This window comes from Saprospira grandis str. Lewin (assembly GCF_000250635.1).
Lineage (GTDB): Bacteria > Bacteroidota > Bacteroidia > Chitinophagales > Saprospiraceae > Saprospira > Saprospira grandis.
Map to the genome: position 1 here is coordinate 1,772,672 of NC_016940.1, position 192,329 is coordinate 1,965,000.

Here is a 192,329-nt window from a genome sequence, read left to right on the forward strand (position 1 = left end):
TAGTTCTGGACTGATATAGAGCATGACTCCCACCGAACCAATTAAGGTGAGAGGCGAGCGGACCAAGGTTTCTACCGAACGCAGCACGCTCCATTGTAGCTCTTTTACATCGGAGCTGAGTCTCGACATCAAATCGCCTTTGCGCTCTTGCGAAAAGTAGGAAAGCGGCAAACTCATCAATTGGCCAAAAACGGCCTGCCGCAAATCTCTTTCGATGCCGTTTCTTACGGGGGCCATGACAAAAAGGGCCAAATAGCGGAACACATTCTTAAAAAAGAAGGCTCCAATCATGATCCCACAAACCCAAAAAAGGGCCGCAGGGCGCCCATGCTCCTGCATATACATAATCAATTCCCGATTGAAGAAAGTTACCCACTGATCGCTCCAACTTGCCGTAGGATCTTGGGCGGGCAGGCTGGGCATTTCCTCCTTAAACAGAATATCGAGAAAGGGCCCCAAAAGCATTAGCGAAAAGATGCTAAAAAAGGCGGTTAGGGCATTAAAAATCACATTGAGAACGCCTAGGAAACGGTAGGGTTTCAGATAGGCTAAAACGGCTATAAATGCTTTCATTTTCAGGCCCATTTGGGCAAATTAGTGAAGACTAAATAACTGGGGTTGGGGGGCAAAGCTGCCAAAGTACAAAACAAAATGCAATAGCGGCTCATCTTGGCCGCTTTTTGGTCCATCCCCGCCAAGGAGTAGAGGAGAACGCTATATTTCTGGATGTTTTGGGGCTGCCCACTCGCTACGCTCGGGTCGGGCCATTGCGCAGCTCGCAGGTCTGCTCGGCCCTGCGGCGGCTGCGCCGCCTAGGTCTGCCGCCTTCGGCGGCCCTGCTACAGCCCCTCAGCCGGCGGCTTCGCCGCCTCTAGATGCAGAACAACAGATTTTGAATGAAAGCAGCTCTTCTACAAGGCCCCAATAGCATGGATAAACGGCCCTATGGCTGAAGGCCAAACGGCCACAACAAGCCCTTTAGGCCGCAGTTCGACGACCAAAGGGAGTAACCGATGTGGAAGGGTGGCCGTTAGGCCAGACCCAGCGGGCGAAGCCCGCGCAGGGCCGAGCAGACCTGCGAGCCCTGAAACGACAACAAGGTCTTTAGGCCGCAGTTCGACGACCGAAGGGAGTAACCGCCGCAAGGCGAAGCCGCAGCGGAGGCCCCAAAACAGCAAACTATTTTTAATTAAAAAACTATCTTGCGCAGACTTATTTTTTTACTAAAACCCGCTTATGAAACAGCTCTTTTTCTTTCTACTCTTAGTTATTTCCCTTTCTTCTTGTCAGAAAATTATGCTTCGTTATTATGGGGTGAAGCAGCCCAAAGAGGAGACTGCCAGCAGTTTATACGACTATTTGCGAAAAAAAATAGCGGTCGACAGCCAGCAGATTGCGCATTTTGCTGGCTATCAGCAGTATGCGGAATTTGGACCAGAGGCGCCAGAGGTATACATCTTCAATCGGGAGGGCTATCGCTTGCGCTATAAGCCAGATAGCATAGATTGTTCTGGGGGATTGACCTTATTTTTGGAAGAGTGGGAGCAAATGGATAAGCTAGATATTGATAGTAGTTTGCAATTGTCTGATTGGACTCCCTTTTTTCAGCAGGCTTTTAGCCAAAAGAGCTATAGTATGGCCGAAGATAGCGACTATGTATTTTTTATTTTCTGGGGCAAATTTATGGGCCGCATCAACCAGTCGGCTTATGATTGGTACGAGCAGATTGAGGCCATCAATGCCAAGGGCAAAGAGCGTTTGGAGCTACAGATGATTGCTGTAGACCCCATAGAAGGCTGGGAAAAGCCTGAAAAATAGGCGCTAAAAAGCGAGAATCAAAAAATGGGAGTATAGCGCCGAGCTATACTCCCATTTTGCTTTAGTCTTCCATCAAGACCTCATAAATATCGTCTAATTCATCAAAGGATTTGTAGCCGACTTTTTCCTCTTCGCCTCCTTTGAGGGAGAGGCCTTTAATGCCCAGGGCCAGAATATCGTCTAGCTCTGAGGCCTCAAAGGGGAGGCTGAGGCAGAGCGGATAAGTTTGAGCCAGCTCGGCTAATTGGGCTTTTTGCTGGGGGTTGAGGTCCTTCCAATGCATATTATTGCGCTCTAAATCGAGCAGGAAGAGCGTGGTATAGGCTTGCCATTCGGCATAAGTGCTAGCAAGATTAGAGAGATCGTCTAGGGATTCTAAAACATCCTCCTTAATAATTTGGGTATGTTGGGCCAATTCTTTGGCGGCGGTTAGGCTAGAAAAGGGGCCGAGTTGAATAGCTTGCAGGCCTAGTTTTTCGATCCAGGGCAAGAGTTCTTCGGCTTGATTGAGGCCCATAAACTCCCCAACAATTTGGGGGCCCACCAGCCATTCCTTCATGGCTTTAAACTCCGTAATAGAAAGGGCTTCGGCAGCATTGGGGTCAATACAAAAGCCCATATATTCTACGCCCCAGGCGGCAAAATAGCGGGCGTCTGTCAGGTTGGCCATTTGAGAGGCCTTAATCATTGTTTTTAGCATGCTGGTAGATTGAAGTTTGGGCAAAGGTAAGCAAGCGCTTTTATTTCTCCCATTTTGGGCCTTTTAAATATGGGCCTGCGGGGCGAGACAAGCTCCTATTTTTTTATTAAATTGAGGAAAACAGAACATTATGCAAAAATTCCTATGGATCTTGTTTTTGGCCCTTCCCCTCTTTGTTTTGGGCCAAGACAAAAAACCCGATGCTAGTTTGGATTGGGAACGTTTTTTTATGCCTGGAGTGGGCTATAGCAGTTTTATTCCTCAGCAGAATATGGATAGTTTGGGCTTATTTCATGGTATCAATGCCCAGATTGTGATTTTCAGCATTGGGAGTTCGGATAAAGATATGCTGGGCTATCTTCGGATAGAAGGGCGCTACAGCCAGTTGGGCAGCAGCAAAAAGGGGGGCGAAAACCTCAGTTATTGGGGATTTTCGGTTTTGGGTTCTTTTGAGCGAGGTATTCGTCGGCATTTTATGGTGCCTTATTATGGCTTGGAGCTAGGCGGCATATCGAGAAGCTCGGCAGAGCAGGGCTTTCAGTTTAGCCCAATTGTAGGCTGCAATATTTATCAGGCCGAGCGATTTTTGGTCCATATTCAGGCCCAATATCCTTATGTAAACAACAAAGAATTTGACCAATACAGTGGTCTTCAACTTCAGGCGGGCGTTTCGGTGGCCGTTTGGTAAATCCCCTATTTATGCGATTATATTTATTGCTGCTCTTTCTGTGGAGCGGCTGGGCCTTACAAGCTCAAAAACAAGATAGTTTAGCCATTTGTAAACTGCGTCCAGATTATTCCTGGGAATCTTATGCTGTTCCGGAGTTGGGTTATGATTTTTATACCCCACTCAATGATAGTTTGGGCAATGCTTATCATGGCCCAAGTTTTCGCTTTAGCTTCTATCAGTATAGCTATGATGATGAGAGCTGGGGGCCCGCCTACCTAAATTTGTATGTTCGTTTGCAGCGTTTATATGAAACAGAAAAAGGCATTAGTCAGCAATTTTTATGGGGACTTGGTGCAGAGTTTTCTTTTGAAACAGGCTTATATCGCTCTTTTTTCGTGCCTTATTTTGGGGCCGATTTAGGAAATATGGGCCGCTCTGATTTGGGCAGTAGCTTTCAGTTTAGCCCCGTACTAGGCCTTAATATTTTGCACAATAAGCGCGTTTCTTGGCGCATCAACAGCCGCTACACCTTTGCCACAGGCGAGCACAATAGCTCCCTAAGTGGCTGGACCCTAGGCAGTAGCATACAACTTAACTTTTGGTAAATCCCCTTTATATGAAAATGCTTTCTTTTCTCTTTTTGCTGCTCCTCCCCTATTGGGCCAGCGCCCAGGAGCAAATCAATAAACGCCCTAAAAAAGAGTATCTGGATGAGGCGGGCCGCCTTTTTGCCCCCGCCTTTGGCTACAATACTTTTTTCCCCATACAATACGATCAAACGGGGCCTTTTCATGGTCCTTCTTTTGGCTTTGAGCTCTATAACCAAACCATGGAAGGCGATTTTTCCCCCGCTCAATTTGCCTTTTTTGCGCAGTTTAGCCAGCTACAAAGCCTAGAACAAAGCGATATCCGCATGCTGCTCATCAGTTTTGGGGGACGATTTTCTTTTGAGCAGCATTTGGGCCGCCGTTTTTTCTTGCCCTTTTTTGGGCTAGAGTTTGGCGGGGTTGCCCGCAATGATGTCAATTGGGCCCCTCATTTGAGCCCCTTTTTGGGCCTAGAAATTTATCATGGAAAAAATTGGGCCTGGGAGCTCAAAGGCAGCTATGTCAATGCCCTCAGCTCCGATATGCGGCAACTAAGCGGGGGACTACTGCATACGCATGTCTATATCAATTTATGGACAACAGATTAGGATTTGGGGCCTCCGCTGCGGCTTCGCCTTGCGGCGCTACGTTCGGCAGCTCGCTCTTCGCTCGGCCCTGCGCAAAAAACAAGTTTTTGCTTGGTCTGCGGCTTTGCCGCACTGCCTACCATCGCTAGGCCATAAAAGCCGCCCTGATTGGGCGGAGAAAAGGCCATTCGGCCTAGGGGCCTGAAAGGGGGCCGCGCAGCGGCAGACCCAGCCAGCTTGCTGGCGCAGGGCCGAGCAGACCTGCGAGCCCTGTAAGGGCCCGGCCGCCGAAGGCGGCAGGCCCCAAAAAAATAATCATCAACGCAAAATAACCGTCTTTAACTGAGCAGCTAGTTCGGTTTGTTGGGCCTTAAGCTTTTGGTGAATTTTGAGGTGTAGGATGAGCTCCTCCATTTTGTCGGGCTGACTTTGGAGCAGCTTAATCTGCTGTTGGTTTTCGGCCAAAAGGCGCTCTTGTTTGTGGAGTTTGAAGCGCAAAATGCCGCTTTTGGCATCGGCTACATGGTTTTGCTCGGGCATTTCTTGGGAGTTGAGGTAGACATTTAGGCGTTCCCAGCCGGGCGAATAAATATAGGGATCGGCCAATAAATTGATGGCCAATTGGGCCAGTTCGGCCTTGGGATGTTGGGTAAAATAGTTAGAATTGATGGGCTCTCCCTCCTCCAAACGATCGATGCAAAGCTCAATAATTTCGGCATAAAGGGGGTGGTCAAACTCATCGAGTAGCTCGCCCATATCGATCAGAATAAACTCGGCCAGAGTATCGGCTTCCTCGGCATCGGGCCAGGCTCTATCGCCAAAATTGATGAGCAGGCGCAAAATATCTTTTTCTTGAAAATGGCCCAAAACGGGGGCGGGACCAGTTTGTGGGTCTGTAGCGGGGCCGGCCATATTATCGGGAGCGTACTCCCCTTCTGCATGGGGACCAAACTGGTCCTCCTCCATAGGCGGGGGCAATTCGCCTGGGGCCAACTGTTGTTTTTGTTGATTTCTTTGTTGGCGGCGGGCCTGTTGGCGTTCCTCGCGGCGGGCATCTTTTTCGGCATCTGCCTGTGCCTTAGCGATGCGTTTATTGACCTCAATATGAAGAATTTGCTCACTAATTTCGAGTCTTTGGGCGCAGCTACGGACATAAGTGGCTCGTTTGAGGCTATCGGGGATTCTGGCGATACTGCCCACAATATCTTGCAGTAATTCGGCACGGGCCAAGGGGTCATCAGCCTTATCCTCCAGCAAAAGATTCATCTTAAAGAGGATAAAATCGGTCGCCTGTTGTTCTAGGTATTCTCTAAAGGCCTTGAGGCCCACCTTCTGCAGGTAAGAATCGGGATCTTCGCCTTCGGGGACCAGAACCACCTTAGCGTTCATATCTTGCTCCAGAATCAGATCGAGTCCACGCAAAGCGGCCTTAATTCCGGCCTTATCGCCATCGTAAAGTAGGGTCAGATTAGGCGTATAGCGTTTGACCAATTGGATTTGGCCGGGGGTGAGTGAAGTCCCCGAAGAAGCCACTACATTTTCAATACCCGCTTGGCTGAGGGCCAGCACATCCATATAGCCCTCTACCATATAGCACTCCTTCGCTTTGACGATAGCTTGGCGGGCTTGGTAAATTCCGTAAAGGATTTTGGACTTTTGGTAAATATCGGATTCGGGCGTATTGAGATACTTAGGTTGTTTCTTATTATTGCCCAGCATTCGGCCCCCAAAGCCGAGGACTTTTCCCGATAAATTATGGACCGGAAACATGACGCGGGTTCTAAAGAAATCATTGCCGTATTGGGTGGCGAGTCCAGCTTTTTGGAGTAGTTCTAAATCGTAGCCTTTAGCTTTTGCGGTTTGTAGGAGGTCGCTATTTCGGCCATTGGCAAAGCCTAGCCCAAAGCGGTCGATTGTTTTTTGCAGCAAGCCTCTTTCCTTAAAATACGAAAGGCCAACCGAGCGGCCATAATCCGTTTGCATTTGGGCGGCAAAATGCTTTTGTGCAAACTCATTGATAATATAGAGGCTATCGGCTTGGCGTTGTTGTTCCTTATATTCCTCGGAGCTTTCCTCCTCTTCAATTTCGATATTATAGCGTTGGGCCAAAAAGCGGAGGGCTTCAGGATAGGAAAGGGTTTCATGTTCCATGACAAAATTCACGGCATTTCCGCCAGCGCCACAGCCAAAGCATTTATAAATGCCTTTGGCTGGAGAGACCGTAAAAGAGGGCGTTTTTTCGCCATGAAAGGGGCAGAGACCGATCAGGTTAGCCCCTCTTTTTTTGAGGTGGACAAAATCGCCTACCACATCCTCGACCTTTACGGTATCGAAGATTTCTTGAACCGTCTTTTCTGAAATGTACCCCATCTACTGCTCCTTTTTTTGCAAAAGTACAGCTTTTTGGGGGAAGGAGAAGGGGAAGGGGCAAATTGCTGGGGTTCTTTCTGTATTTCTGTTGGAGCCTAGATATAGGCCTTTTGTGAAAACAAGCTTTGCAGTATAACTTTAATTATGGCCGTGAACGAGATATTTTTTCCGTAGAAACCATGGAGGAGAATACATTGGATCGGGTGATAAAGTAGGGCTGTAGGTCCCTACAACAACTCCCCCTCTACCCCCATCCCAAACAGAGCAAAATCATACTTTGCAGGATCTTCAGCAGAAAGTGTTCTAGCGGCTTGCCCCAACTCCAAACAGGCTGCCCAATCGTCTTTTGTTCTTTTCAAAAGCCCCAAGGTCCTGGCCTGCCGACCGACATGTACATCTAAGGGAAGTAGTAGTTGCGCAGGCGAAATTTGCCGCCAAAGCCCAAAATCTACCCCTGCCTCATCTCGACGGACCATCCAACGCAAAAACATATTTAAACGCTTACAAGCCGATTTCCGAGCAGGAGTAGCAATGTGTTTTCGGGTCCGCTGAGGGGCCTCTTCTAAGGCAAAAAAGTCTTGCTCAAAGCCGAGCAAAGCCGGCCCAACATGCTCATCTTCTGGCCCAAGATGCCGCGCAAATGCCTGCTCCAAACTATCCTCTTTTTGGTAATATTGCTGCAACCAATGCAGAAAATAAAGGGCATCCGTGGGCTGAAAGGTCCGATGCTTAAAGTCCAAAAATGCCTTGCGGTCCGCCTCCTCATGGTTGACAATAAAATCATGGGGCGCATAATCCATCAACTCCAACAAGCGCTTTCCACTCTTAATGATGCTGGCCCGACGCCCCCAAGCCAAAACAGCCACCCAAAAGCCAATAATCTCCCGATCAGCCGCCTTGCTCAAACTATGTGGCAAACTAATCGGATCATCTTTGATAAAATTTGGTCGGTTGTATTGGGCCACTTTTTCATCCAAATAGGCCTTGATATCTTTCATTTTTTTTGTTTTTGGGGCCTCCCGCCTGCGGCGGGCGCTATGTTGCGGGGCTCGCTGCTCGCTCGGCCCTGCGGCAGCAAAGCTGCCTGGGTCTGGCCCTTTGGGCCACCCCTCCACAGCGCTAGGCCAAATGCGCTAAAAAAAAACTTTGGCCCTCTTCAAGAGGACCAAAGTCGAAAACTAAACCCTAAAACCCATGAATAAACTTTAAATGCGTCATAAGCGCATGAGCTGACTTAAATTAACCGCTCCATCAGGAGCTGTCTAAGTTGCTTAAGTTCTATTAGTAAACTACGCTCCCCCAAAAAGGTTGAGCCTTTTTTCATTTTTCTTTCCAAACTGGCCCTTCTGCATCTAGAAGGCGCGAAGCGCCTGGACACAACAAGCCCTTTAGGGCGTCTTCGACGACCAAAGGGAGTAACCGATGTGCAGCAGAGGCGCGAAGCGCCTGGCCTAGCGATGCGACAGGGTGGCGCGAAGCGCCAGACCAAGCCAGCTTGCTGGCGAAGGGCCGAGCAGACCTGCGAGCCCTAAAGCGTAGCGCCGCAGCTCTGCTGCGGAGGCCCCAAAAAAGGAACAAGTTCAAATAGATAAAACAGAAACCTCAAGGAGCATTTATTTTGGATTTGGATCCTAATGGCCAAAGCGTTCCTTCAATAAATCTTGCAATTCAAAAAGTTGGTCGCGATATTGAGCGGCGGACAAAAAGTCGGTGGCCTTGGCCGCCTCTTTCATTTTACGGCGGGCCTCTTCGATCGCTTTTTCTAGCTGTTCCTTAGACATCGTTTTGAGGATGGGGTCTTCAGCCACCATATTTTGCTGCTCATTTTGCTCATATTCCTTGCCTTGCAGGCGGCCATCTAGGACCGAACTTTGGCGGCGAATTTCATCCTTAGATTTGAGCACCGTAGTGGGCGTAATGCCGTATTTTTCGTTATAAGCCATCTGAATGCTGCGGCGGCGATTGGTTTCATCTATCGTTTTTTGCATAGAAGGCGTCATCTTATCGGCATAAAAAATTACACGGCCATTGGCATTACGGGCGGCCCGTCCTGCGGTCTGTGTGAGTGAGCGTTCGTTGCGCAAAAAGCCTTCTTTATCGGCATCGAGGATAGCGACCAGGGCCACCTCGGGTAGGTCCAAACCTTCACGGAGAAGGTTGATTCCAATCAGCACATCAAACTCGCCTAGGCGGAGATCTCTCAAGATTTCTACTCTTTCCAAAGTGTCTACATCCGAGTGAATATAGCGGCAACGGATATTATATTTGGCCAAATATTTTGCGAGTTCTTCCGACATCCGTTTGGTAATAGTCGTGACCAACACCCGCTGATCTTTACGGGTCGCGCTGCGGATTTCATCCATAAGATCATCCACTTGGTTGATGCTGGGCCGCAACTCAATGGGCGGATCGAGTAAGCCCGTGGGGCGAACGATTTGCTCCACCACTTCGCCCTCTGTTTTTTCTAATTCGTAAGCGGCGGGCGTAGCGCTCACAAAAACCACCTGTCGCATCAGGCTTTCAAACTCCATAAAGTTGAGTGGGCGGTTATCTAGGGCCGAGGGCAGGCGGAAACCGTGTTCGATCAGAGACATTTTTCGGGCTCTATCGCCGCTATACATGGCTCTAAATTGTGGCATCGTCACATGGCTCTCATCCACAATCATGAGAAAATCCTCTGGAAAATAATCGAGTAGGCAGAAAGGGCGGGCGCCAGCTTGGCGGCCATCAAAGTAGCGAGAATAGTTTTCTACGCCAGAGCAATAGCCCAATTGGCGCATCATTTCTAGGTCCATATTGACCCTTTCCCGCAGGCGTTTGGCCTCTATATGCTTACCTTCATCCTCCATATATTCATAATGTTCACGGAGTTCATCCTCAATTTGTCGAATGATTTGCTGCATACGGTCCTTGGGGGCCACATAAAGGTTGGCGGGAAAGATAGCGACCACGCTAAGGTCTTCCAATTTTTTACCTGTTTCGGTATCTATGCGTTCAATTTCGTCGATTTCATCGCCAAAAAAGCTAAGGCGGAGACCATAATCGGTATAAGGGAGGTTAATATCTAGGGTATCGCCTCGCACCCGAAACTCTCCTCTTTCAAAGCTATTTTCGCTACGGGCATAAAGGCTGTCTACCAGTTGGTAGAGCAGGCTATTTCGGCTAATATTTTGGCCAACTTCTAGGCGCATCACGCCTTTTTTATAGTCTTCGGGGTTTCCCATACCATAAATACAAGAAACTGAGGCCACCACCACAATATCTCTGCGGCCCGATAATAGTTGGGAAGTAGCTCTTAGGCGAAGTTTGTCCACCTCATCATTAATGGCCAAATCTTTCTCGATATAGGTGTCAGTAGAAGGGACATAGGCTTCTGGTTGGTAATAATCGTAGTAAGAAACAAAGTACTCTACCGCATTATTTGGAAAAAACTGCTTAAACTCGCCATACAATTGGGCCGTCAGGGTCTTATTATGCGTTAAGATCAGGGTAGGCTTTTGCAACTCCTGAATCATATTGGCCATAGTAAAGGTCTTTCCAGAACCCGTTACCCCAAGCAAACACTGGTAGCGCTCCCCTCTGAGAGCGGCTTCTACCAATTCTGCAATAGCCTTGGGTTGGTCGCCAGCTGGCGAAAATGGAGAGTGGATCTCAAACTGCATAACTTTGGGCATTAATGAGGGGCAAAAATACGACTTTTGCCTTAGGCGCAATCAATATTCATCCTATCTTTTATTTTAAAAACAAATCTTATGCGTATCAGTTTGTTCATGGGCCTCTTGCTGCTCCTTTTTTCCAGCTCGGCCTCGGCCCAAAAGATCAAGTTTTCTGTTGACCACCCCATTGTTCAGCGGGTGGTTAAGGCCGCTCTCAAAGAATATATTCCAAAGGTGCGGAAGAAAAATGAGAAGATCAAAGACATTCAGTTTAAGTCGACCAAAGCCGGAGAAGACTATAATAAAATCAAGGGCACCGTTTTATTTGACAAACCGGGCAAGGCTTTGGGCAATGGCAACTATCGCTTTAAAATGAAGATCGGCAACAATTTGCTCAAGCCCGAAATCAAGAGCCTAAAGCTACAGGTGGCCCGCATTTGGTTTATTCGATTTTACAAAAGAGTGATTTAATTTTTTTGGGGCTGCCCCGGCCTTTGGCCGGGTCGGGCTGTACCGCAGCTCGCAGGTCTGCTCGGCCCTGCGGCGGCTGCGCCGCCTGGGTCTGGCCTTCGGCCACTGCTATCCATCCCTCAGCCAAGGCGGCTGCGCCGCCTTTCTGGACCAAAACAGCCCCAACTAGTGTGCTAGTTGGGGCTGTTTTTTTTAGGCCAATGGGCGGTTATTCCCAAATAATATCACATTGGTCATGATAAAGTCCTACCTCTTTGATCTGCTCATAGGAAAGCTTTGTTCCAGAAACATCCAAATACAATAGGCTGGCTTTAGAAGCCCAAACCTTGGGCAATTTATCATAAGGCATATTGGCTATTTCTAGTGATTCTAGCTTAGGGAGCTGCGCAATAAAAGCGGGAAACTCATAGACCAGATCATCTTCCAAAAGGTCATCAATACTGGTACAAGAAGAAATATTGAGGCTAGTGAGGGGGAGTTTTTCCATTCCTTTAGGAAAAACCAGCTTTTCATTATTAGAGAGGTCCAATTCTTCTAACTCTTGGAGTTTTGCCAAAGAAGGATGAATTTTATCAATCATATTGGCATCCAAGTAAATGCTTTTCAACTTTGTGGCGCCGGTAAAATCTGGCGTACTAAAAAGCAGGCAACTACTCATATAGAGTTCTTCTAGGGCGGGCATATATTGGCCCTTAAAGAAATTGGGGCCCATAATATTTTCACTAAGATAAAGGAGCTTTAGCTTTTTCATGGGCGCCTCCAAATTATTCACAACAATCAGGTTGTTATCTAGGTGTAGCTCTGTTAAGTTGGGAATTTGGGCAAAAAAGGCGGGAATTTCCCCTAGGGTATTATTGCTCAGCAATAGCTCTTCTAATTGTTGAAGTTGCGTTAAGCTTTCGGGCAGCTCGCCAATTTCATTTCCAATAAGGCTCAATTCTTTAAGTTGGCTATAGGCTATAATTTGGCTGGGGATCTCCGTCATGCCGCAATTATCCAAGCTCAGGTAATGGAGTTGGGCCAATTGTTTGGGCAATTTTTGAATTTTTGTGCGATTTACAAACAGGTCCTTCAAGCCTTCGGCCTGAATATCTAGCGTATGCAGGGGATTGTCGCTTAAGTCTAGATTTTGCAAATTGGCCCCAAAAGAAAGCTTAATTTCTTCAATTTTATTTTCGCCTAGGTCCAAGTAATTTAGAGCGGGAAGTTGGCCCAAAACCTTGGGGCATTCCTTAAGGTTAAGGCGAAGCAACTCTAATGTTTTGAGCTTTTTCAGGCTAGCAAGAGCGTTCCAATCGGCGGCAGCCATGGCTGTATTTTTAGATAAATTGAGTTCTTCTAGGCTTGGGATGGCTGCAACTTGCTTTAGGGCCTCTGGACCAAGTTGGTTACTGGCCAAATAAAGCGTTTTCAGCTTAGTCAATTGGCTAAAACTAGGAGGAAGCGTTTGTATGGCGTTATCGTCTAGGTCCAAATACTCTAAATTGGGGAACGCTCCCCAAATGTCGCCTATTTCGCTTAGTTCAATCCCATTTACGCTCAATTCCTTGAGGTTGGTAAAAGCCATTAGGCTTTCGGGAAGGCGGCTAAAGCTCTCTTCTGAAAGGTCGAGGATATAGACTTCTTTTGGATTAGCGGCTAGGGCTTCTTCTAAAGAGTAGTACTCTCCATCTTCTTGGGCCAAGATGGGAAAACTGGCCAAAAGCAAAAACAAGAAGGGTAAATAAAGGGAATTCGTTTTCATGTTTATAGATTTTAAATGTTACTAATGAGCTAATTTACTGATAATTGTGCCAACTGTTTCCAAGTTGTTAAAATAGTATACTTTTAGCGCAAAGCGCCTCTTTTTTGGGCCTTAAATAAAGTATAACAGCCCCAACTAGCGAGGCAGTTGGGGCTGTTATTTTAAACTAATTAGCGTTTATTATCTAACAATCGTGCATTCCTCTAGATCAACTCCAATCTCTTTGATCTCTTTATAAGGCAGCTTTGTTCCAGAAACATCCAAATAGTCTAGGATCGCTTTAGAGGCCCAATTATCAGGTAATTCAGCATAAGGAACATTGGCTATTTCTAGGAATTCTAGATTCCGTAATTTGGCGATAAAGGCCGGAAATTCGTAGATCTTACCATCGTCCCCAAAATAATTTGTACAAGAAGAAATATTAAGGCTAGTGAGGGGGAGCTTCTCCATCCCTGCGGGAAAAATTAACTCCTCATTACCAGAGAGATCCAATACTTCTAGTAATGGGAGCTCTGCCAAAGAAGGATGAACATTACTTACACTATGGTCATCCATATAAATAATTTTCAACTGATTTGCCCCTGTAAAATCTGGCGTATTATAACAGCTACCACGACTCATATAAAGCTCTTCTAAGGCTGGCATATACTTCCCCTTAAAGAAAGTTTCCTTCATTGTCACCATATTCTGGGTAATACTAAGTACCTTCAGCTTTCTCATTGGCTCCTTTAAACTATTAACCCTCAAAAGATTACTATCTAAATTTAACTCTTTTAAGTTAGGGAGTTCGGAAAAAAAGGCAGGAAGTTCTACTATTTCATTACGACTTAGATGTAGTTTTTCTAGATGCTTAAGTTGAGTTAAATTTGCAGATACTTCACGCATACAAGTACCACGAAAAGCTAATTCTTTAAGTTGGCTATAAGCCATAACTTCAGAAGGTATATTGGAGTGTATAGAGCCCTGCAAATTGAGGTAAGTCAGTTGATCCAATCGCTTAGGAAATCTGCGAATTGGAGTTAATCCGATCAATAAACTCTTTAAACCTTTAGCCTCAATATCCAGATATGTTAAACGACCCTCACTTAGGTCTAAGTATTCTAAGTTTGGGCCAAAAGAGACGTTAATTTCTTCAATAAGATTCATGTGTAGGTCTAGATAGGTCAAGGCAGGCAGTTGAGCAAAGACTTTAGGAAATTCTTTAAGCCAACAGCCATCCAGCTCTAATTTTTTGAGTTTTTTCAGGCTAGCAAAGGCATCCCAATTGGCCGAACGAAATGTTGTATCATTAGACAAGCTGAGTTCTTCTAGGTTCTTAAGGGCTGCAATTTGCTTGAGGGAAGCTGAACCAATTCTGCTATGAGACAAAGAAAGCGTTTTCAGTTTGCTCAATTGGCTAAAGCTGGGGGGGAGTTCTTCAATACGATTATCGCTTAGGTCCAAATACTCCAAATTGGGGAACGCGCCCCAGATATCGCTCAACTTGCTCAGTTTACTATTGTTTATCATCAATTCCTTGAGATTAGTAAAGGCCTCTAGGCCTTTGGGAAGGCCGCTGCTAAAGTTCTCTTGTGAAAGGTAGAGGCCATAGACTTCTTTGGGATTAGCGGCTAGGGCATCTTTTAAAGAGTAGTACTCTCCATCTTCTTGGGCCAAGATGGGTAAGCTGGCCAAGAGCAAGAATACAAAGGCCAAGAAATAAGAATTCGTTTTCATGTTTATAGATTTATGAATGTAGAACGAATTGGCCAACAACAGGCCCTAAACGACAGGCCTATGCTTCGTTGTTTTTCAACTCATTCAATGTATACACTAAAGCAAGTAACTAATTTTCTGACCCATGCAGCCAGCTGTACTGAACTTGTTTAGGCTGATGACTTGGCGCTAGTTAGGCGGCGAAGCCGCCGCAGGCTGAGGGATGGATAGCAGTGGCCGAAGGCCAGACCCAGGCGGCGCAGCCGCCGCAGGGCCGAGCAGACCTGCGAGCTGCGGTACAGCCCGACCCGAGCAAAGCGAGGGGCAGCCCCAAAATAACAGCAGTAGTAAACCCTAAACAGTGCAGATTAGGAAAATAAAACAATTAGTTACCACAGATATAAATCAAGTATAAACACAAAAATGTATGTTGTCAAGTTTTGGCTAAAAAAAAAGACAAAAAAAAGCCACTCGTCCAGAGGAGAGTGGCTGAAGACTTTAGGTTTGCGGGTTTAGAACTCGCTAGCCTTTGCCTGATTATTTTTATAGACGAAAGCGCCTGGAAAATCTTCTTTAACTTTTTGGAGCTGCATATAGGCCTCTAATTTAGTGTAGTAGGCGCCCCAATTGAGTCGGTAATAAGGTTGTTTGTAGGTCCAGTTGGCTTTTTTTTCTTCCTTTCGGTTAAACCGCGTTTGTTTTTCCAGCAAATCGTATTTATCTCGGCTCACCATAAGTTGGATACCCCAGGCCTTAATTTCTCGATCTTCTTCAAAGTTGAGTTCTTTTCTAAGGTCGAGTAATCGTCGGATGCTAGGCTCCTCATTTTTTTCGATGGCTTGCTGGCCGCTGAGTAGATTTAGGAAAAAAAGGCTAAAAAGGAGTAAAAAGAAGGGACGCATAAGCTTATTTTTTGGCGGCTTGAGTTAATTCGAGGCCAGAAGAGGTCCCCAATCGGCTAGCGCCGGCCTGAATAAGTTGTTGGGCTTGTTCTGGGGTTTTGATTCCGCCAGAGGCCTTAATTTTCACTGCCGATCCTTTGAGAAAGCCCTTGAGTTGGCGGACCACCTCTGGGCTAGCACCTCCTTGAAAACCGGTAGATGTTTTGACATAATCTACGCCAATTTCCATACAAATATCGCAGAGGCGCTGCATTTGGATATTATCGAGCAGGCTAGTTTCTAGAATCACCTTGAGGGTACTTCCGTGTAGGTGCACGGCCCGAGTGACCGAGTCAATATCATTTTGCACATAACTCCACTCGCCATCCATAACGGCGGCAAGATTGACGACCATATCGACCTCATCGGCTCCTTCAGCGGTAGCTCTTTTGGCCTCTTCTACTTTTGCAGAGATGGTCGAGTAGCCCATAGGAAAGCCTATGACGGTAACAATTTTGGGACGCTGCTCAAAATTGGCTAAAAAGTACTTGGCTGTATTAACGTGAAAAGGCGGGATGCAAACCCCTGCAAATTTATGATCGATAGCTTCCTGACAAAGTTGTTCGATATCAGAAGAGCTAGCGTTAGCTTTTAAGAGAGTATGTTCTATGGCGTCAGCTAAATTCATAGCCTATATAGTTATGTGTTGAATGACAAAATTTGTCCTTTAGGGGGCTAAATTACGGATTAAATTATAAAGTTGCGGTCTTGACTTCTCTATTTTTCAAAGTTTGCAAACAAAAAAGATGGGGGCAGCACAAAAGCTACCCCCATCAACCAATTCCAAAACTCAAAAACCAACTATAAGAACTTGTTTCTTCTATTATTCGCCAGCTCTTTTCTAGACCTTTAGGGAGGGCCTTTCAGAAAATAGCCTTGTGCAAGGCCTTAGGGAGGGCCTGTTCTATCCTACTGCATTATTTCAGCAGCTCAGTAGTATACTCGTTCTTCCGGTATTTCTTCCACTCAGAAAACTGAGCCTTATATTGTAGGGAGTTATGTCTTTTTTTTCTGCAGCTGTATGGCCTGCTGGCTCTGCTTAATCTGCTCTTTTTGAGCCTTTATAGCCTCCTCTTGCTCCAATAGGATCTCCTCCTCTTTTCCCTTTTCTTCCTCTACTTCTCCTATTTTCGCCTCTATTTTCGCTATCTCCTCTTGGTATTTTTCAATCTTCTTGGCCAATTTAGCAATGGCCTTTTCCTGCTTTTTTGCCGCTTTTTCCTGCAGCTTTAAAGCCGCTTTTTCTTCCTTCTCCCTCGCTTTCAAAATATCTAAAAAGATAAGGCTCGCAAATTCTTGCATGTACCCCCTAGCCAAATTGGCCCGATCCGGATACTCCTTGGCCGATAAATATACCACACCCAAATTACACCAAAGCACAAATTCTAAACTGTCCTCCCCCACGATCACGGTCCGAACATACAAATCAACGGTGTTGGTACTCATGTCCTTAATCCGCGCATCATCCGTAAACATCCGATCCTCCCCCTTCTCGTACTTGGCCTTTTTCTTAAACTTTTTCTTGCTGTATTTGGCCCAAGCCTTCTTTACCAACTTACTATCCCCCGTCGGCAAACTCATCACAAAAGCAGACTGACTGCCCTCAGAAAGCGTCCGAAATTCTTCTACAATGCTCGCCTCTAACTGCCCAAATGCAGCCACAGCCCAAAGCATACAGATAAATGATAGGTATAGGGGTCTCATGGTTAATAAGTTGTTTTTCACTATAAGTTAAGCACTTAATTAGCAGCTCAACTTAACAGTATGCAAATCTATAAAATATTTATATATCTAAAAGGCCTAATTATGTTAAAATAAGGTCTTAACAAATTGATAAGACTTTATTTAAAGCAAAATCAATCGCTAATTTAAGTTAAGTCTCTAAAATCATTAAAATTAAGCCGATTTTAAGTTCTTTTTCTCTTTTTTTGGGGCTGCCCCTCGCTTCGCTCGGGTCGCTCCCCTCCGCAGCTCGCAGGTCTGCTCGGCCCTGCGGCAGCAATGCTGCCTGGGTCGGCCGCGATGCGGCCCTGCTGCGGGCAGCTCAGCCGGCTGCCGGGCCTTCGGCCCGGCTCAAAACCGGCCCAAGGGGCCGGTAGTGGGCGCCCTGCGGGCGCCAAAGCTGGACCACTAATAGAGCCGAAGCTCTACCCGGCGGTCTTCCAAGGCATTCCCCTCCGATTTCCGCTCCCCAAAGGCCGCTACCGTTATCCGATCGGCCCCTAACTGAGCCCGCTCCAATAAGTAGCGCTTTACCCCCTCGGCTCTAGCCGCAGATAAGGCCTCATTTTTTTGGCTGTTGCCCGTTTTGCTGGCATAGCCCGCAATATCCAACTTTAAGTTGGGCTGCTGCTGCATAATGCTGCCAATAAGGTCCAAACTCCGCTGCGCCTGAATACTAAGCTCCGCAGAAGCATTGGCAAAGTAAATTCGGCTGTTGTATTGCCCCGCCTTGGCCCTCGGCTGCTCTTTTAGCTGCCGATTGAGCTCGCCTAGCATACCCACAGATTGCTTGATGTCTTGCAGTTCTTGCTTCAATCGGCGATTTTCTACCTGCAAGGCCGCTAGTTCTGCCTCATTTTGCTGTTGAGGCAAAGCCGCCAATTCTGCTTCTTTTTGCTCCAAAGCCGCTTTTAAGTTAGCTAACTCTTTGGTTTTCAAAGCCAGGTCCATTAGGGCCGCAGAATCGGCTAGCTGCCGATAAACGGTATCAACAACTACTAGACGCTGTTCTTCGGCTTGGGTCACAGAATCTCGGCGCATTTTTTTCAAATCTAAGCGCAATTGGGCCAATTTTTCTTGCAGCTCTTGCTTGTTATCATAATAAATGATGGTCGTATCTCGCTGGTCTCTGGCTCGCTGTAGCTCTTGCTCTAGCGCCAAACGCTGGGCCTCGGCAGCGGCCAAAAGACTATCATTGGCCCCCTCATTGATGGCCCGCATAGCCAAACCCAAATTGGCCAAACTTACTTGTAGGTCCAATAACTGCTGACTGCTGTCCTGCATCTGCATATCGATGAGCTCCAATTGCTTGTTGAGCCCCAAAAGCTCAGCCTGGACCGTACTGTCAAAACGAGGCTGCTGCTGCTCTATGATAATAATAGAGTCCCGCTCAATGATTTCAGTCTCTGTTTTGGTCAAATAAACGGTATCTATTTGGACCAAGGTGTCTCGGATCACTTCTACTTTCTGCTCTTGCTGATAAACCGTATCTACTCGACTTTGGCCCGCTTCTACTACGGTATCTATTTGGACCAATTGCTGCTCCTGATATACCGTATCTACTTGATAGATGGTATCTCGCTTGATGAGCGTAGGCAAACTGTCTATGGTCCTAATTTCTATATTTTGCCCCCCTTTTTGCTGCCGCAACCATCTCCAACGGATTTCATTTAGGGCCTGCTCATGCTCGAGCTGTTCTCGCAATAAGGCCTGTTCTCGCAGCAGCTCGTTTCTAAGCTTTTCTATATTTTGGGCCTCTTGCTCTTGGGCCAATAAAAGTTCTTGCTGTTGCTGTTCTGCCTCCAAAAGCGCCAAACGATTGACCAAATGATTGGTTGCGGGAGTAGCGGCATAGGGCTCTGCAGGCTGTGTTTCTCCTACTTTTTCTGTCTCCGTTTTTTGGCTGCTCGCTTGGCTGCTATCTGCGGCTTGGGCAGCTTCTCTCGTTTGGAGCAAGCTCAATTCATTGGTAAAAATGATGGGGGCATCAAATTCGCTGCTGCTCCAACCAAAGCTGTAATACAACCCCAAAGAGTTGTAGCTAAAGGCATCAAAATTACGGTTATCCGATCCTCTTTTTTGGCCCTGTTGGTTGCTGGGGTTAGCTGCATAGGCTTGGGCCGTACTATTATAGTTGTCGGGATAATCGCCACTGACGTCATCCAAATAATCGCTAAAGGTATAGAACAACTGCGTTTGTAACTGTAGGCTCAGGCGTTGGGCCAGGCGAAACTTGAGCCCAAGGCCTAAACTGGCCTGCCAGGTCCAAGGCGAATAATTTTGGCCCTCTGTTTCTAGTTCTTGTAGATCGGTTTCAAAGATGCCATCCTGCTCAATTTCAAAGGCGAGATTGGCATTAGGATCGTTTTCGGCTAAATTATAAATTCGGCCATCGGACCAATAATGGTAGCGCTGTCCATTGGCCAAATACAAATCGGCTTTGCTACTAAAGTGGCTAAAGCCGAGGCCCAAAGAGAAAAAGGGCGTACAAAAAGCATTGGGGCCAAAAATGCGGCCATTATCGGTATAATAAACCAGATCGGCTTGGCCGCTATAGAGCTGCATTTCGGCATTGAGGGCACGGTCAAAGTAAGGGTCATCGCTTTGCAGCTCGCCTGCTCGGTTTTGGTAGCGGTCATTGGCCTGCATGAGGTGGCTACTGCCCGAAAAGCGGAGGGTCCAGGCGGCAGACAGGCGTTTTTCTAGGGCAATTTGATAACTTAAATAGCGGGCCATCTCCTCGGTACTGCCATAAGCAGATTGGTAGGTCCAGGGGCGCTCGTTGAGGTCGCCATAATATTGGCTAAAGCCCGTAGAAGCGCCAATTTTCCAGTGAAAATCGGTTTGTTGGGCCTGTAAAAAGAGCGAAGAGAATAAAAAAGCCGTGAGCAAAGGGAAATATCTAGACATAGGAAGAAGCGTTTAATTGAGGGAGGAAGTTTTGCGGTGGACAGGCGGCGGAGCCGCCGCAGGCCTAGCTGCCTGTAGGGGTGGCGCAAAGCGCCAGACCCAGCCGCCGAAGGCGGCGCAGGGCCGAGCAGAACTGCGAGCCCCGAAAGGGAGCGGCGGGCGCAGCCCGCAGGCCCCAAAAAAAATACTTAACGCTCTAACTTTGCCGTCAGGTTAATTTGGACGCTAATGCCAAAATTTGGACGCACATACACGCGGCTACCTAGGCCCGAAATCTGGCCTGCCGTATTGGCCTCCTCCAAGAAAGTGGCGCCCGCATTGAGGTAAATAAACTGATACAATTTATGGCTGAGCCCTAGATATACTGGGCGTTTGAAGATAGGGCCGCTGAGGTCGTTGCCATTTTGGCCCAGGTCCTTAAAGTTATTGACATAGGCGCCCACCGTGATGGCCGTATTGCTGAGAATTCGGGGCGCAAAAGCGCGCTTGCCCAGGGGGAAAGCCAGGCCAATAAAGGCCGCATTGCCGATTGAAAGATTAGAAAAATCGCCATCGACATAAGTGCCGCCATAGCCGAGTTGGATAGACAATTGGCGGTCGGTTTTCTCGGTTTCATAGTCGTTGATATAGCGGCTATCGCTCAATTTGGCCAAATTGGTCTGTAGAATTTGGTCCAATTCGCCATGAATAAGGGTTTTAAGATCGGCGATCAGTTTTTTGCGGTATTCAGCACGGGCCTCATCCTTGCTTTTGCCCAAAAAGAGAAACTTCCCCTTAGACAACTTGGCCTTTTCGATTCGGCGGAGCGTCTGTTTGATAATATCAGAAAAGCCCTCAAACTGAATATTGGTAGCGCTGCGGTAGTGTTTTAGGCCCGTTTTGACAATCTTATTCAGGTCGGTTATCACCTGATGATTGCTTCTATTGAGCTGAATGCTGCTCTTGCTCAGGCCAAAAGTTTGTTCTAAATAGGCATCTAGATGTTGGTAGAGTTGGCTCTGCAGGGCCTTTTGTTCTTGGGCCGTGATGGGCCGAAAAAAGCTAATTTTAAAATCGTATTCCGTACTTCCCCGCAACTTATAGTTAATGGGGAGATTAAACTCGGTGGTGAGCTTATCAAAGGGGCGTTTCCAGGCGGCCACATAAAGCGGCAGGCGTTTTTCGCTACCCTTATCATTATAGACCGCAATTTCTACATAATTGACCTCCTGCGGGGCCTTGCCCTGCAGCAAAATATGGGTTTCGGCAGGCAGCGGTTGATTATTATTAAAGGCCGCCTTTTCATAATCAAAACTAACGGCTTTATGCTGCCCAAAAAGGGAGTTTGCAGCAAAAAAAGTAAGGAATAGGAAGGGGTATACGTACTTCATAGGTTGTTATTTGGGCTAGTCACTACTAGCTTGTTTATATATTTTTACTTCTTCTTGAATAAATTTTTGGCTGGGGATCACCACTTTTTCCTTTTCGGTTTGTAGGGTAATGGCAATGCTGCTAATGTCAATGATTTGGCCGCGAATGCCTTTAACCTCGACCTCCTGCCCTACTTCAAACAGCCGCTTGCCATAAAAGCCCGCCAAAATATTGGCCAAAATATCTCTGGAGGCAAAACCGTAGGCAATGGCCGCAGAGCCCATAATGGCGCCCAAAATGATAAAGAGATTAGAGCTGATGATAGAGGTATCAATCCCGGCCTGTTGAAGGGCTGTCAGACTAATAATGATAAAAATCATGTAATACACGATCTGGCTAATGATCTTGCCTGCACCAATGCCCAAAGAGGCCGTAGCCCCCTTAATAATATCCCGAACCAAGCCCGCCGCAAAGCCTCCAATCACAAAGAGAACAATGGCCGAAAAGAGGGTGGGCAAATAGCTAATTAGCTTAGAAATTTCCTTAGAGATGACGGTCCAGCCCAAAATATCTGAGGCCGTGGTAATCACCAACAACATCACTAGCCAATAGGCCATTTTGCCCATTAGCTCGCTTGGCGTTTTCTTAATATTGGCCTTCTCTAAAAAAGAAGAAAGCTGAATCCGCTCCGCCAACTGATCAAAACGAGCCTTTTTGAGCAACTTGCTCAGCCCTTTATTGAGCAACTTGGCCATAAAGAGCCCGCCCAAAAAAACAAATAGCGCCCCAAATAAAGCAGGCAAAGCAGCCATAATGGCCGAGGTGGTGGCTTGTAATGAAGCAAAAAACAACTCGGTCCACTTACTAATATCTCCCATGATTAACAAAAATTTGAGGCTATTGTTTAACAGTAGCCCAATCTACTAATAGAGGCCAAAGCCTGGCCTTAGTCACATTATTTTTTCTTTTTTTCTAGCTTTTCACTGCAATCTCCCAAAAGCTGAAAATTGGCCTTAAAAAAAGTTGGCCCAAATAAATCGAGAAACTCCCCCACCAACTTTAGGGTTTCGAGCTCCGAAATGACCACCTTTTTGAGCTTCTCGGGCGGCTGCTTGTCCAAATGCATATTTTTAAACAAATCTTTCATCTTTCCTATTTTTTAGCTGGAGAAATACAGGAGGCCAACCACTCTCGGCCCCTTTTCAATCGCATCTTAATAGCACTTTCGCCCATTTCTAGGGCCTCCGCCATCTGCTTTATGCTCATCTCTGCATAATAGCGCATAGACAACACTACGCTATAATCCTTTTTGATATTGGCCAAACAACGTTGCAGTTCTTTCACATTGGCCTCCAATAATTCTTGCTGCTCGGCCTCAATATCATCCTCGCTCATTATATCAAATTCTTCGGGCACCTCCTCTTCTTTCCTCCGCTTGTTCTTCCGAAAATGCTGCATACAATGGTTGTAGGAAATCGTATTGACCCACAAAGAAAAGTTGGCCCGCCCCTCAAATTGCGACAGTTTGGTAAAGATCTTTAGCATAATATCATGCGTCAAATCTTCCGCCAAAGCCTCTCGCTTGACCAAAGAAACCGCCTTGCGATACACCAAAGGTGCATAACGATCATACAAAACCCCAAATAAATCACTCTGCCCCTCTTGCACAATCATCTGTACCAGTTCCTCATCGCTCAAAGCCGATTGCTCGGCCCTCGTTTTTGCTTCCATAGTCTAAGGATTTCATTTTGGCCAATTGCAGTAAAATTGACGCTCATTTCAATTTTCAAGATACAACTTTTTCAGAATTATTAAATTCTTTCCTCTTTTCTTGAACCTCCTCTCCCCTTACTTAGTTTAGAACTAAAGCAAAGCTTAGTTTAATTCTAAAAATAAGCTTATATTTGTTTGCTCTTTGGGGCCTCCGCTGCGGCTTCGCCTTGCGGCGCTACGCTGCAGGGCTCGCTATTCGCTCGGCCCTTTGGCGGCTTTGCCGCCTCGGTCTGGCCCTGCGGGCCACCCTTCCGCATCGCTAGGCCTGCGGGCCTTCGGCCCTGTAGATCGCCTTTTTTTGTCCTGAATTCAGGCTTCCACTTTTCAATATAATTGACACTGATTATGAGCCAACTCTTGCAAAATGCCCAAGAAAACCTCAATGCTAATGGTTTTCTAGATCTAGAAGTAGATCCCACTTTGGACCTCATCCAAGAAATCGAAAAACTCAAAAAGGAGAAGAACGCCATTATTTTGGCCCACTATTACCAAGAAAGCGAAATCCAAGATATTGCCGATTATATTGGCGATAGCCTCGGTTTGGCCCAACAAGCCGCCAATACCGATGCCGATATTATCGTTTTTGCGGGGGTCCACTTTATGGCCGAAACTGCCAAAATGCTCAACCCTAGCAAGAAGGTGCTTTTGCCCGACCTCAAAGCAGGTTGCTCTCTAGCCGATTCTTGCCCCGCTCCCATTTTCGCCAAGTTTAAGGAAAAACATCCCGATCATGTGGTCGTGAGCTATATTAACTGTACCGCAGACCTCAAAACCCTAACCGATGTTTGCTGTACTTCTACCAATGCTAAAGCCATTATTGATAGCATTCCCGAAGATAAACCCATCATCTTCGCTCCAGATAAAAATCTTGGCGCTTATCTCAATAAGGTAACAGGCCGCGACATGATTCTCTGGAACGGCTCCTGCATGGTCCATGAAATTTTCTCTCAAGAAAAGATCGTTAAGCTCAAAGAACGCCATCCCGATGCCCTACTTATTGCCCATCCCGAATGTGAGGCGCACCTCCTCGATATGGCCGATCATGTAGGCTCTACCAGCTCTTTGCTCCGCTTTACCGCCGAGTCTACAGCTAAGGAGTTTATCGTCGCTACCGAAGTGGGCATTATCCACCAAATGGAAAAGGCCAATCCCGAAAAGACCTTTATTCCCGCTCCACCCAATAATACTTGCGCCTGCAACGAATGCCCCCATATGAAGCGCAATACCATGGAGAAACTTTATCTCTGCATGAAACACGAACTGCCCGAAATCCACCTACAAGAAAAACAGATCGTAGAAGGCAGAAAATGTATTGATCGTATGCTAGAGGTTTCGGCTAAGGCTGGCTTTTAAGTAAAAAATAAATTGCTATGACTAACATTAGCCTGCAAGCAGCTTTAGCCGCTCTAGAGCAAGAGCAAAGCCTAAAAGGCTATCAGTTAGCCGAGCTAGAGCCTAAAGTAGAAGCCCTAATTGCTATGCAATTGAATAAATTGGGGCTGCTCATTCAAGAGCAACAAATTTACTATGAAGAGGAGGATATTCAAGATGATGCAGAAATAGATGACTATGACTGGAAAATCATCCCTCCCCCTCCAGTCGACTAAAGCAAAAGGCCAAACCCAGAAGGGTTTGGCCTTTTTTATGGTCCAGAGGCGGGCGAAGCCCGCCCGGCTGAGGGATGGTAGGGGGTGGCCGAAGGCCAGACCGAGCTTTTTTGAGCAAAGCGAAAAAAGCGATGGGCCGAGCGAGCAGCGAGCCCCCGCACAGCCCGACCCGGCCAAAGGCCGGGGCAGCCCCAAACTACCTAAAGTACTGCCTGTAATTCATTACAAGCCCCTACTTAATATGGCATAAATGCCTAGAAATCCCTGATAAAACTGTTGCCAGTGCGGTGGTTTGCCTTGATGAAAAAGAGGGAAAATTTGCTTTTCTAAACAAGAAAACTCTTGTTGCTTAGGTTGAGCAATATGGGCTAAATGATAAAAATAGGCCTCGACTAGGCAGTCAAAATTAAGCTCCTCTAGTTCTATCTGAGCCAAGTAAGCCTTCAATTCATCTTTTTGCCAAAGCTTTCCTTCTGGGCCTAAATGAGCTATAAAATCGTCAAAGTCATTATAATCAAAGCCTTGTAAGCGAAAAAGATAAATTCCTTCTGCTTTGATTTTGGCCGCTACAATTCGATTGATATAAGGCTCCTTTTTCTGACCCATTCTTGGCCAATCTAAATTCGTTTGGTTTTTAAACTTTTTTGGTGATTCAAAGAAAAGCATTCCCTCTGTCTTTCCTTTAGGACTCAAGTGCAACAAGGTTGAGCTTGGGGACCTTTCTTTTTTATCGATCCCAAAAAGTATAGTTGAATTATACTTTTTGTCAGCATTTACTAATCGAAAAATCATATTATCCAGGCGAATACTATCTGCTGTCGTTATTCCCCAAACCGTTAGCTTTTGAGCCGCTAAAATTGCAGGAAACAGAAGCAAAAAAAGGACTATATATAAGGATAAACTTTTTTTCTTAGAATATAATTGTTCCACCAAAACTTAAAGGGTTTTTTCTCACGTAAATGGATATACATTTTCGACATATTGTACTTAAGGTACTTCTCTTTCAACTTAGGATCTTTTGTAAATTGATAAGGGTTAAGTTTAACCTTTAAATTTGATGTCATACAAGGAAAATAAATAGCTCCTTTATTTTTACTTTTTCCATTCTTTTCATTGTCGTAATAAGTGAAGGCCTCTATCAAACAATCAATGTCTAGCTCCTTACTAAGATCTTGATCGCTACCCAAGTCTAAGGCCTTCAAAAAATGTTTAAGCTTGGCCTTAGGAAGTCCGTAATCAGGCATCTCTAATATAAAGGTAATAAAGTACGATATATCGTTACTCGTAAAGCCCTTGAGCCGTTCAATAAGATGGTAATGGGTGCTCCCTCCCCCTCTTACATACACTAGATAGCTACTTTTATCCTCTCTGCTGTTAGGGTAAATTGAAGGAACGTCTATTCTAAAAAATTTTAGATCAGCCGAAAAAACATCTTCATTTATAGGTACTTCTCTTATCTCATAACTTGCTATTCGCTGCTCTTCCTGATTTAATAGAAAGGGTTCTATCATAATCTCCTCAAGAAAAATTAGCCGCCGAATAGCTAAGTCAATGTTCAAACTATCTTCTGGACTAGGATCCCAATTACTTCCGTCTAAGGCTTTTAGAGGAATTAAGAAGAGCGAGCTAAAAAAGAAAAAAAAGAAGAGTGCTCTCATGACTAGGCTGTTTTATCGATTTATTTTTTGTTACATCAGTGCCCCCCCTAAAGTACTGCCTGCAATTCCTCCCAGCGAATATCAGAATGAGAGCAATCCATCAGGGCCTGCCCATTTTGGACCACAATCAATTGCGGAGATTGGTGCATCACGCCCAATTCTTCGGCGATGGCGTTAGAGATTTCTCGGTAGGCGATGAGGTCCAAAAAGTACATCTTGGGCCCCTGCCCCTCTGCATAATCCCAGCTTCGTTCTAGCCTTTTTTTGGCCATAGAACTGATGGAACAGCGGGTGCTATGCTTAAACAAAACGATCTTTTCATTTTCCGATTGGGCCAAAGCCGCCTCCAAATCGTTTAGGCTGCGCAAAGGCTGCCAAGGCAAGGCTGCTTGCTGCTCCTCGCCCCCCTGCTTTCCAAATAACTGATCAAAAAATCCCATAGCTTTTATTTTATATGGGCGAGAACGCCCCCTTTTGCAAATAACTGATCCACCTTTTTACTGACGGCTGGATCCATTTCTAGTACTGGCGCATGATGCGGCTTGATGCGGGCATCCAAAATCAAAGGGCCCTTGCAGCCCCAATGCTTAAACTCCACAAAACTATTGACCCCATAAATATCATGCGAGGGATTGGTCCGGGTAAAGGCGGCCCACAAAAAGTTGTTGAGCGTTTGGGCCATAAAGGCCGAATCATCGGCCAAAATGATTAGCGGAAACTGCTCTAAATCTTGGCCCGCCAGTTCTGTCGTCAATTGATCGAGCTCGGCCTTGGCGCTGCTTTGGTCCTTAAAGGCGGCAGCTTGAATAGCCAGTACTCCCGGCAAAACAAGCTGAGGCGACTTAAAGTTTTGGGGCAAACGCAGATGTCTAGGCAATTCGCGCCCAAGCTCCCGCAATTTTGGTCCACAACAAGCCATGACGACTTTTGAGCCTTGGTTCCAACCAGAACCCGAATAATCTAGGGTATCAATGGTGGTTTTAGTCTGAAAATGCAGATCTCGCTCCCAATTGATCCGCTCGAGCAGATGCTGGAAAAAATCGGGCATATCGTGGGTATCTAAGGGCTGTGGACGATCGCCATCGGCCGCAATGAGGAGAAATTTGGCCAAGGAGGTTTGTCCACTGCCCAAAATTCGGTTCGCAATGGTCAAGATTTCCTCTGGCTGCCGCTCTCTAAAGGGCATATAGCGCTCGCTGCCTACGGCCAACAAAAGCGGATGTACCCCCGCCGCATCTACGGCATGAATGTCTTTTAGGCCCGGAAACTCTTGGGGCGTCAGCTCCTTGACCAGCTCATGAATCAAATAACCAAAGCTAGAATCCTCTGCTGGTGGGCGGCCTACTGCCGTAAAATGCCAAACGGCATCTTTGCGATGATAAACCTTATCCACCTTCATATAGGGAAAATCATGCGTCAAGCTATAATAGCCCAGATGATCGCCAAAAGGCCCTTCGGGCTTCTTTTTGCCCTTGACCACCTCTCCCGTAATGCAAAAATCAGCATCGGCAGAAAGCAAATAATCATCCTCCCAAAAGTAGCGAAAAGCCCGACCATTCAGCAGGCCCGCAAAGGTCATTTCCGATAAGCCCTCGGGCAAAGGCATAATGGCCGAAAAAGCATGAGAGGGCGGTCCCCCCACAAAAATACTGACCTTAAAAGGGTCATCTGTTTGGTTGTATTGGCTATGATGCACCCCAATTCCCCGATGAATTTGATAGTGCAGACCAATTTCCTCATCCATTTTATAGTCATTGCCCGACAGCTGAATGCGGTACATCCCCAAATTAGAGTGCATCACATTGCGGTCTTTGGGCGGCATACTCAACACCTGCGGCAGGGTAATAAAGGCCCCGCCATCCATGGGCCAAGCCTGAATTTGTGGCAGCTCCGAGATTTTACACTGCCCATATTTTACGGGTTTTCGCCAAGCTTTTCGGGGCAGGCCCGTTAGGGCCGTAAATGGCGTGCCGAGATAACGGCCGGGCTTTTTCATGAGCTGCATAGGGTCAATTTTCAGCTCAATGACCTTTTGTACCTTGGCCAAAGTATGGCGAAACAAGAAACGGGTTCGCTCAAAAGTGCCGTATAAATTAGATACAGCGGGGAATTTACTGCCCTTCACATTTTCAAAAAGGATGGCCGGCCCCTTGGCATCAAATACTCGCCAATGGATTTCCGCCATTTCCAAATAAGGGTCTACCTCCTGCTTTATCCGAACCAACTGCCCTGTTTGTTCTAAATCCAAGAGGGCCTGTTTCATGCTTTTATATGCCATATTTCGTCTTGCTTTTTGGTTTTAACAAGCGGGGCAAAAATAGGTTGATTTTTTTCTTTTTCTGGAGCTCTCTTTATTTTTTTTGGGGCCTCCTGCCTGCGGCAGGCGCTACGCTTCAGGGCTCGCAGTTCTGCTCGGCCCTGCGGCCTGCGGCCTTGGTCTGCGGCTTCGCCGCCCCCTTTCGCATCGCTAGGCCGATTGGCCTTCGGCCAATAATAAAAGATTGCGCAGCAATACCGTTTTTAAAAGGGCCGAAGGCCTGCGGCTGAGGGGCTGTAGCAGGGCCGCCGAAGGCGGCAGACCAAAGCGGCGCAGCCGCTGCAGGGCCGAGCAGACCTGCGAGCTGCGCAATGGCCCGACCCGAGCGAAGCGAGTGGGCAGCCCCAAAAAAATAGCCAGCACTAATTTATAGCACTGGCCGTTAATAGGTACAATTTCAGTCCTTAAGGCAATAGGAAATTAAAGCTAATGCCATTAAAGCTAAATGTGACAGCGGCATCGCAGTCGCCATTACCAAAGTTAATCACTCTAGGGTCGCCATTATTAGGCGTCAATTCAATTTCTCCGGCGGTAATCCACTTACAATTGAGGCGGCGGATCAGGGGCTCGGTAATTTCTGAGGTATAAGCAGAGCCATTGCGGTTTACGCCAGAAGAGTTGCCGGTAATGCTATAGACATCATCGCGGATACCGGCTAGGCCATCGCTAAAGAAGGTAGTACTTTCGCCTTCGGTCCATTCGTAGGTAGTGGTTCCTTCCCAAGAAATGGTATTGCCATCGGGGTCGATAATTTGGCCATTATCCACCTCTACAGAATAAGACATATTGCCGGCGGTATTGCGGCCATTATTGGTCACGGTTACATCGGCTTCAATGGCATAATCATTTACGCTATAATTCTGCAGATCGATAGTAACGGTAGTTCCTGCATCTCTCCAGCGGCCAGTAAATACGGCCTGAATGCTTCCGGAGCGCAGGCGGTCATCGCTGCCCAAGCAAGCCGAATCATAATCAATTGTTACAGTATTCGGGAAGTTGCCCAAGGTATCGGAGAGCGTCACATTGGCGCAGCTCTTGAGGTTACCATCAGATTGGGCGGTTTCATCTACCTGTTTGTAGACATCTTGAAAGAGCTCTGAAGAAACGGCATTATCCTGCGTAAAGGTCCAGTCGGCATTATCTCTTTTGAAGCAAGAGCTCAGAAGCAGAGAGGCGCCAAAAACGAGCAGTGCAGCGCTCAGCAAATTGATTTTCATAGTCCTATTTTTTTTAATAAAGGGGGAGTTATTTTTCTACTTTATAGACTATTACTGTGCCGCAATGGTTTGAATGCCCTTTATCTTAATCTTCATTTTCCAGTTCATAGAGTCGAATCAGGCGGACCAATTCTATCCGGGTGTCGCTTACCTGCTCAAAAATGAACTCATAATTTTGGAGGTGGAAGCTTTCGCCCTGTTCGGGAATGGCCTCCATTTGCGTGACCAAAAAGCCCGAAAGGGTATGGTAGTCTTCACTTTCTGGCAGATTGAGTTCATACTCTTCATTGATCATATCAATATCTAGGCGGCCCGCTAGCAAATACTCCGAATCAGAAATTTGCTGATGCTCGGGCTCTGGATCATATTCATCAGAGATATCGCCAAAGATTTCTTCCAAAATATCTTCTAAGGTCACAATGCCCGAGGTGCCGCCAAACTCATCGACCACCCAAGCAATATTTACCTTATTTTTGATCAGAGAGTTCATCAGGTCCCGAACGGGCATAAACTCGGTCACAATTGGAATATCGAAGAGCATGCTTTGGATGCTTTTGGGCTTTTCCAGTAGCTTTTGGTGGTGCACATAGCCCTTGATTTCATCAATATTGTCTTCATAGACGATGATTCTAGAGTTGCGGCAGCTAATAAACTTCTCTCGCAAATCCTCTATCGTGCTATTGATTTCGATACTTTGAATTTCGTTGCGGGGAATCATACAGTCCCGCACTTTCACATTATTGATATAGAGGGCATTTTGGAAAAGCGTCTGGTCAATGCCTTCCAAATTGGAGGGCTTGATGCTCTTCATAAAATGCTCTAGGTCTAGCTTGGTAAATACCTGCTCTTCATCTTCGGGCTGAATGCCCAAAAAGATGCGTAAAAGCGCATAAGAAGTTTGGACCATTACCCAAACTACAGGCGTGAGCAACCACTTAATGATAGAAAATGGCAGGGCAAAAAAGAAGAGGCTAGCCGTGGCCGTGGCCCGAAAAATGACCTTGGGCATCAGCTCTCCAAACACCAAAACGACTAGGGTACTCAAGAGCGTGACCAACAGCAGTTGGGCGGTGGTATCCGGAAAACTAGCGGCCAAATTCATATAACTTTCGGTCAAGATAAACTCCTCGGCCAAAATGGAAAAGATGATCAGCACGATATTATTACCCACCAGGGTGGTGCCCAAAAACTCGGAAGGTTCCTCAATCAATTGGGCCAAGATTTTCCCTCGGCGGCTGCCCTTTTTCTTTTCCAGCTCAATCCGCAAACGGTTGGCCGATACATAAGCGATTTCAATTCCAGAGAAAAAGCCTGATGCAAAAAGAAAGGCTAAGATGAGTAAAAGCTGTGTATACATAATATATATAATCTGGCCAAGGCCTAAAATTCGGGGTTTTTCAACAAACTACTGCTTTCAAAGATACCACTAAGCGAATCAATTTCCCAGTTCTTAAACTCAATATCTGAGCGGAAACCATAGCCTTGCATGACTTCGGTGGGGGTAGTTACTTTAACAAATTTGTCAGAATAGATTTCATTTTTGCGCTCATCCCAAAAGAGCTCCTCGGTTTCGAGTTGCTCGCCTTGGCTATTATGAATCACTACGCTATCCTGCAGCACAATAAAGCGTTTTTTCTCCGAGTATTCTGCATAAAGGGCCGTTAACTGGCTGCTAATCTGCTTATCACGCCCATAAAACTCTACCTCTACCCCATCCGGGAAGATGCGTTTGGGCTCTTTTTCATCTCGGTCTTCTTGCATTAAAGGCGCTTGCAGACGCATCCGAACCACGGCCGAATCACTATATAGCATCTCTACTTCGGTGGCTTCTTCTACACTAGAATTGGCCATGCCCTCAAAGCGCTTTACGTCTTGCATGCTGTTTTCACAAGCGCAAAATAAGAGCAAAAGGCCCAAGAATAGGGGGTATTTCATCTTTTCTTTTTCTCAAAAATACAGAACTCTATGCATCTTTTTTTTTAGAATGCTCATTTTAATAATTTTTTGGGGCCTGCCGCCTTCGGCGGCCGCTACGGTCCGCAGCTCGCAAGCCTGCTCGGCCCTTCGGCGCTTGCAGCGCCTCGGTCTGCGGCTGCGCCGCACTGCTCCCCATCGCTAGGCCGAAAAAAGCGCCCCTTTGGGGCGCCCAAAGGGCGGCTTCGCCACCTAAGCCTTCAGGGCCATGAGTTCGGTCCAGAGCTCTTCAGCGGCTTGTTGCCAAGAAAAGCGGCTGGCTTGCTGGGCCGTGGCCGCTTTCAGTTTTTGGTAAAGGGCTTGGTCTTGGACCAGCCGCTGCATTTGCGCACTGATCTCCGCTAGAGAGTAAGGATCGGCCAAGAGTCCAGCAGCTCCAACCACCTCGGGCATAGAGGAGGTGTTGGCGCCCAAGCTAGGCACTCCCGCCGCTGCCGCCTCCAATAAGGGCAAACCAAAGCCCTCAAATAAAGAGACATAGAGCAGCGCATAGGCCGCCCCCAATACTTTGGGCAGCTCTTCTTGAGGCAAATAACCCAGCAAACGGACCGAAGAGCGGTACTGCATTTGGTCCAAATAGCTTTTGAGCTCATCATTTTGCCAAGCTAGGCGGCCCGCCACCAAAAGCAAAATGGGCGAGTTGGTTTTGGCTTTAAAGTCCTCAAAAGCCTGCAAAAGCCTTAGCATATTTTTGCGGGGATGAATAGAACCGAGGTACAAAAAATAATCTTGGCCCTCCGCATACTGCTGCCGAACCACCTCTTGTTCCGCCTCCGACAAAGGCTGATAGCTTTGGTGGCAGCCATTGTAGCTATAGAAGGTTTTGCCTTGGGCTGCCGGAAACTGGGCTAAAATATCCTGTTTGGAGTAATCAGAGACCGTGGCAATTTTTTGGGCAGCCGCAATAAATTTAGGCATAAAGTATTCGTAATGTTTGCGGTGGGCCCAAGGGACCAAATCTGGAAAATGCTTCCAGGCAATATCATGAATCACTAAAAGCGTGGGAATTTTGGCCCGCAAGGACAAAAAGCCATCTGGAGAAAAAAAGCGATCGCAGCCATATTTTTTAAAGGCGGCCGGCAAGCTCCATTCAAACCAGAGATAAAACAAAATGGGGTGGCGAGCTGGAGGTCCCAAAACCACTGGCCTTACATTGGGCCCAAAAACAAACTGAGGATCATAAGGGCGATCAAAGAAAAAGACAAACTCTTCTTCGGGATGCTGTTCTACCCAGCGTTTGAGAATTTCATAGCTATACCAGCCGATGCCCTCTAATTTGTTGGCCAATAAGAAACGAGCATTTACAGCAATAGACATAAGGAAAAGATTTTGGACCAAGAAAAGGCGGCGCAGCCGCCGCAAAGGAGCGCAGCGACGCGGCTGAGGGATGGGCAGCAGTGGCCGCAGGCCAGACCAAAGCGCTGAAAGCGCTGCAGGGCCGAGCAGACCTGCGAGCTGCGATACAGCCCGACCCGCCCGATAATTCATGAGGGTTTTAACCCTCATTTTGTATAGCTTCGCAAAGCGATACCGCTTTGCGCTGGGTTTCAACCCGGCGGAAGGGGCAGCCCCAAAAAAAAGAAAAAGGGCAAAAAAAAGCAGCCCAAACAGAAAGACTGTCTGAGCTGCAAAAAATTATAGCTTAACTAAGCTTACTGCTTAACAAACTTCTGAGAGCTAGCACCTTGAGCGGTACGAACAGTAAAGAAGTAAACGCCAGCAGGTAGTTGGCTTACGTCATAAGTTACTACATCAGACTGAAGATCAGCCTTTTGTTCTTTGATTACAACACGTCCAGTAGCATCAGTGATGATGTACTCTACATTGCTGTTCATCTCCGTCAACTCTACTTTGGCAGAAATCTGCTCAGTAGCGGGGTTGGGGAAGATATTGAACTCAGTAGTTACTGCTTCGTTAGCAGTTACGTTGATTGTGATTGCATCAGTCAAAGTAAGACCGATAGAAGGCACAATACCAGACTCATAACCAGCGCCATACCATTGGTTGTCCTGTAGGCCAGTTACCGTTCCAGTAGGATCGATGTAGGCAGAACGAACAATAGAAGCAGGAATGAAGTAGTTAGGCAAAGAGTCGATAGTAAAGTCATACTTATCTTCAGAGTTACCAATAAAGATATGACGAGTAGTATTATCGGCGTTACGCAGACCGTTAATTTGGTCGCTGCAAAGAACAGTAGCTACATAGAAAGAGTTGGGCTGTAGAACAGCACCAGTACCCCCGCTTAGGTTGCTAAGCGCAACGGCACGTTGGCGGAAAGCAAGAGAAAGATCAAGCTCGAAAGTATCTACACCCAAAGCTTGGATAGGCAATTCGGGATCAGAGGGGCCAGTAGGCTGAGCAGTCCAGAAACCGCTTCCATCATCATCATTAAACTTATAAAGACGAACCTGAACAACAGCTTCAGTTACACTTGTATCTGCATTGACAGTAGCTCCAGTATAAAGGAAAGAATCCGCAACGATAGAATCACCGTTAGTGACGGTATAGTTAGGGATGTAGTACATAGAACCCCATTCGTGCTCTGCAGGTAGGAAGCCGTCTGCAGCACGCACACCTGGAAGAGTAGCAGCATCGGCAGAGGGGAAACCTGTTAGATCACGACCTACCTTAGAAAGGTAATCATCAGCAGTGATGGTAAAGAAATCCGTATAAACATCATTAGTGGTATCTATTTGCATATTAGCGCTATAAGATACAGAATAATCTACACGGTAGTCGCCAGCAGCAGTGGGCATCCAACCGTTGCTAAATCCAGGCATATAAAGTGCAGTATCAGTACCAGGAGCGATAGCGGGAACGGCCATAGAGTCCATAACGGCAACAGTACCACTACTTACTTCAGAGACAGTCACATAAAGCATAGCCTCACCAGCATTGATGTTTCCTCCAATACCGTTATTTTCGATATTGGCACCCCATCCCATTTCGTCGGCATTTACCATACGTAGAGGAAGTTGCTTAGAACCTACTACTTTTGGGGGGTTATAATTCTCATCAATAGCAATATCATAAATTGCCTCAGAAGTGCGAACAGTAACATCATCTACACCATAGTAGTAAGAATCACCTTCAAAAGAGAAGCGAACGTGGCAGTTAGTCAAGCTAGTCGCCGAATTAACAATGTTAGACAGATCGAAGAGTACCATACCTTCACCAGCGCTACCACTAGGAGCGCCAATAGCAGAGATCACGTCGAAATCTGTCCAAGTTGCACCACCATCTGTAGAGAAGCCAGCGCTATTATCTGTAGATCGAAAGTCGCGAAGACCAGCATAGAACTCAAGAACAACGATAGAATCCTCGTATCCAGTCAAGTCAAAAGCAGGAGAGGTAATAGTACCTATTTGAGGATTAGCACCTTGAGCAAACCAGAAGTCAGCATCAAAGAAAGCCACACCATCTCCAACAGAAGGAGAAGTTAGGCCAGGAGTACCAGAAGAGAAAGTCCCCTGAGAAATTCCATCTACAGAGTATTCCCATTTTCCAGCAACGCTATCTACGGTCCAGCCCAAACCATCTAGGCCAATGATCGTATCGGTAGCAAAACGACCAATAGAGTCAATTTGAGTATCGGAAGAACCGGCACCCCATAGAACTGTTTGTGCAGACAAGCTTCCTGCAGAAAGCAAGAAAGCAAGTGCAACCAGTACTTGTGTAAGTTTTTGGTTAAACATAAAATAGATTTAAAATTGTGTAATTAGAACAATAGCTTCAGTTCGGTAAAAATAGGCAAATTATTATAGAATACAAGCCCATTATTAAGCCTTTGTTAAGTCTCGCTAGGCATTTAACAGGCTCTTAGACTTTATTTGGCCCCTATCTTTAGCGAAGATCAATTATATTTTGAAGTCTTTTATTTTCCCTTTTTTCATTGGCCATCAGCTAACTAGCTGTTAATAATTGCTTTACTTAAGACTAAGTTTTTAGTTTGTTTTTCTAAATTATTTTCCTGTTTCAATACAGCTTTAACAAAAGCTTAGTTTTTTAGACTGCCCGCTTTTTCCCTAACTTTGGGCCTTTAGTATTTCTCTACATAAAAGCCTTTTATGCGATACTTTCTCCCTTTTTTAGCCCTTTTGCTTTTTGCTTGCCAAGGAGAAGCACCAACTTCTAGTCAGGAAGAAGCGCAAAGCTCCTCTTCTCTAGAGTTTCGGCAGGCCCAAGGGTTTAAGGTCAGGGCCATAGAAAATGGACAATATTTAGTAGAAATTGGCGAGCAGCGCTTTTGCCTTTATCCTAGGACGTTGAAAATCAGCAAAAGGCTGGAAAGCTACCAGTATTTGCCCTACCCCCTAAAAAGAGTGGTCTGCAAAAGCAGTCCAGCTTGGGCCATGATCGAACTCCTCGATGAGCGTAAAAGTGTAGTGGGCATTTCTGATGCTAGAGATTTTGAAAGCCCTTATGTTAAGTATCTCCCCGAATTGGGCCGAGAACAGCTTAATTATGAGGCTTTGCTTTTGCTATCGCCGGAGTTGGTGGTTGGTTATGGGGCCAAAGCCGACCCCAAACTAGCCGACCTAAATATTCCCGAGCTTCGTCTTAAAGAATATGCAGAAGCCTCTCCCCTCGCCCAGATGGAATGGATTCGCTTGTTTGGTCTGCTCTTCGAAAAAGATGAGATGGCCCAAGAGTTTGTAAATGAGCGCTTTGCCGCCTACGAAGAATTAAAACAGCTAGCCCAAAAGGCCCAAACACAGCCTTCGGTTTTGTTGGGTAGCCAGTTTGGCGGTGGCTGGTATTTGGCTGGAGGAAAAAGCTTTATGGCCCAATATCTAGCCGATGCACAAGCCAATTATCTCTGGAAGGACCTGCCGGGAAAAGCGGGGGTTCCCCTAGATTTTGAGGCCGTTTTGGCCAAAGGACAAAAGGCCGATTTCTGGCTTAATGTGGGCAGTTACAGGAGCTTCGAGGAGCTAAGGGCCAATAACCCCCGCTATGCCCTTTTCCAGGCCTTTCAGCAAAAAAAGATCTATAATTATTATGGCTATCGTTTCTGTGGCACAGGTCGCCACGGTTTCTTTGAATCAGGCACTATTTATCCCGATGAAGTGCTTAGCGACCTGATTCATATTTTCCACCCAGAGCTTTTGCCCAATTGGCGGCTCCATTATTATTATGATTGGGCGGATGATGCATTTTAACCAATTTTTTTCGCTCTTTATGGCCCTTCTGCTGCTCTTCGCCCTAAGTTTGGCGCTGGGCTCTAGCCCTATTTCCATCAGCCAATTGTGGCAAGGGCTTTCTCTTGGCCCTCAATCTACCGAAGGGCTGGCGAGCATCATTTGGCAGCTGCGCCTCCCCCGAAGTCTGGCCGCCATTTTGGCCGGTGCGGGCTTGTCGGTTAGTGGACTTTTACTGCAAACTTTTTTCCGAAACCCCATTGCGGGCCCCTTTGTTTTGGGCATTAGTAGCGCAGCTGGACTAGGAGCGGCGCTCTGGATTATGGGCGGCAGTTTGTTGGGCCTAAGTTCTTTTTGGGCCGCTAGCCGATGGGGCCTTTTAGCGGCCGCAGCCAGCGGGGCCGCCTTTTGCCTCTTTATTTTGTTGCTTTTGGCTTGGCGCCTGGGCCAACGGCCCGCCCATCTGCTCCTCATGGGCCTGATGCTAGGCAGTTTTACCAATGCTTTCATTCTTTTTCTCCAATATTTTAGCCCCAAAGAAGAATTGCAGTCTTTTATTTTTTGGAGCATGGGCGACCTCAACCGCCTGGGCTGGAGCGAGCTGGCCTTGCTCACGCCTTTGGTCTTTTTTGCCCTCTTTTTGGCCTTTTTACTGGCTCAGGGGCTCAATATTTGGCTCCTAGGCCCTACCGAAGCCCGTTCTTTGGGGCTCAATACTAGCCGCCTGCGCTGGCAAATTCTCCTCATTTCTTCTCTTTTGGCTGGGGGCATCACGGCTTTTTGTGGCCCCATTGGCTTTGTGGGCATGGCCGTACCGCATTTGGCCCGATTGATTTTGGGCAGCCAACGCCATCAAGTTTTACTGCCTTTTACGGCCCTTTTGGGGGCGGTTTTGCTGCTGGCCTGCCAAATTTTGGCCCAGCTTCCGGGCCTCGAGCAATTGCTGCCCATCAATCTCATTAGCTCGCTATTTGGGGCCCCCTTTCTGCTCTTTCTGCTGCTCACTAAACCTTTGGATTAGGGGCCTCCGCTGCGGCTACGCCTTGCGGCGCTATGCTGCGGGGCTCGCAGCTCTGCTCGGCCCTTCACAAAACTTCGCTAGCGCTCGTTTTGTTCGGTCTGGCCTTCGGCCACCCGCTCCGCAGCGCTAGGCCTAGCCCTGGCCCAATGGGCCAGCCAAAAGGCCCTTTGGGCCAAAAAAAAGCCGGCTCCCTTTGGGAGCCGGCCTCAAGATTATTTAGCACAAACGCTTAGCCTTTCTGGGCAGCTTTGGTCTTTTTGTCAGCAGCGGCAGCAGCAGTAGCTTTGGCCTTTGACTTACAACAAGACTTTTTGTCGCCCTTGGTACAAGCAGCGGCAGATTTAGTGCAAGCTTTTTTGTTAGAAGCAGCTGTTGCTGTTGCAGTAGCAGCGGCTTTTGATTTGCAGCAAGATTTACCAGCTGCAGCCTTAGAGCAAGACTTTGTGTTGGCAGCAGCAGTAGCTGAAGCCTTAGACTTGCAGCAACCTTTTTTGTCGCCTTTGGTGCAAGCAGCTTTGTTGGTACAAGCTTTCTTAGACTTAGTAGTGGTTTTTGTAGTTGCTGTAGCTTCAGCTTTAGCAGCTTTAGCAGCAGCGTGAGGACATTGTGCGTGGGCCATGCCAGCAAACATTAGCATAGCGAAAAGCATCATGATCTGTTTCATGCTGTGAAATTTAAATAAGTAATGAAAATGTATGTGCAAAAATGATACACTTTTAGTAGCGTACAGCCAAAACTACTGAAAAAGATTAAACTAAGACAGTAGTTAATTAAATATTAACAGCTCATAGTTACTGTGGGCTGCATATCTACTAGGCTATTTATGAAAGTTTTAGGACCAATAGGTTTAATCGTCTCGGCCTAAAATGACTCTTTTCTTTTCTTCAAACTCGTATTGGTCAATAATTCCCTTATCGAGTAGATCTTGCCAAGCAGCTAGGGTATCGGCCTGCTCGCCCGTAATCTTTTTGACCGCAATTTTTTTATTGTTCAGGCGGTTTTGGGTCTTTTCTCGCTCTTCTTTTAGGCGCAGGCGCTCTAGTTGGAGCTTTTCGCGATAAAGCGCTTGTTTTTCTCGGACTAGCATGCGGCCTACTCCTGAAGTATTTTCATAATTATACCGATAATCAAAGGTCTCTTGAGACATAAACAATAGCATAATCGTCTCCACCAAGGCAATAAGGCCCGGAATCCCTGTCCAAAACAACAGCAAATAAAAAACCCCTTGTACCGGACGATTCAAGTAGAACTTATGAATACCGATAAAACCGAGAAAGAAGGCCAAAATGGCCGCAACAAATTTGTTTTTCATAGAATAGTTAGTGCTTACAAACTCAAAACGATTAAAACGCAAAATAAGTTACAGCTTTTTCTGAAAACTTAGCTATAAGTTGGCCAACTGCTGCTCTATTTATTGCGGCAAGCAGGCGGCGAAGCCGCCGCAAAGGAGCGAAGCGACTGGCCTAGCGATGCGGCGGGGTGGCCGAAGGCCAGACCGAGCTGGCGCAGCCAGTGAAGGGCCGAGCGAACAGCGAGCCCCAAAGCGTAGCGCCGACGAGCATAGCGAGGCGGAGGCCCCAAAAAAACAGCAGTTTTATACCGTTCCTTGTTTATTATACACCCGCCAATAGGAAATGAGCAGGCGAAAAGGGAGTAGAATAGCTGCGATAATGCTAGCCACGCCAAAAAAGAGGTACTCGCCCTTCATATAATCTAGAAGTTGTTGCTGTTGTTTGATGCCTACCTCGGGATAAAAATAGGGCGTAAAGCTAGGCAGGCCTTCAGACTCCATAAAGTCCTGAAAATTGAAGGTATATTCGATCAGCTTAAAAATCAGGGGGATACTAGCAAAAATAAGCACAAATTTGGCCCATTGGGCATAGGCCAGAAAGCTATATTTGAGCAAAAAAAGGTGGCGGGTATAGGTAACAAAAATGACAATAAAGAGGGCATTGGCATAGACAAAGCTCCAGTCCTGCATAATGCTAAAAAGCGGGTAAGTGAGCAGGCCCACCAACAAGAGCGTAAGTGCCCAGAAGATGAGTTCGAGTTTGAGTTTGAGTTGAAATTGTTGTTTTGCAAGATCCGTCATAGTATACTATAGTTTAGCGGGCAAAATTATTTCTTTTTTTTGGCTTTAGGGTGGCTTTGGGCATATACTTTCTTGAGCTGTTCTAAAGAGTTGTGAGTATAGACCTGCGTAGCGGCTAGGCTGCTATGGCCCAAAAGCAGCTTAATAGCTTGTAGGTCGGCCCCTTGGTTGCTCAGGTGGGTGGCAAAACTATGGCGCAGGCTATGCGGGCTGCGTTCTTCTTGGGTAGTAACGAGGCCCAAATACTGCCGCACCTTATTATAGACCCATTTGGGGTAGGGAGCTTGGCCTTGGTCATTGAGAATCACTGGTCCTTTGGGGTCAAAATTGGCTAAACTCTCTTCGGCGAGGGCTTTAAAGGCGGCTAGGGCGGCATTGAGTTGGGGGAGAATGGGAATAATGCGCATTTTTTGGCCTTTTCCCAAAATTCTCAGTTGTTCGAGCCCTGCATCCCAATCGGTCCAGCGCAGGCCCAACAATTCGGCTCGGCGCATGCCTGTCTGATAAAAAAGCTGCAACATCAGGCGGTCTCTTTGGCCTGGAAAATCGGCCTCAAAATAAGGTCCACTAAAGAGCTTGGCCAATTGCTGTTCGGCCAAAAAATGAGGCAAGGCCGCCTTTTTTTTGGGCAGCTGTAGGGCTTGCATAGGGTTTTCTTGCAATTGGCCCTCCTGCATCAAAAACTTAAAATAGCGCTGTAAGCTACTGGCCTTTCTGTGAATAGTGCTGCTTGCTCGGCCCTGCTGCATCAGCTCTACCAGCCAAGAGCGCAAAATGCCCAAATTGACAGCTTTGGCCTCTTCTAGCTCATATTTCTCCTTCAAAAAGGCATTAAACTGCCGCAAATCTGTAGCATAAGCCCGACAGCTATGCTCCGAATAGCGCTTTTCGTAGCGCAAAAACTGCAGAAAAGCCGCTAGCTGCATAATTAGGAGAGTTCTGACAAAAAGTCGATAAATTCACTAAAATCCTCAAACAAACTGAGGTTGGGAGCCGCCTCTAAAGGGTGCATAATAGGTTGGGCCGAACAAAATATCTGAATATCGGGATAACGCTGACAAAGCGCCCCTAAAAACTCCTGTGGAGACAACTGCCCGTTGTTCGTCGAGCTGGTGGTAAATATACAAGTTGGCTTAAATTGCTCTACCGCCACTTCTAGCTCCTTGGGCGGAATCTGGCTGCCCAAATAGCAAGTCGCACAACCTCTAGAGCGCAAATAATAATGGTACAATAGCAACAAAATCTCTTGTTGCTCGCCCAAGGGCTCAAATAACAACACCCTGGGCCGCTCTTCTTTTGCAGGCTCATGCCCCAACAAATACAACTGATGAGCCAAGCGCTGCCGAATCAAATGATGCACAAATTGCTCATGCACAATACGCACCGCCCCCGTTAGCCAAAGCAAACTGAGCTTTTCCAAAAAGGGCAGCAAAAGCTTGGTCAATAAAGCCTCAAAGCCCGACTTTTCCGCCTCCTGGTTCAAAATCCGCTCAAACTCCAGCTCATTAAATTCCATCATCGCCATGGTGAGCCGCTGCAATAAATTGCTCTGCTCCTCACTCTCCTCCGCAATATTTTCTACCCGCTCCAAAACCTCTGTTTGCGTCAAACGGGCAATCTTAGAAATACGCATACCGTTTCGGTTCAGGAACGCAATATTGAGCAAGTACTGCAAATCTTCATCCGTATAATACCGAATATTGGTGGCCGTACGCTTGGGCTCAATTATATTATATCGCTGTTCCCAAATCCGAATCGTATGGGCTTTGATGCCAGACAGTTTTTCAAGGTCACGAATCGAATAGGTAGCCAAAATGATGTATGCTTTGAGGGGTGGATTGGCTAAAGGCCGCTAAAAAATATTTTCTGATCTGCCTATTAACAGAAAAAGCCAATGCTTGGTTGAGCTTGGCTGTTACAAATATAGCCCAGAATTATCAATCTTACTAATATTTAGGTCCTTTTGTGGAGTGATTCCCTGCTTTTCAGGGCCAAAAGCTGAACAAAGTTTTTCTTTTTTGGGGGCCCGCGGCCGCCCTTTATTTTGGGGCGGCCGCCGCTATGCTCCGCCGCTCGCAGGTCTGCTCGGCCCTGCGCCGCCTTCGGCGGCTGGGTCTGGCCTGCGGCCACGGCTGCGCAGCGCTGGGCCATTGGCCCTTCGGGCCCAAGGCGGCAAAGCCGCCTTGCTGGACCAAAAAAGCAGCCAACCCTCTAAGCTAGAGAATTGGCTGCTTGGTCAGCATCGGCTCAAAATGGCCTAGTACATATCTGCGCGATTATCCTTGATATTCATATCATCTTGGATCGCTCCCAAAAGCATTTCGCGGAAACCAGCGGGACTAGCTGCGGCTGCGGGCAACAAGCTACGCATCACAAAGTTGCGCTTCTGTTGTACTGCATTGGGCATATTTTCCATAGAAGGACCATCCTGCTTATTGATCAATTGGATCATGTAAACACCTTGCTCTCCAGCAAAAGGCTTAGATACTTTTCCTGTTTCCAGTACATCGGCAACAGCAGTCAGCTTAGGCTCTACCCCACCCACTTCACGAATAAAGGGGGCATCGTAGCGTACGCCATTGGCTGTTTCTACCTTAGCGCTGCTATATTTGCCAGCCATAGCTTCTAGAGAAGTTACGCCTTCTAGTTTCTTGAGGATAATCTCGGCTTTCTTCTCATTACGAACAATGCGCTCTACTTCTGCACGAACGCTATTGTCTTCAATGCTAGCCAAGCCTTCAGGCGATTTTTTAGCCAAGGCAGGGACCACCACTGCAGCAATCGTATTGTACTTAGGATCAGTAAAAGGATAAATGCGTCCAGCTACTTCTCCATCTTTGGCCTCTTTATGTGCCCACTTGATGATTTCGGCAGCCTCGGCACCTTGCAAACCTTGAGTCAATACATAGTCATTGATTTCTAGACCAGCAGCATTGCTCAAACGAAGATTGGGATTTTTCTTAGCGGCAGCTTTGAGCTCTTCTAGCGTACGGTTGTTAGCCATAAACTCATTGGCTTTGGCCTCTGCAGCTCTTTCTGTTTCGGCAGAAGGCAAAATAGGCTCACTCTTATAAGCTAGACGAAGACCTACCTTATTTTCTCCAAATTTATAATCTGTAATTTGGATCAAGTGCATAGCATTTTGCGTCTGAATGATCTCAAAGCTATCTTTTTGCCCTACATCAAAAATGAAGTTTTCAAAAGGAGCGCCATAGCTATCGCCACGGCCACGGTAACCCATTACACCTCCTTTGTCTTTGGTAGACATATCCATGCTATGTGCAGCAACCAAGTCATTAAAGTTGGCTGTACCGGCAACAAGCAACTTGCGCAAAGAGTCGAGCTCTACATAAGCGGCCTGCATCGTATTGATATCGCGGCGGTTGACGGGCTTCATGATATGGCGGCAAGCCACAGAATCGGGCATAATCTTGCGATCCATCACCTTGACCATTTTGATTTGGCCCAAATTGTCGTAGTAAGGGCCATAAACCTGGCCTTTATCCATACTAAAGAGAGTATCCTTAATACTTGCATCTTGCCATTTTTCCTCTGTATAATAAATAGGATCTAGCTGGATGCGGTTAGTTTCTGCATAAGTGGTATCGCCTTGGCCAGAAGTTTTGGCAAAGTCGGCTACCATAGAGGCATAAGTTTTTTCAAAGTTGGCCGTATCTGCAGCAGAAGGCTGTACATCAAAAACAACATACTCGATAGAGACATTGGCTTTGCGCTCATAAGCCTTGGGGTTCGCCTGAATATAGGCGCTAAGGTCTGCATCAGAAATGCTTACTTCTGCATTATCTACATCAGCATAGAGTACACGGCTGAAGTTAAAGTCATAAGTTCTGTTTTTGCGGGCATATTCTGCATTGACCATCCAAGCGGGGGCATAAACTCCTTTTTGGAGCATAGCGATATACTTAGCAGAAAGCTGCTCATCGGCTACTGATTTTTCTAGGGCCTCCCAAGCATTCAGGAACTGAATTTCTTGGTTAGTTAGCTCAGAAGCACTTTTTTCTTTAGCCTGAAAATAAGCATTGCGTTGCTGCTCAATCATATTGCGGTCTACGCCAGCGCCCATTTGGGCAAACTGCTGGGCCACCAAAGGGCTAATATTTTGCCCTGTGAATAGGTCTGTTACCTCTTCTTCTGTAACAACAATACCCAATTTCTTGGCCTGTTGCTTATAAATGACATTGCTCAAGAGGTCCTTCCAAGCTTGTTCGCGGATTTGCTCCTGGCTAGCCTGGGCCCCTTCATAATTTTTAATGTAGACATCAAAGTCTTCGCGAAGGACATCCTCTCCATTAATTTTTGCTACAATTCGCTGCTGAGCGCCCATTCCGCGGCCCACCGAGCTTACATCCATAAAGAGGAAGCCACCGATCCCGAGAATCACTAGCCCCATCATCACCCAACCAAACTGGTTGCGAATCTTTCCTAATACTGCCATAACTTTGTTCTACTTAGCGTTGGTTGAACAGATTTTTATGTAAATAATTTTCTTTCTTCCTTTCTCTCAAAAGGCGCTTTTTTCTGGGGTTTTTCTGCTCTATTTGGCCCAAAAGGCCCCTAAAAATGCTTGCAAAAATAAACATTTTTTTAAGGGCCGAGCAAATTATATCTGCAAAAAAGCCCTTAAGCCTTCATTTTTTGAGCTTTAAGCGGGATAATACGCAAAGATTTTCTCTTGCGTCTAGCAGGCGGCGAAGCCGCCGCATAGGAGCGCAGCGACTGGCTGAGGGATGGATAGCAGTGGCGCGAAGCGCCAGACCCAGGGCTTTTGAAGCGCAGCGAAAAAGCCCGCAGGGCCGAGCAGACCTGCGAGCTGCGGCACAGCCCGACCCGGCCGCAGGCCGGGGCAGCCCCAAATCCTCCTACTTCTCTTTCGTCTTTTGATAGAGTTCTTTTTCTGCCACCGCCTCAATAATGCTGCCCTGCTCCAATTTTTTCGAGATGGCATCAAAGGGAGCGACCACCACCTGCTCGCCTGTCTTTAGGCCCTTAGTAATTTGGATATAGCGGTCGTCTTGGATGCCCGTTTGCACCTCTTGAAGGCGGACAGAATCGGCCATTTGGACAAATACATACTCTTTTAGGCCAATCTCCTCCCCTTTCTTTAGTTGTTCCTCGGCCTGTTCATCTTCTCGGCTAGTGACAGCGGCGATGGGCAGTGACAAAGCATTGGAAATGCTATTGGTGCGAATCTCGGCAGAGGCCGAAAGTCCAGCTCTAAAAGGTGGTTTATTGGGATCTAGTTGCAGATCCTTATAACTCTCTTGCGACATCAGGATGCGGACCTCAAAGTTGGTCACCTGGTCTGAAGTGAGGGCCATAGTGCTCAGGCCCGTGGCGGTATTGGCGATATGCGTCACTAAGCCCAAAAACTTGCGGTTGGGGTAAGCATCTAGCTCAATATCGGCTGAATCGCCTCGGTTGAGTTGTAAAATATCGCGTTCATTCACATCTACACGGACCTCAATCGAGCTGAGATTAGAGATTTTCAGAATGGGCGTTCCCGCCATCTGAATGGTTCCCACCACCTGCTCGCCTTGTTTTTTGTAGAGCTTCGACACGACTCCAGACATAGGGGCAAAGATAGAGGTTTGCGAGAGGTTTTTCTGCTGTTCTCGCACCGTAGCATCGGCACTTTCCACATTAAATTTAGCCGAGCGGATACTCTCGTCTAGGGCTGCAATATTGGCCTCGGTAGAGCGGAAACTCGTCTCGATGGTTTCTAGTTCTGCCTTAGAAATCACGCCCTCATCAAAAAGGGTTTTATTGCGGTCATAATTGGCTTTGGCCTGGGCCAACTGCACCAAAAGCTGATCCTTTTGGGCCTTGATATTCCCCAATTGCGCTCTAGCTGACTTAGCGCTAGCCGAGGCTCTTTCCACCACCGAAGCCAGGGCTTCGGGGTCAATTTTGGCCAATAGCTGCCCTTCTTTTACATTTTCGCCCTCTTCTACTAAAAGCTCGACGATTGTTCCCGATACATTGGAGGTAATTTCGACCTCCGTGGCGGGAAACAGCTTACCGCTAGCATAAACCGACTCCACGATTTGTCGTTTTTCGGCAGCTTCTAGCAGCACCCGAACGGCTTTGGCCTTATTATCCTTGCGGAAAATCACGATCAGGGCCGTAGCAATCAGCAATAGACCAACAATCCAGATAATGGGACTAATGCCCTTTTTCTTCTTTGCCATAGCATTTTAATTTTCTGGGGGGGTATTCAGTCCGATTCCTCTATAAAAATCAAGGACCTTTAGTTTGAAAAGTAAATCATATTTGGCCTGCACCACCGAAGAAGCGGCGGAGGTCAGCATATTTTGCACAGAACTCAGCTCAAAGCTATTGACGATACCCAGCTCGAAGCGTTTGCGGGTATTGGCTGCAGAGGCCGAGGTAGCGGCTAGGCTCTTTTGGGCCGCTTCTAGGCTTTTTCGGGCTGCTTTGACATCGGTTAGGGCTCTTTGGATATCGGCTTTGAGTTGATTTTGGGCCTGGCTGCTATTCAGTTTGGCCAATTCTAAGTTGAGTTTGGCCCGCTCAATGGCAATACGGCTTTGAAAACCGTTAAAGATAGGGACCGAAAGGCTAACGCCTACGTTCGTATAGAGGTTATTGCCCACTTGCTCAAAATAAGGCGTGGTTCCCCCTTCTATGGTCCGCACCGTAGGAAACTCTACGGGCACTTGGGTGCCATTGACATCTAAAAAGAGCGTCTGGGTAGTTTGCTCGGTGGTACGTTCCTTAGCTGCCGAAGAGTAGTTGGAGGTTAGAGAAACATAGCCCCCCAAAGAAGGCATAAGGGCCCCTTCAGCCACCTTAATAGCCAAATCTGCACTTTCTTCTCTCAAGCGATTGGCGGCCATATTGGGCATATTGGCTGCGGCCTCTAGATAAAGCTCATCTAGGGTTTCCAGCTCTCTGGCCTCGGGCAACTGCAGCTCAATCACCTTCAGACGGATCTTTTCATCTACGGGCATATTGATCAGGACCTTAAGATTGACATAAGCCAGCTCAATGGTATTTTCTGCATTGACAATAGCCTGTTCATCTCTGGCCTGCTGCGCTTCTAGCTCCAAACGGCTGTTATCGGGCAAATTGCCCGCCTTAATCTGCTTGAGGGTTTGGGCCAATTGCTCTTCGGTTAGGGCTTTTTGGGCCTGCAACACCTGCAAGTTTTCCTCGGCCAGCAAGACCTGCAAATAGGCCTGAGCCACAGAAAGGGCGTTGGTCTGCTTGGCCTGCTCTAAGTCCTGCGCAGTCGCCTGAACATCCAATCGGCTTTGCTTGAGCTGATTGCGCAAACGCAAACCCTGATAAATCGGGAAATTGGTATTGAGCGAAAGCTGAGAAGACTGTGTGCTCTGATTGACATACTGATAGGAGGTAAAATCAATTGAGCGGCCCAGGTTCAAACCATGCCGAAAAGAGGCATTTAAGGTAGGGTAAAAGGCCCAACTCGCTTGTTTGCGGTTCAGTTCGGCCTGCCGTTGTTGTATACCCGCCTGCTTGATTTGGGGGTTATGCTGCCAGGCATAATCAATACAAGCAGCCAAATCAAGACTATCTTGCCCAAAAAGAGGGCTGCCCCCCAAGATGAGCAAAACTAAAACTCCATAAAGTTGACGCATAAGGGATTCTTTTATTTGCTTCAATTTAAGGCTAAAAATAAGAGTTCTACAACAAGTTCGATAAAAAGCAGGCTTTTCTAGATAGTTCGACTTTTGTTTTGGGGCTGCCCCGCCCTGCAGGGGCGGGTCGGGCTGTGCGCGGGCTCGCTATTCGCTCGGCCCTGCGCTTTTTCGCTGCGCTCAAAAGCTTGGTCTGGCGCTTCGCGCCACCCGCTACCATCCCTCAGCCGTTTGGCCTTCGGCCATTTGCGGCGGCTGCGCCGCCTCTGCACCCTTTCCTGCCCTAGACAGAAAAAAGGCCCAAAACCAAGGTTTTGGGCCTTTCTCATTTAGCCTAAATTCTGTTCATTATCCTCTTCACTTTTATTCCTTTCATGAAAGGCCACAAAATTAAAGGGAGGCAATAAGATGCGATTCATATTTGCCTTCATAGATAAGTTAGCTAGATGCTCTCGAATAAAAGGGTAGATGATAGCTGCTGCATTAACATGAGCAAAATTTTCTAGCGGAATAGCAAACTGTTCGCCATACTCAAAAATCGCTTGCATTTCAATAGCGGCAAGCTCCTCTTTTACCTCGCCCTTATTTAAGGCTACTTTCACGCTCAAAGTCGTCATCAGCTGCCGATTGGGCAAATCGTCTTTAGCCGTTTTAATGCTTATACTTAATTTGTCCTCCCCTTCTCCCAAATAGTTCTTGGGGCGTTGAAAAGAAGAAGAAGATAAATAAATGTCTTTAAGATGGATTTCAGTATTAGATGCGGCCATAAGTTGCTAGTATTATGCGGCAGAGGTACATTCATTATTACAGTCTACAGCTGCCTCCAAAAAACAATTATCTCCCTGCAAAACAAGGAGTTGAGATTTATCTTGATTAGAATTTGCCTCTAGTTGGTTATAGATTTCAAAGTTTGAGAACTGAATTAAATCATCTTCAGGATCAACAAAGAGCACTGCTATCATTTTTTTTCTCAAAAAATAAAAAACAGCTTCCATTTCTATTTTTTGAAATGCTTCTGATCTATAGATTTGAGGATCTTTCAGTTTAAAAAGATGCATCTCATCGCTATCATTATATTCATGAATAAACTCAACACCTTCAAATTGATTAATCACAAACTCTATAAATTCTGCAATATTTGAGTACTTCATATATTTAATGTTACCCAAGCTTATCTTTAATATATTTTAATATTTTTTCACTCAAGTCTGAAGCGCTATTTGCCTCAGTTGGCTTAACTTCTATATCATCATAATCTGCTTGATTTCTTAAGCGTTTAAGGGTGTTAAGATCTTTTATAAAAAAAAACAAATCCCTTTCATTAGCTCCAATACCATCAAGTTCTTTATCTATTTTATTTAAATAAAATACATGCGACGATACTTTCTGCCTTCTTTGGTCTTGCTCTAGTTCTGATTCCTTATAAAGGATCAACAACTTAGATTTTATTTTCTGAAAACAAGAGTAATAATAACAATGAACGGAACTATTATAATGCCGATTTGTCAATAAAAAATCAGCTGCTTTTTTACTAGCCTCAGACTTTTTGTCTAAGAAGTCACCTGGATCAGCCATAATATGATTATTGTGTTTATTTGGCTATATGAAGAAGTCAGGGTTTTCAATGGCTTCAGGCAAATTTATTTATTTAAATAAAATAATGCAAATAAAAGTTCAGAATAAAAATACTTCATCATTAAAAATCAATGATTTAGGCTGGGGGTCAGCCGTTGGGTCAGCTAGAAGGGCCGAAGCCGAATGTAGTAGTCAAACATGGCTGTTGAGCGGCCTAGCGATGTGCAGCAGTGCGGCGAAGCCGCAGACCAAGGCCGTCAGGCCGCAGGGCCGAGCGAACAGCGAGCTGCGGAACGTAGCGCCGACGACCAAAGGGAGGCGGAGGCCCCAAAACCTACTCCTTCAGAAAGCGATTTTGTAGGCCTAAATTGGGCCAATGCAAAATATAAAGCCCTGCGGGCCATGGGTCCAAAGAGATTTGGCCCGACCACTGGCCGCTGGCTAGTTGGCGGCCCTGTAGGTCATAGATAATCCAGAGCTCGCCTAGATTTGGGGGCGACTTGAGGTAGAGGGCCTGCCGAGCGGGTTGGGGATAAAGCTGCATTTGGGCTTGGGCAATGGGAATTAGGCCATCGGGTAGATCAACCTGCAAACAATAATCTTTGGTCTCGCCAAAACCCGTATCGCCACAGCTGCTAAAAGCGCCAGAACCCCATTTTAGTTGCCAGCGGCTGCGGTAATTGCCCAGCCAATGAGCGGGAATAGTCAGTTGGTCTACATAAGTCGTTTGCATCTGGCTAATTGTGGGAGAGCTCCAAACCAATTCGAGGCTATCGAACTGCCCGTTGCGGTCCAGATCTACCCAAAAGCCCAGCCGCCAATTGGGAAAAGGGCTGCTGCCCGTGGCCCAAGTCCAGTGCATGGGATAAGTTTGGCCCGCTTGCAAAAAGAAGCTGCTATCGTAGGCCGCATAGCCATTTGGGGCAGGAGAAGAGGCATAACTGCTGTCTCCTAATTGCAGCGCTGTCAACCATTCAAAGTTGTTATTGGCAAAAGGAGCGCAATAATTTAGGTCGCGGCAACTGCCACAGCCCGCCGTACTCAATTGTAGATTTAGGCTATCTAAGCTAGGGCTAGCGCAGTTGGACCAAAGGCGAATCTCATAAGCTTGGCAGCTATCTAGATTGGGCAAGATAAAGTTGTTTTGACTACTTTGGAGCGTTTGGCTACTCCCCTGCCCTATTGGGCCATAAGTTAGGGTATAGCTTTGGGCGGCGGCAATCTCTGAAAAAGAGAGGGCCAAGAAATCGCTGCCGCTGCTATCCAGTTGCCAAAGTTGCGGGGCATTGCAGCAGCCTTGGCTCTCCCAAAAAACATAATTGGTATCGGCAGAAGCTTGGCCGTTGCAGCTCGACCAAAGGGCGAGCTCATAAGTTTGGCAGGGCTGCAGTTGGTCCAAAAGCAAAAAGCTATCTGTAGTGCTGAGCAACTGCCAGTTATTTTGGCCCAAAAGGCGGTAGCGCAAAAAGCTGCTATCGGCTTGGCTGCTCCAAGAAAGCAGCAGGCTATCGGGCTGATTGGACAAAAAAGATAGATTATAGGGGGCCGTGCAGCCAGGCAATTGGCAATCGCTATATTCGGCAGCGGCTAGGGCTTGGGCTAAATTGAGGCGACCGCCAGAAAGGCAAAAAGTATCGAGTTGGGGCAGGCTATCTACTCCCGCTAAAATGGCATTTTTGACATAAAGGGCGGTGGCTGCGGGCTGCAATTGGGCCAGATAAGCCAGGCGGGGACAAGGCAAGCTATAAATCAGGCCAATCGCTGCAGTGACTAAGGGCGCCGCTGCCGAAGTACCCGAAAAATTGCCCATGCTTCCCCCTTTCATTTGGGTATATAGGCCATCGCCAGGGGCGGCTAAATCAATACTTTGGCGACCAAAACCAGCGGCGGTTACCTTTTGATCGCTGCGGTTACTATTGGTCACCGCAATTAGGTAAGGGCTGGGGCTATGTGTGGGCAGATCGCCCACTAGGTCCACATTATTATTTGCATTAGAGGTAGAGGCCACGACCAAAATACCCGCTTGCCCCAAAGAGTCAAAGAGATTCGTCAAGACGGGAAAATCAGTAGCCAGTACCTCATCTAGGCCCCAAGAGGCATTTATAGCAACAATTAGGGCTCCTTTTTGGCCGGCAGAGCGGTTATAGGCTCTTCTTTGGGCCAAGGGATAGGCATAAGCGGCTATGGCTTCGGCCTCATTGCTGCCGCCACCGACCACCGTCAGCAATTGGCTGTACCAGTCAATGCCAGTGCCTAAGCTATTGTTATTGGCTTGGCCTGCAATCAAGCTACTGACGGGACTACCATGGCTAGCGCCAAAGGTTCCGCCTGAAATCTCATCATTTTGGTTGAAGCTAGACCAGCCTTTAAAGTCGTCAATAAACCCATTTCCATCATCATCTAAGCCGTTGTTTGGAATTTCGGCGGTATTGGTCCAAAGGCGGCCTTGCAATTCTGTTAGCGTCGTATCTAGTCCATCATCAATAACAGCCAAAACGAGCTGTTGGCCCAGGGCCGTTTGGCCGCCCTGCGCCAAATCCCAGGCGGTGGTGGCGTCAATATCGGCATCGACTAGGCCGCCATTGCTGCCATTATTTTCCAGATGCCATTGTTGATTAAAATCGGGATCATTAGGAATCAGGCGGGGGCGCAATGAATGATTTTTTTGTAGGGCCACTACCCTAGGCCAATCGGCTAGTTCTTGGGCGGCAGTTGGTCCTAGTTGCAGCTCCCAAATATTGAGCGTGGGGACCAAAGGACGAAGCACTCTTAGGTTCCAATGGCTGGGCCATTTCTGTTCCTCGATCTCTTGGCCATAAGCGAATTGGACAATCCAACTTTCTTGAGCAGCTAAAGAAAAAGTAAAAAATAAACAACAGAGGGTGTAGATGTAGTTTTTCATATTATACTTTTTGAAAATCTTTGCCAATCAAAAAAAAACTATCTTAGCTCAAGAACAAAACAGCAACCTAAAAGTAATTCTATGAAACAGATCCTAAGCATCTTTCTCTTGGCCAGCCTTCTGTTTGCTTGTCAGAGCAGTAAAAAGCTAGCAAAGAATAACATTATTCAGGATAGCCATTGGAAGGTTTATGACCTTAAAATCAAAAACGATCAAAAGGAACAAGTTGGTAAGGCCTTGCATGAGGTAATAGCCTATCAAGTTTTTGATCAGGCTATCATTCAAATTCAAGACAGTATATTTTATATACAGTCTCAGCAAGATAAAATAGATGCTAAGATCATCACTAGACAGGCGGACTTTCTTCTTCTATATGATCCCAAAGAACAGAAAGAAATTAAGTTTCCTTATGAGCTAGACGTTAAAAACAAGAAGTGCGTCTTTCATTTTCCTGGCTTTGATGGACAAGGAGAAATCTTGCTTTATAGTGAGCAAATTCCTATGCCTTAGTCCGTTCTTTTAATAAAACACAAACCTAAAAGTAATTCTATGAAACAGATCCTAAGCATTATGCTCTTAGCCAGCCTTCTATTCGCTTGTCAGAGCAGTAAAAAGCTAGCAAAGAATAACATTATTCAGGACAGCCATTGGACAATTTATGAATGCAAACTGCAGAACCCTTCCTCAGATAAAACCCCTATACATATACAGGAGCGGGCTATCATCCAGCATCTAGAGAATGGGCGTATTCTTTTGCAAGACAGCATGGTTTACCTCAGCACCCTTAAAGAGACAATAGATGCTAAAATCATCGAAAGACATGAGGATTATCTGCTTATCTACGATAAGAAAAAGCAAAAAGAAATTAAGTTTCCTTATGAGCTAGACGTTAAAAACAAGAAGTGCGTCTTTCATTTTCCTGGCTTTAATGGTAGAGGAGAAATTTTGCTTTATAGCGAGCAAATTCCTATGCCTTAGTCAGTTCAAAAAGGGTAATTTCGGGTAGCATGCCCACTCTACCGGGGAAGCCCAAAAAGCCAAACCCTCTATTTACATAGAGGCGTTGGCCCAACTCTTCATAAAGTCCGGCCCATTCTTTATAGCGCCATTTGGCGGGGCTCCATTGGAAGCCAGGAATTTTCACGCCTAATTGCATGCCATGCGTATGCCCGCTGAGGGTCAGATGCACTTTTTGGGGATGTTCTAGCACCTTATGCCGCCAATGTGTGGGGTCATGAGAGAGCAAAATGGTAAACAATCCATTATTTTCTTCGCCAAAGCAGCCGGCCAAATCGCCTTCTTTGGGATAGGGACCATGGCCCCAATTTTCTACTCCAGCCAAACAAATTTGCTGCCCCTCTTTTTCCAGTACTAGGGCGCTGTTATTTAGCATTTTAAAGCCCATATCGGCCTGATATTGCTTGAGTTTATCGAGATTTTGTTCCTTGGCCGCATCAGAGGGCCAGCGGACATAACTGCCATAATCATGGTTGCCCAGCACAGAAAATTTACCGAGGGGAGCCGTCAAATTGGCAAAAAGGTCGATATAAGGAACAATTTCATGGGCGCGATTATTCACCAAATCGCCCGTAAAAACGATCAGGTCCGCTTCTAGGTCCTGTATCATTTGCAGGCCTTTGGCCACGGCCTCTCGGTTATCAAAACTGCCTGCATGCACATCAGAAATCTGGACCATTCGCAGGCCATTGAAGGCCTCTGGCAGTTCGGGGTCCTTAATTTTTACCTTGTCCACGGTATAGGCATATTTTCCGCGGCTAATCCCATAGAGAAAAGAAGCAAAGGGAACCGCCGCCACAAAAAGGGCCAAACGGCGCATAAAAGTTCGTCGACTTTGCAAGTTCACTTCCCGTTCTGCATCCTTCAGTTTGGCCAGTTGTTGGCCCCCATAATGCGTAAAGCGATAAAAATCCTCAATAAAAAGGAAGCCCGCATAGACCAACTTGGTCACCAGCAAGGTCACCCAAATTCCAATCATCAGGTGGTGGACCAATTGCAAATTGCTCAGGGGTTGGGCGGAGGCCGCAGGGCCCATAAAAAATAGCCAAGCCACTGGAGCCGCAGCAGAAAGCCAATAACTGATTTTCATCCAGAGCTTAAACTGATCTTTAAAATGCCCTTTGAGGCCATAAAAAACATAAAACTCTAGAGAAAGAAAGAGTAAAATAAAGATAGAAGAACCTATAATTCGAGCTAGCATAGTGGTTTGTTTTAATAGAACCCTTCAAGTTAATAACTTATTTTCAAAGGTGCTCTAATGTATTGATTTCTATTTTTTGGGGCTGCCCCGCCCTGCGGGCGGGTCGGGCTGTTTCAGGGCTCGCAGGTCTGCTCGGCCCTTCGCTTTTTTCGCTTTGCTCAAAAAGCTCGGTCTGGCCTTCGGCCACCCTTGTCCATCCCTCAGCCAGATTTAATCGCGCTGCTTTGACCATAGTTTGCTATGAATTTTCTGCTAGGCCAGCTATTTTTTGAGGGCATAGCCTTCGCTATGGTCGAGAAAAATAGGACCGACTAGCGGGAAATTGCTGCAAACTATAAAAGTGAGTGCGTTTAAATTTGGCTATAGCCTGCGGCCCTTCGGGCCTGTAGGAGCGGATATATTTGGTTTTGGACCAGCAGTTTAAGCGCTAAACAAGGCTTTTTGTTTCTTTTTGGTCCAAAAAAAAGCTGTTCCCCCCTATCTTAGCGACCAAAAGCATGAAAAACTATATAAAAGCCCGTTGGGCCAGCTTTGGCTATGCCTTTGCGGGCCTTTTTGATTTTTTTTCGGGCCGGCACCCCCACGCTATTTTGCATCTGATTGCGGCCATTACGGTTTTGCTGGCCGCCTATTACTTTGCCCTATCGCCTTGGGAATGGGGCCTTATTATATTGGCCATTGGGGGCGTATTGGCCCTAGAGGCCCTCAACTCCGCTTTAGAATATGTAGTTGATCTGGTTCAGCCAGATTTTCATCCTTTGGCCAAGAAAGCCAAGGACATGGCGGCGGCGGCCGTATTGATTTTTGCCCTAGCCACTTTAGGCTTGGCCAGCTTAATTTTTTGGCCTAAAATCCTTAATTTGCTGGCTAACTAGCCAAAAATTAGCTGCCTTTGGCAGCCATGGCCGAAGGCCAAACGGCCTAGCGATGCGGCGGGGTGGCCGTCAGGCCAGACCGAGGCGGCAAAGCCGCCGAAGGGCCGAGCAGACTTGCGAGCCCCAAAGCGTAGCGCCCGCCGAAGGCGGGAGGCCCCAAAATAGCAGCAGAAAAAAAGGCCAACAAACAATTAAGCAGATTACCGCCCTTAAAAAATAATAGCTATGAACTATTTAGACGTAGACATTTGTGCGCAAACGCCTTACTACAAGCAAGAAAAAGCGGCTTCATCGACATGGGAAAATGCCGAGCAAATCCCTTTAAAAACTCGTTTTTCCGAGGAAGACATTGCGGGAAACGAGCATCATAAATTTGGGGCTGGCAAAGCTCCTTTTATTGGAGGACCTTATGCGGGCATGTATCCTTTGCGGCCTTGGACCATTCGGCAATATGCGGGGTTTTCGACCGCGGAGGAATCGAATGCTTTTTATCGCCGGAACTTGGCGGCGGGGCAAAAGGGCCTTTCTGTAGCCTTTGATTTGGCCACCCACCGCGGCTATGATTCGGACCACCCCAGAGTAAAAGGCGATGTGGGCAAGGCGGGCGTAGCCATTGATAGCGTGGAAGATATGAAGATCCTCTTTGATCAGATTCCCTTGGACCAGATGTCGGTTTCCATGACCATGAACGGGGCGGTAATTCCCATTATGGCCTTTTTCATTGTGGCGGCAGAAGAGCAGGGCGTGGCGCAGGAAAAACTTAGTGGGACCATTCAGAATGATATTTTGAAAGAGTTCATGGTGCGCAACACCTATATTTATCCGCCGGCGGCTTCTATGCGCATCATTGCGGATATATTTGCCTACACCTCTAGCAAAATGCCCAAATTCAACTCTATTTCGATTAGTGGTTATCATATGCATGAGGCGGGTGCTCCGGCAGATTTGGAATTGGCCTACACCCTAGCCGATGGATTGGAATATATTGAGACCGGGATTAAAGCGGGCTTAAAAATAGATGATTTTGCGCCTCGTTTGTCCTTCTTTTGGGGCATTGGGATGAATCATTTCATGGAAATTGCGAAAATGCGTGCGGGTCGGATGCTTTGGGCCAAATTGGTCAAGCAATTCGAGCCAAAGAACCCTAAATCACTGATGCTCAGAACCCATTGTCAGACCTCGGGTTGGAGTTTGACCGAGCAAGACCCTTATAACAATGTGGCTCGGACCTGTATTGAGGCCATGGCGGCTGTTTTGGGAGGCACACAATCCCTGCACAGCAACTCCTTTGATGAGGCCATTGCCTTGCCTACGGACTTCTCGGCTAAAATTGCTCGGGAGACGCAGATTTACATACAGGAAGAGACCAAAGTAACCGATGCCATTGATCCTTGGGCGGGTTCTTATTATGTAGAATACTTGACTCAAGAATTGATCAATAAAGCTTGGGCGCACATTCAGGAAGTCCGAGAATTGGGAGGTATGGCCAAGGCCATAGAAACCGGTTTGCCCAAAATGCGCATTGAAGAAGCGGCGGCTCGCAAGCAAGCTAGAATTGATAGCGGGCGTGAGCAACTGGTGGGCGTTAACTTATTCCGTTTGGAAAAAGAAGACCCCTTAGACATTTTGGAAGTAGACAACAAGGCGGTAAGAGAGGCACAGCTCAAGCGTTTGGAAGCCATGAAAGCGAGTAGAGATGAGGCGGCCGTGCAAGAAGCTTTGGCCAAAATCACGGCAGCGGCAGAAAGCGGAGAAGGCAACCTTTTGGCCTTGGCGGTAGAAGCTGCGCGTTTGCGGGCTAGTTTGGGCGAGATCTCGGCGGCTATGGAAAAAACTTTTGGTCGTTATCAGGCCAGCAACCGCACCATTTCTGGAGTTTATGCTCAGGAAGCATCGGGTAATGAATACTTTGAGCGGGCGCAGGCCTTGGCCAACCAATACGCCAAAGTAGAGGGTCGTCGTCCTCGTATTATGATTGCCAAATTGGGCCAAGATGGGCATGATCGTGGGGCAAAAGTCATAGCAACTGGTTTTGCTGATTTAGGTTTTGATGTGGATATGGGGCCATTATTTCAGACCCCCGAAGAAGCTGCTCGTCAGGCGGCGGAAAATGACGTCCATATTTTGGGCCTTTCCTCTTTGGCGGGTGGGCATAAAACCTTGGTGCCTGAAAGCATTGCGGCCTTAGCAGCTTTGGGTCGTCCCGATATTATGGTTGTTGCGGGTGGTGTTATTCCGGCCCAAGACTATGAAGCACTCTATGAAGCGGGAGTAGTGGGTGTATTTGGGCCAGGTACTCAGATAGCTCAGGCGGCTATTTCTATTTTGGAGTTGCTTTTAGAGGTACAGGCGGCAGAAGAAGAATAAAATATTTTATTTTTTCAGGTGGCTAAGCTATTGGAAGCTAGTTAGTTTAAAAGAGCTAACTAGCTTTTTTTTATTGAGGGCTTGTAACCTTAGTCTAGGATTCGGCTTATATAGATGAATTTAAATACTACATATCAAAAACCTCCTAGATTATGTACAAGTTATTTTTTGTTTTCACATTTCTAGCATTAAATTTAGGAATGAACGCTCAAAATGTAATTGAGAACTTAAAAAAGAATCCCAACATTAGTTGGCATCAAACTGCAGTAATTAGTTTTCATACAGAGTTGGGGCAAGCCGCCAAAGCCATACAGCTCTCCAAGGATTCGAGAAAAAATGTTGTCATCAAGCATCAAATGCCCAGACGACTAGATCGGCGTTTTCAGGATTTTGGTTATCATAAATTTGCTAGTAAAATGATGACAGAAGCATTTTGGGGGCAGGCCCAAAACAAATGCTATGCAGATCCTCAGCTCAGCCAGTTAATTTCGGTAGAAGAGTTGAATAAAAAGCTAGCGGTTATTGATACCATGATTATTTTCGACCAAGAGACGGGAGAAGAAATTGTGCATGTTCATCAGACCACAAAAGGGGCGAATCACATTAGTCACTTCAAATTATTTGTCTGCTATGCTTACAACAGCAAAACAGAAAACTTTGAGGTCTACCCGATCTCCATTGCGCCTGTGGATGGCTCATTTAATAGTTTGGGCGAGCTCATTAGTGAAGAAGAAATGTTTTGGATTCCTGTAAACCTTCAGCAGAAGATCAATCCCAATCAGAAAAACCTAGAATGGATTCAGTGGCAGGAAATGGGCTGTTACTTTAAAGATACAGAAGGCTTGGCCAAAGTAGGGATGCGACAATTGGCTAATTTGCCAGCAAAGGTCAAAGCTCGGCAGGCCAAAACAGAGGCAGCTATGCGATATGGAGAAGCCATTAGCCCGGAGCGATTAAAGCTGCTCCAAAAGCTAAAAGCCAAAGATATCCAGGGACTTTACTTTAGTTATTTGTTGGCTTGGGACAAGAAAAAAGAGCAGTTAATTATGGAAATAGAAGGGCATGCTCCTCTTGCCCATAATGGTCCAATTTACTTTATTCAAAAGTAGTCAGATGGAAAAGCGGCAAAAATAATTGCCGCTTTTTTTTATTTGCGCCTGTAACTTTTTGGGCTGGGCTGCTTAAAAAAAACATAACTACCTATTTATAATTTAAATAAATCCCTATGTACAAATTGCTTTTAACAGCGCTATTCTGCGCTAGCTTTGCCCAAAGTTATGGGCAAGAGATTTTGAATAAAATTAAGCAAAACCCTGATATTAGTTGGGCGCAAACGACCACCTTAGAATTTCATACAAAGGTAGGCTATCAGAACATGAAACTATCTGGGGGCATGAGTCAAAACTTGGTCGTCAAGCATCAGATGCCCTTAATTTTAAAAAACAGCTATGATGATTTCAGTTTTCATAGTTTTGCTGGCAAGATAGCCACAAAAGACTTTTGGGGGCAGGCCAAGAACAAATGCTATAAAGATCCTCAGCTACAGCAGCTGCTCAGTCCAGATCAGATTGGCAAAAAGATAGCGACAATAGATACCGTTGTTACCTTTGACCCCAAAGATTTCAAAGAAATTGTTGAATTGGTCCCCACCACTTACAGCAATAGTCATATTAGCCATTTTAAGCTTTTTCTTTGCTACGCCTACAACAGCAAAAGTAAGCAATTAGAGATCTATCCTATTTCTATGGCGCCAATTGTGGGTCGTTTTGATGCCAAGGGACAACTTGCTGAAGAAGTAGAAACCTTTTGGATTCCTGTAGAGAGCAGAAAGCAGCTAGACCCCAAGCAAGAAGCCATTAACTGGATACAAAAGCAGCAGCTTAGCTGGACCTTTAAGGGCAATGAGGGACAAAGCATAGTAAAAAAGCAAACTGTAGCTGAGGCCATCATAGAGCAGGTAGAGGAACTAACAAAAATGGCCAAGGCAAAAAAGGCCTACACTAAATATCCTTTATTTTATGGTGAGCCTCTTGATGCGGCAAGCATAACGAACCTAAAGGCCAAGCAAGCCGAAGACATCAAAGGCATTTTCTTTAGTTATATTTTAGCTTGGGATGCTCAACAGCAAAAAGCTATTATTCAAATAGAAGGCTGCTCTCCTATGAGCCGCGGTTGTCTTTATTTTATTGCAGAATAACTTTTATAGCTTTAAGGCAAAAGATGCTATTTATTGTGACTAGCGAGTATTTTATCTCTTTGGTCTTTCCTTTTGGGCTAAAACAGCAAGAGGCCGCCAGTAATCTGGCGGCCTCTTTTCATTTAGCGTCTTCCTCTATTTCGTTCCCATTCTCTTTGGGCTTCTTTTCGTTTTCGTTCTTCTTCTTTAGCTTTGCGCTTAGCTTCTAAGCGTTTTTCTTTTTTGCGGAGGCGGAGCGCTTTTTCCTCTTCTTTAGTGGGCTTAATTTGTTCTCTTAGGCCGGTTAGAATAGGTTGTTTAGCCATAACGAACTCAGAGGCGATATTCTCTTGAATTTTCTTGAGACGTTTTTGGGTAATTTTATTTCCTGCTAGGTCCAAGAGTTCTAAATTCTTAAAGTAGCGAATACTTTCGGGTAGGTCCATGATCCCATTACGTTCTAGGGCCAGGTGGCGAATGGGCCAGCTCCCCATATTATCGGGTAATTCGGAGAGTTGGTTATCATTTAGGCTAATATGTTCAATTTTGGGCATTTTAATAATGATGGAGTCATTGACTTCGCTAATCAGGTTGCCATCTAGGTAGAGTGTTTGGAGTTGGGGGGCGGTTTCTAGGGCCTTGGGTAATTTTTGGAAGGCATTATTTTCTAGGTAAATAGCGGATAGGCGTTTCCAGCCGCTACAATCTAAATCTTCGCTTAGGCGGTTAATTTTGTTATTGGTTAGGAAGAGAAGTTTTAGATTTTTCAGGCCGCCAAAGCTGCTAGGTAGATTAGCAATTTGGTTATCATTCATATAGAGTTCTTCCAGTTGGTAGAGCGTGCCCATACTATCGGGCAGGCTAGTCATTGCATTATTATTAAGGAAGAGTTCTCGGAGTTCTTTGCAATTTCCGATCCCTGAGGGCAGGCTAGTTAATTGATTATCGCTGAGGTATAGATTTTCTAGGGCCCTTAGCTCGCCAAAGTTTATGGGCAAAACAGTCAATTGATTAGAATCGAGATAGAGTTTGCGCAAGGCTTTGAGTTGGCCAAAATTTTTGGGTAATTGTTTCAGCTGATTGTGTTCTAGGCGGAGCAGCTCTAGTTTTTGGAGTTGGCCGATGCTTTCGGGGAGTCTTTGGAGTTGATTATGTTCTACACAGAGTTTAACGAGGTTGCGGCTGCTACCAATTTGGGGCGGTAGTTCTTGCAATTCGTTATGGGCGGCAAAAAGGAAGGTCAATTTTTTGAGATAGATGAGGGCCTCGGGTAATTTTTTGAGGCGGTTATCATCTATGGCAAGGACCTCTAGGGCCGAGGCGCCGCTAAGGGTTTCGGGCAGGTACTGCAATTGGTTTTTATCTAGCAGTAGGCTGCGCAGGCGTTTGAGTTTGCCTAAGGTTTCGGGAATAGACTGTAGTTGATTATTTTCTGCGGCGATGAAGGCCAGTTTTCTAATTTCTGCCAAGTTATTGGGCAGCATACGGAGTTCGTTGCCATCAATATATAGGCGGCGCAGATTGCGCAGGCCCTTAATTTTTTCGGGCAGATATTGGAGTTGATTATTAGAGAGGCGGAGCTCTTCTAGATAGGGTAAATCAAAGAGGCCATCGGGTAATTCTTTGAGGTAATTATTTTCTAGGTTGAGAAAGAAAAGATGGCGAAACTCTCGGATACTATCGCCTAGGCTAACCAAAGAGTCATTGCTAAGGTCTAGGCGGTGTACTCGGTCCTTAACCTCCATAGCGGTTTCTATGCTATAATAAGTAATAGCATCTTGGTAGGCATAGTTTCGGTGTTCCCAAAAGGCCATAGTATCGGCAGCAGTATTGAGATACATAGGAAGTTTTCGGATGAGGCTACCTTGAGCCTGGGCCATTTGGAGGGCCATAGAACTGAAAGCAAAGAGCAGAAGAAGGCGATAAAAGCTTTTCATGAGCATCATATAAAATTGGGTATTCAAAGAAAGTTAGCGGCTAGTGTAATTTAGGCAAAAGTCTGATGTTTGGTCCTATGGCCGGAGGCCAAACGGCCTAGCGATGCGAAAGGGGGCGGCGAAGCCGCAGACCCAGGCCGTCAGGCCGCAGGGCCGAGCAGACCTGCGAGCCCTGAAGCGTAGCGCCCGCCAAAGGCGGGAGGCCCCAAAAAAAAGCCCAACACCTATAGCGTCTGGGCTTTTGTATATCTTAAAGATAAGATTTTTTTCAAAAGATGGCCTTATTTAGACCTTGGGTCTTTTATTGATGCGAGTTCGTTTGGGTTTGTCTCCGCCATTTCCTCCATTTCCGCCCTCTTCTTTTTCTTTTTTGGCATCGAGGACCATTTGGAAATTATTGACGATAGCACCGACGACCAAGTTCATCAGGAGGTAAGCGGCGATAATCATCCAGGAGACATGATAGAGTGTTTTGACCCAGTTGGGCACATCGGGGGCGACCACATTTCGGCCATTGGCTTTGGTATACTCATTATCGAGCATATTGTAGCGCAGGTCGGTCCAGTCTTCTCCGGTTAGGATTCTAAAGAGCGTAAAAAAGGCCTCTCCCATATCCTTATAGGGATCGGGGTTGCTGATAGTCAGCGCTAGGTGGTCTGATTCGGCATAATCTGGATTCTTGAAGAGCGAAACGCCGATGATGGCATAGATGTACATAATCAAGAAAAAGAGGACCGCGATATAGGAAAGCGAGCGAACGGAGCGGACCAAAACGGCCACCAGCACTTGCATTTCTTCTACGGCTCGGATAGATCGGGTAAGTTGCACGACTCGAAGCACCCGCAGAGTAGCCCAGACACTATTCTGGCCATTTTTTTCGCTAGCCATAATAATATCGGCGACTTCGGGAACGACGCCCAGCACCAGGATGATAATATCGAAATAGTTCCAGCCATCGGAGAGGAACTGCTTTGTGCTTGTTCTACCCACCCAGCGCAGCCAGATCTCTCCAAAGAAGACAAAGAGAATAAAGAGCTGCACATAATGCAACCATTCTGGAGCCCATTCATAGGTTTGGATACCAATGAGGAGACCATTGACAACGATAGCTGCGAGAATGCCAAAATTAAATAGATTGGTGCGGATAATAGAGCGTGCGAACTCTTGTAATCCTTTAGAGGAACTGCTCATAGGGCTGTTTCTTTTTTGCTTAGCAGTGTGATTGGTTCAATAGTGTTAGGTAGGTGTAGCACAGAACTTAAAATTAGTAATTTATTATATAAGGCTTGTATTCCGAGGCTTTTAATTTAATATTTAGAGTGTTTTCCCTTCTTTGCGTAATTCTTTGCGCAAGCCTTCTTCTATATCTTCCATGGCTATTTTATCTTGGCCTCTACTTAGGGCCGAGAGCGAGCAATAGCGCAGGATGTTAATGATACTACCCCCTGCAATTTTATGGTCGTTGGCCAATTGGTGAAAATCTACATCATCTTCTAGCTGTAGGCCTTCAAAGCTATTGCGCCAAAGGCGGAGGCGTTGTTCGTAATTGGGCGTGGGAAAATAGATCATGGATTGGAAGCGGCGAGTAAAGGCGATATCCATATTGGCCTTGAGGTTGGTGGCCAAAATAATCACCCCAGAGTAGTCTTCTACTCTTTGGAGCAGATAAGCCACCTCTTGGTTGGCATGTCGATCTTTAGAATCGGAGGCATTGGTCCGTTTGCCAAATAGAGCATCGGCTTCATCAAAAAAGAGGATCCAGTTTTTGTTTTCGGCCTGATCGAAGATGTTGGCCATATTTTTTTCGGTTTCTCCAATATATTTAGAGACCACCTGAGAGAGGTCTACTCTATAGACATCTAGGCCCATACTTTTGCCCAATAAGCAAGCGGTTAGGGTTTTACCCGTACCTGGAGGGCCATAAAAAAGGGCACGATAGCCTCTTTTGAGTAGCTTTTTAAGGCCCCAATCGTTCATGATTTTATCTTCATGCTCTAGCCAGGCCGTAATTTCAGAAACCTCGGCCAAAACATGGGGGTCTAGGACCAAATCGGCCCAATCTAAACGAGTGCTGAGCAATTTGGCCGGAAAAGTCGTACTAAAATCAGGTTTGTAGGGCTGCCCGCTCGTAAGCCGCATCAGGTATTCCTCAGAAATCTCTAAAGGGTTACTCAATACGGGCTCTCGGTATTGGCCCTTTTGTAGGTCGAGCTTGAGAATGCCCAATTTAGAAAAATAGTGGCTGGGCCGAAATAACTCTAGCACTTCTATGCGCTTGGCCACATTGTTTCCCGCAATGATAAAGGCCGCCGTTTCTCCTGTGGGAAGAAACCCGCTGTGGCGCTTGCCCACCAAGCCCCCAAATTGCGTGTAAATGCGCTCGTAACTCTTGTTTTTAGTGAAAAAGAGATCCAAAATCTCGGGCCGAATATGCGGACAAAGACTTAAGATCAAGACTAAACGCTCATCAGAGCTCATGGCAAAATGCCGTATGCACTGCGCATAAACCGAATTGTCTTGGCTAATGTCTGGCGGCAAGATTTCATAGATGTCTTGGTTGGGCCGCTGGCTTTCTATAGATATTTTATAGCGAAGTTTCAATACCGACTTTAACCAATTGAGTTCTCGGCTAAGCGTTTTTGCATTGTTTCGCATTCTCTGATGCATCATATTTTTTTGCTTTAAGACCCCTAAAAAACACATTTTTAGGCAGTTTTCAAAGCGCTGTTTGTTCTTCTTTTGGGCCAAAAAAAGCAGCCCCCTAGCCTTTAAGCTAGAGGACTGCTTTCGTTTTAGTCGGTTAGACTTCTTTTAACGGACCAATTTTTTCTGCCAACGCCCTTTCTCCGTTTGCAGTTCTAAATAATAAAGCCCTTTGGCCTCATTTTCCAAGGAAATCTGTCCCTCAAAACCTTGGAGCTGCTCTTGGCGGATAAGCTGCCCTTGGCTATTAAATATCCGTAGCGACTGCAATGGCGCATCGCTAGTTTGACGGAAAAAATACTGCCCATTGGGGCTAGGATTTGGCCAAACGCTTAGGCTTTCGCTAGGCAAACTAGCTAAACCACTGCTCACCACCTCCGTAAAACTGATGCTAATCGGACTAGAAGGGGCATCGCCAGAGGTCCCACTACCATCTACCGCATTGCCCATCGCATAAACGGTTACGGTTCCTGTACCTGCTGCTGGGGCGGTCCAAGCAGCCGTAAAGTTGCCTGTAGTCGAGCGGCCCTGATGCTCCCAATAACTCCTGTTGTTTATGCTCGCTATTTGCGTGTTTGGCGTAATCACGCTATCCAAGGTCCCCGCCTGATTGTTGGCCGCATCCAAAATAACGGCCTGGGCTCCATATTGGCTATAGTTGGGGTTATTCACATTGACAAAAATGGAATAATGCTCGCCCGGAATATACTCGGTCACGGCATTTCCACTCTGGTCCAATAAGGTCACGCTCACAACCGTATTCGAGGAGGCCGCCCCATGGCAGGCCGAACAAGTGGCGCTAGATAAGGGCGAACCACTGTTGTCATTTCCGCCCGCGGCTCGTCCGCCACTACTACTTTGCAGGCCCGCATAAAGTAGCCCTAGGCCAAAAAGGAAAAAGAGGAAAGATTTTCTCATAAAATTAAGTTTTGGGAGGGGGAGCTTAAAAAATTTCGGGGGTTCTGCTATCTAAAATGATGGTAACAGGCCCATCGTTGTTTAGTTCAATTTGCATATCGGCGCCAAACTGCCCACTGGCTACTTTTTGGTCCAATTCTGCCTCTGCTTTGGCAATAAATTCCTCATAAAGCGGAATGGCTTGCTCTGGCCTAGCAGCTCGAGTATAGGAGGGGCGATTGCCTTTTTTGCAGGCCGCATAAAGCGTAAATTGACTCACAACAAGGAGCTGCCCTTGAACATCTCGAATAGAATAGTTCATTTTGCCTTGCTCGTCATTGAATATACGGATTTTGACTAGCTTTTGGATGAGCCAATCGACATCTTTGCTACTATCTTCTTGATGAATACCGAGCAGCACAAAAAGCCCTTGATCAATTTGGCCTACAGTTTTGCCAGCCACATCTACTCGGGCAGTTTTCACTCTTTGAATGACTAAACGCATTTTTTAAAATTTATAGGTTGATGAATAATTTGGGGCCTCCGCTGCGCTACGCTTGCGGCGCTACGTTTCGGGGCTCGCAGGTCTGCTCGGCCCTGCGGCGCAAAGCGCCTTGGTCTGCGGCTTCGCCGCCCCCCTGCACATCGCTAGGCCGCTCCTCTTTTGGGGCTAGCTTTTGGCCTATTGCTTCGGCCATTTGATGTTCTGCGTCTAGCAGGCGGCGAAGCCGCCGCAGGCTGAGGGATGGGCAGCAGGGCCGCCGCAGGCGGCAGACCCAAGGCTTTTGAAGCGAAGCGAAAAGCCTGCAGGGCCGAGCAGACTTGCGAGCTGCGATACAGCCCGACCCGCCCTGCAGGGCGGGGCAGCCCCAAAAAAATAAAACCCTTTCTCCAAAAGGAAAAAGGGTTTTATATGAGATATGAGAAGGGCTAGACCTATTCTTCAGTCTTTTCTTCTTCATTGTCGGCCGCCTCTTCGGTGGCTTCTTCTGTAGTTTCTTCAGTAGCTACGGCCTCGGTAGTTTCGCTGCTTTTCTTTTTGCGGCGACGGCGAGTGCGTTTTTTGTTAGCTTCTGGAGTAGCTTCAGCGGTTTCGTTGTAATCCACTAGCTCAATAATAGCTACATCGGCGGCATCACTGGGGCGGAAACCCATTTTGAGGATACGTACGTATCCGCCGGGGCGCTCAGCGATTTTGGGTCCTACTTCATTAAAGAGCTCATTGACAGCATCTTTATTTTGGAGGTAGCTAAAGATAACACGACGAGAGTGCGTAGTATTATCTTTGGCGCGAGTAAGGATAGGCTCAATAAACTTGCGAAGGGCTTTGGCCTTGGGCAAAGTAGTTTTGATGCGTTTGTGAGTAATAAGGGCGATAGCCATATTACGGAGAAGGGCCTTACGGTGGCCAGATTTGCGGCTAAGGTGGTTAAACTTTTTACCGTGTCTCATGATGGTAATTTTAACATCGTAGCACTAAGCGCAGTGGGCTCGGTTACTACAAAAGTGAAAGATTATAATTTACTCTTCGTCGAGTTTGTATTTGCTGAGGTCCATACCAAAAGTAAGGCTTTTGTCTTGGAGCAGCTCTTCGATTTCGACTAGAGATTTTTTACCAAAGTTGCGGAACTTGAGAAGTTCGTGAGTTTCGTACTGCACGAGGTCGGCCAAGGTATTGATTTTGGCGGCCTTGAGGCAGTTATAGGCGCGGACAGAAAGGTCGAGATCTTCCAAAGAAGTTTTGAGCAACTTGCGCATGTGCAGAATATGCTCATCGACGATATTGTCTTCCTTATCGGTTTCATCGGGAAACTTGATATTCTCATCGGTGATGAGCATCAGGTGTTGGATAAGGATTTTGGCGGCTTCTTTGATGGCTTGTTCTGGGTGGATAGCGCCATCAGTTTTGATATCGATGTTCAATTTTTCATAATCGGTATGCTGGCCTACGCGGCTAGCGGATACAGAATAATGAACATTTTTGATAGGCGTATAAATTGCGTCGATTGGAATATAACCGATGGGAGCATCTTTGGGCATATTTTCCTCAGCGGGAACATATCCACGGCCCTTCGTTACGGTAAGTTCCATTTCGAAAGTAATTTCGTCATCGAGGTTACAGATCACCAAATCGGGGTTAGTAACTTGGAAGACGTTAGTATGTTCGTTGATATCGGAGGCGAGAAGTTGATTTTTTCCAGACACACTGAGGTAAATTTTCTCAGAGGTGATATCGGGATCATCTAGAAGGTACTTCAGGCGAAGTTGTTTTAGATTGAGTACGATATCGACAACATCTTCGACCACGCCTTCGATAGTAGAGAATTCGTGTTCGGCCCCTTTAATTCTGACGGCAGAAACGGCAAAACCTTCGAGAGAAGAGAGTAAAATTCTGCGTAGAGAGTTACCGATAGTTTGGCCAAAGCCGGGTTCTAGCGGTTTGAACTCAAAAGAGCCCTCGAAGTCGTCGGCCTTTTGGAGAAGAATTTTATCAGGTTTTTGGAAGTTCAGCAAGCTCATAAATAAAATAGAGATGTGGCGATTAGATAAAATAATCAGACTAGGAGCCTTATGAAAGTGTAGGAAGGCAACAAAGAAAGCTTAGGACGAACCCTTGGGGGTTGTCCTAAGCTAGCGATCTGCATAAGCTGCAGATTATTTAGAGTAGAGTTCAACGATAAGTTGTTCGTTGATAGGCTCTGGAATTTCGTCGCGGTTGGGATAAGCAACGAAAGAACCTTCTAGTTTTTCGGCGTTAAATTCTAGCCAGCTATATTTTTGAGCTTCTTTGCTATTGGCAGCAACAGACTCTTGGATAGTAACTAGGCCTTGAGATTTACCACGTACGGCTACAACTTCGCCTGGGCGAACAGAGTAAGAGGGTACGTTAGTAACAACACCGTTGACGGCGATATGGCCGTGAGTAACGAGTTGGCGAGCTGCGCGACGAGTAGGAGCGATACCTAGGCGGTAGACTACATTATCGAGGCGTGCTTCTAGCATTTGGAGAAGGATTTCGCCGGTAACGCCAGATTTGCGGCTAGCGGCTTCAAACATGCGGCGGAACTGGCGTTCGAGCACACCATAAGCATATTTGACCTTTTGTTTTTCCATAAGCTGTTTACCGTAGTCAGATTTTTGCTTACGGCGTTTAGCTAGGCCATGTTGGCCGGGGGGGTATTTCTTACGCTCGAAATATTTATCATATCCGTAGATAGATTCACCAAAAGCTCTAGACTTTTTTGTTTTTGGTCCTCTATATCTTGCCATTGTTTCCTAAGATTTAACGGTTGTTTTTTGAATAAAAGCCAATGCCGGGAGGCATTATACGCGGCGCTTTTTGGGTGGACGACAGCCATTGTGGGGAAGTGGAGTTGTGTCTTGGATAGTAGTTACACGAACACCAGCACCATCGATGGCACGAATAGCGGCTTCACGGCCAGAGCCAGGTCCTTTAACGTAGACAACTACGCTACGTAGGCCAAGGTCATAAGCTTCGCGAGCTGCTTCTGAAGCACAAACCTGCGCTGCATAAGGCGTATTCTTTTTAGAACCGCGGAAACCCTGCTTACCAGCAGAAGACCAAGAGATAACTTGACCTGCTTTATTGGTAATACTGATAATAATATTGTTGAAAGTAGCTTGAATATAAGCACGGCCTTGTGCTTCTACTTTTACATTTTTCTTTTTGACTTTCTTAGATGATTTAGCCATAACTGCCTTGAGATATTAAGCTTGACAAAAAATTAGAATTATTTACCCACTTTCTTCTTGTTCGCAACGGTTTTACGTCTTCCTTTGCGAGTACGAGCGTTAGTCTGGGTACGTTGTCCACGAACGGGAAGACCACGACGGTGGCGGAGTCCGCGAACACAAGCGATATCCATAAGGCGTTTGATGTTCATCTGTACTTCTGAGCGGAGTTGTCCTTCTACGAGGAACTCATCAGAAAGGATGTTGCGGATTGCTTTAATATTATCGTCTGACCAATCCTTTACTTTAGTACTTTCATCAATTTGCGCTTTAGCAAGGATTTGCTTAGCGCGAGTAGATCCAATACCATAAATATAGGTTAGGCCGATAACACCTCTTTTATTCTTGGGTAGATCAACACCTGCTATACGAGCCATAATATATGTTTTAAATTATCCCTGACGTTGCTTGAACTTAGGGTTCTTTTTGTTAATAATGTAAACTTTTCCTTTGCGGCGGACGATTTTGCAGTCGGCCGATCTTTTCTTGATAGAAGGCTTAACTTTCATGATTAAGGTTACTTTTACTACTTGTAGCGATAGATAATACGTCCGCGGCTAAGGTCATAGGGAGACATTTCGACGGCTACTTTATCACCAGGGAGGATTCGGATGTAGTTCATTCTCATCTTTCCTGAGATGGTAGCAATAATTACGTGTTCGTTTTCTAGCTTTACGCGGAACATCGCATTAGAAAGCGCTTCAGTAATTTCGCCGTCTTGACGAATAAGATTCTTTTTTCCCATTAGACTGTTTTTTCGGACTGCAAATATCTTTAAATTCTTGGTAAATACCTAATTATTAGACTGTTTATTCAAGCTGATGTTTTAACCAGCGGGATTTTCCGTAGTAGATGTAGCATCTACGGCGGGGTTTTCTCTTCGGCCTCTGAGGCGTCCACCTTGGATAAATCCGCCATAAGAGTTCATGGCTAGGTGGCCTTCAATTTGCTGTAGGGTATCGAGGACTACGGCTACCATAATGAGTAGTGAAGTACCTCCGAAGAAGATAGCAAATCCGAGGTCAATTTGGAGTACGCCAGCTGCGATACCGGGTAAGATAGCGATAGCGCCGAGGGCGATAGATCCGGGAAGAGTAACACGAGAGGCGACCTTATCAATATGCTCTACGGTATCGGCCCCAGACTTGACGTTAGGGATGAAAGCATTTTGGCGTTTCAGTTGGTCTGCATGTTGCTGTGGGTTAACGATCAGCGCGGTGTAGACATAAGTAAAGATAACGACCAAAAAGAAGAAGAGGACATTGTAAGGGATAGAGGTAAAGTCTGCCAATTGGCCCCAGATAGTATCTGCGCCTGCGGGAGCTCCGAGGAAGCCAGCGATGGCACCGGGAACAAACATGAGGGCTTGGGCGAAAATGATAGGCATTACTCCTGCTGCATTAAGTTTGATTGGAATATGGTCGAGGCCAGACTGGCCACCCATAGCGGCGACGCGGCTAGCGCCATCGGCACGGCCCACCATATGTTTAGCAAACTTAATTTGGATTTTGCGAACAGCTTGAACCAGAGCGACTGAAGCTAGAACGACAAGAGCGAAGAGGGCGAGTTCTACGATAAAGATTACCGGGCCACCGGCCATTGCGCTAAACTTGAGGTTCATTTCTCCGACAAAAGCCTGAGGGAGGGTAGCGATAATACCTGCAGTAATGAGTAGCGAGATACCATTTCCGATACCTTTATCGGTAATGCGTTCTCCTAGCCACATACAGAATACGGTACCTGCGGTCAGGATAATAATGTTAGAGAACCAGAAAATGGGTAGACCTACTTCACTAGAGATAGCTTCTGGGAAAGAGGCATGCATATAGTTGAGGTAGGCAGAGCCTTGCACTAGGGTAATTGCTATAGTGATATAGCGAGTAATTTGGTTGAGTCGGCGTTGGCCGGCTTCTCCATCTTTTTGCAATTTCTGAAAGTAAGGAATTGCGAATCCGAGTAATTGGACGATAATTGATGCCGAGATATAGGGCATAATACCTAGGGCAAAAACGGCAGCGTTAAAGAAGGCCCCACCTGAGAAGGTGTTGAGTAGGTCTAGCAGGCCGGGAGCATCATCTCCTCCGCTACTGAGTTGTTTTTGAATTTCGGCGGTATCGATACCGGGAAGAATGACGAAGCTACCGAAGCGGTAGACTGCAAGCAAACCTAGGGTAAGCAAGATTCTGTTCTTGAGCTCTGGGATAGCCCAGATCTCTTTCATTTTTTCTATAAAGGATTTCATGGATCAGCTCTGTTATAGTCTAAAAGAGGTGTCTAGATTGACTTTTGCGGCCCCTAAATTAAGAGAATTATTTTAGGGAAGGAAATAAATAGCGCTTAGTGGGGCTTTATATCTGCGAAAAAGGACAAAAAGGGGTATAAAAGCCCTAGTAACCCCTAGCCTATTCTGAAAAATAGGCTGGGGTTTTTATCCTGGGCAGCAAAGCTTTTGGCTAATGCGGCTATTATAAGTAAGTATTTCTCCCTGTTTTGGGGGTTTTCTGTTTTTGCGGAGCGGTAAGCAATGGCCTAGCTGCCTGAAGCAGTGTGGCGGAGCCACAGACCGAGGCGCTAAAAGCGCTGAGGGCCGAGCAGGCTTGCGAGCTGCGCAAGGGAGCGGCCGCTGAAAGCGGCAGGCCCCAAAAAAACCTTAATAAGGGGAGCTAAAGCATTAGACACTTGGGGTACAAAAAAGAAGGAGAAAGTAGAATTTCTCCTTTTAGGCTTGTACCGATTTTAGCCGAGCAGAGAGACTGCTGCGCCTAAGGCTTCGATTTGAGTTTTGACTTCATCGTCTACCTTAGTAGCTTGGAGGTCAAATTTAGTTTTGAGGCTACCTTCAGCGATAACGTGCAACTTATCATCTTCATTTAGGTGCTTAAAGTGCTCGGCCAATTCTTTGGCGCCTACGGCAGAGAGCTTAGCAGCTTCTGCGACACCTTGGATTTGGTTAGCTTTAACGATAAGCATGCAGCTTCCTCCTTTTTCTTCGATAGCTGTTTTGGCAGCTTTAGAGAAGCGGAAGGCAGAAACTTGAAGAGCGGCAGTTAGTTCACCTTGAGCGAGGACCTTGAACTGTTCGTTCTTTTTGATGAGGCCAGCAGCGACTAGCGTATTGATATCGACAGTAGTCGTATTCATTTTGTTGGCTGCATCTTGGATGTCGTTCAAATTTACTACAGTGAAGCTATCGGGTTGGTAAGATTGATAGCGGCGGGCAGTATTTTTGAATCCGCGTTTAGGCAAGCGCATTTGGATAGGCATTTGACCACCTTCATGGCCTCTTTTGCTTTTATATCCAGAGCGAGATTTTGCACCTTTATGACCGCGAGTAGAAGTTCCACCACGGCCTGAGCTAGTCCCACGTCCGACGCGTTTGCGATTCTTTACGGCACCGTTAGCGGGTTTGAGGTTACTCAGTTTCATTATGTGAAATGTTTTACTGATGAGAAAAGGAGGAGCTTAAATTAGAGCTCTTCTACTTTTAGCAAGTGTTTAACTTTATTGATCATTCCGGCTACCTGAGGAGTTACAACTTGCTCAGAAGACTGATTGATTTTGCGCAGACCTAGGGCTACCATAGTTGCCTTTTGGTCTTTAGGACGATCGATAACACTTTTAATTTGCGTGATACGTACTTTTTTCATGATATCAGAGAGGTTAAGGACTATCCGTTAAAAACTTTTTCGAGTTTGATTCCTCTAGTTTTAGCTACTTGAGCTGGCGTACGTAGTTTTTGCAAAGCGTCGATAGTAGCTTTGATTACGTTATGAGGGTTAGAAGAACCGAGAGATTTGGCGAGTACGTTATGGACGCCGGCTACTTCTAGGACGGCGCGCATAGCACCACCAGCGATTACCCCTGTACCGTCGGCAGCGGGGCGGATAAGTACTTTACCTGCGCCAAACTTACCGTGTTGTTCGTGCGGGATAGTTCCGTTTAGTACGGGCACTTTAACGAGATTCTTTTTAGCTTCATCTGCGGCTTTAGTGATAGCTGCAGAGACTTCGCGGGCTTTACCGAGGCCGTGGCCTACTTGTCCGTTTCCGTCTCCAACTACAACGATAGCGGCGAAGCTGAAGGTACGGCCTCCTTTGGTCACTTTAGAGACACGGTTGAGGGCGACCAATTTATCTTGGAATTCAGTATCTACTGGCTTTACGCGATTAGATTTCTTTGCCATGGTTAATATTGGTTTTCGCTAGATGATTTAGAATTGAAGGAGCTCATTGCTACCATCTTCTTTTTGTGCACCGCGAGCGCCTTCAGCGAGGGCTTTGATGCGGCCGTGGTAGAGATAGCCACCACGATCGAAGACAACCGTGTTGATCCCTTTTTCCATTGCTTTTTTAGCGGTTAGGGCACCAACGAGGCGAGCTTTTTCAGATTTATTGACATTTTGGCCATCAATTCCGTCTTCTTTAGAGCTAGCGGAGACCAAGGTTGTGCCAGCGATATCATCGATAAGCTGGACATATATATGAGAGTTGCTTCTGTATACTGTCATGCGTGGGCGCTCGGCAGTACCTTTAAGCTTTTTGCGGATTCTTCTGTGAATGCGCTGACGACGAGTCATTTGTTTTGAAGCCATAATAGAGAGCTATAAAACTGTTCGCAAAAAATGAAAAAATTAGATGAAGGAGGCTGCGATTATTTGGCAGCGGTTTTACCGGCTTTTCTACGGATTTGTTCTCCTTTGAAGCGTACACCTTTACCTTTGTAGGGTTCGGGTTTGCGGAAGCTACGGATTTTGGCAGCTACTTGGCCGATAAGTTGTTTATCGAAAGACTCTAGAGTCACCAAGGGGGGCGTACCTTTTTTGGTTTCTGTAGTTACACTTACTTCTTCTGGGAGGTAGAACATAACGGGGTGAGAGTAACCTAGGGCCAATTCTAGGAGTTGGCCTTTATTGCTAGCGCGGTAACCCACACCATGCAATTCCAGTTCTACTTTATAGCCTTGAGAAACTCCTTCAATCATGTTAGCGATCAGCTGGCGATAGAGGCCATGCATAGCTTTATGACGTTTTTGCTCGGTAGCGCGAGATACTAGTACCTGACCATCTTCAATTTTGGCAGAGATACCAGAAGAGGCAATTTCTTGAGAGAGTTGGCCTTTAGCGCCTTTAACCTCTACGAGATTACCTTTGATATTAACTTCTACGCCCGCTGGAATTTCAATAGGCAGTTTTCCTATACGAGACATGCTATTATTTTTTAAATCTTATTAAATCTGAGAAAAGGGCTTAGTAGATATAGAAGAGTACTTCACCACCTACATTCTCTTCACGAGCTTTTTTGTCTGTGATTACCCCTTTAGAGGTAGAGATGATTGCCAAGCCTAGGCCGTTAATTACGCGGGGTAGCTCATCGGCCTTCACATAGTGACGGAGGCCTGGGCGGCTAATGCGCTTCATTTTACGAATAACGGGTTGCTTAGAAGAAGCATCGTATTTGAGAGCGATTTTAATAACTCCTTGTTTGTTAGAAGTTTCTTCAAACTTGTAACGGAGGATATAGCCCTGATCATAAAGAATTTCAGTAATTCTTTTTTTCAGATTAGAGGCTGGAATTTCGACGACGCGATGTTTAGCCATCTGGGCATTGCGGATTCGAGTTAGGTAGTCCGCAACAGGATCTGTTACTGCCATGATTGCAATGTTATCGCTAAAATTATCTCAGTGAAGAGAGATCTTTTAGCTGATGAATAAATTTTGAATTCTAGTTCGAAAGCGTAGAGAGTGAAAATTACCAGCTAGCCTTGGTTACACCAGGAATTTTGCCAGCTAGAGCCATTTCGCGGAACTTCACACGGCAGAGGCCAAATTGGCGCATATAGCCTTTGGGGCGTCCGGTTAATTTGCAACGGTTGTGCAAGCGGACTTTAGAAGAGTTTTTGGGCAACTTATCTAGTTCGTCCCAACGACCTTCTTTTTTGAGTTGTTCGCGGCGAGCGGCATATTTTTGCACTAGGCGCTCTCTTTTCTTTTCTCTTGCGATTACGGATTTACGGGCCATAATTAGCTTTTAGTTTTAAAGGGTAGTCCAAGAAGAGTGAGTAATTCTAGAGATTCCTCATCTGTTGGAGCCGAAGTGACAAAAGTGATATCCATACCTGTGATACGAGGAATTTTGTCCAAGTTGATCTCAGGGAAGATAATTTGTTCTGTTACACCTAGGGTGTAATTACCTCTACCATCAAAGCTTTTGTTGCTAATACCGCGGAAGTCACGTACACGAGGGAGAGCAACATTGATTAGGCGATCGAGGAATTCATACATATTGGTGCCACGTAGAGTTACGCGAGCGCCGATAGGCATACCTTCACGGAGTTTGAAGTTTGAGATAGACTTCTTGGCTCTAGTTTTCACGGCACGCTGACCAGTGATAAGAGTTAGCTCCTCGACAGCATTATCAACCAACTTTTTGTCAGAGGTAGCCATTCCTACACCTTGGCTTACGCAGATTTTCTCCAACTGGGGTACTTGCATGATGCTTTTGTACTGAAACTTTTCTTTCAGCTTAGCAACCACCTCTTCTTGGTATTTCTGCTTTAATCTAGGTTGATAGCTCATTATTAAATAACTTGATTTGTTTTCTTAGAAATGCGGACCTTTTTGCCGTCTTGAATTTCCATTTTCACCTTGCTAGCTACGCCTTCAGCGTCTACGAGCATAAGGTTAGAAACGTGAAGAGAGGCTTCTTTTTCGATGATGCCACCTGCGCGTTCGTTAGTAGCGCGGATATGTTTTTTCACCTTATTGAGGCCTTCTACAATTGCACGTTGCTCTAGAGGAAAGGTTTTTACTACTTTACCAGTATTGCCTTTTTCGTCTCCAGAGATCACTTTTACGGTGTCTCCCACTTTAACGTGTAGTTTCACCTTAGTTTGCTTTTTGTTTGCCATGATTATAGTACTTCAGGAGCGAGTGAAACAATTTTCATAAAGTCGCGCTCGCGCAACTCACGGGCTACTGGGCCAAAAATACGAGTTCCTCTTGGCTCTTCCGAGGCATTGAGGAGAACAACTGCATTGTCATCAAAGCGAATATAAGAACCGTCTTGGCGACGAATTTCTTTCTTCGTGCGTACGATTACCGCCTTAGAAACAACGCCTTTTTTTACCTGACCGCCAGGAGCTGCATCCTTTACCGTAACTACAATGATGTCACCGATAGAGGCATAACGACGTTTAGAGCCACCAAGCACCTTAATACAAAGTACTTCTTTGGCTCCCGTGTTATCAGCTACTCGCAGTCTACTTTCTGCTTGTATCATGATAAAATATAATTATTTCGCACGTTCAATAATCTCAACCAGTCTCCAGCGCTTCTTTTTGCTCAAGGGTCGAGTTTCCATAATGCGAACGACATCGCCTGTGTTGCAGTCGTTCTTCTCATCATGAGCGCTAAACTTCTTGGTCGTTTTTACAAACTTACCATAGATGGGGTGCTTCACCCGGCGCTCAACAGAAACAGTGATGGTTTTATCCATCTTGTTGCTGGTCACGATACCTACACGTTGCTTGCGCAGATTGCGTGTTGATTCTGTTGCCATTAGATTAGATTTAAAATTTTTCTATTCCTATTTCTTCTTTCTACGAGCCCGGATGCGATCCCGCTTGAGGTCGCCAGCTTCTTCTAGCTGCTTCAATTCACGAGCACGAAGCTCCGTCTTGATTCTCGCAATGTTCTTACGAGCCAGCTTAAGATCGCTAGGACGGGCCAAAGCAGAAACATTGTGCTGATAAACCATCTCGTGCAAAGCAGTCTCTGCTTGCTCAAGGGCTTCTCTCAGCTGCTCGTCTGTCATAGACGTTGCCTTAATCTTGTCCATTACCTATAAATCTATTATTGTTCTACATAATCGTTGCGCACGACAAACTTCATCTTGACGGGCAACTTTTGAGCCGCTAGGCGCAAAGCCTCTTCAGCAATAGATCGCTTAACTCCATCGATTTCAAATAGAACACGACCTGGCTTAATTACAGCAACATAGTGAGACAAAGCTCCCTTTCCCTTACCCATACGTACTTCGTTGGGCTTCTTAGTGATAGGCTTATCGGGGAAAATTCGGATCCATACCTTTCCTTCACGTTTCATATAGCGAGTCATCGCAATACGAGCCGCCTCAATCTGACGGTTGGTAATCCAACCCTCTTCCAAGGTTTTAATGCCGAATGTCCCGAAAGAAATTTTAGAACCGCGATGGGCAATACCTTTGATACGGCCCTTCTGCTGCTTGCGGTATTTGGTTCTTCTCGGTTGTAACATTATTAATGTATTGTGCTACGTTCAAATAAAATTAGCCCTATTTGGCCTCCCCTATACTCATAAGGAAGGCCAAAAGTGGCTGCAAAAATAAGTTTTTTCTTGCAAAACTCCTTATTTACAGGAGGTTTTTTAAGACTTTCTGCCACGACGGTTGTCACGACCACCACGACGGTTGTCACGACCACCACGGCCACCACGACGATTATTGTCGCGTCCACCGCGTCCGCCACGTCCGCTACGGCTCTGCTGAGTAGGGAACAAGTCTACTTTGTCATAAATCTCTCCACGACAAATCCATACTTTTACCCCAATCTTACCATATACAGTCTGTGCCTCAACAATAGCATAGTCAATGTCCGCACGGAAAGTATGCAAAGGAGAACGCCCCTCTTTATACTCCTCAGAACGAGACATATCTGAACCATTCAAACGACCAGACAAACGCACTTTGATACCCTCGGCACCTGCACGCATAGTTGATTGAATAGACATTTTTGTTGCCTTACGGTAATTGATGCGCGCCTCCAACTGCTTAGCGATAGTCTCACCAACAATCTGTGCGTTCAACTCAGGCTTGCGAATTTCGAAAATGTTGATCTGCACTTCTTTGCCCGTCAACTTCTTCAACTCCTCACGAATGCGATCAACCTCTTGACCACCCTTACCGATAATAATACCAGGACGTGATGTATGAATAGTTACAGTTACGCGCTTGAGCGTACGCTCAATCACAATACGTGCAATACCACCTTTCTCTACGCGAACACGTAGATAGGCACGGATCTTCTCATCCTCTACTACTTTCTCCGCATAGTCCTTGCCGCCAAACCAGTTAGAATCCCAGCCGCGTACAATCCCTAGACGGTTACCTATTGGATTAGTTTTCTGTCCCATAAGTTTTGACTTAAGATTTTAATCGTTTGATGCTTCAATTTCTTCTGCCACTTCTTCCTCTACTACAAAATCAGTAGGAAGAGCTACGGTATTCTCTACCACCAAACTTACGTGACAAGAATGTTTACGAATACGGTGCGCACGACCATGTGGCGCAGGCTGAAAACGCTTGAGCTGAGGCCCTTGGTCTACCCAAATAGCCTTCACGACCAAGCCATACTCATCTGCCTCCTCACCAGTCAATACAGACCAGTTCGCTACTGCAGATAATAGCATCTTCTCCAAATGACGAGCACCTTCCTTACGGGTAAATTTTACAATACCCAAAGCCTTTGATACAGGTAGACCACGGACAATATCCGCAGACAAACGCATCTTGCGCGCAGACATCCGACAGCCTTTCAACTTCGCCGTCGCCTGTACCGTCTCATTATTATATTGCATGACTTTATGCTGCTTTTATTTTATTAAAATTAGATCCTGGGCTATTTCTTTCTGTTTCCAGAATGCCCGCGATAAGTACGTGTAGGAGCAAACTCTCCCAACTTATGACCTACCATATTCTCTGTTACATATACGGGTACAAATGTACGACCATTATGCACAGCGATGGTCTCGCCTACCATCTGAGGAATAATCATAGAAGAACGTGACCAGGTCTTGATCACCCCTTTCTTCTTTGAACTCTTCGCCTTGATCAATTTTTTGATCAACTTGTGGTAAACGTATGGTCCTTTTTTCAGTGAACGTGCCATATCTATTTCTTATTTTTACCTGTTTTTCTACGCGTGATGATAAACTTATCTGAGTACTTCTTGGTCTTGCGCGTCTTCTGTCCCTTGGCCATAATGTTGCCACGAGAACGAGGATGACCTCCAGAAGCACGGCCCTCACCACCACCCATGGGGTGATCTACAGGGTTCATGGCTACACCACGTACTCGAGGACGACGGCCCAACCAACGCTTGCGACCAGCCTTACCCAATACCTGCAAACCATGGTCAGGGTTAGATACTGTACCCACTGTAGCTCTACACTCAGACAAAACCAAGCGCGTCTCACCAGAAGGCATCTTAATGATCGCATACTTGCCATCACGACCAGCCAAAGTAGCAGAAGTACCTGCACTTCTTACTAATGTGGCTCCCTTACCAGGACGAGTCTCAATAGCATGAATAGTTGTTCCCAAAGGAATTTTGCTCAAAGGCAAACTGTTCCCCAAGTTAGGAGCAATCTCTACCCCAGACAATAGAACATCGCCTACCTTCAATTTGTGAGGCGCCAAAATGTAGCGCTTCTCTCCATCAGCGTATACCAACAAAGCAATAAAAGCTGTACGGTTAGGATCATACTCAATGCTCTTTACAGTAGCAGGAATCCCATCCTTGTTACGCTTAAAGTCAATTACACGATAACGACGCTTGTGTCCACCACCTCTGTGACGAACAGTCATGCGTCCTTGTCCATTTCTACCCCCAGACTTCGAGCTCTTACGAATCAGGCTCTTCTCTGGCTTGTCTGTGGTCACTTCCGCAAAAGTGTTCCCAAGCCGAGTTCTAGTACCAGGCGTAATCGGATTATACTTCTTAACTGGCATGTTAAACTACGAATTTATCAGTTTCGCAAACTATAGGTGAATAATATAATTTCCAGACTATTCTATCTTTTTTGGGGCCTGCCCTCGCTTCGCTCAGGCCGTTCCCTTCCGCAGCTCGCAAGCCTGCTCGGCCCTTTCGGGCTGCCGGCAAAGCCGGCACCGCTACAGGCAACTAGGCCTGCGGCGGCTCCGCCGCCTGCTTTACGCAGAAAATAAAATGTCTGTCTCTCTTAAACTCTAGGCTTCTGCAGCCTCAGTTTCATTTCCATCTACTTCTTCCAACTCCTCTTCCGTGTCAATACCGTAGAAACCTTCAATGAACTCTCCCTCTGCAACAGTAACAACTGCTTTCTTATAAGGGCTAGTACGTCCACTTACCATACGTCCCTTTACTACGCGTGATTTACGCTTACCCGGGCGAATAGAAGTGTTTACGTCGTCTACAGTTACACCAAACTGCTCCTCAACCGCTTTCTTGATCTCAATTTTGTTAGCGTCCATTGCCACCACAAAAGTGTACTTCGTAGAAATTGGGTTGTCAGCCAACTCAGTGCTCTTCTCAGAAAGAAGCGGCTTAATGATGATTGCTTTCTTTGCCATTTTAGCCGTTTTTTAGCAAGCTTTATAATATTATTTAGTCAAAAGAGCTGTAATAGCAGCCAATGCACTCTCCGTAATTACCAAGCATTCTGCATTCATTGTCTCATAAACATTCAAGTCACGAGCATTGATTACATCAGCCTGAGAGAGGTTGCGGGCAGATAAGGCCACATTTGTGAACACCTCATCATAAACCTTATCCTGCTCCTCTAGCGTTTTTTCATACTCCGCTACAGTCGCTTCATAAGCTTTCAAATCCGCTACATAAGCCTGATTAAACTCTTTTTGCTGAGCCGCTTTACGTCCACGGCCCTTTTGCAAACGAGGAGCCTTAGGTGCTGCAGGCGCTACAGGAGCATCTACCAACAACAAACTCTTCTTGTCCGCAATATTCAAAGCCTCCAAAAACTTGATGTAGTTCTTGGTCTTAGCCGCATCAAACTTCAAGTCCTCAACCACCAAAATACGGTTGTCTTGGGCCTTGTTGCTCAAAGCAGCCTTACGAGCCAAACGGCCAACTTTTTTGTTTAGCTTAATGCCATAGTTACGTGGGCGGGGACCAAATACACGTCCTCCCCCTCTAAACAAAGGGTTCTTGATGCTACCCTTACGCGCTCCACCCGTACCTTTCTGGCGGTGTAGCTTGCGCGTAGAACCTGCAATCTCTGCACGTTCTTTAGACTTATGGGTGCCCTGGCGCTGATGAGCAAGGTACTGCTTTACAGCCAAGTAAACTACGTGCTCGTGATTTTCTTTCAGCTCCAAACCAAAGACATCACTAGAGAGTTCTACCTCTCTACCCAAGCCTTTTCCGTTGATATCTAATACTTCTAGTTTCATTTTACTTCTTCACGATTACAATAGAGCCCTTGTGACCAGGAATAGCTCCTTTGATTAGCAAAATATTTTTCTCAGGAAACATTTTCATTACGCTGAGCTTCTTCACAGTTACACGCTTGCCACCCATACGGCCAGCCATACGCATACCTTTGAATACCTTTGCAGGGTAAGAACAAGCTCCAATCGCTCCAGGTGCACGTCCGCGGTTGTGCTGACCGTGCGTACGCATACCCACACCAGCAAATCCGTGGCGTTTTACAACACCCTGAAATCCTTTTCCTTTTGAAGTACCTACTACCTGTACTGTATCGCCTTCAGCAAATACCTCCTCGGCAGTTAGGGTTTCGCCAAGCGCTTTCTCTGTATAAAATTCTCTGAATTCTACCAAGTGACGAGGGTAAACTGTTACCTCTTGTCCACGCTTGTTTTGTTTTACAGCACTTGCCGCCTTAGCACCCTCTTCTTTATGGGCTTTTTGGCCTTCAAAGTGACCTTTCAAAGGTTGGCTAACATTTTTCGATCTGCGCTCGCCGAAGCCTAGCTGCAGAGCATCGTAACCATCTGTTTCCTGCGTCTTCACCTGAGTAATGGTGCAGGGCCCCAGCTCTACTACAGTACAAGCAACGTTTGCGCCGCCTTCAGTGTAGATGCTGGTCATTCCAATTTTTCTTCCAATTAATCCTTCCACGGTTCTTTAACTTTTTGGAATTCTAGATTAACAAATTCTGCTTACATCAATTTCACTTGGATATCTACCCCTGAAGGAAGCTCCAGCTTCTCTAGGGCGCTCACTGTCTTAGCAGTAGAGCTATAGATTTCGATCAAGCGTTTGTGAGTACGCAGTTGGAATTGCTCCCGTGATTTCTTATTCACATGCGGTGAACGCAAAACAGTGAATACCTTCTTCTCGGTGGGCAGCGGAATCGGACCGGTAACAACTGCGCCGGTGTTACGAACAGTTTGTACAATCTTAGCAGTAGACTTGTCCACGAGATTGTGATCGTAGGAACGTAACTTGATTCTGATTTTTTGATTCATGCCTCTTACATGATTTAAAAAAATAGATAAATAAGATTTCTAATAGCTGTTGATTTGGGCGCCGGCTGTTTTGGCCTAGCGATGTGCAGCAGTGGCGCGAAGCGCCAGACCGAGCATAGCGAGGGCCGAGCGAACAGCGAGCTGCGACAACCAGCCCCTATAGGGGCGCCAGTTCGACGACCATAGGGAGTAAACGTAGCGCCGCAAGGCGAAGCCGAAGCGGAGGCCCCAAAAAAACAAAAAAAAGCCAGCCACCTTCCAGCAAAAGGAAAGCGGCGGCTTTTATAATTTATGACTAACCAGCGACACCCTTGGCGTCTTCGATTACCTTTTTGGCGATTCCCTCAGGAGCCTGAGCATAGTGAGAGAACTCCATGGTAGAAGAAGCACGACCAGAAGTTAGGGTACGTAGTTCAGTGATATAACCGAACATTTCTGATAGAGGTACATCGGCTTTTACAACGATGGCCGCACCGCGAGATTCCTGACCTTTTAGGAGGCCACGACGACGGTTAAGGTCACCAATAACAGTACCAGTATACTCTTCAGGAGTGATTACTTCCAATTTCATGATGGGCTCCATGATTACAGGCTTAGTCTGACGAGCAGCCGCCTTGAAACCTTCCTTAGCACAAAGCTCAAAAGCGATAGGCTTAGAGTCAACGTTGTGCATAGATCCATCATAAACGCGAACCTTCATAGAGTCCATACCGTAACCAGCCAATACGCCATTATCCATCATAGACTCAAAGCCTTTAGTGATGGGGTTGATATAAGCCTTATCGATAGATCCCCCTACGATAGCCCACTCAAATTGCAAGCGTGCCTTACCAGACTTGAACTCTTCGCTTTCGAGGAACTCCTCATCAGCAGGTCCGAGTTCGAACTCCATATCGGCAAATAGACCAGAACCACCAGACTGCTTCTTCAAGCGTTCGCGGTGAGTAACAGAAGTAGTTAGGGCCTCTTTATAGTTTACTTGAGGAGCACCTTGGTTCACCTCTACCTTGAACTCGCGCTTGAGGCGGTCCACGATGATTTCCAAGTGCAACTCACCCATACCGCTAATTACGGTTTGAGCAGTTTCCTCATTATATGTAGCACGGAAAGTAGGATCTTCCTCCATGAGTTTGGCCAAAGCCATACCCAACTTCTCTACATCCTTCTGAGTTTTAGGCTCGATCGCCAAACCAATTACTGGCTCGGGGAAAGTCATACTTTCCAAAATGATCGGGTTGTCTACAGAACAAAGAGTATCACCAGTTTTGATATCCTTAAATCCTACAGCAGCAGCGATATCACCAGCACCTACCTCAGGAATTGCATTCTGTTGGTTAGAGTGCATTTGGTAAAGGCGAGAGATACGCTCCTTCTTACCAGAACGAGTGTTGAGAATGTAAGAACCAGCTTCGAGTACACCAGAATAGGCGCGGAAGAAAGCCAAGCGACCTACATAGGGGTCAGTGGCAATCTTAAAGGCCAAAGCAGCAAAAGGAGCGTCATAAGAAGCGGGGCGGGGCTCCTCTTCTTCTGTATCAGGGTTAGTTCCTTTTACTTCCTCTACATCCAAAGGAGAAGGCAAAAATGCACATACTGCATCTAGTACCGCTTGTACCCCTTTGTTCTTAAAGGCAGAACCACACATTACAGGAATAATGCTCATATCACATACAGCAGAACGAATTGCGGCACGGATTTCTTCAGCTGAGATAGACTCAGGATCCTCAAAGAATTTCTCCAACAAAGACTCATCATAATCAGCAACAGCTTCTAGCAATTGCTCACGAGCCTCGGCTACAGTATCCTCCAAGTCAGCAGGCATATCTACAACCTCATAAGTCATACCCATATCGTGCTCATTCCAAACGATAGCTTGACCAGTGATAAGGTCTACTACACCTTTGAAATCATCCTCAGAACCGATAGGCACCTGAAGAGGAACAGCATTGGCACCCAACATGTCGCGCATCTGTTGAACAGTACCGAAGAAATCAGCACCTGTGCGGTCCATTTTGTTTACAAATGCAATACGAGGAACTTTGAAACCGTCGGCTAGGCGCCAGTTAGTTTCAGACTGAGGCTGTACCCCACTAGAAGCACAGAAAAGGAATACGAGTCCGTCCAATACACGCAAAGAACGAGACACCTCTACCGTAAAGTCTACGTGACCGGGTGTGTCAATAATGTTTACGTGGTAAGACTTGTCTTTCCAATTCCAACTGGTGGTCGTCGCTGCAGAAGTAATCGTGATACCACGCTCCTGCTCTTGCTCCATCCAGTCCATGGTAGCTCCACCATCGTGAACCTCACCAATCTTGTGAGTCAAACCAGTGTAGAACAATACCCGCTCAGTGGTAGTGGTCTTACCGGCATCAATGTGTGCAGCAATACCAATGTTTCTAGTGAATACTAGGTCTTTCTTTGCCATGACTTTGGTGGCTTTTGAAAAAGGTTAAAATAAAATATATAGAGTTGATTAGCGTGCGAAGTGAGCAAATGCACGGTTAGATTCAGCCATGCGGTGCGTATCTTCTTTCTTCTTCACAGCCTGGCCTTCACCTTTAGCTGCAGCTAAAATTTCTTGAGAGAGTTTGTTTGCCATCCCTTTACCAGAACGCGCACGGGCGTACTTGATCATCCACTTCATGGCAATAGACATCCGGCGACCCGGACGAATTTCTGTGGGAATTTGGAAGGTAGCCCCTCCAATACGACGAGAACGCACCTCTACCTGAGGCATTACGTTCTTAAGCGCTTTGTGAAATACCTCCTGAGCAGTTTCCTCACCCTCAGAGCGCTCGCCTACAATGTCCATGGCATCATAGAATACACGGAATGCCGTGCTCTTCTTGCCATCCAACATCATCATATTCACGAATCTTGTGATCGTGGTGTCTCCATAGCGCGGATCGGGCTCGATTTGCCGCACCTTCGGTTTACGTTTTCTCATTTCTTAAATTTTAATGTCGTTGCGTGAACTTCGAAAAGTAACTACCCCCTAAGGGCTGGTCCACTCTTCAACCCCAGCTTTTCTAGGGTTTACCTCAACAAATAAGGATCTTCGTCTAAGCGCGAATTACTTCTTCTTCGCAGCCTTAGGACGCTTGGTACCATAACGTGAACGAGCTTGCTTACGATCGTTTACACCCGCAGTATCCAAAGCACCACGTACAATTGTATAACGTACACCAGGGAGGTCTTTCACACGACCACCACGTACCAATACGATTGAGTGCTCCTGCAAGTTGTGACCCTCACCAGGAATGTAAGCAATTACCTCGATACCATTGGTCAAACGTACCTTGGCTACTTTACGCAAAGCTGAGTTAGGCTTCTTGGGTGTAGTCGTGTATACACGAGTACAGACACCGCGTTTCTGAGGACATGCGTCCAACGCTCTGGCCTTGCTCTTCTTGACGATAAGCTTCCTTCCGTTGCGTACTAATTGATTAATAGTTGGCATCTAATAATTATTTTTACAGATAAACAGAGACAATAAATAACTGCCCTTAGTTGGACTAAGGGTTTGCCTAAGCGTTTGCAAAGGTAATACTAATTCTAGTTTTATTAAAATGATTTTTAAACTTTTAGGCAGTTTTTTAAACTTTTTAGGGGGCTTTTTTCAAAAAACGCTTTATAGCTGATTATCAATTGCTTTTAGGGGCCTGCGGGCTGCGCCCGCCGCTCCCCTTCAGGGCTCGCAAGTCTGCTCGGCCCTGCAGCGGCGGCAAAGCCGCCGCTTGGGTCTGGCCTGCGGCCCCCCTTGCGGGCAGCTAGGCCGCTCATCCTTTTTCTTCGCTTTTTGGCCCCTTCTTCGGCCCTTTTTGCATCCAAAACAAAGTTTTTCCTTCCTCTGCTCTCCAAAACTCCTTACACTGCCTTATTTTGCGCTAAAAGCAATCTCCGCCCCTCTCCTACTGCGGCCAAAGCCAAGCGGCTATCGGCCTAGCGATGTGGAGGGGTGGCCGAAGGCCAGACCGAAGCGCGCAGCGCTGAAGGGCCGAGCAGACCTGCGAGCCCCAAAACGTAGCGCCGCAAGCGCAGCGCAGCGGAGGCCCCAAAAAAATATTCATCGCCTTAAATCATCCTACTTATGCCCTTTCGTCTTGGCTATCTGGCTGTTATCTCCCTCCTCTTTTTTAGTTTTTTGATGTGCCAATCGAGCCTGCCACCCAACGCGCCCGCTCTTGGCCCCCAGCTTTTTCCTCAAAAAAAGCAATTGCAAGCCCTAGAAGATCGCATTTTGGCCCAAGAAGAAACTTGGATTAATCAGAAGTGGGAAAGCATGAGCCCCGAAGAGCGACTCGGACAGCTTTTTATGGTGGCCGCCTACCCTTTGCATGGAAAAAATGATGAAATCCGCATGAAACGGCTCATCCAAAAGGAACATTTGGGCGGAGTGGTGCTCTTTAAAGGCCCACCCACTCGAGCTGCTAGCCTTTGCAATAAATATCAAGCCTGGGCGCCTAAGGTCCCCCTTTTGGTGGCCATTGATGGGGAATGGGGCTTGGCCATGCGGCTAGACTCTATCATTAATTACCCCCGACAATTGCTTTTTGGGGCCCTGCCCGACAATCGCCTGATTTATGATTTTGGCAAAGAAGTGGCCCGACAAGCCCAACATATTGGTATTCATATCAATTTTGCGCCAGTGGTTGATATTAACAATAATGCCGCAAATCCCGTGATTGGCGACCGCTCTTTTGGCGAGCAAAAACGCAATGTTACGGCCAAAGCCTATCAATATATGCGAGGCATGCAAGATCATGGGCTAATGGCCTGCGCCAAGCATTTTCCGGGACATGGCGATACGGATGTCGATTCTCATTACGATTTACCGCAAATCAAACATCCTAGGAGTCGATTGGACAGCCTAGAACTCTACCCTTTTCGGCAGTTGATTCCACAAGGTTTGGGCTCTATTATGGTGGCCCACCTCAATATTCCGGCCCTAGACCCTAGAGATAAGCGGCCCACCACCCTTTCTTATGCCACCATCCAAAAGCTCCTCAAAGAAGAGCTCAACTTTAAGGGGCTCGTCATTACCGATGCCATGAATATGCAAGGTGTGGCCAAGCATTATGGGCCTGGCCAAGCCGATGTAGAAGCCCTAAAAGCGGGAAATGACATCCTATTAATGTCTCAAAGAGTGGCACAATCTAAAAAAATGATTTTGGCCGCCCTGAAAAAAGGCGATTTGAGCTGGGAGGATCTCGAGCAGCGCATCCGCAAGATTTTGCGGGCAAAATATAGAGCGGGATTGGCAAATTACAAGCCCGTATCGACCAAAAATGTGGTTAAAAACATCAATAATCAGGCGGCTCAAGATTTATATAAAAAAATATTGGGGCAGAGTTTGACCCTAATGGCCAATCCCGATAGCCTGCTCCCGCTTCGTCAAATCAAGGGACGAAAACTAGCGAGTCTTTGCATTGGTTCTGGCCGTAAAAACAGCTTTCAGTTAGAACTACAGCGCTATGGCATTCAGCAGCATTTTTATGCGGGCACAAGGATTTCGGCAGGACAAGAGCGGCGTTTATTGCAGCAATTGGGGCAGCAAGAAGTTGTCTTTGTAGCCCTTGACCGTCTTCGTAGGAAGCAAAAAGACCGTTTTGGGGTATCCACTTCTGTGGAGCGCTTTGTCAAAAAGCTAAGTAAAAAGACCAAGGTGGTCCTTATCGCCTTTGGCAGCCCTTATAGCTTAGGCTACTTTGAAGAAGTGCCCTACCTCTCTTGTGCTTATGTCAACGATCGCTCGGCCCAAATTCAGGCCGCAAGAGCTATGGTTGGTGCACAATCTTTTATGGGCCAACTGCCTGTTTCGGCCAGCAAAAAATTAAGAGCGGGCTTAGGCGTAAAAACGCAGATTTTCCGTATGCCCCATGCCGAGAGTCCCGAATCTATGGGCATGCGCAGCGATATTCTAAATCAGATTGATAAAATTGCCGAAGAAGCGATTCGCAAAAAGGCCACCCCAGGTTGCCAAATCTTAGTGGCCAAATCGGGAAAAATTGTTTTTCACAAGGCCTACGGTCATCATACCTACGCCAAAAGACGTCCACAGCGCTTAGATGATGTTTATGACTTGGCCTCTGTGACCAAGGTAGCCGCTACCACCATGACCCTCATGCACCTTTATGAACGGGGCCTAATTGATTTAGATGCTCCATTGGGCCAGTATATTCCTGAGCTCAAGGGCAGCAACAAAGCCAATTTGAAAATTCGGGCTGTTTTGGCGCATCAGGCGGGGCTCAAGCCTTGGATTCCCTTTTATGCCAAAACCTTGGATGAGAATAAGCGCCCAATGGATAGCCTCTATCGCAAAAAGCCGCAAGGTCCTTATCAGCTTCGGATTGCCGAAGGGCTATATTTCCATAGAGATAAGGTAAAGCCCTATTTGTGGGACCGCATTATTGAGCAAAACCTTCGGGGGCGGACCAACTATAAATACAGCGATTTGGGCTTCTATTTATTTGCTCGTTTGGTAGAAGAAGTAAGTGGACAAACCCTAGATCAATATGTTCAAGAGCATTTTTATGCGCCTATGGGGCTAGAATACACGGGCTTCAACCCCTTAAATCGAAACATTAGCAAAAGCCAGATTATTCCCAGCGAAGAAGATAAATACTACCGCTACCAAAAGGTCCAGGGCGATGTGCATGATATGGGGGCGGCTATGCTAGCTGGGGTTTCTGGACATGCGGGACTATTTTCTCAGGGCCAAGAGCTGGCCGCCATTTATCAGCTTTGGCTCAATGGAGGCAGCTATAAGGGCCGTCAATACCTCAAAGAGAGCACAATTGCCCTATTTACCAAGCAATATAGTGCTCGCTCTCGCCGAGGCTTGGGCTTTGATCGCAAAGAAATTACCGATCCCAACGCTTCCATTAATGTAGCCAAACAAGCATCGCCCAATACTTTTGGGCATCTGGGCTTTACGGGCATTGGCGCTTGGGCCGACCCCGACAATGAGTTGATTTATATATTTTTATCCAACAGAACTTATCCAGATAGCGAAAATATGCAGCTTATCCGCTTAGATATTCGGACTAGAATTCATGAGCTTTGTTATCAGGCTTTGGGGGAATAAATAAAATGCGATTTAATGGAATTATTTTCAAAAAGTTTGTATTTTTAAAGCATCAACACCCGCCTCGCCTCTCGAAGCTGTCTATATTTTTAATTTTTATAAGGTTATTGCCTCCGGACTTTCAACCTGTTCATTTAAAGATTAGGCTTCTGATGCGCACTTTTGGCGGGTTTTTTTATGCCCTAACGATATCTCTGCCCTTACTCCACCTTTTGGCTCCATTAAAACCAGAGCAACTCTCACAAATGGGCTTCCCAAATAATTGGCGCACTGAAAAGCTATGGGGGTAGCTTTAAACATCCTCTACATCTTTTAAAGTAATCGCTCCAGTAGCATCTTCTACCGCCAAACGCAATAAGAGCCCAAAATCATCATCCTCATCAATTTTTAAATCCCGACAAAGACGTTTTCGAAAGCCTCCCTCTGGCAAAATGCTAAAGAAATAAGCAAAAAGGTGCTCTGACCGATATTCCTGCTGACTTTTCGGCATCCTAAAAATTATACTGGGCCGCAAAGGATCTGCAAACCAAGCATCCCGATAACGAAAACCAAAACTGCCATCTTTTTCCTGCCAAATATCAGCCGCCTCTTCTCCCTTAAATAAAACTGTCGCTTTTCGCATCACTATCTATTGTTCTAATTTCAAAGTTCAATCTCAACCCCATTGTATCCCCCACTAAAAATAAGGTCCTGAGCGTTGGATTTGCCTTCCCTAATTCCAGTTGCTTCAAAGCCCTTAAACTTACACCAGCTATTTCCGCTAACTCTTCCTGCGTCAATTTAAGCTGCTTTCGCCTCGATTTAAGCTGCTTGGCCAAATGTATCCACTCCATTTTTTCGCATTTAATTGTGCACTATAATACACTAAATAGCAAAAACCTAACCATTCCAAGCAGAAAAACCAACAAAAGTGCATTTAAAAACACTTTCACTATTTCTTTTTTGGGGCTGCCCCGCCCTGCGGGCGGGTCGGGCCATTGCGCAGCTCGCAGGTCTGCTCGGCCCTGCGGCGCTACGCGCCTTGGTCTGCCGCCTGCGGCGGCCCTGCTACAGCCCCTCAGCCGATTCGCTGGCTGAATAGCCAGCGAGAGGGCCGTTCGGCTGCGCCATGATCTATCTATACAAGCCTAAGGCGGCCCTTTCTTCTGGCCAGCAAAAGCTTGGACCCACTCTACTTTTTGATGATTTTAGCCCTGCGGCCCAATTCTATTTGTCCCTCTTCGGCCATTAGCGCTCCCCCTTTTTCAATGATAATTTTAGCTTTGGGTCCCAAAATGATTTTGGCGCCCTTTTCTAGTTTCAGTTGGCAATCTTTAGCAATATAAAGTCTAGACTTTTTGGCCAAATAACAGCTGCTCCCCTGCTCTAAAGTCAAAACCGTAGGCCCCACAAAGCTGCCATTTGCTTGTTGGCGACTCCGATTGGCGGTGCCTGAAGGACGCAATTGCAAAACTTGTTTTTTGGCCAAAATGAGGTCTACTCGCTCATCTTTGCTGCAATTGGGCAAAATAATTTCTCCAGCCCAATCTTGGCCCTCCTCTAACTCAATGGCTTTGCGCTCAATTTCTAAAATATAGCGCTGGTTTTCTGTGGCCAAAACCTTAATATGTAGATCCTGCAAGCGGTAAGGCGCCTGAAGATCCTTTCTAAAGTCATATTTGGGGTAATGGACCAAAGCGGGGTTGCCCCCCGCCCAAAGTTGATCGCCTGGACCAAAGGCTTGGTTTCGGTAGCCTTGAGGCAAAGGTGCTACCGCCTGCATGCCAAAACTTTGGTAGAGTTCGCTATAGCCGCCCGTATCATTTTGCTCATAAATAATGGGCATGCCCTCATTTCGGGCGCCATTATAATTGCGGTTGTAAGCAATTCGGCCATCTTGATTCAAATCGGCCCGAAAAAAGAAAAAGGGATTGGTCCCACTGACCGCATTGGGCCTTAATCGCTGAAAGCGATAAAGCGGATTGCCCCAAGCATTGCGTTTAGGCTCTTCTTGAATATAAGTATAATCGTAATTTCCAGCCGCATTAATGGGATAAAGCGCATTGCAAGCTGGCGAAAGCGCCCGAACAATTTGTTGCAGGCTATCGATGCCCGTATCATCTACATAAGCGTAGAGTCCTGCTGGGGTACCGCTCAGTTGCAATTGGCCCAGCTGCTGCCCAGCCCAAGCGTGTTCATCAAAGGGATGTAGTTTTTGGTGCAGCTCTAGCCAAAGCCATTGACCCTGGCCCTGCGGCAGCCGAATGCGGATCGCCTCCTGTTCTGTACAAAAATCGCCTAGGGCCAAAACCTCTTTTTGGCCAAAATCTAGCTCTAGGCTGCGCAAATTGGGCAAATAGCCCATATACCAAGCTTCCCAGGCATTAAAAAGCTGAAAAATGGGGATAGTGCTGGTGGCGCCCCAGCCAATAGCGGGCCGTCTAAAATAATCGCCTACTGTTTGATTGGCCCCAAAAAAGTGGGGCGCATTAAAGAGGCTATGGGCCAATTCGTGGACAAACACATTGGAGCCCCACATCATGGTAAACCCTTGTTGGATGCTATAGCCTTGGTAGCTTTCGAGCCCAATGCTGCCAGGGCTAGCAAAACCACCCCCAGAGCCCAGCCAGCGGTTCATGCCAGGGGCGGGTTGCTGGCTCCAATTTGGCGAATAGCGATAGACAAAAATGACATAATCGATTAAGCTATCGGGGGCTGTATTTTGGTTATCGAACTGGAAATTGGGGCGATTTGTTCTTTGGTCCAAATGGCTAAGGGGCAAATTGGGGTTGGCGGCCATCATGGCAAAAAGGGCTTTGCGGTTCATATCGGACCAACTGCGGCCGCCGCTGGGGTTGATGCCCACAGCAGCGGCTTGGCCGCTACTATCCTTAAAAACCTCTACCGTAAATTGAAACTGCCCTTGAGATTGGAGAAAAAAGAGCGAAGAGGCATTGAAACCCATTTTGCTTAAATTATCGGCTTCAAAATCGCTACTATCATTGGCCATAAAGCTGGGGCAGCGGCCTGTTTCGGGGTCAATAGGATTGGGCAGCATATTGGGGTTTTGGCTATCCCATTGGGCCAAATAATGGTCTTGATTTTTAAAATTGGGATTCGTTTGGGGCTGATCCGTAAAATAGACGGGAACCAAAAGCGCTTTGAGTTGGCCTTTGGGGGTAAAGACTCCTCCGTAGGGGGCGTAGGGGCCTTTTTGGGCCAAAAGGAAAAGCGGGAAAAAGAGGAAGAATAAAGATAATCGCATAGAAAAATGTATTTTAGCTAGCTATACAATAAGCTCAAGAGAAGAAAAATTGGCTAGGCCTTAGCTGGCCTAGCGATGTGCAGCAGTGGCCCGAAGGGCCAGACCAAAGCCCGAAGGGCTGCAGGGCCGAGCGAACAGCGAGCTGCGGAACGTAGCGCCTGCCGCAGGCAGGAGGCCCCAAAAAATAAAAAAACATGAGAAGGTTAAGATACATCTTGTACTGTTGTTTGTGGGCTTCTGTTTTGCTGGGGCAAGACAGTTTAGTTTGGGAGCAAGAGTTGGACCTCTATTTGGCCGAGGCGGATGCCTTATATCGGAAAGATCGGCGGAAGGCCATGGATATTTTGAGATTTGCGGAGAGCAAGGCCAAAGGGTTCAAAGACAGTCTTGCTTTGGCTCGAATTTACAACAACATGGGGCATAGTTATCGGCATTGGGGCTATACCTATCGGGCGGCGGAGCTATTTAGGAACAGCTACATTTTGATGAAAAATGCGGGTAAAGAAGAGTCTGCAGGTTTTTCATTGATTGACATTGGCAACCTATACTACGACCTCAAAAAATATGAAGAAGCCCGGCCCTACTATGAGGGGGCCATTGCCATTTTTGACCCCAAAAAGGAGGCTGGGGCAAGGGGTATAGAGACCTGTTATAACAACTTGGCCTTATTGGCTGAGGAGAAGGGGGATTATTCTGAAGCCGAGCAATATTTTCGGAAAGCGCTAAGGTCTAGAGAACAATTTCAGGACTCCTTTTTACTGGCTCATTCCTACTTTTATTTGGGGCGTTTAGCCTTGGTCCAGAAAAGGGGGCCGCAAGCCGAGCAATTTGCCCGAAACTCTATGGAGCATCGTTCAGGCGGGCAATGGGCAGGGCGTTACGACCTAGAGTTTTTGCCCATTGCCCAGCACTACATTTTGGGAGAAGCCTTTCATTTGCAGCGGCAGATGGACAGTGCCGAGCATCATTTTTTACGCTCTATAGAATTGGCAGAGCCCTATCCGCAGCTGAGTCCCTACTTCTTAAAATCCTACTACAGTCTAGGGCTACTTTTTAGAGAAAAAGGCGATAAAAAAGAGGCCGAAAAGCTTTGGAAAGCCGCCTTAAAGAAAAGCCAAGCCCTTTCCTTTTTTGATGAAAAAGAGTTGCTTTGGAAAGCCCTCATCTCCTTATATCGAGAAGAAGAAAACTATGCGGCCATGGCGGCGGCCTACGAACAGCTCTACGATTTGGTCAAGCGGCAGACGCCAGGAGCCTCCGAGAGCATGTTGCGTTTTCATGCCGAGTGGCGAAACTACAACAGCCGAGAAAAGCTAGCCCAGCAAGAGCAGGCCTTGGCCCAAGAGCAGAAAGAGCAGCGCATACAGTGGTGGATTTTATCGGTTATTGCTTGTTTGCTGGTTCTGCTGGCAGTATTTGTGGTTTTGCTCAATAAGAAAAGCCGAGAAGTGAGTCAGAAAAACATCAGTTTGAGTGAGCAAAACCGCACCATTGCGAGCAAGCAGCAAATTATTAGTGAAAATGCGGAAGAGCTAAGAGAACTGAACGAGACCAAAGACCTCTTATTTTCGGTCATTGCCCATGATTTGCGGGGGCCATTTAACAGCTTGACTGGTTTTTCTAAGCTCATGCAAACCTACATCCAAAACAACCGTTGGCAAGAGCTCAAAACCTCCTTTCAGATTTTAGATGAATCCTCTCAGCAAGCCTATTGGATTTTTGAAAACCTCTTGGGTTGGATACAAGGGCAAACAGGCAAACTAGAAGCTGAAAACCAAGACATTGATATTCGGCCCATTGTAGAAGAGAGCTTGCGTTTGCTCAGCAGCATGCGTTTACTTAAAAACCTAAACATTTACCAGGACTATGTATCGGCCTACGCCAAGGCCGATCCCTATATGCTACGAACCGTTTTGCGCAACCTACTGACCAATGCCATTAAGTTTTCCTCGGAAGGGGGAAATATCTATATTCGTAGTTGGGAGGAGGGAAATCTATTGTATATTGAGGTAGAAGATGAGGGCGAAGGCATGAGCAAAGAAGCCATTCGTAAGCTCTTTCAGACCCAAAAGCTACAGACCAAAAGTAAAAGCGTTTCGGGTTTGGGACTGATCTTAGCCAAGCAGTTTACCGAATGTATGCAAGGGCAAATTAGCATTGAGAGCCAAGAGCAAAAAGGCAGTATTTTCCGCCTTAGCCTTCCGCTTGGCGAACAAGCTCAGGTGCCCGTTCCAGAAAGCATGCAGCCCCATAAGCAAACGGCCATTGCCCCCTCTCCGGCCACAGATGCCCAAAGCTTTATGCAAGAGCATCTGCTTCAGTTGAAAAACTGCCTTGCGCCTTACCTAAGCGAGCTCAACAGCCTCACTGTTTATGAAGCCTCCGCTTTGCGAAAAATAGTCGCAGAACTACAAGCCAAAACAGAAAATGAATTGGCCCTACAACAATGGTGCAGCCTTCTACAACAGGCTATTTATAATAGCGACCAGCCCCTTTATGAACAACTAACTACTCCTCTTTATGCCCTCTGAGTACCAATATAGTCTTCTGATTGTAGACGATAACCCCCAAAATCGTCTGCTTGCTGTAGAACAACTCATGCAGCAAGAAGAAACCTATAAGATTTTAGCCGCACCCTCTGCAGCCATCGCCGACAAACTACTAGAACGCTACGCCATTGACCTTATCTTGCTCGATTGGGAAATGCCCGGCACCAATGGCATTAGCTTTTTGCAAAAACTCAAAGCCCACCCCCAACAACAAAATATTCCCGTCATTATGTATACCGGCATCATGACTAGCCCCGAATCTTTGCGGGAGGCCCTAGATGCTGGGGCCGCCGACTTTCTGCGCAAACCCGCAGACCCCATAGAGCTACTCGCCCGCTGCCGATCTATCCTCAGCCGAGACCAATATTATAAGGCCCTTATACAAGCCGAAGAAGAACGCTCTCGCTTTAAGCTGCAAGAACTCTCGGCTAGCCTGATCCAAATTGCTCAGCAAAAGCGATTGCTCAAAGAAATTTTAGATGAACTAGAACAACTGGAAAGCCATGGGCCCCTGCTCCAACTCCAACAAAAAATTAAACATAAACTCAAAGTAGAAGGCAATTGGAGCGAACTGCAAAACCGCATCCAACTCCTACATCAGGAGTTTATCAAAAAACTAGAAAGTACCCACCCCAATATCAGCCAAGAAGAACTCATCTATTGTACCCTGATTTATATGGGCCTAGACCAAAAGGAAATTATGGATATTCTAGACATCTCTCCAGAGTCTGCCCTCCGCAATAGATACCGCCTAAGACAAAAAATGCAACTGCACAGCCAAGAACGTTTAGAAGAATATTTGAAAAATATTTAGAAAAAGTTGTGAGATCTCAAATAGCTTGTTATATTTGCATCCGCTACAACGAAAGTTATGGCCCATTCGTCTATCGGTTAGGACGCCAGGTTTTCATCCTGGAAAGAGGGGTTCGATTCCCCTATGGGCTACTTTTTTAGTTCTTTTTTTGAACGCCATTATGGCCCATTCGTCTATCGGTTAGGACGCCAGGTTTTCATCCTGGAAAGAGGGGTTCGATTCCCCTATGGGCTACTTTTTTTAGTTCTTTTTTTGAACGCCATTTTATGGCCCATTCGTCTATCGGTTAGGACGCCAGGTTTTCATCCTGGAAAGAGGGGTTCGATTCCCCTATGGGCTACGCTTCCGACCTCAGTCAGCTTTATGTTGGCTGGGGTCATTTTTTGTTTAGGGGTAGCTGCTCCAAGGCCGAGGCGGGTTTTTCTTGCTGGGCGGCCTACAAAAATGGTCCATATAAAAAAATAGGCATTTTTTGCCCAAGGCCAATAGCTGCTCTTCCTCTGTTTTTGGGCCCTCTATGGGCTTAAAATAGCGGCGAACATGCCGTCTAAAATTCTTACTTTTGGAGAGCTCGGCCCGAATGGCCATATAAGTAGCCCCCGAGTTGGCATAGCTCAGATGTTGCAGCCAACGCAGCTCCCACTTTCGCCAAACGCCATCTACCTTACAATTGGCGCCCAAGCTATTCAGGGCGCGCTCTACGGGCCGCATATTGCCATAATGCACCTTTACATGCATGCAAATATTGGCCGTTGCTTGATGCGGAATAGTTGGGGCCCAAATATCTTCCCAAAGTCCTTCTAGCACCGCCGCCGCCTGCTCATAACTAAAATTACTGAGCTCTTCTTTGGTCACGGGCCGGCCCAGATGCAAGCTAGCCGCACAAGCACTAATATCTCTAAATGTGCCTACCAACTGCCCTTGCCCTGCCCGACAACTGGTCCAGTTGCTGCCATCTTTAGGGTTGGGGTTCTGCATGCCGTTATTGCTGGCCTTGGTCAGTTTGGCCCGAAAAGGCGTTTGCATATAGGTCTCAAAACTGGCCTGCGGAAAAAACACTCGCAGCAATCCTTGCCCCCACATCCATTGAGGCAAGAGAAATAAAGCTGCACAAATAATAAGTTTAGGGGAAATCATAAGTTTTGTTTTTTGGGGCCTCAGCTGCGCTGCGCTTGCTGCGCTACGTTTCGCAGCTCGCAGGTCTGCTCGGCCCTGCGGCGCTAAAGCGCCTTGGTCTGGCCCTTTGGGCCACTGCTGCACATCGCTAGGCCGAGATGAGGCCTGGCCTTAAGGCAAAATAATACGACTTTCTAGCGCTTAATCTAAAACGGGAATAGGGTTGCGGTCCTCATCTATGGCCACAAAACTAAAGCAACCGTTAATGGCTAGCTCTCGGCTGTCTTCATACATTTCTTCTAGGTAAATGCGGACATCAATGTCTAGGCTGGTACGCCCTACCTTGCTTACCTTGGCCACAAATTCGGCTAAAGTACCTGCTGGAATAGGATGATTAAAATTTACTCGATCCGAGCAAATGGTCACTACTCTTTTTCGGCAAAAGCGGGTAGCGCAGATAAAGGCCACCTCATCCATAAGTTGCAAAGCCGCCCCACCAAAAAGCGTATTATAATGGTTGGTGGTATTGGGAAAAATGGCCTTAAATATTCTGGTCGTCGATTGTTCTTTACGTTCTTCTAAAGTCATTGCTTTTGTTTTATGAACTCCTGTTCAGCATGAAAGAATAAGACGAAACTAGGCCTTTTTTAGCATTTCTAGTAAAAAGCGGGGGCCTCTGCCCTTAATAAAAAACTAAAGGGCCGCTATAAGCGAAGCATTCAGAACAATTTTTGCGGCAAAAGGCTTACATTAGACCAAGGGCCTATTTTGGTCCCTACAGGCCCGAAGGGCCGCAGGCTGAGGGATGGATAGCAGGGCCGCCGAAGGCGGCAGACCAAAGCGCTGAAAGCGCTGCAGGGCCGAGCGAACAGCGAGCTGCGACACAGCCCGACCCGAGCGAAGCGAGGGGCAGCCCCAACTCATTATGAATCTTGAACGACTATGTATAAGTATCTCTTTTTGGCCCTTTTTATTTCGGCCATCTCTCCTACTTTTGGGCAAAGCTTTAATAATGCCCAAAAAGCCAGACTTTGCCTACAATATTACCGCAATGGCGAATTTGAAAAGGCGGCAGCTTGCTTTGAGGAGCTGCACAACAAAGACCGCAGCCACGACTACTACTATGAGCGTTATTTGAGCGCCTTATTTGAATTGGAAGACTATAAAACGGCCGAAAAAGTAATTAAGCGGGCCATCAAGGCGAGTCCAGAAAAACTAGAACGGCGAGTAGATTATGGGCGGCTTTATGCTCGGCAGCAAAAAATGGAAAAGGCCGAAAAGGAGTATAAGCGGGCCATTAAGGAACTAACGGGCAACCAAATTCAGATCAGTCGCTTGGCCAATGCTTTTCAGAAGCAAGACCGGCATGCCGAGATGGTGGCCACCTATGAAAAAGGGGAAAAACTATTGGGGCAGCCAGGGATTTTTGCCTATCAGCGGGGAAATGCCCATCGTTTGGCCGGCAATGCCGAGGAAATGGTCAAGGCTTATTTGGATGCCATTGAGGCCGTGCCAGGTCGCTTGACCAATATACAAGCCTTTTTGCAGCGGTATTTGCCCGAGATGACCGGCAGCTATGACGCACTAAAAACAGAGCTCTTTCGGAGAAGCCAAAAAGATGCAAACAACAGCCTCTATCCCGAAATGCTCGTTTGGGTTTATGTGCAAGAAGAAGACTTTGAGAGTGCTTTAGTGCAAGCTCGGGCCCTAGATTTGCGTTTGCAGGAAAATGGCTCTAGGGTCTATAAGTTGGCCCAAATGGCCCTGAATGAAGAGCAATATCAGGCCGCCTTAGATGCCTTTGCCTACATTGTGGAGGAAAAAGGCAAAACCTCTATTTATTACATCAATGCCAAAGAGCAAATTCTGTATACCAAGCGCAAGCAGCTCAGCAAGGGCTTTGCCTATACCGAAGAACAACTCCGGACCTTGGAGGGCGAGTATAAAGCCTTTTTGAAGGAATTTGGGCAAAATGCGGGCACCTATGGCATCATGAAACAACTAGCCGAATTGGAAGCCCTCTACCTCAATGATTTGGATCAAGCCATTCAGATTTTGAAAGTAGCCGTAGAAATGCCTCGTTTGGACCGCAAGCGCCTAGCCGAAGCCAAAATCCAGCTGGGCGATTACTTCTTGATGAACCAAGAAGTTTGGGAGGCTAGTCTGCTCTATAGCCAAGTAGACAAGGACCAAAAAGATAGCCCCTTGGGCGAAAAGGCCCGTTATAAAAATGCCAAACTCTCTTATTATAAAGGCGACTTTGAATGGGCCCAAGACCAGCTCGAAATTCTAAAAGGAGCCACCTCTGAGCTCATCTCCAACGATGCCATAGATGTTTCGGTCTTTATTATGGAGCATTACAATTTGGATACGACGGCCAACAGCATGCGTCTTTTTGCCCAAGCCGAGCTAAAAATCTTTCAGCATCGCTTTGAAGAAGCCTTCTCGCAGATGGATAGCATCAAATTGCTTTATAAGGGGCATGGACTAGAAGACGACATCCATTTTGCCAGGGCCAAGGTCTTTTTGCAAAAACTAGATTATAGCAAAGCCCTAAGCGAATTGGAGCAAATTGTGGCCAACTACCCCGAGGGCATTTTGGTCGATAACGCCCTCTTTCAAATGGCCCAAATTTATGAAGAGCGACTCAATCAACCAGAAAAAGCCATGCCCCTCTACGAGCAAATCCTCATGGAGCATATGGGCAGCTACTTTACCGTAGAAGCCCGAAAACGCTTTAGGAAATTGCGTGGCGATGGCGTATAAATAGAAAGCCCACAGCTTTTGGCTGCGGGCTTTTTCATTACAAATCCTAAATATACTTATGCTTGTTCTTATATTCTTTGCTTAGCGGCTAGCTTGTAGCCCCTGCTCCAAATTGCTGGGCAAAGTCGTCAATTCGCCTTTTTGGTTCAAGTTGTACCATTGGCCATCTTTTTTGACCATAGCCAAGCCATTTTGGCCAAAACTGCGGACCGCTTCAAATTCTGCAGCCACAATCAAAGCGCCCTGCTCATTGATAAAGCCCCATTTTCCATTGATCTGAACCGCAGCAGCAGCCTGCTCAAAACGGCCCACCCAATCAAAGCGGAAACTGCTAATCTTGCGCCCCTGCTTATTGATAAAGCTCCATTTGTTGCCCTTGCGAATAGCCGCATAGCCATTCTCAAAGGGGCGAATTTCCTCATAGCGAGGAGCAATGATTTCTACGCCCTGTGCATTGACAAGGCCGTATTTATTGTATAATTTGGTCAAAGCTACTCCCTCTTGATAGGCAGAAACTACCTCGGCCCCACTGGCCGTTTCTTCCCCAATAGCCGTGATTTCAATAGCCAAATCCTCATTGCTGTATAGGGCCCAACTAGCCTGAGCAGAAACGGACTGAAAACCGATAAATAAACTAAGGGCGAAGAAGAAATTACGAAAATTCATAAGGGTGAAATTTGAGTTGGAGATATTTGTATCTGTTTATTTTTTGGGAGTTGTTCCTCCCTTTTGTTGACACAAAGATAGGGCAAGCCCAAAGCTAGGGCAAGTTCTCTCGACTTCAAGCCCCATTTTTCCGACCAAAATCCACTAAAAAACATTCATTTACAATGGCTTGCCCAAAGATAGGCCTTAGATTCTTGGGCCAAAAAGAAGGGTCAAGAAATTTTCGGCCAAAAAGCAGCAAATAGAAATATAAACAAGAAGCCTAGTTAAGTAGTACAAAATATTATTTTATTTAAACTTTCATTTTAAGCGGGCTTCCAAATTAACATTGGCTTTACAAGCCTTAATTTTAAGGCTAAATTGGGAGGATATTTGCTGCAGGAAGAGTGCCAAAAAAGAAAAAAAGGAGCTAGCGCCTAGATTAAACTTTAATTTTGTAATTTTATATTATGCCTAATTTTCATAGGCCTAAGGGGCCAAAATTTGGGTTTCATCAGTTAAAAATTTGCCTTATGCGTATTCTATCCACTCTATTTTTTTTGTTGCTCTGCCTAAGTTTGTGGGCCCAAAAGTCTGAAAAACAAGAAGCCTTTGAAAAAGGCCAGCAGATCAAGAGCTCGGCGGTGCAACTAGACAAAAGTAAGCTACAAAGTTTGCGTTCGGCCCCAACTATGCAAATGTATCAGCAGGGCACTAATCAATCGGTAAAAGCGCCTACGCCTCTGCGGCAGCTGCAAGATGTCAAGCAACGCAGCAGCGAGGATGGTCGCCCCTCTAAACAAGAAGAGCTGCTTTTGCTCGAACTAAAAAACCAGGCAACGCCCAAAGAATAATTCTTTTGTATTTTTGGGGCTGCCCTTGCGGCCTACGGCCTTGGGTCGGGCTCTGTCGTGGCTCGCAGGTCTGCTCGGCCCTGCGCCAGCAAGCTGGCTGGGTCTGCGGCTGCGCCGCCCCACTTTCTATCCCTCAGCCGGCTCGCTGCGCTCGCCCTGCCCGCCCTTATTTTTTTTTGGACCAAAACGACAATATCATGAAATACCTATTTATTGCCCTTTTCCTTTTCGGCAGTTCCGCCATTTTTGCCCAACACCAACATAAAACCGCTCCCATTCAAGAAGGCGATCAACTGAAGGTACCTCCCTCTAGCCAACTACAACAAAGTAATCAGGCCCTCAGCCGCCGTTCGGGCCAAAGAAACGCCAAAAGCAACAACCAACTGCTATTGGGCAAACGCAAACCCAACGATAGTCAAGCCGCCGTTCGGGCCCGCCTAGATGGCCGCCCCTCGCCTAGAGAAGAACGCATTTTGGCCGAAGAGCGCAGCAAAGCCCAACAAGCCGTAACCGAGTAAGTCTGCGCCTAGCAGGGCGCAAAGCGCCCGCAGGCTGAGGGATGGACAGCAGGGCCCCGAAGGGGCAGACCAAAGGCTTTTGAAGCAAAGCGAAAAAGCCTGCAGGGCCGAGCAGACCTGCGAGCTGCGATACAGCCCGACCCGCCCAGAGGGCGGGACAGCCCCAAAAAAGCAACAAATAGCATAGAAAAGAAGCAAAATAAAATCCTCCTCCCCTTCTATCTATAAATAGATTTTTATATATTCATTTAGCTATTAGCTAAACCCTTGGAAACTGAATAGTTTTTGTGAACAGAAAAGCAAAAAGGGCCTTACTAATAGAAGAATGATTTTCTATATTTACAAGATATTGACTAGGCCTAGTTTTAGGGCCTAAATGATTATCAACAACGCATAAAGCAGCTGAAAATGAGCTACTCTTTTATTTCCAATGCCCATCCAGGTTATATTGACAACTTGTACAAGACCTATAAGGAGGACCCCGAACAGGTGGCCGAGGGCTGGAAACAATTTTTTGCAGGATTTGATTTTGCCATTGAGCAGGGGGCCGCAGGGCCTACCGATAGCATTGAAGGCGGGCTGTCTACTAGCCAACTTCAGAAAGAATTTGCTGTATTGGGACTGATTCACGGTTATCGTCAGAGAGGACACCTCTTGTCTACAACCAACCCCGTACGGCCCAGACGTTTTCGTTTCCCTAATGTTGACTTGGCCAACTACAACCTCTCAGAGGAAGATTTGGAGCAAAGTTTTATGGCGGGGGCCGAAATCGGAATGCCCAATGCCAAATTGAAGGATATCCGCAACCGACTAATTGAAGTCTACTGTGGCAATATTGGCGTAGAATACAGCCATATTGAACACCGTGACAAACGCATGTGGCTCCGTGACCGCATGGAGCAAAGCCAGCCTCAAAAGGCTTATGACCTGAGCATTTCGCAAAAGCGCCGCATTTTGGAGAAGCTCAATGGAGCTGTTGGCTTTGAAAACTTTTTGGCCAAGAAATATGTGGCCCAAAAACGCTTTGGTCTAGAAGGTGGAGAAACAACTATTCCCGCCCTAGATGCAATCATCTGCAAAGGCGCAGAGGAAGGCGTAGAAGAAGTGGTGATTGGTATGGCCCACCGTGGTCGCCTCAATGTTTTGGTAAACATTATGGGCAAAACCTATGACCATATCTTTAGTGAGTTCCAAAACGTCATGCCCGAAGAAACCTTTGGCGATGGCGATGTGAAATATCACCTAGGCTATGCCTCTAAGTATCCCACCCCTTCTGGCAAAGAGGTCCATATGAAGCTGGTGCCTAACCCCTCACACCTAGAGGCCGTAGGCCCTGTGGTTCAAGGTTATGCCCGCGCCCAGGCCGATGTTCTTTACACCTCTGACTTTGATAAGATTCTGCCTATTCTCATTCATGGAGATGCCGCCGTTGCTGGACAAGGAGTGGTCTATGAGGTGGTCCAAATGAGCCAACTAGAAGGTTATTATACTGGTGGAACCATCCATTTTGTCATCAACAACCAAGTTGGATTTACTACCGACTTTGAAGATGCTCGCTCTTCTACCTATTGTACTGGAGCTGCCGCCTTGGTGCAAGCCCCCGTTTTCCACGTTAATGGAGATGATCCCGATGCCGTTATTTTTGCCGCTACCCTAGCCGCTGAATATCGCCAGAAGTTTAATACAGATGTATTTATTGATATGGTTTGCTACCGCAAACATGGGCACAATGAAGGAGATGATCCCAAATTCACACAGCCCAAACTCTATGAGTTTATCAAAAATCATCGCGATCCTCGCTCGATCTATATCGATCGCCTCATCGAACAGGGTGCTATCGAAAAAGAAATGGCCGAGCAAATGGATAAAGAGTTTAACACCTTCTTGCAAGAGCGCTTTGACCGAGTAGAACAAAAAGAAGTAGACTATACACTTCAGGCCCCAGAAGTAGCCTGGAGCCAATTGCAAAAGAAAACCTCTTGGGAAGATTATCTAAAATCTCCCGATACCGCTATTTCTGAAGAGCAATTGACCTATATTCTCAACAACCTACAAGAGATTCCCAAGGACTTTAATATGCTCTCTAAGTTTAAGCGGATTCTTAAACGTAGCCAAGGCCATATCGAAGCCGGCCAATGCGACTGGTCGATGGCCGAGCATTTGGCTTATGGCTCTTTGCTTTTGGAGGGACATCCTGTACGCATGAGTGGACAAGATGTGAAGCGCGGGACCTTCTCGCACCGCAATGCGGTCCTCTATGATGTAAAAACCAATGAGCAATATAGCCGCCTCAACCACCTAAAAGAAGGAGAACAAGCCGAATTCCGCATTTTCAACTCTCTACTTTCTGAGTTTGCTGTTTTGGGCTTTGAATACGGTTATTCTTTGGCTTCTCCCGATAGCCTAGTGGTTTGGGAAGCACAGTTTGGCGACTTTGTCAATGGTGCCCAAACTATTATTGACCAATTTATTACTTCTTCTGAAAGTAAATGGGCACGCATGAGCGGTTTGGTTATGCTTCTCCCTCATGGCTATGAAGGACAAGGCCCCGAGCACTCTTCGGCTCGCCTAGAACGCTTCTTGCAAGCCTGCGCAGAATACAATATGACCGTAGCCAATGTGACTACACCAGCCAACTTCTTCCACCTCATCCGCAGACAATTGGCCCGCCCCTTCCGCAAGCCACTGATCCTGATGTCGCCTAAGAGTTTGCTCCGTCACCCAAGTTGTATTTCTGATTTTAAAGACTTTACCGTTGGTGGTTTCCAAGAAACCTTTGATGACGCTAGCGTAAAAGATGCCAGCAAAATCAAAAAAGTACTTTGCTGTACAGGCCGCCTCTACTATGACCTATTAGAGAAGAAAGAGAAAGAAGGACATGAGGATATCGCTATCGTTCGCCTAGAACAGCTCTACCCCTTCCCTCAGGCACAGGTCAATGAATTGATTAAGAAATATGCCAACGCCAAGTTCTTCTGGGTACAAGAAGAACCCTCAAACATGGGATCTTGGCAATATCTCTTGGCCTTCTACCGCAACTACGATTTGGGCCTCATCGCCCGCAAATCTAGTGCTTCTCCAGCTACGGGATACAAAAAACAACACAATCAAGAGCTAGAAGATATACTTCAACGAGCTTTTGCACCTATAGAAGAATTGGCGCAAAGCCATAAATAACGTAACTTTAGGGGCCGCAATACTGCGGCCCTTTTTTATGTATGCACCTTTGCCCTATGTCTATACTCTTTACCTTCATCGTATTGATTGCCGTCTTGGCCCTAGTCGCCGCCGTTTTCGCCTTTATGCTGCCCCAATCTTGGCGCATCGAAGAGGTGGCCCAACTAGCCGCTAGCCCCAAAGAACTATTGGCCCTCTTCCAAACACCAGCCAATTGGCCCAATTGGTCGGCCTGGACCAAAGAACAAGGCTACTCCTTCTCTTTTGAAGGCCCAGAAGCAGGCCCCGGCGCTATGATGTTCTGGAAAAGCAAGCAGATTTCTGCCAAACTTATTATTACCCAAGCCAACGAACAACAAATCAATTTTGAACTGGAGGTGGACCGCTCCCCACTCAAAATTCAAGGCATTATGGCCCTAGACAATAGTATTCCAGACTATACCCAACTCGCTTGGCGCCTAGAAGCCGACCTCCCACATAATAGCAAAGATCCCCTCGGACGATACCAAGCTTATTTTCTCAAAAATTACTTTAAGACTAGCCTTCTTTATAGCCTCCAACGCCTAGAAGCCGATTATGGCTTTTTTGAAGAGGAAGAAGAGGAGGAATAAAACTAGTCAATTGGGCCAAGGCCCTACAATCAGATCTTATTTATATGCAGTTATCTAACGACTATGTCTTTATTATGGCTGGGGGGCTCGGCACTCGATTTTGGCCCGCTAGCCGCCATAGCTTACCCAAACAGTTTCTAGATGTTTTGGGCGTGGGCCAAACGCTTCTCCAATTAACCGTCAAGCGCTTTGAAGCCTTTATCCCTAAGGAAAATATCTTTATCGTTACTTCTGAGGAACACGGCCAATTGGCCCTAGAGCAATCTGGCCTCGCCCCTCAGAATATCATTATGGAACCCGCCCGCAAAAATACAGCGCCTTGTATTGCTATGGGGATGCGCTTCCTAGAGCAAATTAACCCCCAAGCCCGGGTGATCCTCGCTCCCTCCGACCACCTGATTCTCAATGAGGCAGAGTTTGTTAAAAAACTACAGGAAGGTCTCGATTTTGTCGGCCAAAATGAGGCGCTTCTCACTCTCGGCATCCAACCCCACTACCCCAATACGGGCTACGGCTATATTCATTTTGATGCCCAAGCTCAGGGAAATATCTCTAAGGTGAAGCAGTTTACCGAAAAACCCCAGCTAGAAAAAGCTAAGGCCTTTTTGGCCGGTGGCGAGCATCTCTGGAATGCAGGCATCTATCTCTGGTCGGTCCAAAGCATCCAAAAAGCGTTGGCCAAACATAGCCCCAGCCTCTATCAAGCGTTCCAAAATTATAATGGCCAACTCCAAAATAAATTGGCCATTCCTCAGGGCAGCGCAGCCATCTATGAGCAAATAGAAAGCATTTCTATTGACTATGCCGTGAGCGAAAAAGCTGATAATATCTATACCCTACCCGCCGATATCGGCTGGTCTGATGTGGGCACCTGGCAGGCCCTCCAACAAGTGGCCCCCAATAAAGATGAGGATAATAACCTGGTCCTGGGCCTCGATAAAAAGCAATGCCAACTGAGCAATAGCAAAAATAATCTGCTCTATAGTAGCCAAAACCGCCCCGTCATTCTCTACGATCTAGACAATATGCTGGTGGTCGATGAGCCTCAATTGCTCCTCTTGGCCCCCCTCTCCGCAGAACAACATATCAAGGAGATTCGCCAAGCAGCCGTAGACCAATGGGGCGAGGATTTACTCTAAACTATTGCTTTGGGGCCCGCGGCCGGCTAGGCTTCGCCTAGGTCGGCCGCCGCTATGCTGCGGGGCTCACAGGTCTGTTCGGCCCTGCGGCGGCTTTGCCGCCTTGGTCTGGCGCTGTGCGCCACCCCTCCGCAGCGCTGGGCCTGCGGCGCTTCGCGCCTGCATAACGCAAAAAATAACGGCCCAAATAGCTAGAGATTCGGCCCTGCCCACTGAAAAAGGCGCAAAACCTAAGTTTTGCCCCTTTTTTTAGGCCCATTTGTTAGCATTTTGTTAAAAATAGAAAAAACGCAACAAAATGAAAAAAGGCAAAAGTTAGGTCCAGAACTAAACCAGTTGTGTCTGGAGCTAAACCAGTTAGGTCCAGAACTAAACTAGTTGTGTCTGGAGCTAAACCAGTTAGGTCTGGAGGTAAACCAGTTAGGTCTAGAGCTAAACTAGTTAGGTCTGGAGCTAAACCAGTTAGGTCTGGAGGTAAACCAGTTAGGTCTAGAGCTAAACTAGTTAGGTCTGGAGCTAAACCAGTTAGGTCTGGAGGTAAACCAGTTAGGTCCAGAACTAAACCAGTTGTGTCTGGAGCTAAACTAGTTAGGTCTGGAGGTAAACCAGTTAGGTCCAGAGCTAGGGCTGTTCAGGATTTTGTGTATTAGAATAAAATTTGGGCCTTTAGCTGCTTAGGATTTGGCCAATCATCGCCTAGGGACAAGCCGGGACTGTTCAGGATTTTGTGTATCAGAATAAAATTTGGGCCTTTAGCTTGTTAGGATTTGGCCAGTAGTCGCCTAGGGACAAGCCCCTAGGCTAACCCAATGGAGTCAGCCCTCTGCGAGGGCATCAACTGTTGATATACAAGACATTGTTCAGTTATTATCGCAGAGAAGAACCTTATCCAAAGGCCCTCTTTAGAGGGCTGTCTGAAAAAGCTAGCCTAGGGGCTTGTCCCTAGGCAGCAAAAAGGAGAAACACAAAATTTTAAACAGTCTCGACAAGCCCCTAGGCTAACCCAATGGAGTCAGCCCTCTGCGAGGGCCTCAACGGTTGATATACAAGGCCGTGTTCAGTTGTTATCGCAGAGAAAAACCTCATCCAAAGGCCCTCTTTAGAGGGCTGTCTGAAAAAGCTAGCCTAGGGGCTTGTCCCTAGGCAGCAAAAAGGAGAAACACAAAACTTTAAACAGACTCAGCGGCGGCAAAGCCGCCGCATGGCCGAAGGCCAAACGGCCACAACAAGCCCTTTAGGGCGCAGTTCGACGACCAACGGGAGTAACCGATGGGCAGCAGTGGCCGCAGGCCAGACCGAAGCCCAAAGGGCTGAAGGGCCGAGCGAATAGCGAGCTGCGAACCGTAGCGCCGACGAGCATAGCGAGGCGGAGGCCCCAAAACAACAGCGAGCTGCGAACCGACAACAAGAACTTTAGTTCGTAGTTCGATGACCGAAGGGAGTAACCGCCGCTACCATATATTCTGCGGAGGCCCCAAAAAACAAAAAAGGAGCAGTAAAAAAATTACTACTCCTTTTGCGCTCCATCAGTTAAAGATTAGATCTCTAGCTTTTTGGATTTTATTTTTCCCATCCGTTGAAACATGCCCATCAGCAGGCCGATCATCATCATGATGGAGCCGATCCAGACCCAATTGATGCCGGGGAAGACCAGGGCTTGGACCACCACATAGGCTTTTTCGGGACTATGGCTACGGACATCAAACTGCATTTTCATCCGATCTTTGCTTTCGGGCAATACCTGAGCAAAACGGAAATCGAGGCCCAATTCCTTTAGCTCAAAAGGAATATTAAGGGGCCGATTATCTCGGATGTACAAAAAGGGTTTGGCCAAATAAAAGCTATCCGAATTGAGCTCGTAGACCTTGAGAATGGCCGTAATGGGAATATCGCCCTCCTGAAACTTATAGGCCTCATTTTGGGGTAATTCGGTCCCAATTTGATCAAAAACGACATAATGACCAGGCGTGAAAAAGGTATCGCCCTGCTCAATAATATGCGACTCCCATTTGGCGGCTTCTTCCTCTTCTTTGCTGGCCTCTGGGTCTTCAAAAGCCCAATGCGGAATGGCCAAGGTAAAGATATCTTTCTCGAAATAATGCCGGGTGTTGGGATTGGCCGCACGGAACTTAAACTTGCCCTTGGGCAAAGAATCCCGAATCACATTGGGCGAGGTAATAAACTCCTCAAGGATGTTGCCTGCAGGGTCCTTTTTGGTAAACTTCAGCTCAAAAAACTGCTGATTTCCCTCGGCCCAATCGCGGCTGTATTCTACCGTATAACCATCGGCAATAGGGACCGGCTGTCCCTTGACCACCAAAACATTCTTATTGGATTGCGGATTGATATCATTGACCTCAATAGAGGTAAATCCCTCTGAAATGGGCCGTTTGAGTGCCCCAGAAAAGACCACCCCCACCATCAACAAACCAAAACCAATATGGGCCACAGGCGCTCCCGCCACCTTAATATTGCCCCGGAGGACCGAAACGATATAGTCTAAATTCGTAATCACGGTAAAAATTCCACTGCCCACCAGCAACCAATATTGCCAAGCCACAATAGAAGACCAAAGCATCAGGGGAACGGTAATTACAACCGACAAAACAAGGGCAAGGCCTAAATGCAAGCCCAAAAAGCGGCCAAAACTAGCCGAAATCTCTCGGCTGCGATAGCGCAAAAGCACCGAAATTCCCGACAAAAAGCCAATCAATACGCCAATCCACAATTGGTAGCGGTTATGATGGGCCACCTCATCTTCGGGAGGGGCAATATTGGTAATATCGCCACCGCCAACAAGGGCAGAAAAGGCATCGGCCAATTTGTTCCAAACGGGAATAGAGGTAGTGGCCGTAATCAAAATCGAAGAAAACAGCAGGACCAAAGCCCCTACAAACATCCAAAACTCTCTGGAGTAGCTGCTCTCTTCTTTTTCTACGCTAGGAATCTCTTTTTTGGCCTTAACATAAAGGACCAAAGGCCAAATACTCACGGCTCCCATAAAGAGAATGAGTTGCCACTCTAGGCCCATTTCGGTAAAAGCATGCACCGAAGTTTCACCCAAAACCCCCGAGCGCGTCAAGAAAGTCGAGTAGACAATCAAGATAAAGCTCAGAATAAAAAACAGATAAGTCGAGCGTATCGAATGCGGGCTATTGCGGGCCACCAAAGCCGTATGCGTACCCGCCAACATAATAATCCAAGGAACCAAAGAGGCATTTTCTACGGGGTCCCAGGCCCAATAGCCCCCAAAGCTCAAGGCCTCATAGGCCCAGGCGCCCCCCATCAGAATACCCGTACCGAGAATAGCGCCAGAAAAAAGCGACCAAGTCAGGGCCGGCTTAATCCAAGCCTTATGCTCTTTGGTCCAAAGTCCCGCAATCGCAAAGGCAAAAGGCACTAAGGTCGAGGCAAAGCCCAAAAAGAGGGTAGGCGGATGAATAGTCATCCAATAGTTTTGCAAAAGCGGATTCAGGCCCGTACCCTCAATCGATTGCAAATAATTGGGCATATTAAAAATGGGGGCCTCATGCACATTGCGCAGCAGCACAAAGGGGTTCGAGCCGATGCGGTCGTCTCCCTCGCCAAAATAAAAGCCCAAAATCATAGAGGTCAAAAAGGCCTGCACCAGCCCAAAAACGGCCAATACGGGCGCCTCCCATTTGTCTTTTCGGCTCATCAGGACAAAGCCCAAAACCACATGCCAAAACATCCAGAGCAAAAAGCTGCCCTCTTGGCCCTCCCAAAAGGCCGAAAAAATATACTGAAAGGGCAGGCTATCGGAGGTATGCCCCCAAACGTATTCATACTCATAATAACGAGCAATCATAATGTAAAACAACAGCCCAATCACGCCCAAAATACTCAGGCCATGAATGCCAAAGCCCCAGCGGCCAATCCGTTTCCAATCTCTACTTGTGGCCAAATCTGCTCGGCTATTAGTGGCCCCAGCATAGGCCCAAAGGGCCAACAGGCTACTCACAAATGCCAAAACAATCAGGCCGTGCCCAATGATTCCTGGCCACAAATGTTCTCCTTCGTAATTCATCTTCCCTAAATCAACTTACTAAAATAGAAAGCTCTTCAAGCCTCCTTATTTACTTACTACCTGCCTTGCTTTTTGGCTCTGCAGCGCCTGGTCCTGATACTTAGACGGACATTTTAGCTGCATATCATGCGCAATAAATTGACTGCCCTGCATCCGACCCGTCAATACAATCTGCTCCGAACGCTCAAAATCTTGCGGCTTGGCCATCTGCGCCACCACCTTTTTGATCGTCCCCTGCTCATCTTCCATATAAAAAGAAAAAGCATTGGCATCTTTTTCCGGATTATACACAATCGGGCGGGCATCATCGACCACCAACTGCCCCACAATCTGATGGTTGCGGTCTATTTCTTTCATAGCTACCGAAAAATCACCATAACTTTGGTAATCGCTAGCCTGCGTAATCAATACTCCAATAGCGGCGGCAATGACAATCAAAGCCAAAATTTGCATCTTTTTCATATCCTATCGTTTTTATCTCTACTATGATTTTGTTTTGGGGCTGCCCCGCCTTTTAGGCGGGTCGGGCTGTATCGCAGCTCGCAAGTCTGCTCGGCCCTGCGCCGCCTTTGGCGGCTGGGTCTGGCCCTTCGGGCCACTGCTGTCCATCCCTCAGCCGATGGGCCTTCGGCCCAGGCGGCTGCGCCGCCCAAATTGGCCCACAAAAGTACAATTTTTTAGGCGTTGGGCCAGTTCATCCCCTCATCTTTAAATCCTTGTTAAGTACAGCAAAACCCCTAAACAGGGCCATTTGCCCCAATAGATTAACCATTATGCGCTATTTGACGTTTATCTTCTTCTTTTCCTTTAAGCTATTTAGATCTTATCTAAATTATGTTTTTTTGCTGATTCCTACGGTGATTTGGGCCCAAAAGAGCCAAATAGACGCTCAAGTTTTGGGCAAAGAACAAGTTTGGCAAGCTCAAACTCAAGCCAAGGAGGGCCAAGTTTCTTTGAGCCTGCAATCCTCTAGCGGAAAAAGCTGGTCTTTTGAGGGCAAAAATTTGGCTTGGCGGGGACTAGTTGCGGGGACAGCCGGCCAAGTTTTTGGGGCCTTGCAATTTCAAGATAGTTTATGGAGAACGGATAGTTTACTGGCCCAATCGGCCAAGCAAAGCCTGCTTATTTTTGGCCTAGATACTGCTGGAAATTGGCTTTGGGAGCAAAGTTGGTCGCCCAAGGGCAGCAATAGCCTTTATCAATTGGCTTTGGGCCAAGAGCAACTCTATTTGTCGGGCAGTTTTAATGATAGTTTACTTTGGCAGGGCCAAAATTTGTATGGAGCGGGAATGAGTCAGGCCTTTTGGGCCAAAGTCAGTACAAAAACGGGAAAACTTTTAGCTTGGGGAGCTGGCCCAAAAAGTCGAGAAAGCTGGGGCCGCGCCATTTTGCCCTTAGGCAAGCAGCTCATTTGGGCCATAGAGTATAGAGACAGCCTAATGATAGAGCAGCAACTGCTCTTTAATAATCCCGTACACTCTGATTTTCTGCTTTTGCAGCTCGATAGTTTGGGCCAAAGCAAGAAGCTTTGGCCTTGGCAGGGTGTTTTTTCCGATCGGCCAGCTTTGCTCTTGGCCCACCCTCAAAAAGCAGATCGCTTTATGGTCTTGGGGCATTTTACGGGTTTGTTGGGACCAAAATCGGCTCCTCCCCTCTTCAAAACGGCCTATAAATACTATGATTACTTTTGGGCCGAGCTAGATACGGCTGGGCAAATTTGGGCCAAGGGGCAGAGCAACAGCCCAAGCAATATTTATATCCAAGCGGCTTATTGGGGAGAAAGAGGTTTATTTCTGGGCGGCTATTTTCAGGACTCCCTACAGCTGGCCGACAGTACTTATTTGGCCCAGGGCAAGCCCTATTCACCCTATTTGGTCCATTATGAGGGCGAACAAATGGAGCAATTAACTTTGCCTTGGGCGGAGGGCCGTTTATTGAGCATTTTGCCGCAGCCCAAGGGCTTACAATTGGCGGGCGAAGCTGCTGGGCGGGCCAAAATAGAGCGGGCAGCTTGGCCTGCGGCCAAGCTGCCCTTATTGGTCCAGATCGACTTAATTGTGGAAGGGCCCAGAACTTGGCGGGCTGCTCAGCCTATTGATAAATGGACCTTATACAACTTGCGGGGACAAAAAGTAGCAGCGGGAGAAGGAGCAAAGATTCAGTTAGGGCCAGAAATAGCTGCGGGCGTTTACAGTTTGCATTTGCAATGGGGGCAAAACCTAGCGGTAGAGCGTTTAGAAATATTGGAAAAGCGCTAGGGTGTTGGTCCAAAAGGCGCGCAGCGCCTTGGCTGAGGGATGGTAGGGGGTGGCCGAAGGCCAGACCGAGCTTTTGAGCGAAGCGAAAAAGCGAAGGGCCGAGCGAACAGCGAGCCCCCGCACAGCCCGACCCGCCTGCAAGGCGGGGCAGCCCCAAAAAAAGAAAAGCAGTAAACTCGGGGAGCTTACTGCTGTATATTTTAACCTATTTATGGCCTAGTAATTCAAAATCACGGGCATCACGAGCATGAGTAAATCTTCGCCGGGATTTTCTTCTTCTTGGCGGAGAACGCCGGCTCGGTTGGGAGACTCAAGATGCAGCAAAACATTATCGCCACCGATCACATTGAGCATTTCGACCAAAAACTTGGCATTAAAGCCGATGCTTAGGGTTTCGCCTTCATAGTAGCAGGGCATTTTTTCAGAAGCCTTATTGGAGAAATCGATATCTTCTGCTTCAATTTTGAGGTGTTCCTCAGAGATGGTCAGCTTCACTTGGTTGGTCACCTTATTGGCATAATTGGCGATCCGTTTGAGTGAATTGAGAAAATCTTGGCGCACCACCCGCATAGTTTTCGAGTTATTTTGGGGGATCACCGAATTATAATCGGGATAGCGGGCATCGATTAGGCGGCAGATAATAATCTGGTTGGCATAATAGAAAAAGGCATTGCTGCGGCTAAAGGCGATGCGGACATTGCCGTTATGGTCAGAAAGGCCATTTTTGAGTAGGTTCAGGGCCTTTTTGGGGAGGATCAGGCTAGTATCGGTAGTGGGTTCAATTTCGGTAAAGCTATACTTCACCAACTTATGAGCATCGGTAGAGACGAAAGTAACGCCCTGGGGGTTAATTTCGAGCAAAACCCCAGTCATAGCGGGGCGGAGCTCATCATTACTAGCGGCAAAAAGCGTTTTATTGATTCCTTCTAAGAGGAGTAATGCGGGCATTTCGATTTCCTCGGCGCTATCGGCTTGCGGCAACTTGGGATAATCGTCGCCATCTTCGCCGGCCAATTGGTACTGTCCAAAAGCCGAAGTAATCGTTATGGCAAAATTATTGGGATCTACTTGAAAGCTAAGAGGTTGCGTGGGCAACTGTTTGAGTGTATCGAGCAAAATTTTTGCAGGAACGGCCACAGCCCCTTCCTCTTCGGCATTAACTTCGAGTTCTGCCTGCACGAAGGTTTCTAGGTCGGTAGCGGTAATACGCAAGCGGCCATCTTCAAGTTGGAAGAGGAAGTCTTCCAGAATAGGTAGCACTGGGTTAGAGCCTAAAGCTCCATTAACGAGCTGGAGCTGTTCTTTGAGCTCTGCAGAGGATAGGGTAAAACGCATATTTTTCTGTAATGAAAATTTGATAAAATTTGGGCGTAATATACAAAAAGCTAGTCGAATTTGCCTGTTATGGCCCTATAAAGAAATAGGTAGTAAACAAATATTTCAAATAATCCATTAACTTAGGACAGCCAAAACAGCGCATAACAACTAGACTGACTTCTGTTCCTTATAAATAGGAAAAGTGATGGGTCATTAAATTCTACTTTATAATCACTATTAAATGTTAACAACTATGAACTGGACAGCATCCATTCGTTGGGGCCTAATGAGCCTCTTTCTCGTTTTTTCTCTGGCCCTATCGGCCCAAGTTTCTGTAGATGGTAAAACCTGCGTAGGGACCTGGAAAACCATTGATGATGAAACAGGCAAAGCCCGCTCTTATGTAAAAATCTATAAAGAGAACGGCAAATACTACGGTAAAATCACCAAACTGCTCAACCGCACAGCCGATGAAGACAAAGACCCTATCTGTGAGGTTTGCCCAGGCAACCGCAAAAACAAGAAGGTGGTCGGTATGACTATTATTGATGGTATGGAGAAAGAAAGTAAGCGCTATGCTGGCGGAAAAATCCTTGATCCTAAAAAAGGAAAACTCTATTCTTGCACGATTTGGCTAGATAATGCCAACACCCTCAAAGTAAGAGGTTGGTGGGGCATGTTCTACAGAACCCAAACTTGGCATCGCGTAGACTAATATTGGTAATTGAAAACGAGAGTAAATAAAAAAGGGTTGGGTAAATTCAATACTTTTTTACAAAATAAAATTTTGAAAAAATATTCTATAGCCTGCAACATTTGTTAGCAGGCTATCGTTTTTACTATATACACCGAATATAATTCTATTTGCTTAAAATAGTTGAATATACTCCACACACTTAATTCCAACCACCATGAAGCAATTATTTACTACTCAGGACCTTCTACTTTACCTCTACGATGAGCTCGATTGTTTGGAATCTATGGCCTTGCAAAAAGCCCTAAAAACAGATGTTGCCCTACAAACAGAACTGCAGCAATTGAAAAACGGCCAAGCTCAGTTAGCAGATTGTTTCTTGGAGCCCGAGCAGGATATCCTAGATAATATCTTAGACTATAGCCGCCTCTCTCATTTAGAGACAGAGCTTCATTAAAGCAGAAATACAGTACTTTCATAAAAAAGCCTAGTTTACTTTGGTAAACTAGGCTTTGCTTATTGTATGGTCCTTACGTTTAGTCTTGCGACAAAATGCCCATAATTTCATTGAGCTGTGGCTCCAAAATGATTTCGGTCCGGCGGTTTTTGGCCTTCCCTTCTGTAGTATCATTAGAAGCCTTAGGCGCATGTTCTCCACGGCCAGCAGCCGTAATTCTGGCCGGATCTACTTGGTTTTTAATCAAGACCTGGCTCACCGCCAAAGCCCGATCGGTAGAGAGGTCCCAGTTCATTTTGGCATCTCCGTCAGAGTCGGTATGGCCCTCAATCAAGATAGACAAATCTTTGTTGCGATTGAGTACGCCAGAAAGTGTTTCTAGGGCCGACACACCACGGCGGTCTACTCTTGCACTCCCTGAAGAGAACAGTAATTTTTGACTCAAAGACACATATACTTTTCCATCTCGGATTTCTACATCCAAGTCGCCCGCATCCTTAAAGCCTTTTAGGGCTTCTAACAATTTGGCTCTTAAAGCATTGGCCTTGGCATCTCTTTCGGCAATAGCGGCTTCTAGCTCCTTTACGCGGCGTTCGCGAGCCGCCAAATCCGCCTCCAATTCCTTTTTGTATTTCTCCAAATCGGTAATATTGGCATCTTTTCCTTGCAGCTCTTTGCGCAATTGCTCCAAACGCTCTTGCTCGGCCTTAAGTTCTCTTTCTCGACGCTCCAATTCTCGGCGCTTGATACTCAATTCTTCAGATAGTTCTCTTTTCTTAGAGGCCGCTTCTTCTTTCAGTTTTTCATTCAGGGCCAAGAGCTTATCATAAGAAGCCTGCAAATCTTTATTCAATCGTTGTTGTTGATTGTAGCGCTCTTGCAAAAGCTCATAATCAGAGGTCAATTCCTTATGCGAGGCCTTGAGCTTACTCAACTCTCCCTGAACGCTGCTCAATTCTTCCTGAATTTCTTGGCGCTTGCGCTCTGCTTCCGAGGCATTTTTCTCGGCCGCTTCTTTGGCGCTTACCTCCTCTTTGTAGCGGCGGCTAGACACGCAAGAGCTGAGCCCGCCTATCATCAAAAATAGTAGGGCTACAGCAACTAAGTAGTTTCTTCGCAACATAAATTATTTATTTTTTAATGAAGTAAATCCTGTTTTGGGGCCTCCGCTGCGGCTTCGCCTTGCGGCGCTACGTTTCGCAGCTCGCTATTCGCTCGGCCCTGCGGCGCTTGCAGCGCCTTGGTCTGGCCCTTCGGGCCACTGCTGCACATCGCTAGGCCGTTTTGGCCTGCGGCCAAAGTTGGCCGCTTCCGCCTAAGGTTTTCCTTTGGGGTAAATGTACAAATAGAGCGGAATATCATCTTCTTGGGCCCAAGCCCCCACATAAAGTCGCTCCAAAGGCAAATCAAGTAGACGCAGTTTTATCGCTACAGAATTCGCTCGAGTATTGGCTTGAGCCAAGCGAGCCTTGGCTTTTGTTCCCTTATCTGCGGTGGCTCTAAGCTCTAGCGCCCAGTTTTCCTCTTCGCTCAAAAGAGAAGCCAAATCCGTTAAAAAGGGAAGCGCTGAGCTATGCACCGAGTTTTTACCCTTAAAAAGTAGGCTGTCGGGACAAGCAATTTTAAGGGCTTGGCTGGCCGCAATTCGCTCAAATTCTAGGCCCTTATAGGCTTTCATTTGCTTGAGTATGCGTTCTTCTGCTTGGACCAATTCCGTTTTTTTGCGCACTTCTTTTCCCAATTGGGCCTGAAACATTTGTAGGGCTTTTTCGCTTTGGGCCAATTGCTGCTCGCAGGCTGTTTTGGCCTTTTGCGTTTCGGCGAGTTGCTGCAAACTATTTTGCCTTGCTTTTTCGGCCTGTTCTTGGGCCGCCACAGCCTGCTCCAACTGCTCTTTTTGCTGCTGCTGCTTGCTTTTTTCTTCTCTAAGCAATTGGGCCAATTGGCTACGGCTGCTATCTAGCTGCAACTGCAATACCTGCCGATTGCTTTCTAGTAGTTTATACTTTTTGCTACTGCCACAGGCGCCAAGCAATAGCATCAGTAAAAAGCAACAGCCATAATAAGATAAACGCATAAGCGATAAGTTTAAACTTTTTAGAGTTGACGACGGGCATATTCGGCAGCGACGGTGGTGGCTGCGCAAGCCACATTTAAAGACTCTACGGCATTCCACATCGGAATATGGCAGTATTCATCTATATATTGGGCCAGATGCTCCCCTACGCCCTCGGTTTCATTGCCCATAATAAATATGGCCCGATCGGCAAATTGGGTTTGGTAAAAATTACTGCTGCCACCTCCCGCTAAGGCATAGACCTTAAAGCCGGCTGCCTTGGCCATTTTTAGGGCGGGGCCTAGGCGTTCGCAGCCCACAATTTGGCTTTTGAACAGCACCCCAGCAGAAGCTTTTACCACAAGTGGGCTAAGCTTGGCGCTGCCTTTTCGGGGCAAGAGCAAAGCTAGACCAAAAGCCGTAGCCGAGCGAATAATCAGGCCCAAATTGCCCGGAGTGGTTACCCCATCTAGGGCCAAAAAAGCCATTTTACTAGGCAGTGGGCCTTGAAAAAAATCGCTAAAATCATCCATAGCGCTATTTTCTACATCCACCACAATTCCTTGATCTTGCTTAGGATTTTTAGAAATGCGGTGCACCTCTTCGCCCTTTACTCGTTCTGCCTCTAGGCCCAATTGCTTCAGTTTTTTGAGAATAGCGGCAATAGTGGGGCCTTTGGCCTTTTTATCGAGGCGGATGCTATGAATTTTGGGCAGGGGATTTTGCTCGAGCAGCTCTAAAACAGGCTTGCGTCCATACACGCTGATAAAGCGATCTCTAGGATGTTTTGGCATATTTTCATTTCTTATTTAGGGAGCCAAAGTTACGGCATTTTTATGAGATTGCTTTGAATTTCTGCGGCGGACAGGCGGCGAAGCCGCCGCAGGCCTAGCTGCCTGTAGGGGTGCCGCGCAGCGGCAGACCGAGCCGCCTTGGGCGGCGAAGGGCCGAGCAGACCTGCGAGCCCCGAAAGGGAGCGCCGCAAGGCGCAGCCGAGCGGAGGCCCCTTAAAAAAATCATAAAAAAAGGACTTCTAAGCCCTTAGGAGGCTCAAAATAAAAAATAGCTGTCACTAGCAGAGAAAAAAGGGGGCAAAGACAAACAATTAATCCTAGAAGTCTGTTATCTTTGTGATTAGATTGAATCTAAATAGAAAGGACAAAAAATAACTGCTATGAGCGATAAAAGACTTGTGTATCTGGACAATAGCGCCACCACTCCTGTAGACCCTAGAGTTTTGGAAGAAATGTTGCCCTATTTTCAGGATAAATTTGGGAATGCGGCCAGCCGCAACCACTCCTTTGGCTGGGTAGCTGAGGATGCAGTGGACCAAGCACGCGAGCGCATTGCTAAATTATTGGGGGCCGACCCCCGTGAAATTATTTTCACTTCTGGTGCCACCGAGGGCGTTAATCTAGCCATCAAAGGGGTAGCCAATATGTACCGCCGCAAAGGAAACCATATTATTACGGCCAAAACAGAGCATAAAGCGGTTTTGGATACTTGTAAAGCTTTGGAGCGCCAAGGCATGGAAGTCACTTATTTGGATGTGAACCGTCAGGGCTTGGTTGACTTGGAGGAATTGCGTGCAGCTATTAAGGATACAACCATTTTGGTGGCCCTTATGTTTGCCAATAATGAAATTGGGACCATTCAGCCCGTAAAGGAAATTGCCAAAATCTGTGCAGAGAACAAAACGCTTTTCTTTAGCGATGCCACTCAGGCCGTGGGGAAAGTACCTGTAAATGTAAAAGATATGGGCATTCATATTTTGGCCTTTAGCGGACACAAAATTTATGGCCCCAAAGGCGTAGGTGCACTTTATGTGAGCCGCAAAAACCCTAGAGTTAAATTGACGGCTCAGATTGATGGCGGTGGACATGAAAGAGGGATGCGTTCTGGAACCCTAAACGTGCCTGCTATTGTTGGTTTGGGTAAGGCCTGCGAATTGGCCGGCGAAGAAATGGAAGCGGAAACGGTTCGCTTGCAAGCTTTGCGCGATAAAATTGACCATGAATTGTTGCAAATGGAAGAGGTGGTCTTGAATGGCGCCAAAGAAAGCCGCTTGCCTCAATTGACGAATATTTCTTTTAAGCATGTGGAAGGGGAAGGACTCATGATGACCTTCAATGAAAATATTGCCCTTTCTTCTGGTTCTGCTTGTACTTCGGCCTCTTTGGAGCCCTCTTATGTACTCAAAGCACTAGGATTGGGAGATGATTTGGCGCATTCTTCTTTGCGCATCAGCTTGGGTCGCTTTACTACAGAAGAAGATGTAGATTATGCGATTGAGCGCATCCGCGACGGAGTAAACCACATGCGTTCTTTATCTCCTATCTGGGAAATGTACCAAGAAGGAATTGATTTGGACTCTGTAGAATGGTCTGAACACTAAAATTTGTTTGAAAACTGCTTAAACTGCATATATTATGGCTTATTCTGAAAAATTGCTCGATCACTTCAAGAACCCTCGTAATGTAGGCACCTTGGACAAGAATAAAAATACGGTAGGTACTGGCCTTGTTGGCGCTCCTGAATGTGGCGACGTCATGCGTCTCCAAATTGAGGTAAGCGAAGATGGCATTATCCAAGAAGCCAAGTTTAAAACCTTTGGTTGTGGCTCTGCTATTGCCTCTTCTTCTTTGGCCACCGAATGGCTCAAAGGAAAGTCAGTAGATGAAGCTGCTTCTATTGATAATATGGCTATCGTGGAAGAGCTTGAGCTTCCTCCCGTAAAAATTCACTGCTCTGTTTTGGCTGAAGATGCCATCAAGGCAGCCATTAAGGATTATCAAGAGAAAAATGCCAAGGCCTAATTTTGGCCCAAAAATAATTGTACTATGATTTATGTAGCCGATAGCGCCAAGGAAAAAATCCAAGAAATTAAGGAGCAAGAGCAACTCAGCGATGAGTTTTTCATCCGGGTTTCTGTGACTAGCGGAGGATGCTCTGGCCTTAGCTACAAAATGGATTTTGACAATGAGTCGCAAACCGAAGATCAGGTCTTTGAAGATAAGGGCGTAAAGGTGGTTACAGACCTCAAGAGCTTTCTTTATCTTTTTGATACGACCCTGCACTTTTCGGGCGGGCTCAATGGCAAGGGGTTTTATTTTGAAAACCCCAATGCTGCTAGAACCTGTGGCTGTGGCGAAAGTTTTTCGCTCTAGTTGCTCGGAATAATGTGATGACAAAAAAAGCCCCGCCTTTCGGCGGGGCTTTTTTTGTACCCTTTGGGCTTATTTCAAGGCCTTTACGGCCTGCATAGGCTGAATCAATGGGCCTGTTTTTTGGCCATCGGCTGTTTGTTTTCCTGTTTTTGCCAATAGCTCATAGGCTTCTTTGGTCGTCAGTTGCGGATGAAGCGCTCGCAAAAGCCCCAAGGTTCCCGCCACATAAGGCGTAGCCATAGAGGTCCCACTCATATTATCGTACTTAGAATTGGGCATGCTAGAATAAATATCTACCCCAGGAGCCGCCAATCCATAATTAAGGTGCTGCACCTCATTAGAAAAGCTCGCTTTCCGCAGTTGGGGGTCCAAGGCCGAAACCGTAATTACCCCATTTACAGAAGCGGGTACAATTCGACGGGCATCAAAACCATTGTTTCCCGCAGCAACAACCACAATACCGCCTTTTTTATTCACATAACGCACGGCTTCTTCATAGGCCTTTTGACGATCATCGCTAGATGGGCCACCTAAAGACATAGAAACTACATCGGCTCCTTTGTCGGCCGCCAAGAGCATGGCGTTAATGATTCGACGCTGCGTAGTTCCTCCTGAGCGAGGAAAAACCTGAATGCTACTTAGCTCCACAAAATCAGAAGAGGGAAAAGCCGAGGCCACGCCCTTGCCATTATTAGAAACGGCAGCGGCAATTCCTGCGCAATGCGTTCCATGGCCCTGAACATCCTTATCATATTCGCTACTCACAGAGCGATATTGGTCCTTAATATCTTCATGCTTGGCATCTACGCCTGTATCCAAAATAAAGATGCGCGCCTTTTTCTTGGGGCGGATCCCTTCTTCCTGCAAGAAGCGGTGCAGCCCATTATAATTCAAAGCTTCATAGGCCCACATTTTGGCAATGCCAGGATCATTGAGCAAAGGTTGTTTGGGCGAGCGACTAATTGCGGCAGCGCTTTGGGGCTCCCAAAGTTGCAAAATCTCATTTTCCTCCAAACTTTCTACCCCTTGCAACCCTTTGAGCTCCTCTTCAATCTCTGTCAATTGGTCCAAAGCTGATTCTGGAATATTCAAGGCATAAAAATCATCTAAATCCGTTTGCTCTGGGTTTTGCAATTTAAATGCGGGCTCATAGCTAAAGCCATATTTGGCCGCCAATTTATCTAGCAATTTGGGCGTTTGCCCCTCCTCCAACTCAATCAATAGCTCTGATTGTGGATCGAGGTTTTCGGCAGTGGCCTTTTGGCCAAAAAACAAATTGAGGCCCTGCACATCTAGCTGATAAAGGCCAAAAACACTGGCCCCTAAAAGAGAGAGAAAGGCGATTTTATTATTGGAGAAAATATTGAGCACAAAGGCTCCCCCAAACAAAATAAAGAGATAAACCACTAGCCGAATGTAGCCAAAGGTGCTTGGCAAAACCAGATGGTAAGCCAAGAAAATCAGAAAAGAGGCGATAAAACTAGGGCCAAAATATTTGCGAATATGGGCCTCCTCCTTAAAGAGCAACCAAAGCGACAAAGAGGCAAAGGTCCAAATGAAAATCAATCCTATCCAACTCATAGTTAGTATTTTACAGTAAAAAATGGGGCTAAAGTACTTTCAACTCGAGGATCTCGATGGGGGTTCCCCACATTTGCACAGAAAAATAATCTTCTGCCTCCTTGGCCATAATTTCTAGGCGCAAACCCGCTTTTGCATACTTTTGGTCCAAATTTGTGGGCAAGTATTCTTGGCCCTGATCATCTTTGAGGCCCCAAAATCCACCAGATAGTGGGACATGAATGACGGTTACAATTAGTTTCATAGTTCTGTTTTATATTTTTTTTGGGGCTGCCCCTGCGCTTCGCTTGGGTCGGGCTGTGTCGTGGCTCGCAAGTCTGCTCGGCCCTGCAGTTTTTTCGCTACGCTCAAAAACTTGGGTCTGCGGCTTTGCCGCACCACTGTCCATCCCTCAGCCGCTCCACCGAGGAGCCAGCTAAAGGCTTTGGGCTTCGGCCCTTTTGGTTTTATTGGGCGGCCACAATATCCCTTATAATTTTGAGATGATGATTCGTATGAATGGCTACAAACTTAATGCCTTGGTTTCTTCTAAGGTGGCCAAAAAAAGGATGGTCGAAATAAGCTTTTTCTGCTTGTTTTTGGACCAATTGCAGCAGGGCCTCGCTTTTTTCCAATAAGCTAGGCAACTGACTAAGGTCTATGGCTTCTCGGTTGTTAATCATCTTTGGGGCCTTGGCTTTTCCTCTGGGAATTTTGCCCGTGGCCAAAATCAGTGATTTAGAGGGGCTAAACTTGGGTTTAAACTGAGCGGGATCGCTATCGACAATGGCTTGCAACATAGCAATAGCTGCCTTAAGCGAGTGCTCAATATGCCAATCTACCCCTCTTTCCGATACCTCAGGGGCCAAAAGCGGCCCTTGCTCCAAATAGCTGGCTAAATCCTTTAGGCTCTGCTGAGCCATATCTACTTCTTTTTTCATAAAAAATTCCAGATTTGAGGGAGACTAATTAGCTTGAGCGGCTAAAATATCTTGAATAATCTTGAGATGGTGATTCGTATGAATAGCCACAAACCTCAGGGCTTCATTTCGTTTCATATGGCCAAAAATGGGATGATCGAAATAACTTTTTTCGGCCTTGTTTTGAGCGCCCAGCAGCAAGTTTCTCAATTTTTCGATCATTTCGGGGACTTTGCCTAATGAAATCTCCCCTTTGTTATTTAAAATATCTGGCGAGACGGCCCGCCCTCTAGGAATTCGCCCCATTCGGAGAATCAGGGTTTTAGTAGGGCTAAATTTGGGTTTAAACTGAGCGGGGTCACTTTCTTCTAATGCATCAATAATTAAGATTGCTGCTTTTAGGCTATGTTCTATATGCCAATCAATGGCTCTAGCCGATACCTTTGGCGCTCCGATTGAGGCATGAGGCAAGCTGGCCTCTAATTGGTCTACAGCGCTCTTGATCAGCTGAATTTGTTTTTCCATAACGTTCTTTGCTTAGATTTTGTAATCATGGAGATAGGCGGGGGCGAAGCCTTTTTGGCCCGCAGGGCCTTTTTGTCGAGCCGGCCCAGCGCTGCGGAGGGGTGGCCGCAGGCCAGACCGAGCCGCTGAAAGCGGCGAAGGGCCGAGCAGACCTGCGAGCCCCGCAGCATAGCGGCGGCCGCCCATGGGCGGCCGCGGGCCCCAAAAAAAAGCCCACTTACAAGAAAGATACTTATAAGTGAGCGATTTATGGGTATAAACTAAATCAAATTAGTTTTTGCCGTGGCAATGCTTGTATTTTTTGCCGCTACCGCAGGGGCAAAGATCGTTGCGACCGACCTTATTTTCTACACGGCGAGGGGCTACTCTAGGAGCGGGGCCTTGAGGTTGTTGCGCAGCCTGTTTTTGGGCCTCCTCTTTCGCTTTTTGCTCTTCGATATTGCTGTGTACCTCCTCGAAGTACTCCTCTTCTTCTACCTCCTGTGCTTCTTGGATTTGGCTTTCCTGTTGGATAGGAATTAGGCCACGGAACAAGAAAGAGCAAACCTCTTGATTGATTCGGCTACGGAGTTGGGCAAAAAGCTTGCGCGACTCAATTTTGTAGACCACCAAGGGGTCTTTTTGGGCAAAAGAAGCATTTTGGACCTGATCCTTGAGCTCATCCATATCGCGGAGGTGCTCCTTCCAATTAGAATCGATAAGGGCCAAAGTGATTGAGCGTTCGATTTGGTTAATCAGGCTCTTGCCATTAGTTTTCACGGCCTGTTCCATATCGGCATTGATTTCCAGGGCCTGGATACCGTTAGTAAAGGGGATAGCAATTTTTGTAAAGTTATTGCTTTCGTCCTCATAGATCCGTTGGATAAGCGGCAAAATAGCCTGAGCGATATGCTCGAACTTGCGGTTATAGGCGGCAAAAAGCGGGGCCGACAGTTGGTCCGTCAAATCATTGGGATCTGTCGTATAGAGCTCTTCAGCTGTAATTTGTGGATCGATACCAAAGTTTTGGATCATGGCCTGTTCGAAGCCCTCATAATTGCGTTCATTTTGATATTGAGCGATCAATTCATAGAGCAAATCGAGGAACATATCGTTGAGGTCAATCGCTAGGCGATCGCCTTCTAGGGCATTATTACGGCGGCGGTAAATTTCTTCCCGCTGCATATTCATTACATCATCATATTCGAGTAGGCGTTTACGAATACCGAAGTTATTCTCTTCCACCTTCTTTTGTGCTCTTTCGATCGACTTGCTAATCATGGGATGTTGCAAAACATCGCCTTCTTTATGGCCTAGGCGGTCCATCATTTTAGCGATACGATCGGAGCGGAAAAGGCGCATCAGTTTATCTTCTAGAGAAACATAAAACTGAGAAGAACCTACATCTCCTTGACGGCCGGCACGACCACGGAGCTGGCGATCTACCCGGCGAGAATCGTGGCGTTCTGTACCAATAATGGCCAAACCGCCCAATTGTTTCACCTCATCGCTTAGTTTAATATCGGTACCACGACCGGCCATGTTGGTGGCAATGGTCACCTGTCCACTCTTACCCGCTTCTGCTACTACATCGGCCTCGCGGGCGTGCTGTTTAGCGTTAAGTACATTATGCGGAATTTTGCGGAGGCTAAGCATACGGCTCAAGACCTCTGAGCTTTGGACCGAAGTTGTACCGACAAGGATAGGTCGGCCAGCTTCACGCATCTTTATCACCTCTTCAATGATCGCATTATACTTTTCGCGTTCTGTCTTATAGACCAAATCGTTACGGTCATCACGGGCGATTGGGCGGTTGGTGGGAATAATCACCACATCCAATTTATAAATATCCCAAAGCTCCTGTGATTCCGTTTCCGCTGTACCGGTCATCCCTGCCAGTTTGTGGTACATTCGGAAGAAGTTCTGTAGCGTTACGGTAGCATAAGTTTGGGTAGAGTTTTCGATCTCTACATTTTCCTTAGCTTCTAGTGCTTGGTGTAGGCCGTCCGAATAGCGGCGGCCATCCATAACCCGGCCCGTTTGCTCATCGACAATTTTCACCTTGCCCTCTACAACAATATATTCATCTTCTTTATGGAAGAGTGCATAAGCCTTAAGCAATTGGCGCATAGCATGCAGGCGCTCACTTTTGGCGGCAAAAGCCTGAATCAACTCATCTTTTTTGAGCTGTTTGTCTTCGGGGCTGAGGCTGCTATTATTATCTACTTGCAAGAGTTTATCATTGATATCCTCCATAACAAATAGGTGCTTATCAGAGCCTCCCTTACCCAATAAATCTGTTCCTCGGTCGGTCAGTTCTACACTGCGGTTTTTCTCTTCGATCACAAAAAACAGTTCAGCATCGGCTTTGTGCATATGCTTACTTTGTTCGGCCATATAATGCGCCTCTGTTTTCTGTAGAATTTGCTGCATACCGGGTTCACTCAAAAACTTAATGAGTGCGCGGTTTTTGGGTAGACCACGATAGGCGCGGAAAAGATCGAGTCCTCCCCCACCCTCTTCGGGTCCAGTATCGCCAGCGGCAATTTTTTGTTTAGCCGAGCGGATGAGTTGAACGACCAATTTCTTTTGGGCATTCATAATATGCTCTACAGCAGGCTTGAGGCTCAAAAATAGCTCTGCGCGATCATCTTTGGGCGTTGGGCCAGAAATAATGAGTGGTGTACGGGCATCATCAATCAAGACCGAGTCCACCTCATCAATCATGGTATAATGAAACTTACCTTGTACTTTTTCATCTACCTTATGGACCATATTATCTCTTAGATAATCAAAACCAAATTCGTTATTGGTTCCATAAGTTACATCACAACGGTAAGCCGCCTTGCGTCCATCAGAATGCGGGCGATGCTTATCAATACAATCTACAGTAAGGAAAAGGAAGCTCAACAAGGGCGCCATCCATTCGGCATCCCGTTTAGCTAGATAATCGTTCACGGTAATAATATGCACCCCTTCACCGGCCAAACCATTCAGGTAAGCGGGCAAAGTAGCCACTAGGGTTTTACCTTCCCCCGTCGCCATCTCGGCAATTTTACCTGAGTGCAAAACGGCACCACCAATAAGCTGCACATCGTAGTGGATCATATTCCAGACCACCTCATTTCCAGCAGCCATCCAGCGGTTTTTCCAGATTGCCTTATCTCCATTTAGTTCTAGCGGACGGACCTCATCATTGATCCAATTCCCCACCACCTCATGATCAAAATCAGTAGCGGTCACCTCTAGGGTTTCTTCTTCTGTAAAACGGCGAGCCGTTTCTTTAACTACAGCAAAAGCCTGAGGCAAGAGATTTTCTAGAATTTCCTCTAGGCGCTGATCGCGGTCCTTTTTCAATTGGTCCACTTCCTTATAAAGATCTTCTTTTTTGAAGATATCTTCGGTAGAGACCGCCTGCTCTTGCAGCTTTTCAATCTCTACATCAATATCTGCCAAATAATCTTTAATGGCCGCTCTAAATTCAATTGTTTTATGACGGAGCTCGTCATGGCTCAAGCTCTTGAGCTTGGCGTACTCCTCGTTAATTTGGGCCACTACAGGGCGCAACTCTTCAATATCGCGCTCTTGCTTGTTCCCAAATATCTTTTTTAAGAAACCAAACATGCTAAGGTATAAAGTTTATAATCTGTAAATCAGAAAGGGGTTATCCCTTCCTGCCGTCTGCTCTGAGCAAAACTCATACAAAAATACAACTTAAATAAAGAAGTTGCGCAATTAATGGCCGCAATTATAGCTCAAGGCCCTCATTATAGGGACTTTAGGCTTTTTTTATTTTATTTCCCTTGGCATAACCAACTGACAATCTGTCAGTTTTATTTTAATTTAACTGCTATTTTGGGGCCTCCGCCTCCCTTCGGTCGTCGGCGCTACGTTTCGCAGCTCGCTATTCGCTCGGCCCTGCGGCCTAACGGCCTGGGTCTGCGGCTGCGCCGCACTGCTTCACATCGCTAGGCCTAATGAGCAGCCTGCTCCTCGCAGCATTAACGGCCCTGTTTCTCTTTCCGAAAACGAGAGGGCGTTTTTTGATAGCGCCGCTTAAATAAGCGATTAAAATAAGACAGGCTATTAAAACCACTATCTAGGGCAATGTCCCCAATCTTTTCTTCGGTCTGCAACAAAAGACTAGCCGCCAATTTTAAACGCTCTTCCTGAATAAAATCATTGGGCGATTGCCCTAGCTCTGCCTTAAAGGACCGATAAAAATGAGCTTCACTCATACAAGCTTTTTTGCTCAATTCCCCAACGCTGAGCTCTTCTCTCAAATGCTGGCGGATGTACTGGACCAACTGCGCCAACCGACTGTCCTCCTCCCCTATTTTCACCTCATTTTCTTGCTGCAATACCCGCAACAACAACTCTTTTAAGGCCATTCCCACAAATAAATCCTTAGAAGGATGCCCCTCCGTAAATAAAAAGATGAGCCGCTGCAAAATCTGCTGCACCGCCAAGGAATGCGTAAAATGAAAATTCCCCGACTGAAAAGACCAAAGTAGACCATCTTCTCGAGGACGCTCCCTATTCAGCCAATCTAGTTCCTGCTGTACCATATCCTCATCCAAAGCCAAAGCCAAACATTTGGTGGGCTGATGCATATTGGCCTCCGGAAAATCAATGCGCATCAATTCATTGGGCGGCAAAAGCACCGACTCCCCAGGCAAAAAGCAAAAGGGCGCCTTATCTCGCAAATGCATCCGCTTCTTCCCCATCAACATAGCCGCCAATACCGGCTGCCGAAACTGCAATTCTACCGCCTCTGCCATCTGATGCGTCTCAAAAATATGAAGCTCCGCCTGGGCCGCCGCAAAACTGTTTTGCTGCTCGACTAAAGTATGGAGTGGACGCCCAGCCCGATAGTTATCTGGTAATAGCATAGGAGTTGATTTTGATGTGGAGAGGAATTTTGAATTAGCTGAACAGTAGAGAACAAGCAGATGTTGCAGCCAAATAAAAATAAAGCTATTTCCTTAATCTACAGTTTTTTTGTGGGCATAGCGAATTGAAATTGATAGGATTGTTCAAGTATTTGATAGAAAGCTACAAAAAGACCCCAAATTTATAAATTACCTTTGGCTAGTCAACAGTAAAACTATTTGCTAACAATCAGTTTAAGAAAAGCTTCCGCTTTTGCTAAATTGAACAACCAACAACAACATGCAAGAAACAAATGTAATGGATGAAGTCCTAAAAGCTCCCGACTTCAAACCTCAATACGAAAACTTTATCAACGGAGAATGGGTAAAACCTACCAATGGCGAGTACTTCGAAAATGTATCTCCCGTAGACGGTAAAAGCTTTACGCTTATCCCCCGCTCTACCAAAGAAGATATTGATAAGGCCGTAGCCGCCGCCTGGGCCGCCGCTCCAGAATGGAACAATAGCTCGGCCACTTTCCGTAGCAATATTCTACTCAAGATTGCCGACCGTATGGAGGAAAATCTTGAACTACTCGCTCGTACCGAAACTTGGGACAATGGTAAGGCCATTCGCGAAACTCGCGCAGCCGATATGCCCCTAGCTATCGACCATTTCCGCTATTTTGCTGGCGTTATCCGCGCTGAAGAAGGTAGCATGAGCGAACTCGATGCTAATACAGTTTGTATCAATGTCCAAGAACCCCTAGGCGTAGTGGCCCAGATTATTCCCTGGAACTTCCCGCTCCTTATGGCTGCTTGGAAAATCGCTCCCGCTCTAGCCGCTGGTAACTGCGTAGTCCTTAAACCCGCAGAGCAAACTCCTGTAGGTATCCTAATTCTAATGGAGCTTATTCAAGATATTTTACCCAAAGGCGTGCTGAATGTAGTCAACGGTTTTGGCGTAGAAGCAGGTAAACCCCTAGCTTCTCACCCCGATGTACGCAAGGTGGCCTTTACCGGAGAAACGACTACCGGTCAGCTCATTATGCAGTATGCTTCTAAAAACTTGATTCCCGTTACTTTGGAATTGGGCGGTAAGTCGCCCAACGTTTTCTTCGCTAACGTGATGGCAGAAGATGATGCCTTCTTCGATAAATGCCTAGAAGGGGCCGCTATGTTTGCCCTCAACCAAGGAGAAGTTTGTACTTGCCCCTCCCGCATTTTGGTCCAAGAAAGTATCGCCGATAAGTTTATCGAACGCCTAATCGAACGCGTCAACGCCATTAAGATGGGCCACCCCCTAGATCCTAACACCATGATGGGCGCACAAGCTTCTAACGATCAATACGAGAAAATCCTCAACTATATCAAAATTGGTAAAGAAGAAGGTTGCGAAGTCTTGGCAGGTGGCGCCGCCGCTGCAGTAGATAGCCTCTCTGGTGGATACTATATCCGCCCCACTATCCTAAAAGGACACAACAAAATGAGAGTCTTCCAAGAAGAAATTTTTGGCCCAGTCGTTTGTATTACCACCTTTAAGGATGAAGCCGAAGCCGTAGAAATTGCCAATGATACCCTCTACGGACTAGGCGCTGGCGTATGGACACGCGATATGCACCAAGCTTACCAAATCTCTAGAAAAATTGAAGCCGGACGCGTTTGGGTCAATAACTATCACGCTTATCCCGCTCACGCTCCTTTTGGTGGCTATAAAAAATCCGGAATCGGACGCGAAAATCACAAGATGATGCTCGCACACTATCGCCAAACCAAAAATATGCTCATCTCTTACGATAAGAACGCTCTCGGATTCTTCTAAACTCCTCCATTTTATGGCAGAACTAGTCGATGTAACAGAAAAAGCGCGGCAGTTAATCCGAAAATTGAAAGCCAAACACGGCGATCTGATGTTTCACCAAAGCGGCGGCTGCTGCGATGGATCAGCTCCTATCTGTCTCGAGGCCGGAGAACTCATGATTGACGACTCGGATGTTCTGCTCGCCGAAATTGAAGACTGCCCTTTTTATATGTCAGCTTTTCAATACAAATACTGGAAGAATAGCCACCTTACCCTGGATGTCGTTCCTGGCAGAGGCGCTAGCTTCTCTCTCGAAATTCCCTTGGGCCTGCGCTTTATCATCAGATCTAGATTACTAACCGATGAAGATGCCGCTCAAGTTGAAGATGCATAGTTGTTTCTTTTATCAAGAGTACTTTGAAAACTATAATCTACTCCTAATGATGTAGTTTTTAAACAAGCTCCACCCTCCTTGTCTACAGATGAGGAGGGTTTTTCTTTTTTTAGGGGCCTCCCGCCTGCGGCGGGCGGTTACTCCCTTCGGTCGTCGAACTGCGAACTAAAGTTCTTGTTGTCGTTTATTCCCTTTAGTCATCGAACTGGCGCCCCTATAGGGGCTGGTTGTCACAGCTCGCTGATATTTTGGGGCCTCCCGCCTGCGGCGGGCGCTACGTTTCGCAGCTCGCTATTCGCTCGGCCCTGCAGCGGCTGCGCCGCTTTGGTCTGGCCTTCGGCCACTGCTGCACATCGCTAGGCCGCCCCCTAATGCAGATCGGTTACTCCCTTCGGTCGTCGAACGGCGGCCTAAAGGCCTTGTTGTGGCCGGGCGCTTCGCGCCCCCAAACCGCAAATTTGGTCCAAATTTAAAATTAAGTGTATCAAGATGTTGATTATTTGGTTTTCAGTCTTTATAGTTGGTGGTATACGCAGTTTTTAGTGCTGCATTTTTTTAGCACCTCATTTAAATACCTTAATTTTGAGAAAAGAAGAAAAAAAGATGATCAAGGATCGCTACATCAATCCACTGACCGATTTTGGATTTAAGAAGCTTTTTGGCGAGGCCGCCAATAAGGAGCTACTCATCCATTTTCTCAATCAGCTGCTGCCCGAAAAGCATCAGGTGGAAGACCTCGAATATCTTCCTAGCGAACGCCTGCCCTCCAGCTTTCTGGACCGAAAAGTTATTTTTGATATCTATTGCACCAGCAGCCGAGGCGAGCAGTTTGTCATCGAGCTGCAACGCAGTAAGCAAAATCACTTCATCGACCGCTCTATTTTTTATAGCACTTTCCCCATTCAAGAACAATCCGAACGGGGCGATTGGAATTTTAAGCTTTGGCCCATTTATACGATCTGTATTCTCGATTTCAAGATCAATCAGCCCAATCCCCATAATCGAGTGATCCGCTATGTACAGCTCAAGGACCAAGACAAAGAGCTCTTCTTTAAAGACCTCACCTATATTTATATCGAGCTACCTAATTTCACCAAAACCCTAGATGAGCTAGAAGATTTGCAGGATAAATGGCTTTATCTTTTCCGTTATTTGGCCAAATTAGAAGATCGGCCAGCGGCCTTGCAAGAGCGCATTTTCACTAGGCTTTTCCGTGCCGCCGAAATTGCCAGCTACTCTACTGAGGAGCGCCAAAATTATGAGGTCTCCCTCAAAAAGCATCGAGATATTAAAAATGCTATTGACACCGCCCTAGAAGAGGGCCTAGAAAAAGGCAGAGCCGAGGGCTTGGAAGAAGGCCTGAAAAAAGGAGAAGAACGAGGCTTAGAAAAAGGCGAGTTAAAGGCCAAAAAAGCCATGGCCAAGCAAATGCAGGCCGCCAACCTCCCCCTAGAACAAATTGCCAAAATTACTGGCTGCTCCCTAGAACAAATCAAAAACTGGCTAAAGGATTAGCCCAAAATAATAGAAAGCTTGAACCTATTGAGGTTCAAGCTTTTTTTTGGTCCTACAGGCCCGAAGGGCCGCAGGCTGAGCTGCCGAAGCAGGGCCGCCGAAGGCGGCAGACCCAAGGCTTTTGAAGCAAAGCGAAAAAGCCTGCAGGGCCGAGCAGACCTGCGAGCTGCGAAGTGGAGCGACCCGCCCGCAGGGCGGGGCAGCCCCAAATCATCCGGCTAATCTTCTTTTAAATCTAGAGAAATTTCATTGTCCCAACCTGGGCGCAAAGGCAACTCCTTAGAACTTGATATTTTTTCGGCTTGCTTTAATTTTAAATAATCTCCTGTGGTCCATTGCCCATCTTGGTTTTCATCCCAAATCAGTTGAATTTGATAATTGCCGGGCGGGAGCAGGGGAAAATTGAGCGCATATTGGCTTTGGCCCAAAAGCGACTGCTTGTGAACGACCTCCTCTTGATTGCGGCGCAGCTCAAAAACATATTGCTTGCTACTGTCAGCATTTTGGATTTGGGCCAAAATATTGCCCAAGGTTTTATCGGTTTCTAGAGCGTAGCTAGCCTTGAGGGTATCTTTATTTTGCTGCCCCCAAAAGTCAGTCAAAGCACCTGGCAACAACTGAAGGCTATAAGTTGCAGAAGGCGCTTTGGGCGCCTCTAAGGTCCAGAGATAATTGCCCGCGGGCTGAAAACTCAAGGGGCCCAAACTGAGGCCCGTGTCATTTTGCCAAACACAAAGGCTAGTATCAATGCCTTGAATTGGAGCCCCAAAATCGAGCTGCATCGGGTTTTTGGGATGCAAAATAGGTAGTGGAATTTGCAGGCCCTCTGTGGCCCTAGCCTTGCCGGCTTTTTTGGGGTCAATCAAGCGCAATTCGCTAGGGTCTAGGCCTGTATATAGGTTAATTTTGGCCGTATCTCGATAATCGCCAGCCTCTAGTACAAATCGAAGTTCCTCGCCTTGGGCCCCTTTCCAAAACAGCCAGACAAACTCCTTATTTTGGTAATAGGTCCAGTCTTCGAGCTCCTCTAAGGGCTGAATTTTCAGGCTATCTGAAAAGGGCTTTAGAAACTGTAATTGCCCCTGTTGCTGGGCCAACTGTTTGGCCGAAACCAACTTCTGTTCTTGAGCCGCTGCAAATAAGCGGAGCTTGGGGTTTCCGGCACTGCTATCGGTCAAAACAATGGGCTCGGACCAAAACGCTAGCTCCTCATTGGCCTGATAGCGATAGTCGTTATTTTTATCCATCAAGCCAAAGAGAATATAGCGGCCCGCCTTCAAGTTTTCTAGCTTAAAGTTTCCTTTTTCATCGGTTCGGGCCAGGTAGTTGGGCCGCTGAAGAATGGGCGTAGAGTCGCCTAGCTCTCCTTCATAGAGCATCACCCAAGCCTCGGCGACCGGGGCCGCCGTTTTGGCATCAAACAGTTGGCCGCCCAACTGAAGCGAATCGAGTTGGGGGCCTGTAGAAAAGACAAAACGCAGGTCTTTGACGGGATTCCCCTCTCGAAAATCAACTATACTTTGGCCAAACTGAATGCTATAGGTGGTGTTTTCTTTTAGCTCTTCTTGGAAGCGGAGAATGACCGTTTTGTTTTTGACCTTCACCTTTGGTTTTTTGTCCAGAGGCGGCGAGATTAAGATTTGCTGCTGGGCGTTTTTGAGCTGCACCCATTCGTTAAAGGTCAGTAAGATCTCTTTTTCCTTAAAGTTTGTTTGATAGTTGGGCGTAGAGTAGCGCCGCAAATCTAGCTCTGGCGGCTGCTCGTCTTTTGGCCCTCCTTGTAGAGGTTGTTGCTGAGCACATTGAAGAAGAAGCAGGGCCAAAAGGGCCAAAAGCAGATAAGCAGGCAATTGACGCATCCTTAGAAGTCTGATTTAAAGTGAAATTTAATTTTAGGGTAGTCTTGCTGAGCCGTGCTGAGCATCCATTTAGATTCAGCCAGATAGACATAACGCCCCTCTTTATCTTTAGCAATAAATTGAGCCTTTTTCCGCAAGAATTCCTTGAGTTGCTCCTCTTCTTCGGCCTCTATCCAACAGGCTTTGTGCAGTTGCACGGGCTCATAGCGGCAGCTGGCCCCATATTCATGCTCCAAACGATATTGCAATACATCAAACTGGAGCTGCCCTACGGTACCAATAATCTTGCGATTGTTCGAGGTTTTGGTAAAGATCTGCGCCACGCCCTCATCCATCAATTGGTCAATTCCCTTGGCCAATTGTTTCGATTTCATGGGGTTGGCGTTTTCTATATAACGGAAAAGCTCGGGCGAGAAGCTAGGAATTCCCTTAAAATGTAGGGTTTCGCCTTCTGTCAAGCCATCGCCAATCTTAAAGTTGCCCGAATCATAAAGGCCCACAATATCTCCCGGATAAGCCTGCTCGACCACCTCTTTTTTAGAGGCCATAAAGGTCGTGGGATTCGAGAATTTCATCTTTTTGTTCTTCCGAACATGCAGGTAGTTGGTGTTGCGCTCAAATACCCCCGAGCAGACCCGCATAAAGGCAATGCGGTCGCGGTGACGAGGGTCCATATTCGCATGGATCTTAAAAACAAAGCCCGTAAACTTAGGCTCTAAGGGCTCAATATCCCGCTCTTCTGTATGAAAGCCCGTTGGCGTGGGCGCTACTTCTACAAAGCAATCGAGCAGTTCTTTTACCCCAAAGTTATTTACTGCCGAGCCAAAAAACACTGGCGATAGTTGCCCTTTAAGGTAGGCTTCTCGATCAAAATCTGGATAAACTTCCATGACCATATTGGCCTCTTCTCTTAGCTCTTCCGCATAGTCCTCACCCACCAATTTATCCAAAACAGGATCATCTAAATCTTCCAATGCCGTGAGGTCGCCGTATTTGGTTCCTGGCGCAAATAAGTTGAGCTGCTTTTCATAGATGTTGTACACCCCCTTAAAATCGGGGCCCATACCTACGGGCCAACTCAAGGGACAAACATTGAGCTTGAGCTTTTCCTCAATCTCATCCAATAGGTCCATCCCATCCTTGCCCACACGGTCCAATTTGTTAATAAAGACCATCACGGGGGTGTCTCGCATACGGCAAACCTCTACCAATCGCTCGGTCTGCTCCTCTACCCCCTTGGCCACATCAATCACCACAATTACACTATCCACCGCCGTCAAGGTCCGATAAGTATCTTCCGCAAAATCTTTGTGACCCGGCGTATCCAAAATGTTAATCTGCCGATCCCGATACTCAAAACCCATGACCGAGGTGGCCACCGAAATCCCCCGCTGCTTCTCAATTTCCATAAAATCGGAAGTCGTCGATTTCTTGATTTTATTAGACTTTACCGCTCCCGCTACCTGAATCGCCCCACCAAAAAGTAGGAGTTTTTCGGTCAAGGTGGTTTTCCCCGCATCGGGGTGGGCGACTACGGCAAAGGTGCGCCTCTTATTTACTTCTGCAGCTATTTTTGTCGACATTGATTTTGCTTTTGTTTTGCGCCACAAAAGTAGCAAAAAAGCCTGTAATTGCTGAATAGCATCTCGCTCCCTTCTCTTTTTTGCCTCAAAATCAATAGGCTTTTTCTTTTTTCTGTTTCTTGGGGCCTCCGCCTCGCTTCGCTCGTCGGCGCTACGCTTTGGGGCTCGCTGCTCGCTCGGCCCTTCGTTTTTTCGCTGCGCTCAAAACTCGGTCTGGCCTAACGGCCACCCCGCCGCATCGCTAGGCCAGCGGGCTTCGCCCGCTTCTAGGCCAAAAAAAAGCCCACTCCAACAATCTGGAGCAGGCCGCTTAGGGTTTAAGCTATTTTCTTAGGCTGCTTTAAAGGCAAGTTCGTAGCCATCTTCGTCTTTTACTTTTAAGGTCTCGGGCGTAATCTCTAAGACCTCATAGGTTTTGGCAAATACACTGCCTTTGCCCTCTAGCGATTCTTCTGCCTTGAGCGAAAGCTGTTTTTCATCATCGCTAAGGGTCCAGTTACCCACAATAGTCGTTTCGCCATCAAAAGAGGCCTCAAAGCTACCATCTAGCTTCAAGTTGACAAAGGTGTTCTGGTCCTCCCATTTGCCCGCCGTAAAATTCTCTACTTTATCTTCTGCTTTCTGACCACGAGTGGTCACTTCCATCGCATCATTTACAGAAGCTGCAGGCGCTTCCGTGTTACAACTGCCAAGGCCAAAGGCCAAAAGGGCCACAAAAAGAAACATTAGGTTTTTCATAGATTAGTGATTTTGAGCATGATTGTTTTGTCGTCCTCGCTGTTATAAAATTTGGGGGGTAAACAAGGACTTCTACCTCTATAATGAGGGTTTTAGGCATTTTGTGAACTCCAAAAGCCAAAAAATTGAATTTTCGTTCAATGAAATATACCGCTAAAGTTTTGAATGCGAAAGGACTAAAGCCCACTTTAAAGCCAAAACCCCTTTTTTTAGCCCTTTTTCCCCTAACAGGACGGAATAAAATCTCCCTTTTTAAATGAGTTTGCTTTCGCCTTGAGGAAAAGCGAAATAAAAACTATTTTGAGAAAAATTAAGGCGATCAGATGGCCAAAGCAAACCTTTTGCCTCCTTTTCTCCTTAAACAAATACTATTGTACCGCTCTACTTCTAGAGCAGCGATTTTTAGATTTACTTATTGTTTTGAGATGAAACAGAAACTTGTATTTTGGGCCGAAGAGGCCGTAGCTGAAGGCACGCAAAAATGCCTGCTAGCCATGGAGTTAAAGGCTGAAGACAACCGCATCGAATTGCATAAATTTGAAGGCGATGCCGCTACCGAAGCCATTGAAAAAGAATTAAAGGAGAAATGGACCAAAGGACTTGTGGTCGCTTTTCCTACAACTGGCTACCAAAAAACGGAGCAAGAATTATCGGCCGCTAGCCGCCTTTTGCCCGAAGCATACCAATGCTTAGACGAAAGCCTTAATCTGGATAGCCTAAAAACAGAATGGCTCTTTGCGGTCCTTTCTACTAAGTTGTATAAGACTTATTGGTCAGAACTTGGCGAAATCCAAGACCGTGTAGAACGCGCCACAAAGTATGATAAAATGCTTTGGGAAGAACTTAAGGCCTTCCAAGCTAAAGTGCACGCTCAAGACAAAGAGAAAAATCTCTTTAAAGAACATGTTCAAGAACTTCGCGATAGCCTCAATGAACTCTTTGGCCTGATGAAGAACTTGCGCAAGATTCAAGATGAAGCCTTTGAACAAGCCGCCAAAGCCAATTATGATCAATTGGATCAAGGCCTTTCCGCTATCGAAAAAGAACTAGAAGGCGAAACAGGCAAATGGGATAAGTATTTCGAACAACTCAAAGGCTTGCAAGCTCAGATGAAAAAAATGAAACTGAGCAAAAAACAACGCAATGGCCTCTGGACCCGTATCGATAAGGCCTTTAAGTTAGTGAAGGTAAAACGTTTTGGTAAGCAAAATGGCGATAGCCGACTCGAACGCCGTATCCAAGGCCTAGAAGAAGCTATCAAGAAGATGCAACGCTCTATTGATCGAGACCAAAAAGAACTCGATATCCAAGACGGTAAGATCAATGCACCACATGCTACCCAAATCGAAACGCAACTCCGTGAGGTGAAGGCCAAAATGCTCCGCGAACGCATTAGCTCTAAGGCCGAAAAATTGGCCGACATGAATAAAACCATGAAGGAACTCCAAAAACGCCTCGCCAAAATGCAAAAACAAGCGGCCGAACTCCAAAAAGAGACGGAAGCTCAAACAGAAACGCCTCCCGCAGTAGAAGAAACTCCCAAAAGGGAGGAAGCTAGCGAAAATAATAGCGAAGAGGATCAAGCTTAATCCTTAAGCCCTTTTATATAGATCTCAAGAAAGCCTATAGCTCCTTATTGGAGCTATAGGCTTTCTTTTTTCAGCTGTCTCCATAATTTTGCTTCTAAGCGCCTCTAACTAAACTGTAGTAGGGTGGGTCCAGAAAAAAAAGATAGGGGATTATAGATACGCCCGGAGGAGTTTGTAAACTGCAAATTAGCTCTGGGCATCGTTCAGAGCTGTTCTGCAAATGCAAATTAGCTCCGGGCATCGTTCAGAGCTGTTTTGCAAATGCAAATTAGCTCCGGGCATCGTTCAGAGCTGTTTTGCAATTGCAAATTAGCTCCGGGCATCGTTTAGAGCTGTTTTGCAAATGCAGATAAAGGCTGGCGCCAGGCCAGAGGCATTTGTAAACTGCAGATTAGCCCAAGGAAGTTGTTTTGGCCTAGCGATGTGCAGCAGTGGCCCGAAGGGCCAGACCCAGCCGCCGCAGGCGGCGCAGGGCCGAGCAGACCTGCGAGCTGCGGAACGTAGCGCCGACGACCGAAGGGAGGCGGAGGCCCCAAAAGCAATAAACCTTATGCAGCAGGATAAAAAAAGAGCGCCCTCCAAAGAAGAATTGGAGAGCGCTAGCTAAACTATAGATTAAGGGGAGTCCTTACATATTGCGGCGATATTGCCCACCGACCTCATAGAGGGCTTGGGTAATTTGGCCCAAAGAGCAGAACTTCACGGCGGTCATCAGGCAATCGAAGAGGTTTTTGTTCTCGATAGCGGCCTCTTGCAAAGCCTTGAGGGCCTGAGGTCCACCTTCTTCATGCGTTTGATGCAAGCGTTGGAGGGCAGAGATTTGTGCCTCCTTCTCTTCCTTGGTCGCACGGATCACCTCCTCGGGAATAATGGTGGGTGAGCCCTCATCAGACAAGAAAGTATTCACACCAATAATGGGCATTTCGCCCGTATGCTTGAGGGTTTCATAATACAGGCTTTCCTCCTGAATCTTTCCTCTTTGATACATGGTTTCCATAGCGCCTAGCACGCCGCCACGGTCGGTAATGCGGTCGAATTCGGTCAAAACGGCCTCCTCGACCAAGTCGGTGAGCTCCTCAATAATGAAAGCGCCCTGCAAGGGATTCTCGTTTTTGGTCAAGCCCAATTCTCGGTTAATAATCAACTGAATGGCCATTGCCCGACGCACAGATTCCTCCGTAGGCGTGGTGATAGCTTCATCATAGGCATTGGTGTGCAATGAATTACAGTTGTCATAAATTGCATAGAGGGCCTGCAAAGTGGTGCGAATATCATTGAAGCCAATTTCCTGTGCGTGCAAAGAGCGGCCAGAGGTTTGGATATGATATTTAAGCATTTGCGAGCGGGCATTGGCTCCATATTTCTCGCGCATTGCCTTGGCCCAAATGCGGCGGGCCACTCGACCAATCACGGCATATTCTGGGTCAATTCCGTTGGAGAAAAAGAAAGAGAGATTGGGCGCAAAAGCGTTGATATCCATCCCTCTAGAGAGGTAATACTCCACAAAGGTAAAGCCATTGGCCAAGGTAAAGGCCAATTGGGTGATGGGGTTGGCGCCAGCCTCGGCAATATGGTAGCCAGAGATCGAGACCGAGTAGAAATTGCGCACCTGCTCCTCAATAAAATAGGCTTGCACATCGCCCATTAGGCGGAGCGAGAACTCTGTAGAGAAGATGCAAGTATTTTGCGCTTGGTCCTCCTTAAGGATGTCGGCCTGTACGGTTCCGCGGACAGAACGCAGGGCTTTTGTGCGCATTTCGGCATACACATCGGCAGGAAGCACCTCATCGCCAGTCAAGCCCAAGAGCATTAGGCCCAGACCGTCGTTGCCTTCGGGCAATTCGCCCATATATTGGGGGCGGGCCAAGCCTTTATCATCATATTTGGCCTTCAAGGCGGCTTCTACCTTCGCCTCTAAGCCATGTTCCTTAATGTACTTCTCGCATTGCTGGTCAATTGCGGCATTCATGAAGAAGGCGCAGATGGTAGCGGCTGGACCATTGATGGTCATAGAAACCGAGGTTTTGGGATCGCAAAGATCAAAACCAGAATAGAGTTTCTTGGCATCGTCTAGGCTACAAATGCTTACCCCAGAGTTACCAATTTTACCATAAATATCTGGACGATAATCGGGATCTTCTCCATAAAGGGTCACGGAATCAAAAGCCGTAGACAAGCGGGCTGCAGGCATGCCCAAAGAGACATAATGGAAGCGGCGGTTGGTCCGTTCTGGATGCCCTTCTCCTGCAAACATACGCGTGGGATCCTCGCCTTTGCGCTTGAAGGGGAATACCCCAGCGGTATAAGGAAACTCCCCAGGGAAGTTCTCTTGGCCTGACCAGCGGACGATATCGCCCCAATCGCTGTATTTAGGCAGGGCAATTCGGGGAATGCGGCTATGCGATAGGGATTTGGTAAAGGTTTCTACTCGAATTTCTTTGTTGCGCACCTTATAGACAAACTCATCGGCTTGGTAGCGGGCCAGTTTTTCTTTCCAGCCTTCTAGCAAGCGCTGCTGCTCTCCGCTGAGGTTGGCGTATTTAAACTCATAAGTTTCTTTCAAGCTAGCGGGACTCTCCTCGCCTAGTTGCTCCATCGCTCCCTTCAGCTGATAAAGCTGACTGGCCAAGCGGGCTTCTTGCTCAATCTTGTCATTATATCGACGAATACTTTCGCTAATTTCTGAAAGGTAGCGCACTCGGGCGGGAGGAATGATAAATTGCTTTTCGCTTTGTTCCTTAGTCGCCTCAAAGCTAGAGGTCAAAGGCGCCTGCGTTCGCTCTACAATTTTATCCATCAAGGCTTTGTAGAGGCTATTCATGCCGGGGTCATTAAACTGAGAAGCAATGGTCCCAAATACGGGCAAATCATCTTCTTTGGCCTCCCAGAGGTTATGATTGCGGCGATATTGCTTGCGAACATCCCGCAGGGCATCCTGCGCTCCTCGCTTATCAAACTTATTGAGGGCGATGAGGTCGGCAAAATCCAACATATCAATTTTCTCCAGCTGTGTGGCGGCCCCATATTCTGGCGTCATCACGTACAAAGAAGCATCCGAGAAATCGGTAATAGCGGTATCTGATTGGCCAATTCCAGAGGTTTCTAGAATGATGAGGTCAAAGTCTGCGGCCTTCAAGATATTCACGGCATCGCCAATATGCTTAGAAACGGATAGATTGGATTGGCGGGTGGCCAAAGAACGCATGTACACCCGTTCGCTGTTGATGGCATTCATCCGAATACGGTCGCCCAGCAGGGCCCCGCCCGTTTTGCGCTTAGAGGGGTCTACCGAAATCACGGCAATGCGCTTATCTTCAAAATCGAGCAGGAAGCGGCGCACCAATTCATCGACCAAAGAGGATTTACCCGCTCCGCCTGTTCCTGTAATGCCCAAAATGGGGGTATTTTTAGCGGCGGCTTTGGCTTCTAGCTCGCTCAACCAGCTTTCGGCTTCCTGCGGTTGGTTTTCTGCGGCAGAGATCAGGCGGGCCAGGGCGTATTTATCGCCTGTTGCATATTGCTTAAGCTCGCCATTGATATTTTTACCCGTGGGAAAATCGCATTGGCTCAAGAGGTCGTTAATCATTCCTTGCAGGCCCAATTCTCGTCCATCATCGGGCGAGTAAATACGGCTAATGCCATAGGCATGCAACTCTTCGATTTCTGTGGGCAGGATGGTCCCTCCTCCCCCACCAAAAATCTTGATGTGGCCGGCTCCACGTTCTTGCAAAAGATCGTAGATATACTTAAAAAACTCGATATGTCCCCCCTGATAAGAGGTAATGGCAATACCCTGCACATCTTCCTGAATAGCGGTATCGACAATTTCCTGAGCCGAGCGGTTATGGCCCAAATGAATAATTTCTGCGCCAGAGCGCTGCATGATTCTCCGCATGATGTTAATCGCGGCATCATGCCCATCAAATAGAGAGGCGGCCGTCACAATTCTGATCTTGTTCTGGGCCTCATAAGGGGCTTGCGTTTGCATCATTCTATGTTATATTCTGTTGTTGCTGATTATTTTTCTGTTTTTTTGGGGCCTCCCGCAGCAAGCTGCGGGCGCTACGTTTCGCAGCTTGGGTTGACCCACTTTTTATAGCGGTGTCAATTTAGGGATCGATATCCATCATACATAAATATGAATCTCTCTAACCCTAGTCCTATTTTCTTGACGGATACGGCATGCCTAGTTTTCTTCACTGCGCCATTAAATCCGCCCAACCTTGCTATGATCCAATAGGCCCAAGCTATTGATTTAGAGGTAAATGGGTTACGCAAAGAAGGGCTTTGGCTTTCGCCTTTTAGATATTGTTTAAATATAAGATCTAAGACTTCTACTTCATCTTCTGTGAAAATAGAGGTTGCTGGAGTCTCATTATCTTGGTTAAGTCCAGCTTCTTTAAGCTTAAGGACCTTGTCAGATGCACTGATTGCCATAAGTATCATTTTGCGGATAGCTTTACCTGTTTTTAAACATATGTTTTCAATATCAAAGCCATCTGATTTTAAATATTTAAAGTATGTTTCAATTAACCACCTCTTGCGGTAGCAAAGAACAAGCTCTAAGAGCTCTTCTTCGCTGTTGATTTCTTCATTTGTGAGTAAGCGCCAACTGATGGTTTCATCATCATGATCTTTTTTTGTTCGGCTTCTTTTTCTAGCGGCAGATTTTGAAAAACCTTTGCCCTTTTCAAAGACCTCAATAACATTGATTGTCATTGGTTTAGGCCTTGGTTCGCCAAGAACATACTTACAAGATTTGGGAACGGCAAAAGTCACTTTTTTAGATCGAATAACTAGCTTCTTCCCGTTAAGTTTTTTACGGCTACTCTTGACCGTTTCTGTCGTCTCAAAGTCTGCTGGATAATGTTCAAAGACATCACATAATGGAATCTTTTTGCCATCCTCCCAAATCGTTGCTCGTCTATCTGTTCGAGACCGAATCAAGAACTTAATATGCTGTCTGAAAAAACTTTCCATCATGGGATAAACATCTCCTTCTCGATCACAAACATGTAAAATATCAATTAGGTCGTTAATTACTTTTAACGCAGATTCTGTCTCTTCTACATTTACTTTCCATCTCGTAATTTCACCTCTAAAATGACCCGTATTTCTATTTTCAGCCTCCTTACAAGTTACTCTATTTTTATATCGATTATAAAGCTGAACACCTCCTAAGCCATGATAATGAAAGCTTTCTCGACCATATAGTAGAGCCATGTGAAGAAATACAGACAAATTTGTTTCCCGACCTCCAGGGCCTAAACCCTCTTTGTCCGTTAGTCTATTTCTTTGCTTATTCAGTACAACTTCAGAGGTGTCGTGAAAGGCCAGAAGCTTTTCTTCAACCACCTTCATAGACTCCCTACTTTTGCCAATAAACTCAAATTGAATGTATTCCTCAGTAAGATTTTTGTTTGATAACAACCTCATGAAAGCCTTACGGTCTGCATCAGTTTTTGCTACATTTGTTAAATGTGGGTTAGGATTATTTTTTAGACTCTCTGCTAATCTATAACATACTCTCACTGATTGCTTATTTAGCATAAATGAAGATACCTTTGTACTGTCCATATAAATCTTGATTTAGAGCTAAGTTAAGCTTATTTTTAAAAGTGGGTCAACCCAAGGTTTCGCAGCTCGCTATTCGCTCGGCCCTGCGGCAGCAAAGCTGCCTGGGTCTGGCCTGACGGCCACTGCTGCACATCGCTAGGCCAGCTTGCTTTTGGCCTTTTTCTTTGGTCGCTAGGCCTTTAGTAGCTGTTTAAAATGTTGGACCGTAATGGCCAGGCCTTCCTCAAAGCTGAAGAGTGGATTATACTCCAAAAGCGTTTTGGCTTTCTCAATATTCGCTTGAGAATCACGGATATCTCCTGCTCGGCTTTCTCGATGTACGGGAGCTTGTTCGCTGCCAGCTGCTTTGCGGATGCCCTCATAAAGATCTAGGACCGAGTAGCGGCCACCTACGCCCACATTATACACCTGATTGTAAGCTGCAGGATTTTCAGTCAAGAGTGCCTTTACATTCATTTGGACCACATTCTCGATAAAGGTAAAATCTCGAGTTTGTAGGCCATCGCCATTAATATAAGCGGTTTTGCCCAAAAGACAAGCCTCTGCAAAAAGAGGAATTACGGCAGCATAAGCCCCTTTGGGGCTTTGTTTTGGTCCAAATACATTAAAGTAGCGAAAACCCATGAACTCCATTCCGTACAAATCGCCAAAGTTTTTAGCAAATAGCTCATTGCTATATTTGGTAATGGCATAAGGCGATAATTGTTGCCCAATTCGGTCTTCTACTTTGGGCAAATTGGGCTCATCGCCATAAACAGAGGAAGAAGAGGCATAAACAAAGCGCTTGATCCCTGCCTGATGGGCGGCATGCACCATATTCACAAAGCCATTGACATTGTGAAGAGTCGTAAGATGGGGTTGGGCGACAGAGCGGGGCACCGAGCCCAAAGCGGCCTGATGGCAAACGGCATCCATGCCTTCGCAGGCTTTTTCGCAATCGGCCAAAACGGAGATATCTCCTTCGATTAGCTCGAAATTGGGGTGGTCCATATAAGGCGCCAAGTTTTCTCGGAAGCCCGTGAGGAAATTATCAATAACACGGACTTTTTTGGCCCCATACTTCAAAAAATATTCGACCAGATTGCTGCCAATAAAGCCAGCGCCTCCAGTAATGAGTACAGAAAACTGGCTAAGGTCTCGATCGTGATAAGCGGTTTGATACATGCGATTACTATTTTATGTCGCAGCTATGCCCATGGGCAGAAGCTGCTTGAATGTCTGCGGCCCAAGCTTGGCGTTGGGCCAAGAGCTCTTCAGGAACATCCAAATAAATACTTCGATAATGTTTTTTCTGGCTATTGAAGCCCACTTCTAGTTGAAAGCGGAGGGCGGCTTTATCTTCTAGGACTTCTATTTGGAGCAGGCGCTCATAATGGGCCCAAAAGGGGTAATGGCTAGGCCCAATAAAGAGGGCATCTAGGGTAAGGAGCACCTCCTTGCCATCTTCTTTTTGCCATTGGGCCAAGATGCGGTCTTTTTTACTGAGGGCTTCTTTTTTGGCCAACTGCTTAAACTGCTGATTATAATAAATAATGGCCCAAAGCGAGCCGGGGCCCGTTAAGAGCCCAAAGCCCAGAAAGTAGGGCCAAAGGTAGTGAGAGTCTGGATTATCTACCATAAAAGTCATGGCAGCGGCCAAAAGGGCCGAAAAGCCCAGAATCATCAGAATAGAAAGCGCAAAAATACGGCGAATAATATTCATCTGCGGCAGATTTAAAGCGTCTAGAAAGGCGCGAAGCGCCTTGGCTTAGGGATGGATAGCAGTGGCCCGAAGGGCCAGACCTAGGCGGCGAAGCCGCCGCAGGGCCGAGCAGACCTGCGAGCTGCGGCACAGCCCGACCCGCCCGCAGGGCGGGGAAGCCCCAAAAAAAAAGCGCCCAAAACTGAGCGCTTTATATTCATCTTGGCTCCTAGTTCAGTTTCTTGAGTTCTTCTTCTAGGAGTTGGACCTTTGCCTCATGATCGGCCAATTTCTTGCGCTCTAGCTCCACCACCTTAGCAGGGGCGTTATTGACAAAGCGCTCATTGCCCAATTTTTTCATAATGCCTTTGATAAAGCCCTGCGAATAGCTGAGTTCTTTCTCTAGGCGTTCTTTTTCGGCGGCCAGATCAATTTTCTTATCAAAAAGGAGATAATATTGATCGGGGCCAACGAGGAAAGAGCTAGCTTCTACCTCTTCTTGGACCAATTCAAAGCGTTTGAGGAAGCCCAATTTGCTCACGGCCTCGGCCCAGCCCTCTAGGGCCAGAAGTTGGTCAGCGGTAGTGCTTTTGCGGAGCAAGAGTTCCAGTTCTTCCTTGATAGGCAGTTGGTTTTTGGCTCTTTGCTCACGGATATTTTTGACCACCTCTTGCATATTTTCCACCTCTTGCAAAAACTGCTGATCGTATTGGCCAACTTCTGGCCATTTGGCCACCACGCAATCTTCGCCGGCGGCACGTTCGCGCAATTTGGACCAAATTTCTTCGCTGATGAAAGGCATAAAGGGATGTAGCAAGATCATCATTTGCTCAAAAATATCGATGCTAAAGGCATAAGTCTTTTTGTCGATGCTATCGCCATAAGCGGGCTTAATGAGCTCTAGGTACCAAGAGCAGAAATCGCCCCAGATGAAGTTATAGAGCGTCATCAAGGCCTCTGAAAGGCGGTATTCGGCAAAAGAGGCATTGAGCTGTTCTAGAGTTTGGGCCATCTTCTGTTCGATCCAGCGCATGGCCAGTTCGCTTTCTTTGGGCGTTGCTTTTTCGCTTTGCTCCCAACCTTCGAGTAGGCGGAGGGCATTCCAAAGTTTGTTACAGAAATTTCGGCCTTGCTCACAGAGTTTGCTTTCATTTTTGATGGCTGTTTTCGCTTTATCGGCAAAGGGGGCATCAAAAATAACGTCATTTCCGGCGGCGGCACAAGAGAGGATACCGAAGCGGACGCCATCTGCGCCATACTTCTTAATCAGCTCGATAGAATCGGGCGAATTGCCTAAAGACTTAGACATTTTTCGGCGGAGTTTATCGCGCACCATGCCCGTAAAGTAAACCGATTCAAAAGGCTGCACGCCTTTTTCTTGGGCCAAGTTCTCGCCTAGGAGTTCGGGGGCCCATTCGTAGCCTGCCATAATCATTCTGGCCACCCAGAAAAACATAATATCCCAGCCTGTTACCAGCACCTGCGTGGGGTAATAATAGCGAAGCTCTTCGGGATTATCGAAGCCATCAAAAACGGCCATGGGCCAGAGCCAAGAAGAGAACCAAGTATCTACTACATCCTCATCTTGGGTAAGATCTTCGGCGCTATACTCCTTGCCATCGGCTTGGAGTTGGGCTAGGGCATCTTCTAAGCTTTCGGCCACGACGATTTCGCCATTGGGGCCATAATAAGCGGGAATTTGCTGTCCCCACCAAAGCTGGCGAGAGATACACCAATCTCTGACATTCTCTTCCTTCAGCCAGTTGCGGTACATATTGAGCATATGCTCGGGGAAGAAATTCACCTCGCCCTTTTCTACGGCAGCGAGGGCCGTAGCGGCAAGGCCTTCCATTTTGAGGAACCATTGTTCCTTGAGGCGGGGCTCAATAACTGCTTGAGTACGTTCTGAGCGGCCCACCTTATTGCTATAATTTTCTACTTTGACTAGAGCGCCTTGGGCCTTGAGGTCCTTAGCAATTTGCTTACGCACCTCAAAGCGGTCCATACCGACATAAAGGCCAGCATTGGGGTGCATGCGACCATTATCGTAGAAAATATCGATGCTTTCGAGATCATGGCGTTGGCCAATCTCATAGTCATTCATATCGTGAGCGGGAGTTACCTTAAGGGCACCGGTTCCAAACTCTTGATCGACATAGCGATCAAAAACAACGGGAATAGCGCGGCCGATGATGGGCACCAACACCTTTTTCCCTTTTAGTTTCTGGTAGCGTTCATCATTGGGATGGACAGCAATGGCCGTATCGCCCAAAATAGTTTCGGGGCGGGTGGTCGCAATGATGACATAGTCCTCACTGCCTTCAATTTGGTAGCGGAGGTGGTAGAGTTTAGATTGCTCATGGGTATGAATCACCTCCTCATTAGAGAGGGCCGTTTTGGCTTCGGGGTCCCAGTTCACCATGCGCAAACCTCTATAGATCAGGCCCTTTTTGTGCAGGTCTACAAACACCTTTTGCACATACTTAGAGAGCTTAGGCTCCATAGTAAAGCGGCTACGTTCCCAATCGCAAGAAGCGCCTAGCAACTTGAGTTGGTCCAGGATAATTCCGCCATACTTATCTTTCCAGGCAAAGGCATGCTCTAAAAACTCTTCTCTAGAAATATCTGACTTCTTGATGCCTTGTTCCCTGAGCATTTTGACCACCTTAGCTTCTGTAGCGATAGAGGCATGGTCGGTACCAGGCACCCAACAAGCATTAAAGCCTTGCAAGCGTGCTTTACGAATGAGCACATCTTGGATGGTGTTGTTGAGCATATGGCCCATATGCAAGACCCCCGTTACATTGGGTGGGGGGATAACAATGGTATAAGCGGGGCGCTCATCGGGGGTAGAGCGGAAATAGCCCTTTTCTTCCCAGTGAGCATACCAGCGTTTTTCGGCGCTGGCGGCATCATAATGTTTAGATAATTCCATATTCTGTATAACTAGTGATTCTAAATCGAAGGCCAAAAATACAGAAGTTCGTGGGGAGAAAAGAGCTTTGTTGCGGCTTTTTCTTGCTTAGGGGCATTTTTGCGCTGCTTTGCTGGCCTTAGAGACAAACAAAAAGGAGCTTGCCAGCAAAATTTGCCGACAAGCTCCTTACTTTTAGTAAAAAACCGCCTAATGTTGGGGAATTGCATCGGGCAGATAAGCCACTTTAGCTAGGCTTTCTTGAACATGAGATTGTTGTTCTTCGCCTAGTTCGGACCAATCTTTCAGTTCAAAGAGGAGGAACTCCCCTCTTTTTTCGCTCCAGACCAAACCTTGTGGGCTCATATTGAGGCGAACGCCAAGTCCACGGCGACCATCTAGCGGGCGCAACTCAAAATCGAGCATATTGGGTGAATGTTGCACCTTGAGTTCGTAGGCAAAGACCGTCGTTTGTCCAATTGGGTTGATGCTAAAGCCTGCCTGAGGGCTAAAAAAGATGATTCGTTTTTTGAGTTGTTCCTCAATCATATCGGCCACCTCTTTGTTAATTTGCCGCATACTTTCGGAGCGGACGGCCTTAAAGCTGAGGTATTTACCGGCCAATTGTTGGAAGACCGCTTGATTTTTATTTTGCTCAATAGCGGGGGCCATATCGGCTAGGGTTTGCTCTGCATAGCCCTTTAGGTAATCATAAAGATATTCCTTGATGAGTTGGCTGGCTCTGGGAGCGCCTAGGGCCTCTGCTTTCGAGAGGTAAAAATAAGCCTTGGCAGGATTATTTTCTTGATTAATGGCCATTAGGCCCAAGGCCATAGCGGCATCTTTTTGGCCCCCTTCTGCCTTCATGAGGTCCAGATAGAGGGTTTCTGCTGCGGCATAATCGCCTTTAGCCTGTAGGAGGCGGCCTTGTTTAAGAATAACATCTAGACCAAAGGTGCTTCCTAATGGATATTGGCGCAGAAGGACCTCCAATTCTTTTTCCACCTCTTCTAGTTTGCCTTGGGCCAAAAGGCTATCGAGCAATAAGAGGTTGGCGCTTACGCTGGGGCTAATCTGAATTCCTTGCTCAATCAGTTCTTGAGCTTTTTGGGCATGGCCCAATTCCATAGCGGCCTTGGCGTAGGCTTGCAAAAGCAGCGAGCTAACTTCATTATTCGCTTTGGCCAGTTCATAGGCTTGGGCCAAGGCATCATAAGCGAGCGGATAATCTTCTAGCTCATTGGCAATTCGGCCCACATTATAGACATAGGTCAGATTGGGGTCCTTTTCGCGCAGCATTTGCAATAATTTGAGGGCCTTTTTCTTTTCTCCTTCTGCTAGGTAGAGCTCTGCCCCTACCGCAAATAGCTTCTCTTGATAGCCATGTAGCTTGATGCTTTTGGTCAATAAAATCAAGGCTTCTTTTTCTCGGTTGCCCATGCTTCTCATGGCCAAAAGGGCATTGATTTGATAGAGCAGTTCATTGGGTTTGACCTTCATGGCGGCCTGAAAAAAGCTGAGGGCTTCGGCCGCTTTATTTTGCTCAAAAAGCAGTTCTTCCCCAATGGCGTTTAGGGCTTCATCTTGCTCGGGTTGTAGCTTGAGTATTTGGCGGTAGGCCACCATCGCCTGGGGGGCATCTCCCATTTTCAGTTGGGTTTGCGCTAGGCGCAAAAGGGCCTTAGTATCTTTGGGGTTGAGCTCTACCAACTTGAGCAAACAGCGCTCAATAGCTTCTAGAGAGCCGCCCTCTTGGGCATCTAGTGCTTGGGCCAAATAATCGTAGCCAAAGCCTTCTTCGGGGTATTCATTTAGAGCGCCCAAAGCCAACTCTTGCAATTTGGGCCATTCTGCTGCGGCGGCTGCTGTTTTGAGGGCTTCTATTTGTTCTGCTTTTGACATCGATTTCGGGTATTTTTCTTTGCTTTTTTAGAATGATTTTGGGGCTGCCCCCTCGGCCCTTTGGGCCTTGGGGTCGGGCTGTGTCGCAGCTCGCAGCTCTGCTCGGCCCTGCGCGGGCTTTGCCCGCTGGGTCTGGCCTGCGGCCACTGCTTTCCATCCCTCAGCCGGCTCGCTACGCTCGCCTCGGAACGCAGGAAATGCCTTTAGCCTTCTTCGGCAAACCAATTATAGGGATTCATGTATTCTACGGCATCGGCGGCGGTATCTAAGGCCCATTCGGCGGCTTCGCCTACTTCTCCGGCCACATATTCTACGCCCTCCCAAACCTCTTCGGCTAGATGGGCAGCGGCGGCTGCGCCTTTCTTGATATAGGTCATGGGGCTGCTGATCACCTCTTTTGTTTTTTGCAAGAAATTGCGGAAATCGGGGTGCATTTCGGCGGCAAATTCGCCTCCTACACGGCGGGCGCCCTTATAGGTCCAGCTATTTACTTGGAAAGAGATAGCATAGGTGGGGGCCGTCATGATGAAGAAATTGAAATCATTGGTTTTGGTGGTATAAAGCGTTACCGATTCGGCCAAGATTTTCACATTAAAATCGGCATAGGCTTTAAGGACCATTTCGGCCCGGAGGCTTCCTTCTAGGACCGTATCTTTTTGGATGGCCAATTTGGCGGTACCGTTAGCGTCTAGTGCGCCATGCAGGGCGGCGGTAACATCTAGTAGGTTGTAGCCCAGAATACCGATGGCGCTTCCTTTGATGCCAAAGTAGGCATCAATAACGCCGCTAGCTTTAGACTCAATGGCCAGTTCTTTTTCGACGAGGGTATGTTCTAGGGTGAGGTTCATTTGGACCCCCATAGTGAGATGTAGCGAAAAGACGAGGTATTCGGCCAAGGGGATATCTTTGCTTACATTAAAGACTTCGATATCGACATTGCCTTGGTTGATGAATTGCTGTAGGGCAAAACGGGCGCCTTTTTCTAGGTTTTCTTTAGAGACCAAATTACCGATGGCCGAGGGGCTGGTATCTTTGGCAGTGGTATCTACGGTGCTTTCTGCTCTAGAGAAGTTTTGGACCTGTTCTTTGGCTGGGGGGGCCGAGGGGGTAAAGTTTTTGCCGCTGCCGGTGAGGGCTTGCCAGCTTTTTCCGTTGGGGTCTACTCGAGCATCGGCGCCGCCAAAGTTGGCCTTTTGGAAGTCGCGGATGGCGTAGATGGTGGCGGGGCCGCATTTGCCGTCTACTTTGAGGCTTGCTCCTTTTTTGTTGAGCAGTTCTTGGACCTTGATGACGTCGGCTTTTTGGTTGTCGCCTTTGTAGCCGACGGAGCCGCTTAGGCCGCTGCTGTTTTCTACGCTGCCACTAGGTCCAGCAGAGGCTTGGCCGAGCTGGGCTTGTAGGCTTTGGATGCGGGCCTCAATATCTTCTAGTTGGGCCTTTTCTTGGGCGTCGATGAGGCCGTCTTGCATGAAGAGTTGACGGAGTTTGGGCAGTTCTTGCTGGTAGGTTTGCAGGGTCTGCTTGATGGTTTCTATTTGACTCATGGGAGTGGTAAATAAGGGTGGTTAAATTTTGGCCCTATTAAATTACAAAAAATCTCTTGTTTTGGCCTTTTTTGTTTTGTTTTTTTGAGGATGAGGAGCGGAGCGACGAATGCAATGCTGGGCGCTTTGGCCCCCAAGGCCAAAGGAGCCCAGCCCCCAAGCGGGGGCGGCGAACGGGAGGACCGAAACTGAAATGTAATATATTGAGGGGTTAATTGGCTGAGACGCAGGGAAGATGGGGGCTGCCGCCAGCCGCTGGCCGGGCGCGCTTGGCGCGAGCCTGCGAAGCTTGAAGCCGCAAAGCGGCTTGTAGCTGAGCAGTTGGGCGGCTAGGGCCTAGCGCTGTGCAGGGGTGGCCGCAGGCCAGACCGAAGCCCGCAGGGCTGAAGGGCCGAGCAAACCTGCGAGCCCCGAAACATAGCGCCGCAAGGCAAAGCCGCAGCGGAGGCCCCAAAAAACATTAGCGAGCCCCGACAACAAGGCCTTTAGGCCGTCTTCGATGACCGAAGGGAGTAAACATAGCGCCCGCCGAAGGCGGGAGGCCCCAAAAAAAAGAGAAGTACTGCTAAAAAGCAATACTTCTCTCCTATCTCTTATGGATCAGGGCCTAATCTTGAGGATTAAGATCTTGATTCTTAAATCGTTTTTGAAGTTGATCTACTGTTTTCGTCAATTCGGGTAAGCGTCGAATGGCCGCCAATTCCTTAAAGCGGCTGTAAGCCTCTACCGCAGGAGCGCCCATATAGCGCTTACCACCAGGAATAGACTTAGAGACCCCCGTTTGCGCAAGCAAAACGGCCCCTTCACCAACGACCAAGCCCTTAGAAATACCCACTTGTCCGTAAATAGTGACAAAATCTTGGATAATGGTTTTGCCTGCGATTCCCGTTTGGGCCGCAATCAAGCAATGTTTGCCCAAAACCACACCATGGCCCAAATGCACCTGATCATCTAATTTACAGCCTTTACCAATATGCGTATCGCCAGAAACCCCGCGATCAATAGTACAAGCTGCCCCGATGCGGACATCATCCTCAATCACCACTCGGCCAATAGAATGCCAAGGCTTATAACTGCGGTCCTCCTCTAAGTGGTAATAAAAAGCATCATTGCCAATCACAGCATTAGAGTGGATTTTCACTCGATCGCCAATCACCGTATAATCAGAAATCACGGCATTGGCCCGGATCAAGCAATCTTCGCCAATCACGACATGATTGCCCACCACAGCACCCGCCTCGATAATCGTCCCTTTGCCAATTTGGGCCGTGGGACTAATTTGGCTGCTCATAGGCGTAAAAGGCAAATACTTTTTGGCCAAATTATTATAGGCCTCAAAGGGGCGTTCCACCACCAAAAGGGCCTTATTTGGGGGACAATCTACTGCCTGATCAATCAGAATAGCTGAGGCCGTAGAATAAATAGCTTGATTATAATACTTCTCATTATCGACGAAGATCAGGCTGCCTTTACACACCTTATGAATTTCGTTGAGATGAGTAATTTCTACATTGGGATCTCCGATGAGTTTGGCGCCTAGCATATTGGCTAGCTCAGAGACGAGAATCGATTCCGCAAGTTTCATTGATTTCCAAATTTATTCAGGAACAGAAGGCCCCATAGGGCTAAATCGCCCAAAGTTCGTTAAAATTTGAAGAAAGCACTAGCCCTTGGGGCCCTTTTCTATAATCTCTTGATAAATAACTGTCCCCAAATCCCAAACCCAACTATATTTTTGCAAACTTTCTGCATCGAGCAAGCGACCATAGCCCTCATAAACGGGCTGTTGGGCCAACTGTTCTAGCTCTTCTTTGGGCAGGATAATTTTGAACAAACAAAGCTCAAACTCCTGAACACTTTTGATCTTAAACTGCCCAATAAAAATAGGCGGCTGCTCAGGTTGCCAGCGCAACTCTTCTTGCAGCTCTCGGTATAAGGCAATTTCTGGGCTTTCATCTTCGGCCTCTACAGCCCCACCCCAAACCGATAAGGCCAGTCGCCATTGCGGCAGCGGATAAGTTTCATCCTTTTGCTGCACAAAAAATAATTGCTGGTCCGAACTGCAGATAATGGCGCCAACGCCAAGGTGGAAAGAAGTCATGTTGTGGGGGGAAATTCAAAGGTTAATTCTGATGTAATTACTTTACTAATATCTAGTAAGGGAAGCATATAGCGAGAAAATTCAGTATGCTCATTTTTAGTATGAAGAACCCCTCTACTAATACCTATCGTTATTCCAGTAATATTACTGATAAAGTCTTTGGGAAAAACCACCTTATTTTTTGATTCAAAATCGCTCCAAGCCTCCTCTCCTATTTGAAAATGAGCACTAACACTAATTTTCATCACAACAGCTTTTTTCTGTTTAAAGTCAAAGCTAGTAACAATGCCTAGTTGGCGAACATCCGGCTTAAGCATAAACTTAAAGGCGTGTACTATATCTACTTTTTGGTTAGCATCTAATTGTTCTGGGAAGGTTGCAAATTGTTCTGTTGCTATTCGCCCTAGTGTAAATCCAACACCCATAATTAACAAATTTGTTTAAGGTTAATCGTAGAAGACTCCTTTATATCAGTAGACTCATGTATAACAACATAGTCATAAGTAAGATCTATCTTCATAGGAACTACTTCAGTTGACTCTTCTCCTATAAGTTGAATTGCTTTATCTCTATTACTTTCATAGTAATTAGCAAGAATTGGCAAATCAAGAATGTTTTGAACTTTGACTAAAGTTTCTAAGGTAAAATTTTCTTTCCCCTTAACCATCTTACTAACGTATTGAGGACTAACAGCTAATACTTCTGCTAGTTGTTTTTGACTCCAGCCTAACTCCTCTAAACGGTCCAGTATTTTATGGGCAATATCACGAGATGCTCGAAGCATCAGCCGCTTAGCTACACGTTCTTTATTCTTTTCTGATGTCTTTACTTCCTGTTCAGCAACTAAGGCCAAGAATTTATCTTTATTCGCTTTCATTTCACTCCTCTTTTAAATCTTCAAAAGAATCTTGATCAAAAACTCCCTCTACTTTTAAATAGTTTTTTACCGCTTTCAACTTTTTTAACTCCTCCATCAAATTAGGATCGTCCTGCATTTTGGGCACCAACTTAATTGCTCCTCCTGTAATAAGATAACAATCTGAATCTATCCTAATTGCATACAAACGCAAATAACTTTTTTGATGAGGCCTACCTTTTTGTAAGGATAGCTCTCTAAACCCCGTTTCACTGTTATATAGTGGTCGAAAAAACATATCTAGATTTCGCTCTCCCTCTTCAACCTCTATCATCAGGTCTTCTATCAACTCCTGATCATCTGAAATTTTATTGGCAAGTTGTTTAACTTCTTTAACAGCACAATTCTTCAAGTATTCCCGAAGATAAACCACATCACTCCAAAGGTCCATTAACCTATCATATTCATTATCTTCAGCTTCTTCATAATGAACAGCGTACAAAGCTCCCCCAAATATATGAACTATCTTCATGTTGTCAACTTGTAGGTTTATTTTTAACAGGAAAATGTAAAGATTGTTCCCATTTTCTAAATTTGCTGCCCCTCTACTTACTGAGCTGATAGTATCAAATGATACTATCAAGATGGTTTACTCTACGTTTTTCTCTAAAAACATGATGACCTCCTCTTTAGTTAGGCTAGATCTTGCAATATCCTCTACAAATGCCTGAATAATTTCTCCTCTCTCTTTTAATTCCGTCTTGGGGATTTGCTTTGGTTGACTCTCTGCAGTTGAGGCTATATTGACGGTTTCAATTTCTGACTTAAATCGTTTGCCATTTAGATACATAAAACCATGCAACACCATTAAGCTTGTCCGCTTATTACCATCATTAAATATATGCGAGGAGTTTATATTAAAAATATAAACTCCCGCTTTCTCTAAAAAACTTGGATAATAAGAATCATTTTGTACTATCTCCACTAAGTAATCTAATGAGGACTCATTCTTAAGATTAGATGGCTCAACAAAAGGCTGGCCCTCTTTTAATAAGAGCTTTCTATTGAAGTAGATAATGTCAGATTTCTGAAAATATTTCAGACTCATTTTCTAAGCTAAGTTTTTATAGACTTCTTCAAATTCAGCCATACTCATATCAAATACTTCATCCAATACTTTTTCTCGCTCAGAAGATTGTATAACTTTCTTTGTTAGCCGAGTTTGCTTGATACTTTCAAGTTCATTTTCAAACTCCAAGTCACTTCCACCAGCGCCTATAATAGTAGACAATAATGATAAGTATTTATCATTATCTCTTTGCTTTAAGAGTCTTAGCTCTCTTTCTAGCTCTTCTAACTTAATTCCCATATTTGTTACCATTTTTAAGGCCCTGAGTACTTGATATAAGATATCAAAATTCTTTTCTACTTTTTCACAAACTCCTAAACTTTTCATCTAGTTCAATACAACTAGCCAATGCTTGTCTTTCTTACTTCCCAATACAAAACTGCCCAAAAATATTCTCCAACAAATCTTCCACATCTACCTTGCCCGTAATTTCGCCCAAAGCCCGAAGCGCAGCCCGAATATCCATCGCCAGTAGGTCCCCACTGAGGCCCTCTTCTAAGCCCAGCAAGGCCGCATCTATGGCCTGATAACCTTCTTCCAATGCCTGATAATGCCGTAGGTTGTTTACCGTGGTCCCTTGCTGATGAATTTGCCCCTCAACAACTAAATTGCGTAAGGCCGAACGCAGCTCGCCCAAGCCTTCTTTTTGCTTGGCCGAAAGCCGAAAATGATCGGCAGCTAAGGTTTGCCCCTCTTCCAATTGATCGCATTTGTTGGCCAATACCAAGACGGCCAAGCCCTCTCTGCGCAAACGAGCAAGGTCCGCCTCGCATTCTTCCTGACTCAATTGGCTGGCATCATAGACATAGAGCAAGACCGTAGATTGCGCAATTTTTTCATAGGTTTTTTCTACCCCAATGGCCTCAATTTGATCGCTGGCCTCCCGAATCCCCGCCGTATCAATTAGGCGAAACTGAATCCCGTCTATATTGAGCAGTTCTTCGATGCTGTCGCGAGTGGTGCCCGCTATATCCGACACAATGGCCCGCTCTTCATTCAATAAAGCATTGAGCAAGGTCGATTTTCCCGCATTGGGACGGCCCGCCAAAACGGTGCTTACCCCCTCTTTCAATACATTGCCCAACTGAAAGGAGTCCATCAATTGCTTGATCATGGCCCGAATTTTCAAAAGGAGCTCCTCTAGCTCTTTTCTTTGCGCAAATTCCACATCTTCTTCGCCAAAATCAAGCTCCAACTCTAGCAGGGAGGCAAATTGCAAAAGCTCTTTTCGCAAGCCCTCAATTTGCTGAGAAAAACCGCCCCGCATTTGCTGCAAAGCCATCTGATGCGCCGCTTCCGAATCTGCCGCAATGAGGTCGGCCACGGCTTCTGCCTGGGCCAAATCCAATTGCCCATTGAGGAAAGCCCGCAAGGTAAATTCCCCCTCTTTGGCCAAACGCGCGCCCGAACGCAAACACAAACTGAGCAATCGCTGCTGAATATATGGCGAACCATGACAAGAAAACTCAATGACGTCTTCTCGAGTGTAAGAAGTTGGCCCCTTAAAAACCGAACAAAGTACCTGATCGACCCGCTGCCCCGCTTCATCATAAATGTAGCCCAAATGCAGGCTGTGGCTCTCTTGCTGGCTCAAATCCTTGGCCCGAAACATCCCGTTGGCTATGCTTATGGCCGATTTGCCCGATAAGCGAATGACGGCAATGGCTCCAGCTCCGGCAGGGCTGGCCACGGCCACAATGGTGTCTTGTAAATCTAGGTAGTTGTACATTTTAGCGCCTTTTTTTATGCAAACTCAAAAATACAGGCCTTTGGAGAAAAAGACTATTCTTTTCCCTTTTTTTTGATGTTTTGGGGCCTCCGCTGCGCTCCGCTTGCGGCGCTACGTTTCGGGGCTCGCAGGTCTGCTCGGCCCTGCGGCGCAAAGCGCCTGGGTCTGGCCTGACGGCCACCCCTGCACATCGCTAGGCCATTTGCGCTAGCCCTGCGGGCTGGAGCGAATGAAAAAAAGGGCCCGCCCAGACTTGAGGGCCTCCGCTGCGCTCCGCTTGCGGCGGTTACTCCCTTCGGTCGTCGAACTGCGCCCTAAAGGGCTTGTTGTCGTTTCGGGGCTCGCTGTTCGCTCGGCCCTGCGGCGCAAAGCGCCTGGGTCTGGCCTGACGGCCACCCCTGCACATCGCTAGGCCGATTTGCGCTAGCCCTGCGGGCTGGAGCGAATGAAAAAAGGGCCCGCCCAGACTTGAGGGCCTCCGCTGCGCTCCGCTTGCGGCGGTTACTCCCTTCGGTCGTCGAACTGCGCCCTAAAGGGCTTGTTGTCGTTTCGGGGCTCGCTGTTCGCTCGGCCCTGCGGCGCAAAGCGCCTGGGTCTGGCCTGACGGCCACCCCTGCACATCGCTAGGCCGATTTGCGCTAGCCCTGCGGGCTGGAACGAATGAAAAAAGGGCCCGCCCAGACCTGAGGGCCTCCGCAAGGAGGTCCGAAAAGGGGTGGGCGGGCGGGTAAATATAAGCAGATGAGGAGCGCAGCGACGAATGCCATTTTTGCGGTGGACAGGCGGCGAAGCCGCCGCAGGCTGAGCTGCCAGAGCAGGGCCGCCAAAGGCGGCAGACCAAAGCCCTCAGGGCTGCAGGGCCGAGCAGACCTGCGAGCTGCGGAGGGAGCGACCCGCCCGAAGGGCGGGGCAGCCCCAAATCATCAGTCTAAAACATAACGCCAAACCTCTGGCTGACTCAACTTTATGGCCTTCTTTCCATCAGCATTCCAAAACTTAATTTCTAGGCTATCGGCCCCCTGAACGGGCAAATCCATATACAAGCGCTTTTCTTCTCCCTCTTGTATGTGGCGCTGCAGACGAAACATCTGCTCATCAATAAGCTGCCCCTCTTTTTTGAGGCTAACGGTAAACTGCGTCATCCACCAAAACTCCCATTCTTTTGGCCCTATAATTTGGGCTAAAATGCTCACTCTAAGGCCCTCTTTTTCGGGCATTTTGGGCAAAGCCAAGGAAATAATTGGCGCAAACTGCTGGTTTTGGTCCAGCTGCGCCTGCCAGCTGGTATCGGAATAAACCAGACTAGCCTCCTTGAGCTCCCCCTTCTTTAATTGGCGAACCCCATCCAATAATTTCAGGCGCTCAGGATCCTTATCGTAGCGGAAAAGCGTGGCCCAATAATAGGCCTTTGTCATCTCGCCCGGACGCAGCAAACCGCCCTTATGCGCCTGATGCGTAAACCAAAGATTGGCATAAAACGAAAGCAGGGCAAACCCAAAAATGGGCAGTTTCAGCCAAATTTTTTGTTGGCTGAGCCAGTGAATCAATGCCGCCAAAGGCAGGGCTAAAACGGGATAAGCCTGCACCATGGCCCTTTGGCCCAAAGAGCCGCCATACCACCAAATATCCCAAGCAAAAGTGATATAAATAAAGAGCAAACTGAAGACAAAAACCGTCGAGAACAAGCTTCTTTGCTGCTTGAAAAAAGGCCCAAACCCCAAAAGCGGCAACAGCATAAAAGGAGAATAGGTCAGCCAGCCACTTTTATAGCTCAAAAAGCCAGCATGCAAATGAGGGCTCAACCAACTAAAGCCCTGATCTTGATAAGAATAAACGATCCATTCTCCTGTTGCATATTTCCAGTACATCAGCTGAAAGCTACCAATAAAAGCCGTAATCAAAACCGCCAAAAGCAACTTCCCAAAATGTTGGGCCACAAACTGCAGGCGTTGTTTCAAGTCCGTCCAGACCCAAGCTTGCAGGCCCCAAGCTAGGGGAATAATACAGGCAATAATTTCGGTAGGGCGAATCAGGGCGGCCCAGCCCACCAAAGCCCCAATAGCCGCTCCTTTTAGGTAGCTAGGCTGTTGATAAAAGCGGACCGTAACATAAAGCAGCAGGCTATAGAGCGTAAAAAGGGTATTATGCGTCATGGCCCCATCTATAGCGGAATAATTGAGGTAATTACTGCCTAAAACCAACCCTAAAATGGTCCAGTCAGCTATTTTAGGTCGATAGAAAAAGAGCAAAAACTTGCGCAAATAATAAAGGCCCAAAAGCGCCCAAAACAAGCTCCCTAAAGAAATGGCCAATTGATAGGGAAAAGAAAACCCATCGGCGGGATAGGCCGTGCTTTTGGCATATAAATGAGCAAGGCCAAAAGCAGGTAAAAAAGAAATCGCTTGGCCCATAGAATACTTCATCACATAATTGCCAGAAGCCTCATGCACAAAAGCCTGTTGAAAATTGGGGGTGGGGCCATAGTTTTGAAGAATACTATCCTTAAAGTTACAGCCCTTAATATCTTGATAAATCAGGCTAGCGGGCAAATACATATAATAGCCAGAAACATCCCAGGAGATGGTCGCTTCCGTTCCGCCTTTGCTCCATTTTGGGTAGTACAAAAAGTGCGTAAGCAATATAACTAAGACGGCAAGATAAAAAGTTGGACTGAGCTTCATATTAGGGGAACAATGAAGTGAAAAAATAGCCTAGGCGGCTTTGGGCCTAAACAAATGCCTGCAAGAACGCCAATTTATCTATTCTCTCAAAAAAAAAGACCTCTAAGCCTAGGGCTTAGAGGTCTAATCATTTAGCGGGCAGCAATTAGAGCTTCAACTTCAAAGTCAAAGAGTGCGTCCCTTTAAATACCTGAGTATACTCATAGGCATAATCGAAGGCAATTTTCTTAGCAGAGCCCTTACGGAGAGGGATTTCGGCAGTAACACCTGCGGTCAATCCACCAGAAGCTGTGCTAGAAGTTTCTGAGCTATACATATCGCTTTCATAGCGGAAAGCGGTACGTGCCATAAACATCTCTTTAAAGGCATATTCAAAGCCTACACCATATTGGTCGCGAGAGAAAGAGTTGGCGGTAAAATTACCCACTGCCGTTAGGCGGTTAATCTTGCTACCGAGGTAAAAGTCATAAGACATACCAATATGCAGCAAAGAGGGCAATTCGTAGCCAGCGCCTCGGCTATTTACGGTAAGTGCCGTTGTATTATTGGGGGCCACACCAACAAAGGCTAGACCATCGCCAGAATAAGACATTTTGGTTCCGAAATTACGGAGAGCCACACCAAATTTGATTTGGCGATCGACACCAGTAACATATTGTACACCAGCGTCAAAACCTACACCAGTAGCAGAAGCATTGGCAATAGATTCTGAAACCACGCGAACACCAAAGCCTACAGAAACCTTCTCGTTTCCGTCTTCATCTTTAAATACATAGCCATAAGAGAGGCCAATATTAAAGAAAGAAGGGCTAAAAGTGGTAATTCCGCCAGGTTGGTCAACAGTAGTCAAAGGAATATCTCCAAAACCAACAGACATTAGTTCTACACCAAAGGCGCCATTATCGCCAATTTTCTGGACCAATCCAGCGGCATTAAGGCTAATGCCCGTACCGGCCATATATTGTGTATGTCCTAATGCCACCTCTGTTTTTCCAGAGATGCGGCAAATTCCTGCAGGATTAAAGCGAAGCGCCTCTACCCCAGTTACGCGAGCAGCCACCAAGCCATTGAGGCCAGCAGAGCGAGCCCAAGGGTTCATGATCAACTCATAGGCACCGGCTTCCCCTTGTCGGTCCGGATTTCCTGCTTTTGCTGTGGGCGAAGCAGCTAGAAAGCTGAGGCAAAAAAGGCCCACAAACAACAAAGAAGTATATTTAGTCATGCTATGAAATCGTTTAAAAGGGTTTTGCCCCCTCCAAGACAGAGGGAGCAAAACGAAAATAAATCACTAGAGTTTTTGAGCATCAAGTGCACGGTTGATGACAAAGCTTTTCACCACTTTTTCACCAACACCCTCTACAACAACATGGATGAGGTATACCCCACTACCTACAGGAACACCAGCTTGGTTCTTGAGGTCCCAGTTGAGAGAAGTACTTACCTGAGTTTCAATATCACCGCTACCAAAAGCACCTAGACGAGCGATACCACTACGTACCTCTGCATTGTAATCCTGAGCAACATCATAATGACGAACCAGGCGGCCTTCAATAGAATAGATATTCACTTCGCAGCTAGCGGGCAAGTTCGTAATTTTCACTACATTTTGCGTTTCTGTCTGCTCATATTCAGAGTAAGCATAATAAGGGTTAGGAACTACCCCAATAAGATCTAGAGCACTTTCGGCCGTGGCTTTATCTTCCTTGGTAGGAGCAAGGCCAGTAAGGTCGAACTCATAGAGCGGATAACCTTGGTTATCGTTAGTCGCTGCATAGATTTCGTAAGGAGTAGAAACACGCAACTTGAAGGTCACTTTAGAAGGAGGCACATGTCCACCTACTTCAGGAACTCCAGCATTGTTAAGCATGCTTGTACCAGGAGCCATATACATGAATGTTCCCCAAACCAATTGGTCTTTCAAAGAAATGTAAGGAGGAGTGAAGATAGCCCCCAAGGTTGTGGTTAGGGCCGTCACTACAGAAGCACATTCATCGTAGGCAGTGTTAGTTACATAAATAACGTGCTGTCCACCATTCACTGTTGACATAAAGGTGTTGGCATTACCAAATACGGGGAATCCGTTGGTAGGCGTCACCTGTTGCAAATCGGTGGGGTTAAAGAGCATGTCATTACCTGTCGCAGCGCCAGGGTAAGTATTGGCATCAAAGAAAGAACCATCATAAAGAGAGTTTTCTCCGAAGTATACATTGAGGCGCTCACCAGTTTCAACATCATAAGCAAAACCGGGGAACCAAGACATACCGGTACCGGCTTCTACTTGGCCATCGATATCACGGCTAGGCTCATTGCGTTTCCATTGTAGTTGACCATAACCACCAGGAATGCTAAGTCCGAGTGATTGTGTATGGTACATACTAGCAGATTCTACAACCACACAGCGGCTCCACTGGCTCTTTTCAGGAGTGAGGACCACATTGACGTTGCGTACATTGCCGAGCACTTGGCTAGTGTTACCAGCTCTCCATGCTTGGCAGAAGCTCAAGGCATTTGAAGAAAGCACGATTTCTGAAGTAGAGAAATAGTATTCATCGGTACGGAATACACAGTCAGCTAGGCGAACAGGGTGCCAGCCACCGGCCATACCAGAGTAATCTTGATTAGGATCTAGTGCCTGATCATCTTGAGCGTTTCCAGTTTTCAAGATATCGTTGATGCCATTGCCATCTTCAACACCTTGGAACCAACCTGCATTAGTTTCATCTTCATAAACGGCAGCAGAACCTACAAATCCGCTTACGCCATTTGTACCAGGAGCGGGAATATCTTCAACGAGAAGAGAGAGTCAGACAAAGCGGTCACGCCTGTAGGAGGCTGTGGAGTAACGATGATGCTACCATCGGCAGCAGTATCATAGCGGAAAGTATAGTTTTGGTCGCTGATGTAAAGTTGGAACTGAGCGGCAGGAACGCGCAAAGGATCTACTACTTTTACATTAACGGGACCTTGACCAGCGGCATAAGTCACACGACCGATACGGCCATTGTTCAATACATCGGCTTCTGCAGCGGCAGGATCTTTAAAGTCGAGGAAGAGTCCTCCACCGTTTCCTTTACCATCTACACGAGTGATTTCTGGGCCATCTCCATAAGCAGAGTTGAGGACCAAACCGTTGTACTCAGGATCATTGGGACGAGGTACAGCAGTATAGACGCGGAAGTTACGACGACCTTGTAGATAAGGAAGTGCTTGTCCGGTATTGAGTGTAGGATCATAAGCCTGATACTCATTGTGGGCATAAGCAACTACACAGAAGTAGTAAGACTTATGGTTAACGAGTTTAGTTGCTCCCTCTGCAAATTCGTCTGTTGTAATATTAAAGGTATGCTTGATTCCCTCATCGGCGCCATCTACCATAATAGTAGGAATGAAAGCCTGTACATCGGGATCGCTGAATGCATTCCAGTTTACAATTTTGCCGATAGAATCACGAAGGTCTACCTGACGGATAAGACGAGCTTTTTCAGGATCATCTAGTTCAGTTACAGAGATGTTCTCGTTGATTACCTGATATACTTTATAGCCTTGGAAGGTATAAGTAGTATCGGCAGTATTGCGAAGAATAGCAGGAGACTCAGAGTAATTGAGTTCGTAGTTATTTTGAGCAGGAACATAGCTCAAGTTCAAAATCAACTCATTTTCGAGCTCGACTACATCCATATAAGGTGCATCGGGACCGTCAGTAATTTTGAAACAGTCATCAAAAAGGTTTTGGGCCAAAACATCGGCCTCTACCAATTCGGTCAAAGCAGGACAGGGATAATCTGGAATTTCGGGAACCCAAACTACACCTGAGATCAATTCGTTTACTGCACCAGGTGCCAAAACGAAAGGACCAGAAGTGTGCAAGAAGCGGTAGTCATTACCGGTAATTCCTTCCTCACACATAGACCATACATCTGTTCCCGATTCGTTGGGGAAAGAGTAGAATACGTAGGGGAATTTATCGGCAGTAGGACCGTTGTCTCCTGTTCCACCACGAGAGATGGGGCGACCATCCAACCAAAGACCATCCATCAAACGATAGTACTGTATAGCACTGTTCGGGTTACCACGGATAGCGTCATTGGTATTTTCATAGTAAACAAAAGAAGAAAGGCCAAGCTCGGAACCTGTAGAATCTAGAGGACCACGGAAGTAGTCTACCCCTAGAGCAGGAATTTGAGTGGCTCCATATCCTACGGCGTCATTACCACAGGTAGCATCATCATCAGCATCGGCATTGTATACATAGCCCATACCAGTAATAGTATCTACACCAATATAGTCATCATTGAAACAGCCCAAATCGGGATCTGACCAAAGCGAGAAGTAAGTATCGTTAAGGCTCAAGTTATTTCGGTTGAGCAACTTATAGCGATAGAACGTCATGTTGTTAATGGCATCGGTAGTGCGGTAGCCAAAAGCTAGACCGTGTACCTCCATAAACATGGGTTGACCGTTAGTATTGGTGTGAATATTACCATTATCGTTATAGACCCACCAGTCCATTTGGTCAGCATATACGGGGTTGAAATAATCCTTAGGACAGCCCACCACCTCAATTACGGGGTGGTCACCATCGTAGGGGTTATAGATACCGTCTTCCTTTCCTACAGGCTCAATAAAGGGAGCGAGTTCTTGGTCAGGAAGGTCGAAACCGTAAATTTCTGCGAAATAGGGGTTACCACGGCCGGGCCAGCCCAAGATATTTCGGGCGGGGGTAGTCTCAATAGACTCATCGGGTTGGCCAGTAACAGCATCGGGTTCGAAATAATCGGCACGGAGGGCGTCAATTTCAGAACCGTATACTTCGAAGAAGCGGTCCCATTTTTCACAATCGGTTTTTTCGATTGTACCCGTATTTACATCTAGGGGGCCAGTCCAGTAATCGTTACCAGTTTGGCGGTAAGTTTGGGCAGCGAGGATAAGGTTCCCCCCATCATCGAAAGCCCCTAGCCAGATACCTCCGGCAAAGAGAGAAGATACTTCTGGTTGGCCAGAAGCAGGGTCTACATTAGGAACGATATAGCGAGCTCGGTCACCGTCCCACCAGAGATCACCTCCGGTGCGGAGGCGAGCGCGGACGTTGTTAATATCTAGATCGCGTTCTGAGCGAGCCTCGATACAAGCAGCACGATAACTGTTGTTATTGGTGCTGTTGGAGCTATTGCTATTACCTCCCACAAAATTCCGGTCTTCGATGGCCCAGAGTGAGCTGGCCGTGAAGAGGAATAGCACGATTGTAGAGAAGTTTTTCAATCTACTCATGTTTGCAATTATTTTAATAAAAATGATTCAGTTTAGACAGAAGGCCAAGCTTGAGGTTTGCGCTGCAATTGGGCCGAAGGCCCAAAACGGCCTAGCGATGGTAGGCAGTGGCCGCAGGCCAGACCGAGCAGGCGAAGCCTGCGAAGGGCCGAGCGAATAGCGAGCTGCCGGACGTAGCGCCCGCCGAAGGCGGGAGGCCCCAAAACAGGGCAAACCTCAATATTGGCAAAAACTAAGACTTGGTTTTAGAAGCTAAAGCGTGCACCCAAGAAGATCCGACGAGGACGTGAGATATTGAAGGGGTTACGCATACGAAGATCGTACAACAACTGGTAAGACTGAGCGCGAGAGGCCAATAGTCCTAGACCGGGGCTATCGTCGATAGTCAAGAAGCCGTCTTCTGTGGGGCTACCTGTTACGGGATAGACATTGAGTACGTTTTGTGTGTTGAGCAAGTTTTGTACACGTAGGTAAACATTAGCATAGATAGGATGATCGCTATTTTTACCGATCACGATATCGCGATCGAAGCGAAGATCTATGCGGAAGTTCCAAGGCATACGGGCGCCGTTAATGCTTCCGTCAGTTACAGCATCAGGGAAGCTAGTTCCGATACCACCAGGAGTGAGTTTGCGTGTGTAGGGGGTACCTGAGCTAAAGTTGAATGATAGGTTGGCTCCTGTATTTTCTAGAACATCGAACTTACCGATTTTGGGACCATCGTACTTTTTGCCTTCTCCGTAGCGGTAATCGAATAGGAAGAAGAAAGTGTGGCGTTGGTCAAAATCTAGTGGGAAGATATACTTGAGTTCTTCTGCAGCTACAGCCAAAGAAGAGGTGGGGCTAGAGCCGGTACCTTCTGCAAACTGTAGGGTATAGTTGGCCAAGAAACGGAAGTTCTTAACGCGGCGCATATCATACTCTACCTTAAGTGATTTTACAGTAGAGAAGTCATCATTACCAAAAGAAGTATAGGTAATGGGGTAAGCCAAGATATACTGACGAGCCTGGATAAGGTCGCGCTCTTCACGGTAAAGCAAAGAGAATTTCACCTTAGAGTTGTCAGATACTTTTTGCTGGTAACCTACTTCATAGTTGATGGTTTTCTGAGAACGAAGGTTGGGGTTTGACATCAAGTCTTTGTTCTCGCGGAAGTTGAAGTAAGTAAGTGCCGTAGCCAAAGTAGCCTCTGGTGGACGCATGGCCAAGATATCGTAGTTGGCGTAGAAGTTGGCAAAATCACCAATAGGGAAAGAGAATGAAATACGAGGCATCACTACCAAGTTAGGATCATAGTCGCTAAAGGCTAGAGAAGGATCGTAGTCCTCACCCTGAGGATCAATCTGCGCCGTGCTAAAGCCACGTAGAGCAGGTACAATTGTGCTTCCTAGCTGAGTAGGAGTAGTCACAGGGTTACCGCTAGCGTCATACCATTGCTCACCATCACGGTAACCAACAACAGAAGCGTCGGGGCTGTTTTCATTTACATAGACGGCAAAGTCGTCGCCAATGTTGGAAGGATGGCTAAAGCCTTGCTGTTGACCAGCCGTATAACCAGACCCTACGTTGGTAAACTCAGAAGCCGTGTAGTATCCCGTTACAGAGTAGGGGTCGTTCAATACTTTTGTGTTGGCATCGTAGCTGTCAAAGCGTACACCAATACGGAAGATGATGTCATTGTACTTGAACTTATCCTGAATGTATCCCGCTACATAAATAGGAGCAAAAGGAGCTACAGGACGAGTCTTGCGACCATTGGCATCTTCAGCATTAAAGAAGTCGTCAAAGGTCGTGTTTGTACCCAAAGCATTACCCAAGTAGTCATAACCATAGTAGCTCACTAGCTGCTGAGCACCCAAAATTAGGGTAGTCGGCTCAAACCAAGCAAGGTCCATATCGTTAGGATCCATCTCATGAACGTTTACCCAATCTTCAGGATTTTTGCCCATGAAGTTACGTAGGTTCTCTCCAAATGCACTCATAGAGACTTGCTCATCATTCTCATCCGTACGGATCAGTGAGTTGTTCTGGATGTAGTAACGCTGTGTAACAGGATCAAAGAATTCTACAGGATTGCCATTGGCATCCAATACGGGGTTGTTGGCATCGGCTGCATTAGAGATGTGAGAGTTGGCCGACTGATCCGCCAAGGTCCACAAGCTAAATGGAGACATGCTGTAAGAACGGAATACCCGCTGCTCATATACCCCACCCGCTTGGATAGAGTGACGAATTTTACCGCCATTGGTCACCAAGTCAAAGTTGGTCTTGATGTTTCCACGTACCTGGCTAGATTGGCTTTTGCCTACGCCATTGTTGGTAAAGTATGCATTGTTAAATAGGCTAAATACAGTAGAGTTAGAAGAAGTGAAACGTCCGTTGATCACCTGCATCTGCTCCATATCACTGATAGCGTCAAAGTCTACTACCTGGTTGTAACGAGACAAGCCATTGTCATAACCAAACTGACCGGCATCAGAATAACCATCAAAGGTTACTTGGTTAAAGGCATGACCCTGCACTTCTTCTGTACCCAATGTGTCGCCAGCAGAGTTGATGATGTAGTTCGTATCTACTACTCCAACTACAGGCGTAAGGCTACGACGAATCTGCCCTACATAGCCATACTCCCAATAACGATCCTCAAAACGAGAGTCGTAGTTAGAGCTGTTGCTCTGCGTATAATCGGCCTGTACCTCATAGCTGAAGTTCTGGAAAACAGGCTCTACTGTTGTAGAATCCGCATCCGCTCCAGCTTTGTAAATTGTGCTAGAAATCGTATGACGGAAACGACCGTACACCCGGAAAACACTGCTCTTTACATAAGGATTAAAGTCCGAGTTCATCAAACGGTTCACCGTTGAAGGAGAATACCCCCAGTTAAATGAACCCTGACCACCAGCTACAAAGTAAAAGTCTTCGCTAGGCTTGTAGTCTATCTTTGCTGTCAATAAACCTACAGAGTTACGGCCATTCGGACGTACATCTACCTCTACCAAATCATCTTCAGTAATGGTCTCGGCATTAGGTATAATACCGCCGTTTACATTCAACAAAGGATCATTCAAAATGCTGCTGAGCTTCTCATCCGTCAAACGGAAAGATCCCAAAGCAGAAGGACGCGAGTCCAAGTTGGTCGCATAACGACCCGCCATACGATAACCCAAAATCGCTTTGCGCTGAGGCTTACCGTCTTTTTTCAAGGTATCTCCGCTAGGGCTCAATTTAACCTCCGTCATCAAAGGTCCACCCAAGCTAAAGTCAATAGTTGTAGCTCCAAAAGCATCCAAAAACTGCGAGGTCTCTACCTGGATTCCTCCAGACATCTTCGCAGATGGGCCCTTAGTAATAATGTTGGTGATCGCTCCAGTCGCATCACCAAACTCAGCAGGTACACCAGAGGTAATTACCTGCACCTGGTCAATCTCTGTCTCAGGAATAGATGCACCGCCAATTACACGTACACCATCCACATAAACATCGTTTCCAGAACTACGCCCACCATTCGAGTTGAGCTCCTCGCCCTCATCTTTCTGGTTGACCCCAGCCGTAGTAGCCGCAATACTAGAAATGTTACGTGTGGCCAGTTTTTCAATATCCTCAGAACCCAAGGTCTGCCCACCAGTGGTGTTATCCGTCTCAATCAAGGGAATCCGATACCCCCGAACCACTACGGTCTCCTCGGCAAGCGAATCTAAACCCGCAATCAAATCATCTTCCTGATAATCTACGTTTAGTTCCACCGTCGCGCCAATTTTAACAATTACGCCCTCGGTTTTTAGCGTCGGATAACCCACATAGGTCACCACTAGGTCATAGGTTCCTGCCTCAATTTGGGCAAAATTGTAAAGGCCGTCGAAGTTGGTGGATGTTCCCCGAATCAATGCGTCTTCTTTATACAAAGCCACATTCGCAAACGCTAGGGGTTCCCCGTTCTCGTCCTTTACTTTACCCTGCAGGTCCCCCGTGGTCTGGCCAAAAGCCACCACCGAGCCCACTGACAGGAGCAAGAGTAAAAGCATGTAACGAATCATAAGCACATAAACTTTAAAAGTGTTTGTAATGAATGTCTAAAAAAATTTTCGGCTGAAGCCCTAAGGCTTGCATGCCAAAGTTAATAAATTATTTCCCTTGTTAAGAAAGAGTTACAATTTTCCAGTCTTTTAAGCGGCCCTTCTTTCAAAAAGATCAGCTTTTTTACTGTTCTTCTGCTTTTGGGGCCTCCCGCCTGCGGCGGGCGCTACGTTGCGCAGCTCGCAAGTCTGCTCGGCCCTGCGGCCTAACGGCCTGGGTCTGCGGCTTCGCCGCACTGCTGCACATCGCTAGGCCAAGGGGGCTGCGCCCCCTTTCTGGACCAAAATCGGCGCAGTCCTTGCTCTAAATAGCCGTTTTGCCTACGCCCTATATTCTAGCCGCTTTTGATAAGATGCGCCCTAAGAGCAATTTGGCTAGTCGCTCCTTAGATTCTTTTGTCCATCCCGCTACATGCGGACTCAAAACAACCTGAGGCATTTCGACCAACCGACCATATAATACTCGCTCTTCTGCAGTGTATAAAGCCGTTTTCTCTTGCTCAAATACATCTAAGGCCGCCGCCGAAATAATTCCCGACTCTAAGGCCCCCACTAATGCCGCTATCGGGATAATCTTCCCTCTAGAGCTATTGAGCAAAACTAATGGCCGCCCTGCCCGCAGCTTGGCTAGCCGCTGCCAAAAAGCCGCATCCATCCAACCTAAGGTCTCGGCCGTTGCCGGCAAATGTAAACTCAATATGTCTACCTCCGCCAATAACTCCTCTAATTCCGTCTCCCCAGGATAATCCCTCTGGTATTTGTCATAGACCATGCACTCTAGCTCAAAACCCGCCAAACGCCGCCAAAACGCCCGACCCGTATAGCCAAAGCCCAATATACCCAACTTCTTCCCTTTTAGCTCCCATCCTCTGGCCGCCTCTCGGTCCCAAGCCATGCTCCGCACTTGCTGGTCCCCCAACCGAAGCCGATGAGCCAACATTAACAACATGCCCAGAATGTGCTCCGCTACCGCATCGCAATTGCCATCTGGCGCTCTATGGACCAAAATACCCCTCCGTTCAGCCTCCTCCAAATCAATGATCTCTAAACCAGAACCCAAACGAGCTATAAATTCTAAGTTCGGCCCAGCCGCCAAAAAAGCCGCATCCGCTATGATTTTACTATTGATGACCAAACCCGCATAAGGCGCCAATATCTGACGTACCTCCGCCAAACTGGCCTTGGGCCGATAATCACAAGCATATCCCGCCGCTTCCAAACCCGATATCAATAAAGGATCTACGGCATCCGTGATAAGTACTTTCTTTTGCATACTGAGCATTTTGGCGCCCAAGATACAGCCTTTTCCGCTTTTTGCTAAAAGTTGTTTGGAAAAGGTCCAAATAGGCACAAAGAAATATAGCCTGTTTATCCTTAGTAGATAAAAGGCATAAAAAAGCAGCAAGGTAGCTCGCTAGCTACGATGCTCGTCCACAATGTTCGTCAAGGAAATAAAATCTTCAAGGCTCAGCTGTTCGGGCCGCTGCTGAAAAAACGCATCCCCAAATAAGACCTCTTTCGGTAAAAAGGGCTTCATGGTATTGCGCAACATTTTGCGGCGCTGGCCAAAACTAGCACGGACTAAGGTTCGGAAAAGTCGCGTGTCACATCCTAAATCTAAGTAATTTTCTCGTCTTTTCAAAGCTATTACGCCCGAAAATACTTTGGGAGGGGGGTTAAAACTACCCGGCTTGACCGTAAACAGATAGTCTACCTCATAAAAGGCTTGCACCACTACCGACAAAGCCCCATATATTTTAGAGCCCGGCTTGGCCGCCGCTCTTTCGGCCAACTCCCGCTGAAACATCCCCACAACTTCCGGAACCAAGGCCACATTATCTACGGCCTTAATCAAGATCTGTGAAGAAATATTATAAGGAAAGTTGCCAATCAAACGAAAGGGTCGCCCATCAAATACAGTCTGAAAGTCTAATTTTAAAAAGTCTTCTCCAAAAACAGGCAACTGAGGATAATGCTGGGCCAAATAACTGACCATGTCCTTATCCGCCTCTACCGCTTTTAAATCCCAGTCTTCTTGCAAAAGATATTGCGTGAGCATGCCCATGCCCGGCCCCACTTCTAAGACTTCTTTAGGCCCTTCTTCCATCAAACTCTTGGCGATCCGCTCCGCAATAGGCCCCTCCTTCAAAAAGTGCTGGCCAAATGATTTTTTTGCTTTCAACTGTTTTCCTGTATTTGTGAAGCCCAAAATTACGCTTTTATCTCGGATACACCAAATTAGAGCGCTAGACCGAACTGGTTCACCTCCAGACCGAACTAGTTCACCTCCAGACCAAACTAGTTCACCTCCAGACCGAACTGGTTCACCTCCAGACCAAACTAGTTCACCTCCAGACCAAACTAGTTCATCTCCAGACCAAACTGGTTCACCTCCAGACCAAACTGGTTCACCTCCAGACCAAACTGGTTCACCTCCAAACCGAACTTTTCCCCTTTTTCATTTTGTTACATTATTTCTATTTTTAACAATTTACTAACAATTAGAGGCCAAAATCCCTGTTTCTGCAGCCTAAAGGCCGCAGCCAATTTGCTTGGGTCATTATTTTTCTCGCCGCAGCGGCTTAAAAGCCCCTGCTTCAATTAAGAAAGGAGCTATTTGATTTTTCAGGTCCTGCGGCTTTTAAGCTGCAGGCCAAGGGGTGGCTAAATCTTAGCTAATCTGTTCCGAAATTGGCTGCGGGTTTTAACCCACAGGTCTATATATCCATCCTACAGGCCCGAAGGGCCGCAGGCCTAGCGATGCGGCGGGGTGGCCCGCAGGGCCAGACCGAGGAGCGAAGCGACGAAGGGCCGAGCGAATAGCGAGCCCCAAAGCGTAGCGCCGCAGCTTTGCTGCGGAGGCCCCAAAAAAAGACCCCTTCCAAAAAGGAAGAGGTCTAGCAGGGAGCTTTACATAATTCTACAATCAGAAGAGACTATATATAGTATGTTCCCCTATGCGGCTGGCTATTTTTTGAAAAATGCCTTGACTTGCTCGGCCACATAAACCAGTTGGTCGGCCTCTAGCTCCGAGTGCATGGGCAGCGAAATAACCTGCTGGCAAAGCATTTCGGTATTGGGCAGCTCGGCCTTGGCCTTGCGAGCAAAGCCCTCAAAAGCGGCTTGTTCGTGCAAAGGCAGGGGGTAATAAATCATGCAGGGCACCTCAGCCGCCTGCAAATGCGCTTGCAAAGCATCGCGCTGATCGGCGGGGACCAAAAGGGTATATTGGTGGAAAACATGGCTGCTATAAGGCGCGCGATAAGGCGTTTGGACCTCCTCTAGCTCGGCAAAGGCCGCATCATAGTAGTCCGCAGCTTTTTGGCGAGCGGCCGAAAACTCATCTAGGGCCTTGAGTTTTACATGCAAAAGGGCCGCTTGAATCCCATCTAGGCGAGAGTTCACCCCTACCCGATCGTGATAATAGCGGCGATTTTGGCCGTGGTTGGCAATCATGCGAATTTTATCGGCTAGGGCCTCATCATTGGTAAAAATGGCGCCGCCATCGCCATAAGCGCCCAGATTTTTGGAGGGATAAAAAGAGGTGCAGCCAATATGGCCCAGCAAACCCGTCTTTTTCTGCTCGCCATTGGGGAAGCTATAATCGGCCCCAATCGCCTGCGCATTATCCTCTACAATATAGAGTTGGTGTTTTTCGGCCAGCTCAATAATGGGCTGCATATCGCAACTTTGGCCAAAGAGATGCACGGGCACAATCGCCTTAGTTTGGGGCGTAATGGCCGCCTCAACATCTTCTGCACGCAGGTTAAAGGTTTGGGGATCAACATCCACCATCACAATGCTCAAACGCAGCAGGGCCGCCACTTCGGCCGTGGCCACATAGGTAAAAGAAGGCACAATCACCTCATCGCCGGGGGCCAAATCTAGGGCCATTAGGGCAATTTGCAAGGCATCGGTTCCATTGGCGCAGGGAATCACGGCCTTGGCCCCTAGGTATTCCTCCAAAGCAGCCTGAAAGCCCTTTACAGCGGGACCGTTAATGTAGGCCGAGCTATCCAACACCTCATGAATAGCAGCATCAATTTCTGTTTTAAAGCGGCGGTATTGGCTCTGCAAATCCACCATTTGAATCTTCTTCATCTTAAAATAATCTGTTTAACGATAATCGAGCAAGGCCAAATCGGGCCGACTCAATTTCAGGTAATAGCTATGTTTTTCGCTCCGCTCCTCTCCCGAAGAACGAAACCGCCGGTAGGCCCGGACCTCTATTTCAAAACAATCTGTTTTAGTTTTAATTTTTGGCGGCATACGGTAAGTAAAGCCCAAAAAATGAACCCCATCCAAGAGCTCTTCTTGCTCTCGAATACAAGCCCGAATCCGCTCCCTTAGGCGCAGGCTATAAAAATCGAGTTTATATTCGGGATATAAATCGGCTACTTCTGCCCTTGGGCTCTTAAAAAATTCATTGACACAGCGTTGGTTAGAAAACAAGCGGCAAAAATAAGGGTAGCCCCAATAGACAAAATCCTCATCTTCATAGGCCAACAAACAAATGCCCACCAAGGCCTTTCGAGGCGGATTACTCAGCCTGGCCTCCACAAAAAGCCGAGCGGGCCGTTCTTGGGCCGCCTGCAAATCTTTTCCTTTTTCTAAGCGGCTCCATTTAAAGCGCTTTTTCCAGAATCTCCACATGGCTTATTTTTTTTTGGGGCTGCCCACTCGCTTCGCTCGGGTCGGGCTGTTTCGCAGCTCGCTGTTACTTGCTTCGCTGCGTCGGCTCCCGTTGGTCGGGTCGCTCGGCCCTGCGCAGGCTGCGCCTGCTGGGTCTGGCCCTGCGGGCCACTGCTGTCCATCCCTCAGCCAGATTTAATCGCGCTGCTTTGACCATCTTTGCTATGAATTTTCTGCTAGGCCAGCTATTTTTTGAGGGCATAGCCTTCGCTATGGTCGAGAAAAATAGGACCGACTAGCGGGAAATTGCTGCAAACTATAAAAGTGAGTGCGTTTAAATTTGGCTATAGCCTGCGGCCCCTTTGGGGCCTGTCCACCGCAAAAGGACCAATTATATGGGCAAGATACAACCGTGGGCAAGAGAATCCAAAGAATAATTCTCCCTTTTTATCGGCCTTGGAGTTGGAATTTTGGCCAAAATCAAAACTTTTTGTTGGTTTTGTTTTCCTTTTTGAAACAATTTGTTTTAAATTTGCTTTTGTAAGGCAGGAAACGCCTACAAATTGTCTCTACCAACAAAACAAGCGCTATATGTCTCAGTCTAAATTACCACAGCTCCCCGCCCCCATTCGTCAACGTATTCAATTCGGTTGGAAAAAAACCCAAGATTACAGCCGCAACGGCTGGGTCCGTTTGGGTTTTATGGGCCTACTTATTTTTTTGCTTTCGCAAAGAGAGTTTAGTTTTCATTTTTCTATGGGCGAGCAATCGGCCCAATCGAGCCAGACCATGAACAGCAGTTTGGCGCCCACCGCCATTTTGGCCAGCCAGAAAGAGGCCCCTCAGGCAGAGGCGGTGCCTGCCTCGGCCAAAACGCCTGCTTTAGATAAGCCTTGGTGGGAGCAAATTCGAGAAAAGAGCCAGGACATTAAGCAAAACCTCAATTTGGCCAATGCGGCCACAGCTGTAGGGGCTGCCCTCACGGCCGAGGAGCAAAAAAAGGCGGCCCAATATTCTAATCTGGGTTTTGTGCTTAACCCCACCTATGCCAAGCGACACGGCATTCCCCAAAAAATTGTCAATGCCAAGCTAGCCGTTTGCAAAGACTACATCAACCAATATCTGAAAACGGCCCAAGAAGAGGCCGAACTCTTTAATATTCCCGTTAGTATTACCTTGGCCCAAGGCCTACTCGAAAGCAATGCGGGCCACAGCCGCTTGGCCAAAAATGACAATAATCATTTTGGCATCAAATGCCGCGCAAAATGTATTGGCTGCCGCTGCGCCAATTATACCGATGATAGTAAATATGATATGTTCCGCATTTTTGAAACGCCCTGGCGCAGTTTCCGCGAGCATAGCAAACTCCTTTCTGGCCGCCGTTATAAGGCCCTCACTAAACTCGACCGTAGCAATTATAAGGATTGGGCGCATGGCCTCAAAAAAGCAGGCTATGCCACCGACCCCAAATATGCCGAAAAGCTCATTGGTATTATTGAGTTTTTTGGACTCGATGCCTACGATAAATAATCGCCTATTCTTTCTTTCCCATTTTCTTTAGATCGCTAAATACTTCTGCTTATGTTTAAAATGGTCCAAAAGTACTTGGAGCGCATTGCCGTGCCCTACCAAATCCGAGAAAACAAACAGGTTTTTGATTTTGAAGTAGATGCCCCAGAAGGCCATTGGGCCTGTATGCTGCTTCTTTGCGGCCGCTCGGGCATCGCCTTTTATTCGGTCCTCCCCTTTAAGGTGCCAGAAGAAAACCGCTCCGAGCTCGCCCTCTACCTTATGCAAATCAATAATGAACGCATCTTTGGCAACTTCGAGCTCGACCAACAAACCGGAGAGGTCCGCTTCAAAACTTATATCGATACCGAGGCCCAACAACTTTCCGAACGCATGCTAGACCGCTGCCTGCTGATCAATGTCTCTTGTATGCAAAAATTTCTGCCCCGAATTAAAAGCAAGGTTAAACAATATAGCGCCCAAGCCGCCTAAACAAAATGGCTGAGCAGGCAAAAGCCCACTAAGGTTATCTTAGTGGGCTTTTTTTGTTAAAATCAAATCACTCTCCTTTATCGTTTTTATGCAGAATTTGCCAATAGCCATTTTTGCGACCGCCTTGCCGCTTCAATAGCTTCAGCTCTTTTAATGCGTTCAAGTGTTTATCTATAGTTGTACTACTAACACCTATTTTTTGGGCCATTTCAACCTTCGTACTCTTTGGGTTTTCTGCTATTAAATTTAATAAAGTAATTTGGCGGGCATCAAGGTCTTTTACCAACCCTTTTACCAACCCTTTTACCAACCCTTTTTGAGATGCTGGCAATTGATTTTTAGGTAACTCAACCCTTATAAAGTTTTGAGAGAACTTAAAACAGCTTCTATCATAGAATGCTAATATGCGCGGTATCCCTGACCCTAGTTGTTCCACTAAATCAAGGTCTTTAAATACCCTCATTAACTCTTTATTTCTAGGAATAGAGTAGCCTTCAAAAAATTCATTTTGACTTAGACCATCAACTAAACCACCAAATGAAGTAACCTCTATACGGTCACTAAATATTTCTATTGTTGGAGCGACTTCTTTTGTATAGTCATTATGTACAAAAGCATTTATTATAGCCTCTCGAAGAGCTACTCCATCCCAAAGAGGAGCTTCTATGCGCTCTTTAGCTGTAATGGCTACCTCAATTTTATTTTCCTGCTCAATTTTATTCAGCACATTTTTAACTGCTGTAACTAAGCACTTGTAGCCATATTCATTGCTTTCGATTAAATCAACTTTGCTGGCCCCCTTATACCTTGCAACTTTAACGGATATACTATTCTCATCTGCTAATAAATAAGCTACATAATTCAAAAAGCCATTAGCTGTTAATAACTCCAAGTTTTTTTGATACTTAGCATTCAAAGGTCTTTTTTTCTCTTCATAGTATATCCTTAATTGGGCAAAACTTAAATCCTGCTTATCTGACTTTATTTTGCCTATTGAATTTCTCGTCCTACTCGAAAATAAATCTTCTATCATCTTTTGAGGCATTGGCTCCGAGGCAGATCCAATCCTTAAATAACAACCTTTTGCTGTCATCCCAAACTTTCTTTTAAAATACGGTTTTTCAATACCACTAGCTATAGTCAACTTAATAATTTTCTTCCCCTCTTTTTCCTCTATCTGAAGGTTAAATAGCCCCATTACCGAAGGCTCTATATTATGCTTTATTCTATCTTTAATTTTAAGCATATCATCATCTGGATCAGCTACACCTATAGTCTCTCCATTTTTATCTATACCGATATAAATAAAACCTCCCTCTAAAGAATTAAAAAAAGCTATTACTTCCTTTTCTAAATCAAGCTCTTTATTCAAAGTGACCTTATACTCGACCCTATTTGTTTCTGACATATCTAAAATTTTTTTCCTCAAAAAACCACGCTCATCAAATATACGATAATTAGTTAATTACACTCACATCTACATCTCACTAATTCCCCCACAAGCAAAAAAATAACGCCCATTCCCAAAGCGGAAAACCTAGGCCAACTCCTACATTTTCAAAAGGATTTTTACCTTTGTTTTAGTTAGCACAACTAAACAATTACGATTATGAGCACTTTGCTAAAATTTGATAAAAAACGACTGTCTAAAAAGCGTTTGCTGGCCCTATATGAAGGCTTGCTCCGCCCCCGAATGATTGAAGAGAAAATGCTGGTCCTCCTCCGCCAAGGCCGAATCAGTAAGTGGTTTTCTGGGATTGGGCAAGAAGCCATCGCCGTGGGCATCACCAATGCCCTAAAAGAAGATGAGTTTATCTTCACGATGCACCGAAACCTAGGCGTTTTCACTAGCCGAAATGTTCCGCTAGAACGCCTTTTTGCCCAATGGCAGGGCAAAAACCTAGGCTTTACCCAAGGCCGCGACCGCTCTTTTCACTTTGGTAGCCCCGAACACCATATTGTGGGCATGATTTCTCACCTTGGCCCCCAATTGGCCCTAGCTGGCGGCGTCGGCCTGGCCCATAAATTAGAGGAAGAACAAAAAATTGCTGTGGCCTTTACCGGAGAAGGCGGCACGAGCGAAGGCGATTTCCATGAAGCCCTCAATGTGGCCGCAGTCTGGAAATTACCCGTCCTTTTTGTGATCGAAAATAATGGCTACGGCCTCTCTACCCCCACTAGCGAACAATACGCCTGCAAACATCTAGTCGATCGGGCCAAAGGCTACGGCATGGAAGGCCACCGCATCGATGGCAATAATATTTTAGAGGTCTACCAAAAAGTAGACAAACTGGCCAAGTCCATGCGCAAAAATCCTCGGCCCATTCTAGTCGAATGCGATACCTTCAGAATGCGTGGACATGAGGAGGCTTCCGGAACCAAATATGTCCCTCAAGAACTAATGGACCACTGGGCCCAAAAAGATCCGCTCCATAATTATGAGGCCTTTTTGCTAGAAGAAAAGCTCTTGACGGAGGAGGATATCAAAACGCTCCGCAAGCAAATTAAAACAGAAATTGAGCAGGGCCTAAAGGTCGCTTATGCCGAACCCGCCGTCCAAGCCAATACGCAAAAGGAGTTGGACGATCTTTTTGCGCCTAATCCCTACGCCCCTCAGTTGCCGCCCCAAAATGGCCCAAAAACCGAAAAGCGTTTTGTCGATGCCGTCTCTGATGGGCTCCGCCAAGCTATGGAAAAACACCCCAAATTGGTCCTCATGGGACAAGATATTGCCGATTATGGCGGGGTATTCAAAATTACCGAGGGCTTTGTCGAGCAGTTTGGCAAAGAACGGGTCCGAAATACCCCGCTCTGCGAAAGTGCTATCGTCGGCGCAGGCATCGGCCTCTCTATTAAGGGCCATAAGGCCATGATGGAAATGCAATTTGCCGATTTTTCTACCTGCGGCTTCAACCAAATTGTAAATAATGCCGCCAAATTACATTGGCGCTGGGGCCAAAATGTCGACCTAGTGGTCCGTATGCCTACGGGCGCTGGCACGGGCGCCGGTCCCTACCACTCGCAAAGTAATGAGGCTTGGTATACGCATACTCCCGGCCTCAAGGTGCTCTACCCCTCCAATCCATACGATGCCAAGGGCCTGCTGTTGGCCGCTTTTGAGGACCCCAACCCCGTTATTTTCTTCGAGCATAAGGCACTTTACCGCTCTAGAGAGGTGGTCCAAGAAATTCCCGACGATTACTATAGCCTAGAAATTGGTAAGGCCAAGCTCATCCGTGAAGGCCAAGCCGCCAGTATTATTACTTATGGCATGGGCGTCTACTGGGCCAAACGCTATGTAGAAGCCCAAAATCTAGATGTCGAAATCCTCGATCTGCGCAGCCTGCTGCCCCTCGATTATGAAGCTATCGCCGCTACGGTCCAAAAGACCAATCGCGTCCTTATTCTTCAAGAGGATTGCCTCTTCGGCGGAATCGCAGGCGAGCTCTCGGCCCATATTTCCGAACATCTTTTTGAGCATCTCGATGCCCCTGTCCTCCGTTTGGCCAGCCTAGACACCCCCGTCCCTTTTGCCGCCGACCTAGAACGAAATTTCTTGCCCGAAAGCCGTTTGGCCCAAACCTTAGACCGCCTTCTAAGTTATTAGGATGATGTTTTTTTGGGGCTGCCCACTCGCTTCGCTCGGGTCGGGCTCTGTCGTGGCTCGCAGGTCTGCTCGGCCCTGCAGGCAGGCTCCGCCTGCCTTGGGTCTGCGGCTTCGCCGCACCACTTTCCATCCCTCAGCCGAAACGCTACGCTAAAAGTGGTATCGCTTTGCGATCCTTTATAGAGCAGGGCTAAGGCCCTGCTATATCTACTTTTTGGGCCGCTTCAAAACTTCCCTCCTTTGATAAACAGCTATGCCTTATGCAGATAGATTTTAACAACACTAAAATCGCTTTCGAGCGGTATTCCAATCGGCGACTACAAAAAATGCGCTGGTTGTTTCGCGGAATGAGCCAAGACTGGCTCGTGGGCTTAGGGAGCCGCTTTGGCCTCAAGGCCCTCAATTGGGGCTTGCCCGTAGAGGGGCTCATCCATAGCACTATTTTCGACCTCTTTTGCGGGGGGCGCAACCTGCCCGAAACCCTCAAGGCGGTCCGAGAACTCAAGGTCTATGGCGTAGAAACGGTCCTCGATTATGGGGCCGAGGCCAAAGATACAGAAGCCGACTTTGATAAAACCCTAGACGAGTTTCTAAAAACACTTGCCTTTGCCGAAGAGCAAGAAAGCCTAGAAATCATTAGCGCCAAAGTAACGGGTTTGGCCCAGCATGCCCTACTCGAAAAAATTACTGCTGCAGATATTCTTTCTGAGACAGAACTAGCCGCCTGGGATCGGGCCAAAGAACGCTTGCGGGTCCTTTGCCAAACGGCCCTAGAGAAAAAAATGGCCCTCTTCATTGATGCAGAAGAAAGCTGGATCCAAGGCGCTATCGACCAGCTGACCGATGAAATGATGGCCGAATTTAATACAGAACGAGTGGTGGTTTATAATACCTTCCAGCTCTACCGACACGACCGCCTGCAGTTTCTTAAAGATTCTTATGAAAAGGCCTTAGAAGGTGGTTATTTGTTGGGGGCCAAAATGGTCCGTGGTGCTTATATGGAAAAAGAACGGGAACGCGCCCAAAAAATGGGCTATCCCTCTCCTATCCAACCCAATAAGGAGGCCACCGACCGAGATTATAATCTGGCCGTTCTCTTTTGTGTAGAACATTATGAACGCATTGCTTCTTGTGTGGCTACACATAATCAGTTTAGTACAGCCTATCAGGTGGAGTTGATGGAGCAAGAAGAATTGCCCAAACGCCACCCCCACCTCAGCTTTTGCCAGCTCTATGGCATGAGTGACCAACTGACCTTCAATTTGGCCAAAGCGGGTTATCGGGTGTCTAAGTATATGCCTTTTGGTCCTATCAAAGATGTGATTCCCTACCTGATTCGCCGCGCCCAAGAAAACTCTTCGGTCAATGGCGAAATGAGCCGAGAGCTACAACTGATTGAACAGGAATTAAAACGCCGAAAAACAGAAGGCTACTAGCCTAAATGAAAAAGAGGGAGCGCTTTGCGCTCCCTCTTTTTTTGGCCCAAATGGCCCATATTTAGCGGTTCTACAGGGCCGAGCATACCTGCGAGCCACGACAGAGCCCGACCCGACCAAAGGGAGGGGCAGCCCCAAAACATCATCCTAAACCTGTCCGTACTTCCGCTTTAATTCAAAACTTTGGCCCAAATAAAGCTCCCGCACTTTGGGGTCATTGGCCAATTCATGCGCACCTCCTTCCTTAAAAATATTGCCATCTACCATGATATAGGCCCGGTCAATAATCGAGAGGGTTTCGCCCACATTATGGTCCGTAATCAAAATGCCAATATTCTTTTGTTTGAGCCGCCAAACGATGGTCTGAATATCCTCCACCGCAATGGGGTCGATGCCCGCAAAAGGCTCATCTAACAAGATAAATTTGGGATTAACGGCTAGGGCACGGGCAATTTCCGTACGGCGGCGCTCCCCCCCCGAAAGGGTATCTCCGTTGCTTTTTCGGACCTTATGCAAAGAGAATTCATCCAGTAATTCTTCCAGTTTATGGGCCTGCTCTTTTTTGGTCAATTTGGTCATTTCTAGGACCGCCTTGATATTATCCTCCACCGTCAATTTGCGAAAAATAGAGGCTTCTTGAGGCAGGTAGCCCACGCCTTTGCGGGCCCGTTTATACATGGGGAGATCCGTAATTTCTTCCTCATCCAGATAGACCTTTCCGCTTTTGGGCTGCACAAAGCCCACCGTCATATAAAAAGTAGTGGTTTTGCCGGCCCCATTTGGGCCCAAAAGGCCTACAATATCGCCCTGAGAGACTTCTAAAGACACCCCTTTGACCACCATGCGGTTGCCATATTGCTTAATTAGGTTTTCGGCTCTTAACTTCATAATAGATCTTAGAGATTAGTCATCAGGAGAAGGTCAATATCCATATACTTGATATTAAAACGCTCGCTCATATATTGGTTGGTCAGGCTGCCTTTATACATATAAACGCCATTTCGGAAGCCCGCATCGCTGCGCAAAAGGGCCTCAATGCCCATGGTGCTACCTGCTTCGGCAAATAAGGGGACCAAAATATTGCTAATGGCCGCCGAGCTAGTTTTGGGATAGCGCGAAACGATATTGGGCACACAATAATGCAGCACATCATGCTTAATAAAGCTGGGTTGCTCATGCGTACTCAGGCGAGAGGTGGCAAAACAGCCGCCTTGATCAATACTCACATCAATAATTACGGAGCCGGGCTTCATTTGCTCCACCGTATCTTCGCCCACAATACAGGGCGTACGGCCCGTTTCCGAGTGGATGGCTCCAAGGACCACATCAGCGGAGCGGATTTCGGCATACATTTCTGGCGAGCTAAAGGTGCCCGTATATAAACGATGGCCCAAATTACTTTGGAGGCGCATCAATTTGCGGATATTATTATCAAATAGGCGGACCTCGGCCCCATAGCCCAGGGCCACTCTTGTGGCCACTTCAGCCACTACGCCAGCGCCCAAAATGACCACCTTGGCCGGAGGAACCCCAGCAATTCCGCCCAACAAAACGCCTCGGCCATCTTCATTATGAGAAAGCAAATCGGCGGCAGTTTGCATAGCAGAAACCCCGGCAATTTCCGACATCATGCGCACAAAAGGAAAGCTTCCCGAGCTGTCCTTCATGTACTCCATGGCCATAGCGGTAATGCGTTTTTGCTTGAGGCGATAGATATATTCTTCGGTCAAGGCAGGCAAATGAATGGGCGAAATAATAATCTGCCCAGGATGGCCCAGATCAATCTCCTCCAAAGAGGGGGGCGCAACCTTAAGAATCACTTGCGACTTAAAGAGCTGCTCTCTATCGGCCAAAATTTCGGCCCCAGCTTCAGAGTAATCATAATCGGAGAAATTAGACTTTTCTCCGGCCCCAGTTTCTAGGCGAATACGGTGGCCCATTTGGACCAAAGTCCGCACAGCCGAGGGCGTCAAAGCAATCCGATTTTCAGAAAACTTCAGTTCCTTGGGAATCCCAATGGTCACTTTTCCTTGGGGATGTTCTACGGCTAGGCGCTCGGCCAAGGGCGTAAGAATATGCTCACTCAACTCCTTGGGGATGCTAATTTTGGATTTTTGCATGCTGCTATTGTTTCCTTGAACAAGTTTTGGGTCTTGTCTCAAAATACGCACTTTTTAGCAAAGGCCCTTTTTTTTTCCCTTTTTTCACAATTTGGGGCTGCCCCGCCCTTCGGCCGGGTCGGGCCATTGCGCAGCTCGCAGCTCTGCTCGGCCCTGCGCGGGCTATGCCCGCTGGGTCTGCCGCCTTTGGCGGCCCTGCTACAGCCCCTCAGCCGAGGCGCTGCGCGCCTTTGCGGCGGCTCCGCCGCCTGTCCACCGCAATGGACCAACTAGGGCAGCTCTTCGGGGGAAATTTGGCCTCTTGGCCCCAATTCGATCAGTTCCAAATCGCTTAATTGGCCTGCTTCAATCTTGAAGCGCATCAGGGTTTTTTCTTTATGCCAGCCGTGGCGGCCCGCTGCTCCTGGATTAAGATGTAATAAATTGAGTTGGCGGTCGGGCATGGCCTTGACAATATGCGAATGGCCCGTAATAAATAAATCGGCTTGGCTGGCTTGCAGGGCGGCTTTTACGCCCTTGGAATAGCGGCCAGGGTAGCCCCCAATATGAATCATGTAGACCCGCAAGCCTTCTATTTCAAAATCTTGGACCAAAGGATAGCGGCGGCGCAAAGCGGCGCCATCAATATTGCCATAAACGGCCCGAAAGGGCTTAAATTCTTCTAGGGCATCGGCCAAATCGGTGTGGCCAATATCGCCAGCATGCCAGATCTCGTCGCAGTCGGCAAAGTAATCAAAGACAGCGGGTTCTAGATGCGAATGCGTATCGGAAATGAGGCCTATGCGTTTCATGCTTTTCTATTAAAGATGGTCAAAAGCCAAAGCTAGGAGAAAAATAGCGGATTTTCCCTGCTATTGGTCCAAATTGATGGAGCGGGCGCGAAGCCGCCAAAATAATCATCGCCAAGCGATGGCGCCTGGCCTTGGGGCTTTCCCCAAGGCATCGGCTGAGGGATGGGCAGCAGTGGCCGAAGGCCAGACCAAGCTGGCGAAGCCAGCGCAGGGCCGAGCGAAGAGCGAGCTGCGAGACAGCCCGACCCGCCTGCAAGGCGGGGCAGCCCCAAAAAAATAAACCAAAAAAGAAAATGCTTGTTGAGAAAAAGAAAAAATGGATCAAATCAGCATAGATCGGATTATTGAGATGGCTTGGGAAGATCGCACGCCCTTTGAGGCCATTGAATTTCAGTTTGGATTGACAGAAAAGGAAGTCATTGCCTTGATGCGGAAAGAGATGAAAGCCAGTAGTTTTCGGCGTTGGCGCAAGCGGGTGCAGGGGCGCAAAAGCAAGCATCAGAAATTGGCGCCAGCGGGTATGCAGCGTTTTAGATGTAGCCGACAAAAGAGTATTTCCTTTAATCGGAAGAGTTAAAACCAGTTTCGGCGGCGCATAAAATAGATCAAAAAGGCGGTAATAATCAGCATTAAGCCAAGTAAGGCGGGATAGCCCCAGGGCCATTTTGTTTCGGGCATATGGTCAAAATTCATCCCATAAATGCCGGCTAAAAAAGTGAGTGGAATAAAGAGGGCCGAGATGATGGTCAGGGTTTTCATGATCTGATTCATGTCATTGCTCAGCTGTGCGTTATGCAAATCCATCAGGTCCTTGAGCATTTCGCGTAAATTATCGAAGGCTGAAAGTTGATATTGGAGATGGTCTTGGATATCGTTGAGATAAGTAAAGCTCGACTTATGAAAAAAGCTGGTCCCTTCCGATTTGATGCGATTGAGCAGCTCTCTTAGGGGCCAAATCAGGCTACGGATGCGGTTCAGTTGTTTTTTGAGGCGCATAATTTCCTGAATCACGCCTTTATTATCAATAGCTTGATCGAGCAGGCGGATTTCCAGCTCTACAATTTCTTGTCGGATATCTTCTAGGCAAAAGCCGTAATGGTCCACCACCACATCAATCAGGCGGGTAAACAGATAATCTAGGCGGCGTTTTCTGAGGAAGCCCTTATTATTAAAAATGCGATCTCGGATATCTTCGAACACATCGCCGGGTCGTTCTTGAAAAGAGAGCAGAGCCTCTTTTTTCAAGACAAAAGAGAGGTGTTCCACCTCTAACTTTTTTGCTTCATTTAGGCTCAGCATCTTGAGGCTCAGAAAGAGGTAATCCTCAAAGGCCTCAATTTTGGGTAGATCTTCGGTGGCGCAAATATCCTCTTGCGTCAGGTGGTGCAATTTGAAAAACTGGGCCAATTGGCCCAGATCTTTATCTTGGGGAACGTTAATATTCAGCCACTTTTGGGCTTCGGTAAATTCAGGCAGACTGCCTTCTAATTCGGCAATTCGGAGTTCTTTTCGGTCGGCTTGGCCGGCATTATAGGCAATCAGGTCGAGCATATGATTTACTTTAGGGTACGGGCCAATTTTTTGGCTTGCTTAGGCTTTCTAAATTGGCTGTAGATCGGATCTTCCTTTAGCTTCCAAGTTTCCTGATAGAGAAAATCGAGCATTTGGTCGGCCTTACCTTGGGCCTTGATGGTCTCGTAGGCAATGGGGTCGCCGATACTAATGCCAATATGTCGGCCCATTTTATTTCGGACCTCATGCAGCAGTAGGCTAAGGCGAAGATTTTGGTTAATTTGGCTAGCGAGTTGAAACAGCCGGCTATTTTGGCCATGAAAGAAGAGCGGGACAACCGTAGCCTTAGATCGTTGGACCAATTTAAGCACAAAGCGCTTCCATTCCAAGTCTTCGGCTTGGCCAAAGGGTTTTTTGGCGGTGGCTACGCCTCCGGAGGGAAAGATGGCAATGGCTTGGCCTTGGGCCAGTCGTTCCAGCGTTTCTTTTCGGGTATTGATAATGGTCTGCAGGGCCTCTTTAGTCTCTCGAAAATCGATGGGCAAAAAATAGGGCTCAAACATTTCTTCTCGGCAGAGCACTTCATTGACTAGAATCCCAAATTCGGGTCGAATTTTGGAGGCGATTAGGCCTAGCAACAGGCCGTCAATCACGCCAAAGGGGTGGTTGGCCACAATCACCAATGGCCCTTCTTGGGGAATTTTTTCCAATTGAGCCTGATCAAAATGCGGATACACCTCCAATTTGTCTAAGGCAATTTGCCAAATAGACTGAGGGCTTAGCTCCATCTGTTTCATTTCGGTATACAGCTTTTCAATCCGAGGGCGGCCCGTTAGGCGCTCGATGCCTCGAATCAGCAGCTGTTTCATTTTGGGGTCGGTTTCATGGGCATAGCTCAATCTAGACTTGGCCATATCCCGATTAAAATCTGGAGATTCCATAACTTTATTTTTGGTCCATTTCTTCTAACCCAAACGGCTATAAAAATAATTCCCTTTACCGCAATCAACGCTTAAATTATGTACCGCAAACTATTCCTGCTTCTATTTTTGGGGCTTTCTTCTGGGGCGATTATGGCCCAATCAAAGAAAAAAGTCAAGCAGCTCAGCCAGCAGCTAGAGCAAACGAAAAAAAATTGGGTGGCTCCTTATTACAATCAGGCTGAAGAGCCGCCTTTACCCATGGAAAGCTGGGTGCCAGAATACGGCATTCGGGGCAAGTATGCTTATAATGGCATCCAATTGAGCATTCCGTTTTTAGAGGCGCTTTTGGGCGAAAAGCTCTTTTTATCGGGCCCGCATGAGGGCAATATAATGGATTGGGACAATGATGATTTTGGGCATTACAATCCTAAGTTTCTCAAAAAGCTCAAGCAATATCTCAAGAAGTTGAGTAAGCAGAAGGATTTTGTGAGTAGTTATCAGCCTTTTTATGAGGCCAATTTACAGCAATTGGCCCGCAGTTATTACCGAGCCGAGCAACATTTGAAGCGGCAACCCGAGCTCATCACAGCAGGACAAAAACTAGATGCCGAGGAGCGACAAGAATTTTTCAGAGATTATTCGGACCAAGAAGAGGCGGCCGGTTATATTTGGTATGAGGCCAATACTTGCGCCAATTTCTGGCTACGTCGACATACAGACGGCAGCGCCGATGAATTTTCTGATTTGTTGGACCTCTTACTCTCTACTTTTGATGCTTCTTTTTTGAAGAATAATTAGTTTTTTTGGGGCTGCCCCGCCTAAAGGCGGGTCGCTATGCTGCGGGGCTCGCAGGTCTGCTCGGCCCTGCGCCGCCTTTGGCGGCTTGGTCTGGCCCTTCGGGCCACCCGCTCCGCAGCGCTCAGCCATGGGCCAGGGCAGGGCTTCACTTTTTCAATATAGACTAGCAAGATGCACTATCTATGGATTTTTCTGGGGGGTGGTTTGGGCAGTATGGCCCGCTTTGCCCTCAATCAATATTTACCGCCAGCTCAGGGCTGGCCTTGGGGAACCCTAGCGGCTAATTTGGCCGCTTGTTTTTTGTTGGGCCTCTTTGGGGCTTACTTTGAGCAAAAAGGCGGACCGATGGCCTATAAGTTACTTTTGGCTACGGGCTTTTGTGGGGGCTTTAGTACCTTTTCGACCTTTGGGCAGGAGTTATTTCAGTTATTACGGACCCAAGCCCATGCTATGGCCTTAGGCTATTTATTGGCTAGTGTAATTCTAGGCATTTTGGCCATGGCTTTGGGCTATTATAGTTTGGCTAAAGGGTTTTAAATTCCAGTAGCATTTCAGTATGTGGAATATCGTCTTCTAGGTATTCTTTGCCTGTAGATTGGAAGCCTAGGCTGGCATAAAAATGGACCAAATGGCTTTGGGCCGAAATCCGAATAGCTGTTTGGGGATATAATTTTTGACAGGCAGAAATAGCGGCTTGCATCAGGGCGGGCCCTTGGCCTTTTCCACGAATTTTGGCGCTGCTAATCACTCGGCCAATCGAGGTATCTTCGGGATACGAGCTGCCCGCAGGTAAAATGCGGGCATAGGCTTGCAGTTCGCCTTGGGCATCTAGGCCAAGAAGATGATGCCCCAATTGGTCCTTGCCATCTAGATCGAGATAGGGACAATTTTGTTCTACCACAAAAACGGCTTGGCGCAATTGGGCCAGAGCATAAAACTCTTGCAGGCTTAGCTCCGAGAAGGCTTTCAGTTCAAAACTCAGCATATTAGGGTGCTTGAATGTAGGCCAAACACTTAGTTTCAAAAAACTCTTCCTCAAAAAACTCCTTCATCGGAAAAATCTCCCCATAATAATCGGGGCCGAGGCTATTGAGTTCTTCTTGCATATTGGTTAGTCCTTTATAGGCCCAAATGCCGTTCGGAAAAGAGTGATTGCCTTTAGCCTTAACCAATTTGCGGGTCCAAGCCGCCAGTTTGGGCGCTTTGGCCACGGCTCTAGTCACTACAAAATCGAAGCGTTGCTTCAATTTTTCGACACGGCCAGCTTCTGCTTTTACGTTTTTGAGGCCAAGGGCTTGGCTCACTTCAGTCACCACCTTAATCTTTTTGGCAATAGAATCCACCAACATAAAATTGGTTTCTGGATAGAGGATAGCCAAGGGAATACCTGGAAATCCACCACCGCAACCAAGGTCCAATACCTGCGCCCCAGCTTTTAGGGGCATCACCTTATCGAGGGCCAAGCTATGCAAAACATGATGAATATAAAGATTGTCGATATCCTTTCTGGAAATGACATTGATTTGGGCGTTCCACTCTCTATACAAAGCGTCTAATTGGGCAAATTGCTCCAGTTGTTGAGCGCTAAGATTTGGGAAATAATGTTGTATGCGTTCCATGATTCTTAATAAAAATAAACTGCTTCAAAACGGGCCTGAGGGGCCATTCTTGCCTTTTGCAGACTGAGTTTGTCTCCAGAAATACTATAATTATCTACGCTGCCAAGGACCTTGAGAAACTCTTGCTCCTTGCCCAAGTTGGGGCAGGCCATTTTGGTACTCATCAGGCCTGTAAACTGAATGCGTTTTTGATCTTCTTGCAATTTATAGTTGCCCGAAACGCTGTTGCAGCCGCCATGCGCTTGGAGTTGGCCATTGGCTTTTAGGATAAAGTGCATTTCTCTGCGAGCGCCCTCGGTAGTCTTTATAGCTTGGCCATTCAGCTCCACCAATTTCCAATATTTATTTAGCGGACTTTCTTCTGGGCGTTTGAGCAAATAGCGTTCGGCTAGTTCTCCTTCAATCGGCTTCCCTTTTAGGTCCAATTGGCGCAAAGCACCTTCTTCTACTTTATATTGGTTAGGTTTTTCTTTGCCTTCTAGGGTAATTTGCTGGCCTTTTTTCCCCCACTTCAGTTTTCCATTTTCGGTATAAATCGAGTCTGAACGATCTTGATAGCGATAGCGGAGGGTATAGCTCCCATCTTCTTTTAATTCCAAGTCTGTCTGAATGCCTGGACAATCCGCAGAGGGCAAATTCCCTTGGTATCGGCCGGCCCAATCGAGGGTGTTTCGGCTATTATCGGCTATATCTTTTTGGTTTTTGCAGGCGGTCAGGCTCAGGCAGAATAACAATAATGGGAGGTAGTACTTCATCGGTCTATTTTTTTTGCTAAGATAGCTAAAGTTTTTCGAGTCGTTTTCCCAAATCGCTTCAAAATCAGAAATGTACTATTTCTGCTGCTGTTATTTTGGGGCTGCCCCGCCCTGCGGGCGGGTCGGGCTGTATCGCAGCTCGCAGGTCTGCTCGGCCCTGCAGGCTTTTTCGCTTCGCTGCAAAAGCCTTGGGTCTGCCGCCTGCGGCGGCCCTGCTTTCCATCCCTCAGCCGTCCTCGCTTCGCTCCTCTTTGGCGGCAAGCCGCCAGCCCCTGCGGGGCAAAAACTCTCTTTAGGGCAAAAAAAAAGCCCGTACATTGCTGTACAGGCTTTATAGATTAGGTTGGCGGTGACCTACTCTCCCACTTTCGTAGTACCATCGGCGCTGAGGGGCTTAACTGCTCTGTTCGGAATGGGAAAAGGTGTCTCCCCCTCGCTATGACCACCATTAAATCTTTGTCTATCCCTCTGGATAAACTCTATATCGTTATGACATAAGGAAAGTAATAGAACTTTAAAAGTGCGTTGATTATCGATCTTTCTTTTAAAAAAGAAAGAAAAAGGAAGCTTTCGAGAAATTAGTACTACTTGGCTCCCTAACACATCACTGTGCTTCCACCTATAGCCTATCTACCTGGTCATCTTCCAGGTCTCTTCAACGAATACTCATCTTAAGGTTGGCTTCGCGCTTAGATGCTTTCAGCGCTTATCCTTTCCAGATATAGCTACCCAGCATGCACCTGGCGGCACAACTGGTACACTAGAGATCTGTTCAACTCGGTCCTCTCGTACTAGAGTCAAATCCTTTCAATATTCGAGCGCCCACAACAGATAGAGACCGAACTGTCTTGCGACGTTCTGAACCCAGCTCGCGTGCCACTTTAATGGGCGAACAGCCCAACCCTTGGGACCTTCTCCAGCCCCAGGATGTGACGAGCCGACATCGAGGTGCCAAACCTCCCCGTCGATATGAGCTCTTGGGGGAGATCAGCCTGTTATCCCCGGAGTACCTTTTATCCTTTGAGCGACGGCCCTTCCATGCAGAACCGCCGGATCACTTAACCCGACTTTCGTCCCTGTTCGACTTGTCTGTCTCACAGTCAAGCTCCCTTGTACTTATACGCTCTTCGCATGATTACCAACCATGCTGAGGGAACCTTTGGGAGCCTCCGTTACCTTTTAGGAGGCGACCACCCCAGTCAAACTACCCGCCTAACAATGTCCCCCATCGGGTTAGTCTCTAAGCAATTAAAGGGTGGTATTTCAAGGACGACTCCACCAACACTAGCGCATCAGCTTCATAGTCTCCCACCTATCCTACACATCAATTACTCAAAGACAATGTTAAGTTGTAGTAAAGGTTCACGGGGTCTTTTCGTCCCGTTGTGGGTAATCGGCATCTTCACCGATACTTCAATTTCACCGAGCTCACGGCCGAGACAGTGCCCAGATCGTTACACCATTCGTGCAGGTCGGAACTTACCCGACAAGGAATTTCGCTACCTTAGGACCGTTATAGTTACGGCCGCCGTTTACCGGGGCTTCAGTCAAGAGCTTCGCTTACGCTAACCCCCTTCCTTAACCTTCCGGCACCGGGCAGGTGTCAGACCCTATACTTCTCCTTTCGGATTCGCAGAGTCCTGTGTTTTTGCTAAACAGTCGCCTGGGCCTTTTCACTGCGGCTCTGATTACTCAGAGCGACGCTTCTCCCGAAGTTACGCGTCCAATTTGCCTAGTTCCTTAGCCGTGAATCACTCGAGCGCCTGAGGATACTCTCCTCGACCACCTGTGTCGGTTTGCGGTACGGTTTGTATATTAGTTAATGCTTAGCGGCTTTTCTTGGAAGCTGACTAACATCTTAGCTCTTCTCTCTAATGAGATCCAAGTACTATCGTGCTTCAAATAGACAGCGTACTTCACTACTGCCCTCTCTTCACACTTTAGCCCACTATTCCGTCAGTGAGCAGATGACCGTCAACTCCGTCCCCGCTTCGCCCAATATACAAGTATCAGAATATTAACTGATTTTCCATCGGATTCGCCTCTCGGCTACTCCTTAGGGTCCGACTAACCCGACTCTGTCTAACATAGAATCGGAAACCTGGGTCTTACGGCGAATAGGTCTTGCACCTATTTTATCGTTACTCATGCCTACATTTGCTTTTCTAGTCGCTCCAGCATACCTCACAGTACACCTTCAGCGCAACTACAATGCTCCCCTACCACTCTTTCGAATCCATAGCTTCGGTAAAACGTTTTATGCCCGAGTATTTTCCGCGCAGAATCACTCGACTAGTGAGCTGTTACGCACTCTTTAAATGAATGGCTGCTTCCAAGCCAACATCCTAGCTGTCATAGCAATTCCACCTCGTTCAGTCAACTTAACGTTTATTTTGGGACCTTAGCTGATGGTCTGGGTTGTTCCCCTCTCGGCTGGTGACCTTAGCACCCCCAGCCTCACTGCTCGGTAACATGTCTAAGCATTCGGAGTTCATCAGGGGTTGGTAGGATTTGACTC

At 46.8% G+C, this 192,329-nt stretch carries 169 protein-coding genes, 3 tRNA genes, 2 rRNA genes and 1 pseudogene (2 of these 175 running past the window's edge); 45 read left to right on the forward strand and 130 right to left on the reverse strand.

The features are described 5' to 3' along the window. Window positions 1-573 carry the 5' end (the start) of an ABC transporter ATP-binding protein gene (locus SGRA_RS07845; protein WP_015692110.1) on the reverse strand. 1,245 nt of this gene lie to the left of the window's left edge, so only the first 573 of its 1,818 coding nucleotides appear in the window; its start codon is at window positions 571-573; its stop codon lies off the left edge, out of view. A 663-nt stretch (window positions 574-1,236) separates the two neighbouring features. Here SGRA_RS07845 and SGRA_RS07855 point away from each other — a divergent pair. Next, a complete protein-coding gene (locus tag SGRA_RS07855) occupies window positions 1,237-1,818 on the forward strand; it encodes a hypothetical protein (RefSeq protein WP_015692112.1) in 582 nt (193 codons plus the stop codon). 61 nt (window positions 1,819-1,879) lie between these two features. Here SGRA_RS07855 and SGRA_RS07860 read toward each other — a convergent pair whose 3' ends face one another. Beyond that, window positions 1,880-2,518 carry a beta/alpha barrel domain-containing protein gene (locus SGRA_RS07860; RefSeq protein ID WP_041329568.1) on the reverse strand — a complete coding sequence of 213 codons (639 nt, stop codon included), beginning with the start codon at window positions 2,516-2,518 and terminating at the stop codon, window positions 1,880-1,882. 130 nt (window positions 2,519-2,648) lie between these two features. On the opposite strand from SGRA_RS07860, the gene SGRA_RS07865 reads away from it, so the two are divergent. Genes SGRA_RS07865 through SGRA_RS07875 form a run of 3 tightly spaced genes read left to right on the forward strand, consistent with a single transcriptional unit; the run spans window position 2,649 to window position 4,383 of the window. Next, window positions 2,649-3,206, forward strand: a complete 558-nt coding sequence (locus SGRA_RS07865; RefSeq protein ID WP_015692114.1) for a hypothetical protein — start codon at window positions 2,649-2,651, stop codon at window positions 3,204-3,206. Between the two features lie 11 nt (window positions 3,207-3,217). After that, window positions 3,218-3,793, forward strand: coding sequence for a hypothetical protein (locus SGRA_RS07870; protein ID WP_015692115.1), 576 nt, complete (start codon window positions 3,218-3,220; stop codon window positions 3,791-3,793). Window positions 3,794-3,804: 11 nt separating this feature from the next. After that, entirely contained in the window at window positions 3,805-4,383 is a 579-nt protein-coding gene (locus SGRA_RS07875) for a hypothetical protein (RefSeq protein ID WP_041329570.1), read from the forward strand. Between the two features lie 297 nt (window positions 4,384-4,680). Here the strand turns inward: SGRA_RS07875 and dnaG are convergent, their stop codons facing one another. The 3 genes from dnaG to uvrB all read right to left on the reverse strand — a co-directional run bounded on the left by dnaG (window position 4,681) and on the right by uvrB (window position 10,394). After that, on the reverse strand, window positions 4,681-6,732 hold the full coding sequence (dnaG, locus tag SGRA_RS07880; protein ID WP_015692118.1) for a DNA primase: 2,052 nt from the start codon (window positions 6,730-6,732) through the stop codon (window positions 4,681-4,683). Between the two features lie 227 nt (window positions 6,733-6,959). Beyond that, a complete protein-coding gene (locus SGRA_RS07885) occupies window positions 6,960-7,730 on the reverse strand; it encodes a TIGR02757 family protein (protein ID WP_015692119.1) in 771 nt (256 codons plus the stop codon). Window positions 7,731-8,363: 633 nt separating this feature from the next. Next, window positions 8,364-10,394 carry an excinuclease ABC subunit UvrB gene (gene uvrB / locus SGRA_RS07895; protein ID WP_041329875.1) on the reverse strand — a complete coding sequence of 677 codons (2,031 nt, stop codon included), beginning with the start codon at window positions 10,392-10,394 and terminating at the stop codon, window positions 8,364-8,366. Window positions 10,395-10,484: 90 nt separating this feature from the next. Between uvrB and SGRA_RS07900 the strand changes: the two genes are divergently transcribed. After that, window positions 10,485-10,859, forward strand: a complete 375-nt coding sequence (locus SGRA_RS07900) for a hypothetical protein (protein WP_015692121.1) — start codon at window positions 10,485-10,487, stop codon at window positions 10,857-10,859. A gap of 208 nt (window positions 10,860-11,067) precedes the next feature. Here SGRA_RS07900 and SGRA_RS07910 read toward each other — a convergent pair whose 3' ends face one another. The 10 genes from SGRA_RS07910 to SGRA_RS07955 all read right to left on the reverse strand — a co-directional run bounded on the left by SGRA_RS07910 (window position 11,068) and on the right by SGRA_RS07955 (window position 22,952). Continuing rightward, complete coding sequence (locus SGRA_RS07910; RefSeq protein WP_015692123.1) at window positions 11,068-12,603, reverse strand: leucine-rich repeat domain-containing protein; 1,536 nt, start codon at window positions 12,601-12,603, stop codon at window positions 11,068-11,070. A 180-nt stretch (window positions 12,604-12,783) separates the two neighbouring features. Continuing rightward, the gene (locus SGRA_RS07915) at window positions 12,784-14,319 is read right to left on the reverse strand and encodes a leucine-rich repeat domain-containing protein (RefSeq protein ID WP_015692124.1); all 1,536 of its coding nucleotides are present in this window, start codon (window positions 14,317-14,319) and stop codon (window positions 12,784-12,786) included. Window positions 14,320-14,810: 491 nt separating this feature from the next. After that, on the reverse strand, window positions 14,811-15,200 hold the full coding sequence (locus SGRA_RS07920; RefSeq protein ID WP_015692125.1) for a hypothetical protein: 390 nt from the start codon (window positions 15,198-15,200) through the stop codon (window positions 14,811-14,813). 4 nt (window positions 15,201-15,204) lie between these two features. Next, window positions 15,205-15,867, reverse strand: a complete 663-nt coding sequence (gene deoC / locus SGRA_RS07925) for a deoxyribose-phosphate aldolase (RefSeq protein WP_015692126.1) — start codon at window positions 15,865-15,867, stop codon at window positions 15,205-15,207. 368 nt (window positions 15,868-16,235) lie between these two features. Then, window positions 16,236-16,943, reverse strand: coding sequence for a hypothetical protein (locus SGRA_RS07930; protein ID WP_015692127.1), 708 nt, complete (start codon window positions 16,941-16,943; stop codon window positions 16,236-16,238). A 426-nt stretch (window positions 16,944-17,369) separates the two neighbouring features. Then, the gene (locus SGRA_RS07935; protein ID WP_015692128.1) at window positions 17,370-19,871 is read right to left on the reverse strand and encodes an OmpA family protein; all 2,502 of its coding nucleotides are present in this window, start codon (window positions 19,869-19,871) and stop codon (window positions 17,370-17,372) included. Window positions 19,872-20,059: 188 nt separating this feature from the next. Then, window positions 20,060-21,241 (reverse strand): hypothetical protein, encoded by a 1,182-nt coding sequence (locus SGRA_RS07940; protein WP_015692129.1) that lies wholly within the window; start codon window positions 21,239-21,241, stop codon window positions 20,060-20,062. A 15-nt stretch (window positions 21,242-21,256) separates the two neighbouring features. After that, complete coding sequence (locus tag SGRA_RS07945) at window positions 21,257-22,099, reverse strand: mechanosensitive ion channel family protein (protein ID WP_015692130.1); 843 nt, start codon at window positions 22,097-22,099, stop codon at window positions 21,257-21,259. Window positions 22,100-22,176: 77 nt separating this feature from the next. Continuing rightward, complete coding sequence (locus SGRA_RS07950) at window positions 22,177-22,368, reverse strand: hypothetical protein (protein WP_002659125.1); 192 nt, start codon at window positions 22,366-22,368, stop codon at window positions 22,177-22,179. A 5-nt stretch (window positions 22,369-22,373) separates the two neighbouring features. Then, the gene (locus tag SGRA_RS07955) at window positions 22,374-22,952 is read right to left on the reverse strand and encodes an RNA polymerase sigma factor (RefSeq protein WP_015692131.1); all 579 of its coding nucleotides are present in this window, start codon (window positions 22,950-22,952) and stop codon (window positions 22,374-22,376) included. A gap of 387 nt (window positions 22,953-23,339) precedes the next feature. On the opposite strand from SGRA_RS07955, the gene nadA reads away from it, so the two are divergent. Together nadA and SGRA_RS07965 are read left to right on the forward strand one after the other, a co-directional pair. Beyond that, a complete protein-coding gene (nadA, locus tag SGRA_RS07960) occupies window positions 23,340-24,347 on the forward strand; it encodes a quinolinate synthase NadA (RefSeq protein ID WP_015692133.1) in 1,008 nt (335 codons plus the stop codon). Window positions 24,348-24,364: 17 nt separating this feature from the next. Then, the gene (locus tag SGRA_RS07965; protein ID WP_015692134.1) at window positions 24,365-24,601 is read left to right on the forward strand and encodes a hypothetical protein; all 237 of its coding nucleotides are present in this window, start codon (window positions 24,365-24,367) and stop codon (window positions 24,599-24,601) included. A gap of 222 nt (window positions 24,602-24,823) precedes the next feature. Here SGRA_RS07965 and SGRA_RS07975 read toward each other — a convergent pair whose 3' ends face one another. From SGRA_RS07975 to SGRA_RS08020, 9 genes are all read right to left on the reverse strand, one after another. Next, window positions 24,824-25,534, reverse strand: a complete 711-nt coding sequence (locus SGRA_RS07975) for a hypothetical protein (protein WP_015692135.1) — start codon at window positions 25,532-25,534, stop codon at window positions 24,824-24,826. Further along, window positions 25,486-26,259 (reverse strand): hypothetical protein, encoded by a 774-nt coding sequence (locus SGRA_RS07980; RefSeq protein ID WP_015692136.1) that lies wholly within the window; start codon window positions 26,257-26,259, stop codon window positions 25,486-25,488. The genes SGRA_RS07975 and SGRA_RS07980 overlap by 49 nt, the downstream gene beginning before the upstream one ends. Window positions 26,260-26,306: 47 nt before the next feature. Further along, window positions 26,307-26,699 (reverse strand): bacillithiol system redox-active protein YtxJ, encoded by a 393-nt coding sequence (ytxJ, locus tag SGRA_RS07985; RefSeq protein WP_015692137.1) that lies wholly within the window; start codon window positions 26,697-26,699, stop codon window positions 26,307-26,309. Window positions 26,700-26,704: 5 nt separating this feature from the next. Further along, the gene (locus SGRA_RS07990) at window positions 26,705-28,537 is read right to left on the reverse strand and encodes a UbiD family decarboxylase (RefSeq protein ID WP_015692138.1); all 1,833 of its coding nucleotides are present in this window, start codon (window positions 28,535-28,537) and stop codon (window positions 26,705-26,707) included. Window positions 28,538-28,980: 443 nt separating this feature from the next. Beyond that, window positions 28,981-29,793: a hypothetical protein gene (locus SGRA_RS08000; RefSeq protein WP_015692140.1), complete on the reverse strand. Its 813-nt coding sequence runs from the start codon at window positions 29,791-29,793 to the stop codon at window positions 28,981-28,983. A gap of 85 nt (window positions 29,794-29,878) precedes the next feature. After that, window positions 29,879-31,150, reverse strand: a complete 1,272-nt coding sequence (locus tag SGRA_RS08005; protein ID WP_015692141.1) for a hemolysin family protein — start codon at window positions 31,148-31,150, stop codon at window positions 29,879-29,881. 23 nt (window positions 31,151-31,173) lie between these two features. Continuing rightward, entirely contained in the window at window positions 31,174-31,728 is a 555-nt protein-coding gene (gene lptC / locus SGRA_RS08010) for an LPS export ABC transporter periplasmic protein LptC (protein ID WP_015692142.1), read from the reverse strand. Window positions 31,729-31,959: 231 nt separating this feature from the next. Then, on the reverse strand, window positions 31,960-33,084 hold the full coding sequence (locus SGRA_RS08015; RefSeq protein WP_041329876.1) for a glycosyltransferase family 4 protein: 1,125 nt from the start codon (window positions 33,082-33,084) through the stop codon (window positions 31,960-31,962). A 335-nt stretch (window positions 33,085-33,419) separates the two neighbouring features. Further along, window positions 33,420-35,462 carry a T9SS type A sorting domain-containing protein gene (locus SGRA_RS08020; protein ID WP_015692146.1) on the reverse strand — a complete coding sequence of 681 codons (2,043 nt, stop codon included), beginning with the start codon at window positions 35,460-35,462 and terminating at the stop codon, window positions 33,420-33,422. Between the two features lie 372 nt (window positions 35,463-35,834). Between SGRA_RS08020 and SGRA_RS08025 the strand changes: the two genes are divergently transcribed. The 3 genes from SGRA_RS08025 to SGRA_RS08035 all read left to right on the forward strand — a co-directional run bounded on the left by SGRA_RS08025 (window position 35,835) and on the right by SGRA_RS08035 (window position 38,528). Beyond that, window positions 35,835-36,929, forward strand: a complete 1,095-nt coding sequence (locus tag SGRA_RS08025) for an ABC transporter substrate-binding protein (RefSeq protein WP_015692147.1) — start codon at window positions 35,835-35,837, stop codon at window positions 36,927-36,929. Next, window positions 36,916-37,929 (forward strand): FecCD family ABC transporter permease, encoded by a 1,014-nt coding sequence (locus SGRA_RS08030; protein ID WP_015692148.1) that lies wholly within the window; start codon window positions 36,916-36,918, stop codon window positions 37,927-37,929. Before SGRA_RS08025 ends, SGRA_RS08030 begins: the two co-directional genes overlap by 14 nt. A gap of 248 nt (window positions 37,930-38,177) precedes the next feature. Next, the gene (locus SGRA_RS08035) at window positions 38,178-38,528 is read left to right on the forward strand and encodes a hypothetical protein (protein ID WP_015692150.1); all 351 of its coding nucleotides are present in this window, start codon (window positions 38,178-38,180) and stop codon (window positions 38,526-38,528) included. Between the two features lie 248 nt (window positions 38,529-38,776). Here SGRA_RS08035 and SGRA_RS08040 read toward each other — a convergent pair whose 3' ends face one another. The 11 genes from SGRA_RS08040 to SGRA_RS08105 all read right to left on the reverse strand — a co-directional run bounded on the left by SGRA_RS08040 (window position 38,777) and on the right by SGRA_RS08105 (window position 52,141). Beyond that, window positions 38,777-39,241 (reverse strand): NINE protein, encoded by a 465-nt coding sequence (locus SGRA_RS08040; protein WP_245538662.1) that lies wholly within the window; start codon window positions 39,239-39,241, stop codon window positions 38,777-38,779. A gap of 282 nt (window positions 39,242-39,523) precedes the next feature. Then, window positions 39,524-40,021 carry a hypothetical protein gene (locus SGRA_RS08045; RefSeq protein WP_015692153.1) on the reverse strand — a complete coding sequence of 166 codons (498 nt, stop codon included), beginning with the start codon at window positions 40,019-40,021 and terminating at the stop codon, window positions 39,524-39,526. A 26-nt stretch (window positions 40,022-40,047) separates the two neighbouring features. Beyond that, window positions 40,048-40,947 carry a tyrosine-type recombinase/integrase gene (locus SGRA_RS08050; protein WP_015692154.1) on the reverse strand — a complete coding sequence of 300 codons (900 nt, stop codon included), beginning with the start codon at window positions 40,945-40,947 and terminating at the stop codon, window positions 40,048-40,050. Window positions 40,948-40,949: 2 nt separating this feature from the next. Further along, window positions 40,950-41,834, reverse strand: coding sequence for a MerR family transcriptional regulator (locus SGRA_RS08055; protein WP_015692155.1), 885 nt, complete (start codon window positions 41,832-41,834; stop codon window positions 40,950-40,952). Between the two features lie 444 nt (window positions 41,835-42,278). Next, window positions 42,279-44,477, reverse strand: a complete 2,199-nt coding sequence (locus SGRA_RS08065) for a peptidylprolyl isomerase (RefSeq protein ID WP_015692158.1) — start codon at window positions 44,475-44,477, stop codon at window positions 42,279-42,281. A 424-nt stretch (window positions 44,478-44,901) separates the two neighbouring features. Next, window positions 44,902-46,230: an efflux RND transporter periplasmic adaptor subunit gene (locus SGRA_RS08070; RefSeq protein WP_015692160.1), complete on the reverse strand. Its 1,329-nt coding sequence runs from the start codon at window positions 46,228-46,230 to the stop codon at window positions 44,902-44,904. 6 nt (window positions 46,231-46,236) lie between these two features. Continuing rightward, window positions 46,237-47,664, reverse strand: a complete 1,428-nt coding sequence (locus SGRA_RS08075; RefSeq protein ID WP_015692161.1) for a TolC family protein — start codon at window positions 47,662-47,664, stop codon at window positions 46,237-46,239. A gap of 329 nt (window positions 47,665-47,993) precedes the next feature. After that, on the reverse strand, window positions 47,994-48,431 hold the full coding sequence (locus SGRA_RS08085) for a protein-export chaperone SecB (RefSeq protein ID WP_015692163.1): 438 nt from the start codon (window positions 48,429-48,431) through the stop codon (window positions 47,994-47,996). 12 nt (window positions 48,432-48,443) lie between these two features. Next, entirely contained in the window at window positions 48,444-48,815 is a 372-nt protein-coding gene (locus SGRA_RS08090) for a hypothetical protein (protein ID WP_015692164.1), read from the reverse strand. 10 nt (window positions 48,816-48,825) lie between these two features. Next, window positions 48,826-49,239 carry a HEPN domain-containing protein gene (locus SGRA_RS08095; protein WP_015692165.1) on the reverse strand — a complete coding sequence of 138 codons (414 nt, stop codon included), beginning with the start codon at window positions 49,237-49,239 and terminating at the stop codon, window positions 48,826-48,828. 334 nt (window positions 49,240-49,573) lie between these two features. Continuing rightward, complete coding sequence (locus SGRA_RS08105; protein WP_015692166.1) at window positions 49,574-52,141, reverse strand: S8 family peptidase; 2,568 nt, start codon at window positions 52,139-52,141, stop codon at window positions 49,574-49,576. 81 nt (window positions 52,142-52,222) lie between these two features. Here SGRA_RS08105 and SGRA_RS08110 point away from each other — a divergent pair, with 81 nt between their 5' ends. Continuing rightward, window positions 52,223-52,651: a hypothetical protein gene (locus SGRA_RS08110; protein WP_015692167.1), complete on the forward strand. Its 429-nt coding sequence runs from the start codon at window positions 52,223-52,225 to the stop codon at window positions 52,649-52,651. 39 nt (window positions 52,652-52,690) lie between these two features. Beyond that, window positions 52,691-53,119: a hypothetical protein gene (locus tag SGRA_RS08115; protein ID WP_015692168.1), complete on the forward strand. Its 429-nt coding sequence runs from the start codon at window positions 52,691-52,693 to the stop codon at window positions 53,117-53,119. Here the strand turns inward: SGRA_RS08115 and SGRA_RS08120 are convergent. Then, complete coding sequence (locus SGRA_RS08120) at window positions 53,109-54,359, reverse strand: metallophosphoesterase (protein ID WP_015692169.1); 1,251 nt, start codon at window positions 54,357-54,359, stop codon at window positions 53,109-53,111. The genes SGRA_RS08115 and SGRA_RS08120 overlap by 11 nt on opposite strands. A gap of 497 nt (window positions 54,360-54,856) precedes the next feature. Between SGRA_RS08120 and SGRA_RS08130 the strand changes: the two genes are divergently transcribed. From SGRA_RS08130 to SGRA_RS08145, 4 genes are all read left to right on the forward strand, one after another. Next, window positions 54,857-55,234 carry a diacylglycerol kinase family protein gene (locus SGRA_RS08130; RefSeq protein WP_015692171.1) on the forward strand — a complete coding sequence of 126 codons (378 nt, stop codon included), beginning with the start codon at window positions 54,857-54,859 and terminating at the stop codon, window positions 55,232-55,234. A gap of 225 nt (window positions 55,235-55,459) precedes the next feature. Further along, window positions 55,460-57,601, forward strand: a complete 2,142-nt coding sequence (gene scpA, locus SGRA_RS08135; RefSeq protein ID WP_015692173.1) for a methylmalonyl-CoA mutase — start codon at window positions 55,460-55,462, stop codon at window positions 57,599-57,601. Window positions 57,602-57,753: 152 nt separating this feature from the next. Further along, window positions 57,754-58,710 (forward strand): hypothetical protein, encoded by a 957-nt coding sequence (locus tag SGRA_RS08140; RefSeq protein WP_015692174.1) that lies wholly within the window; start codon window positions 57,754-57,756, stop codon window positions 58,708-58,710. A gap of 116 nt (window positions 58,711-58,826) precedes the next feature. Beyond that, window positions 58,827-59,798 carry a hypothetical protein gene (locus tag SGRA_RS08145; protein WP_015692176.1) on the forward strand — a complete coding sequence of 324 codons (972 nt, stop codon included), beginning with the start codon at window positions 58,827-58,829 and terminating at the stop codon, window positions 59,796-59,798. Window positions 59,799-59,920: 122 nt separating this feature from the next. On the opposite strand, the gene SGRA_RS08150 is transcribed toward SGRA_RS08145, so the two are convergent. From SGRA_RS08150 to rpsL, 38 genes and pseudogenes are all read right to left on the reverse strand, one after another. After that, complete coding sequence (locus SGRA_RS08150; RefSeq protein ID WP_041329877.1) at window positions 59,921-61,723, reverse strand: leucine-rich repeat domain-containing protein; 1,803 nt, start codon at window positions 61,721-61,723, stop codon at window positions 59,921-59,923. A gap of 276 nt (window positions 61,724-61,999) precedes the next feature. Then, the gene (locus tag SGRA_RS08160; protein WP_015692179.1) at window positions 62,000-62,905 is read right to left on the reverse strand and encodes an ion transporter; all 906 of its coding nucleotides are present in this window, start codon (window positions 62,903-62,905) and stop codon (window positions 62,000-62,002) included. A 123-nt stretch (window positions 62,906-63,028) separates the two neighbouring features. Further along, window positions 63,029-64,381: an ATP-binding protein gene (locus tag SGRA_RS08165; protein ID WP_148268438.1), complete on the reverse strand. Its 1,353-nt coding sequence runs from the start codon at window positions 64,379-64,381 to the stop codon at window positions 63,029-63,031. A 144-nt stretch (window positions 64,382-64,525) separates the two neighbouring features. After that, window positions 64,526-65,335, reverse strand: coding sequence for a choice-of-anchor V domain-containing protein (locus SGRA_RS08170; protein ID WP_015692181.1), 810 nt, complete (start codon window positions 65,333-65,335; stop codon window positions 64,526-64,528). Between the two features lie 25 nt (window positions 65,336-65,360). Further along, entirely contained in the window at window positions 65,361-65,819 is a 459-nt protein-coding gene (gene dtd, locus SGRA_RS08175) for a D-aminoacyl-tRNA deacylase (RefSeq protein WP_015692182.1), read from the reverse strand. Window positions 65,820-66,250: 431 nt separating this feature from the next. Further along, on the reverse strand, window positions 66,251-66,766 hold the full coding sequence (gene rplQ / locus SGRA_RS08185) for a 50S ribosomal protein L17 (RefSeq protein ID WP_015692184.1): 516 nt from the start codon (window positions 66,764-66,766) through the stop codon (window positions 66,251-66,253). Window positions 66,767-66,835: 69 nt separating this feature from the next. After that, complete coding sequence (locus SGRA_RS08190; protein WP_002659046.1) at window positions 66,836-67,834, reverse strand: DNA-directed RNA polymerase subunit alpha; 999 nt, start codon at window positions 67,832-67,834, stop codon at window positions 66,836-66,838. 135 nt (window positions 67,835-67,969) lie between these two features. Then, the gene (gene rpsD, locus SGRA_RS08195; protein ID WP_015692185.1) at window positions 67,970-68,584 is read right to left on the reverse strand and encodes a 30S ribosomal protein S4; all 615 of its coding nucleotides are present in this window, start codon (window positions 68,582-68,584) and stop codon (window positions 67,970-67,972) included. A 54-nt stretch (window positions 68,585-68,638) separates the two neighbouring features. Then, on the reverse strand, window positions 68,639-69,028 hold the full coding sequence (gene rpsK / locus SGRA_RS08200; protein WP_015692186.1) for a 30S ribosomal protein S11: 390 nt from the start codon (window positions 69,026-69,028) through the stop codon (window positions 68,639-68,641). Window positions 69,029-69,066: 38 nt separating this feature from the next. After that, a complete protein-coding gene (gene rpsM / locus SGRA_RS08205; protein ID WP_015692187.1) occupies window positions 69,067-69,444 on the reverse strand; it encodes a 30S ribosomal protein S13 in 378 nt (125 codons plus the stop codon). A 15-nt stretch (window positions 69,445-69,459) separates the two neighbouring features. Then, on the reverse strand, window positions 69,460-69,576 hold the full coding sequence (ykgO, locus tag SGRA_RS08210; protein ID WP_002659039.1) for a type B 50S ribosomal protein L36: 117 nt from the start codon (window positions 69,574-69,576) through the stop codon (window positions 69,460-69,462). Between the two features lie 17 nt (window positions 69,577-69,593). Continuing rightward, window positions 69,594-69,812: a translation initiation factor IF-1 gene (infA, locus tag SGRA_RS08215; protein ID WP_002659038.1), complete on the reverse strand. Its 219-nt coding sequence runs from the start codon at window positions 69,810-69,812 to the stop codon at window positions 69,594-69,596. A gap of 81 nt (window positions 69,813-69,893) precedes the next feature. Next, complete coding sequence (gene secY / locus SGRA_RS08220) at window positions 69,894-71,309, reverse strand: preprotein translocase subunit SecY (protein ID WP_015692188.1); 1,416 nt, start codon at window positions 71,307-71,309, stop codon at window positions 69,894-69,896. 494 nt (window positions 71,310-71,803) lie between these two features. Next, the gene (gene rplO, locus SGRA_RS08225; RefSeq protein WP_015692189.1) at window positions 71,804-72,493 is read right to left on the reverse strand and encodes a 50S ribosomal protein L15; all 690 of its coding nucleotides are present in this window, start codon (window positions 72,491-72,493) and stop codon (window positions 71,804-71,806) included. Window positions 72,494-72,534: 41 nt separating this feature from the next. Beyond that, window positions 72,535-72,714, reverse strand: coding sequence for a 50S ribosomal protein L30 (gene rpmD, locus SGRA_RS08230; RefSeq protein WP_015692190.1), 180 nt, complete (start codon window positions 72,712-72,714; stop codon window positions 72,535-72,537). A gap of 20 nt (window positions 72,715-72,734) precedes the next feature. Next, window positions 72,735-73,250, reverse strand: coding sequence for a 30S ribosomal protein S5 (gene rpsE, locus SGRA_RS08235; RefSeq protein WP_015692191.1), 516 nt, complete (start codon window positions 73,248-73,250; stop codon window positions 72,735-72,737). Between the two features lie 27 nt (window positions 73,251-73,277). Continuing rightward, the gene (rplR, locus tag SGRA_RS08240) at window positions 73,278-73,658 is read right to left on the reverse strand and encodes a 50S ribosomal protein L18 (protein ID WP_050981166.1); all 381 of its coding nucleotides are present in this window, start codon (window positions 73,656-73,658) and stop codon (window positions 73,278-73,280) included. A gap of 59 nt (window positions 73,659-73,717) precedes the next feature. Then, window positions 73,718-74,272: a 50S ribosomal protein L6 gene (rplF, locus tag SGRA_RS08245; RefSeq protein ID WP_015692193.1), complete on the reverse strand. Its 555-nt coding sequence runs from the start codon at window positions 74,270-74,272 to the stop codon at window positions 73,718-73,720. A 40-nt stretch (window positions 74,273-74,312) separates the two neighbouring features. Beyond that, window positions 74,313-74,717: a 30S ribosomal protein S8 gene (gene rpsH / locus SGRA_RS08250; RefSeq protein ID WP_015692194.1), complete on the reverse strand. Its 405-nt coding sequence runs from the start codon at window positions 74,715-74,717 to the stop codon at window positions 74,313-74,315. Between the two features lie 97 nt (window positions 74,718-74,814). Beyond that, window positions 74,815-75,084 (reverse strand): 30S ribosomal protein S14, encoded by a 270-nt coding sequence (rpsN, locus tag SGRA_RS08255; RefSeq protein ID WP_015692195.1) that lies wholly within the window; start codon window positions 75,082-75,084, stop codon window positions 74,815-74,817. A gap of 2 nt (window positions 75,085-75,086) precedes the next feature. After that, entirely contained in the window at window positions 75,087-75,641 is a 555-nt protein-coding gene (gene rplE / locus SGRA_RS08260) for a 50S ribosomal protein L5 (RefSeq protein WP_015692196.1), read from the reverse strand. Window positions 75,642-75,643: 2 nt separating this feature from the next. Then, window positions 75,644-75,973 (reverse strand): 50S ribosomal protein L24, encoded by a 330-nt coding sequence (rplX, locus tag SGRA_RS08265; protein ID WP_015692197.1) that lies wholly within the window; start codon window positions 75,971-75,973, stop codon window positions 75,644-75,646. 2 nt (window positions 75,974-75,975) lie between these two features. Next, complete coding sequence (gene rplN / locus SGRA_RS08270; RefSeq protein WP_002659023.1) at window positions 75,976-76,344, reverse strand: 50S ribosomal protein L14; 369 nt, start codon at window positions 76,342-76,344, stop codon at window positions 75,976-75,978. A 12-nt stretch (window positions 76,345-76,356) separates the two neighbouring features. Continuing rightward, on the reverse strand, window positions 76,357-76,623 hold the full coding sequence (gene rpsQ, locus SGRA_RS08275; protein ID WP_015692198.1) for a 30S ribosomal protein S17: 267 nt from the start codon (window positions 76,621-76,623) through the stop codon (window positions 76,357-76,359). A 27-nt stretch (window positions 76,624-76,650) separates the two neighbouring features. After that, on the reverse strand, window positions 76,651-76,902 hold the full coding sequence (gene rpmC / locus SGRA_RS08280; protein ID WP_015692199.1) for a 50S ribosomal protein L29: 252 nt from the start codon (window positions 76,900-76,902) through the stop codon (window positions 76,651-76,653). Between the two features lie 14 nt (window positions 76,903-76,916). Further along, on the reverse strand, window positions 76,917-77,339 hold the full coding sequence (gene rplP / locus SGRA_RS08285) for a 50S ribosomal protein L16 (RefSeq protein ID WP_002659020.1): 423 nt from the start codon (window positions 77,337-77,339) through the stop codon (window positions 76,917-76,919). A 129-nt stretch (window positions 77,340-77,468) separates the two neighbouring features. Then, window positions 77,469-78,233 carry a 30S ribosomal protein S3 gene (rpsC, locus tag SGRA_RS08290; protein WP_015692200.1) on the reverse strand — a complete coding sequence of 255 codons (765 nt, stop codon included), beginning with the start codon at window positions 78,231-78,233 and terminating at the stop codon, window positions 77,469-77,471. A gap of 18 nt (window positions 78,234-78,251) precedes the next feature. Further along, window positions 78,252-78,677 (reverse strand): 50S ribosomal protein L22, encoded by a 426-nt coding sequence (gene rplV / locus SGRA_RS08295; protein ID WP_015692201.1) that lies wholly within the window; start codon window positions 78,675-78,677, stop codon window positions 78,252-78,254. Window positions 78,678-78,718: 41 nt separating this feature from the next. After that, entirely contained in the window at window positions 78,719-78,988 is a 270-nt protein-coding gene (rpsS, locus tag SGRA_RS08300; RefSeq protein WP_002659016.1) for a 30S ribosomal protein S19, read from the reverse strand. A gap of 2 nt (window positions 78,989-78,990) precedes the next feature. Then, complete coding sequence (gene rplB / locus SGRA_RS08305) at window positions 78,991-79,830, reverse strand: 50S ribosomal protein L2 (protein ID WP_015692202.1); 840 nt, start codon at window positions 79,828-79,830, stop codon at window positions 78,991-78,993. A gap of 237 nt (window positions 79,831-80,067) precedes the next feature. Next, complete coding sequence (gene rplW, locus SGRA_RS08310; RefSeq protein ID WP_015692203.1) at window positions 80,068-80,430, reverse strand: 50S ribosomal protein L23; 363 nt, start codon at window positions 80,428-80,430, stop codon at window positions 80,068-80,070. A gap of 30 nt (window positions 80,431-80,460) precedes the next feature. Next, window positions 80,461-80,613 carry a 50S ribosomal protein L4 gene (gene rplD / locus SGRA_RS24310; RefSeq protein WP_425358656.1) on the reverse strand — a complete coding sequence of 51 codons (153 nt, stop codon included), beginning with the start codon at window positions 80,611-80,613 and terminating at the stop codon, window positions 80,461-80,463. 177 nt (window positions 80,614-80,790) lie between these two features. Then, window positions 80,791-81,270, reverse strand: a pseudogene (gene rplD, locus SGRA_RS24315) (50S ribosomal protein L4); the annotation flags it as partial. 1 nt (window position 81,271) lies between these two features. Next, on the reverse strand, window positions 81,272-81,958 hold the full coding sequence (gene rplC, locus SGRA_RS08320) for a 50S ribosomal protein L3 (protein ID WP_041329577.1): 687 nt from the start codon (window positions 81,956-81,958) through the stop codon (window positions 81,272-81,274). A 41-nt stretch (window positions 81,959-81,999) separates the two neighbouring features. After that, window positions 82,000-82,308, reverse strand: a complete 309-nt coding sequence (gene rpsJ / locus SGRA_RS08325) for a 30S ribosomal protein S10 (protein ID WP_015692206.1) — start codon at window positions 82,306-82,308, stop codon at window positions 82,000-82,002. A 295-nt stretch (window positions 82,309-82,603) separates the two neighbouring features. Then, entirely contained in the window at window positions 82,604-84,736 is a 2,133-nt protein-coding gene (gene fusA / locus SGRA_RS08330) for an elongation factor G (protein ID WP_015692207.1), read from the reverse strand. A 48-nt stretch (window positions 84,737-84,784) separates the two neighbouring features. Beyond that, the gene (rpsG, locus tag SGRA_RS08335) at window positions 84,785-85,258 is read right to left on the reverse strand and encodes a 30S ribosomal protein S7 (protein ID WP_015692208.1); all 474 of its coding nucleotides are present in this window, start codon (window positions 85,256-85,258) and stop codon (window positions 84,785-84,787) included. A gap of 126 nt (window positions 85,259-85,384) precedes the next feature. After that, complete coding sequence (gene rpsL / locus SGRA_RS08340) at window positions 85,385-85,771, reverse strand: 30S ribosomal protein S12 (RefSeq protein ID WP_002659001.1); 387 nt, start codon at window positions 85,769-85,771, stop codon at window positions 85,385-85,387. 630 nt (window positions 85,772-86,401) lie between these two features. Here rpsL and SGRA_RS08350 point away from each other — a divergent pair. Then, on the forward strand, window positions 86,402-89,398 hold the full coding sequence (locus SGRA_RS08350) for a serine hydrolase domain-containing protein (RefSeq protein WP_015692210.1): 2,997 nt from the start codon (window positions 86,402-86,404) through the stop codon (window positions 89,396-89,398). A gap of 292 nt (window positions 89,399-89,690) precedes the next feature. On the opposite strand, the gene SGRA_RS08360 is transcribed toward SGRA_RS08350, so the two are convergent. The 3 genes from SGRA_RS08360 to SGRA_RS08370 form a co-directional block, all read right to left on the reverse strand. Continuing rightward, window positions 89,691-90,020 carry a HipA N-terminal domain-containing protein gene (locus SGRA_RS08360; protein ID WP_015692212.1) on the reverse strand — a complete coding sequence of 110 codons (330 nt, stop codon included), beginning with the start codon at window positions 90,018-90,020 and terminating at the stop codon, window positions 89,691-89,693. Beyond that, window positions 89,995-90,231 carry a helix-turn-helix domain-containing protein gene (locus SGRA_RS08365; protein WP_015692213.1) on the reverse strand — a complete coding sequence of 79 codons (237 nt, stop codon included), beginning with the start codon at window positions 90,229-90,231 and terminating at the stop codon, window positions 89,995-89,997. The genes SGRA_RS08360 and SGRA_RS08365 overlap by 26 nt, the downstream gene beginning before the upstream one ends. 338 nt (window positions 90,232-90,569) lie before the next feature. After that, the gene (locus SGRA_RS08370; protein WP_015692214.1) at window positions 90,570-92,642 is read right to left on the reverse strand and encodes a hypothetical protein; all 2,073 of its coding nucleotides are present in this window, start codon (window positions 92,640-92,642) and stop codon (window positions 90,570-90,572) included. Between the two features lie 194 nt (window positions 92,643-92,836). Between SGRA_RS08370 and SGRA_RS08375 the strand changes: the two genes are divergently transcribed. The 5 genes from SGRA_RS08375 (at window position 92,837) to SGRA_RS08395 (ending at window position 96,345) form a co-directional block, all read left to right on the forward strand. Continuing rightward, window positions 92,837-95,173: a tetratricopeptide repeat protein gene (locus SGRA_RS08375; RefSeq protein WP_041329580.1), complete on the forward strand. Its 2,337-nt coding sequence runs from the start codon at window positions 92,837-92,839 to the stop codon at window positions 95,171-95,173. Next, window positions 95,163-96,005: a DNA-binding response regulator gene (locus tag SGRA_RS08380; protein ID WP_015692216.1), complete on the forward strand. Its 843-nt coding sequence runs from the start codon at window positions 95,163-95,165 to the stop codon at window positions 96,003-96,005. The genes SGRA_RS08375 and SGRA_RS08380 overlap by 11 nt, the downstream gene beginning before the upstream one ends. A 59-nt stretch (window positions 96,006-96,064) precedes the next feature. After that, window positions 96,065-96,136: transfer RNA gene (locus tag SGRA_RS08385), tRNA-Glu, on the forward strand. Window positions 96,137-96,167: 31 nt separating this feature from the next. Further along, a tRNA-Glu gene (locus SGRA_RS08390) sits at window positions 96,168-96,239 on the forward strand. Between the two features lie 34 nt (window positions 96,240-96,273). Continuing rightward, a tRNA-Glu gene (locus SGRA_RS08395) sits at window positions 96,274-96,345 on the forward strand. Between the two features lie 47 nt (window positions 96,346-96,392). Here SGRA_RS08395 and SGRA_RS08400 read toward each other — a convergent pair. Together SGRA_RS08400 and SGRA_RS08405 are read right to left on the reverse strand one after the other, a co-directional pair. Further along, window positions 96,393-97,142, reverse strand: coding sequence for a hypothetical protein (locus tag SGRA_RS08400; protein ID WP_015692217.1), 750 nt, complete (start codon window positions 97,140-97,142; stop codon window positions 96,393-96,395). A 180-nt stretch (window positions 97,143-97,322) separates the two neighbouring features. Continuing rightward, on the reverse strand, window positions 97,323-97,709 hold the full coding sequence (locus SGRA_RS08405; RefSeq protein WP_015692218.1) for an acyl-CoA thioesterase: 387 nt from the start codon (window positions 97,707-97,709) through the stop codon (window positions 97,323-97,325). Window positions 97,710-98,063: 354 nt separating this feature from the next. On the opposite strand from SGRA_RS08405, the gene SGRA_RS08410 reads away from it, so the two are divergent. Further along, complete coding sequence (locus tag SGRA_RS08410; RefSeq protein ID WP_015692220.1) at window positions 98,064-99,887, forward strand: tetratricopeptide repeat protein; 1,824 nt, start codon at window positions 98,064-98,066, stop codon at window positions 99,885-99,887. A gap of 81 nt (window positions 99,888-99,968) precedes the next feature. Here the strand turns inward: SGRA_RS08410 and SGRA_RS08415 are convergent, their stop codons facing one another. After that, a complete protein-coding gene (locus SGRA_RS08415) occupies window positions 99,969-100,553 on the reverse strand; it encodes a WG repeat-containing protein (protein WP_015692221.1) in 585 nt (194 codons plus the stop codon). 512 nt (window positions 100,554-101,065) lie between these two features. On the opposite strand from SGRA_RS08415, the gene SGRA_RS08420 reads away from it, so the two are divergent. From SGRA_RS08420 to SGRA_RS08440, 5 genes are all read left to right on the forward strand, one after another. Beyond that, entirely contained in the window at window positions 101,066-101,386 is a 321-nt protein-coding gene (locus SGRA_RS08420) for a hypothetical protein (protein WP_015692222.1), read from the forward strand. A gap of 197 nt (window positions 101,387-101,583) precedes the next feature. Further along, window positions 101,584-101,904 (forward strand): hypothetical protein, encoded by a 321-nt coding sequence (locus SGRA_RS23015; protein ID WP_148268306.1) that lies wholly within the window; start codon window positions 101,584-101,586, stop codon window positions 101,902-101,904. A 408-nt stretch (window positions 101,905-102,312) separates the two neighbouring features. Then, entirely contained in the window at window positions 102,313-105,081 is a 2,769-nt protein-coding gene (locus SGRA_RS08430; RefSeq protein WP_015692224.1) for a 2-oxoglutarate dehydrogenase E1 component, read from the forward strand. Window positions 105,082-105,137: 56 nt separating this feature from the next. Further along, window positions 105,138-105,692: an SRPBCC family protein gene (locus tag SGRA_RS08435; RefSeq protein ID WP_148268307.1), complete on the forward strand. Its 555-nt coding sequence runs from the start codon at window positions 105,138-105,140 to the stop codon at window positions 105,690-105,692. A gap of 44 nt (window positions 105,693-105,736) precedes the next feature. Continuing rightward, window positions 105,737-106,831 carry a mannose-1-phosphate guanylyltransferase gene (locus SGRA_RS08440; protein WP_015692226.1) on the forward strand — a complete coding sequence of 365 codons (1,095 nt, stop codon included), beginning with the start codon at window positions 105,737-105,739 and terminating at the stop codon, window positions 106,829-106,831. 1,537 nt (window positions 106,832-108,368) lie between these two features. Here SGRA_RS08440 and ccsA read toward each other — a convergent pair. Continuing rightward, window positions 108,369-110,879 (reverse strand): cytochrome c biogenesis protein CcsA, encoded by a 2,511-nt coding sequence (ccsA, locus tag SGRA_RS08450; RefSeq protein ID WP_015692228.1) that lies wholly within the window; start codon window positions 110,877-110,879, stop codon window positions 108,369-108,371. Window positions 110,880-110,924: 45 nt separating this feature from the next. Continuing rightward, on the reverse strand, window positions 110,925-111,341 hold the full coding sequence (locus SGRA_RS08455; protein WP_015692229.1) for a cytochrome c maturation protein CcmE domain-containing protein: 417 nt from the start codon (window positions 111,339-111,341) through the stop codon (window positions 110,925-110,927). Between the two features lie 311 nt (window positions 111,342-111,652). Here SGRA_RS08455 and SGRA_RS08465 point away from each other — a divergent pair, with 311 nt between their 5' ends. After that, a complete protein-coding gene (locus SGRA_RS08465) occupies window positions 111,653-113,137 on the forward strand; it encodes a hypothetical protein (RefSeq protein ID WP_015692231.1) in 1,485 nt (494 codons plus the stop codon). A 216-nt stretch (window positions 113,138-113,353) separates the two neighbouring features. On the opposite strand, the gene dnaN is transcribed toward SGRA_RS08465, so the two are convergent. After that, entirely contained in the window at window positions 113,354-114,472 is a 1,119-nt protein-coding gene (gene dnaN, locus SGRA_RS08470) for a DNA polymerase III subunit beta (RefSeq protein WP_015692233.1), read from the reverse strand. Between the two features lie 235 nt (window positions 114,473-114,707). Here dnaN and SGRA_RS08475 point away from each other — a divergent pair, with 235 nt between their 5' ends. Continuing rightward, window positions 114,708-115,169 carry a DUF2147 domain-containing protein gene (locus SGRA_RS08475; protein ID WP_015692234.1) on the forward strand — a complete coding sequence of 154 codons (462 nt, stop codon included), beginning with the start codon at window positions 114,708-114,710 and terminating at the stop codon, window positions 115,167-115,169. A gap of 196 nt (window positions 115,170-115,365) precedes the next feature. Beyond that, the gene (locus SGRA_RS08480; RefSeq protein ID WP_015692236.1) at window positions 115,366-115,605 is read left to right on the forward strand and encodes a hypothetical protein; all 240 of its coding nucleotides are present in this window, start codon (window positions 115,366-115,368) and stop codon (window positions 115,603-115,605) included. A 79-nt stretch (window positions 115,606-115,684) separates the two neighbouring features. Here SGRA_RS08480 and SGRA_RS08485 read toward each other — a convergent pair whose 3' ends face one another. From SGRA_RS08485 to SGRA_RS08495, 3 genes are all read right to left on the reverse strand, one after another. Next, entirely contained in the window at window positions 115,685-116,728 is a 1,044-nt protein-coding gene (locus SGRA_RS08485; RefSeq protein WP_015692237.1) for an OmpA family protein, read from the reverse strand. Window positions 116,729-116,920: 192 nt separating this feature from the next. Continuing rightward, entirely contained in the window at window positions 116,921-117,682 is a 762-nt protein-coding gene (locus SGRA_RS08490; RefSeq protein ID WP_015692239.1) for a coiled-coil domain-containing protein, read from the reverse strand. A gap of 20 nt (window positions 117,683-117,702) precedes the next feature. Further along, on the reverse strand, window positions 117,703-118,455 hold the full coding sequence (locus tag SGRA_RS08495) for a TrmH family RNA methyltransferase (RefSeq protein ID WP_015692240.1): 753 nt from the start codon (window positions 118,453-118,455) through the stop codon (window positions 117,703-117,705). Window positions 118,456-118,835: 380 nt separating this feature from the next. Here SGRA_RS08495 and SGRA_RS08500 point away from each other — a divergent pair, with 380 nt between their 5' ends. From SGRA_RS08500 to SGRA_RS08510, 3 genes are read left to right on the forward strand one after another with little or no spacing between them, the layout of a single operon-like run. Then, window positions 118,836-120,056: an IscS subfamily cysteine desulfurase gene (locus SGRA_RS08500; RefSeq protein WP_015692241.1), complete on the forward strand. Its 1,221-nt coding sequence runs from the start codon at window positions 118,836-118,838 to the stop codon at window positions 120,054-120,056. Between the two features lie 34 nt (window positions 120,057-120,090). Beyond that, window positions 120,091-120,477 (forward strand): Fe-S cluster assembly scaffold IscU, encoded by a 387-nt coding sequence (iscU, locus tag SGRA_RS08505; RefSeq protein ID WP_015692242.1) that lies wholly within the window; start codon window positions 120,091-120,093, stop codon window positions 120,475-120,477. Window positions 120,478-120,501: 24 nt separating this feature from the next. After that, window positions 120,502-120,828 (forward strand): HesB/IscA family protein, encoded by a 327-nt coding sequence (locus SGRA_RS08510; RefSeq protein WP_002658946.1) that lies wholly within the window; start codon window positions 120,502-120,504, stop codon window positions 120,826-120,828. A gap of 69 nt (window positions 120,829-120,897) precedes the next feature. Here SGRA_RS08510 and SGRA_RS08515 read toward each other — a convergent pair whose 3' ends face one another. From SGRA_RS08515 to SGRA_RS08545, 6 genes are all read right to left on the reverse strand, one after another. Next, window positions 120,898-122,409: a S8 family serine peptidase gene (locus tag SGRA_RS08515; RefSeq protein ID WP_015692243.1), complete on the reverse strand. Its 1,512-nt coding sequence runs from the start codon at window positions 122,407-122,409 to the stop codon at window positions 120,898-120,900. 28 nt (window positions 122,410-122,437) lie between these two features. Further along, on the reverse strand, window positions 122,438-122,653 hold the full coding sequence (locus SGRA_RS08520; RefSeq protein WP_015692244.1) for a hypothetical protein: 216 nt from the start codon (window positions 122,651-122,653) through the stop codon (window positions 122,438-122,440). Between the two features lie 202 nt (window positions 122,654-122,855). Further along, window positions 122,856-123,329, reverse strand: coding sequence for a DUF1569 domain-containing protein (locus SGRA_RS08525; protein ID WP_015692246.1), 474 nt, complete (start codon window positions 123,327-123,329; stop codon window positions 122,856-122,858). Between the two features lie 24 nt (window positions 123,330-123,353). Beyond that, on the reverse strand, window positions 123,354-123,833 hold the full coding sequence (locus SGRA_RS08530; protein WP_015692247.1) for a hypothetical protein: 480 nt from the start codon (window positions 123,831-123,833) through the stop codon (window positions 123,354-123,356). 270 nt (window positions 123,834-124,103) lie between these two features. Continuing rightward, window positions 124,104-127,436 carry a preprotein translocase subunit SecA gene (gene secA, locus SGRA_RS08540; RefSeq protein ID WP_015692249.1) on the reverse strand — a complete coding sequence of 1,111 codons (3,333 nt, stop codon included), beginning with the start codon at window positions 127,434-127,436 and terminating at the stop codon, window positions 124,104-124,106. 377 nt (window positions 127,437-127,813) lie between these two features. Then, window positions 127,814-128,704: an AraC family transcriptional regulator gene (locus tag SGRA_RS08545; protein WP_015692250.1), complete on the reverse strand. Its 891-nt coding sequence runs from the start codon at window positions 128,702-128,704 to the stop codon at window positions 127,814-127,816. Window positions 128,705-128,984: 280 nt separating this feature from the next. Here SGRA_RS08545 and SGRA_RS08550 point away from each other — a divergent pair, with 280 nt between their 5' ends. The 3 genes from SGRA_RS08550 (at window position 128,985) to SGRA_RS08560 (ending at window position 132,393) form a co-directional block, all read left to right on the forward strand. Continuing rightward, window positions 128,985-130,505, forward strand: a complete 1,521-nt coding sequence (locus tag SGRA_RS08550; protein ID WP_015692251.1) for an aldehyde dehydrogenase family protein — start codon at window positions 128,985-128,987, stop codon at window positions 130,503-130,505. Between the two features lie 13 nt (window positions 130,506-130,518). Further along, window positions 130,519-130,878, forward strand: a complete 360-nt coding sequence (locus SGRA_RS08555) for a DUF779 domain-containing protein (RefSeq protein ID WP_015692252.1) — start codon at window positions 130,519-130,521, stop codon at window positions 130,876-130,878. A 603-nt stretch (window positions 130,879-131,481) separates the two neighbouring features. Next, window positions 131,482-132,393, forward strand: coding sequence for an Rpn family recombination-promoting nuclease/putative transposase (locus SGRA_RS08560; RefSeq protein ID WP_015692253.1), 912 nt, complete (start codon window positions 131,482-131,484; stop codon window positions 132,391-132,393). 218 nt (window positions 132,394-132,611) lie between these two features. Here the strand turns inward: SGRA_RS08560 and SGRA_RS08570 are convergent, their stop codons facing one another. The 3 genes from SGRA_RS08570 to SGRA_RS08580 form a co-directional block, all read right to left on the reverse strand. Continuing rightward, on the reverse strand, window positions 132,612-134,252 hold the full coding sequence (locus SGRA_RS08570) for an Ig-like domain-containing domain (protein ID WP_015692255.1): 1,641 nt from the start codon (window positions 134,250-134,252) through the stop codon (window positions 132,612-132,614). Window positions 134,253-134,254: 2 nt separating this feature from the next. Further along, window positions 134,255-135,835, reverse strand: a complete 1,581-nt coding sequence (locus SGRA_RS08575) for a peptide chain release factor 3 (RefSeq protein WP_015692256.1) — start codon at window positions 135,833-135,835, stop codon at window positions 134,255-134,257. A 330-nt stretch (window positions 135,836-136,165) separates the two neighbouring features. Continuing rightward, complete coding sequence (locus SGRA_RS08580; RefSeq protein WP_015692258.1) at window positions 136,166-136,573, reverse strand: lipocalin family protein; 408 nt, start codon at window positions 136,571-136,573, stop codon at window positions 136,166-136,168. 425 nt (window positions 136,574-136,998) lie between these two features. Here SGRA_RS08580 and SGRA_RS08585 point away from each other — a divergent pair, with 425 nt between their 5' ends. Next, window positions 136,999-138,162, forward strand: a complete 1,164-nt coding sequence (locus SGRA_RS08585; RefSeq protein WP_148268309.1) for a coiled-coil domain-containing protein — start codon at window positions 136,999-137,001, stop codon at window positions 138,160-138,162. A gap of 628 nt (window positions 138,163-138,790) precedes the next feature. Here SGRA_RS08585 and SGRA_RS08595 read toward each other — a convergent pair. From SGRA_RS08595 to SGRA_RS08725, 24 genes are all read right to left on the reverse strand, one after another. Continuing rightward, the gene (locus tag SGRA_RS08595; RefSeq protein WP_015692262.1) at window positions 138,791-142,150 is read right to left on the reverse strand and encodes a methylmalonyl-CoA mutase family protein; all 3,360 of its coding nucleotides are present in this window, start codon (window positions 142,148-142,150) and stop codon (window positions 138,791-138,793) included. Between the two features lie 116 nt (window positions 142,151-142,266). Further along, the gene (locus SGRA_RS08600; protein WP_014373399.1) at window positions 142,267-143,712 is read right to left on the reverse strand and encodes an IS4 family transposase; all 1,446 of its coding nucleotides are present in this window, start codon (window positions 143,710-143,712) and stop codon (window positions 142,267-142,269) included. Between the two features lie 198 nt (window positions 143,713-143,910). Beyond that, entirely contained in the window at window positions 143,911-144,903 is a 993-nt protein-coding gene (locus tag SGRA_RS08605; RefSeq protein ID WP_015692263.1) for an SDR family oxidoreductase, read from the reverse strand. Window positions 144,904-144,910: 7 nt separating this feature from the next. Beyond that, window positions 144,911-145,441 (reverse strand): hypothetical protein, encoded by a 531-nt coding sequence (locus SGRA_RS08610; protein WP_015692264.1) that lies wholly within the window; start codon window positions 145,439-145,441, stop codon window positions 144,911-144,913. A 208-nt stretch (window positions 145,442-145,649) separates the two neighbouring features. Continuing rightward, window positions 145,650-148,355: a valine--tRNA ligase gene (locus SGRA_RS08615; protein ID WP_015692265.1), complete on the reverse strand. Its 2,706-nt coding sequence runs from the start codon at window positions 148,353-148,355 to the stop codon at window positions 145,650-145,652. Window positions 148,356-148,544: 189 nt separating this feature from the next. Beyond that, complete coding sequence (locus tag SGRA_RS08625; RefSeq protein WP_015692267.1) at window positions 148,545-150,236, reverse strand: tetratricopeptide repeat protein; 1,692 nt, start codon at window positions 150,234-150,236, stop codon at window positions 148,545-148,547. Between the two features lie 203 nt (window positions 150,237-150,439). Beyond that, complete coding sequence (locus SGRA_RS08630) at window positions 150,440-151,780, reverse strand: peptidoglycan-binding protein (protein WP_015692269.1); 1,341 nt, start codon at window positions 151,778-151,780, stop codon at window positions 150,440-150,442. A 607-nt stretch (window positions 151,781-152,387) separates the two neighbouring features. Then, window positions 152,388-153,365: a UDP-3-O-(3-hydroxymyristoyl)glucosamine N-acyltransferase gene (locus SGRA_RS08640; protein ID WP_015692271.1), complete on the reverse strand. Its 978-nt coding sequence runs from the start codon at window positions 153,363-153,365 to the stop codon at window positions 152,388-152,390. A gap of 78 nt (window positions 153,366-153,443) precedes the next feature. Next, on the reverse strand, window positions 153,444-153,881 hold the full coding sequence (locus SGRA_RS08645; protein ID WP_015692272.1) for an NUDIX hydrolase: 438 nt from the start codon (window positions 153,879-153,881) through the stop codon (window positions 153,444-153,446). After that, on the reverse strand, window positions 153,878-154,306 hold the full coding sequence (locus tag SGRA_RS08650) for a hypothetical protein (RefSeq protein WP_015692273.1): 429 nt from the start codon (window positions 154,304-154,306) through the stop codon (window positions 153,878-153,880). The genes SGRA_RS08645 and SGRA_RS08650 overlap by 4 nt, the downstream gene beginning before the upstream one ends. 2 nt (window positions 154,307-154,308) lie before the next feature. Further along, on the reverse strand, window positions 154,309-154,758 hold the full coding sequence (locus SGRA_RS19540) for a helix-turn-helix domain-containing protein (protein ID WP_015692274.1): 450 nt from the start codon (window positions 154,756-154,758) through the stop codon (window positions 154,309-154,311). Between the two features lies 1 nt (window position 154,759). Continuing rightward, the gene (locus SGRA_RS08660) at window positions 154,760-155,269 is read right to left on the reverse strand and encodes a hypothetical protein (RefSeq protein WP_041329881.1); all 510 of its coding nucleotides are present in this window, start codon (window positions 155,267-155,269) and stop codon (window positions 154,760-154,762) included. A gap of 117 nt (window positions 155,270-155,386) precedes the next feature. Then, entirely contained in the window at window positions 155,387-155,845 is a 459-nt protein-coding gene (locus SGRA_RS19545; RefSeq protein ID WP_015692276.1) for a type II toxin-antitoxin system death-on-curing family toxin, read from the reverse strand. 3 nt (window positions 155,846-155,848) lie between these two features. Next, window positions 155,849-156,193 carry a hypothetical protein gene (locus SGRA_RS08670; protein ID WP_015692277.1) on the reverse strand — a complete coding sequence of 115 codons (345 nt, stop codon included), beginning with the start codon at window positions 156,191-156,193 and terminating at the stop codon, window positions 155,849-155,851. A 34-nt stretch (window positions 156,194-156,227) separates the two neighbouring features. Beyond that, complete coding sequence (gene mnmE, locus SGRA_RS08675; protein ID WP_015692278.1) at window positions 156,228-157,595, reverse strand: tRNA uridine-5-carboxymethylaminomethyl(34) synthesis GTPase MnmE; 1,368 nt, start codon at window positions 157,593-157,595, stop codon at window positions 156,228-156,230. Window positions 157,596-158,518: 923 nt separating this feature from the next. Next, window positions 158,519-160,276 (reverse strand): hypothetical protein, encoded by a 1,758-nt coding sequence (locus SGRA_RS08680; protein WP_015692279.1) that lies wholly within the window; start codon window positions 160,274-160,276, stop codon window positions 158,519-158,521. Between the two features lie 145 nt (window positions 160,277-160,421). Beyond that, the gene (locus SGRA_RS08685; protein ID WP_015692280.1) at window positions 160,422-161,498 is read right to left on the reverse strand and encodes a PorV/PorQ family protein; all 1,077 of its coding nucleotides are present in this window, start codon (window positions 161,496-161,498) and stop codon (window positions 160,422-160,424) included. 66 nt (window positions 161,499-161,564) lie between these two features. Next, entirely contained in the window at window positions 161,565-162,938 is a 1,374-nt protein-coding gene (locus tag SGRA_RS08690; RefSeq protein ID WP_041329582.1) for a hypothetical protein, read from the reverse strand. A 92-nt stretch (window positions 162,939-163,030) separates the two neighbouring features. Further along, window positions 163,031-165,544: a hypothetical protein gene (locus tag SGRA_RS08695; RefSeq protein WP_081477696.1), complete on the reverse strand. Its 2,514-nt coding sequence runs from the start codon at window positions 165,542-165,544 to the stop codon at window positions 163,031-163,033. Between the two features lie 245 nt (window positions 165,545-165,789). Beyond that, window positions 165,790-169,578, reverse strand: a complete 3,789-nt coding sequence (locus SGRA_RS08705) for a TonB-dependent receptor (RefSeq protein ID WP_015692281.1) — start codon at window positions 169,576-169,578, stop codon at window positions 165,790-165,792. 367 nt (window positions 169,579-169,945) lie between these two features. Then, window positions 169,946-170,890 (reverse strand): NAD(P)-dependent oxidoreductase, encoded by a 945-nt coding sequence (locus SGRA_RS08710; RefSeq protein WP_148268312.1) that lies wholly within the window; start codon window positions 170,888-170,890, stop codon window positions 169,946-169,948. 141 nt (window positions 170,891-171,031) lie between these two features. Then, window positions 171,032-171,826, reverse strand: a complete 795-nt coding sequence (gene rsmA / locus SGRA_RS08715) for a 16S rRNA (adenine(1518)-N(6)/adenine(1519)-N(6))-dimethyltransferase RsmA (protein WP_015692283.1) — start codon at window positions 171,824-171,826, stop codon at window positions 171,032-171,034. A gap of 758 nt (window positions 171,827-172,584) precedes the next feature. Next, window positions 172,585-173,718 (reverse strand): DegT/DnrJ/EryC1/StrS family aminotransferase, encoded by a 1,134-nt coding sequence (locus SGRA_RS08720; protein ID WP_015692284.1) that lies wholly within the window; start codon window positions 173,716-173,718, stop codon window positions 172,585-172,587. 15 nt (window positions 173,719-173,733) lie between these two features. Beyond that, on the reverse strand, window positions 173,734-174,270 hold the full coding sequence (locus SGRA_RS08725) for a hypothetical protein (protein WP_015692285.1): 537 nt from the start codon (window positions 174,268-174,270) through the stop codon (window positions 173,734-173,736). Between the two features lie 570 nt (window positions 174,271-174,840). Between SGRA_RS08725 and SGRA_RS08735 the strand changes: the two genes are divergently transcribed. Further along, window positions 174,841-175,779, forward strand: coding sequence for a glycoside hydrolase family 73 protein (locus SGRA_RS08735; RefSeq protein WP_015692287.1), 939 nt, complete (start codon window positions 174,841-174,843; stop codon window positions 175,777-175,779). A gap of 51 nt (window positions 175,780-175,830) precedes the next feature. Beyond that, window positions 175,831-176,250, forward strand: a complete 420-nt coding sequence (locus SGRA_RS08740) for a YbjN domain-containing protein (protein WP_015692288.1) — start codon at window positions 175,831-175,833, stop codon at window positions 176,248-176,250. 67 nt (window positions 176,251-176,317) lie between these two features. On the opposite strand, the gene SGRA_RS08745 is transcribed toward SGRA_RS08740, so the two are convergent. Next, entirely contained in the window at window positions 176,318-177,658 is a 1,341-nt protein-coding gene (locus tag SGRA_RS08745; RefSeq protein WP_015692289.1) for an RNA-binding domain-containing protein, read from the reverse strand. Between the two features lie 201 nt (window positions 177,659-177,859). On the opposite strand from SGRA_RS08745, the gene SGRA_RS08750 reads away from it, so the two are divergent. Then, window positions 177,860-179,857, forward strand: a complete 1,998-nt coding sequence (locus tag SGRA_RS08750) for an alpha-ketoacid dehydrogenase subunit alpha/beta (RefSeq protein ID WP_015692290.1) — start codon at window positions 177,860-177,862, stop codon at window positions 179,855-179,857. 260 nt (window positions 179,858-180,117) lie between these two features. Next, entirely contained in the window at window positions 180,118-181,293 is a 1,176-nt protein-coding gene (locus SGRA_RS08755) for a proline dehydrogenase family protein (RefSeq protein ID WP_041329584.1), read from the forward strand. Between the two features lie 147 nt (window positions 181,294-181,440). Here the strand turns inward: SGRA_RS08755 and lptB are convergent, their stop codons facing one another. The 3 genes from lptB to SGRA_RS08775 all read right to left on the reverse strand — a co-directional run bounded on the left by lptB (window position 181,441) and on the right by SGRA_RS08775 (window position 184,204). Next, a complete protein-coding gene (gene lptB, locus SGRA_RS08760) occupies window positions 181,441-182,181 on the reverse strand; it encodes an LPS export ABC transporter ATP-binding protein (RefSeq protein ID WP_015692292.1) in 741 nt (246 codons plus the stop codon). A gap of 8 nt (window positions 182,182-182,189) precedes the next feature. Then, the gene (locus SGRA_RS08765; RefSeq protein WP_015692293.1) at window positions 182,190-183,413 is read right to left on the reverse strand and encodes an alanine dehydrogenase; all 1,224 of its coding nucleotides are present in this window, start codon (window positions 183,411-183,413) and stop codon (window positions 182,190-182,192) included. 269 nt (window positions 183,414-183,682) lie between these two features. Beyond that, window positions 183,683-184,204, reverse strand: a complete 522-nt coding sequence (locus tag SGRA_RS08775; RefSeq protein WP_015692295.1) for a metallophosphoesterase family protein — start codon at window positions 184,202-184,204, stop codon at window positions 183,683-183,685. Between the two features lie 316 nt (window positions 184,205-184,520). Here SGRA_RS08775 and SGRA_RS08785 point away from each other — a divergent pair, with 316 nt between their 5' ends. After that, window positions 184,521-184,781, forward strand: coding sequence for a TIGR03643 family protein (locus tag SGRA_RS08785; protein WP_015692297.1), 261 nt, complete (start codon window positions 184,521-184,523; stop codon window positions 184,779-184,781). On the opposite strand, the gene corA is transcribed toward SGRA_RS08785, so the two are convergent. Then, window positions 184,778-185,755, reverse strand: a complete 978-nt coding sequence (gene corA / locus SGRA_RS08790; protein ID WP_015692298.1) for a magnesium/cobalt transporter CorA — start codon at window positions 185,753-185,755, stop codon at window positions 184,778-184,780. The two genes, SGRA_RS08785 and corA, sit on opposite strands and share 4 nt — an antisense overlap. 5 nt (window positions 185,756-185,760) lie before the next feature. Further along, window positions 185,761-186,657, reverse strand: coding sequence for a lysophospholipid acyltransferase family protein (locus tag SGRA_RS08795; RefSeq protein ID WP_015692299.1), 897 nt, complete (start codon window positions 186,655-186,657; stop codon window positions 185,761-185,763). A 78-nt stretch (window positions 186,658-186,735) separates the two neighbouring features. Here SGRA_RS08795 and SGRA_RS08800 point away from each other — a divergent pair, with 78 nt between their 5' ends. Together SGRA_RS08800 and crcB are read left to right on the forward strand one after the other, a co-directional pair. After that, a complete protein-coding gene (locus SGRA_RS08800) occupies window positions 186,736-187,437 on the forward strand; it encodes a hypothetical protein (protein WP_015692300.1) in 702 nt (233 codons plus the stop codon). Between the two features lie 171 nt (window positions 187,438-187,608). Beyond that, the gene (gene crcB, locus SGRA_RS08805) at window positions 187,609-187,974 is read left to right on the forward strand and encodes a fluoride efflux transporter CrcB (RefSeq protein WP_015692301.1); all 366 of its coding nucleotides are present in this window, start codon (window positions 187,609-187,611) and stop codon (window positions 187,972-187,974) included. Here the strand turns inward: crcB and SGRA_RS08810 are convergent. From SGRA_RS08810 to SGRA_RS08835, 5 genes are all read right to left on the reverse strand, one after another. Next, window positions 187,961-188,422, reverse strand: coding sequence for a GNAT family N-acetyltransferase (locus tag SGRA_RS08810; RefSeq protein WP_015692302.1), 462 nt, complete (start codon window positions 188,420-188,422; stop codon window positions 187,961-187,963). The genes crcB and SGRA_RS08810 overlap by 14 nt on opposite strands. Window position 188,423: 1 nt before the next feature. Beyond that, window positions 188,424-189,056, reverse strand: coding sequence for a 16S rRNA (guanine(527)-N(7))-methyltransferase RsmG (gene rsmG / locus SGRA_RS08815; RefSeq protein WP_015692303.1), 633 nt, complete (start codon window positions 189,054-189,056; stop codon window positions 188,424-188,426). 5 nt (window positions 189,057-189,061) lie between these two features. Next, entirely contained in the window at window positions 189,062-189,811 is a 750-nt protein-coding gene (locus tag SGRA_RS08820) for a copper resistance protein NlpE N-terminal domain-containing protein (protein ID WP_015692304.1), read from the reverse strand. A gap of 341 nt (window positions 189,812-190,152) precedes the next feature. Next, window positions 190,153-190,261, reverse strand: a 5S ribosomal RNA gene (gene rrf, locus SGRA_RS08830). 108 nt (window positions 190,262-190,369) lie between these two features. After that, window positions 190,370-192,329, reverse strand: a 23S ribosomal RNA gene (locus SGRA_RS08835) (it continues 853 nt past the right edge of the window).

What these genes read in the sequence shown, in the direction of transcription:
- SGRA_RS07855 (WP_015692112.1), top strand. Translation starts at nt 1,237, where the DNA reads ATGAAACAGCTCTTTTTCTTTCTACTCTTAGTTATTTCCCTTTCTTCT.
- SGRA_RS07860 (WP_041329568.1), bottom strand. Translation starts at nt 2,518, where the DNA reads ATGCTAAAAACAATGATTAAGGCCTCTCAAATGGCCAACCTGACAGAC.
- SGRA_RS07865 (WP_015692114.1), top strand. Translation starts at nt 2,649, where the DNA reads ATGCAAAAATTCCTATGGATCTTGTTTTTGGCCCTTCCCCTCTTTGTT.
- SGRA_RS07870 (WP_015692115.1), top strand. Translation starts at nt 3,218, where the DNA reads ATGCGATTATATTTATTGCTGCTCTTTCTGTGGAGCGGCTGGGCCTTA.
- SGRA_RS07875 (WP_041329570.1), top strand. Translation starts at nt 3,805, where the DNA reads ATGAAAATGCTTTCTTTTCTCTTTTTGCTGCTCCTCCCCTATTGGGCC.
- dnaG (WP_015692118.1), bottom strand. Translation starts at nt 6,732, where the DNA reads ATGGGGTACATTTCAGAAAAGACGGTTCAAGAAATCTTCGATACCGTA.
- SGRA_RS07885 (WP_015692119.1), bottom strand. Translation starts at nt 7,730, where the DNA reads ATGAAAGATATCAAGGCCTATTTGGATGAAAAAGTGGCCCAATACAAC.
- uvrB (WP_041329875.1), bottom strand. Translation starts at nt 10,394, where the DNA reads ATGCAGTTTGAGATCCACTCTCCATTTTCGCCAGCTGGCGACCAACCC.
- SGRA_RS07900 (WP_015692121.1), top strand. Translation starts at nt 10,485, where the DNA reads ATGCGTATCAGTTTGTTCATGGGCCTCTTGCTGCTCCTTTTTTCCAGC.
- SGRA_RS07910 (WP_015692123.1), bottom strand. Translation starts at nt 12,603, where the DNA reads ATGAAAACGAATTCCCTTTATTTACCCTTCTTGTTTTTGCTTTTGGCC.
- SGRA_RS07915 (WP_015692124.1), bottom strand. Translation starts at nt 14,319, where the DNA reads ATGAAAACGAATTCTTATTTCTTGGCCTTTGTATTCTTGCTCTTGGCC.
- SGRA_RS07920 (WP_015692125.1), bottom strand. Translation starts at nt 15,200, where the DNA reads ATGCGTCCCTTCTTTTTACTCCTTTTTAGCCTTTTTTTCCTAAATCTA.
- deoC (WP_015692126.1), bottom strand. Translation starts at nt 15,867, where the DNA reads ATGAATTTAGCTGACGCCATAGAACATACTCTCTTAAAAGCTAACGCT.
- SGRA_RS07930 (WP_015692127.1), bottom strand. Translation starts at nt 16,943, where the DNA reads ATGAGACCCCTATACCTATCATTTATCTGTATGCTTTGGGCTGTGGCT.
- SGRA_RS07935 (WP_015692128.1), bottom strand. Translation starts at nt 19,871, where the DNA reads ATGTCTAGATATTTCCCTTTGCTCACGGCTTTTTTATTCTCTTCGCTC.
- SGRA_RS07940 (WP_015692129.1), bottom strand. Translation starts at nt 21,241, where the DNA reads ATGAAGTACGTATACCCCTTCCTATTCCTTACTTTTTTTGCTGCAAAC.
- SGRA_RS07945 (WP_015692130.1), bottom strand. Translation starts at nt 22,099, where the DNA reads ATGGGAGATATTAGTAAGTGGACCGAGTTGTTTTTTGCTTCATTACAA.
- SGRA_RS07950 (WP_002659125.1), bottom strand. Translation starts at nt 22,368, where the DNA reads ATGAAAGATTTGTTTAAAAATATGCATTTGGACAAGCAGCCGCCCGAG.
- SGRA_RS07955 (WP_015692131.1), bottom strand. Translation starts at nt 22,952, where the DNA reads ATGGAAGCAAAAACGAGGGCCGAGCAATCGGCTTTGAGCGATGAGGAA.
- nadA (WP_015692133.1), top strand. Translation starts at nt 23,340, where the DNA reads ATGAGCCAACTCTTGCAAAATGCCCAAGAAAACCTCAATGCTAATGGT.
- SGRA_RS07965 (WP_015692134.1), top strand. Translation starts at nt 24,365, where the DNA reads ATGACTAACATTAGCCTGCAAGCAGCTTTAGCCGCTCTAGAGCAAGAG.
- SGRA_RS07980 (WP_015692136.1), bottom strand. Translation starts at nt 26,259, where the DNA reads ATGAGAGCACTCTTCTTTTTTTTCTTTTTTAGCTCGCTCTTCTTAATT.
- ytxJ (WP_015692137.1), bottom strand. Translation starts at nt 26,699, where the DNA reads ATGGGATTTTTTGATCAGTTATTTGGAAAGCAGGGGGGCGAGGAGCAG.
- SGRA_RS07990 (WP_015692138.1), bottom strand. Translation starts at nt 28,537, where the DNA reads ATGGCATATAAAAGCATGAAACAGGCCCTCTTGGATTTAGAACAAACA.
- SGRA_RS08000 (WP_015692140.1), bottom strand. Translation starts at nt 29,793, where the DNA reads ATGAAAATCAATTTGCTGAGCGCTGCACTGCTCGTTTTTGGCGCCTCT.
- SGRA_RS08005 (WP_015692141.1), bottom strand. Translation starts at nt 31,150, where the DNA reads ATGTATACACAGCTTTTACTCATCTTAGCCTTTCTTTTTGCATCAGGC.
- lptC (WP_015692142.1), bottom strand. Translation starts at nt 31,728, where the DNA reads ATGAAATACCCCCTATTCTTGGGCCTTTTGCTCTTATTTTGCGCTTGT.
- SGRA_RS08015 (WP_041329876.1), bottom strand. Translation starts at nt 33,084, where the DNA reads ATGTCTATTGCTGTAAATGCTCGTTTCTTATTGGCCAACAAATTAGAG.
- SGRA_RS08020 (WP_015692146.1), bottom strand. Translation starts at nt 35,462, where the DNA reads ATGTTTAACCAAAAACTTACACAAGTACTGGTTGCACTTGCTTTCTTG.
- SGRA_RS08025 (WP_015692147.1), top strand. Translation starts at nt 35,835, where the DNA reads ATGCGATACTTTCTCCCTTTTTTAGCCCTTTTGCTTTTTGCTTGCCAA.
- SGRA_RS08030 (WP_015692148.1), top strand. Translation starts at nt 36,916, where the DNA reads ATGATGCATTTTAACCAATTTTTTTCGCTCTTTATGGCCCTTCTGCTG.
- SGRA_RS08040 (WP_245538662.1), bottom strand. Translation starts at nt 39,241, where the DNA reads ATGAAAAACAAATTTGTTGCGGCCATTTTGGCCTTCTTTCTCGGTTTT.
- SGRA_RS08045 (WP_015692153.1), bottom strand. Translation starts at nt 40,021, where the DNA reads ATGACGGATCTTGCAAAACAACAATTTCAACTCAAACTCAAACTCGAA.
- SGRA_RS08050 (WP_015692154.1), bottom strand. Translation starts at nt 40,947, where the DNA reads ATGCAGCTAGCGGCTTTTCTGCAGTTTTTGCGCTACGAAAAGCGCTAT.
- SGRA_RS08065 (WP_015692158.1), bottom strand. Translation starts at nt 44,477, where the DNA reads ATGGCAGTATTAGGAAAGATTCGCAACCAGTTTGGTTGGGTGATGATG.
- SGRA_RS08070 (WP_015692160.1), bottom strand. Translation starts at nt 46,230, where the DNA reads ATGGCAAAGAAGAAAAAGGGCATTAGTCCCATTATCTGGATTGTTGGT.
- SGRA_RS08075 (WP_015692161.1), bottom strand. Translation starts at nt 47,664, where the DNA reads ATGCGTCAACTTTATGGAGTTTTAGTTTTGCTCATCTTGGGGGGCAGC.
- SGRA_RS08085 (WP_015692163.1), bottom strand. Translation starts at nt 48,431, where the DNA reads ATGGCCGCATCTAATACTGAAATCCATCTTAAAGACATTTATTTATCT.
- SGRA_RS08090 (WP_015692164.1), bottom strand. Translation starts at nt 48,815, where the DNA reads ATGAAGTACTCAAATATTGCAGAATTTATAGAGTTTGTGATTAATCAA.
- SGRA_RS08095 (WP_015692165.1), bottom strand. Translation starts at nt 49,239, where the DNA reads ATGGCTGATCCAGGTGACTTCTTAGACAAAAAGTCTGAGGCTAGTAAA.
- SGRA_RS08105 (WP_015692166.1), bottom strand. Translation starts at nt 52,141, where the DNA reads ATGAAAAACTACATCTACACCCTCTGTTGTTTATTTTTTACTTTTTCT.
- SGRA_RS08110 (WP_015692167.1), top strand. Translation starts at nt 52,223, where the DNA reads ATGAAACAGATCCTAAGCATCTTTCTCTTGGCCAGCCTTCTGTTTGCT.
- SGRA_RS08115 (WP_015692168.1), top strand. Translation starts at nt 52,691, where the DNA reads ATGAAACAGATCCTAAGCATTATGCTCTTAGCCAGCCTTCTATTCGCT.
- SGRA_RS08120 (WP_015692169.1), bottom strand. Translation starts at nt 54,359, where the DNA reads ATGCTAGCTCGAATTATAGGTTCTTCTATCTTTATTTTACTCTTTCTT.
- SGRA_RS08130 (WP_015692171.1), top strand. Translation starts at nt 54,857, where the DNA reads ATGAAAAACTATATAAAAGCCCGTTGGGCCAGCTTTGGCTATGCCTTT.
- scpA (WP_015692173.1), top strand. Translation starts at nt 55,460, where the DNA reads ATGAACTATTTAGACGTAGACATTTGTGCGCAAACGCCTTACTACAAG.
- SGRA_RS08140 (WP_015692174.1), top strand. Translation starts at nt 57,754, where the DNA reads ATGTACAAGTTATTTTTTGTTTTCACATTTCTAGCATTAAATTTAGGA.
- SGRA_RS08145 (WP_015692176.1), top strand. Translation starts at nt 58,827, where the DNA reads ATGTACAAATTGCTTTTAACAGCGCTATTCTGCGCTAGCTTTGCCCAA.
- SGRA_RS08150 (WP_041329877.1), bottom strand. Translation starts at nt 61,723, where the DNA reads ATGATGCTCATGAAAAGCTTTTATCGCCTTCTTCTGCTCTTTGCTTTC.
- SGRA_RS08160 (WP_015692179.1), bottom strand. Translation starts at nt 62,905, where the DNA reads ATGAGCAGTTCCTCTAAAGGATTACAAGAGTTCGCACGCTCTATTATC.
- SGRA_RS08165 (WP_148268438.1), bottom strand. Translation starts at nt 64,381, where the DNA reads ATGCATCAGAGAATGCGAAACAATGCAAAAACGCTTAGCCGAGAACTC.
- SGRA_RS08170 (WP_015692181.1), bottom strand. Translation starts at nt 65,335, where the DNA reads ATGAGAAAATCTTTCCTCTTTTTCCTTTTTGGCCTAGGGCTACTTTAT.
- dtd (WP_015692182.1), bottom strand. Translation starts at nt 65,819, where the DNA reads ATGCGTTTAGTCATTCAAAGAGTGAAAACTGCCCGAGTAGATGTGGCT.
- rplQ (WP_015692184.1), bottom strand. Translation starts at nt 66,766, where the DNA reads ATGAGACACGGTAAAAAGTTTAACCACCTTAGCCGCAAATCTGGCCAC.
- SGRA_RS08190 (WP_002659046.1), bottom strand. Translation starts at nt 67,834, where the DNA reads ATGAGCTTGCTGAACTTCCAAAAACCTGATAAAATTCTTCTCCAAAAG.
- rpsD (WP_015692185.1), bottom strand. Translation starts at nt 68,584, where the DNA reads ATGGCAAGATATAGAGGACCAAAAACAAAAAAGTCTAGAGCTTTTGGT.
- rpsK (WP_015692186.1), bottom strand. Translation starts at nt 69,028, where the DNA reads ATGGCTAAATCATCTAAGAAAGTCAAAAAGAAAAATGTAAAAGTAGAA.
- rpsM (WP_015692187.1), bottom strand. Translation starts at nt 69,444, where the DNA reads ATGGCTCGTATAGCAGGTGTTGATCTACCCAAGAATAAAAGAGGTGTT.
- ykgO (WP_002659039.1), bottom strand. Translation starts at nt 69,576, where the DNA reads ATGAAAGTTAAGCCTTCTATCAAGAAAAGATCGGCCGACTGCAAAATC.
- infA (WP_002659038.1), bottom strand. Translation starts at nt 69,812, where the DNA reads ATGGGAAAAAAGAATCTTATTCGTCAAGACGGCGAAATTACTGAAGCG.
- secY (WP_015692188.1), bottom strand. Translation starts at nt 71,309, where the DNA reads ATGAAATCCTTTATAGAAAAAATGAAAGAGATCTGGGCTATCCCAGAG.
- rplO (WP_015692189.1), bottom strand. Translation starts at nt 72,493, where the DNA reads ATGAAACTGAGTAACCTCAAACCCGCTAACGGTGCCGTAAAGAATCGC.
- rpmD (WP_015692190.1), bottom strand. Translation starts at nt 72,714, where the DNA reads ATGAAAAAAGTACGTATCACGCAAATTAAAAGTGTTATCGATCGTCCT.
- rpsE (WP_015692191.1), bottom strand. Translation starts at nt 73,250, where the DNA reads ATGGCAAAGAAATCTAATCGCGTAAAGCCAGTAGATACTGAATTCCAA.
- rplR (WP_050981166.1), bottom strand. Translation starts at nt 73,658, where the DNA reads ATGGCTTCAAAACAAATGACTCGTCGTCAGCGCATTCACAGAAGAATC.
- rplF (WP_015692193.1), bottom strand. Translation starts at nt 74,272, where the DNA reads ATGTCTCGTATAGGAAAACTGCCTATTGAAATTCCAGCGGGCGTAGAA.
- rpsH (WP_015692194.1), bottom strand. Translation starts at nt 74,717, where the DNA reads ATGGCAGTAACAGATCCTGTTGCGGACTACCTAACTCGAATCCGCAAT.
- rpsN (WP_015692195.1), bottom strand. Translation starts at nt 75,084, where the DNA reads ATGGCCCGTAAATCCGTAATCGCAAGAGAAAAGAAAAGAGAGCGCCTA.
- rplE (WP_015692196.1), bottom strand. Translation starts at nt 75,641, where the DNA reads ATGAGCTATCAACCTAGATTAAAGCAGAAATACCAAGAAGAGGTGGTT.
- rplX (WP_015692197.1), bottom strand. Translation starts at nt 75,973, where the DNA reads ATGGCAAACAAAAAGCAAACTAAGGTGAAACTACACGTTAAAGTGGGA.
- rplN (WP_002659023.1), bottom strand. Translation starts at nt 76,344, where the DNA reads ATGATACAAGCAGAAAGTAGACTGCGAGTAGCTGATAACACGGGAGCC.
- rpsQ (WP_015692198.1), bottom strand. Translation starts at nt 76,623, where the DNA reads ATGGCAACAGAATCAACACGCAATCTGCGCAAGCAACGTGTAGGTATC.
- rpmC (WP_015692199.1), bottom strand. Translation starts at nt 76,902, where the DNA reads ATGGACAAGATTAAGGCAACGTCTATGACAGACGAGCAGCTGAGAGAA.
- rplP (WP_002659020.1), bottom strand. Translation starts at nt 77,339, where the DNA reads ATGTTACAACCGAGAAGAACCAAATACCGCAAGCAGCAGAAGGGCCGT.
- rpsC (WP_015692200.1), bottom strand. Translation starts at nt 78,233, where the DNA reads ATGGGACAGAAAACTAATCCAATAGGTAACCGTCTAGGGATTGTACGC.
- rplV (WP_015692201.1), bottom strand. Translation starts at nt 78,677, where the DNA reads ATGCAATATAATAATGAGACGGTACAGGCGACGGCGAAGTTGAAAGGC.
- rpsS (WP_002659016.1), bottom strand. Translation starts at nt 78,988, where the DNA reads ATGGCACGTTCACTGAAAAAAGGACCATACGTTTACCACAAGTTGATC.
- rplB (WP_015692202.1), bottom strand. Translation starts at nt 79,830, where the DNA reads ATGCCAGTTAAGAAGTATAATCCGATTACGCCTGGTACTAGAACTCGG.
- rplW (WP_015692203.1), bottom strand. Translation starts at nt 80,430, where the DNA reads ATGGCAAAGAAAGCAATCATCATTAAGCCGCTTCTTTCTGAGAAGAGC.
- rpsJ (WP_015692206.1), bottom strand. Translation starts at nt 82,308, where the DNA reads ATGAATCAAAAAATCAGAATCAAGTTACGTTCCTACGATCACAATCTC.
- fusA (WP_015692207.1), bottom strand. Translation starts at nt 84,736, where the DNA reads ATGGCAAAGAAAGACCTAGTATTCACTAGAAACATTGGTATTGCTGCA.
- rpsG (WP_015692208.1), bottom strand. Translation starts at nt 85,258, where the DNA reads ATGAGAAAACGTAAACCGAAGGTGCGGCAAATCGAGCCCGATCCGCGC.
- rpsL (WP_002659001.1), bottom strand. Translation starts at nt 85,771, where the DNA reads ATGCCAACTATTAATCAATTAGTACGCAACGGAAGGAAGCTTATCGTC.
- SGRA_RS08350 (WP_015692210.1), top strand. Translation starts at nt 86,402, where the DNA reads ATGCCCTTTCGTCTTGGCTATCTGGCTGTTATCTCCCTCCTCTTTTTT.
- SGRA_RS08360 (WP_015692212.1), bottom strand. Translation starts at nt 90,020, where the DNA reads ATGCGAAAAGCGACAGTTTTATTTAAGGGAGAAGAGGCGGCTGATATT.
- SGRA_RS08365 (WP_015692213.1), bottom strand. Translation starts at nt 90,231, where the DNA reads ATGGAGTGGATACATTTGGCCAAGCAGCTTAAATCGAGGCGAAAGCAG.
- SGRA_RS08370 (WP_015692214.1), bottom strand. Translation starts at nt 92,642, where the DNA reads ATGCGATTATCTTTATTCTTCCTCTTTTTCCCGCTTTTCCTTTTGGCC.
- SGRA_RS08375 (WP_041329580.1), top strand. Translation starts at nt 92,837, where the DNA reads ATGAGAAGGTTAAGATACATCTTGTACTGTTGTTTGTGGGCTTCTGTT.
- SGRA_RS08380 (WP_015692216.1), top strand. Translation starts at nt 95,163, where the DNA reads ATGCCCTCTGAGTACCAATATAGTCTTCTGATTGTAGACGATAACCCC.
- SGRA_RS08400 (WP_015692217.1), bottom strand. Translation starts at nt 97,142, where the DNA reads ATGATTTCCCCTAAACTTATTATTTGTGCAGCTTTATTTCTCTTGCCT.
- SGRA_RS08405 (WP_015692218.1), bottom strand. Translation starts at nt 97,709, where the DNA reads ATGACTTTAGAAGAACGTAAAGAACAATCGACGACCAGAATATTTAAG.
- SGRA_RS08410 (WP_015692220.1), top strand. Translation starts at nt 98,064, where the DNA reads ATGTATAAGTATCTCTTTTTGGCCCTTTTTATTTCGGCCATCTCTCCT.
- SGRA_RS08415 (WP_015692221.1), bottom strand. Translation starts at nt 100,553, where the DNA reads ATGAATTTTCGTAATTTCTTCTTCGCCCTTAGTTTATTTATCGGTTTT.
- SGRA_RS08420 (WP_015692222.1), top strand. Translation starts at nt 101,066, where the DNA reads ATGCGTATTCTATCCACTCTATTTTTTTTGTTGCTCTGCCTAAGTTTG.
- SGRA_RS23015 (WP_148268306.1), top strand. Translation starts at nt 101,584, where the DNA reads ATGAAATACCTATTTATTGCCCTTTTCCTTTTCGGCAGTTCCGCCATT.
- SGRA_RS08430 (WP_015692224.1), top strand. Translation starts at nt 102,313, where the DNA reads ATGAGCTACTCTTTTATTTCCAATGCCCATCCAGGTTATATTGACAAC.
- SGRA_RS08435 (WP_148268307.1), top strand. Translation starts at nt 105,138, where the DNA reads ATGTCTATACTCTTTACCTTCATCGTATTGATTGCCGTCTTGGCCCTA.
- SGRA_RS08440 (WP_015692226.1), top strand. Translation starts at nt 105,737, where the DNA reads ATGCAGTTATCTAACGACTATGTCTTTATTATGGCTGGGGGGCTCGGC.
- ccsA (WP_015692228.1), bottom strand. Translation starts at nt 110,879, where the DNA reads ATGAATTACGAAGGAGAACATTTGTGGCCAGGAATCATTGGGCACGGC.
- SGRA_RS08455 (WP_015692229.1), bottom strand. Translation starts at nt 111,341, where the DNA reads ATGAAAAAGATGCAAATTTTGGCTTTGATTGTCATTGCCGCCGCTATT.
- SGRA_RS08465 (WP_015692231.1), top strand. Translation starts at nt 111,653, where the DNA reads ATGCGCTATTTGACGTTTATCTTCTTCTTTTCCTTTAAGCTATTTAGA.
- dnaN (WP_015692233.1), bottom strand. Translation starts at nt 114,472, where the DNA reads ATGCGTTTTACCCTATCCTCTGCAGAGCTCAAAGAACAGCTCCAGCTC.
- SGRA_RS08475 (WP_015692234.1), top strand. Translation starts at nt 114,708, where the DNA reads ATGAACTGGACAGCATCCATTCGTTGGGGCCTAATGAGCCTCTTTCTC.
- SGRA_RS08480 (WP_015692236.1), top strand. Translation starts at nt 115,366, where the DNA reads ATGAAGCAATTATTTACTACTCAGGACCTTCTACTTTACCTCTACGAT.
- SGRA_RS08485 (WP_015692237.1), bottom strand. Translation starts at nt 116,728, where the DNA reads ATGTTGCGAAGAAACTACTTAGTTGCTGTAGCCCTACTATTTTTGATG.
- SGRA_RS08490 (WP_015692239.1), bottom strand. Translation starts at nt 117,682, where the DNA reads ATGCGTTTATCTTATTATGGCTGTTGCTTTTTACTGATGCTATTGCTT.
- SGRA_RS08495 (WP_015692240.1), bottom strand. Translation starts at nt 118,455, where the DNA reads ATGCCAAAACATCCTAGAGATCGCTTTATCAGCGTGTATGGACGCAAG.
- SGRA_RS08500 (WP_015692241.1), top strand. Translation starts at nt 118,836, where the DNA reads ATGAGCGATAAAAGACTTGTGTATCTGGACAATAGCGCCACCACTCCT.
- iscU (WP_015692242.1), top strand. Translation starts at nt 120,091, where the DNA reads ATGGCTTATTCTGAAAAATTGCTCGATCACTTCAAGAACCCTCGTAAT.
- SGRA_RS08510 (WP_002658946.1), top strand. Translation starts at nt 120,502, where the DNA reads ATGATTTATGTAGCCGATAGCGCCAAGGAAAAAATCCAAGAAATTAAG.
- SGRA_RS08515 (WP_015692243.1), bottom strand. Translation starts at nt 122,409, where the DNA reads ATGAGTTGGATAGGATTGATTTTCATTTGGACCTTTGCCTCTTTGTCG.
- SGRA_RS08520 (WP_015692244.1), bottom strand. Translation starts at nt 122,653, where the DNA reads ATGAAACTAATTGTAACCGTCATTCATGTCCCACTATCTGGTGGATTT.
- SGRA_RS08525 (WP_015692246.1), bottom strand. Translation starts at nt 123,329, where the DNA reads ATGAAAAAAGAAGTAGATATGGCTCAGCAGAGCCTAAAGGATTTAGCC.
- SGRA_RS08530 (WP_015692247.1), bottom strand. Translation starts at nt 123,833, where the DNA reads ATGGAAAAACAAATTCAGCTGATCAAGAGCGCTGTAGACCAATTAGAG.
- secA (WP_015692249.1), bottom strand. Translation starts at nt 127,436, where the DNA reads ATGTTTGGTTTCTTAAAAAAGATATTTGGGAACAAGCAAGAGCGCGAT.
- SGRA_RS08545 (WP_015692250.1), bottom strand. Translation starts at nt 128,704, where the DNA reads ATGCTATTACCAGATAACTATCGGGCTGGGCGTCCACTCCATACTTTA.
- SGRA_RS08550 (WP_015692251.1), top strand. Translation starts at nt 128,985, where the DNA reads ATGCAAGAAACAAATGTAATGGATGAAGTCCTAAAAGCTCCCGACTTC.
- SGRA_RS08555 (WP_015692252.1), top strand. Translation starts at nt 130,519, where the DNA reads ATGGCAGAACTAGTCGATGTAACAGAAAAAGCGCGGCAGTTAATCCGA.
- SGRA_RS08560 (WP_015692253.1), top strand. Translation starts at nt 131,482, where the DNA reads ATGATCAAGGATCGCTACATCAATCCACTGACCGATTTTGGATTTAAG.
- SGRA_RS08570 (WP_015692255.1), bottom strand. Translation starts at nt 134,252, where the DNA reads ATGCGTCAATTGCCTGCTTATCTGCTTTTGGCCCTTTTGGCCCTGCTT.
- SGRA_RS08575 (WP_015692256.1), bottom strand. Translation starts at nt 135,835, where the DNA reads ATGTCGACAAAAATAGCTGCAGAAGTAAATAAGAGGCGCACCTTTGCC.
- SGRA_RS08580 (WP_015692258.1), bottom strand. Translation starts at nt 136,573, where the DNA reads ATGAAAAACCTAATGTTTCTTTTTGTGGCCCTTTTGGCCTTTGGCCTT.
- SGRA_RS08585 (WP_148268309.1), top strand. Translation starts at nt 136,999, where the DNA reads ATGAAACAGAAACTTGTATTTTGGGCCGAAGAGGCCGTAGCTGAAGGC.
- SGRA_RS08595 (WP_015692262.1), bottom strand. Translation starts at nt 142,150, where the DNA reads ATGCAAACGCAAGCCCCTTATGAGGCCCAGAACAAGATCAGAATTGTG.
- SGRA_RS08600 (WP_014373399.1), bottom strand. Translation starts at nt 143,712, where the DNA reads ATGCTAAATAAGCAATCAGTGAGAGTATGTTATAGATTAGCAGAGAGT.
- SGRA_RS08605 (WP_015692263.1), bottom strand. Translation starts at nt 144,903, where the DNA reads ATGTATCAAACCGCTTATCACGATCGAGACCTTAGCCAGTTTTCTGTA.
- SGRA_RS08610 (WP_015692264.1), bottom strand. Translation starts at nt 145,441, where the DNA reads ATGAATATTATTCGCCGTATTTTTGCGCTTTCTATTCTGATGATTCTG.
- SGRA_RS08615 (WP_015692265.1), bottom strand. Translation starts at nt 148,355, where the DNA reads ATGGAATTATCTAAACATTATGATGCCGCCAGCGCCGAAAAACGCTGG.
- SGRA_RS08625 (WP_015692267.1), bottom strand. Translation starts at nt 150,236, where the DNA reads ATGTCAAAAGCAGAACAAATAGAAGCCCTCAAAACAGCAGCCGCCGCA.
- SGRA_RS08630 (WP_015692269.1), bottom strand. Translation starts at nt 151,780, where the DNA reads ATGAGTCAAATAGAAACCATCAAGCAGACCCTGCAAACCTACCAGCAA.
- SGRA_RS08640 (WP_015692271.1), bottom strand. Translation starts at nt 153,365, where the DNA reads ATGAAACTTGCGGAATCGATTCTCGTCTCTGAGCTAGCCAATATGCTA.
- SGRA_RS08645 (WP_015692272.1), bottom strand. Translation starts at nt 153,881, where the DNA reads ATGACTTCTTTCCACCTTGGCGTTGGCGCCATTATCTGCAGTTCGGAC.
- SGRA_RS08650 (WP_015692273.1), bottom strand. Translation starts at nt 154,306, where the DNA reads ATGGGTGTTGGATTTACACTAGGGCGAATAGCAACAGAACAATTTGCA.
- SGRA_RS19540 (WP_015692274.1), bottom strand. Translation starts at nt 154,758, where the DNA reads ATGAAAGCGAATAAAGATAAATTCTTGGCCTTAGTTGCTGAACAGGAA.
- SGRA_RS08660 (WP_041329881.1), bottom strand. Translation starts at nt 155,269, where the DNA reads ATGAAGATAGTTCATATATTTGGGGGAGCTTTGTACGCTGTTCATTAT.
- SGRA_RS19545 (WP_015692276.1), bottom strand. Translation starts at nt 155,845, where the DNA reads ATGAGTCTGAAATATTTTCAGAAATCTGACATTATCTACTTCAATAGA.
- SGRA_RS08670 (WP_015692277.1), bottom strand. Translation starts at nt 156,193, where the DNA reads ATGAAAAGTTTAGGAGTTTGTGAAAAAGTAGAAAAGAATTTTGATATC.
- mnmE (WP_015692278.1), bottom strand. Translation starts at nt 157,595, where the DNA reads ATGTACAACTACCTAGATTTACAAGACACCATTGTGGCCGTGGCCAGC.
- SGRA_RS08680 (WP_015692279.1), bottom strand. Translation starts at nt 160,276, where the DNA reads ATGAAGCTCAGTCCAACTTTTTATCTTGCCGTCTTAGTTATATTGCTT.
- SGRA_RS08685 (WP_015692280.1), bottom strand. Translation starts at nt 161,498, where the DNA reads ATGACTAAATATACTTCTTTGTTGTTTGTGGGCCTTTTTTGCCTCAGC.
- SGRA_RS08695 (WP_081477696.1), bottom strand. Translation starts at nt 165,544, where the DNA reads ATGAGTAGATTGAAAAACTTCTCTACAATCGTGCTATTCCTCTTCACG.
- SGRA_RS08705 (WP_015692281.1), bottom strand. Translation starts at nt 169,578, where the DNA reads ATGATTCGTTACATGCTTTTACTCTTGCTCCTGTCAGTGGGCTCGGTG.
- SGRA_RS08710 (WP_148268312.1), bottom strand. Translation starts at nt 170,890, where the DNA reads ATGCAAAAGAAAGTACTTATCACGGATGCCGTAGATCCTTTATTGATA.
- SGRA_RS08720 (WP_015692284.1), bottom strand. Translation starts at nt 173,718, where the DNA reads ATGAAGAAGATTCAAATGGTGGATTTGCAGAGCCAATACCGCCGCTTT.
- SGRA_RS08725 (WP_015692285.1), bottom strand. Translation starts at nt 174,270, where the DNA reads ATGTGGAGATTCTGGAAAAAGCGCTTTAAATGGAGCCGCTTAGAAAAA.
- SGRA_RS08735 (WP_015692287.1), top strand. Translation starts at nt 174,841, where the DNA reads ATGTCTCAGTCTAAATTACCACAGCTCCCCGCCCCCATTCGTCAACGT.
- SGRA_RS08740 (WP_015692288.1), top strand. Translation starts at nt 175,831, where the DNA reads ATGTTTAAAATGGTCCAAAAGTACTTGGAGCGCATTGCCGTGCCCTAC.
- SGRA_RS08745 (WP_015692289.1), bottom strand. Translation starts at nt 177,658, where the DNA reads ATGTCAGAAACAAATAGGGTCGAGTATAAGGTCACTTTGAATAAAGAG.
- SGRA_RS08750 (WP_015692290.1), top strand. Translation starts at nt 177,860, where the DNA reads ATGAGCACTTTGCTAAAATTTGATAAAAAACGACTGTCTAAAAAGCGT.
- SGRA_RS08755 (WP_041329584.1), top strand. Translation starts at nt 180,118, where the DNA reads ATGCAGATAGATTTTAACAACACTAAAATCGCTTTCGAGCGGTATTCC.
- lptB (WP_015692292.1), bottom strand. Translation starts at nt 182,181, where the DNA reads ATGAAGTTAAGAGCCGAAAACCTAATTAAGCAATATGGCAACCGCATG.
- SGRA_RS08765 (WP_015692293.1), bottom strand. Translation starts at nt 183,413, where the DNA reads ATGCAAAAATCCAAAATTAGCATCCCCAAGGAGTTGAGTGAGCATATT.
- SGRA_RS08775 (WP_015692295.1), bottom strand. Translation starts at nt 184,204, where the DNA reads ATGAAACGCATAGGCCTCATTTCCGATACGCATTCGCATCTAGAACCC.
- SGRA_RS08785 (WP_015692297.1), top strand. Translation starts at nt 184,521, where the DNA reads ATGGATCAAATCAGCATAGATCGGATTATTGAGATGGCTTGGGAAGAT.
- corA (WP_015692298.1), bottom strand. Translation starts at nt 185,755, where the DNA reads ATGCTCGACCTGATTGCCTATAATGCCGGCCAAGCCGACCGAAAAGAA.
- SGRA_RS08795 (WP_015692299.1), bottom strand. Translation starts at nt 186,657, where the DNA reads ATGGAATCTCCAGATTTTAATCGGGATATGGCCAAGTCTAGATTGAGC.
- SGRA_RS08800 (WP_015692300.1), top strand. Translation starts at nt 186,736, where the DNA reads ATGTACCGCAAACTATTCCTGCTTCTATTTTTGGGGCTTTCTTCTGGG.
- crcB (WP_015692301.1), top strand. Translation starts at nt 187,609, where the DNA reads ATGCACTATCTATGGATTTTTCTGGGGGGTGGTTTGGGCAGTATGGCC.
- SGRA_RS08810 (WP_015692302.1), bottom strand. Translation starts at nt 188,422, where the DNA reads ATGCTGAGTTTTGAACTGAAAGCCTTCTCGGAGCTAAGCCTGCAAGAG.
- rsmG (WP_015692303.1), bottom strand. Translation starts at nt 189,056, where the DNA reads ATGGAACGCATACAACATTATTTCCCAAATCTTAGCGCTCAACAACTG.
- SGRA_RS08820 (WP_015692304.1), bottom strand. Translation starts at nt 189,811, where the DNA reads ATGAAGTACTACCTCCCATTATTGTTATTCTGCCTGAGCCTGACCGCC.